This is a genomic window from Jannaschia aquimarina (assembly GCF_000877395.1).
Taxonomy (GTDB): Bacteria; Pseudomonadota; Alphaproteobacteria; order Rhodobacterales; family Rhodobacteraceae; genus Jannaschia; species Jannaschia aquimarina.
Map to the genome: position 1 here is coordinate 1 of NZ_JYFE01000020.1, position 219,571 is coordinate 219,571.

The 219,571-nt window shown below is 67.1% G+C and carries 209 protein-coding genes, 4 tRNA genes and 1 pseudogene; 130 read left to right on the forward strand and 84 right to left on the reverse strand.

The window, feature by feature from the left end; all coding sequences use genetic code 11:
* Positions 1-40 precede the first annotated feature (40 nt).
* Positions 41-973: a LysR family transcriptional regulator gene (locus jaqu_RS04390; protein WP_043917739.1), complete on the reverse strand. Its 933-nt coding sequence runs from the start codon at positions 971-973 to the stop codon at positions 41-43.
* A 95-nt stretch (positions 974-1,068) separates the two neighbouring features.
* On the opposite strand from jaqu_RS04390, the gene jaqu_RS04395 reads away from it, so the two are divergent.
* Positions 1,069-1,986, forward strand: coding sequence for an MBL fold metallo-hydrolase (locus tag jaqu_RS04395; RefSeq protein WP_052500770.1), 918 nt, complete (start codon positions 1,069-1,071; stop codon positions 1,984-1,986).
* 12 nt (positions 1,987-1,998) lie between these two features.
* Here the strand turns inward: jaqu_RS04395 and jaqu_RS04400 are convergent, their stop codons facing one another.
* The 4 genes from jaqu_RS04400 to jaqu_RS04415 form a co-directional block, all read right to left on the reverse strand.
* Positions 1,999-2,466, reverse strand: coding sequence for a peptide-methionine (R)-S-oxide reductase (locus jaqu_RS04400; RefSeq protein ID WP_161793823.1), 468 nt, complete (start codon positions 2,464-2,466; stop codon positions 1,999-2,001).
* 168 nt (positions 2,467-2,634) lie between these two features.
* Positions 2,635-3,024 carry a c-type cytochrome gene (locus tag jaqu_RS04405; protein ID WP_043917740.1) on the reverse strand — a complete coding sequence of 130 codons (390 nt, stop codon included), beginning with the start codon at positions 3,022-3,024 and terminating at the stop codon, positions 2,635-2,637.
* 12 nt (positions 3,025-3,036) lie between these two features.
* A complete protein-coding gene (locus jaqu_RS04410; protein WP_043917741.1) occupies positions 3,037-5,160 on the reverse strand; it encodes a xanthine dehydrogenase family protein molybdopterin-binding subunit in 2,124 nt (707 codons plus the stop codon).
* Between the two features lie 11 nt (positions 5,161-5,171).
* Positions 5,172-5,630 carry a (2Fe-2S)-binding protein gene (locus jaqu_RS04415; RefSeq protein WP_043917742.1) on the reverse strand — a complete coding sequence of 153 codons (459 nt, stop codon included), beginning with the start codon at positions 5,628-5,630 and terminating at the stop codon, positions 5,172-5,174.
* A 516-nt stretch (positions 5,631-6,146) separates the two neighbouring features.
* On the opposite strand from jaqu_RS04415, the gene jaqu_RS20475 reads away from it, so the two are divergent.
* Positions 6,147-6,950 (forward strand): helix-turn-helix domain-containing protein, encoded by an 804-nt coding sequence (locus jaqu_RS20475; RefSeq protein WP_161793824.1) that lies wholly within the window; start codon positions 6,147-6,149, stop codon positions 6,948-6,950.
* Between the two features lie 348 nt (positions 6,951-7,298).
* Here the strand turns inward: jaqu_RS20475 and jaqu_RS04425 are convergent, their stop codons facing one another.
* The 4 genes from jaqu_RS04425 to jaqu_RS04440 form a co-directional block, all read right to left on the reverse strand.
* Entirely contained in the window at positions 7,299-7,778 is a 480-nt protein-coding gene (locus jaqu_RS04425) for an acyl-CoA thioesterase (protein WP_043917743.1), read from the reverse strand.
* A gap of 80 nt (positions 7,779-7,858) precedes the next feature.
* Positions 7,859-7,932: transfer RNA gene (locus jaqu_RS04430), tRNA-Gly, on the reverse strand.
* A 409-nt stretch (positions 7,933-8,341) separates the two neighbouring features.
* Positions 8,342-8,416, reverse strand: a tRNA-Asn gene (locus jaqu_RS04435).
* 58 nt (positions 8,417-8,474) lie between these two features.
* The gene (locus tag jaqu_RS04440) at positions 8,475-9,323 is read right to left on the reverse strand and encodes an MBL fold metallo-hydrolase (RefSeq protein ID WP_043917744.1); all 849 of its coding nucleotides are present in this window, start codon (positions 9,321-9,323) and stop codon (positions 8,475-8,477) included.
* Between the two features lie 75 nt (positions 9,324-9,398).
* Between jaqu_RS04440 and jaqu_RS04445 the strand changes: the two genes are divergently transcribed.
* Positions 9,399-10,676, forward strand: coding sequence for an ATP-binding protein (locus jaqu_RS04445; RefSeq protein WP_043917745.1), 1,278 nt, complete (start codon positions 9,399-9,401; stop codon positions 10,674-10,676).
* 22 nt (positions 10,677-10,698) lie between these two features.
* Here the strand turns inward: jaqu_RS04445 and jaqu_RS04450 are convergent.
* A tRNA-Ile gene (locus jaqu_RS04450) sits at positions 10,699-10,771 on the reverse strand.
* A 292-nt stretch (positions 10,772-11,063) separates the two neighbouring features.
* Here jaqu_RS04450 and purM point away from each other — a divergent pair.
* The 3 genes from purM (at position 11,064) to rnd (ending at position 13,906) form a co-directional block, all read left to right on the forward strand.
* A complete protein-coding gene (gene purM / locus jaqu_RS04455) occupies positions 11,064-12,089 on the forward strand; it encodes a phosphoribosylformylglycinamidine cyclo-ligase (RefSeq protein ID WP_043917746.1) in 1,026 nt (341 codons plus the stop codon).
* Positions 12,086-12,670: a phosphoribosylglycinamide formyltransferase gene (purN, locus tag jaqu_RS04460; RefSeq protein ID WP_043917747.1), complete on the forward strand. Its 585-nt coding sequence runs from the start codon at positions 12,086-12,088 to the stop codon at positions 12,668-12,670. The genes purM and purN overlap by 4 nt, the downstream gene beginning before the upstream one ends.
* Before the next feature lie 75 nt (positions 12,671-12,745).
* Complete coding sequence (gene rnd, locus jaqu_RS04465; RefSeq protein WP_043917748.1) at positions 12,746-13,906, forward strand: ribonuclease D; 1,161 nt, start codon at positions 12,746-12,748, stop codon at positions 13,904-13,906.
* A 19-nt stretch (positions 13,907-13,925) separates the two neighbouring features.
* Here the strand turns inward: rnd and jaqu_RS04470 are convergent, their stop codons facing one another.
* The gene (locus jaqu_RS04470) at positions 13,926-14,516 is read right to left on the reverse strand and encodes a nucleotidyltransferase family protein (RefSeq protein WP_043917749.1); all 591 of its coding nucleotides are present in this window, start codon (positions 14,514-14,516) and stop codon (positions 13,926-13,928) included.
* A 103-nt stretch (positions 14,517-14,619) separates the two neighbouring features.
* Between jaqu_RS04470 and jaqu_RS04475 the strand changes: the two genes are divergently transcribed.
* Positions 14,620-15,618 (forward strand): glycosyltransferase, encoded by a 999-nt coding sequence (locus tag jaqu_RS04475; protein ID WP_161793825.1) that lies wholly within the window; start codon positions 14,620-14,622, stop codon positions 15,616-15,618.
* 16 nt (positions 15,619-15,634) lie between these two features.
* Here jaqu_RS04475 and jaqu_RS04480 read toward each other — a convergent pair whose 3' ends face one another.
* The gene (locus jaqu_RS04480; RefSeq protein ID WP_043917751.1) at positions 15,635-17,119 is read right to left on the reverse strand and encodes an NAD(P)/FAD-dependent oxidoreductase; all 1,485 of its coding nucleotides are present in this window, start codon (positions 17,117-17,119) and stop codon (positions 15,635-15,637) included.
* 271 nt (positions 17,120-17,390) lie between these two features.
* Between jaqu_RS04480 and jaqu_RS04485 the strand changes: the two genes are divergently transcribed.
* On the forward strand, positions 17,391-18,389 hold the full coding sequence (locus jaqu_RS04485) for a hypothetical protein (RefSeq protein ID WP_043917752.1): 999 nt from the start codon (positions 17,391-17,393) through the stop codon (positions 18,387-18,389).
* Here the strand turns inward: jaqu_RS04485 and jaqu_RS04490 are convergent.
* From jaqu_RS04490 to jaqu_RS04500, 3 genes are all read right to left on the reverse strand, one after another.
* The gene (locus tag jaqu_RS04490) at positions 18,371-19,255 is read right to left on the reverse strand and encodes a glycosyltransferase family 2 protein (protein ID WP_043917753.1); all 885 of its coding nucleotides are present in this window, start codon (positions 19,253-19,255) and stop codon (positions 18,371-18,373) included. The two genes, jaqu_RS04485 and jaqu_RS04490, sit on opposite strands and share 19 nt — an antisense overlap.
* Entirely contained in the window at positions 19,252-20,454 is a 1,203-nt protein-coding gene (locus jaqu_RS04495) for a glycosyltransferase family 4 protein (RefSeq protein WP_043917754.1), read from the reverse strand. The genes jaqu_RS04490 and jaqu_RS04495 overlap by 4 nt, the downstream gene beginning before the upstream one ends.
* 254 nt (positions 20,455-20,708) lie before the next feature.
* Positions 20,709-22,223, reverse strand: a complete 1,515-nt coding sequence (locus jaqu_RS04500) for a glycosyltransferase family 39 protein (protein ID WP_084629384.1) — start codon at positions 22,221-22,223, stop codon at positions 20,709-20,711.
* Between the two features lie 260 nt (positions 22,224-22,483).
* Here jaqu_RS04500 and jaqu_RS20480 point away from each other — a divergent pair, with 260 nt between their 5' ends.
* Positions 22,484-23,482 (forward strand): Gfo/Idh/MocA family protein, encoded by a 999-nt coding sequence (locus tag jaqu_RS20480; protein WP_052500772.1) that lies wholly within the window; start codon positions 22,484-22,486, stop codon positions 23,480-23,482.
* Between the two features lie 56 nt (positions 23,483-23,538).
* Here jaqu_RS20480 and jaqu_RS04510 read toward each other — a convergent pair whose 3' ends face one another.
* The 3 genes from jaqu_RS04510 to jaqu_RS04520 all read right to left on the reverse strand — a co-directional run bounded on the left by jaqu_RS04510 (position 23,539) and on the right by jaqu_RS04520 (position 26,831).
* Entirely contained in the window at positions 23,539-25,035 is a 1,497-nt protein-coding gene (locus jaqu_RS04510; RefSeq protein WP_043917756.1) for an L-lactate permease, read from the reverse strand.
* Between the two features lie 43 nt (positions 25,036-25,078).
* Complete coding sequence (locus tag jaqu_RS04515; protein ID WP_043917757.1) at positions 25,079-26,089, reverse strand: 2-hydroxyacid dehydrogenase; 1,011 nt, start codon at positions 26,087-26,089, stop codon at positions 25,079-25,081.
* A gap of 157 nt (positions 26,090-26,246) precedes the next feature.
* On the reverse strand, positions 26,247-26,831 hold the full coding sequence (locus jaqu_RS04520; RefSeq protein ID WP_043917758.1) for a hypothetical protein: 585 nt from the start codon (positions 26,829-26,831) through the stop codon (positions 26,247-26,249).
* Positions 26,832-26,984: 153 nt separating this feature from the next.
* On the opposite strand from jaqu_RS04520, the gene recA reads away from it, so the two are divergent.
* From recA to prfB, 3 genes are all read left to right on the forward strand, one after another.
* A complete protein-coding gene (gene recA, locus jaqu_RS04525) occupies positions 26,985-28,055 on the forward strand; it encodes a recombinase RecA (protein WP_043917921.1) in 1,071 nt (356 codons plus the stop codon).
* A gap of 168 nt (positions 28,056-28,223) precedes the next feature.
* A complete protein-coding gene (gene alaS, locus jaqu_RS04530; protein WP_043917759.1) occupies positions 28,224-30,872 on the forward strand; it encodes an alanine--tRNA ligase in 2,649 nt (882 codons plus the stop codon).
* 201 nt (positions 30,873-31,073) lie between these two features.
* The gene (gene prfB, locus jaqu_RS04535; protein ID WP_043917760.1) at positions 31,074-32,201 is read left to right on the forward strand and encodes a peptide chain release factor 2; all 1,128 of its coding nucleotides are present in this window, start codon (positions 31,074-31,076) and stop codon (positions 32,199-32,201) included.
* 75 nt (positions 32,202-32,276) lie between these two features.
* Here the strand turns inward: prfB and jaqu_RS20485 are convergent, their stop codons facing one another.
* The 5 genes from jaqu_RS20485 to bcp all read right to left on the reverse strand — a co-directional run bounded on the left by jaqu_RS20485 (position 32,277) and on the right by bcp (position 37,013).
* Entirely contained in the window at positions 32,277-33,632 is a 1,356-nt protein-coding gene (locus tag jaqu_RS20485; RefSeq protein WP_052500773.1) for a nucleotide disphospho-sugar-binding domain-containing protein, read from the reverse strand.
* Positions 33,633-33,653: 21 nt separating this feature from the next.
* A complete protein-coding gene (locus jaqu_RS04545; protein WP_043917761.1) occupies positions 33,654-34,190 on the reverse strand; it encodes a bactofilin family protein in 537 nt (178 codons plus the stop codon).
* Positions 34,180-35,511, reverse strand: coding sequence for a M23 family metallopeptidase (locus jaqu_RS04550; RefSeq protein ID WP_052500774.1), 1,332 nt, complete (start codon positions 35,509-35,511; stop codon positions 34,180-34,182). The genes jaqu_RS04545 and jaqu_RS04550 overlap by 11 nt, the downstream gene beginning before the upstream one ends.
* Positions 35,512-35,710: 199 nt before the next feature.
* Positions 35,711-36,517 (reverse strand): ferritin-like domain-containing protein, encoded by an 807-nt coding sequence (locus jaqu_RS04555; RefSeq protein WP_043917763.1) that lies wholly within the window; start codon positions 36,515-36,517, stop codon positions 35,711-35,713.
* A gap of 34 nt (positions 36,518-36,551) precedes the next feature.
* On the reverse strand, positions 36,552-37,013 hold the full coding sequence (bcp, locus tag jaqu_RS04560; protein WP_043917764.1) for a thioredoxin-dependent thiol peroxidase: 462 nt from the start codon (positions 37,011-37,013) through the stop codon (positions 36,552-36,554).
* Between the two features lie 69 nt (positions 37,014-37,082).
* On the opposite strand from bcp, the gene jaqu_RS04565 reads away from it, so the two are divergent.
* From jaqu_RS04565 to jaqu_RS04585, 5 genes are all read left to right on the forward strand, one after another.
* Entirely contained in the window at positions 37,083-40,364 is a 3,282-nt protein-coding gene (locus jaqu_RS04565; protein WP_043917765.1) for an AsmA-like C-terminal region-containing protein, read from the forward strand.
* A 10-nt stretch (positions 40,365-40,374) separates the two neighbouring features.
* Positions 40,375-41,421, forward strand: a complete 1,047-nt coding sequence (gene queA / locus jaqu_RS04570) for a tRNA preQ1(34) S-adenosylmethionine ribosyltransferase-isomerase QueA (protein ID WP_043917766.1) — start codon at positions 40,375-40,377, stop codon at positions 41,419-41,421.
* A gap of 209 nt (positions 41,422-41,630) precedes the next feature.
* A complete protein-coding gene (locus tag jaqu_RS04575) occupies positions 41,631-43,112 on the forward strand; it encodes a DUF1963 domain-containing protein (RefSeq protein WP_043917767.1) in 1,482 nt (493 codons plus the stop codon).
* A gap of 110 nt (positions 43,113-43,222) precedes the next feature.
* Positions 43,223-44,497, forward strand: coding sequence for an MFS transporter (locus jaqu_RS04580; RefSeq protein ID WP_043917768.1), 1,275 nt, complete (start codon positions 43,223-43,225; stop codon positions 44,495-44,497).
* A 49-nt stretch (positions 44,498-44,546) separates the two neighbouring features.
* On the forward strand, positions 44,547-45,128 hold the full coding sequence (locus jaqu_RS04585) for a DUF924 family protein (RefSeq protein WP_089268393.1): 582 nt from the start codon (positions 44,547-44,549) through the stop codon (positions 45,126-45,128).
* Positions 45,129-45,177: 49 nt separating this feature from the next.
* Here the strand turns inward: jaqu_RS04585 and jaqu_RS04590 are convergent, their stop codons facing one another.
* Positions 45,178-45,762: a TetR/AcrR family transcriptional regulator gene (locus jaqu_RS04590; RefSeq protein WP_043917770.1), complete on the reverse strand. Its 585-nt coding sequence runs from the start codon at positions 45,760-45,762 to the stop codon at positions 45,178-45,180.
* Between the two features lie 109 nt (positions 45,763-45,871).
* Here jaqu_RS04590 and jaqu_RS04595 point away from each other — a divergent pair, with 109 nt between their 5' ends.
* From jaqu_RS04595 to lpdA, 5 genes are all read left to right on the forward strand, one after another.
* Positions 45,872-46,462 (forward strand): NAD(P)H-dependent oxidoreductase, encoded by a 591-nt coding sequence (locus jaqu_RS04595; RefSeq protein ID WP_043917771.1) that lies wholly within the window; start codon positions 45,872-45,874, stop codon positions 46,460-46,462.
* Positions 46,463-46,775: 313 nt separating this feature from the next.
* Positions 46,776-47,828, forward strand: a complete 1,053-nt coding sequence (locus jaqu_RS04600; RefSeq protein WP_052500775.1) for a hypothetical protein — start codon at positions 46,776-46,778, stop codon at positions 47,826-47,828.
* On the forward strand, positions 47,825-48,292 hold the full coding sequence (locus jaqu_RS04605) for a hypothetical protein (protein WP_141134350.1): 468 nt from the start codon (positions 47,825-47,827) through the stop codon (positions 48,290-48,292). Before jaqu_RS04600 ends, jaqu_RS04605 begins: the two co-directional genes overlap by 4 nt.
* Positions 48,293-48,376: 84 nt before the next feature.
* The gene (locus tag jaqu_RS04610) at positions 48,377-48,592 is read left to right on the forward strand and encodes a hypothetical protein (RefSeq protein WP_043917772.1); all 216 of its coding nucleotides are present in this window, start codon (positions 48,377-48,379) and stop codon (positions 48,590-48,592) included.
* Between the two features lie 107 nt (positions 48,593-48,699).
* Positions 48,700-50,094: a dihydrolipoyl dehydrogenase gene (lpdA, locus tag jaqu_RS04615; protein WP_043917773.1), complete on the forward strand. Its 1,395-nt coding sequence runs from the start codon at positions 48,700-48,702 to the stop codon at positions 50,092-50,094.
* Between the two features lie 153 nt (positions 50,095-50,247).
* Here lpdA and jaqu_RS04620 read toward each other — a convergent pair whose 3' ends face one another.
* Positions 50,248-51,990, reverse strand: coding sequence for a serine protease (locus jaqu_RS04620; protein ID WP_043917774.1), 1,743 nt, complete (start codon positions 51,988-51,990; stop codon positions 50,248-50,250).
* A gap of 150 nt (positions 51,991-52,140) precedes the next feature.
* Between jaqu_RS04620 and jaqu_RS04625 the strand changes: the two genes are divergently transcribed.
* The 9 genes from jaqu_RS04625 to glmM all read left to right on the forward strand — a co-directional run bounded on the left by jaqu_RS04625 (position 52,141) and on the right by glmM (position 63,916).
* Positions 52,141-53,061, forward strand: a complete 921-nt coding sequence (locus jaqu_RS04625; RefSeq protein WP_043917925.1) for a glycine--tRNA ligase subunit alpha — start codon at positions 52,141-52,143, stop codon at positions 53,059-53,061.
* 408 nt (positions 53,062-53,469) lie between these two features.
* Complete coding sequence (locus tag jaqu_RS04630) at positions 53,470-54,138, forward strand: hypothetical protein (protein ID WP_141134351.1); 669 nt, start codon at positions 53,470-53,472, stop codon at positions 54,136-54,138.
* 72 nt (positions 54,139-54,210) lie between these two features.
* Positions 54,211-54,750 carry a DUF6446 family protein gene (locus jaqu_RS04635; RefSeq protein WP_043917776.1) on the forward strand — a complete coding sequence of 180 codons (540 nt, stop codon included), beginning with the start codon at positions 54,211-54,213 and terminating at the stop codon, positions 54,748-54,750.
* Entirely contained in the window at positions 54,750-56,996 is a 2,247-nt protein-coding gene (glyS, locus tag jaqu_RS04640; protein WP_043917777.1) for a glycine--tRNA ligase subunit beta, read from the forward strand. Before jaqu_RS04635 ends, glyS begins: the two co-directional genes overlap by 1 nt.
* 222 nt (positions 56,997-57,218) lie before the next feature.
* The gene (locus jaqu_RS04645; protein ID WP_084629393.1) at positions 57,219-59,759 is read left to right on the forward strand and encodes a putative PEP-binding protein; all 2,541 of its coding nucleotides are present in this window, start codon (positions 57,219-57,221) and stop codon (positions 59,757-59,759) included.
* A 206-nt stretch (positions 59,760-59,965) separates the two neighbouring features.
* Positions 59,966-60,658 (forward strand): cell wall hydrolase, encoded by a 693-nt coding sequence (locus jaqu_RS22040; protein ID WP_052500777.1) that lies wholly within the window; start codon positions 59,966-59,968, stop codon positions 60,656-60,658.
* A gap of 102 nt (positions 60,659-60,760) precedes the next feature.
* The gene (locus tag jaqu_RS04655; protein ID WP_043917779.1) at positions 60,761-61,600 is read left to right on the forward strand and encodes a dihydroneopterin aldolase; all 840 of its coding nucleotides are present in this window, start codon (positions 60,761-60,763) and stop codon (positions 61,598-61,600) included.
* Positions 61,597-62,571 (forward strand): dihydropteroate synthase, encoded by a 975-nt coding sequence (gene folP, locus jaqu_RS04660; RefSeq protein WP_043917780.1) that lies wholly within the window; start codon positions 61,597-61,599, stop codon positions 62,569-62,571. Before jaqu_RS04655 ends, folP begins: the two co-directional genes overlap by 4 nt.
* A gap of 4 nt (positions 62,572-62,575) precedes the next feature.
* Positions 62,576-63,916 (forward strand): phosphoglucosamine mutase, encoded by a 1,341-nt coding sequence (gene glmM, locus jaqu_RS04665; protein ID WP_043917781.1) that lies wholly within the window; start codon positions 62,576-62,578, stop codon positions 63,914-63,916.
* Here the strand turns inward: glmM and jaqu_RS04670 are convergent.
* Positions 63,913-64,836: a DMT family transporter gene (locus jaqu_RS04670; protein WP_043917782.1), complete on the reverse strand. Its 924-nt coding sequence runs from the start codon at positions 64,834-64,836 to the stop codon at positions 63,913-63,915. The two genes, glmM and jaqu_RS04670, sit on opposite strands and share 4 nt — an antisense overlap.
* Positions 64,837-64,990: 154 nt before the next feature.
* Between jaqu_RS04670 and jaqu_RS21835 the strand changes: the two genes are divergently transcribed.
* Complete coding sequence (locus tag jaqu_RS21835) at positions 64,991-65,161, forward strand: hypothetical protein (RefSeq protein WP_169746086.1); 171 nt, start codon at positions 64,991-64,993, stop codon at positions 65,159-65,161.
* A 52-nt stretch (positions 65,162-65,213) separates the two neighbouring features.
* Here jaqu_RS21835 and ilvC read toward each other — a convergent pair whose 3' ends face one another.
* A complete protein-coding gene (gene ilvC, locus jaqu_RS04675) occupies positions 65,214-66,236 on the reverse strand; it encodes a ketol-acid reductoisomerase (protein WP_043917783.1) in 1,023 nt (340 codons plus the stop codon).
* A 132-nt stretch (positions 66,237-66,368) separates the two neighbouring features.
* Between ilvC and jaqu_RS04680 the strand changes: the two genes are divergently transcribed.
* The 3 genes from jaqu_RS04680 (at position 66,369) to jaqu_RS04690 (ending at position 68,295) form a co-directional block, all read left to right on the forward strand.
* Entirely contained in the window at positions 66,369-66,824 is a 456-nt protein-coding gene (locus jaqu_RS04680; RefSeq protein WP_043917784.1) for an Lrp/AsnC family transcriptional regulator, read from the forward strand.
* Between the two features lie 459 nt (positions 66,825-67,283).
* The gene (locus tag jaqu_RS04685; protein ID WP_043917785.1) at positions 67,284-67,733 is read left to right on the forward strand and encodes an Lrp/AsnC family transcriptional regulator; all 450 of its coding nucleotides are present in this window, start codon (positions 67,284-67,286) and stop codon (positions 67,731-67,733) included.
* Positions 67,734-67,869: 136 nt separating this feature from the next.
* Positions 67,870-68,295, forward strand: coding sequence for a hypothetical protein (locus jaqu_RS04690; RefSeq protein ID WP_043917786.1), 426 nt, complete (start codon positions 67,870-67,872; stop codon positions 68,293-68,295).
* A 45-nt stretch (positions 68,296-68,340) separates the two neighbouring features.
* Here the strand turns inward: jaqu_RS04690 and jaqu_RS04695 are convergent, their stop codons facing one another.
* Together jaqu_RS04695 and msrB (jaqu_RS04700) are read right to left on the reverse strand one after the other, a co-directional pair.
* Positions 68,341-69,027, reverse strand: coding sequence for a heme-dependent oxidative N-demethylase family protein (locus jaqu_RS04695; RefSeq protein ID WP_089268394.1), 687 nt, complete (start codon positions 69,025-69,027; stop codon positions 68,341-68,343).
* 76 nt (positions 69,028-69,103) lie between these two features.
* The gene (gene msrB, locus jaqu_RS04700; protein ID WP_043917787.1) at positions 69,104-69,508 is read right to left on the reverse strand and encodes a peptide-methionine (R)-S-oxide reductase MsrB; all 405 of its coding nucleotides are present in this window, start codon (positions 69,506-69,508) and stop codon (positions 69,104-69,106) included.
* 81 nt (positions 69,509-69,589) lie between these two features.
* Between msrB (jaqu_RS04700) and jaqu_RS04705 the strand changes: the two genes are divergently transcribed.
* Positions 69,590-70,267 carry a GNAT family N-acyltransferase gene (locus tag jaqu_RS04705; RefSeq protein WP_043917788.1) on the forward strand — a complete coding sequence of 226 codons (678 nt, stop codon included), beginning with the start codon at positions 69,590-69,592 and terminating at the stop codon, positions 70,265-70,267.
* A 102-nt stretch (positions 70,268-70,369) separates the two neighbouring features.
* Positions 70,370-72,184, forward strand: coding sequence for an ABC-F family ATP-binding cassette domain-containing protein (locus jaqu_RS04710; protein ID WP_043917789.1), 1,815 nt, complete (start codon positions 70,370-70,372; stop codon positions 72,182-72,184).
* 23 nt (positions 72,185-72,207) lie between these two features.
* On the opposite strand, the gene jaqu_RS04715 is transcribed toward jaqu_RS04710, so the two are convergent.
* Positions 72,208-72,909: a DUF1194 domain-containing protein gene (locus jaqu_RS04715; protein ID WP_043917790.1), complete on the reverse strand. Its 702-nt coding sequence runs from the start codon at positions 72,907-72,909 to the stop codon at positions 72,208-72,210.
* A 25-nt stretch (positions 72,910-72,934) separates the two neighbouring features.
* Positions 72,935-73,603, reverse strand: coding sequence for a hypothetical protein (locus jaqu_RS04720; protein ID WP_043917791.1), 669 nt, complete (start codon positions 73,601-73,603; stop codon positions 72,935-72,937).
* A 120-nt stretch (positions 73,604-73,723) separates the two neighbouring features.
* Between jaqu_RS04720 and jaqu_RS04725 the strand changes: the two genes are divergently transcribed.
* From jaqu_RS04725 to jaqu_RS21320, 3 genes are read left to right on the forward strand one after another with little or no spacing between them, the layout of a single operon-like run.
* Positions 73,724-74,110 carry a c-type cytochrome gene (locus jaqu_RS04725; protein WP_043917792.1) on the forward strand — a complete coding sequence of 129 codons (387 nt, stop codon included), beginning with the start codon at positions 73,724-73,726 and terminating at the stop codon, positions 74,108-74,110.
* Between the two features lie 51 nt (positions 74,111-74,161).
* Positions 74,162-75,004 (forward strand): RHS repeat-associated core domain-containing protein, encoded by an 843-nt coding sequence (locus jaqu_RS22365; protein WP_392387214.1) that lies wholly within the window; start codon positions 74,162-74,164, stop codon positions 75,002-75,004.
* A complete protein-coding gene (locus tag jaqu_RS21320; RefSeq protein ID WP_141134352.1) occupies positions 75,001-75,270 on the forward strand; it encodes a hypothetical protein in 270 nt (89 codons plus the stop codon). Before jaqu_RS22365 ends, jaqu_RS21320 begins: the two co-directional genes overlap by 4 nt.
* 556 nt (positions 75,271-75,826) lie before the next feature.
* Here the strand turns inward: jaqu_RS21320 and jaqu_RS04735 are convergent.
* Positions 75,827-76,843: a serine hydrolase domain-containing protein gene (locus tag jaqu_RS04735; protein ID WP_052500778.1), complete on the reverse strand. Its 1,017-nt coding sequence runs from the start codon at positions 76,841-76,843 to the stop codon at positions 75,827-75,829.
* A 169-nt stretch (positions 76,844-77,012) separates the two neighbouring features.
* Here jaqu_RS04735 and jaqu_RS04745 point away from each other — a divergent pair, with 169 nt between their 5' ends.
* The 3 genes from jaqu_RS04745 (at position 77,013) to jaqu_RS04755 (ending at position 78,263) form a co-directional block, all read left to right on the forward strand.
* A complete protein-coding gene (locus jaqu_RS04745) occupies positions 77,013-77,411 on the forward strand; it encodes a c-type cytochrome (RefSeq protein WP_043917796.1) in 399 nt (132 codons plus the stop codon).
* 147 nt (positions 77,412-77,558) lie between these two features.
* Positions 77,559-77,885, forward strand: coding sequence for a cupredoxin domain-containing protein (locus jaqu_RS04750; RefSeq protein WP_043917797.1), 327 nt, complete (start codon positions 77,559-77,561; stop codon positions 77,883-77,885).
* A gap of 114 nt (positions 77,886-77,999) precedes the next feature.
* Positions 78,000-78,263 carry a hypothetical protein gene (locus jaqu_RS04755; RefSeq protein WP_043917798.1) on the forward strand — a complete coding sequence of 88 codons (264 nt, stop codon included), beginning with the start codon at positions 78,000-78,002 and terminating at the stop codon, positions 78,261-78,263.
* 941 nt (positions 78,264-79,204) lie between these two features.
* Here jaqu_RS04755 and parE read toward each other — a convergent pair.
* The gene (gene parE / locus jaqu_RS04760; protein WP_043917799.1) at positions 79,205-81,157 is read right to left on the reverse strand and encodes a DNA topoisomerase IV subunit B; all 1,953 of its coding nucleotides are present in this window, start codon (positions 81,155-81,157) and stop codon (positions 79,205-79,207) included.
* A gap of 75 nt (positions 81,158-81,232) precedes the next feature.
* On the opposite strand from parE, the gene jaqu_RS04765 reads away from it, so the two are divergent.
* Both jaqu_RS04765 and galE read left to right on the forward strand, forming a co-directional pair.
* Complete coding sequence (locus jaqu_RS04765; RefSeq protein ID WP_236687792.1) at positions 81,233-81,676, forward strand: DUF4149 domain-containing protein; 444 nt, start codon at positions 81,233-81,235, stop codon at positions 81,674-81,676.
* 71 nt (positions 81,677-81,747) lie between these two features.
* Entirely contained in the window at positions 81,748-82,770 is a 1,023-nt protein-coding gene (gene galE, locus jaqu_RS04770; protein WP_043917800.1) for a UDP-glucose 4-epimerase GalE, read from the forward strand.
* A 263-nt stretch (positions 82,771-83,033) separates the two neighbouring features.
* On the opposite strand, the gene tkt is transcribed toward galE, so the two are convergent.
* Positions 83,034-85,064 (reverse strand): transketolase, encoded by a 2,031-nt coding sequence (tkt, locus tag jaqu_RS04775; RefSeq protein WP_043917801.1) that lies wholly within the window; start codon positions 85,062-85,064, stop codon positions 83,034-83,036.
* A gap of 130 nt (positions 85,065-85,194) precedes the next feature.
* On the opposite strand from tkt, the gene jaqu_RS20490 reads away from it, so the two are divergent.
* Together jaqu_RS20490 and jaqu_RS04785 are read left to right on the forward strand one after the other, a co-directional pair.
* A complete protein-coding gene (locus jaqu_RS20490) occupies positions 85,195-85,587 on the forward strand; it encodes a hypothetical protein (protein ID WP_052500779.1) in 393 nt (130 codons plus the stop codon).
* Positions 85,587-85,991 (forward strand): cell division protein ZapA, encoded by a 405-nt coding sequence (locus tag jaqu_RS04785; protein ID WP_043917802.1) that lies wholly within the window; start codon positions 85,587-85,589, stop codon positions 85,989-85,991. Before jaqu_RS20490 ends, jaqu_RS04785 begins: the two co-directional genes overlap by 1 nt.
* Before the next feature lie 137 nt (positions 85,992-86,128).
* Here the strand turns inward: jaqu_RS04785 and purL are convergent, their stop codons facing one another.
* From purL to jaqu_RS04810, 5 genes are all read right to left on the reverse strand, one after another.
* Positions 86,129-88,288: a phosphoribosylformylglycinamidine synthase subunit PurL gene (gene purL / locus jaqu_RS04790; RefSeq protein WP_043917803.1), complete on the reverse strand. Its 2,160-nt coding sequence runs from the start codon at positions 88,286-88,288 to the stop codon at positions 86,129-86,131.
* Between the two features lie 63 nt (positions 88,289-88,351).
* Positions 88,352-88,999 carry a DUF1638 domain-containing protein gene (locus tag jaqu_RS04795; protein ID WP_043917804.1) on the reverse strand — a complete coding sequence of 216 codons (648 nt, stop codon included), beginning with the start codon at positions 88,997-88,999 and terminating at the stop codon, positions 88,352-88,354.
* Between the two features lie 16 nt (positions 89,000-89,015).
* Positions 89,016-89,330 carry a YbjQ family protein gene (locus jaqu_RS04800; protein ID WP_043917805.1) on the reverse strand — a complete coding sequence of 105 codons (315 nt, stop codon included), beginning with the start codon at positions 89,328-89,330 and terminating at the stop codon, positions 89,016-89,018.
* A gap of 1 nt (position 89,331) precedes the next feature.
* Positions 89,332-89,547 carry a hypothetical protein gene (locus jaqu_RS04805; RefSeq protein WP_043917806.1) on the reverse strand — a complete coding sequence of 72 codons (216 nt, stop codon included), beginning with the start codon at positions 89,545-89,547 and terminating at the stop codon, positions 89,332-89,334.
* Between the two features lie 33 nt (positions 89,548-89,580).
* Complete coding sequence (locus jaqu_RS04810; protein ID WP_043917930.1) at positions 89,581-90,198, reverse strand: glutathione S-transferase family protein; 618 nt, start codon at positions 90,196-90,198, stop codon at positions 89,581-89,583.
* Between the two features lie 125 nt (positions 90,199-90,323).
* Here jaqu_RS04810 and jaqu_RS04815 point away from each other — a divergent pair, with 125 nt between their 5' ends.
* Positions 90,324-91,514: an ABC transporter substrate-binding protein gene (locus tag jaqu_RS04815; protein WP_043917807.1), complete on the forward strand. Its 1,191-nt coding sequence runs from the start codon at positions 90,324-90,326 to the stop codon at positions 91,512-91,514.
* A gap of 908 nt (positions 91,515-92,422) precedes the next feature.
* On the opposite strand, the gene jaqu_RS04820 is transcribed toward jaqu_RS04815, so the two are convergent.
* The 3 genes from jaqu_RS04820 to jaqu_RS04830 are packed head-to-tail and all read right to left on the reverse strand — an operon-like array spanning position 92,423 to position 97,565.
* Positions 92,423-93,703 carry an HlyD family type I secretion periplasmic adaptor subunit gene (locus tag jaqu_RS04820; RefSeq protein WP_043917808.1) on the reverse strand — a complete coding sequence of 427 codons (1,281 nt, stop codon included), beginning with the start codon at positions 93,701-93,703 and terminating at the stop codon, positions 92,423-92,425.
* Complete coding sequence (locus tag jaqu_RS04825) at positions 93,700-95,838, reverse strand: ABC transporter transmembrane domain-containing protein (protein ID WP_043917809.1); 2,139 nt, start codon at positions 95,836-95,838, stop codon at positions 93,700-93,702. The genes jaqu_RS04820 and jaqu_RS04825 overlap by 4 nt, the downstream gene beginning before the upstream one ends.
* Positions 95,835-97,565, reverse strand: a complete 1,731-nt coding sequence (locus tag jaqu_RS04830) for an ABC transporter transmembrane domain-containing protein (RefSeq protein WP_043917810.1) — start codon at positions 97,563-97,565, stop codon at positions 95,835-95,837. Before jaqu_RS04830 ends, jaqu_RS04825 begins: the two co-directional genes overlap by 4 nt.
* A 139-nt stretch (positions 97,566-97,704) precedes the next feature.
* Between jaqu_RS04830 and jaqu_RS04835 the strand changes: the two genes are divergently transcribed.
* From jaqu_RS04835 to jaqu_RS04870, 8 genes are all read left to right on the forward strand, one after another.
* Entirely contained in the window at positions 97,705-100,575 is a 2,871-nt protein-coding gene (locus tag jaqu_RS04835) for a hypothetical protein (protein WP_043917811.1), read from the forward strand.
* Positions 100,576-100,732: 157 nt separating this feature from the next.
* Positions 100,733-101,875: an MFS transporter gene (locus tag jaqu_RS04840; RefSeq protein WP_043917812.1), complete on the forward strand. Its 1,143-nt coding sequence runs from the start codon at positions 100,733-100,735 to the stop codon at positions 101,873-101,875.
* A 118-nt stretch (positions 101,876-101,993) separates the two neighbouring features.
* The gene (uvrA, locus tag jaqu_RS04845; RefSeq protein ID WP_043917813.1) at positions 101,994-104,852 is read left to right on the forward strand and encodes an excinuclease ABC subunit UvrA; all 2,859 of its coding nucleotides are present in this window, start codon (positions 101,994-101,996) and stop codon (positions 104,850-104,852) included.
* On the forward strand, positions 104,852-105,406 hold the full coding sequence (locus tag jaqu_RS04850; protein ID WP_043917814.1) for a hypothetical protein: 555 nt from the start codon (positions 104,852-104,854) through the stop codon (positions 105,404-105,406). The genes uvrA and jaqu_RS04850 overlap by 1 nt, the downstream gene beginning before the upstream one ends.
* Before the next feature lie 224 nt (positions 105,407-105,630).
* Positions 105,631-106,356 carry a hypothetical protein gene (locus jaqu_RS04855; protein WP_236687793.1) on the forward strand — a complete coding sequence of 242 codons (726 nt, stop codon included), beginning with the start codon at positions 105,631-105,633 and terminating at the stop codon, positions 106,354-106,356.
* Positions 106,259-107,797 (forward strand): Y-family DNA polymerase, encoded by a 1,539-nt coding sequence (locus jaqu_RS04860; protein ID WP_043917816.1) that lies wholly within the window; start codon positions 106,259-106,261, stop codon positions 107,795-107,797. Before jaqu_RS04855 ends, jaqu_RS04860 begins: the two co-directional genes overlap by 98 nt.
* Complete coding sequence (locus jaqu_RS04865) at positions 107,794-108,366, forward strand: hypothetical protein (RefSeq protein WP_043917817.1); 573 nt, start codon at positions 107,794-107,796, stop codon at positions 108,364-108,366. Before jaqu_RS04860 ends, jaqu_RS04865 begins: the two co-directional genes overlap by 4 nt.
* Before the next feature lie 97 nt (positions 108,367-108,463).
* Positions 108,464-112,099, forward strand: a complete 3,636-nt coding sequence (locus tag jaqu_RS04870) for an error-prone DNA polymerase (protein ID WP_043917818.1) — start codon at positions 108,464-108,466, stop codon at positions 112,097-112,099.
* A gap of 68 nt (positions 112,100-112,167) precedes the next feature.
* Here the strand turns inward: jaqu_RS04870 and jaqu_RS04875 are convergent, their stop codons facing one another.
* Positions 112,168-113,337 (reverse strand): cytochrome P450, encoded by a 1,170-nt coding sequence (locus jaqu_RS04875; RefSeq protein WP_043917931.1) that lies wholly within the window; start codon positions 113,335-113,337, stop codon positions 112,168-112,170.
* A 74-nt stretch (positions 113,338-113,411) separates the two neighbouring features.
* Between jaqu_RS04875 and jaqu_RS04880 the strand changes: the two genes are divergently transcribed.
* From jaqu_RS04880 to jaqu_RS04905, 6 genes are all read left to right on the forward strand, one after another.
* Positions 113,412-115,055: a sensor histidine kinase gene (locus jaqu_RS04880; protein ID WP_043917819.1), complete on the forward strand. Its 1,644-nt coding sequence runs from the start codon at positions 113,412-113,414 to the stop codon at positions 115,053-115,055.
* Positions 115,052-116,263, forward strand: coding sequence for a sigma-54-dependent transcriptional regulator (locus tag jaqu_RS04885; RefSeq protein WP_043917820.1), 1,212 nt, complete (start codon positions 115,052-115,054; stop codon positions 116,261-116,263). The genes jaqu_RS04880 and jaqu_RS04885 overlap by 4 nt, the downstream gene beginning before the upstream one ends.
* Positions 116,264-116,470: 207 nt before the next feature.
* Positions 116,471-117,463, forward strand: coding sequence for a DctP family TRAP transporter solute-binding subunit (locus jaqu_RS04890; protein ID WP_043917821.1), 993 nt, complete (start codon positions 116,471-116,473; stop codon positions 117,461-117,463).
* A 251-nt stretch (positions 117,464-117,714) separates the two neighbouring features.
* Positions 117,715-118,710: a DctP family TRAP transporter solute-binding subunit gene (locus jaqu_RS04895; protein WP_043917822.1), complete on the forward strand. Its 996-nt coding sequence runs from the start codon at positions 117,715-117,717 to the stop codon at positions 118,708-118,710.
* Between the two features lie 94 nt (positions 118,711-118,804).
* Complete coding sequence (locus tag jaqu_RS04900) at positions 118,805-119,548, forward strand: TRAP transporter small permease (protein ID WP_043917823.1); 744 nt, start codon at positions 118,805-118,807, stop codon at positions 119,546-119,548.
* A gap of 3 nt (positions 119,549-119,551) precedes the next feature.
* Positions 119,552-120,982: a TRAP transporter large permease gene (locus jaqu_RS04905; RefSeq protein ID WP_043917824.1), complete on the forward strand. Its 1,431-nt coding sequence runs from the start codon at positions 119,552-119,554 to the stop codon at positions 120,980-120,982.
* 39 nt (positions 120,983-121,021) lie between these two features.
* On the opposite strand, the gene tpiA is transcribed toward jaqu_RS04905, so the two are convergent.
* The gene (tpiA, locus tag jaqu_RS04910; RefSeq protein ID WP_043917825.1) at positions 121,022-121,729 is read right to left on the reverse strand and encodes a triose-phosphate isomerase; all 708 of its coding nucleotides are present in this window, start codon (positions 121,727-121,729) and stop codon (positions 121,022-121,024) included.
* Positions 121,730-121,973: 244 nt separating this feature from the next.
* On the opposite strand from tpiA, the gene jaqu_RS04915 reads away from it, so the two are divergent.
* From jaqu_RS04915 to jaqu_RS21580, 8 genes are all read left to right on the forward strand, one after another.
* A complete protein-coding gene (locus jaqu_RS04915; protein ID WP_043917826.1) occupies positions 121,974-122,753 on the forward strand; it encodes an ABC transporter ATP-binding protein in 780 nt (259 codons plus the stop codon).
* A 185-nt stretch (positions 122,754-122,938) separates the two neighbouring features.
* Positions 122,939-123,472, forward strand: a complete 534-nt coding sequence (locus tag jaqu_RS04920; protein WP_161793826.1) for a hypothetical protein — start codon at positions 122,939-122,941, stop codon at positions 123,470-123,472.
* Positions 123,469-124,293 (forward strand): ABC transporter ATP-binding protein, encoded by an 825-nt coding sequence (locus tag jaqu_RS04925; RefSeq protein WP_084629411.1) that lies wholly within the window; start codon positions 123,469-123,471, stop codon positions 124,291-124,293. The genes jaqu_RS04920 and jaqu_RS04925 overlap by 4 nt, the downstream gene beginning before the upstream one ends.
* Positions 124,290-124,691 carry a hypothetical protein gene (locus jaqu_RS04930; RefSeq protein WP_043917828.1) on the forward strand — a complete coding sequence of 134 codons (402 nt, stop codon included), beginning with the start codon at positions 124,290-124,292 and terminating at the stop codon, positions 124,689-124,691. Before jaqu_RS04925 ends, jaqu_RS04930 begins: the two co-directional genes overlap by 4 nt.
* On the forward strand, positions 124,688-125,074 hold the full coding sequence (locus jaqu_RS04935) for a hypothetical protein (RefSeq protein WP_043917829.1): 387 nt from the start codon (positions 124,688-124,690) through the stop codon (positions 125,072-125,074). The genes jaqu_RS04930 and jaqu_RS04935 overlap by 4 nt, the downstream gene beginning before the upstream one ends.
* Entirely contained in the window at positions 125,062-126,072 is a 1,011-nt protein-coding gene (locus jaqu_RS04940; RefSeq protein ID WP_043917830.1) for a branched-chain amino acid ABC transporter permease, read from the forward strand. Before jaqu_RS04935 ends, jaqu_RS04940 begins: the two co-directional genes overlap by 13 nt.
* Complete coding sequence (locus jaqu_RS04945) at positions 126,069-127,358, forward strand: branched-chain amino acid ABC transporter permease (protein ID WP_043917831.1); 1,290 nt, start codon at positions 126,069-126,071, stop codon at positions 127,356-127,358. The genes jaqu_RS04940 and jaqu_RS04945 overlap by 4 nt, the downstream gene beginning before the upstream one ends.
* 339 nt (positions 127,359-127,697) lie before the next feature.
* Complete coding sequence (locus jaqu_RS21580) at positions 127,698-127,874, forward strand: hypothetical protein (protein WP_161793827.1); 177 nt, start codon at positions 127,698-127,700, stop codon at positions 127,872-127,874.
* Positions 127,875-127,877: 3 nt separating this feature from the next.
* Here the strand turns inward: jaqu_RS21580 and jaqu_RS04950 are convergent, their stop codons facing one another.
* Positions 127,878-128,531, reverse strand: coding sequence for an SDR family NAD(P)-dependent oxidoreductase (locus jaqu_RS04950; RefSeq protein ID WP_043917832.1), 654 nt, complete (start codon positions 128,529-128,531; stop codon positions 127,878-127,880).
* 109 nt (positions 128,532-128,640) lie between these two features.
* Here jaqu_RS04950 and jaqu_RS04955 point away from each other — a divergent pair, with 109 nt between their 5' ends.
* Positions 128,641-129,216: a biotin transporter BioY gene (locus jaqu_RS04955; RefSeq protein WP_236687794.1), complete on the forward strand. Its 576-nt coding sequence runs from the start codon at positions 128,641-128,643 to the stop codon at positions 129,214-129,216.
* Between the two features lie 63 nt (positions 129,217-129,279).
* Here the strand turns inward: jaqu_RS04955 and jaqu_RS04960 are convergent, their stop codons facing one another.
* Positions 129,280-130,299, reverse strand: coding sequence for a D-alanine--D-alanine ligase family protein (locus jaqu_RS04960; RefSeq protein ID WP_043917834.1), 1,020 nt, complete (start codon positions 130,297-130,299; stop codon positions 129,280-129,282).
* 73 nt (positions 130,300-130,372) lie between these two features.
* Positions 130,373-131,569, reverse strand: coding sequence for a cytochrome b/b6 domain-containing protein (locus jaqu_RS04965; RefSeq protein ID WP_043917835.1), 1,197 nt, complete (start codon positions 131,567-131,569; stop codon positions 130,373-130,375).
* Between the two features lie 140 nt (positions 131,570-131,709).
* On the opposite strand from jaqu_RS04965, the gene fabD reads away from it, so the two are divergent.
* From fabD to cysE, 34 genes and pseudogenes are all read left to right on the forward strand, one after another.
* Entirely contained in the window at positions 131,710-132,648 is a 939-nt protein-coding gene (gene fabD / locus jaqu_RS04970) for an ACP S-malonyltransferase (protein WP_043917836.1), read from the forward strand.
* 13 nt (positions 132,649-132,661) lie between these two features.
* A complete protein-coding gene (fabG, locus tag jaqu_RS04975; protein WP_043917837.1) occupies positions 132,662-133,399 on the forward strand; it encodes a 3-oxoacyl-ACP reductase FabG in 738 nt (245 codons plus the stop codon).
* Between the two features lie 153 nt (positions 133,400-133,552).
* Positions 133,553-133,786 (forward strand): acyl carrier protein, encoded by a 234-nt coding sequence (locus jaqu_RS04980; protein WP_043917838.1) that lies wholly within the window; start codon positions 133,553-133,555, stop codon positions 133,784-133,786.
* Positions 133,787-133,962: 176 nt separating this feature from the next.
* On the forward strand, positions 133,963-134,790 hold the full coding sequence (locus tag jaqu_RS04985) for an Lnb N-terminal periplasmic domain-containing protein (RefSeq protein ID WP_084629414.1): 828 nt from the start codon (positions 133,963-133,965) through the stop codon (positions 134,788-134,790).
* A gap of 33 nt (positions 134,791-134,823) precedes the next feature.
* Complete coding sequence (locus jaqu_RS04990) at positions 134,824-135,693, forward strand: lysophospholipid acyltransferase family protein (RefSeq protein ID WP_043917840.1); 870 nt, start codon at positions 134,824-134,826, stop codon at positions 135,691-135,693.
* 22 nt (positions 135,694-135,715) lie between these two features.
* On the forward strand, positions 135,716-136,525 hold the full coding sequence (murI, locus tag jaqu_RS04995; RefSeq protein WP_043917841.1) for a glutamate racemase: 810 nt from the start codon (positions 135,716-135,718) through the stop codon (positions 136,523-136,525).
* Complete coding sequence (ccmE, locus tag jaqu_RS05000; protein ID WP_043917842.1) at positions 136,522-136,971, forward strand: cytochrome c maturation protein CcmE; 450 nt, start codon at positions 136,522-136,524, stop codon at positions 136,969-136,971. Before murI ends, ccmE begins: the two co-directional genes overlap by 4 nt.
* A gap of 114 nt (positions 136,972-137,085) precedes the next feature.
* Positions 137,086-137,697 (forward strand): holin-associated N-acetylmuramidase, encoded by a 612-nt coding sequence (locus jaqu_RS05005; protein ID WP_043917843.1) that lies wholly within the window; start codon positions 137,086-137,088, stop codon positions 137,695-137,697.
* A complete protein-coding gene (locus jaqu_RS05010) occupies positions 137,697-138,197 on the forward strand; it encodes a holin family protein (RefSeq protein ID WP_052500780.1) in 501 nt (166 codons plus the stop codon). Before jaqu_RS05005 ends, jaqu_RS05010 begins: the two co-directional genes overlap by 1 nt.
* A 57-nt stretch (positions 138,198-138,254) precedes the next feature.
* Positions 138,255-140,231: a heme lyase CcmF/NrfE family subunit gene (locus jaqu_RS05015; RefSeq protein ID WP_043917845.1), complete on the forward strand. Its 1,977-nt coding sequence runs from the start codon at positions 138,255-138,257 to the stop codon at positions 140,229-140,231.
* 26 nt (positions 140,232-140,257) lie between these two features.
* Entirely contained in the window at positions 140,258-140,710 is a 453-nt protein-coding gene (locus tag jaqu_RS05020) for a cytochrome c-type biogenesis protein (protein WP_089268400.1), read from the forward strand.
* Between the two features lie 252 nt (positions 140,711-140,962).
* Positions 140,963-141,469: a DUF2087 domain-containing protein gene (locus tag jaqu_RS05025; protein WP_043917846.1), complete on the forward strand. Its 507-nt coding sequence runs from the start codon at positions 140,963-140,965 to the stop codon at positions 141,467-141,469.
* A gap of 65 nt (positions 141,470-141,534) precedes the next feature.
* Complete coding sequence (locus jaqu_RS05030) at positions 141,535-142,311, forward strand: enoyl-CoA hydratase-related protein (RefSeq protein ID WP_043917847.1); 777 nt, start codon at positions 141,535-141,537, stop codon at positions 142,309-142,311.
* Positions 142,312-142,463: 152 nt separating this feature from the next.
* Positions 142,464-143,726, forward strand: a complete 1,263-nt coding sequence (gene fabF, locus jaqu_RS05035) for a beta-ketoacyl-ACP synthase II (protein WP_043917848.1) — start codon at positions 142,464-142,466, stop codon at positions 143,724-143,726.
* Positions 143,727-143,746: 20 nt separating this feature from the next.
* Complete coding sequence (gene mltG, locus jaqu_RS05040) at positions 143,747-144,916, forward strand: endolytic transglycosylase MltG (protein WP_043917849.1); 1,170 nt, start codon at positions 143,747-143,749, stop codon at positions 144,914-144,916.
* Between the two features lie 279 nt (positions 144,917-145,195).
* On the forward strand, positions 145,196-145,531 hold the full coding sequence (locus jaqu_RS05045; protein WP_043917850.1) for a hypothetical protein: 336 nt from the start codon (positions 145,196-145,198) through the stop codon (positions 145,529-145,531).
* Positions 145,443-146,801, forward strand: a complete 1,359-nt coding sequence (locus jaqu_RS05050; protein ID WP_084629417.1) for a DNA-packaging protein — start codon at positions 145,443-145,445, stop codon at positions 146,799-146,801. Before jaqu_RS05045 ends, jaqu_RS05050 begins: the two co-directional genes overlap by 89 nt.
* A 47-nt stretch (positions 146,802-146,848) precedes the next feature.
* A complete protein-coding gene (locus tag jaqu_RS05055) occupies positions 146,849-147,991 on the forward strand; it encodes a phage portal protein (RefSeq protein ID WP_043917851.1) in 1,143 nt (380 codons plus the stop codon).
* Positions 147,988-148,290, forward strand: coding sequence for a hypothetical protein (locus jaqu_RS05060; protein ID WP_052500781.1), 303 nt, complete (start codon positions 147,988-147,990; stop codon positions 148,288-148,290). The genes jaqu_RS05055 and jaqu_RS05060 overlap by 4 nt, the downstream gene beginning before the upstream one ends.
* Positions 148,283-148,702 (forward strand): hypothetical protein, encoded by a 420-nt coding sequence (locus jaqu_RS05065; protein ID WP_043917852.1) that lies wholly within the window; start codon positions 148,283-148,285, stop codon positions 148,700-148,702. Before jaqu_RS05060 ends, jaqu_RS05065 begins: the two co-directional genes overlap by 8 nt.
* Positions 148,703-148,732: 30 nt before the next feature.
* Positions 148,733-149,260, forward strand: a complete 528-nt coding sequence (locus jaqu_RS05070; protein WP_043917853.1) for an HK97 family phage prohead protease — start codon at positions 148,733-148,735, stop codon at positions 149,258-149,260.
* Positions 149,261-149,288: 28 nt separating this feature from the next.
* Complete coding sequence (locus jaqu_RS05075) at positions 149,289-150,431, forward strand: phage major capsid protein (RefSeq protein ID WP_043917854.1); 1,143 nt, start codon at positions 149,289-149,291, stop codon at positions 150,429-150,431.
* Positions 150,432-150,558: 127 nt separating this feature from the next.
* Positions 150,559-151,107, forward strand: coding sequence for a hypothetical protein (locus jaqu_RS05080; RefSeq protein ID WP_043917855.1), 549 nt, complete (start codon positions 150,559-150,561; stop codon positions 151,105-151,107).
* Positions 151,107-151,451 (forward strand): head-tail adaptor protein, encoded by a 345-nt coding sequence (locus tag jaqu_RS05085; protein WP_043917856.1) that lies wholly within the window; start codon positions 151,107-151,109, stop codon positions 151,449-151,451. The genes jaqu_RS05080 and jaqu_RS05085 overlap by 1 nt, the downstream gene beginning before the upstream one ends.
* Positions 151,448-151,852, forward strand: a complete 405-nt coding sequence (locus tag jaqu_RS05090) for a DUF3168 domain-containing protein (protein WP_043917857.1) — start codon at positions 151,448-151,450, stop codon at positions 151,850-151,852. The genes jaqu_RS05085 and jaqu_RS05090 overlap by 4 nt, the downstream gene beginning before the upstream one ends.
* A gap of 15 nt (positions 151,853-151,867) precedes the next feature.
* The gene (locus tag jaqu_RS05095; RefSeq protein ID WP_043917858.1) at positions 151,868-152,281 is read left to right on the forward strand and encodes a phage major tail protein, TP901-1 family; all 414 of its coding nucleotides are present in this window, start codon (positions 151,868-151,870) and stop codon (positions 152,279-152,281) included.
* Entirely contained in the window at positions 152,278-152,589 is a 312-nt protein-coding gene (locus jaqu_RS05100; RefSeq protein WP_043917859.1) for a gene transfer agent family protein, read from the forward strand. The genes jaqu_RS05095 and jaqu_RS05100 overlap by 4 nt, the downstream gene beginning before the upstream one ends.
* The gene (locus tag jaqu_RS05105) at positions 152,586-152,792 is read left to right on the forward strand and encodes a rcc01693 family protein (protein ID WP_043917860.1); all 207 of its coding nucleotides are present in this window, start codon (positions 152,586-152,588) and stop codon (positions 152,790-152,792) included. Before jaqu_RS05100 ends, jaqu_RS05105 begins: the two co-directional genes overlap by 4 nt.
* Positions 152,785-153,420, forward strand: a complete 636-nt coding sequence (locus jaqu_RS05110) for a phage tail tape measure protein (RefSeq protein ID WP_043917861.1) — start codon at positions 152,785-152,787, stop codon at positions 153,418-153,420. Before jaqu_RS05105 ends, jaqu_RS05110 begins: the two co-directional genes overlap by 8 nt.
* A 10-nt stretch (positions 153,421-153,430) precedes the next feature.
* Complete coding sequence (locus jaqu_RS05115; protein WP_043917862.1) at positions 153,431-154,069, forward strand: DUF2460 domain-containing protein; 639 nt, start codon at positions 153,431-153,433, stop codon at positions 154,067-154,069.
* Complete coding sequence (locus tag jaqu_RS05120) at positions 154,066-154,926, forward strand: DUF2163 domain-containing protein (RefSeq protein WP_043917863.1); 861 nt, start codon at positions 154,066-154,068, stop codon at positions 154,924-154,926. The genes jaqu_RS05115 and jaqu_RS05120 overlap by 4 nt, the downstream gene beginning before the upstream one ends.
* Positions 154,923-155,357, forward strand: a complete 435-nt coding sequence (locus jaqu_RS05125; protein WP_043917864.1) for a C40 family peptidase — start codon at positions 154,923-154,925, stop codon at positions 155,355-155,357. Before jaqu_RS05120 ends, jaqu_RS05125 begins: the two co-directional genes overlap by 4 nt.
* Positions 155,358-155,362: 5 nt before the next feature.
* Positions 155,363-159,350 (forward strand): annotated as a pseudogene (locus tag jaqu_RS05130) (baseplate multidomain protein megatron).
* 69 nt (positions 159,351-159,419) lie between these two features.
* On the forward strand, positions 159,420-160,241 hold the full coding sequence (cysE, locus tag jaqu_RS05135; RefSeq protein WP_043917865.1) for a serine O-acetyltransferase: 822 nt from the start codon (positions 159,420-159,422) through the stop codon (positions 160,239-160,241).
* On the opposite strand, the gene jaqu_RS22370 is transcribed toward cysE, so the two are convergent.
* The 11 genes from jaqu_RS22370 to jaqu_RS21840 all read right to left on the reverse strand — a co-directional run bounded on the left by jaqu_RS22370 (position 160,238) and on the right by jaqu_RS21840 (position 170,701).
* Complete coding sequence (locus tag jaqu_RS22370; RefSeq protein ID WP_084629424.1) at positions 160,238-160,549, reverse strand: MliC family protein; 312 nt, start codon at positions 160,547-160,549, stop codon at positions 160,238-160,240. The genes cysE and jaqu_RS22370 overlap by 4 nt on opposite strands.
* Complete coding sequence (locus tag jaqu_RS05140) at positions 160,546-161,901, reverse strand: pyruvate dehydrogenase complex dihydrolipoamide acetyltransferase (protein WP_043917866.1); 1,356 nt, start codon at positions 161,899-161,901, stop codon at positions 160,546-160,548. The genes jaqu_RS22370 and jaqu_RS05140 overlap by 4 nt, the downstream gene beginning before the upstream one ends.
* 12 nt (positions 161,902-161,913) lie before the next feature.
* Entirely contained in the window at positions 161,914-163,302 is a 1,389-nt protein-coding gene (locus jaqu_RS05145; RefSeq protein ID WP_043917867.1) for a pyruvate dehydrogenase complex E1 component subunit beta, read from the reverse strand.
* Complete coding sequence (gene pdhA / locus jaqu_RS05150; RefSeq protein WP_043917868.1) at positions 163,302-164,324, reverse strand: pyruvate dehydrogenase (acetyl-transferring) E1 component subunit alpha; 1,023 nt, start codon at positions 164,322-164,324, stop codon at positions 163,302-163,304. The genes jaqu_RS05145 and pdhA overlap by 1 nt, the downstream gene beginning before the upstream one ends.
* 158 nt (positions 164,325-164,482) lie before the next feature.
* Positions 164,483-164,776 (reverse strand): FtsB family cell division protein, encoded by a 294-nt coding sequence (locus jaqu_RS05155; protein ID WP_043917869.1) that lies wholly within the window; start codon positions 164,774-164,776, stop codon positions 164,483-164,485.
* 103 nt (positions 164,777-164,879) lie between these two features.
* The gene (locus tag jaqu_RS05160; RefSeq protein WP_043917870.1) at positions 164,880-165,773 is read right to left on the reverse strand and encodes a fructose bisphosphate aldolase; all 894 of its coding nucleotides are present in this window, start codon (positions 165,771-165,773) and stop codon (positions 164,880-164,882) included.
* A 68-nt stretch (positions 165,774-165,841) separates the two neighbouring features.
* Positions 165,842-167,389, reverse strand: a complete 1,548-nt coding sequence (locus tag jaqu_RS05165) for a hypothetical protein (protein WP_043917871.1) — start codon at positions 167,387-167,389, stop codon at positions 165,842-165,844.
* A 61-nt stretch (positions 167,390-167,450) separates the two neighbouring features.
* Positions 167,451-168,239 (reverse strand): SDR family NAD(P)-dependent oxidoreductase, encoded by a 789-nt coding sequence (locus jaqu_RS05170; protein ID WP_043917872.1) that lies wholly within the window; start codon positions 168,237-168,239, stop codon positions 167,451-167,453.
* A 3-nt stretch (positions 168,240-168,242) separates the two neighbouring features.
* Positions 168,243-169,421: a phosphoglycerate kinase gene (locus jaqu_RS05175; RefSeq protein ID WP_043917873.1), complete on the reverse strand. Its 1,179-nt coding sequence runs from the start codon at positions 169,419-169,421 to the stop codon at positions 168,243-168,245.
* A gap of 53 nt (positions 169,422-169,474) precedes the next feature.
* Positions 169,475-170,476, reverse strand: coding sequence for a type I glyceraldehyde-3-phosphate dehydrogenase (gene gap / locus jaqu_RS05180; protein WP_043917874.1), 1,002 nt, complete (start codon positions 170,474-170,476; stop codon positions 169,475-169,477).
* A gap of 81 nt (positions 170,477-170,557) precedes the next feature.
* Complete coding sequence (locus jaqu_RS21840; protein ID WP_043917875.1) at positions 170,558-170,701, reverse strand: hypothetical protein; 144 nt, start codon at positions 170,699-170,701, stop codon at positions 170,558-170,560.
* Positions 170,702-170,889: 188 nt separating this feature from the next.
* Between jaqu_RS21840 and jaqu_RS05190 the strand changes: the two genes are divergently transcribed.
* The gene (locus jaqu_RS05190; RefSeq protein WP_043917936.1) at positions 170,890-171,831 is read left to right on the forward strand and encodes a DUF808 domain-containing protein; all 942 of its coding nucleotides are present in this window, start codon (positions 170,890-170,892) and stop codon (positions 171,829-171,831) included.
* A gap of 64 nt (positions 171,832-171,895) precedes the next feature.
* On the opposite strand, the gene jaqu_RS05195 is transcribed toward jaqu_RS05190, so the two are convergent.
* The 8 genes from jaqu_RS05195 to jaqu_RS05225 all read right to left on the reverse strand — a co-directional run bounded on the left by jaqu_RS05195 (position 171,896) and on the right by jaqu_RS05225 (position 177,706).
* Complete coding sequence (locus jaqu_RS05195) at positions 171,896-172,408, reverse strand: DsbE family thiol:disulfide interchange protein (protein ID WP_043917937.1); 513 nt, start codon at positions 172,406-172,408, stop codon at positions 171,896-171,898.
* A 5-nt stretch (positions 172,409-172,413) separates the two neighbouring features.
* Positions 172,414-172,554: a heme exporter protein CcmD gene (gene ccmD / locus jaqu_RS20985; protein ID WP_084629426.1), complete on the reverse strand. Its 141-nt coding sequence runs from the start codon at positions 172,552-172,554 to the stop codon at positions 172,414-172,416.
* Positions 172,551-173,279, reverse strand: coding sequence for a heme ABC transporter permease (locus jaqu_RS05200; RefSeq protein WP_043917876.1), 729 nt, complete (start codon positions 173,277-173,279; stop codon positions 172,551-172,553). Before jaqu_RS05200 ends, ccmD begins: the two co-directional genes overlap by 4 nt.
* Before the next feature lie 48 nt (positions 173,280-173,327).
* A complete protein-coding gene (gene ccmB, locus jaqu_RS05205; RefSeq protein WP_043917877.1) occupies positions 173,328-173,984 on the reverse strand; it encodes a heme exporter protein CcmB in 657 nt (218 codons plus the stop codon).
* A complete protein-coding gene (gene ccmA, locus jaqu_RS05210; RefSeq protein ID WP_043917878.1) occupies positions 173,981-174,607 on the reverse strand; it encodes a heme ABC exporter ATP-binding protein CcmA in 627 nt (208 codons plus the stop codon). The genes ccmB and ccmA overlap by 4 nt, the downstream gene beginning before the upstream one ends.
* Positions 174,608-174,683: 76 nt before the next feature.
* Entirely contained in the window at positions 174,684-175,841 is a 1,158-nt protein-coding gene (locus jaqu_RS05215; RefSeq protein ID WP_043917879.1) for a permease, read from the reverse strand.
* A gap of 229 nt (positions 175,842-176,070) precedes the next feature.
* A complete protein-coding gene (adhP, locus tag jaqu_RS05220; RefSeq protein ID WP_236687795.1) occupies positions 176,071-177,081 on the reverse strand; it encodes an alcohol dehydrogenase AdhP in 1,011 nt (336 codons plus the stop codon).
* Positions 177,082-177,382: 301 nt separating this feature from the next.
* The gene (locus jaqu_RS05225) at positions 177,383-177,706 is read right to left on the reverse strand and encodes a HesB/IscA family protein (protein WP_043917881.1); all 324 of its coding nucleotides are present in this window, start codon (positions 177,704-177,706) and stop codon (positions 177,383-177,385) included.
* A gap of 118 nt (positions 177,707-177,824) precedes the next feature.
* Here jaqu_RS05225 and jaqu_RS05230 point away from each other — a divergent pair, with 118 nt between their 5' ends.
* Positions 177,825-178,967, forward strand: coding sequence for a deoxyguanosinetriphosphate triphosphohydrolase (locus jaqu_RS05230; RefSeq protein ID WP_043917882.1), 1,143 nt, complete (start codon positions 177,825-177,827; stop codon positions 178,965-178,967).
* Positions 178,968-178,981: 14 nt separating this feature from the next.
* Here the strand turns inward: jaqu_RS05230 and jaqu_RS05235 are convergent, their stop codons facing one another.
* Positions 178,982-180,166 (reverse strand): BaiN/RdsA family NAD(P)/FAD-dependent oxidoreductase, encoded by a 1,185-nt coding sequence (locus jaqu_RS05235; protein ID WP_043917883.1) that lies wholly within the window; start codon positions 180,164-180,166, stop codon positions 178,982-178,984.
* A gap of 161 nt (positions 180,167-180,327) precedes the next feature.
* Here jaqu_RS05235 and jaqu_RS05240 point away from each other — a divergent pair.
* Positions 180,328-180,402 (forward strand) — tRNA-Gln (locus jaqu_RS05240).
* A gap of 243 nt (positions 180,403-180,645) precedes the next feature.
* Here the strand turns inward: jaqu_RS05240 and jaqu_RS05245 are convergent.
* The gene (locus jaqu_RS05245) at positions 180,646-180,840 is read right to left on the reverse strand and encodes a PQQ-dependent sugar dehydrogenase (RefSeq protein WP_043917884.1); all 195 of its coding nucleotides are present in this window, start codon (positions 180,838-180,840) and stop codon (positions 180,646-180,648) included.
* A 123-nt stretch (positions 180,841-180,963) separates the two neighbouring features.
* On the opposite strand from jaqu_RS05245, the gene katG reads away from it, so the two are divergent.
* Positions 180,964-183,270, forward strand: a complete 2,307-nt coding sequence (gene katG / locus jaqu_RS05250) for a catalase/peroxidase HPI (RefSeq protein ID WP_043917885.1) — start codon at positions 180,964-180,966, stop codon at positions 183,268-183,270.
* Between the two features lie 261 nt (positions 183,271-183,531).
* Here the strand turns inward: katG and jaqu_RS05255 are convergent, their stop codons facing one another.
* Positions 183,532-184,149, reverse strand: a complete 618-nt coding sequence (locus jaqu_RS05255) for a TetR/AcrR family transcriptional regulator (protein WP_052500782.1) — start codon at positions 184,147-184,149, stop codon at positions 183,532-183,534.
* 93 nt (positions 184,150-184,242) lie between these two features.
* On the opposite strand from jaqu_RS05255, the gene jaqu_RS05260 reads away from it, so the two are divergent.
* From jaqu_RS05260 to jaqu_RS05270, 3 genes are read left to right on the forward strand one after another with little or no spacing between them, the layout of a single operon-like run.
* The gene (locus tag jaqu_RS05260) at positions 184,243-185,457 is read left to right on the forward strand and encodes an HlyD family efflux transporter periplasmic adaptor subunit (protein ID WP_043917887.1); all 1,215 of its coding nucleotides are present in this window, start codon (positions 184,243-184,245) and stop codon (positions 185,455-185,457) included.
* Positions 185,454-186,629: an ABC transporter permease DevC gene (gene devC, locus jaqu_RS05265; protein ID WP_043917888.1), complete on the forward strand. Its 1,176-nt coding sequence runs from the start codon at positions 185,454-185,456 to the stop codon at positions 186,627-186,629. Before jaqu_RS05260 ends, devC begins: the two co-directional genes overlap by 4 nt.
* A complete protein-coding gene (locus jaqu_RS05270; protein ID WP_043917889.1) occupies positions 186,629-187,339 on the forward strand; it encodes an ATP-binding cassette domain-containing protein in 711 nt (236 codons plus the stop codon). The genes devC and jaqu_RS05270 overlap by 1 nt, the downstream gene beginning before the upstream one ends.
* A gap of 42 nt (positions 187,340-187,381) precedes the next feature.
* Here the strand turns inward: jaqu_RS05270 and jaqu_RS05275 are convergent, their stop codons facing one another.
* Entirely contained in the window at positions 187,382-187,612 is a 231-nt protein-coding gene (locus tag jaqu_RS05275) for a hypothetical protein (protein ID WP_043917890.1), read from the reverse strand.
* Positions 187,613-187,871: 259 nt separating this feature from the next.
* Between jaqu_RS05275 and jaqu_RS21585 the strand changes: the two genes are divergently transcribed.
* From jaqu_RS21585 to jaqu_RS05305, 6 genes are all read left to right on the forward strand, one after another.
* The gene (locus jaqu_RS21585) at positions 187,872-188,246 is read left to right on the forward strand and encodes a hypothetical protein (protein ID WP_043917891.1); all 375 of its coding nucleotides are present in this window, start codon (positions 187,872-187,874) and stop codon (positions 188,244-188,246) included.
* A 113-nt stretch (positions 188,247-188,359) separates the two neighbouring features.
* Positions 188,360-188,797, forward strand: coding sequence for a peptide-methionine (R)-S-oxide reductase MsrB (msrB, locus tag jaqu_RS05285; protein ID WP_236687796.1), 438 nt, complete (start codon positions 188,360-188,362; stop codon positions 188,795-188,797).
* A gap of 9 nt (positions 188,798-188,806) precedes the next feature.
* Positions 188,807-189,562: a histidine phosphatase family protein gene (locus tag jaqu_RS05290; RefSeq protein WP_043917893.1), complete on the forward strand. Its 756-nt coding sequence runs from the start codon at positions 188,807-188,809 to the stop codon at positions 189,560-189,562.
* Complete coding sequence (locus jaqu_RS05295) at positions 189,559-190,362, forward strand: hypothetical protein (RefSeq protein ID WP_141134356.1); 804 nt, start codon at positions 189,559-189,561, stop codon at positions 190,360-190,362. The genes jaqu_RS05290 and jaqu_RS05295 overlap by 4 nt, the downstream gene beginning before the upstream one ends.
* Positions 190,363-190,818: 456 nt before the next feature.
* The gene (locus jaqu_RS05300; protein ID WP_043917895.1) at positions 190,819-192,057 is read left to right on the forward strand and encodes a bifunctional alpha/beta hydrolase/OsmC family protein; all 1,239 of its coding nucleotides are present in this window, start codon (positions 190,819-190,821) and stop codon (positions 192,055-192,057) included.
* A gap of 52 nt (positions 192,058-192,109) precedes the next feature.
* Entirely contained in the window at positions 192,110-192,526 is a 417-nt protein-coding gene (locus tag jaqu_RS05305; protein WP_043917896.1) for an SRPBCC family protein, read from the forward strand.
* A 17-nt stretch (positions 192,527-192,543) separates the two neighbouring features.
* Here jaqu_RS05305 and ilvN read toward each other — a convergent pair whose 3' ends face one another.
* Positions 192,544-193,107 (reverse strand): acetolactate synthase small subunit, encoded by a 564-nt coding sequence (gene ilvN, locus jaqu_RS05310; RefSeq protein ID WP_043917897.1) that lies wholly within the window; start codon positions 193,105-193,107, stop codon positions 192,544-192,546.
* Positions 193,108-193,265: 158 nt separating this feature from the next.
* Here ilvN and jaqu_RS05315 point away from each other — a divergent pair, with 158 nt between their 5' ends.
* The 3 genes from jaqu_RS05315 to jaqu_RS05325 all read left to right on the forward strand — a co-directional run bounded on the left by jaqu_RS05315 (position 193,266) and on the right by jaqu_RS05325 (position 194,981).
* On the forward strand, positions 193,266-193,865 hold the full coding sequence (locus jaqu_RS05315) for a hypothetical protein (RefSeq protein ID WP_043917898.1): 600 nt from the start codon (positions 193,266-193,268) through the stop codon (positions 193,863-193,865).
* A 222-nt stretch (positions 193,866-194,087) separates the two neighbouring features.
* Positions 194,088-194,516: a hypothetical protein gene (locus jaqu_RS05320; protein ID WP_043917899.1), complete on the forward strand. Its 429-nt coding sequence runs from the start codon at positions 194,088-194,090 to the stop codon at positions 194,514-194,516.
* Between the two features lie 132 nt (positions 194,517-194,648).
* Positions 194,649-194,981 (forward strand): EF-hand domain-containing protein, encoded by a 333-nt coding sequence (locus jaqu_RS05325; RefSeq protein WP_043917900.1) that lies wholly within the window; start codon positions 194,649-194,651, stop codon positions 194,979-194,981.
* A 5-nt stretch (positions 194,982-194,986) separates the two neighbouring features.
* Here jaqu_RS05325 and jaqu_RS05330 read toward each other — a convergent pair whose 3' ends face one another.
* The 6 genes from jaqu_RS05330 to jaqu_RS05355 all read right to left on the reverse strand — a co-directional run bounded on the left by jaqu_RS05330 (position 194,987) and on the right by jaqu_RS05355 (position 201,377).
* Positions 194,987-195,490, reverse strand: a complete 504-nt coding sequence (locus jaqu_RS05330; RefSeq protein WP_052500783.1) for a hypothetical protein — start codon at positions 195,488-195,490, stop codon at positions 194,987-194,989.
* On the reverse strand, positions 195,487-197,244 hold the full coding sequence (locus jaqu_RS05335; RefSeq protein ID WP_043917902.1) for an acetolactate synthase 3 large subunit: 1,758 nt from the start codon (positions 197,242-197,244) through the stop codon (positions 195,487-195,489). Before jaqu_RS05335 ends, jaqu_RS05330 begins: the two co-directional genes overlap by 4 nt.
* Positions 197,245-197,631: 387 nt before the next feature.
* The gene (locus jaqu_RS05340; RefSeq protein ID WP_043917903.1) at positions 197,632-197,865 is read right to left on the reverse strand and encodes an EF-hand domain-containing protein; all 234 of its coding nucleotides are present in this window, start codon (positions 197,863-197,865) and stop codon (positions 197,632-197,634) included.
* Positions 197,866-198,234: 369 nt separating this feature from the next.
* Positions 198,235-199,653, reverse strand: coding sequence for a TRAP transporter large permease (locus jaqu_RS05345; protein WP_084629428.1), 1,419 nt, complete (start codon positions 199,651-199,653; stop codon positions 198,235-198,237).
* Positions 199,653-200,276 (reverse strand): TRAP transporter small permease subunit, encoded by a 624-nt coding sequence (locus jaqu_RS05350; protein WP_043917904.1) that lies wholly within the window; start codon positions 200,274-200,276, stop codon positions 199,653-199,655. The genes jaqu_RS05345 and jaqu_RS05350 overlap by 1 nt, the downstream gene beginning before the upstream one ends.
* Before the next feature lie 93 nt (positions 200,277-200,369).
* Positions 200,370-201,377 (reverse strand): C4-dicarboxylate TRAP transporter substrate-binding protein, encoded by a 1,008-nt coding sequence (locus jaqu_RS05355; protein WP_043917905.1) that lies wholly within the window; start codon positions 201,375-201,377, stop codon positions 200,370-200,372.
* Between the two features lie 111 nt (positions 201,378-201,488).
* Here jaqu_RS05355 and jaqu_RS05360 point away from each other — a divergent pair, with 111 nt between their 5' ends.
* Together jaqu_RS05360 and jaqu_RS05365 are read left to right on the forward strand one after the other, a co-directional pair.
* Positions 201,489-202,208: an HpcH/HpaI aldolase family protein gene (locus tag jaqu_RS05360; RefSeq protein WP_043917906.1), complete on the forward strand. Its 720-nt coding sequence runs from the start codon at positions 201,489-201,491 to the stop codon at positions 202,206-202,208.
* Positions 202,205-202,642, forward strand: a complete 438-nt coding sequence (locus tag jaqu_RS05365) for a YaiI/YqxD family protein (protein WP_236687797.1) — start codon at positions 202,205-202,207, stop codon at positions 202,640-202,642. Before jaqu_RS05360 ends, jaqu_RS05365 begins: the two co-directional genes overlap by 4 nt.
* 73 nt (positions 202,643-202,715) lie before the next feature.
* On the opposite strand, the gene trpE is transcribed toward jaqu_RS05365, so the two are convergent.
* The 4 genes from trpE to ssb form a co-directional block, all read right to left on the reverse strand.
* Positions 202,716-204,215, reverse strand: coding sequence for an anthranilate synthase component I (gene trpE / locus jaqu_RS05370; RefSeq protein WP_043917907.1), 1,500 nt, complete (start codon positions 204,213-204,215; stop codon positions 202,716-202,718).
* Complete coding sequence (locus tag jaqu_RS05375; RefSeq protein WP_043917908.1) at positions 204,212-206,080, reverse strand: peptidylprolyl isomerase; 1,869 nt, start codon at positions 206,078-206,080, stop codon at positions 204,212-204,214. Before jaqu_RS05375 ends, trpE begins: the two co-directional genes overlap by 4 nt.
* A 63-nt stretch (positions 206,081-206,143) precedes the next feature.
* Positions 206,144-207,328 carry an aminotransferase gene (locus tag jaqu_RS05380; protein WP_043917909.1) on the reverse strand — a complete coding sequence of 395 codons (1,185 nt, stop codon included), beginning with the start codon at positions 207,326-207,328 and terminating at the stop codon, positions 206,144-206,146.
* Between the two features lie 76 nt (positions 207,329-207,404).
* A complete protein-coding gene (gene ssb / locus jaqu_RS05385) occupies positions 207,405-207,884 on the reverse strand; it encodes a single-stranded DNA-binding protein (protein ID WP_043917910.1) in 480 nt (159 codons plus the stop codon).
* 192 nt (positions 207,885-208,076) lie between these two features.
* Here ssb and jaqu_RS05390 point away from each other — a divergent pair, with 192 nt between their 5' ends.
* From jaqu_RS05390 to jaqu_RS05400, 3 genes are all read left to right on the forward strand, one after another.
* On the forward strand, positions 208,077-208,682 hold the full coding sequence (locus jaqu_RS05390) for a lytic transglycosylase domain-containing protein (RefSeq protein WP_052500784.1): 606 nt from the start codon (positions 208,077-208,079) through the stop codon (positions 208,680-208,682).
* A gap of 104 nt (positions 208,683-208,786) precedes the next feature.
* On the forward strand, positions 208,787-209,743 hold the full coding sequence (gene lipA / locus jaqu_RS05395; protein ID WP_043917911.1) for a lipoyl synthase: 957 nt from the start codon (positions 208,787-208,789) through the stop codon (positions 209,741-209,743).
* Between the two features lie 67 nt (positions 209,744-209,810).
* Entirely contained in the window at positions 209,811-210,899 is a 1,089-nt protein-coding gene (locus jaqu_RS05400; RefSeq protein ID WP_084629430.1) for a S1C family serine protease, read from the forward strand.
* Positions 210,900-210,903: 4 nt separating this feature from the next.
* Here the strand turns inward: jaqu_RS05400 and jaqu_RS05405 are convergent, their stop codons facing one another.
* Positions 210,904-211,350, reverse strand: a complete 447-nt coding sequence (locus jaqu_RS05405; RefSeq protein ID WP_052500785.1) for a hypothetical protein — start codon at positions 211,348-211,350, stop codon at positions 210,904-210,906.
* Between the two features lie 114 nt (positions 211,351-211,464).
* On the opposite strand from jaqu_RS05405, the gene jaqu_RS05410 reads away from it, so the two are divergent.
* Complete coding sequence (locus jaqu_RS05410; protein WP_043917913.1) at positions 211,465-211,878, forward strand: SufE family protein; 414 nt, start codon at positions 211,465-211,467, stop codon at positions 211,876-211,878.
* A 181-nt stretch (positions 211,879-212,059) separates the two neighbouring features.
* Here jaqu_RS05410 and jaqu_RS05415 read toward each other — a convergent pair whose 3' ends face one another.
* Positions 212,060-212,956: a LysR family transcriptional regulator gene (locus jaqu_RS05415; protein WP_043917942.1), complete on the reverse strand. Its 897-nt coding sequence runs from the start codon at positions 212,954-212,956 to the stop codon at positions 212,060-212,062.
* Positions 212,957-213,090: 134 nt separating this feature from the next.
* Between jaqu_RS05415 and jaqu_RS05420 the strand changes: the two genes are divergently transcribed.
* Positions 213,091-216,501, forward strand: a complete 3,411-nt coding sequence (locus tag jaqu_RS05420) for an indolepyruvate ferredoxin oxidoreductase family protein (RefSeq protein WP_089268402.1) — start codon at positions 213,091-213,093, stop codon at positions 216,499-216,501.
* A gap of 101 nt (positions 216,502-216,602) precedes the next feature.
* On the opposite strand, the gene jaqu_RS05425 is transcribed toward jaqu_RS05420, so the two are convergent.
* Positions 216,603-216,818: a sulfurtransferase TusA family protein gene (locus jaqu_RS05425; protein ID WP_043917914.1), complete on the reverse strand. Its 216-nt coding sequence runs from the start codon at positions 216,816-216,818 to the stop codon at positions 216,603-216,605.
* Positions 216,819-216,859: 41 nt separating this feature from the next.
* On the opposite strand from jaqu_RS05425, the gene jaqu_RS22045 reads away from it, so the two are divergent.
* The gene (locus jaqu_RS22045; RefSeq protein ID WP_043917915.1) at positions 216,860-218,098 is read left to right on the forward strand and encodes a hypothetical protein; all 1,239 of its coding nucleotides are present in this window, start codon (positions 216,860-216,862) and stop codon (positions 218,096-218,098) included.
* Positions 218,095-219,432, forward strand: a complete 1,338-nt coding sequence (locus jaqu_RS05435; RefSeq protein ID WP_043917916.1) for a cytochrome P450 — start codon at positions 218,095-218,097, stop codon at positions 219,430-219,432. The genes jaqu_RS22045 and jaqu_RS05435 overlap by 4 nt, the downstream gene beginning before the upstream one ends.
* Positions 219,433-219,571: the final 139 nt, after the last annotated feature.

Below are 219,571 nucleotides of genomic sequence, written 5' to 3' on the forward strand. Positions count from 1 at the left end.
GGTCCGGGGGGACGCGCCTGCCCGCCGCCCCGGTCCCCGCCTATGTCGTGGAGCCGTCCCCATGATCCGGCAGGGCGTGCCCGTCCAGACGTGCGGCCAGCGCACGCAGCAGCCAGCCGCCAGCCACGCCGGGCGGTGCGGCCCGCGCGTGGATCGCGTGCAGTGCCTCCTCGGGCGTGGGCCCGCCCAGCGTCTCCAGTTCGAGCGCCGCGAGCCGGCCTTCGGCAAGGTCGGCTTCGACGAGGTGGCCCGGTACGATGCCCCAGCCGAAGCCCCGCAGCAGCAGCGCGCGCCGGACCGACTGGTCGGCGATCGGCCAGACCGCGAGCGAGAGCGGATCCGCCGTCCCCGCGCCCCGCGCGCTCGCGGCGACCAACTGGCGGTGCTCGCGCAGGTCGGTCGCCGGGATCGGCCCGCCTTGCCGGGCAAGCGGATGGTCCGGAGCAGCCACCGCGCGGATCGGCACCCGGCACACGAGGTCGTGCACGATCCCCTCCAGCGAGCCGCGCAGGTTGAACGCGCCGACGAGACCCAGATCGGCCGCGCCCTCGCGCACGAGGTCCAGCGGCCCCCCCGCCTCCTGCACGAGGAGGCCGATATCGGTGATCGGAAAACGCTCCGCGAAGCCGGCCATGACGTCGCCCAAGGCGTCCGGAGGGACCAGCAGCGACACGGCCACGGTCAACCGCGGCTCGACCTCCCCGCCGAGCGACCGGGCCCGCGCCTTCAGCGCGTCCATCCGGTCGATCACCGCGCGCGCCTCGGCCAACACGGCGCGGCCCGCATCCGTCAGGGTCGGGCGACGGGTCGACCGGTCGAAGAGCTGCAGGTCCAGTTGGAACTCCAGCTGTGCGATGGCGTGGCTGACAGCGGATTGGGCGCGCTGGACATGCGCCGCGGCCTTCGTGAAGGACCCCTGATCCGCGATCGCGATCAGAACCCGAAGCTGGTCCACCGTCACCCCGTCCAGCATCGCGTCCTCCGCCTTCGATCCATCAATCCGGTCTATCGTCAGGATCAGAGCTTTCCCACTCCCGACAGGCAAGGCCGATCCATAGGTCAGTCGGCATGAACGAGATGCACCCGCATTCCGGCGCCACGACCGACGCCCTGACCGTCCGTATCTGGGGCGCACGTGGCTCGTTGCCCGCCTCGGGGGCCGCGTTCGACCGTTACGGCGCCGCGACCTGCGCCGTCGCCGTCGATGCGCCGGGCGGAGCGATCCTGCTCGATGCGGGAAGCGGCCTCGTCGCCTTGGGCGCCGACCTCGCCGCGCGCGGCATCCGCGAGGCGGACCTGCTCCTGAGCCATCTGCATTACGATCATGTCATGGGGCTGCCCTTCTTCCCGATGCTTTCAGACCCAAAGGCACGATTGCGGATCCATCTGGGCGGGGCGACGGATGAAGAGGCCCGCGCCGCCCTGACCGACTGCTTCCGGCAGCCCTTCTTTCCCGTGACGCTGGACGCTTTTCCCGCGCAGATCACGGTCGGTGGGCTGGCCCACGGGACCCACGCGATCGCGGGGGCCCGCGTCGAGGCGCGCGCGCTCAATCACACCGGGGGTGCGACAGGCTACCGCGTGGAGGCGGACAGCGCGTCCTTCGCCTACATCACCGATTTCGAACATGACGGAGGCGCAGGCGACGCCGCGGTCCTCGCGCTCGCGCGTCATGCCGATCTCGCATTGATGGACGCGACATACACGCCGGAGGAATATGCCTCGCGCCGGGGTTGGGGTCATGCGCATTGGCGCGCCGCCGGCTCGCTTGCGGCGCAGGCCGGCGCGCGGAACTGGGGCCTGTTTCACCATGCCCACGACCGGACCGATGCGGCCCTCGACCGGATCGAGACCGCGGTGCAGTCCGAGTTCCCGTCCGCCTTTGCCGCCCGAGCGGGCCAGATCTTCCGCCTCGGCGCGATGTCCGACGGGCGGGCCACGCGACCCGAGGCACAGGGGGGTCGGATCGGCGGCGCGAGACCCTGACGCCCTCCAGCCTCACGCATCTGTCGCGATGAAAACCAACGCATGCCCGTTGATGCAGTGCCGGCGGCCCGTGGGCGGCGGACCATCGTCGTAGACCCGTCCGAGATGACCGCCACAACGCGCGCAAGTGACCTGCTGCGAGACATCCTCGAGCTTCGGTTCGGGGCTGCGTCGGATCGCCTCCGGATCGGCGGGCTGGACGAATGCGGGCCAGCCCGTCCCGCTGTCGTATTTGTCGGCGGCGCGATAGACGGTGCTGCCGCACCGCGCGCAATCGTAATGGCCGACGCGTTCCTCGTAGGCCAATGGGGAGGAGAACGGCTCTTCCGTCGCACCGTCACGCAGGATCGCGAGCTGCGTCTGCGTCAGCCGTGGGCGCCGATGCCCGTCCGCGAGAGGTGCTGCGGTCGATGGCCCGGCCGTGCGAGGCGGTCCGGTCCGCCAGCCGGTGAGGGTGAGAAGCGCACCGAAGCCGGTCAAACCCGCCGCGGCAAGCAGACGCCGCCTCGTCTGGTGTGGGTTCCTGCGATCCGATTGCGGTTCGGCCCGAGTTTCCATCGTTTCCCGGCTTCAGAGAAAAGTGTCGCCCTCACGCCTGAGCCGCCGCGGGACGCAACCGGAGCCCACGCGTCCGTGACGCTTGGATCCTCATTCCGTCGTCCGCTCCGCGAGGAAGGCCACGACATCCGCGATGTCCTGTGGATCCGTCAGGACGCCCGCCTTGCGGGTCCCGGGCAGGATGTCGCGAGGTGCGAGGAGGTAGGCGGCCAGGGTCTCTTCGTTCCAGACGAGATCGCTCTCGGCCAGTGCGGGCGTATAGGCGAAGCCGTCTGCGCCCCCGATCGGGCGCCCGACCAGCCCGACGAGATGCGGACCTGCGCCGTTGCGGGCCTCGTCGAGCGCATGGCAGGCCGCGCATCGGGGCCAGAGCGCCTCGCCGGCGATCGGGTCGCCGCCCGCCTCCTGCGCCGTGGCCGGTGAGGCGGCGGCCAGCGGGAGGAGCAGCGCGAGGCGACGGGCGGCATGAGTGAACGTCATGGATCGGGCTCCTCAGGCCAGGCCGTGATCGGAGAGCGGCAGGGATCGGATGCGGCGCCCGGTGGCAGCGAAGACCGCGTTGCACACGGCGCCCGCCAGCGGCGGAACGCCCGGCTCTCCGACGCCGCCCAAGGGCGCACCCGTCTCGACGATCTCGACGGCGACCGAGGGGGCCTCGTCGATGCGGATCAGCGGGTAGTCGGTGTAGTTCGACTGGACCGCCGCCCCGTCCTCCAAGGTGATCTTGGCCCGCAGCGTCGGCCCGAGCGCGTCGATGACCGAGCCCTGGATCTGTGTCTCGACCTGACCGGGATGGATCGCGCGGCCGCAATCGATGGCGGCGAAGACGCGCGGGACGCTCACCCGCTCGCCGTCCAGCGCCACCTCGGCCACCTGCGCGACCATGCTGCCGTAGCTTCCCACGACGGAAATGCCGCGATGGACGCCCTCAGGCGGGGCATCGTCCCATCCCGCCATCGCCGCCGCGCGCTCCAGCACCGGGCGGGCGCGGCTGTCCGAGGGCAGGTTCAAGAGGCGGAATGCCAGCGGATCCATGCCCGCCGCATTCGCCAGCTCGTCGACGAAGCTCTCCATCCAGTAGCCGGTGAAGCTGGTGGCGATGGCACGCCAGGCCGAGAGAGGCACCGGGATGTCCACCACCGCGTGATCCACCGCGTAGTTCGGCACCGCGTAGGGCTGGTCCACCAGCCCCAGCAGGGAGAACGGGTCCATGTTGTTCTCCTGCACGATGGCCGCGCCCATCTGTGGCCCGGCCACGCGCACGGTCATCGCCGTGATCCGGCCGTCGGCATCCACCGCGCCGCGGAAGCGGGCCTGCATCGTCTGGCGGTACATGCCGAAGGCGATGTCCTCCTCGCGCGACCAGATGACCTTGACCGGGCGCCCGCCCACGGAGCGGGAGGCCAGCACCGCCTGCACCGCGTCGTGGTGCCAGGTCTTCCGGCCGAAGCCGCCGCCCAGATAGGTCGTGTTGATGAAGAGCTCTTCGGCCGGGATGCCCAGTTCCCGCTCCAGCATCATGCGCTTCCAGTCATGGCCCTGGGTGCCGGCCCAGAGTTCGGTCCGGCCTGCGGTCGCCTGCGCCGTGCAAGTGATCGGCTCCATGCAGGCATGGGCCAGCAAGGGAACGGCGTAGTCGGCCTCGACCACCGTGCCGGCCCCCTCCAGCGTCGCGGACGGGTCGCCGCGTGTCAGCGTCATGGGCACGTCGTCGCGGCCCAATCCCTCGGCGATACGCGCCTGCAGGGTCGCCTCGTCCAGCATGTCGTGCTCGGTCTGCGTGAACGTGATGTCGAGCGCGTCGGCGGCCTGTCTGGCCTGCCACCAGCTGTCGGCGACGATGACGGCGCCGCGCGGCACCTGCACCACCGCGATCACGCCGGGCATGTCCTGCACGCTGGCCGGGTCCATCGCGGCGACGTCCGCGCCGAAGACGGGGGCCAGCCGGACGGCACCGTAGGCCATCGCGGGCAGGGTGACGTCGATGGCGTAAATGGCCTCGCCCCGCGTCTTTGCGGGCGTGTCGAGGCGCGGCACGTTCGTGCCGGTCAGCGTCCGCTCCGCCTCGGGGCGCAGCTTGGGTTCTGCAGGGACGGGCAGCAGGCGCGCCTCGCCCACGAGATCGGCGAAAGGGATCGTCTCTCCCGTCTCCGGATGGACGATCCGTCCGCCCTCGGCAGCGAGAGCGTGCTCGGGCACGCCCAACCGGTCGGCGGCGGCCTGCATCAGCATCATCCGCATCTGTGCCGCCGCGCGCCGCATCGGGTCGTGGAAGTGGCGGATGCCGTAGGATCCGACCGACCGCATCTGTCCGAACGGCAGACGATAGGGGTCGGAGGGCTGCCGTGGCATCTCGATGCGGACGCTCGCGAGGTCGGCACCCAGTTCCTCGGCCAGGATCATGGCCTGACCGGTATGGGTGCCCTGGCCCATCTCGCAGGTGGGCAGGATGCAGGTGATCGTGCCGTCCTCACCGATCCTGAGGAAGCTGTCCGGCCAGCGCGCCTGCTCGGGGCTCAGCGTCTCGGTCATCTGTGCCGCCGCCGGCAGCGCCAGCGGCACGGTCAGAGCGGCGGCAGAGGCGAGGAAGGCGCGGCGGGAGGTCGTGATCGTCATGGCGTCTCTCTTCAGCCCCGGGCGATCTCGGCGGCGCGCTTGGCGGCCACACGGATGCGGTTGTAGACGCCGCAGCGGCACAGGTTGCCCGCGAGATAGGCGTCGATGTCGGCGTCGGTCGGGTCGGGGACGTCGCGGATCATCGCGGCCGTCGCCATGATCTGCCCCGACTGGCAATAGCCGCATTGCGGTACGTCCACCTCGATCCAGGCCTGTTGGACAGGGTGATCCCCTGTCTTGGATAGGCCCTCGATCGTCGTGATCTGAGCGCCCTCGGCGGCCTCCAGCGGCAGCGCGCAGGACGGCACGGGCTGCCCGTCCAGATGCACCGTGCAGGCCCCACACGCGCCCACGCCACAGCCGTACTTGGTGCCGGTCAGACCCATCCGCTCCCGGATGACCCAGAGCAGGGGCGTGGCGGGATCGGCGTCGACCGAGACCTCCTCGCCGTTCAAGGTGAAGGCTGTCATCTGCGTCTCTCCACGAATCGGGATCTTGATCGGCGTCGATCGAGATGATGGGGCACATCGCCCGCCGCCTCTTTCACGATAGCCCTGAAGACTTGCAGGATCGTCGCGCGAACCGGGCGTTGTGCCCGACGGTCCAGGGCGACGCCGCGATCCGGCTGTCACGCGCGTGCGGGAGACTGTCACTTGAGTCCTGTTTCGTAGACGGCACGGCAGCAGGGATTGGCGGCTCGACAATAGGCGGCTACGATCCGCGAAGGGCTGGGCATCGCGTAAACGCGCGCCGTCCCCGGCCCCGATCGCAACAGCTGGCCCTGTCCGCCCGATGAATTGCACGACCGGAACTCTTAAGAAGCCCGCCGCGCCGGTCGGCGCGCGGCAGGAACGCCGTCACCGCCACGGGCCAGGACGGCGCCGGCACCGTCGGGCGCATCCGCGCGGGCGATGAAAAACCCTCCCGCCCTCGACAGCCGGGACGATGCGCACGCATCCGGCTCGGTTCAGCCATATCTGGGCAGCATGACGCATCGCTGCGAGGCGACGGGCATCACTGTGATGGCCCTGCCGCCGGGGCGGGTCGACTTGACGATCGCGTCGTTTCTGCCGACCCTCAACGTCGTGCCATCGCGGCCGGGCGCCAGGACCGACCATTACAGGTTCAATGGGGAGGACATCCTGACCCGCGCCCATACGGGGGAGGGCGCGGCCCACGCCTTCTTCGCCGGCGGCGACCTGGAACTGAGCTGCTACAACCACAACTGGGAATGCCTGGTCGAGTACGACCCGCAATCCTTTGAGGCCACAGTTCCCGAAGCGCTGGAGATGCTGCGCGGGCGGGTCCCGGATTTCGCCAGCGAGTTCGATCCGGCCTCCTGCACGCTCGCGTGTATGGCGATCTCCCACTTGCGGTTCGGGACACCGGACCGGCTTTTTGTCGAAGGTCTGACCATCGCGATGACAGCACGCGTGCTGTCCCTCGTCCGCAACGGCCAAGATGCAGTTTCCTTCATCGGCACCGACCCCCGCATCGCGCGCGCCGTCGACTACATCGAGACGCATCTGGGGGAGGATCTCTCCGTCGCCGCCATCGCCTCCGCCGCCGCCATGTCGCCCTCTTGGTTCCAGACGGCCTTCCGCACGCAGACGGGCCAGCCCGTTTTCGCCTATGTCCGCGAACGCCGGCTCGAGCGCGCCCGCCTCCTGCTGGCCGACCGCCGCCTCTCGCTCAGCCAGATCGCCTATACCTGCGGCTTCTCCTCGCACAGCCACATGACCCGGCTCCATACCGCGCGATACGGCGTCAGTCCGAAGCAGATGCGGTGACGCGTCCGGATTTCGGTCTGTCTGTTCCTTCGCATCCGTCCGCGCGCCAGTCGCTCGTCCTTCCGAGATCGCAGACCACTTCGCCAACCGTCTGCATCCGTCCGTTGCCCTCTTGCGGGTCGATAGCGCTGTCGCTTGTTCCGGTCGCCCGTTCTCGTGCCGCCGTCGGACGGTTCCCGGCTTCTGATGGGCTGCGGAGACCATCCGTGAGGCGACCGTGTTCCTCGGCCCGTTCGGTGTCGGTACACCGATTGTGCAGACGGGGGGTGCACAGGGGGTGTACTGGACTTTCGGCAACAGTTGCGTTGCCGATCCGCCACGAACGCCGTCTTCAGGTCAGTCGAACGGCTATTCCCGCACGGCGCCGTCGCGGGTCTCGAAGGTCTCGACATAGGCGTCCGGCAAGGGCCGGCGGGTGACGAAGTCGGGCTCCATCAGGCAGATGATCGCCTCTCCGGTCGTGCAGTGCTGACCCTTTGAATAAACACGGTATTCCATCGTCCAGGAGGTCCGCCGAAAGGCCCGCGTCCGTCCCGCGACGACATAGATGTCCTCCAAATGCAGGGGGCGATGGTACTCCACGCCGACCCGTTTCAGGATCAGCGCCGGGCGATCTTCGGAATTGTCATACTTTCCAATCCCGTAGGCGCGCAGATAGGCGATCCGCAGCGTCTCGAACCAGCCCAGATAGACCGCGTTGTTGACATGATCCAGCACGTCTAGCTCTCTGAACCGCACACGGTCGGCCTGTCCGAAGACGAAGGGCTCCGGCACGCCTTCGGCCCGCAGGCTCGGCACGTCGAGGGGGGTCAGCAGGGGCAGGCTCATGCCTCCCGAATGCCGTTTCGCGCCTGCTGCCGCAAGTCCCCGGCCCGCCTCGGGATCAGTCATTCTTTTGAGGGATTTGTTGGAGCGGGTAACGGGAATCGAACCCGTAACTTAAGCTTGGGAAGCTCGCGTGATACCTTTTCACCATACCCGCGCCGGAGCTTCGGGATAGCCGCCCTCAAGACCCGCCGCAAGGGCTGCAAACCTTCCTCCTTGATGGAGGATGCGCAGGCGAGCCGCCCGAGCAAGGCGCGGATTTGCGAATGCTGGGACGTGGTTCGTCCCAGGGCGCACGTGACGCGGTGACCGATGGATTGGCGGTGGGCGTTGCGGGATCTGGTGGGCGTTGCGGGATCTGTAGTCGACGTCAGGGCCGTCCGGTCACGGCAGGGACCGGTGCCCGGTCTGGCGGACGATAGCCGTCCTCACAGTCTCGCCCGTCACAATCGTCCTGCAACGCAACCCGTGGCGCACGGCAAAATCCACCTCGTTCTCACCGCAGGCAACGCACTCGGCGCGGCCGGTTTCCCGTCACCACAAAAGGTTAGAAGATGAAGTTAAGGTGGCTCCGGCGGTAGGGATCGAACCTACGACCAATTGATTAACAGTCAACTGCTCTACCGCTGAGCTACGCCGGAACACCGGGCGCGGATGTAGCCAAGGGCGTCGGGTCGCGCAAGGGGGCACGCGCAAAAATCACGCGCGCCGGAAGGTGCCGTCCGGAGCCAGCCGGTCCGCCGTCGCCTGACCCTTTTCGACAAGGTGGACGAGATGGGCGAGGATGTTTCTCGCAGCCGCGGCATGCAGCGCGCGGGGCGTGTCCGCATAGACCCGATCAAGGATCCGCGGGATCGTCTGCGCCTCTGCCAGGGACGCGAGGATGGCCGCTTCGCGGCCCAGACGGTGCGCGCGCAGATCGGTAAGTCGCTGCGCGGGGTCCGTCACCGGATCGCCATGGCCGGGATGGAGCATGCGGGCCTCCAACCTTTCCACACGTTCGAGCGTGGCGAGGAACTGGCCGATGTCTCCGTCAGGCGGCGAGATCATCGTCGAGGCCCAGCCCATGATGACATCCCCGGTAAAGACCTGATCGTTCAACTGGAAGGACAGATGAGAGGCCATGTGCCCGGGTGTCCAGATCGCGGTCAGCGACCAACCGTCGCCGGAAACCTCCTCTCCGTCGCCTAGCTGACGGTCGGGGCTGAATGAGAGATCCACGCCCTCTCCCCCCGCGAGGCCGGACAGGGCGCGCATCGTCGGCGATCGCCCGGCCTCCGGTGGGCCGAACGCGCAGATCGGTGCGCCCAGATCCGCCGCCAGCGGGGAGGCGCCGGCGGAATGATCGAGATGGGGATGGGTGATCAGCACGGCCCGGACGCGCCTTGCTCCGACGCGGGCCTTGATGGCGTCGAGATGATCGGGATTTGCGGGGCCGGGATCGATCACCGCGCAATCGACAGTGCCGCCGACCACGTAGCTGTTCGTTCCCCGCTCGGTCATCGGAGAGGGGTTCGGGGCGAGGACGCGGTCGATCGAAACGCTCATGCCGTCGATCCTGCCGCGGGATTGAACCGGGCTCCAGCCTTCCCGACATGGGCCGGAAAGGATAGGCCAAACCTCATGGTGTCCACGCCCCACAATTTTCCGCACGGACGCGCTGCCAGCCGCCGCTGGCTTCCCCGGAGCTTTTATGCACGCGCGGCCCTGATCCTGGTCCTTCCGGTGGTCGTGTTGCAATGCGCGGTGGCGGTCATGTTCCTGCAGCGCCACTACGAGGACGTCACCGACCAGATGACGGCGAACATGACCCGTGAGATGGCGTTGGTGCGCGCGCGACCGGAGCTGGCCTCCGCGCTCGAGATCGACCTGATCGAACCGCCGGAAGCCAGCAGGATGCGGTTCTACGACCTGTCCGGTCGGGCGATGCTGTCCCGTCTGGATCGGAGCTTCGAGGATCTGGCCCATGTCGACCTCGTCTCGGAGCGCAAGGTCGTCCGGGTAGGCTTCGAGGACGGGACGGGGCTGTCGTTCGACCGCGCCAACGTCTCGGCGTCGAACCCGCACCAGTTGCTTGTCCTGATGGTGGTGGTCGCCCTCCTGATGACGGCGATTAGCTTTCTGTTCATGCGCGGACAGATCCGTCCCATCCGACGCCTCGCGCGTGCCGCCGAAGCGTTCGGACGGGGCGAGCGGTCCGAGTATCGGCCCACAGGGGCATCGGAGGTGCGTCAGGCGGGGACAGCTTTCCTCGAGATGCGATCGCGGATCGAGCGGCATATCGAGCAGCGGACATTGCTGCTCTCGGGGGTCAGCCACGACCTGCGGACGCCGCTGACGCGGATGAAGCTGGAACTGAGCATGATGGATGGCGAAGAGGCGGCCGCGCTGTCACGCGACGTGGAGGCGATGGAACGGATCGTCACGACCTTCCTGGATTTCGCGAGGGCCGAAGCGTCGGACGCGCCTGCGGAAACCGATATCGCGGGCCTCTTGCGGGATCTGGTCCGTGGAGAGGCGCCGGAGGCCGAACTCGCCGGCAGCTTGAAGGAAGGCGGATCGGACGTCATGACCGTGATGCCGACGGGCCTTTCCCGCGGCGTCGCCAATCTGATCGGCAATGCAAGGCGCTACGGCGACCGGATCCGCGTCGGACTGAACCCCGGGACGACAGCCTCCGTGATCTCGGTCGAGGATGACGGCCCGGGGATCCCCGAGGATCAACGCGAGGCCGCGATGCGACCCTTCGGTCGGCTTGATAGCGCCCGGTCGAACACCGAGGGGAATGTCGGGTTGGGCCTGGCCATCGTGCGGGACGTGGCGCGCGCCCATGGGGGCTCCCTTCGCCTCGGCCGGTCCGATCTGGGGGGTTTGAAGGCAGAGATCGTCTTGCCGCGATGATGTCGGATACGCGGCTTAACGGTAGGCCCGGCAGGATTCGAACCTGCAACCAAAGCGTTATGAGCGCTCTGCTCTAACCGTTGAGCTACAGGCCCGCCGGAAGTGCGATATCAGACGGTCGATGCAGGTCAAGAATGAAGGGATCTGAAGGCCGACAATCTGCTTCAAGCGTCGGACGGCGCCACGCCTCCGATCGGACGAGTGCTTGCGGTATTCGCGGCGGTGCTTCTCTTGGGGCTCATTCTGATGATCTGTATCGCAAGATATGTGGTCTGCCTTGGCGCGAAACATCAGCTGAAGGCGCAGGCCCAGATCCGATCGTAGCTGGCCCGCTAGACTCCCCGCAGCCCCCGCGTTAGGCCGCCCGCGACAGCGTCGGAGGCTCCCATGACGAACGGTCTGACCTATGCCCAGTCGGGCGTCGACATCGAGGCGGGCGACGCGCTGGTCGAGCGGATCAAGCCCGCGGCCAAGGCGACAGAGCGTCCCGGAACGATGGCCGGGCTGGGCGGGTTCGGTGCGCTCTTCGACCTCAAGGCGGCCGGCTACAGCGACCCCGTTCTCGTGGCCGCGACCGACGGCGTCGGCACGAAGCTGAAGCTCGCCATCGATACCGGGCTGCATGACGGCGTCGGGCAGGATCTGGTTGCGATGTGCGTCAACGATCTGGTCTGCCAGGGGGCGGAGCCGTTGTTCTTCCTGGACTATTTCGCGACCGGCAAGCTGGCCCCGGATGCGGCGGCGCGCGTGATCGAAGGGATCGCGCGGGCCTGCAAGGAGGCCGGTTGCGCCTTGATCGGTGGAGAGACGGCCGAGATGCCCGGAATGTATTCCGATGGCGATTACGACCTGGCCGGCTTTGCGGTCGGCGCGGCCGAACGTGGGACACTGCTGCCGGCCGACGTCGCCGAGGGCGACGCGATCATCGGCTTGCCATCCACGGGGGTCCACTCAAACGGGTTTTCCCTCGTCCGCCGCGTGGTCGAGCGGGCGGGCCTGAATTGGTCGGACCCGTCCCCGTTCTCTGACGCGACGCTGGGCGAGGCGCTCTTGGCGCCGACAGCGCTCTACGTGCAGACGGTGCTTGCAGCGAAAGCATCCGGCGCGCTGCGCGCGGCCGCGCATATCACCGGCGGCGGCCTGACGGAGAATCTGCCGCGCGTCCTGCCCGACGGATTGGGCGCACGTATCGATCTCACGGCATGGGACCTGCCTTCGGTGTTCCGCTGGATCGCCGATAACGGCGGCGTGGCCGAGGCCGAAATGCTGCGCACATTCAATTGCGGAATGGGAATGTGCCTCGTCGTCGATTCGGCGCACGCCGAAGCGATCGCCACGGATACCCCGAACGGCGTCGTAATCGGCCGCGTGGTCGAGGGGCAGGGGGTCCATTACGACGGCGCGCTGGCTTGACCCGCGTCGCGATCCTGATCTCGGGCGGCGGCTCGAACATGGTGAAACTGGTCGAGTCGATGACCGGCGATCATCCGGCCCGCCCGGTTCTCGTCGCCTCCAATGACCCGACCGCCGGAGGGTTGGTCAAGGCGCGTGACATGGGCCTGGAAACGGCGGCGGCGGACCATCGCGCCCACGAGTCGCGGGAGGCATTCGAAGCCATCCTACAGGAGGCATTGGAGGATGCAGGGGTCGATCTGGTCGCCCTGGCGGGTTTCATGCGGGTCCTGACGCCGGGCTTCGTTTCGGCCTGGAAGGGTCGGATGCTGAACATCCACCCGTCGCTTCTGCCGAAGTACCGTGGTCTGAATACCCACGCCCGCGCGATCGAGGCGGGCGATACGGAAGCGGGATGCACGGTGCACGAGGTCGTCGCCGATCTGGATGCGGGCCGGATCCTCGGGCAGGCCCGTGTTTCCGTCTTGGAAGGTGACACGCCCGACACCCTTTCGGAGCGAGTGCTGTCCCGCGAACACGAGCTCTATCCCCTCGTCTTGCGACGGTTCGTCGAAGGAGAGCGGTCTCCGCTGCTGATCTGACGCGCGGGTCGCCTTTTCAAGCGTTCCGAGCCACGCTAGTCAGGCCGCCCGGAGGACAGGACCATTTCCGACAAGATCATCACACTGAACGAGACCGACGCCTTGCGCGCCTTCTGCGCCCGGGCGGCCGACTACCCCTATGTCACGGTGGACACCGAGTTCCTGCGCGAACGGACGTACTACGCGAAGCTCTGCCTCGTTCAACTCGCCTATCCGGGCGATGGGGAAGACGATTCCGTCCTGATCGACCCGCTTGCCGACGGGCTGGATCTCTCCCCGCTCTACGATCTTTTTCGCAATCAGAGCGTCGTGAAGGTGTTCCATGCGGCGCGCCAGGATCTGGAGATCTTCTGGCACGAGGGCAACGTGATCCCCGCACCCCTCTTCGACACGCAGGTCGCCGCGATGGTCTGCGGCTTCGGGGAACAGGTCGGATACGAGACGCTGGTCCGCAAGATCGCGCGTGCGCAGGTCGACAAGTCGAGCCGCTTTACCGATTGGTCCCGACGCCCGTTGTCGGACGCGCAGAAGCGGTACGCGCTGGCGGATGTCACCCACCTGCGGGTCGTCTACGAAAACCTGTCGGAGCAGTTGCGGAATTCGGGCCGGACCCCGTGGGTCGAAGAGGAGATGGACGTCCTGCGCGATCCCGCGACCTACGTCACCGAGCCCGACGAGGCGTGGCGCAGGCTCAAGATGCGCAATCCGGGCCCGCGGTTCGTAGCGATTGCCGCGGAGCTTGCGGCATTTCGTGAAAGCCACGCTCAGACGGCAGACATTCCCCGCAACCGGGTCTTCAAGGACGACGCCTTGCTTGAGCTCGCCTCTTTGAAGCCAAGCGATCCGGCGGAACTCGGCAAAGCACGTCTGCTGCTGCGGGAGGCGCGCAAGGGCGTGATCGCGGATGGTATCCTGTCGGCCGTCGCCCGTGGGGTCGCGATGGCCAAGGAAGATCTGCCAAACCCACCGAAGCCGAAGGCTCGGGACCAGATCAACGGTGCGCTGGCCGACCTGCTGCGCGTTCTTCTCAAGGCGAAAGCCGAGGGAGAGGGCGTGGCATCGAAGCTGATCGCGACCGCATCGGATCTGGACGACATCGCCGCCGGTGAGCGGGACGGCCTTTGGGCGCGGGGTTGGCGGGGCGAGGTGTTCGGCAAGGATGCGCTGCGCCTCTGCGAGGGGACTATCGCTTTGGCATGCGAAGGATCGAAGGTCAGGATCGTCCCGCTGGATTGAGTGCGCTTCGGCAGGATCGTCAGAAAGGCCGGCCGGTCCGGGACCGCCATTCTGCCCAGGCGGCAGGGGTGTCGAGGTCGGTCAGGGCGCGCTCCTCCGGCAGGGGAACCTGCTCCGCGTCCATTTCCGCGATAAGGGCCTTGGCCCCGCGATCCCCGTCGAGGGACGAAAGCGCGGGAAAGAGGCTCCGATCGAAGATCACGGGCTGGCCGGGGCGGCCATCCTGAGCCGTAGCCCGCAGGATCGGAGCATCGCTGCGTTGCCATGCATGGATCAGCGTGGCCAAGTCGTCCGCTCCAACCTCCGGCATGTCGGCAAGATGGATCAGGATCGCATCGGCGGCGCAGACCGCGACGCCTGCGCGGATCGAGGCGGACATTGCCAGGTTTGATACATCGACGATCCTGAGAGGCAGGTCGGTCAGCCAGGCCCGGCGCGACATCTCTCCGGTGGGAAGCGTGACGATCACTTCAGCCGAATTCGCGCAGGCCGCGCGGGCGGCGCGCAGAATGAGCGGCGTGCCATCCACCGTTTCGAGCAATTTGTCCCGGTCGCCCATGCGGCTGGAGGCGCCGGCGGCGAGGATCAGGATCGCGGGGGCGGGGCGCATTCAGGTCTCTCGGTCGCTGGGTTTCCTTCGGGTCTAGGCGAGGAATGCGATGGCCGCCAAGGGGCGGATTGACGGTGCCGGACGGGATCGGTCTAGTCGGGCCATGACCTCCACGCCGCGCAGGGCAGGTAGCCTGGACATCCTGGCCGTAATCCCCGCGCGGGACACAGCCGGAGATATCGGGCCATGCGTTGACGCGCTGATGGCAGCGGGATTGGCAGCTGACCGGATCGTCGTGGTGGACGATGGGTCGATCGACGCGACCGGGTCGATCGCAGCAGGGCGCGGCGTCGTCCTGATGCACGGGGGCGGTGCCGGGGCCGCTTCGGCTCGAAACAAGGGCGCCACGCACCCGGCGGGCGACGTGCTTCTGTTCGTGGACGCGGACGTGACCGTCCATCCCGATGCGGTGCGGCGCGTTCGCGAAAGGCTGGAGAGCGACGCGGGGCTTGCTGCCATCTTCGGCGCGTATGATCGGGAGCCGCTGCACCCCCAAGCGGTGAGCCGGATCCGCAACCTGCTGAACCACCATGTCCACGCGTCGAACCCGGGCGAGGCGACGAGCTTCTGGACAGGGTTGGGCGCAGTCCGGCGGGATGTCTTCGAGGCGCTGGGCGGGTTCGATCCGGGGCAGCGGATGATGGAGGATATCGAGTTCGGTCTGCGTCTGGTGCGAGCAGGGCACCGGATCTTGCTGGACCCTGAGATCCGGGGGAGCCATCGCAAACGCTGGACGCTGGCCGGGCTGGTGCGCGCGGATCTGTGGAACCGTGCGGTGCCGTGGACACGGCTGATGCATTCGGAGCTCGGCCGCTCGGTGCCTGCGGGGCTGAATGTGAGCGCGGCAGGGAAGGTTTCGGTTCTGGCCGTCGCGGCGACGCTGATCGCGCTGCCGGTGTTCCTGATGGCGCCAGGGCCGGGTGCGCTTTTGGTGATGGCGGGACTGGGTGCGCTGGCGGTGGCGAACCGAGGGTTCCTGAGCCTGCTGGCGCGGCTGGACGGGGCCGGCCGAGCCCTTCAGGGGCTCGGCGTGCTCTGGGTGCACTTTCTGTGCGCGGGGCTTGGCTATGCCCTCGCGCGGACCGGCATCGCACGAGGCTGAGGCCGGCAGAGAGCCGTCAGCTCGCTTTGCGCAACTCTTCTTCGGCGGGTGCGGCGGGCTGCTCTTTCTCGCTGACCTGAAACTCTTCGTGGTAGGAGCGTTCCAGGTTCACGGTCCAGACATCGTCCGCTTGCAGACCGACGATATTGCGGGCGGCGATCATCGCCGTCAGCATCGAATGGTCCTGATTGTTGTAGCGGTGCAGGCCGTTGCGCCCCACGGTCTGGAAGTTCTCTAGCGTGCGAAGCCAGTCGGAGATCACCTCGACCGAGGGAATGCTGTCGTCATCATAGACCGGGTAGGCCTTGGGCTGACGGATGATGGCGCCGTCGACGACGCTGTCCTGCTTGCCGAGACCGATCTCTTCGAGTTCACGCCCGGCGAGGTCGATCAACTCTTCCTCGGTCATGTTCCAGAGGCCGTCGCCCTTTTGGCAGAAGTATTCCATCCCGATGGACGCAGTGTTCGGATCGGGCAGCAACTCCTTGGACCAGGCGCGGAAGTTCTGGATCCGCCCGACCTTCACTTCGGGCGAGTGGACATAGACCCAGTTGTCAGGGAACGGATCCTTCTGATTCAGGATCAGCGTTACGATCAGGAAGTCGCGATATTTCAGCTTGGCGGCCGCCTCGACCACATGAGGCGGCGGCGGGGGATCCATCTTCTCGATCAGGTCGCGCAAGGCCATCGTGTTGACGAAATGGTCGCCCTTCACATGCTCGGTGCCCAGATCCTCGCCTTCGGCACTCCACCGGCGGACGTCCACGCCGGTGATCCGGCTGCCGGATCGGGCGACGCGCGTCACTTCGGAGCGCATCTCGACGGTGCCGCCCTTTTCTTCGACCAGTTCGGCGGTGCGTTCCCACATCATGCCGGGTCCGAGACGCGGATAGGAGAATTCCTCGATCAGCGATGCGGTATCGTTGGCGCCGGACAGCGCGTTCCAGACCGCCTTGCGCAGCGTCAGGTTCTTGATGCGCTGCGCCGCCCAGTCCGACCGGATCTTGCTGGGCGGGATGCCCCAGACCTTTTCGGTGTAGCTGGCGAAGAAGTGCATGTAGAGGCGCCCGCCGAAGCGGTTGACGACCCATTCCTCGAACGTGTCCTCGCGCTTATGAGGGCGGATCTGCCACTTTGCGTAGCTGGCGATGATCCGCAGCGCCTCGTAGGCACCGATGTTGTAGAGCGCGTCGAAGATCTTGAGCGGGTATTCGAAGAAACGTCCGCGATAGAAGATGCGGCTCTTGCGGGGCACCCGGATGAAATCGTCACCCAGAACTTCGTGCCACATCTCCTCGACTTCGCGGACCTTGGTGAAGAAGCGGTGGCCGCCGATGTCGAACCGGTACCCCTTGTGACTCTCCGTGCGGGCGATTCCGCCCACGATATGCCCGGCCTCGAACACGCGGGGGACATAGTCTTCGCTGCGGCGCTGCAATTCGTAGGCGGCGGTCAGCCCGGCGGGGCCCCCACCGATCACGACGACATCTTGGTGCGGCATATTTCTTCCTCGTTAAGTCACGGGGAGTTGTTAACAGAGGTAAACGCCGATTGTCACAGGAAGCTATCGATCTGAGTTAAAGTTCGACCGATCGGCGGGACTATGCAGGTGCAGAAAGTCGGTTTGTACATTATGGTGGCAATGTGGTCGGCAAAGGGGCGGATCGTGTCTGCGGCGCGATCAATCGGAAGGTGGCGACTGACGAATCACCTTGCGACAACTCGACTTAGAGGTGAGCTCTGATCCCGGCCGAGAAAGAAGAGGACGCATCATGAGCGGCAGCGCGAATCCGGGTCCGGACCTGACCGTCGTGGTGGCGACCGGTAGCGGCGCCTGGGCGGTACGCATGGTTGTCGCTGCGCTTGCAGCACAAACCGTCGCGGATCGGATCGAACTGGTGCTGCGCGTGGATCCCGGCACGGAGATCGGTTTGCTGGAGCCATGGCTGACTCGATTTGCCGCCTGGCGGGTGATCGACGATGAACCGGTCGGCATCGTGGACGAGGCGACCGGCCTCGCCGCGCTCACGGCCGAGACCGAATTCGTCTCGATTGTAGAGGACCATGCGCTGCCCGATGCCGACTGGGCCGAAACGATGCTGGCCGTCGCACGCACCCACGACGACGTGGGCTTCGGGTCCGGGATCGCGAATGCCAATCCGGGCAGCCTGCTGAGCCACGCCAACTACATGCTGGCCTATTCGCAATGGTCCGACCATGCCCCCGGGGGGCCGACCGACTGGATTGCGCACCACAATTGCACCTTTCGGACCGAGGCCTTGCGTAATGTCGACCGGGAGATCTATCCCAAGCTCTTCAACCGCGAAGGATCGATCATCCGCCATCTGCGGGACACGGGCGGTACGTTCCGCGCCGTCCCCGAGGCCCGCATCCGACACATCAATCCGGCCAGCTGGTCCTCGACCTGGGCGCTGCGCCGCAATGTCGGCCGCTTCTACGGCGCGAACCGCGCCGAGGCCGAGGGGTGGGGACCTCTGAAGCGCGGAATGTACGTTCTGCTAGGCGCGGCGATTCCGCGCCTGCGCTACCTGCGGGAGCGGCACGACATCTTCGCGCGGGTCCCGCATCTGTCCGAGCCGCGCCGATCTCCGGCCCTGATGCTGGGCCTGACCATGGATGCAATAGGGCAGATGATCGGCTATCTGGCCGGGCCCGGCGGCTCGCGCGCCCTGCTGGAGCGGTTCGAGATGGACCGGGCCGCTCATCTGGGGCCCGAGGATCGAAAGATGTTCTACCCCGACCGACCCTGACCGGAGATCCGGGCCGCCCGGCGGCGGTCGCGGATCTCGGCGCCGTAGCCTGCGACCATCGCCACCTGTGACAGACCCATCAGGATCGAGCCGGGTACGCCGCGGATGCCGCGCTTGCGCAGCGGATAAAGCATCAGATCCCGGTAGAAGCGGAATGGCTCGACCTTGGGGCGGTCGTCGCCGGTCGCATCCATCTTCAGGTGCAGCGTCCGCGCGCCGCGGCCGTAGCTGAGATGCTGCCGCAGGAAACTGGTGAGGCCGAGCCGGTGCAGGTGATCGACCACGGCCCCCTCGGCATAGGTGAGGTGCCCGCCCGCCGCACGCCAGCGCATGGACAAGTCGCGATCCTCCGAAGCAAAACGAAAAGACGCGTCGAGTCCGCCCAGGTCCTCGAACCGCGCGCGGGAAAAGGCGAGGTTGTTGGTCGTGAAGAAGGAGAGGTCGCGATCCGCGCCGAAATACTCGTAGAGATAGGTCGACAGGTCCTGGCTCGCCTCGGAAAAGACGTTGGCCTTGAGGCTGTTGACGATCCGCCCACCCACAAGCCTGTCGGCGACCCCGGAATGGGCGGCCTGCAGCGCGGTGAACCAGTCTTTGTGCGGGCGGCAATCGTCGTCGGTGAAGGCAACGAAATCGGCACCCGCATCGCGAACCCCGCGATTGCGGGCGGCGGCCGGGCCGGCATTGTTCTGTCGGATGCAGCGGACCCGGGGCCCGTAATCGGCAAGCAGGGGCGCGTAGGGGGTCGGGCTGCCGTCATCGACGACGACGATCTCGAAATCGCCGTCGATCCCCAGCAGGCATTCGACGCAAGCCTTGATATGCGCGGGTCGGTCGTAGCTGGCGACGACGGTTGCGGCCTTCACGCGAGCACCGCCTTCCCCGCGCCATGGCGCGCGATGGTCCGGTCATAGAGAGCTTCGATCCGGTCCATCACCCGGGCGCGGGAAAAGACGGTTTCGGCCCGGTGGCGCCCGGCCCGGCCCAGACGTTCCGCCAGGTCGCGGTCACCAAGGATCCGGTCGAGACGGTCGGACAGCGCGCGGACGTCGCCGGGCGGCACGAGGAAGCCGGTCTCTCCATCCGCCACGATGGTACGCTGGCCGCCCATGTCAGACGCGATCACCGCCGTGCCCCGAGCCATCGCCTCGGTCGAGACATTGCCGAAGGGTTCGTGCCAGAGCGAGGGGACGACCTGCACCCAGGCGGTGGCGAAGACCTCCTCCATCCGCTCGCGCGACAGGTGGCCCAGAAAGGCGACGGCATCGCCCATCGGCGCGGCTCGCTGTCGAAGGGCGGGCTCTGACGGGCCGGTGCCCGCGATCAGAAGCCGCGCCGTCGGATGCCGGTCGCGTAACCGGGAGAAGGCGTCGAGCAGCGTCTCCACCCCCTTCTCCCGGGCGAGGCGACCGCCATAGACGACGACCGGCGGGTCCGTCAGCGGACCCCGCAGCGCCACCAGGTCGATGCCATTTCCCTCGACGGCGACGTCTGTCCAACCCTCGGCTTCGAAGGCAGCACGCATGGGTTCGGACAAGACGGCAAGCTGGTCGATGCAGGACCGCCAGCGGCGCAGGAGGGCGAGTTGTGTCATGGTCGCCGTCCAGGTGATCGGCGCGGTGCATCCCTCTCGGTAGCAGACACGGCCGGGACGGTGAGGGCAGGACGTGCCGTCGGGCAGGAGTTTCAGCCCCGTCGGGCAGACCGCCTTGTGCACCGCCGCGTGATAGAGAACCGGCACGTTTCGCAGAAGCGGCAGGATCACCGGCGAAAGCTGCCAGAGGAACATGCGGATATGCACCATGTCGGGCGGATGGTCGGCGAGCTCTCTCCGCAGGGCGGCCCAGGCCCATGGATTGACCGCCTGCGTGAGAACCTGGCCCAGATCGGTGCGGCCCTTCGCTGTCCGATCGGCGGCATTCGGGTATCCGTGGACCAGTGTCGCGTCGCTGGCGAAGAGACGCACCTCGTGACCACGCGCCATCAGGTCCCGCCGGATGGCGAGCATCTGAAGCTCGGCTCCACCGTTGGGCGTGCCGTAATCGTTGATGAGCAGGACCTTCAACGCGTCTCCTTGCCGGACCGTTCGCGGAGACCTGACCACGGTCGGGAGCCGGCTCCGACGAACGGGTGCCGCACGGCCGTGATGGCCTCCTCCCTCTGGCTGGGTGGACCGTAGATCGCGTCGCGGTGACCGTCAAACGTCTGACGTCCCTTGGCCCCTAGACCCGGCGCGGCTCGGCCCAGTCGCGACACGGCCGATCCGCATCGCGGTCACCTGCATAACGTCGTCGCGGGCGCAGACGGAGATGCTCGGTCTCAGTCCGCGGATGCGGCTTCCGGAACACGCCATATCACCGCACCGGGAGGATCTCGTAGAAGTCGCTGGGGCACCGGGCGGGCGAGAGAACCGGCCGAACGGAACAGCCGCGCGGTTACCGGAGCCTCGCCGAAACTCAGCCGCCGGAATTCGCTCCACCCGGTCGGATCGGGCACGCCCCTGATGGCACCCCGTCCGGCGAGGGAATCGAAGACGAGATACCCGGACAGGGAGGCGACCTCCCTGTAGTCGACAACCCGACCCACATCGTCCCGATCGAGCCGCAGGAACATGCGCGCCCGCTCGGCGAGATAGGGGTCCGCGGCAACCGGCTCTCCCGCCGATATCGCGAAATCCGCGAGCGCGCGCGCAGCGATCATGCTGCGGTCGCGGGTCAGATCGTGGATCGCGAAGCTGCTCACGATGATCGGGGCGCCGATTGCCAACGCAGAAGGCTTTCCCGACATCCGCGCAATGACCGCAAGGCCCCAACCGGCCAGCATGGTTGCGAGCCACGGCACGATCGGGAAGTAGAACACCGTCTCAAGGTTGAGGAGGCCGACACTGATCGCGAAGGACAATGCGGCGGCAACGCCCGCCGTGATGAGGGCCCGCCCGCCGCCGGACCTTGGCCGCACACGGGACATGAGGATCAGGACGGCGGCGGCGATTGCGGTCAGGTGGATCGGCAGCACGATGCCATGGGTAAGCGCTCCGAAAAGGGGGTCGAGCCAGGATGACGCGGATCCCATCCCGTCGGGCAGAATTTCCGTCCCGCTTTGTCCCCTGCCATGGCCGAGGTCGATCCAGATCCGGTGCAGCGGATCCCCCCGTCCCAGCCAGTAGCCAAGCCATTCGAGCGCGACGAGGCCGATGAAGGCCGCAGTCGCGGCACTTGCGGCCAACAGCGCGTTTCGCGTTATGCCGAACATGGTGAACGCCCCGGCAACCAACGCCGGCAGCATGAAGCCGGACGTCTCCCTGCAAAGCCAGGCAAGGAAGACAAGCGCGCCGGCAAGGGCATATCTGCCGACCGGCCGGTCCCCGGCCTGCGTTGCCAGACCGAGGGATGCGACACAGAACACGATCTCCGGCAGGAAGATGTAGATCCCCGATCCGACCATTGTGAAAAGGCCGGACCCGGCAAAGAGGATACCCGCCGCGAAACCGGCCGCTTCCCCGAACCAGCGGCGGGCGATCTGCCAAGAAATCACCACCAGAAGGCTGGAATACGCGAAGACGGGGAGGCTGGCCGCGAACTCGTTCTGTCCGAAGACCGCGAGGCTCCCGGCCATCGGCAGCACCAGAGGCCAGCGCAGGCCCCAATGCGTGTCGGTGACCTGCCCGTCCAGAAGGGAGAGCGCGGCGTCGACATATCTGACCGCGTCGCGCGGACCGATCCCGTCCCAGACCATCCAGATGACGAGCCAGTGAAGGCCGATCAGCAGGACGGGGATGTGCCCGGCCATTCGGAGCGGTTTCCCGCCTTCTCTGGAGTTGATTGCGTCGGACATGGGCCCCGGTACTCGGCTGAGCCAGAGCTACCATCTCCCGCGCCGGCGGCGAAGGTGTCTCCGCGGGTTTCGCTCGCGGCCCGTCAGAAGAGCGGCAAGCTGCCCGTCAATCGGGCAGCGACGCAATCCGTCCGGGCAACTGGCCGGGGTAATCCGCGATCGGCATGGCATTCGGCTGGCCGACTTGCTCTATGCACCATGTCGGACCCGCTCAGGAGATCGTTCATGCCCGCCGTCGCGCCGCCCTATCGGAACCTGTCATGTCGCTGAACGTGGCGCTGGTCGGCTGCGGTCGGATCGCCCGCGCGCTGCACGGTCCGATCCTGTCGCGATTGCCCGCGGCCCGGCTGAGCGCCATCGTGGATCCCGACGGAGCCGCGCGCATGGCCATGTCCCGGATCGCGCCCGGCGCGGTGCTGCACGCGGATCTCGAGTCGGTGCTGCAGGCGGGAGAGGCCGATGCGGTCGTGATCTGCACCCCGCCGGAATATCACGCCGAGGCTACGCTCGCCGCGCTCGACGCGGGCTTGCCGGTCTATGTCGAGAAACCGCTTGCCCCGACCGAGCAGGAGGCAGAGGCGCTGATCGCCGCGCGCCAGGTCGCGGGAACGGTCGGGATCGTCGGTCATAACTTCCGGTTCCATCCCGAAATCCTTTCGGCGCGCGACCGGATCGCCAGCGGAGAGCTTGGCGCACCGGTCGCGATCCGCAGCGTTTTTACCTCCGAACGTCGCGCCCTGCCGGATTGGAAGCTGAAGATGGGCGGGGGTGGCGATGCCCTGACAGATCTCGGCAGCCACCATGTCGATCTCTTCGGGTATCTGTCCGGACAGGCTGTCGATCCCGGAAGCGTGCAGGCCCGACAGAAGCCCGGCCCGGACGGAAGTGCGGCGACCCTGTCGGCGTCGCTCGATGACGGAACGCCGCTCTCGCTGACGGTGGCCCAGACAAGCGGCGTGAGCGTCCATCGGATCGAGATCCTGTGCGAGAAGGCCCATCTTGAGATCGACCTCGTCTCAGGCCGGGCGACGATGTCCCGGTCTCAGGCACGGCTGGGGACAATGGGACGCTGGCAGGCACGCATCGCGGATGGCGCTGCGGCCGTCGATCCGAGACACCGCCCCGACCCATCGTTCGAGGCGGCTCTCTCGCATTTCGTCACCGTCGCGGCCGGTGGAGATCCCGCTGGCTCGGCCGTTCCGGCGGATTTCCGGGTCGGCGCGCGGGCGATGACGTTACTCCGGTCGGCTTTGGACTAGGGGCCCGAGGCCGCGGGCGGCGGTACCAGGGATCGCAGGCGCTTGCCGAGAGGCGGTCACGGTTGCACGACCCAACCCGCGCCCAGAGCGAGGATGCCGCCCAGAAGGGCGTAGAGCAGGCCCACGGGGATCGTTCGCCGCAAGATCTCTCCCTCGCGGCCGACGAGGCCGATCGTCGCGCAGCCGGCCACGATGTTGTGGGGGCAGACGATGTTGCCGACAGCCGCGCCGAAGGTCTGCGCGCCGAGGAGCAGGGTGAGGGATAGGTCGAGTTCGCCCGCGATATCGGCCTGCAACTGCGTGAAGAGGATGTTCGACGTGGTTGCCGAGCCGGTCACGAACGTGCCGAACATTCCGACGAACGGTGCGATGGCGGGCCAGCTCGCGCCGAAGGCGGAGGCGGCATCGCTGGCGAGCTGGCCGATCATCCCCGAATGAACCAGCAGCCTTGCAAGGATCAGCATCACCAGAAGCGGCAGCACCACCGGCAAGAGCTGGGCAGTGCCCCGCCGGAGCGCCTCGCGCACCTGCGCGACCGTCGCGCCCTGAACCGCCCATCCGACGACGAAAGATGCCGCGAGCAGGGTTCCGGGATGATAGAGCGGTGCGAAGGATCCCGAGAACCTGTCGCCGAGCGTCCAGCCGATGGTGATGGCGGAGAGGTATGGCCCGATTCCGGGCAACCTCGTGAAGAGGATGAGAACGACAAGCGCCAGATAGGGGGCCAGCGCCGAGAGGAGCGCCCTAGGGTCCCGGCTTTCGGATCCAGGGCCCTCCTCCGTGCGCCGCCGCCTTATGACGAAGGCGAAGGCCACGCCGCCCACCATGGCGCCTGCCAGCGTCGGCAGTTCGGGCCCGAGAAGCAGCGCCAGGCAGATATAGGGCACGAAGAAACAGGCTGCCGCCAGAAGTCCCAGCGCCGGCCGCGACACACCGAGCGCGCGCATCAGCGCGAAAACGAGGACCCAGCCGAGCGCGCCGTGCAGAAGGGCAGGGACCACGGCGAGTTCCGCGCCACGCAGCCCGGTTGCCGAGATTTGCGGAACGATCGGCGTGCCGACCGCCCCGAACGAAACACCCGCCGCATGTCCGATCAGGGCAATGGCCAGGGCCCTCGCCGGCTCGATCCCCATTGCCAGCAGAAGCGGCGCGGCCAGCGCGACCGGTGCTCCGAAACCCGCGGCGCCCTCCATGAAGAGGGCAAAGAACCATCCCACCAGAAGTGTCTGGGCAAGAGAGTCGTCAGTCAGTTGGGTCATCGCCCCCTGGAGCTGATCGATCCGGCCCGTCCCGACCTGCAACGCGTGGATGCACAGGGCAGGCCAGATGATCCAGAGGATCGTCCCGGTCGTGAACCCGGCTTCCGCGACCGTTCCGCCAAGTGCGATGGCAAGGCTGGAATTGCCGTCGTCCGGGGTCAGGCCGAAGACCGTCAGCGCGAAGAGGAGGGCGATGCCGAGCCCGATCGCGCCGGCCCGCGCCGCGGACCATCCGCGCCACAGCATCATCAGCAGGGTGGCCGCGATGGGGGTCGCGGCAAGCGCGCTCAGCATCCCGAAAGGGTCGACCGAGCGCGCTCGACCGATACGAAAGGCGTCACGCCATCATCTCCACCGTCACCGCGTGTTCCGGTTGGCCCTCCGCTTCGAAGGCGGTCGCATTGGCAAGCGACGTTCGGGCGATCGCGTTCAGCGCCTCTTCGGTGAAGAAGGCCTGGTGCCCGGTGACCAAGACGTTGGGAAACGTCAGCAGCCGGGCAAAGATATCGTCCTGAAGCACTTGGCCCGAGAGGTTCTCGAAGAATAGATCGCCTTCTTCCTCGTAGACGTCGATGGCGAGACCGCCGAGCTGCCCCGACTTCAGCGCCCGGATCACGGCGCGCGTGTCGATCAGTCCGCCCCGGCTTGTGTTGATGAGGTAGGCGCCGTTGCGCATCGAAGCGAGCGCCGTCTCGTCGATCAGGTGATGCGTGCCGGGGGTGAGCGGGCAATGCAGCGTGACGATGTCGCTGTGTTCGAGCAGGTCGGGCAGATCGACGTAATCCGCACCGGCTTCACGCGCCTCGTCGGCCGGATGCGGATCCGCGGCGAGGACGCGGCACCCGAAGCCTGCAAGGATCCGGATCGTACAGATCCCGATCCGGCCGGTTCCCACGACGCCGACCGTCTTGCCATGGAGGTCGAAGCCCATCAGGCCATCGAGCTCGAAATTGCCCTCGCGCACTCGATTGTAGGCGCGGTGAAGGCGTCGGTTCAGGCCGAGGATCAGCGCGATGGTATGCTCGGCCACGGCGTGAGGCGAATAGGCGGGCACACGACCGATCGCGAGACCCAGACGTTCTGCCGCGGCGACGTCGACATTGTTGTATCCGGCGCAGCGCATCAGCAGCAGCTTTACCCCGCGCTCGGCGAGGATCTCGAGGGTCTCGGCGTCGACATCGTCGTTCACGAAGGCGCAGACCGCATCGGCCCCTTCGGCCAGCACAGCCGTGGAGCGGTCGAGATGCGGCGTCATGAATGTCAGCTCGTGGGGCGCCTCCAGGTCGCCGTTGACCCGCTCGAAGGTCTCGCGGTCGTAGGGCTTTGCGCTGAACATGGCGATCCGCATCGGGCATCCTCTGGTCTCGGGGTTGCGGGTCCGGTCGGCTTGGCGATGGCCTGGCGGGACCGAATGACCTTCCGTGGAGTATCGAGCGGGCCGCGCCGGGGTTCAAGGCGATCTGCGGCCAACTTGTCTGGTCATGCTGAAAATGACGTGGACGGGCCTATCGGGACGTCAGCCCGCGCCAGAGATCGAAATCGGCCGCGAAGACCTTTTCCAGCCGCGCGCGTCTTTCCGGGGAAAGCCGGATCTCGGCGGTCGGGGAGGTGTTCAGGCGCTCGACGGTCGGGGTGGCGCCGGTCTCTGTGGACAGGAACGTGATGGCGTCGTTCAGGCGACCGAACGGGAACAGGTGATCGACCCCGCCGTCGAGAAAGCGCGCCTGCGATCCGATGGCGGCGAAGCGCGGCGGCTCTTCCTGCATGTAGGCGTCGACGAAATCGTCGAACGAAATCCCGGCCGTCGAGTTTTCGGACCCGTCGAGCGCCTCGCGCGATCTGTAGCGCCACCAGCTTCCGAGCCAATCGACCGGTTCCCGCATGACCGCCATCGTCCGGAGCGGCCGCTTGCCGCGCTGCTCGAACAAGGGGGCAAGCTGGGCATGCCAGCGCCGGACGTTCATGTGCTTGAGGCCGGTCGGGTGCCGGATCACGGCATCCGCATATGGTCCGAATGCGGCTTCGAGCGACGTCGTGCCGGTCTTGGGGACCGACAGAACGACGAGGCGCGCTTTCCAGAAGATAAGCATACCTGTTCCTGGCAACCTTTCGTTAACCCAGTCTCGCTAACGATCCATGAACGAGATCTTGCAAATGTTCTGCATTTGGTCCATTTGAGAACAAGGCAAGAACAGAACGGTGGATTGCTGCCTCTGGGGCAGCATGCAACAAGGGTCGAAATCATGGCAACGGCGAACCTCATCGACATGAGCGAAAAGCGCAGCGCGGAAAAGCAGAAGGCCTTGGACAGCGCGTTGGCGCAGATCGAACGGCAGTTCGGCAAGGGCTCCATCATGAAGATGGGCAAGGACAGCCCCGCCCAGGATATCGAGGCGACGTCGACCGGGTCGTTGGGCCTCGACATCGCGCTCGGCATCGGCGGTCTGCCGAAGGGCCGCATCGTGGAAATCTACGGTCCGGAATCGTCGGGCAAGACGACACTGACCCTGCATGCCATCGCCGAAGAACAGAAGAAGGGCGGCGTTTGCGCCTTCGTCGACGCGGAACATGCGCTCGACCCGCAATATGCGCGCAAACTGGGTGTGGACCTTGATGAGTTGCTGATCTCGCAGCCCGATCACGGCGAGCAGGCGTTGGAGATTGCCGATACGCTGGTCCGGTCCGGCGCCGTCAGCATGGTCGTCGTCGACTCGGTCGCCGCGCTGACGCCGAAATCCGAACTGGAAGGCGACATGGGTGACAGCTCGGTCGGGGTGCATGCACGACTGATGAGCCAAGCCATGCGCAAGCTGACCGGCTCGATCAGCCGCTCGAACTGCATGGTCATCTTCATCAACCAGATCCGCATGAAGATCGGCGTCATGTTTGGCTCGCCCGAGACGACGACGGGCGGCAACGCCCTGAAGTTCTACGCGTCCGTCCGCCTGGACATCCGCCGGATCGGCGCGATCAAGGACCGGGACGAGGTGGTGGGCAACCAGACCCGCGTGAAGGTCGTCAAGAACAAGGTCGCGCCTCCGTTCAAGCAGGTCGAGTTCGACATCATGTATGGCGAAGGCATCTCGAAAATGGGCGAGTTGCTCGACCTCGGTGTGAAGGCCGGCGTGGTCGACAAGTCCGGCGCTTGGTTCTCTTACGGGGACGAGCGGATCGGCCAGGGTCGCGAGAACGCGAAGTCCTTCCTGCGCGAGAACCGTCAGATCGCCGAGGAGATCGAGGACAAGATCCGTGCCGCGCACGGGCTCGATTTCCAGATGACCAAGGAAGAAAAGGACGAGATCCTGGACGAGTGATCTCCTCGCGGTCAGGGCTGCCGCAGCCGAAGCCCCGCCGGGAGACCCCCCGGAGAGAATACTCGGGAAGGGGCGGTCCGTTTGGGCCGCCTCTTCTCGTTCGACGCGCTGTGGACAGCCCCCGGAGGCGGGGCTAGGACAACGCCCGACCCCGCATCGGAGACCGACATGGCCAGCCTGAACGACATCCGTTCCACCTTCCTCGACTACTTCGCGCGGAACGGGCATGCCGTGGTCGACAGCTCGCCCCTGGTCCCGCGAAACGATCCCACGCTGATGTTCACCAATAGCGGGATGGTGCAGTTCAAGAATGTCTTCACGGGCGTCGAACACCGCGACTACAGGCGCGCCACCACGAGCCAGAAATGCGTGCGTGCGGGCGGCAAGCACAACGATCTGGACAATGTGGGATACACGGCACGCCACCACACCTTCTTCGAGATGCTCGGAAACTTCAGCTTCGGAGACTACTTCAAGTCCGAGGCGATCCCATTCGCATGGGAGCTTCTGACCAAGGAGTTCGGGATCCCGGCGGACCGAATGCTGGTCACCATTTACCACGACGACGACGAGGCGGCGGCCATCTGGAAGAAGACGGCCGGACTGCCGGACGAGCGCATCATCCGCATCGCGACGGACGACAACTTCTGGCGGATGGGCCCGACCGGGCCGTGCGGTCCATGTACGGAGATCTTCTTCGACCATGGCGATCAAATCCCCGGTGGCCCGCCCGGTAGCCCCGACGAAGACGGGGACCGGTTCATCGAGATCTGGAACCTCGTCTTCATGCAGAACGAGCAGTTCGCCGACGGGTCGATGAAGCCGCTCGACATGCAGTCGATCGACACCGGCATGGGGTTGGAGCGGATCGGAGCGCTGCTGCAGGGCAAGCACGACAATTACGACACCGATCTGATGCGCACCTTGATCGAGGCGAGCGCGGATGCGACCTCGACTGACCCGGATGGCGACGCGCGCATCCATCACAGGGTGATCGCGGACCACCTGCGCTCCACCTCGTTCCTGATCGCCGACGGCGTCATGCCGTCGAACGAGGGGCGGGGATATGTGTTGCGCCGGATCATTCGTCGCGCCGTCCGTCATGCGCATCAGGCGGGCGCGGAGGATGCGCTGATGCCGCGGCTCGTCCCCGCGCTGGTGCGCCAGATGGGACAGGCGTACCCCGAACTGGTCCGGGCCGAGGCGCTGGTGACCGAAACCCTGCGTGGCGAGGAAGAGCGGTTCCGCTCGACGTTGAAGCGGGGGTTGCGTCTGCTGGACGACGAATTGGGCAAGCTGCCCGACGGTACGGACCTGCCCGGCGAGGCGGCGTTCAAGCTATACGATACGCACGGGTTTCCGTTGGATCTGACGCAGGATGCTCTGCGCGAGCAGGGGCGCGGCGTTGATATCGAAGGGTTCAACGCCGCCATGGCCGAACAGAAGGCGCTCGCGCGCGCCGCTTGGGCCGGTTCGGGCGAGACGGCGGATGCCGCGATCTGGTTCGACCTGGCCGAGGAGCATGGCGGAACCGACTTCCTCGGCTACGACACCGAGACGGCAGAAGGTCAGATCGCCGCCCTGGTCCGGGACGGTGCTGCGATCGAAGGCGCCGAGGCCGGCGAGACGGTGAACGTCGTTCTCAACCAGACGCCGTTCTACGCCGAGGCCGGGGGCCAGGTGGGAGATACCGGCACGATCCGAACCGAGACGGGTCGCGTCCGGGTGACCGACACGCGCAAATCCGCGAACGTCTTCATCCATATCGGAACTGTCGAAGAGGGCCGGATCGAACCGGGACAGGCGGCGGAGCTCGTGGTGGACCACGACCGGCGCACGGCGATCCGTGCCAACCACTCGGCCACGCACCTGCTGAACGAGGCCCTACGCGAGGCTTTGGGCGAACATGTCTCGCAGCGCGGCTCGCTGAACGCGCCGGACCGGTTGCGCTTCGACTTCTCGCACGGCGAGGCGCTGTCGGCCGAACAGATTGCCGCGATCGAGGCGGAGGTGAACGCCATGATCCGCCAGAACGGCGAGGTTTCGACCCGGATCATGTCGCCTGACGACGCGCGCGACCTGGGGGCGCAGGCGCTCTTCGGAGAGAAGTACGGGGACGAGGTCCGGGTCGTGAGCATGGGGGTCAGCGACGCATCAGGGAAGGGGACCGATGGGCGGACCTATTCCATCGAGTTGTGCGGGGGCACGCATGTCGGCCGGCTGGGCGAGATCGGCGCCTTCGTTGCCCTCGGCGACAGCGCGATCAGCGCGGGCGTGCGCCGGGTCGAGGCGCTGACGGGACAGGCGGCGCTGGATCATCTGCGGGCCCAGGATCGGCGCGTCTCGGAGCTGGCGAACCTCTTCAAGGTGAGCCCGGACGAGGTGGGCGACCGGGTCAAGTCGCTGATGGACGAGCGCAAGGCGCTGCAATCCGAAGTGGCGGAGCTTCGTCGCGAAAAGGCGATGGGTGCCGGGGCCGAGCCTCAGGATATCAATGGGATGAAGTCCGTCCTTCAGGTGGTCGAGGGCGTGTCCGGCAAGGATCTCGGCGCCATGATCGACGGAGTGAAGGGCAAGCTGGGCTCCGGCGTGGTGGTCCTGATCGCCGACACGGGGGCCAAGCCCGCCGTCGCGGCAGGGGTCACCAAGGACCTGACGGACAAGCTGTCGGCGGTCGACCTGGTCAAGGCGGCGGTCGAGGCCCTGGGCGGCCGTGGTGGCGGCGGACGGCCCGAGATGGCTCAGGGTGGGGGTGCGGATATCGGTCGGGCCGATGCGGCGCTCGAGGCCGTGCGCGGGGTGATCTCGGCGGTCTGACGGCCCCGAAATCGGTGTGCACTCCCCGTGCACCCTCTGTGCACCCCCCGTCTGCACGTTTGGAAGACAGGCATGCCGCTCGCGGCTTGCGCGGAGAGCGTCAGGCGAAGGGGGCCCGCCCTCGCGCGGACCCCGGACGGCGTTCGGCACCTTGTCCGCCCCGCAGGCGGGGGATAGGTCAGCGGGACCGGAGGTAAGATCATGCGCGCGGAAATCCAATCCAACGTCGAGAAGATCGCTAAGTCGGTCGGCCTGCTGAAGCGACGGCTCGACTGGGAAACCGCGCCCCATCGCCTCGAGGAGGCGAACGCGATGATCGAGGACCCGACGCTGTGGGACGATCCGGCGCGGGCACAGAAGCTGATGCGCGAGCGTCAGCAACTCGTCGACGCGATCGAGGGGATCGAGACGCTGGAGCGCGAAGCCTCGGAGAACGCCGAGCTGATCGAGATGGGCGAGATGGAGGACGATGCCGAGATCGTCGCCGAGGCGGAGGCCGCCATCGCGCGGCTGGTCGACGTCGCCGCCGAGAAGGAGCTCGAAGCGCTGCTCGACGGCGAGGCGGACGGCAACGACACCTTCCTCGAGATCAATTCGGGCGCGGGCGGCACCGAGAGCTGCGACTGGGCGGCGATGCTGGCGCGGATGTACACCCGCTGGGCCGAAAAGCGCGGCTACGATGTCGAGCTGCAATCGGTCAGCTACGGCGAGGAGGCCGGCATCAAGTCGGCCGCCTACAAGATCAGCGGCAAGAACGCCTATGGCTGGCTGAAATCCGAGAGCGGCGTGCATCGCCTGGTGCGGATCAGCCCCTATGACAGCAGCGCCCGGCGGCACACTTCGTTCTGCTCGGTCTGGGTCTATCCGGTGGTGGACGACAATATCGAGATCGAGGTGCAGCCCAACGAGATCCGCATCGACACCTATCGGTCGTCGGGCGCGGGGGGGCAGCACGTCAACACGACCGACTCGGCGGTGCGGATCACGCATATTCCGACGGGAATCGTGGTGACGTCGTCCGAGAAGTCGCAACACCAGAACCGGGACATCGCGATGAAGGCGCTGAAGTCGCGGCTCTACCAGATGGAGCTGGACCGCCGGAACGCGGAGATCAACGCCGCCCACGAGGCCAAGGGCGAAGCGGGCTGGGGCAACCAGATCCGCAGCTACGTCCTGCAGCCCTACCAGATGGTGAAGGATCTGCGGACCGGATTCGAGACGTCGGACACGCAAGGTGTGCTGGACGGATCGCTGGACGGCGTGATGGCAAGCGTGCTCGCCCATGACGTCGCCGGCAAGAGCCGGGCAGAGGCCGAAGCGGGCGGGTAGGGCGCGGTAGCGTCCAGGCTCCGCGCGGGTCGGATCGGTCCGGGGCACGTTTTTCGCGATGCGGTCGAAGAGGCCTCAGCGCGTCGTCGTCAGCGCGACGCGCGCGAGATGGAGAGCGGCTTGGCCCGCGCCATTGCGGGCAGCGATGCGGTCGCCGAGATCCTGCGCGGCGCGGTAGTCGAACCGGTCGAGCAGTCCGTTCAGGGCGGCGTGGGCACGTTCCGGCGTGAACTGGCGCACAGGCATCGTGGCCGCGACGCCCATCCGGACAAGGCGTGCGGCGTTGTCGGGCTGGTCTCCGCCCACGGGCACGACGAGTTGCGGCCGACCGGACCGTAGCGCCTCGGCCGAGGTGCCGATGCCGCCATGGTGGATTATGGCGGCTGCGCGCGGGAACAGGTCTCCGTGGGCGGCGTAGCGCAGGCGCAGCAGGTCCAGCCCCTCAGGCGCTTCGGCCTTGCCATGCAGCAGAACCGCGCGGAGGCCCATCCGCCGCGCCAGCGCCGCCGCATCCGACCAGAAGCCGGACCCGCCGAGGCCTTGCGCGATCGAGCCGAGTGTCACGACAAGGGGCCGTGGACCCGCCTCGATCCAACGGACGACGTCATGGGGCAGATCGCCAAGGGGGGACGGCGGGAAGCCGACCACCTTCAGGTCCTTGGGTACGTCGGCCGGGCGAGGCGCGAACTCTTCGTCCCAGAGGCCGAGGCGCAGCGGCACGTGCGCGCCGTGATCGAGCAGCGGCGTTCCGGGCTGGGACCCGAGCCCCAGCCGCGCTCGGGTCGCGGACAGATCCTCGGAATGGCGCCGACGCAGCTCGGCCCGGGCCATGGCCATCAGCCCCCGGTTCCAGAGCGCGCCGATCCGGCCAGGGTCTTGCCGCGCGAGGCGGAAGGCGCCCGCGCGGGGTGGATCCTGCGCAGAGAACAGCATCATCGGTTGCAGAATCAGCGGAACGAAGGGGAGGCTTGCCTGCTCGGCGGCGAGGGGGGCATGCAGCGCGAAGGTCGTGGCGGCGACGGTGCTGGCACCGTCCATCAGCGGGCGGATCTGTGCGACCAGGGCAGGCAGCATCGGGATCAGCACGTCGCGCACCATGGGCCCCGGATCGCGCAGCACCGCGGCGGCGATCTGATCTTCGCTCACGTCCAGGCGGCTGCAGACCTCGGCGCGGGTCGGGCCGATGGGGTGGGCCAGCAGACCCCAGGAGCGAGCGGCTTCGCAATCATCTGGTGAGAGGGCGAGGCGGACCTCGATACCGGTCATCTCGATCGCGCGGGCGATGGAGAGGACGGGATAGAGATCGCCCAGAGAGCCTACCGTGGACAGGACGATGGCGCACCGGCCGGATCCGGGAATGCGGCCTTCGAGGCCCGGAAGACGACGGACCCCGCTCCATTGCAGGAGCGGGGTCCGGCCTGGATCGTTCACGTCGGAACCGGCGGCGGGGTCTCAGCCCTTGTTGGCGGCCGGAGCGGAAGAGGCGGCAGGCGCGCTGCTGCTCTTGCCGGCTGAGCCGAGCGGGTCGTCCTGACGCTGGACGGCACCTTCGAAATGGGCACCCGACTCGATGGCGATTGTCTTGTGGATGATGTCACCCTCGACGCGTGCGGTCGATGTCAGGCGCACCTTCAGGCCACGGACGCGGCCGACGACGCGGCCATTCACGACGATGTCGTCGGCGATCACCTCGCCACGGACCACGGCGCTTTCGCCGACGGTCAGGAGGTGGGCCTGGATATTGCCCTCGACTTCACCCTCGACCTGGATGTCGCCGGTCGTCTTGATGTCGCCCTTGATCATGAGATCGGAGGACAGGGCCGACGGCGTCGCCTTGGGCTTGGCCGCACCGGCACCTGCGCCGAGGTCCAGACCGCTGGGCTTGGTCGGCGGCGTGGTCGCGCCCTGACCGGCCGGCATGGCCGGCTTGGTGGGGGCGTCGGTTGCGGGTTTGGGCGCGTCGCCTTGCTGCTTGTTCTTAGAAAACATCTCTACCTGCGCTGATGAAGGTTGCTGGGTCGAGGGCCGTTCCGCCGCGCCGGATCTCATAGTGGAGATGAACGCCGGTCGACCGTCCTGTGGTGCCCATATCACCGATGCGTTCCCCGCGCGAGACCCGTTGGCCTTCGGCCACGCGGATGCGGTTCAAGTGGGCGTAACGGGTTTCGAACCCGAAGGGATGGCGGATCTTGATGAGCTTGCCATAGCCCGATTGCCAGCCCGCATGGGTGACAGTGCCGGCTGCTGTCGCGTGGATCGGCGTGCCCCGCGCGGCGGCGAAATCGACGCCCGAATGCATCCGGCCCCAGCGCGGCCCGAAGCCGGACGTCCGCTTGTAGGAGCCGCGCACCGGGTGATCGAGGGGCAGGCTCTCGGCGACGATGCGGTGGAGGTCGATCTCTTCCATCTGGTCGAGAAGGCTGTTGGCGCGAGCCGTGTCCCGGTCGATCCGGGCCGAGGCGTCACCCCGGGTCGAGACGACCAGCGGCTCGATCGGACCGCCGGTCCCGGCATAGCCCTGGCGCACCTGGTCGATAATCGAGTCCGTGGACACGCCCGCCCGCTCGAAGACACGTCGCAGCGGCGTCAGCGACGTCTCCATCGCCTGCTCGAGCCGCGAGAAGATCCGGTCGTTGCGCTCCGCCATCAGGGCGGCGGCGACTTCCATGCGCTCGATTTCTGCATCGGCGGCCTCGGCGAAGACGAGAGCCTTGTCGCGTTCTTGCGCGGTGGATTCGAGCGCGGTGATGATCGCGTTAAGGGTCTCTTCGGCATCTTCGCGGCGGGCCTGCGCGTTGGCGGCGGCCTCTGGCGCGTCCTCGAGCCGGGCGAGGGCGACGCGCGTCTCTTCGCGGGCCGCATCGCGTTCGCCGACGGTGCGGCGCAGCGTGCGCTGAATGACTTCGATGCCGGTCTCGAGCTCTCGCACACGCTGCTCTGAGGCCAGAAGCGCCTCCTGCATCTCGGAGACTTCGTCGAGAGCGGTGTAGAACCGGGAGAGCGCCTGCTCCGCTTCGGTGGCGCGGGCGTCGCGTTCTCCCGAGAGGGCTTCGAGGCGGTGTTCGTAGGCGATCTGGGCACGGGCGGCCTGATCCCGGCCAGACCCTGCGGCGATGCCGTCGATGATGAAGAAGGCCGTCACGACCACCGACCAGCCGACGAGCACCGCGCCACCGACGAGCAGCCCGGCCTGGGTGCCCGGTCTCAGCCGGACGAACCGGGTGCCTTCGTCAGATTTGAGGTAGAGTCGCTGCTCGGGAAGCATCCCTTCCAGACGCGCAGATATCCTGTCGGACAGGCGTTGCCTCACGCTCCGTCCCTCCCATCCTTACGCGCATGTGGCAGCTGCATGCGTCGGTTCCGTTCCCCGGCCCCTTTTTCGTTGTTCCCCACGAGGCCGTTGAGGGCGGCTTTTAAGCGGAGCGGGCGTCTGCGGCAAGCATGCCGCCGGGGGAGGGCGCCGCCCTGCTGGTCGTGGGCAGATTCCCGCCGGAATCGATGTGTTTCGATCACGCGTCCTCGGCCAGGGGCCAGTAGAAATCCGGCGGCAGACCGGCATCGGCGCGGCGCGCCTCGTCGAAGGGGGGCTTGAGCGGGCCGTGGAAGTACCGTCGCACGAGAGCGTGGAAGGTGGGCTTGGGGTCGAGATCATCGCGGCCACACAGGAAGTGGAACCATTTCGAGCCGTAGGCCACATGGGCCACTTCTTCGGCCGAGATGACCTCCAGCGCGGCGACGGCCTGATCCTCGCCGTGCTTGCGGAAGACCTCGATCATGCCGGGGGTCACGTCGAGGCCGCGCGCCTCCAGCACCATGGGCACGACGGCGAGCCTACCCATCAGGTCGTCCTTCGTGTCCTCGGCCGCGCGCCACATGCCGGCATGGGCGGGCAGCGCGCCGTAATGGCTGTCGCGCGCCTCCAGGCAGTCGCACATCAGGCCGAAATGCTTGGCCTCGTCGTCGGCGGCCTGAACCCAGTCGTCGAAGAACCCCATCGGCAGGGGCACGTGGGCGAAGCGGGCGATCACGTCCCAATGCAGGTCGACGGCGTTGAGTTCGATATGCGCGACGGCGTGCAGCAGCGCCGTACGCCCCTCGGGCGAGCCGGGGCGGCGGCGCGGCACGTCGCGCGGGTCGAGCAGTTCGGGCGCGTCCGGCCGGGCGGGGCGGTCGGGGGGCGACGCCGTGCCAACCAGATGGGTCCCCGCCTCGCGTGCCGTGCGCCAAGCGGCCGCGTGGCGGCGGGACAAAGCGGCCTTGGCGCGGCCATCGGCGGTGCTCAGCACCTCGACGGCCGCCCGGGCGAGGGGGGTCACGCGCCGCGCCTGCCCGGAAGGGTCGTCCCCTGCCTCACGCCTTCACCGCATCGAGCACGGCTTCCGCATGGCCAGGCACCTTCACCTTGCGCCACACCTGTTTCACAGTCCCGTCCTCGCCGATGAGGAAGGTCGCCCGCTCGATGCCCATGTATTTCTTGCCGTACATGCTCTTCTCGACCCAGGTCCCGTAGGCCTCGCAGACGGCGCCGTCCTCGTCCGAGACCAGCGCGACCTTCAATCCGTGCTTGTCGCGGAACTTGTCGTGCTTTGCGACGGTGTCCTTGCTGAGCCCGATCACGGTGGCGTTCGCGGCCTCGAAGGCGTCCAGATGCTCTGTGAAGGCGATGGCCTCCTTGGTGCAACCCGACGTGTCGTCCTTCGGGTAGAAGTACAGGACCACCTGCTTGCCCTTCAGGTCCGACAGGGTGATCTCGCCACCGCCATCGCGGGGCAGGGTGAAGTCCGGGGCGGGCTGGCCGGGTTCGACTGACATGGCGGCTCTCCTGAAGGTTGCGTCGCGGATGGACTTGGAACCCGGGCCCCGGGGCGTCAAGGTCGGGACGTGAACCAGACCGCCCGCCCCCCCCGCCGGACCCTGCGCTATGCCGGCCTCCTGCTGGTGCTTCTGCTGGCCTTCATGGCGGGCAGCGCGTGGCGCCTGTCGCAGGCGCCCGTCGCCCTGCCGGGTTGGCTGGTAGACCGGGTGGAGCAGCGGCTGAACCGGGACCTGGGCGAGGCCGAGGCGCGGCTCGGGGGCATCGCGCTGGTCTACGACCTGGACGCGCATGCGCTCCGCCTCGCGGTGACCGGAGCGGCCTTGTCGGTCCGGGGTGCGGAGGTCCTGCGTCTGCCTGAGGCACGGGTGAAGCTGGACGGACCGGCGCTGCTGGGCCGCCGGATCCGGCCCGAGGAAGTGACACTCGCGGGGCTGGATCTGGACGTGGCGCGCGACGCCGAGGGCCGCTGGTCGCTGGCGCTGGGCGGCGGGGGCGGCACGCTGCCGCGGAGCGGAGCCGAAGTGCTGGCGCTGTTGGACGCCGTTCTCGACGCCGCACCGGTGACGGCATTGCGCGACGTGGCCCTGTCTGAGGTGAGTGTCCGGCTGAGCGATGCGGAGACCGGGTTGGCACAAGTCGTGACGGGGGCCGCGCTTCTGACGCGCGGCGGTGGCGGCATCACGGCGGAGCTCAGCGCTACGGCACCGCTGCCGGGCAGCGCCGTTGCCATCCGCGCGACGGCCGCTCGCGACGAGGACGGTCTGCGGGCCGAGATCGCGATCGACGGTCTGACGATCGGCGCCCTGGCGGAGGCGCTGCCGCAGGTGCCTGCGCTGACGCTGGGTCAGGGCGGCATGCAGGCGCGGGCCGCGTTCGGGCTTGGCCCCGACGGGGCGCCCGGGCCCCTGACCGGAAGCGTCGAGTTGCGCGACGCGCGCCTGACCGATCGCCCCCGGCTGGTGGCCGACCGGATTGCGCTCGGCTTCGCCTGGGTGCCCGGCCAGGACCGCATCGCGCTGGAAGAGGTCGTGCTGTCGGCGCCCGAAGCCGTCTGGGCCGCGTCCGGGCAGGTGATCTTCGAGGACGGGCTGACCGGTCCGGTGCAGTTGCAGCTGCGGCCGACCGAAGTGATCCTGCGCCCCGAGGAGATCGCCGAGGGCGGAGGCCTCGTCTTCGAGGACGGCACGGTCGAGACACGGCTGACTCAGTCTCCGCTGGCCCTGACGGTCGGGCAGGCGGTGCTGTCGGGGCCGTCCGGGACGGTCCGCGCCTCGGCGTCGCTGGCCTTCGCGGACGGCGGGATCGAGGGGCGCATCGAGGCCGCCGTGCCAAGCATCCGCGTGGCGGATCTGCGGCCGCTCTGGCCACCGGATCTGACGCCGGGCAGCCGGCGCTGGTTCTTCCGCAACATGCTGGACGCGCGGGCGCGGGACGTCCGCGCCTCGGTCACGATTACGCCGGGCAAGGCGCCGGTCGTCGGCGCGACGCTGAGCTACGAGGGGGCACGCTTCCGATACATGCGCTACATGCCACCGGCCGAGGACGCCTATGGCGCGATCCAGTTCACCGACGGACGGGTGGCGATCCGGGTGGATCGCGGCACCGTGCCGGGCCTGGGGCCGGGCGATGCACCGGGCCCCGGCGTGGGGCGGATCGACATCGCGGGCACCCGGCTGGTGATCCCCGACGCCTTGCAGCGTGACCCGCCGGCGGAACTGGAGTTGAAGGCACGGGGCGGGATCGGCGACGTGCTGGCCCTGCTGGACAACCGGCCCGTCCGCCTGCTGGAGCGGATCGACCGGACCCGCGAACTGGCGCGTGGGCGGACCGAGGCGCGGGTCACCGTCGGCTTGCCTCTGCGCGATGGAAACGCGCCCGCCGATATCGACTGGTCGGTCGATGCGGAACTCTTCGACGTGACCAGCGACCGGCTGGTGCCCGGGCGCCCCGTCGAGGCGGCGCGGTTGGCGCTGCGAGCTGATTCCACGGGCGTCGAGATCGGCGGGTCGACGCGCTTCGACGGCATCCCGTTCGACGGGCGCTGGCGCCAGGCGCTGCCGCCGCCTTCGACCGAGCCGATCGACCCGGAGGCGCCGCCTGCGCCCCCGCAGGCCCTGCCGGAGCCCGGACGGGTGCGCGGCACGGCGACGGCGACGCCCGCCGACCTTGCCCGCCTGGGCATCGCGGTGGATGCGGTAGAGCTTTCGGGACGCGCGCAGGTGGCGCTCGACATCACCTTGCAGGCGGGGGAGCCGCCGCGCCTGCGCGCTACGTCGGACACGGTGGGGATGGCGGCGCGGGTGCCCGCGATATCCTGGTCGAAACCGCAAGGCAGGTCGGCCACGCTGGAGGTGGAGGCGGTCCTGGGCGACGTGCCCGAAGTGACCGCGCTCAGCTTCGAGGCGCCCGGCCTGTCGGGAAGCGGGCGGGTGACACTGGCGCCGGGCGGCGCGCTGGAGGAGGCGGTCTTCGGATCGGTCCGTACGCCCTGGTTCCGGGGGGCGGTGACGTTCGACGGCCGGGGCGCCGGGGCCGCGCCTGCGATCCGCGTGACCGGCGGGACGGCCGATCTGGATGGCGCCCTGTCGGCGATCGGAGGCGGCGGCGACGGGGGCGATGGCGCGCCGGTGGTAATCGCCCTAGACCGGCTTCAGGTGACCGAGCAGATCGCGCTGACCGGCCTTCGAGCCCGGATCAGGAACGGGGCCGGAGAGTTCTCAGGCTCGGTCAACGGGGCTGCCCCGGTCGAGGGGGTACTCGCGCCGCGGGGTGGCGAGACTGTCGTTCAGGTGCGCACCGCCGATGCTGGACGGGTCTTGCGCGCGGCCGAGATGTTCAGCGACGCGCGGGGCGGCTCGATGACGCTGACGCTGGAGACCACGGCGCAGGAGGGCGTGCTGGCGGGCGCGGTGCGGGGGCAGGGGATCACCGTGCGGGACGCGCCGGCGATGGCGTCGCTTCTGCAGACGCTCTCGGTCGTGGGACTGGTGGAGCAATTGGCCGGACAGGGCCTGCCCTTCGAGACGGTCGAGGCCGATTTCACCCTGCGGCCCAATGCCGTGATCGTCCGTCGGGCCAGCGCGGTGGGTCCGTCGATGTCGATCACGGCGGACGGGGCCTACGACCTGAACCGCCGCGTGATGGACATGCAAGGCGTTGTTTCACCGATATATTTTGTCAACGGCCTGTTCGGCGCGCTGTTCTCGCGCCGCGACGAGGGGTTGTTCGGCTTCACCTACCGGATGACCGGGTCGGTCGTCGATCCGCAGGTAAGCGTCAATCCTCTCTCGATTCTCACGCCGGGACGGTTCCGCGACATCTTTCGCCAGGCCCCGCCTTCGCAGTAAGGGGCCGACCATGAAGCTGAGCGACTTCGATTTCAACCTCCCCGAGGATCTGATCGCGACGCGGCCCGCGCGGCCCCGGTCGTCGGCGCGGCTGATGGTAGTGGAGCCGGACCGGACGACGGATGCCGTCGTGACCGACCTCGTGGACTGGTTGCGGCCCGGCGATCGGCTGGTGCTGAACGACACCAAGGTGATCCCGGCGCGCCTGACCGGAGAGCGGGTGCGCGAGACGCGCGACGGGTCGGGCCGGGCGCGGGTCGAGTTGACGCTGGTCGAGGCGCGCGCCGATGGATCGTGGGAGGCGCTGGGCAAGCCCATGCGCAAGATGCGTGTAGGCGACCTGTTGCAATTCAACGGGTTGTCGGCCGAGGTTCAGAGCCTGGGTGAGCGTATCGTGGTCCGCTTCGACGCCGAGGGTGACGCGCTGGACGCCGCGCTGGAGCGGGCGGGCGACATGCCGCTTCCACCCTACATCGCCTCGAAACGGCAACCGGATCGGCAGGACCGGGACGACTATCAGACTATCTGGGCCCGCCATGCCGGGGCGGTCGCGGCACCTACGGCGAGCCTCCATTTCGACGCTCCGTTGCTGGAGGCGTTGCGGGCGCGGGGCGTGTCATTCACCGAAGTCACGTTGCATGTGGGTGCGGGCACGTTTCTCCCGGTGAAGGTGGAGGATGTGACGACCCATCGCATGCATGCCGAATGGGGCGAGGTCACGCCGCAAGCCGCGGAAGACATTGCAAAAACCAGGGACGATGGCGGTCGGGTGATCCCCGTGGGGACCACCGCTCTGCGCCTGATCGAAAGTGCCGCGCGGGGTGGCGGGATCGCGCCCTTTCGGGGCGAGACCGATATCTTCATCTATCCCGGGTTCGAGTTCCGCGTGGCAGATGGCCTGATGACCAACTTTCACTTGCCGCAGAGTACCTTGCTGATGCTCGTGAGCGCACTGATGGGACGGGAGCGGATGCTGCGAGCCTATGCCCACGCGGTCGAGAACCGGTATCGGTTCTTCAGCTACGGGGATGCCTCGCTGCTGCTGCCGCGCCGTTAACCTCTGTGCCCTGAGCGCCACAGATCGCGTGCACCCCCCGTGCACCCCCTGTGCAGACACTCGTCTGCACACGGCGCGTTAACTGTTCGGCGCGATAAGCAGCGACGCCGCCCCGCATCTGCCCGCGCCAGCCCGGGAGAGGCCGGATCTTCGCCGGACCATGGCCACATCGCTTGGGTCAGGATCGCGACCGCGTATCGGAGGCCGGCATGAGCATCGTCGCAAGTTTCCTGAAGGCGGTTGCCGCCATCCTGTTCCTTCTGGGGGTCGGGATCGGGATCGTGGGGCTTCAGTTTACCGGGAATGCCGGTCAGGGGATCATGGGGATCCTGCTGGTTCTGGCCGCGGGTGCGACAGCCCTGCTGGCGCGAGCGCTTGGCAGGCCGATGCCTGCGGCGACCGAACGGAACGCGCGCGGGAGATGGGGCGACGGGCTGCCGGACGAACCGACCGGGGCGCAGGCAAAGGACGTCCTGAGAGACGTCGTCGAACAGAACTCTGCCGTCCTTGCGCACGAGCAGGGCGATCTGCCCCATCATGCGGGGCCGGTGGCCCTCGAAATCGCGCTTCCGGGCGAGCCGGGATCCGATGGTGAGAGCTGGATCGGCGGCGAGCCGGCGCTGCCGGCCAACATGGACTGGCCGGTCTGCGGCGGCGTTCCCATGCAGTTCATCGCCCAGATCGCGCTGGAGGATCTGCCGGAGGAGACCTGGGGTGGGCTTGGTCCCCGGGCCGGATGGCTGGTCGTCTTCGCGCCGCTCGTCGGGCGGTTGGACCGGGATCTGGAGGTCTTCCATATCTGTCGGCCCGTCACGCCACGCCCCTATCCGCAGGAGCCGGCGGAGAAGCCCTATAGCGGCTATGGGATGGGCAAAGCGTTCGACCTGATGCGCGAAGTCGGGGTTCCGACGAGTCATATTCCCATGCGATGGCCCTTGCGGGTCGAGCGCATCGGGGAGGTGCCGCAGGATCGCTTGCCAAGAAGGAGCATGCTGCGGGCCGAGATGTCATCGCAAGTCTCGCTGGACGATCCTGCCTGGCATCCGTTCGACGGGGCGACGGCGCGGGTGCTGGTCGGCGCGGCACGGCGGACGCAGGACGACATGATCGGCCTCCGGGGCGGCTACAGGACCGGCGAGGACCCCGATCTGATCGCGGCGAGCCGCGCATCTCGCGAAGCGGCGATCACGGCACTGGACGATCTGGCGCGCGACCTGCCGGAGCCTTCCGAGCCTCTGGGCGAGGAGCAGCGTACCGCGTTGCTGGAGCGGCTGGATGCTATCCGGGTGATGACGGGCCGATGGGATCCGGGGGAAAAGCGGGCCGTGGCATCCGACCCGATCCCGGTCATGTCCGAGAATCCCGCCCGAACGAGCTACGCGACGGCTTTCGAGTATCTGGCGCGCGACCTCTACCGGCGCGACCCGAACGCGTTGCCGGATGCGCAACATGCCTCACTGGTCCGGATCTGGGGCGCTGACGCGGAGGCGGAGCGGGCCTATATGGGAGGGCCGGTGCCCGAAGGATACCCGTATTCCGCCGTGGGGACCCCCGCCTTGCTGCTGGAAGTGCCGTCGAGCGATCTGATCGGCTGGATGTGGGGCGACTGCGCGAAGCTGGGCATCTTCATCAAGGCCCCCGATCTGGCGGCGGGGCGGTTCGACCGGGCCTGGGGCGACGTTCTGAACTGACTTGGGGGCGGACGCCCATTTGCGACAAACGACACCGTGCCGGTGTCGCTTTCGGCGTGGTCCGGGCATGGCAGGGCGCGTAGGGGCGGGGCGAATCCGCGAGGTGCTTCATGCTGACCGTCATCCGCCAATCCTGGCCCCTGTTCATCGGCATCACGCTGCTGATGATCGGCAATGGCGTGCAGGGGACCCTGCTGGGCGTCCGGGGCGATCTGGAAGGCTTCTCGACGGGGGCGATGTCCATCGTCATGTCCTCCTATTTCGCGGGCTTCCTTTTGGGCAGCCGCTTCGTTCCCGGCCTGATCCGCAAGGTGGGCCATGTGCGCGTCTTCGCCGCCCTGGGCAGTCTGGCGAGCGCGGGGCTCATCCTTTTCCCGCTGCTGACGGAGGCCTGGGCCTGGATCGCGCTGCGGCTGCTGATCGGGTTCTGCTTCTGCGGGATCTACATCGTCGCGGAAAGCTGGCTGAACAACTCGACCACCACCGAGACGCGGGGGCGAGCGCTGTCGCTCTATATCATCGCGCAGATGGTTGGGATCGTGGCGGCGCAGGCGATCTTCGCCTTCGGCGACCCGTCGGGGTTCGAGCTGTTCGTCATCGTCTCGGTTCTGGTCAGCCTCGCCTTCGCGCCGATCCTGCTGGCGGCGACGCCCGTGCCGCCCTTCGAGCGCACCAAGCCCATGAGTTTCCTTGAGGTCTATCGCGTCTCGCCTCTGGGTGTCGTGGGGGTCTTCCTGATGGGCGGCTTCTTTTCAGCAGCCTTCGGGATGGTCGGCGTCTACGGCGCACAGGCGGGGCTGACGGGCGGTCAGATCGCGACCTTCGCGGCGGCGATCTATGTCGGCGGGATGCTGTTGCAATATCCGATCGGGTGGCTGTCGGACCGGACCGACCGCCGCCGCCTGATCGTCTCGAGTTCCGCGGTGGCGGCGCTGGCCTGCGGGATCGGCGCGCTGGGGCTGGGCGGTTTCCCGGGGCTGCTGGTCTCGGCCTTCGTGATGGGGGGGATGGCGAACCCGCTCTATGCGCTGCTCCTAGCCTATACGAACGACTATCTCGATTACGAGGATATGGCCTCGGCCTCGGCGCAGCTCCTGTTCGTGAACGGGCTGGGCGCGGTCGGTGGGCCGCTGCTGACGGGCTGGCTGATGGGGCTGGTCGGGCCGGCTGGCTTCTTCTTCTTCGTGGGCGGATTGATGGTCCTGATGTCCTGCTACGCGCTCTACCGGATGACGCAGCGCCCGGCCTATTCGGGTGAGGAGGCGGCGCCCTACGTCGCGGTCTCGCCAACGGTGACGACTCCGGTCACGATGGAGACCGTCGTCGAGGAATGGGAGGACCAGATCCACGGCGAAGACGCAGAGCCGGACGACCGCGCGGCCTGACCGGTGAACGGTTCGGCTTTGGCGGAGTTGGTCACGAGGAGGAATGCCGATGCCCGAACATGACGACGCCCGAGAGGTCCTGCGCTTCTGGCTGGAGGAATGCGAGCCCAAGGACTGGTATGCGGGGGGCGAGGAGCTGGATCAGACGATCCGCGACCGCTTTGGAGAGACCTGGGAACTGGCCGGACGCAAGGGATGCGACCGCTGGTGCGGCAACGCGCGGGGGACGCTGGCCTTCCTGATCCTGACGGACCAGTTCCCGCGCAACATGTTCCGCGGGACGGCGCGCGCCTTCGCCACCGACGCCATCGCGTTGCGGGTGGCGAAGCGGGCCATCGTCCAGGGTCTGGACCTTCAGATCGAGGGGCCGGCGCGGCAATTCTTCTACCTGCCGCTTGAGCATTCCGAGACGACGCCGGACCAGCATCGGGCCGTCGCGCTGATCCTGGAGCGGATGGACGCGCCGGAGACGCTGCTGCATGCGCGCGCCCATCGGGAGGTGATCCGGCGGTTCGGGCGCTTCCCCTATCGGAACGAGGCGCTGGGCCGCACGAGCAGCCCGGCCGAGGCGGAGATGGTCGAGGCAGGCGGATACAAGACCGTTCTGGAAGAGGTGAAGGCGGCGGCCTAGGGCCGGTTTCCAGGGCGGGCCGGGCGGCCCGCCGCCACCGGGTCGGACCTCACCGGGCCTGGGGCGCCAGGAGCCACGCGGAAAGATACCTCTTGAGCGGCTCGGCGATGCCCTGTGCGGCGTGGAGCGCGCAGAATCGCAGCGCGATGACCTGCATCGCGAAGGCCTGGATGCCCTCGGCCAGCACATCCGGCGGCACGTCCTTGCGGAACGGGCCGGACGCGATCCACGGGATCACGATCTCTCCCTGCCGGTAGAAGGTCCGGGCGATGGGCCCGATCTCTTCGATGGCGGCGGCGCCGGAGCGGCGCAGGATCACATCGAAGACGTAGCGCTCGCAGGACATGAAGGTGAGCATCGGCATCAGGCGATCCACAAGGTCGCCGACGTCGCCGGGCGGCGGCAGATCCTGGAGCGCGTCGATATGCGCATCAAGCCGCGCGCCGATCAACTCGTCCATCAAGGCATCCTTGTCGGCGAAATGGGCGAAGAACGTGCCCTTGGCCACACCGGCGGAGAGCACGATCTCCTCGACGCGGAGGGCGTCGAAGCCGGACCGCTCCACCAGCGCCTCGGCGGCGGCGAGGAGGCGGGCGCGGGTGCGCTGGCTGCGCTTCTGGACGGGGGCGGGCATGAGGGTTGGTCTCACACTTCCTGACCGCGGTCAAATTTCATATTGACCGCGGTCATCTTTTGGGTCCACGAATGTGACCGTGGTCAGTTTCATCGCATCGGAGGCCCCCATGACCGGCAAGCGCATCTTTATCCTGAACGGCCATCCGGGTGGCCGGTCCCTGTCGCGAGCCTTTGCGGACGCCTATGCCGACCGGGCGGCGGCGGCGGGCCACGACGTGCGCGTCGCGCATCTGGAGGATCTGGCCTTCGACATGGATTTCGGCGGCGGCGGCTATTCGGATTGGAAGCCGCTCGAGCCCGCTCTGGAAGGCGTGATGCGGAATATCGAATGGGCCGAGCACATCGTGATCGCCACGCCGATGTGGTGGGGCGGGATGCCCGCGAAGCTGAAGGGCCTGTTCGATCGCATTCTGTTGCCGGGACGCGGGTTCGACACGCGGGTGACGAAGATGGGGATGCCGACGCCGATGCTGGGCGGGCGCACGGCGCGGGTGATCGTGACCTCGGACACGCCGGGCTGGTATCTGCGCCTTGTGCATCGCAACGCGATGCTGCGGCAGATCGGCGGGCACGTGCTGGGCTTCGTCGGCATCCGGCCGACCCGGTTCACCTATTTCGCGGGGGCGACCGACGCCGCGCCGGGCCGCGTCGCGGGCTGGGTCGAGCGGGTCGCGCGGCTGGGCGCGGCCGGGGCCTGAGCCCGAAGATCGGCCCGCACGGACCCGGCGCGCAGGGCGCCGCCGGGTCGAAGCACGGGTCCGGATCACCTTACCGTGGGGTAAGGATGTCCTGACTAGAGCCGCGCCGCGGCGCAGCGTATCCCTTTTTCATCAAAGCCGACGTGAGTTCGGCGACGTCTCCCAGATCCTGGCGGCCTCTCGGGCCGGACCGGCGATCCTCTCCGTCTGTCGGGGTGGGGGCGGGACCGCTTTGCCTGCCGGGCCGTGCCGCATCGCGTGCCGGACCGGTCCCAGTGAATTTGAACGTATTACAGCTTTCGGAGCGTCCGTCATGTTGCGCGTAACCAGTTCTTCCCTGAAATCCGGCGCCGCCGCGCTGATCATCTTCGCCACCGCCCCGCCGGCCTCGGGCCATGAGGCGTGGCTGCTGACCCCGTCGGAGATCGAGGCGCTGGCCCTGACGCCCGTTCCCTTCGTCTTCGCCTCGGTCGCCGTCCTCGGCCCGGCGGCCGGTCTGGCCCTGCTGGCCGCTGCTGTGGCTCTGGCGCTGGAGGGGCGGTGGGCGACCATCGAAGAGCGCGCGTCGCCCTGGCTGCGAGGCCTCGTGCCCAGCTTGGGCGCGGCTGTCCTGCGCGTGGGGCTGGCGGCGATGTTGCTGCTGGCCGCGACCGGCGGGCTGCCGCGCCACGGCACGGCGCCCTGGACGCAATCGACCTTGCTGGTGCCGGACATGCAGCTTTCGCTGGCGCCGGGCTGGGACATCCTGATCGTGGTGCAGGTCGCGCTGGCCCTGATCCTGCTGCTGGGGATCGGCACGCGGCTGGCGGGCGGTGTGCTGGTCTTGCTGTCGGGGCTGGGTCTGTGGGTCTTCGGCGCCGAATTCCTGTCCTACGCGCCGCATTTCGCCGCGCCCGGCCTGATGCTGATGGTGATCGGCGGCGGGGCGTGGTCGGCCGACGCATTGATGCGGCACGACGCGCCGGATCCGCTGACCGGCCCGGCTGCCGAGGCGCTGTGGCGCGGGGCGCGGATCCTGGTGGGTGCGGGCTTCGTCTACCTGGCGGTGGCCTACAAGCTGACGCAGCCGACGCTTCTGATCGCGATCCTGGATCACGGGGACTTTCCGCGCTTCGGAATGACCTACGACGTGATCGCACTGATCATGACCGGGGTGGAGATCGTCTGCGGCGCGCTGTTGGTGATGGGCCGTCTGGTGCGGCCGGTGGCCTTGGTCATCCTGGGAGCGATCAGCTTTCTGGCCGTGGTTCTGGGCGAGACGCCGCTGTTTCACGCGAACCTCTACGGCGCACTCTTCGTCTTTGCGCTGGCGGGGGCGCGGGCGCCCGGGCCGCGCCCCTCGCGCGCCGCCTGGAGGATGGCATGATGCGCCGTATCCTGTCGCGCCCCTTCGCTCCGGTTCTGGCACTGGCCGGTCTGCTGACGAGCCTCGCCGTCGCCGCGCCGATCTACAACGCGGGAGGGGGCGCGCCCCGGGCGGTGTTTCTGGAATTGCCCGCCCGTCTGCCCGAGCCGGAGGTCGCGCTGCGCGCCGACCCGCTGCCCTCGGGGCGGTGGCGCCTGACACTGGCAGCCAGGCATTTCCGTTTTACCGACATCTGCGTGCTGGAAGCCGAGGCGGTTCCGCTGGGCCATGCGCATATCGTCCATGACGGCGTGAAGCTGGCGGCGGCTTACGCGCCGATCGTCGATATCGGCCCCCTGCCGCCGGGACGCCACCGCATCGAGGCGGTACTGCGCGCGCAGGATCACCGGGCGATCCTGGGGCGCGGCGGCCTGATCAAGGGCGCAGTCGTGATCGAGGTGCCGGAGCGGGCGGGCGGGGTCTGACCCCCCGCCGCCCGCCGCGTGAGGGAACCTTGCGGGAGGGCCGATCGTTTTGAGCCCGGAAGACCCGCACCAGGAGAACCGCACATGACCCGCACTTATCTGACCCATTCGATGCTCGCCTGGATCTCGATGGCGCTGATCGCCGTGGGCCTGCTGATTCCGTTCTTCGCGCAACTCGTCGTCGCCTTGCCGGTCTGGCTGGTGCCGGTGGGCTATTTCCTGGCCTTGGCCGGGTCGGCCCTGCTCTTCGTCGGCTGGGTCCGCTGGAAGGTCGCGCATCCCGAAGTGCCGCGCAGCTGAGCCTGCGGCCATGCGTCCCGCACGAGGCGGGTTTGACGGGGAACCGCTGGCGGCGGTGCCCCGTTTCGCGTTAGTCCACCCTTGAACGATTACGGGAGGAAGCCGCCATGGCCACGAAATACGACATGATCGTCATCGGCGCGGGACCGGGCGGATACGTCGCCGCGATCCGGGGGGCGCAATTGGGCCTGAAGGTCGCCTGCATAGAGCGGGAGCATCTGGGCGGCATCTGCCTCAACTGGGGCTGCATCCCCACGAAGGCGATGCTGCGAAGCTCGGAGGTGTTCCACCTGATGCACCGCGCCAAGGAGTTCGGGCTGAAGGCGGACGGGATCGACTACGATCTGGACGCGGTGGTCAAGCGCTCACGCGGCGTGGCCAAGCAATTGTCCGGCGGGATCGGCCATCTGTTCAAGAAGAACAAGGTCACCTCGATCATGGGCGAGGCCAAGCTGGCCGGGAAGGGCAAGGTCTCGGTCAAGACCGAAAAGGGCACCGAAGAATTGCAGGCGCCCGCCATCGTCGTCGCGACCGGCGCGCGCGCGCGGAACCTGCCCGGGCTCGAGGCCGACGGGGAGCGGGTCTGGAACTACAAGCACGCCCTGCAACCGCCGCACATGCCGGAAAAACTGCTGGTGATCGGCTCGGGCGCCATCGGGATCGAGTTCGCCAGCTTCTACAACACGCTGGGCGCCGAGACGACGGTGGTCGAGGTGATGGACCGGATCCTGCCCGTCGAGGACGAGGAGATCAGCGCCTTCGCCAAGAAGCAATTCGAGAAGCAGGGGATGAAGATCCTGCAGAAGGCCATCGTCAAGGAGCTGGACCGCGGCAAGGATAAGGTGGTTGCGACTATCGAGTCGAACGGCAAGGCCGAGAAGCACGAGTTCGACACCGTGATCTCGGCCGTGGGCATCGTCGGCAATGTCGAGGGGCTGGGTCTCGAAGAGGCTGGTGTGAAGGTCGAGAAGTCCCACGTCGTCACGGATGAGTATTGCCGGACGGGGGTCGAAGGGCTCTACGCCATCGGCGACATCGCGGGCGCGCCTTGGCTGGCGCACAAGGCGAGCCACGAAGGCGTCATGGTGGCCGAGCTGATCGCGGGCAGGAACGACGTGCATCCCGTCCGCCCCGAGAGCATCGCGGGCTGCACCTATTGCCATCCACAGGTCGCCAGCGTGGGTCTGACGGAGGCGAAGGCCAAGGAGGCCGGGCACGACATCAAGGTCGGGCACTTCCCGTTCATCGGCAACGGCAAGGCCATCGCCCTGGGGGAGCCAGAGGGCATGGTGAAGACGATCTTCGACAAGAAGACCGGCGAGTTGCTGGGCGCCCACATGATCGGCGCCGAAGTGACCGAACTGATTCAGGGATACGTCGTGGGGCGCCAGCTCGAGACGACCGAAGAGGATCTGGCGCATACGGTCTTCCCGCATCCCACGCTGAGCGAGATGATGCACGAGAGCGTGCTTGACGCGGACGGGCGGGCGATCCACTTCTGAGATGCGCGCCGGGCGGTGCAGGGCCGGACAGGCGACCTGCATCGCCCGGCGCTGATCGCAGGTCCGACGACGTTACCGCCCGGCCCGACCGGGCGGTTTTCGTTCGGGGCAGGCGCGATCGCCTGTTTCGGCGAGAGGTCGGACGGGCCGTTCCTATTCCCAGCAGCTGACGAGGACGGTCAGGCCGGCGGCGCGGCGGGACAGGTCTTCGGGGGCGAGGGTCGGGGTCGGCTGAGCCTCTGTCGCTGGGATGCCCGCCTCGCCCAGCACTGTCAGGATGGACCGCGCCTTGACCGCGAACGCGACGTCGCCCGGCAGGGCACGCGCGCCTTCGTCCGGGGCGGGCAGCAGCATTCCGGTCACCCGTCCGGCGCCGTCGAGGACGGGGCCGCCCGCATCGCCGTCCTTCGATTCGAGCGACAGGCGCAACACGTCGGGAGAGCCGTCGAGGCCGCGCACGTCTTCGAGGGTGCCGAAGCTGAGCGTCGCGGCGCCGAGGACGCCACCGAACGGATAGCCGCCCACCGAGACGTCCGAGCGGAGGCGGCCTTCGCCCGGCGCGAGGGTGGCGACCTCGACAGGCGCGATGCGGGCGAGGGGCGTCAGCACGGCAACCCCGTCGCGATCCACGGCGACCTGTGCCTCATGCAGGCGGTCGAGCGTGATCCGCCCGCATCCAGCGACCGTCTTGGCCGCGGTGACGACGGCGCCTTGCGGGTTCACGAAGAAGCCCGAGGCGGAGCGCAGCGGTTTGCGCACTTCCAGGCCGGAGACCATGTCGAAGCTTTGTGCTGCCGGATCGAAGCCCGCCTCCGGATCGAGCGGGCGGCCGACCGAAGCCAGCGTTTCCTGCATGATGGGTAGGGCGCGGCTGGCCAGCGCCGCCTGTTCCGGCGGCCACGAGAGGATGTAGCCCAGGATGTGCCCGTCCTCGAGCCTTGCGAAGACCTGTGTGGTGCGGCCGTCCTCCTGACCGGTGATGCGGAAGCTGTCGCGCAACTTGCCGCGCTCGCCTTCGGGCGGGACGATGTCGAGGGTCTGGAGGATCTCGTAAAGGCCGGCGAGCCGCCCCGCATCGCCGGGCTGCGAGATCAGCGAGAGGCGAACGCCGGAGCCGTCCTTCGGTTGGTAATGCACGAAGGGCGCCTCGATCCGGTCGTAGCTGACCAGACCCAGCGGGGCCGTCAGGGCGATGCCGGCGCGGTCCAGCCGCAAGGGCTCCAACCCCAGCGCGGCCTGGGAGGTGCGCAGGTCGTCGAGGAGTTCGGACCGCTGCCGGGTCGTCAGGATGCCGGTAACCTCGTAGCCCTTGGCGTCCTGCCATTCGCCCATCGACCGGCGGGTGCCGCGCCCGAAGGCGCCGTCGATCCGCGCGGTGTAGAAACCGAACCATTGCAGGGCGCGCTGAAGATCCTCTCGTTCGAGCCGCGTCAGGAGTTGTTCGGAACGGCGCGCCTCGCGGGGGGTCTCGTCGGGTTCCGACAGCAGGATCAGGGCGCCGTTGTCGGAGGCGGGACCGGTGGCATTCCCGGACTGGGCCTCGGGCAGGGCGGGCGTGATCGGGATCGCAGGCGCGGCCGCGCGGGCGCCGGTGGGCCAGAACTGGTCGCGATAGGCCTGCTCCTTCGCGGTGTAGCTGTCGCGCGGAATCAGACCTTCGCTGCGCAGGCGGCGAAGTGCCGCGGCGGCCTCGGCCTCGGTCGCGTAGGGGCCGATGGCCAGCGCGTACCAGCGGCGCGACAGCTCGAACCCGTTCACGTTGGGCAGGATCCCTTCATAGGCCTGCGCACGCTCCTGCGCTTCGGTCAGGGACCGGTGTGCCTCGATCTGCACGTAGTTCTCTGCAAGCGCCATCGGAGCGGCGGCCACCGCCGCCAGGAAAGTCAGGACCCGCATCGCGTCCTCCGCACTCGAACCTGTTGGCGGAGGTTTTCGGCCAAAGGCACGGGAATGGAAACAGGACAAGGCGTCCCGCCCCCCATCCGGGGCGCGTTGACCGTCCATCTGTTGCAGCATAGACGCGGCGGCGCGCATTCGGAGGCCGCCATGTCCGACATTCCCAGATCGTTCCAGGAGATCATCCTGCGGCTTCAGGCCTATTGGGCCGCGAAGGGCTGCGCCGCGCTTCAGCCCTACGACATGGAGGTCGGTGCGGGCACCTTCCACCCGGCCACCACCCTGCGGGCGCTTGGGCCGACGCCCTGGTCGGCGGCCTATGTCCAGCCGTCGCGGCGCCCAACGGACGGGCGCTATGGCGACAGCCCGAACCGGCTGCAGCACTACTATCAGTATCAGGTTCTCATCAAACCGTCGCCGCCCGACCTGCAGGAGCTTTATCTCGGCTCTCTGGAGGCGATCGGGATCGACATGGAGCTCCACGACATCCGCTTCGTCGAGGACGACTGGGAATCGCCCACTCTGGGCGCCTGGGGCCTGGGCTGGGAAGTCTGGTGCGACGGCATGGAGGTGAGCCAGTTCACCTATTTTCAGCAGGTCGGCGGCCACGATTGCCGCCCCGTCTCGGGCGAGTTGACCTACGGGCTGGAACGGCTGGCGATGTACGTGCTGGGCGCCGATCACGTGATGGACATGCCGTTCAACGCGCCCGACGCACCCATTCCGTTGACCTATGGCGACGTGTTCCGCGAGGCGGAGGCGCAGTACGCACGCTGGAACTTCGACGTGGCCGACACCGCGACCCTGATGAAGCATTTCGAGGACGCCGAGGCCGAGTGCCGCCGGATCCTGGACGCGCCCGCCGACGATCCGCGCACGGGGCGCCGCATCGTGATGGCGCTGCCGGCCTACGACCAGGCGATCAAGGCGTCGCATCTGTTCAACCTTCTGGATGCGCGGGGCGTGATCTCCGTGACCGAACGGCAGGCCTATATCGGCCGTGTCCGGACGCTGGCGAAAGCCTGTGCGGATGCCTTCCTGCTGACGGAGGCGGGTGGCGCGGCGGCCTGAGGGGCCCGCGGCCGTCGCAGGCCCCCCAGCGCGAAACGGTTTCGTAAGGTCAGGTCCCTAACGTCCGACAGGCGGGCGAGTCGGTGGGTCTGATGCCGAACCGCCTCCGCGCCTGCATCCCCGAAAGGGGACCCCACCAGCTCGCGGTGTTGCGGCCCGCGCGGCCCCAGCCCGTGACGGACCGACGCCATGATCCTGCTGCCCCAATCCCGTCTTGATCGACGGCCCGATCCCGACGATTTCGCCATTCGGCGGCCGATCGGACCCGTCTCCGATCCGATCGCCGGTAAAGGCGACGATTGTTCCCGCTTTCCGTCCCGGAATCACCAACCGATGCCCCAGATCCCGCCGCGATCCCGCCACGGGGAGCCGGGATACTGTTTCCGATTTCCAGTCGAGGCCGCCGCAATGTCAGCCATCCTTCGCCATTCAGACTTCCTTCCCTCCTCCTCCGAGCGGGTGCTCTCCCCGGCGGCGCGCGGCCTTCTGGACGGGCTGATCTGCGGCCTGAAACCGGGCGACGTCGCGATTACCTGCGACGACACGCCGCTTGCCCGCGAACTGGCCGAGACCGGCGCCACGATCCTGGCCTTCGCTTCCGATCCCGACGCCCATGACACGCTGGCCGCGAACCTCGCGCGGTTCCCCAACGCCGTGCCCATCGCCGCGATGCCTGTCGCCGCGCCCGCACCCGCGCCGAAGGCCCCCACACTCTCCGCTGCGCAGAACCGCCTGCGGGTCGCCCGCACCCAGCCCCGGGTCGAGGAGGCGCCGGCCGTGCGTCACATCTGCCTGCGCGCCGTCCTGACCGATCTGAACGCCCGCCGGACGCCCTCCGTCCTGCGGGACGACCTTCGGGCGCATCGCGCGCCCGACCGCCTCTCGCTGCTGCATCTCGACCTCGGCGCGCGCAGCTGGACGGGCCTGACGGCCCTGCAAGAGGCGGGACTTTTGGGCAATGTGGGCTGTATCCTAGTGCCGCCGGCCACCAGCCCCGTGGCCCAGGCCGCCCGCGATCGCCTCGCGCCAGAGGTGGCGGGCCGGCTGGGCCGCCGCTTGCGTCTCGACTGGGTCTGACCGGCCCGCGGCCCGCTTGCCCCCGACCGCCGCGCGCGCTACCCGGCGCGCGGACAGGAACAGGGGTCGGTATTGGGCAAGGTCGTCGTCATTCTTCTGCTGGCAACCGCCATCTTGGGCGGCGTGGGCATCTGGTATACCCAGACATGGGCCTTTTGGGCACCGGTCGAGGGGCCCGTCACGCTGACGCTGGCCGAGGGCCAAGACCTGATGATGCTGCCGGCCAGCGATGTGAGCGCGATCCGCTCCGCCTCCTCGCCGCTGGGCTTCCGCGCCTGCTTCACCCACGGCCTCGACACGGGCGCGTTGGCCGACACCCTGCCGGCCGAGCGGCGCGAGGGCGTGGCCCCAACGGTCGCGCCCGGATGGTTCGATTGCTTCGATGCAGCCGCCATCGGGGCGCTCTTGGAGGAGGGCGGCGCGCGGGCCTACACCGCCTATCCCAACGTGGCGTACGGGGTGGACCGGATCGTGGCGCTGGCCCCCGACGGGCGCGGCTGGGCCTGGCACGAGCTCAACGATTGCGGCGACCGCGCCTATGACGGCTCCCCGCTGGGGCCGGCCTGTCCCGACCGCGAGACCTTCACCCCACTCGTCGAGGGGAGCCTCTGATGCCCGATCTGCTGATCGAACTCTTTTCCGAAGAGATCCCCGCGCGGATGCAGTCGAAGGCCGCCGCTGACCTCAAGCGTCTGATGACCGACGGGCTGGTCGAGGCCGGGCTGACCTATGAGGGGGCGGTGGCCCATGCCACGCCCCGGCGTCTGGCGCTGTCGGTGCAAGGCCTGACCGCCGAAAGCCCGACCACCACCGAGGAGCGGCGCGGCCCCCGGGTGGATGCACCCGAGAAGGCGATCGAGGGCTTTCTGCGGTCCACCGGGCTCGCGCGCGAGGATCTGACCGAGGTCGAAGAGAAGAAGGGCACCTTCCTGATGGCCCGGATCACGAAGCCCGGCCGCCCCGCCGCCGAGATCGTGGCCGAGGTGCTGGAGCGGACGATCCGCGATTTTCCTTGGCCCAAATCGATGCGCTGGGGGGCGGGCAGTCTGCGCTGGGTCCGGCCCCTCCGGCGGATCCTTTGCATCCTGACCGACGAGGAGGGTGCGCGCGTCGTCCCCTTGACGGTCGACAGGATCGAGGCGGGCGACGTGACCGAGGGCCATCGCTTCATGGCGCCGGGTGCGTTTTCTGTCGCGTCCTTCGACGATTACGAGGCGAAGTTGAAGCGCGGCCACGTCATCCTGTCGGCTGAGGAACGGGCCGAGGCGATCTGGCAGGAGGCGACGAACCGTGCCTTTGCCGCCGGCCTGGAGGTGGTCGAGGACAAAAGCCTTCTGGCCGAGGTGGCGGGGCTGGTGGAATGGCCGGTCGTCCTGATGGGTCGGATCGGCGAGGCATTCCTGTCGCTGCCGCCCGAGGTGCTGCGGACCTCGATGAAGGAGCATCAGAAGTTCTTTTCGGTGCGCGACAAGGCCGGGCGGATCGTCCGCTTCGTCACAGTCGCCAACCGCGAGACGGCGGATGATGGTGCCCTGATCCTGGACGGCAATTCGCGGGTCCTCTCGGCGCGGCTGGCCGATGCGGCGTTCTTCTGGGAGAACGACCTGCGCGTGGCGCGCGCGGGGATGGGCGAGTGGCTGGAGAAGCTGAGCTCCGTTACCTTCCACGCCAAGCTGGGCAGCGTCGCCGACCAGATCGAGCGCATCGCGGCGCTGGCGCGGGAAATCGCGCCGTCGGTCGGGGCCGACCCCGACCAGGCGGAGCGCGCGGCGCGGCTGGCCAAGGCCGACCTCGCCTCGGAGATGGTCTACGAGTTCCCCGAATTGCAGGGCATCATGGGCCGCTATTATGCCCTTGAGGCGGGCGAAGCGGACGAAGTTGCGGACGCCGCCCGCGGCCACCGCGCGCCACTGGGGCCTTCCGACGACGTCCCGACCGAGCCGGTGAGCGTGGCCGTGGCGCTGGCGGACAAGCTGGACACGCTGACGGGCTTTTGGGCGATCGACGAGAAGCCCACAGGGAGCAAGGACCCCTACGCGCTGCGGCGGGCGGCGCTGGGGGTTATTCGTGTCGTATTGGAGAAGCAGCTACGCTTTGGTCCGCCACTACGTGATCTTATCTTCATGCATTCCGCGAAAAGTGTCGGACGCCTCATGGCAGACCAAAGCTTTGATGGAGTCCACGAAGCGTTCGAACTACTCGCCAACAAGATCGATGATGAACTCCTCGCCAATTTCGCTGATCGAGCTGAAGAGATTATTCAAGAGCGTGCGGGTATACACGCTCCGCCGACACAGCGTCGAACCGATGTCAAACGCGGGATTCAATTAGCCGACGACCTCCTCTCCTTCCTCCACGATCGCCTCAAGGTTCATCTTCGTGAGGAGGGCGTCCGGCACGACGTGATCGACGCCTGTCTGACGGGGGATCGGACGGACGATCTGGCCGATCTCGTGGCGCGGGCGCGGGCTCTGAACGCGTTTCTGGCGACGCCGGAAGGCGAGAATCTTGTGCAAGGCTACCGGCGGGCGAAGAACATTCTCACCCAGGCCGAAGAGGCGGACGGCGTTGAATATTCCTATGGCGGCGAGGCCAAGCTGGCCGAGACCGAGGAGGAGCGCGCGCTTTTCGCCGCGCTGGAAGAGGCGCAGCCCCGGATCGACGCGGCCCTCAAGGCCGAGGAGTACGAGACGGCGATGTCCGGCCTCGCCCATCTGCGCGCGCCCATCGACGCGTTCTTCGAGGCCGTGCAGGTGAATGCCGAAAACCAGGTCGTGCGCCGCAACCGCCTGAACCTGCTGAGTCAGATCGTGCGGACCTGCGAGAGCATCGCCGATCTGAGCCGGGTGGAGGCATAGCAGGCCAGGCCCGGCACGCCTGTCTGCATCCCGTCGCGCCGGTGTGCTGGCTGCCGGGATGCGCCCCGACATGTGGTCCTTCCGACCCGCCGGTGCAGAGATCGGGCCGGCACAAAAGTCGGTGTTTGGGGCGCTAGAGAGGATCGGTTAACGACACCGTGGCATTTTAGCGCTATTGCCGCACTGCGGCATCATGCTATGCTGCAGTTGCGAGGACCAGATATGCTCGACACGCCCGGCTTTACCGAGATCACGTCGACCGCCGACATCGCGGCGGGCCGTCATGGGCGTCGGGCCAAGTGCCTCCAGCGGCTGATCCGCATGGATCTGCCGGTGCCGCCGACGGTCGCCATCGCCTTCGACACGGTCCGGGCCATCGCGGAGGGCGACCTGCCCGATCTCTCGACCCTGTTGAGCCTCTTTGACGGGCAACCGATGCTGTTGTCGGTCCGTTCATCCTCGGAGACGCCGGATTGGGGCGGGCCGGGCGCGGTGCTGGGCATCGGGATGAACGACGCCGCCCACGCCATCCTGTCGAACACGCTGGGCCACGATGCGGCCGATGCGGCCTATCTGCGCTTCATCCGGACCTTCGCCACCGAGGTCATGCGCCTGGACGAGGACCCTTTCGAAGGTGTCGAGGACCCGGCGAAGGCGCGGGCGCTCTACGAGGAAGAGGCGGACGAGCCGTTTCCGCAGGACATCCGCGACCAGCTTGCCGCCGTCCTGCGTTCCATGGCGCGGGCCTGGGAAGGCACGAGCGCGCGGCTGCTGCGCGAGGCGCAAGGCGCGCCGGTCGATGCCGGGCTCGGTCTCGTCGTGCAACGGATGGCGCAGGGGATGGGGGCGGGACAGTCGGGTTCCGGCGTGATCCAGTTCGTCGACCCCGAGACCGGAGAGCCGCAGATTACAGGCCGTTATCTGGGGCAGGCCCTTGGGCGAGATGCGCTGCACAAGGCGGATGCGCTGTTTCTGCGGCGCGACCCGCGCGGGCCGTCGCTGGAGGAATTGCTGCCGGAGGTCTTTGCCGAGCTGGTGGAGGCCGGGGCCGCCTGCCGCACGCGCCTGCGCGAAGAGATGCAGATCGAGTTCACGATCGACCAGGGGCGCCTGCACATTCTGGACGCGGTGCGCTGTCCGCGCGATGCGCGCGCCTCGGTCGCGATCGCCACGGCGCTGGCGCGCGACGGCATCATCCCGCGCGCCGAAGCCGTCGAGCGGGTGACCCCGGCCACGCTGGCGCGCCTGTTGCACCGGCAGATCGCGCCGGGCGTGGCACGTGACCTGCTGGCCAACGGGATCGCCGCCAGCCCGGGCGCGGCCTCAGGCCGGATCGTCTTAGACAGCGCGGCCGCGCAGGCGGCTCTGGCGCGGGATGAGCCCTGCATCCTGATCCGACGCGAAACGACGCCGGACGACGTGCGCGGCATGCACGCCGCCGATGGCGTCCTGACCGAACGCGGTGGCATTACCAGCCACGCCGCGGTGATCGCCCGGGGTCTGGGGCTGCCCTGCGTCGCTGGGGCCACGTCGATCCGCGTGGACGAGCGGAAGGGCACGGTCATCTTCCCCGGCGGCCTGAAGTTGCAGGCGGGGGACGAGATCACGTTGGACGGCGCGACCGGAGAGGTCCTGCGCGGCGTCGTCGCTATGCAGGAGCCGCAGCTTGGCGGGCCCTTCGCCGACCTGATGGCGTGGTCCGACCAGATCCGCGACATCGGCGTGCGGGCGAACGCGGACACGGTCGCGGATGCGACGCTGGCCCGGCGTTTCGGCGTAGACGGGATCGGCCTGTGCCGGACGGAGCACATGTTCTTCGATCCCGCGCGCCTGACGGTCGTGCGCGAGATGATCTTGGCGGAGAATGCCCGCGACCGCGAAGCCGCTCTGGCCCGCCTTTTGCCGATGCAGCGGGCGGATTTCACCGAGCTTTTCCAACTCATGGACGGTCTGCCGGTCACGATCCGGTTGCTGGATCCACCTCTGCATGAGTTCCTGCCAGCCGAAGGCGAGGGGATGCGCGCCCTGGCCGAAGCGCTGGATCGGCCTCTATCGGAGGTGAAGCGGCGTATCCGGTCGCTGCAGGAATATAACCCGATGCTGGGGATGCGGGGCGTCCGGCTGGGCGTGTCCGTGCCCGAGATCTACGACATGCAGGCCCGTGCGATCTTCGAGGCGACGGCGGATGCCATGCAGAATGGCGCGAAGGTCGTGCCCGAGATCATGATCCCCCTCGTGACCGCCCGGCGGGAGGTCGAATTGGTCGGCCGCAGGATCGAGGCGATCGCGGCCGCCGTCCGGCGCGAGCGAAGGGCGGTGGTCGAGTACCGGCTGGGCGTCATGGTCGAGACGCCGCGCGCCGCCTTGCGGGCGGCCGAGATCGTCGAGGGTGCGTCCTTCCTGAGCTTCGGCACGAATGACCTGACGCAGATGACCTACGGGCTGTCGCGGGACGATGCGGGACGTTTCATGTCGGCCTACGTCAACGAAGGGGTGTTCCAAGAGGATCCGTTTCAGACGCTCGACGTGGACGGGGTCGGCGAGTTGCTGCTCTTGGGCGCGCGCCGGGGTCGCGAGGCCCGCCCGGATGTCACGCTCGCCCTGTGTGGAGAGCATGGTGGCAATCCGGAATCGGTGGCCTTCTGCCGATTTGCCGGGTTCGACTACGTCTCCTGCTCTCCGTTCCGGGTCCCGATTGCCAAATTGTCGGCCGCGCAAGCCACGATTCTTGCCAAGGGGGGCGAACGGTCGCAGGCAGATTGATGCCGACCCTCAGGCTTTCTGCGCGGATTTTCGCAGATATTCGCCTGTAGGATGTAAATTGTTTCCGGAACCAATTCGGTCGACGTGTTGCACATCCGCCAGCCCGTTGGCAGATCCCCGGCCATAGACAAATGGGGTGGACAGTTAACGGTTCCGAAAAGCCTAGAAGCTAGACCGTCGCTGTCCGGAACGGATGGGAAGTCACTATGCGTACGAAAATCGCCGCGGCCCTGTTGGCCGTGTTCGGTTCGTTTGTGCCGGTTACAGGTCAGGCACAATCTCTCTTTCCTGCATCGGTCGGACAGGCTGACAAATCGCTCGGGGCGGTCGAGGTCCGCGCGTTCGAACGGGTCGCCGCCTTGGTTGGTAACGAAGGCGCCGGGTCGATCTCTGTCGGCGCGCAGCCGCTTGGAAGCTGGAAGGGGAAGGTTTCGGCTCGTAAGGATACGGGCGTGCCGATGGATCGCGCCGCGCTGGACCGTCTGCCGCGCGCGGTCGGCAATGGCGAATGGCGCTGCCTGACCGAGGCGATCTATTTCGAAGCGCGGGGCGAACCGGTCCCCGGGCAGGTCGCGGTCGCCGAAGTGATCCTCAACAGAGTCGACAGCCAGCGTTACCCGGACACGATCTGCAAGGTCGTCAACCAAGGGACGGGCCGGCTGCATGCCTGTCAGTTCAGCTATACCTGCGACGGCATTCCCGAACAGGTGACCGAAAAGCGGGCCTGGGACCGTGCGGGCAAGATCGCGCGCGCGATGATCGACGGCGCGCCGCGCAGCCTGACGGCCGATGCCACGCATTATCACGCGGATTACGTCGACCCGTACTGGGCCAAGGTCTATCCGCGCACGGCTCAGGTCGGTACCCACATCTTCTACAAGCAGTTGCCCGGCGCCTGATCGGGCCATCCTATGACGTGAAAGACCCCCGGTGCGCCGCGCCGGGGGTTTTTCTTTTCCCCCGTCCGTGATGAACCCGGGACGACCAGCCCCGGAGGCCCCATGTCCGACGCCGCCCTGCGCCTCGCCTTTGCCGCTCCGCTCGACCGGGCGCGGGCTTCGGGCGACGCGCTCGACCGCATCTCGTTGCGCGATCATGTTCGCCTCGTCGAGATCGGTGCCTTTCAGGAAGAGCGCGGGACGTCGCAGCGGCTGCGCTTCGATATCGTGGCCGAGGTCGCGCCCGCCCGCGAGGCGGTGGCCGAGGACGATGTGGACGGCATCCTGTCCTACGACACCCTGATCGAGGCGATCGACATCGAACTGGCCGCCGAGCGGCTGAACCTGCTGGAGACCTTGGCCGAGCGGATCGCGGCGCGCGTCCTGATCCACGAGCAGGCGGCGCGCACGTTCGTGCGGATCGAGAAGCTGGATCGCGGTCCGCACGCGCTGGGAGTCGAGATCGTCCGCTCTCGCGCCGATACGGCCCCGCCCGACGACGATCCGGCGCCGCACCCCCATGTCGCCCTGCTGGAGCCGGGCGCCTTGGACGACGGCGCCCTGACGGCGCAACTCGACGCACTGGCCGAAGCCGGTCCGACGGTGATCCTTTGCGCGCCGACGGACCCGGTGTCCCGCGCCGCGCATCCGGCCGCACAACGCCGGATCGACCTCTTGGCCCTCGAGACCGCCGCATGGCAGCTTGCGGCGCGGGATCCGCGTTGTGTGGTCGTCGCAAGCCGGACGGAGATCGACCACGCCCTGCGGACGCGCCCCCTGACGGTCTGGGCGCCCTCGCGGATCGTGCTGGATGCGACGGATCCCCCGGTTGACGTCGCGCCGGCGACGCTGGCCCGCTGGTTCGCTGCCGAGTTCGACGCGAAGGGGCTGGAGGGCGCGTGACCTACGCGTTGCCGCTGGTCTCTGCCGACGGGCTGCGCCTCGCCGGGGGTTGGGCGCGGTTTTCACACGCGCGTCTGGTCCGTCGGGACGGTCCGTCGGAGATCGTCCGAGCGGAGGATGTGCCTGCCGGTCTGCTGGAGCGTCTGACCTCTCCGCGCCCCCCCGTGGCCGGACATGCGACGGATCGGCCGCGGCTGATGGGGATCCTGAACGTGACGCCCGACAGCTTTTCGGATGGTGGGTGGCTCACCGGCGCAGATGCGGTGCGCGAGGCGGCGGACAGGATGGGGGCGGCGGATCTGCTGGACGTGGGCGGAGAGAGCACGCGCCCCGGCGCCACGGAGGTTCCTGTCGAAGAGGAAGCGGCGCGCGTCGCCCCGGCCTTTGCCGCGCTCATGGACCGCACGACCAGCATCGACACGCGCAAGGCGCAGGTGGCCCGGGCGGCGATCGCGGCGGGGGCGGCCATGGTCAACGACGTCTCCGGCGGGACCTTCGATCCGGACATGTTGCCCGTGGTGGCAGAGAGCGACGCGGCCCTCTGCCTGATGCACGGGCCCTTCGATCCGGCGACGATGCAGGAGGCGCCAAGTTACGCGAACGTCGTTCTCGATGTCTATGATTTCCTCGAGGATCGTATCGCAACGGCGATTGCTGCGGGTATCCAGAGAAGCAGGCTCGTCGCCGATCCGGGGATCGGCTTCGGCAAGACGGAGGCGCATAACCTCGCGCTCCTGCGGGCGCTGCCGATCTTTCACGGCCTGGGCGTGCCCCTGCTGCTTGGGGTCTCTCGCAAGGGATTCATCGGACGGATCGGCGCGGCGCCGCAGGTGAATGCGCGGATGCCGGGAACACTGGCCTTGACCCTGCATGCCGTGTCACAAGGGGTTCAGTGGCACCGGGTTCACGACGTGGCGGAGATCGCGCAGGGCCTTGCGCTTTGGAATGCGGTGCACCGGGCAGAGGAGTAGGGCGATGGGCCTATTCGGAACCGATGGCGTGCGCGGGCGCGCGAACCAGGGCAACATGACCGCCGAGATGGCGCTGCGGCTGGGTGCGGCCGCCGGGCGGTACTTCCGCCGAGAGGGCGACGGGGCGGGCCACCGGGTGGTGATCGGCAAGGACACGCGCCTCTCGGGCTACATGCTGGAAAACGCGCTGACGGCGGGGCTGACCTCGACCGGGATGAACGTGCTGCTACTGGGGCCCGTGCCGACCCCGGCCGTGGGTTTGCTGGCGCGGTCGATGCGGGCGGATCTGGGGGTCATGATCTCGGCCAGCCACAACCCCGCCGAGGATAACGGGATCAAGTTCTTCGGGCCCGACGGGTTCAAGCTGTCGGACGAGGCCGAGGCCGAGATCGAGGCGATGGTCCGCGACGGCGTCCGTCTGGCGCAGGCGCGCAATATCGGCCGGGCCAAGCGCATCGACGACGGCCGCGGCCGCTACGTCGAATATGTCAAGACCACGATCCCGACGGGCATGTCGCTGGATGGGCTGAAGATCGTCGTGGATTGCGCCAACGGCGCGTCGTATCGTGCCGCACCGGACGTTCTGTCCGAATTGGGCGCGACCGTGATCCCGGTCGGGGTCTCGCCCGACGGCCATAACATCAACGACGGCGTGGGCTCGACCCATCCGGAGGCCTGTGCCGCCACCGTGCGCGAGGCGGGAGCCGATCTGGGCATCTCGCTCGATGGGGATGCGGACCGGGTGATGATCCTGGACGCGCAGGGCCGCGTGGCCGATGGCGATCAGATCATGGCCCTGTTCGCGGTGCGGTGGGCCGAAGAGGGGCGCCTTAAGGGACCCGCGCTGGTCGCGACGGTCATGTCCAATCTGGGACTGGAGCGGTTCGTGAATGGACGGGGGATCGACCTCCATCGCACCCGGGTCGGCGACCGCTACGTGGTCGAAGAGATGCGAACCGGGGGCTTCAACCTCGGCGGAGAGCAGTCGGGCCATATCGTGATGACCGACTATGCGACGACGGGCGACGGCCTGATCGCGGGCCTGCAATTCGCCGCCGAGATGGTCCGCACGGGCCGCGCCGCCGCCGATCTGATGCACAGCTTCGAGCCGGTGCCGCAGAAGCTGACCAATGTCCGCTATGCCGATGGCGCCCGGCCTCTGGATGCGACCGAGGTGAAGGCTGCAATCGCCGCCGCCGAAGACCGCCTAAAGGGGCAGGGCCGCCTTCTGATCCGCGCCAGCGGGACCGAGCCGCTGATCCGTGTCATGGCCGAATGCGAGGATGAGGGCCTGCTGCAGGACGTTGTGGCCGAGGTCGCGGGCGCGGTCGAACGGGCGGCCTAACGGACCAGTCCCCGCAACGTCGTCCATTGGCTGACGGCCAGCCCGGTCAGGATCAGACCGAGCGCCGCGAAGAAACTGAGGGGCAGGTCCTCTTCGAGAATTGCCCACCCGAACAGGACCGACCAGAGCGGCACCTGATAATTGACGAGGGTCATGAAGCCCGGTCCCGCGCTCCGGATCACGTTCACCCTCAACAGCGCGGCAAGGCCCGTCGGCAGGAGGCCCAGGAATACGATCGCGGCCATCGGCGTGGCGCTCGCGATGCCCGGGATGCCCTCGGTCGCCAGCATCGCCGGGACCAGGATCACGGCACCCGCGACCAGCGTCCAGGCCGAAAGCCAAACGCCGTCAATCTGCGGACAACGGCGGGTCAGGATCGACCCGCAGGCATAGCTGAAGGTCGCGGTCAGGCAGGCCAGGCGTCCCAATGCCTCCAGATCGCCAGATCGTGCGGCGAGGGTACCGGGCCCCAGCAGGATCAGCGCGCCCAGCAGGCCCAGCGCGAAGCCCGAAGCCTTGCGGCGCGTCAGCCGGTCGCCCGGCACCAGCCAATGGGCCAACGGCAGCACGAAGAGCGGTAGCACCGCCATGCTGAGCCCCGCGAAGGCCGAAGGCACGTGCTGTTGCCCCCAGCTCAGCAGGAAGAAGGGCAGGGCTGCGGTCGCGACCCCGATCGCGATCACGAAGGCGGCGAGGCTGCGGGACCAGTCCGGTCGCGGTCGCCCCATTGCAAGCGCGAGCCCGACCAGCGCCATCGCTCCGAGTGTCGTCCGCGCCGCGGCGACGGTCACGGGCCCATAGCCTCGGAGGGCGACGGTCACGACCATGAAGGTTCCGCCCCAGATCAGCCCGAGCGTCGCGATGGACGCCCAGTTCGCGGCAGTCGGGGCGGAAACGGGTGCGTCGTTGGTCGTGGCCATGGCCGCAGCTAGCGCATCAGCCCGGCGGCGCCCATCCCGGACATTGCGGGGGCGCCTTGGGCTATTCGGTCGCATCGGGGCAGGCGGTCGTTGGGGGAACCGGGGCAGTGCTTCCGCGTTGCAGAGGTAACCCCGAAAAAAGGAGATGACCCCAATGTCCGTCGAATTTCTTCTTCCCGCACTCGCTTTCTTCACGCTTCTCGCCGTGGTCGGCTTCGGCATCTGGAGCCAGGAACAGGTGCATAAGCGGATGGACGATCCGAACGCGCGCAAATCGACGCTGGCGGCGGACAAGGACTCGCACGGAACTCCGGCCGACGTCTGAAAGGCAAAGCGGGGCCCCAGCGGGCCCCGCCCAATGGTGTGTCCGGCGCGGCTCAGTTCCGCGCCTTGTCGACCATCTTTCCTTCTGAAATCCACGGCATCATGCCGCGCAGCTTCTCGCCCGTCTCCTCGATCTGGTGAGCGTCGTTTATCCGGCGCGTTCCCTTGAAGAAAGGCTGTCCCACGGCGTTCTCGGTCATGAAGTCACGGACGAACTTGCCGGTCTGGATGTCGGTCAGGATGGCCTTCATCCGGGCCTTCGTCTCGTCATAGGGCAGGACACGGGGGCCGGAGACGTATTCGCCGTATTCCGCCGTGTTCGAGATGCTGTAATTCATGTTCGCGATGCCGCCTTCGTAGATCAGGTCGACGATGAGCTTCACTTCGTGCAGGCACTCGAAATAGGCCATCTCGGGGGCGTAGCCCGCTTCAACGAGGGTCTCGAAGCCCATCCGGATCAGTTCCACGAGACCGCCACACAGGACCGCTTGCTCGCCGAAGAGATCGGTCTCGCATTCCTCGCGGAAATTGGTCTCGATGATGCCCGAGCGGCCACCGCCGATGGCGGAGCAGTAGCTGAGCCCGATCTCCAGGGCACGGCCCGACGCGTCGTTGTGCACGGCCACGAGGCAGGGGACGCCGCCGCCCTTCTGGTATTCGCCGCGGACAGTATGGCCGGGGCCCTTGGGCGCCATCATGATGACATCGACACCTTCTTTCGGCTCGATCAGGCCGAAATGAACGTTGAGGCCATGGGCGAAGGCGATCGCTGCGCCTTCTTTGAGGTGGTCGTGAACATGGGCCTTGTATGTCGCGGCCTGAAGCTCGTCGGGCATGGTGAACATGATGAGGTCGCACCACGCGGCGGCCTCTTCGATGCCCATGACCTGCAGGCCCTCGCCCTCGGCCTTGGCGCGGGAGGGCGAGCCTTCGCGGAGTGCCACGACGACGTTCTTGGCGCCCGAGTCGCGCAGGTTCAGAGCGTGGGCATGGCCCTGTGAGCCATAGCCGAGGATGGCGACCTTCATGTCCTTGATCAGGTTCACGTCGCAGTCGCGGTCGTAGTAGACGCGCATGTTCGTCCCTCCGGGTTCATTGGATGGCCGGGATGTACCCGGGCGGGGCCGTCAGGGCCACGGGCGCGGCGGGTTCCCTTTGCCATCGGGACAACGTAACTATTCGCTGATAGCCTCATTTACGGATAGATCATGCTCGACGCGACCGACAGGATGATCTTGCGCCGCTGGCAGGCGGAGCCGGACCTTCAGGTGACTGAATTGGCGCAGGAAATCGGGCTGTCGCAATCCGTGGTGTCGCGTCGGATCGAAGGATTGCGCGAAGCGGGGATCCTGCGTGGCGTGCACGGGGTGATCGACTGGCGGGCCGCCGGTCACGGGGTCGAGGTCTCGCTGCGCTTCACGCTCGACAAGTCGGATCCGCGGGCGCTGGACGGCTTCCTCGCGTCGGCCCGGAAGGTTCCGGAAGTCATTGAGATACAGACGTTCCTGGGCCGTGTGGATGTGCGTCTGGCGGTGGTCGCCCGAAATCTGAACGATTGGCAGGAGATCTATCGAAGCCGGATCCTGACCCTGCCGCATATCGCGGAAATCGAGGCATTGATGCATGTGGCGCGGGTCAAGACCGATGCGATCCTTCCTGTTTGAGCGGCGCATAGCCCGTCCTGTGCACCCCCTGTTCACCCCCTGTGCACCCCCCGTCTGCACACGCGGTGCACGATCCGCGTGGCCAAGCCACCCCGTCACGGGCGCAAGATCGAATGCGGTTCGGGGCTCTGCGCATATTCGGACCGTCCGGGAGGACGGATCGCGCGGGGCATCGAGCCCCGTGCGATCCGGCGAGAGGCTCTGCCTCTCGCGCTCTCCGGGATATTTTGAAAGCGAAGAAGGACGGGGGGTTGCCCTCGTCGGTCGCCGGCGTGCCTCACCGCCATCTTTGAGGGTCGAGACCATGTCTTTGGGGCAGTCGGGTCCCGAGGTTGAGCCCGCTCTTTCGTCCTGCCGCAGATATTCCGGAAAGCATAAGAGGCGGAGCCTCTCGTCGGATCGGGCCGGGCGCGATGTCCGGTCCGATCCGTCTGACCCGCGCATCGGGCGGCAGCCGCGATGATCGACGATCTGGACCGGGCGATCCTGCGGGTGGTGCAGGCGAATGCGTCGCTCTCGACCGTGGCGGTCGGCCGGGCCGTGGGTTTGAGCCAGGCGGCGACGTGGCGGCGGCTGGACCGGCTGCGCAAGGCGGGCATCCTGGCGGGGCGGGAACTGGCATTGGACCTCGAGAAACTGGGCTTCGGCGTGACCGTTTTCCTGGGCGTGAAGCTGGCCGTGAAAGGCCGTGTCAGCCTGGAGGATTTCGAACGCGCCGTCAGCGCCATTCCCGAAGTGAGGCGAGTGGAGCACGTTCTGGGGCTGTACGATTACCGGCTGCGGGTCGTGGCGCGCGACCTCGCGGATTTCGAGCGCGTCCTGCGACGGCGGATCCTCGCGCTGCCGGGCGTCGGCGACGTGGAGGCCAACGTCATGCTGAGCGAGGAGCGCTTGCCCGGACCGTTGTAGATCCCGCCGACGCCTCAGCTGAAAGGCCGGGTTGCGACAAGATGCGGCATTGGAGCGGACGCGGCCGATCCCATCTCGAGGGTCGAGATCAGACAGAGCTCGAAAGAACGACCCGAACGCTTTGGAGATATCGACCATGGCATCCCTCGACACCATCGCGCAGGCCTCGGAACGCCTGCCCACCATCCGCAGCGCGGACTGGTTCCTTCGCATTCCCCTGGCGATCATCATCATCGAACAGGGCTGGTTCAAGATCCCGGCCTTTGCCGAGCAGGCGGCGGGGTTCGGCCTGCCGCTCTGGGCTTTTGGCCTGGCGACGTTTGCCGAGATCGCGGGCGGTCTGGCCATCCTTCTGGGCGGTCTGGTCCGCAACAACTGGATGACCGACCTGCTGACCCGTCTGGGCGGTCTGGCCATTTCCGTCGTCGTCGCCGGCGTGATCGCGCTGCTTTATTTCGGGCCGTTCAGCGGCTGGCAGTTCCAGGGCATGTTGCTGGCGGGCGGTCTGTTCTTCCTGTTCCGCGGCAACGGGGATGTGGGCGGAAAGCGCTCGCTGATCTGATATCGCGAGGCGCCGCGGGACCGGGGTCCGTGGCGCCACTGCCGCTCAGAGCCCAGCGAGCGGGACCGGGCAGGTCGCCCGCTGGTGGGACGTCAATGCGTCCGGTGTCACGACATAGGTGTGAACCGCGAACAGGATCGCGCCGGTGCGCGGCAGGCGCAGCACCGTCTGGCGTTCGCAGCGCAGGTAGCGCGCGGCCTCGGGCTGAACCTTGGGGGCGGCTTCGGTCCGGGGCTGGTGCAGCGCCGGATCCGCGTAGCCCAGGGCATTCATTCGCCATATCGGCCGCCCCGGCTGCGCGCGATCGAAGAGGCGCTGGACCTTCTGAGCGAGCGCATCGTCGTATTCCGCAACCGGGGCGTGGATCCGGCGCAGCGGTTTGCCCATCTTCTCGGCCAGTGTCCAGGACGCGGGAAAGCACAGGAGGCCCGCGACGAGGACATGTTCGTCGCCCTGCCGTTCGAGGAGGAGAATGTCTTCCTGCACGGTCGCGGCGAGCGTGTCGAGCGGCCGGCCAAGGGGGACGCGGCGGCCGTCGGGGGTGAGTAAGCTCTCGCCGTCGCGGGGAAGATGGGCGAGGGCGGCCTCCATCGCCTCTGTCTGGATCGCCTCGCTGCCCGGACGGGTCCGGAGCAGGGCGTCGCGATGAGCGGTCAGAAGGCGCGCCTTCTCGGCGATCTGGGCGGCATAGGCATCGTCGGTGACGACCCAGGATCCCTCGACAGGCCGCATCCCCGGAAGCCGCGCAAGCGCCGGATCGGTCCAGGGCGCGACGGGCAGGGCGCTTTGCAGGATGGGGCGCGCGGGATCAGTCGCTTTCAGGTTCGAACTCCAGCGCGACGCCGTTGATGCAGTAGCGCAGACCCGTGGGCTGGGGGCCATCGGGGAAGACGTGGCCCAGATGGCCGTCGCAGCGGGCGCAATGCACTTCGGTCCGGCGCATGAACCAGGAATTGTCCTCCTGCTCTTCGATGCGCTCGCCCTCAACGCCGTCGACGGGTTGCCAGAAGCTGGGCCAGCCGGTGCCGCTTTCGAACTTGTGGGCCTGATCGAAGAGGGGGGCGCCGCAGCCCTTGCAGAGATAGGTGCCGGGTTCCTTGGGAAAGTCCTCGTGGGTGCCGGCACGTTCGGTGCCGTGCTTGCGCAGGACCTTGAAGGCCTCCGGCTCAAGCTGGGCGCGCCACTCGTCCTCGGTCTTGACGATCTTGTCCATCTCGGTCCCCTTCCTTTGCGGGTCGGGGAGCATCTAAGGCCCGTGCCGGGCGCTGCAAGCCCGGCCCTCTGGGAGTGCGCGATGCACGAGGATTGGAACATCGGGGGATGGCGGGTGCGCCTGCGGCCGGACAGTGCGGAGCTGGCGCCGGCCTATGCATTCCGGGCGGCACGGTTCCGGAGCGGGGCGGAGGACCGCGATGCCTTCGACGCCGCCGCGTTGCATCTGACGGTGGAGGGGGCCGCGGGGCTGGCGGCCTATGCCAGGCTCTTCCCGCAGGACGGGGCCGAGATGGCGCGCGGCTATTCGGCGCAGGCCTACGACGTGACGCCGCTGGTCGCGCGTTACAGGCGGGCGGTGGAAGTGGGTCGCGTCTGCCTGGACGATGGCGCGCCGGATCTGCCGCGCCTTCTGCTGGCGGTGCTGGCCCGGCTGGTGGATCGGTGGGAGGCGGAGTTGCTGTGGGGCTGCGCGTCCTTTCCCGGCCGGGTGCCGCCTGCCCTGGGTCGTCTGGCGGACCGTGCGGCGCCCTGGGGGCCGGGGCGGCGCGCGGGCGTGGAAAACGCGGACCTGCCGGCGGCGGGGGCCGGGGCGATCCCGCCGATGCTGCGGCTCTACCTCGCCTTCGGAGCGTCGGTGTCGGGCCATGCGGTGGTCGACCGGGACCTGGGGACGACGCATGTGCTGGCCATGCTGCCGGTGCGGGAGATCCCCGTGGCGCGGGCGCGATTGCTGCGGGGGATGCTGGCGGCGGCGTGAGCGTGCCCGTGGGCCGCGGCTGGCGGCCCGATCGCGCGTTTCCGGCCGCAGGCGTGCGGGGCGCGCTGGCGCCCAGCGGGGACCTGCGCTAGCTGCGCCCTCATGGCCCGTGCCCCCCTTTTGCAGCTCACCGATCTTTCGCTCACCTTCGGAGGAGAGCCGGTCTTCGCCGACCTGTCGCTGGTGGTTCAACCCGGGGACCGGGTCGCGCTGGTCGGGCGGAACGGGTCGGGCAAGTCGACGCTGATGAAGGTGATGGCCGGGCTGGTGGAGCCGGATCGCGGCGCGCGCGTCCTGGGGCAGGGCGTCAGCACCGGCTACATGGAGCAGGATCCGGATCTGATGGGCTTCGCCACGTTGGGCGATTACGCGACGGCCGGTCTGGAGGCGGGGACCGAATGGCGGGTCGAGGCCGCCGCCGAGGGGCTCAAGCTGACGCTGGACCGGGAGCCGGGGCGCGCCTCGGGCGGAGAGCGGCGGCGCGCGGCGCTGGCGCGCCTGCTGGCCGAAGCGCCGGAACTGATGCTGCTGGACGAGCCGACGAACCATCTGGATATCGAGGCGATCCAGTGGCTGGAGGCGGAGCTGAAGGCGACGCGGGCGGCCTATGTCCTGATCTCTCACGACCGGGCGTTCCTGACGGCGCTGACGCGCGCGACGCTCTGGATCGACCGGGGTGCGGTGCGCCGGCAGGAGAAGGGGTTCGCCCATTTCGAGGCGTGGCGCGACGAGGTCTGGGCGCAGGAGGATCTGGCCGCCCACAAGCTGGACCGCAAGATCAAGGAGGAGGCGCGCTGGGCCGTCGAAGGCATCAGCGCGCGGCGGACCCGCAATCAGGGCCGTCTGCGCGAATTGGCCAAGCTGCGCGCCGAGCGTGCCGCCGCGATCCGCCGTCAGGGCAACGCCGCGATGGAGCTGGAAGCCGCGCCCGGCGCGGGCAAGCGGGTGATCGAGGCGCGGGGCCTGTCGAAATCCTACGGCGACGCGGCGGTCGTGCGCGATTTCGACCTGCGGGTCATGCGCGGCGAGCGGATCGCGCTGGTCGGACCCAACGGCGCGGGCAAGACGACGCTGGTCAACCTGCTGATCGGACGCGAGGCGCCGGATGCAGGATCGGTCAAGCTGGGCACCAGTCTGGAGGTCGCCGTCTTCGACCAGACCCGCGCCGCGCTGGAGCCGGAGGCGACATTGTGGGACTCGCTGACGCTGGATCCGCAACTGGGAGTCAGCGGGGCCTCCGATCAGGTCATGGTGCGGGGGGCGCCCCGGCATGTAGCCGGGTATCTGAAGGACTTTCTCTTCGACGAGCGGCGCCTGAAGGCCAAGGTCAAGTCGCTGTCGGGCGGCGAGAAGGCGCGGCTTCTGCTGGCGCGGATCATGGCGCTGCCCTCGAACCTGCTGGTGCTGGACGAGCCGACGAACGATCTGGACGTCGAGACGCTGGACCTGTTGCAGGACGTCTTGGGTGGCTTCGACGGCACGGTCCTGCTGGTGAGCCACGACCGGGATTTCGTCGACCGGATCGCGGATCGGACGATCGCGCCGCTGGGTCGCGGCCGCTGGGGCGTCTTTGCGGGCGGGTGGAGCGACTATCTGGAGCAGCGTCCGACGCCCGAGACCGCCGAGGAGCGCAAGGCGCCGCAGAAGCCTGTCCGCGCGCCCGAGGCCGCACCCGCGCCGCAGCGGGCGCGCCTGTCCTTTACCGAGAGCCACCGGCTGGACGAGTTGCCCGACGTGATCGCGCGGCTGGAGGCGGAGATCGGCAAGCTGGAAGGGCTGCTGACGGAGCCGGACCTCTATGCCCGCGACCCGGTCAAGTTCGGCAAGGCCACCGAGATGCTGGCCGAGCGTCAGGCCGCGCTGTCGGCTGCCGAGGAGGAGTGGCTGACCTTGGCGGAACGGGCCGAGGCGGGCTGACGGCCGGGCGTTACGTGGCGGGCCTAGCGCCCCGCCACGTCGCGTGGGCGGCCCGCGGGACCCGCGATTTCCAGGATGAGCTTGCGCTTCACGGCCTCGGCGAAGTCGTCGCGGGTCTCGGCCGCCTCGACGAAGGCGCCGAACCCGCCGATGATCCGGTCGCGGTAGATGTCGGGCAGCGTGTTCCGCCCGTTGCGGACATAGCGCTCGGACGGAATCGCCAGCGCGTTGATGGTGATCCCCGCCGCCACCACCTCGTCCCGCGCCGCCGCGACGGGCGGGCCGGAATAGCTGTTGGGACTGTCGCCCGAGAAGTCGATCACCTTGCGCCAGCCGTCGATCTCGTTGCCCTCGATCAGGTCGCGCCCCCGCAGAAGCGCCGCGCCGATGGCATTGCGCCCGAAGGCCTGGCGTGGCGGCGCCAGCAGGGCTGCCGCGAAGGCCTCTGCATCCTCTGCGGTGGCTATGCGGGTCCACGGGACCACGACCTGCTGGTTCGCCGCCCATTCCACGTAGGTGACCGCAATGGACCCGTAGGCCGTCGTGCGGATCGCGGTCAGCACCTCGGGATCGGTGATCGCCTGGGCGTAGCCCTGCCGCTGGAAGCGGATCTCGGCCTCGGTGATCGAACCGGACGCATCGGCCAGCAGCACGAGTTCCAGATCGGTGTCCTGAGCCCGCAGCGGTGTGGCGCAGAACATCAGGAGGGCGAAGAGAAGGCGCATGGGCCGACCTTAGAGCAGGTTCATGTCAGGAACATATCCCGTCGAGATCCAACGCCCAGGGCACCGTCACGCGGCGCGGGAAGCTCTGTGGGCGGGCCACGGGCAGGACCGGCGAAAGCAGGTCGTAGAGCCGCCCGGTCCGTGCGCCGCGCGGATCGAGGGTCGCGCAGCAGAGATATTCCTCGACCAGCGAGGCCTGGGCCTCGAAGCCGTAGTCGAGGAAGTCCGCGCCGGTGGCATCATCGAACAGATAGGGGTCGTCGATCGCGATGTGCTCGCGGAAGGAGAGGCGCGGGTGATAGCCCGTCAGCGCGCGGTTCTGCCACTGCCAGACATGGGTCATCTCGTGGACGAAGAACATCGCCGATGGCAGGTCCAGCGCGTCGCCCCGCACGGGCGCGGCATAGTCCGGGAAGGCGTAGTCCGGGTTCAGGAGCAGCGTCTCGAACAGCACGATTCCCGCCGTGCTGGTGGTGATCCGCCCCCGGCGCGGCGGGCCGATCCGCTCGCGGCAGGTGGTGCGGGGGCGGGCGTCGAAGGTGATCGGGAAAAGCCCGACGAACGGGTTCGCTGCGATGCGGACCTGCGCGGTGTCCAACGTGTCGCCATGCAGCGGCGCGACGAGCGCGCGCTCGGCCTCGGTCAGCGGGCGGGAACAGGCGGCGAGAACCAGAAGCAGCAGAAGGATGCGCATGGGCAGAAGGATACGCCCGGTCGGCGGGAAGGAACAGGCCCGGATCGTCCTTGAGCCGGATCAGTGACGCGGCCCCCCGATCCGGGCTACGGTCGTGGCAAAACGAGCAGGAGCAGGATCATGAAACGGATGACGATCGCCCTCGGCGCGCTGGCGCTGGCGGGCTGCAACACCGGCACGCTGCCCGATGCGGAGGACGTGTCGGCCGAGCGGGGCGCGGCGCTCTTCGCAACGGATTGCGCGGCGTGTCACGGCGCGGATGCGACCGGCGGCACGGGCCCCGACCTCACGACGCTCTCCGCGCGCAATGGCGGGGTGTTCCCGTGGGAGGCGGCGCTGACCCAGATCGACGGTTTGGGCCGCCACGGGCAAGCGGAGGCCGTGATGCCCGAATTCGGCGCGCTGGGCCTCGGACCCACCGTCGTCGTCGAACGCGATGGCTTGGGCGTCCCGGTCCCGGTGGACCTGCTGGCGCTGGTGACGTTCCTGGAAGGCGTACAGCGGTGAGGCGCGGGTCGCGCGCTCGGGGCGCGTATTCGTACTGGCACCCCCATCGACCTGCGCTTTCCGGGGCAGTGGTTCCAGGCCGAGAGCGGGCTGCACCAGAACTGGATGCGGGACTACGACCCGACGACGGGACGGTACATCCAGGCCGACCCGCTGGGGCTCGTGGACGGCGCGAGCGTGTATGGGTATGCGCTGCAGAGCCCCATGCGGTGGACGGACCCGACGGGCGAGTTCGCACAAGCGTTTGTATACGCCGCAGTCACCGGAGCCGTCGGAGGCGTTGTGACCGGGGCGCTGATCGACCACGCCTTCGGGGACGGGTGCTATACGCTTGGGGAAGCCGGTCGAGACGCGCTCCTCGGCGCGGCTTTCGGCGGGGTGGGCGCCGGGATTGCGCGTGGATATCGAGTGTGGAAAGCATCGAGAGGTAGTCGTGTAGTAACCATTGTGGCATCTGGCGGCCGGCGGAATGTTAGTGCAATCGGCGCCGGCGCTGCCAGTTTAAGCGCGAGTCAATCCAACGTCCTCTCAAAACTACCTTCGTATGGAGCAAGCACGATCGTTTCTAAAGGCAGTTTTGGCTTGAAGGACCTTACAGCACTGACCGCAGCAACTGGAGATGAGTTCGCTATGTTCACAACTGGCGGCCGGCGGCTTCTGGTGAGGGGAAGTACCTCTACTGTTCCTATAACCCCTCAAATGGGATCGGAGCTGGCCAAAGCGGGGTGGCGTTGGTCCGCACATAGCCATCCATTCGGCTCTCTAATGTCATCATCGGGAGATCGCGCAGTACTAAGTGTGTTTAGAAACTCTCAGAGCGCTATCGTGAATGGCCGCGGCGCTAGAAGTCTGTTCACGTCTGGAGGAGACTCTTTGTCTGGCTGGCTACCATGAGAAGAGGACAGCTGGAAGAGTTCAAAGAAATTGCTAGAGCGGCCACGAAGGAGGCGTTGAGATCCTATCATATTTCCGAGAAGGTAAGAGCCAGTCTAGTTCTTGGAACTACCTTCGAACGAGATACGATTGTTTTTGAACTCTATATTCCAGCAGACCGTCCAGAGAATGGTAGAGTTGTTTCGGAAGCCAGGGTTTCGAAAGAGACGGGAGAAGTCTCTGTGCTGGTCTTCGGGCTCGAGCAGATAGAGAGAGATCGAGATTAGCGGGTCATCCGCCGCCTGACGCAGCAGCAGAAGACGATCCGCTCGGTGCACGACGCGTCGGGCAACCGGATCGCGGAATACGAGGTGGATACGCTGACGGGGACCTCGACGCTGCTGCGGGAATACGTGAGGATGGACGGGGTCGTGATCGCGGTGGTCGAGGGCGGCGCGATCTCCCACGTGCGGACGGACCATATCGGCCGCCCGGTCTTCGCCACGGACGAGAGCGGTCTCGTGGTGTGGGAGGGTGACGCGGAAACAGACCCTCGTCCAGTGGACGAGGGTCCCGCCGAACAAGCTGCCCTTCGGCGGCGTGCATGTCTCGACTGGCGCCGCGACGGACCTGCGCTTCCCCGGGCAGTGGTTCCAGGCCGAGAGCGGGCTGCACCAGAACTGGATGCGCGACGACGACCCGACCAGAGGGGTGGGTCGTCGATCCTTCGAAAGCGCGGAGGTTGGCGTGTGGCCCTCGTCCCGCTTCTACATGCGCCGGGCCTCTGCGCCTGGAGCGAGGACATTCGGGGCCATACCGGAATGCCCCTGGAAGGCCTTGCCGCTAGCCGCAGGTCTGCTCCCGGGCGCTGCAGATCGCGGCGAAGAGGGTGCGGAAGGTGCCGTCGAGATCCTCCACCCCGCCATTGAAAAGCGCGACGACGGGCTCTCCGTCCGGCAGCACGACCATCAGCGTGAAGAGGTCGGTGCTGATGCCGCCCCAATGGGTCAGCGCGGCGCCGTCCGGGCCGGGCCAGACGCGCCAGCCCTGAGCGTAGCGGTCCTCACCCTCCCAGCTTTGGGCCTGCACGGGATGCGGGCGAGCGGCGAAGGACCAGAGCGCGGCAGCATCGGCCGTCCCGCCCCCGGCCGCGCCGAGACGGCGGAACGCCTCGGGGAAATCCAGCCGCTCTTCCCATCCCGCATCTGTGCGCGCCCAGAGCGGAGTGGCCGGGCCGCCGAGCGTGACCTCCGCCTCGCGCGCCAGAAGGTCGCTCAGCGACAACCCGGTGGCGCCTTCGGTCGCGACCGCCAGAAGGCACATTCCGACGTTGGAATAGGCCTTCTCGGTATCGGGGGCGTGGAGCAGCGGCGCGGTGCTCCAGAGATGGAGGGCCGTCGCGTCGCAGGGCGTGTCCTCGGGCAGGCCCAGGCGGGCGGGCTCGAACATGGGGTCGAAGCCCTCGGCGCCCAGTCCGCCGCGATGGGCCATCAGCATTCGGGGCGTGATCGCCGCGGCGCGGGGGTCGAAGGGCACGGGCAGGCCGGGCAGGGGGGCGTCGAGGTCGAGCGCCCCGTCCCGTGCCGCGCGCAGGGCGGCGGCGGCGGCGATGGGCTTGGTGAGCGAGGCGATGCGGAAGCGGGCGTCCGGTGCCATCGCGATGCCCCGGCGGGGGTCGGCCTCGCCCAGGGTCACCAATGTGGGCGGGCCAGACGGATCTCCGAAAGCCACGACGGCGCCGGCGATGGCATTGGCACGGCGCACCTCGTCCACCGCGGCCACGACCGGGTCGGGACGCAGGGCCGCGTAGACGGCGAAGGCCAGGAGCGCGGCGGCAAGGGCGAGGGGCAGGAAGCGCATGGGCGGGGCTCGGGTCGCGGTCGATCCCCTATCGCATCCGGGCGGGACCGCGTCACGGGGGAGGAGCGCGGGCGCCGCGATCCTGTGGCTTGGCTGCGCGACTGACCTGGGTCATGGTGCACAAGCGCGGCGCGCGCGAAGATCGGACGCAATCAACCCGGAGACCCCCATGCGCTTTATCGTCCTGGCCCTTGCCGCCTGTCTGACCATGCCCGCCGCAGCGCAGGAGGCTGCGCTCGTGGCCGAGGGAGAGCGGCTTTTCATGGATTTCTGTGCCGCCTGCCATGGGACGGGCGCACAGGGCGACGGACCCATGCAGGAGGTGCTGGCCGTCGACGTGCCCGACCTGACCGCGCTGGCCCCGGACGGGTCGTTCCCGCATTTCGAGATCATCGCCAAGATCGACGGCCGCGACCCCTTGGTGAGCCACGGCAGCGCGATGCCGGTCTGGGGCGATGTGTTCGAGGGGGTGGAGGCGGCCTTCGTCCGCACCGAGGCCGGCCAGCCCATCGTCACCAGCCTGCCCATCGCGGCGTTGGTGGCGTGGTTGGAGAGCGTGCAAGGGTGAGGCGCGCCCGGAGATCGGTCCGGTGGGGCGGTCTCCGACCTGTGCGGGCGAAGCCCCGGGTCGCGTCCGGTCGGGACACAGATAAATTTTGAACCGAATGGCGGGGTCGGACGACCAACGTGCGGATAGGATGAAAAGGAGATCGCCATGTCCGTCACGACCCGCCGCCGCTTCCTGAAGACCGCGATGATCGGGGGCGCCGCCGTCGCGCTTGCCGGTCGAGCCCATGCCCAGACCCATGCGGTCCGGATCGCCGGTTTCGCCTTTCAACCCGCCCGGCTGGAGATCTTCGCCGGCGACAGCGTGACCTTCGTCAACACGGACGGAGCACCCCACACGGCCACCGGACGGGGTTTCGACACCGGCCGCCTGTCGCGCGGCCAGCAGGCCACGCTGCGCTTCGACGCGCCCGGCAGCTACGATTATATCTGCGACATCCACCCTGCGATGAAGGGGCAGATTACCGTGCGATGAGGGTTGCGGACTGGTGGTTTCCGCCCACCGTCCGTCTCCTGCATGAACGTGCCATTGTCGGGCCATATTGGGGTGGCATCCCTCAGATGGTACCGTGTGTCGGCCGGAGTTATCATGCGACCCCCCAAGATCAGTGACAGCAATCTGAAACTGTTGCTCTGGGCGATCGGCGATATCCTGATGACGTTCCTGCGCAGCCTGGCCTCGGCCGCGGGCATGATGGCAGGGGGCGCGGTCGTCGGCGGTATCACCGGCGGCGGCGCGGCGCTGGCTTACGGCATGCCCCTCGGCGTCGGCCTCCTGATTGGCGCGATCGCCGGATTTCTGCTGGCTGCCGTGGTGCTCTACGTGCTGAGCGCGGGGTCGAACTGGTTCTAGAGGGTCTGTCGCTCGAATATGTCCGGGCAATCTGAGGAAGCATGCGCCGGTTGAGCTTGCGGTGGATTGGCCCGTTTTCTTCGGTGCGCCGGGAGGTGCGTGCCGGGCGGTTGCCCACGGAAGGGCCGTGGGGTGGGTGAGCCCACCGATGCATCGATTGAGGGGTGTGGTTGGTGGATTTCACCCACCCTACATTGCTACGTCTGCCTGATCATGGACGTAATCGTGTGGGACTGGATGAAGTGATAAAGACGATGATTCGCATTTGCGATGACACCCACCCAACGACAGATGGGCTTTCCGTCTTCGACACGGATCCCGAAAACCGGTGAACCGCTCCTACCGGCCGGATCTCTGTCAATCATACCCTTAGCAGAAAACGCGAGCCGTCCAGATAGTCTCGGTTCGCACATCTCACCCCAGACTGCGACCGGGGTTCTAGGAAGATGTGGAGGATCAGTGTATCGTACGAAATTCCTCTCGCCGGGATACCCAACAGAAAGAACTTTAGAAGCTCCTTGCACAGGATATGCAGTTTCCTCGCTCATACACCTCCACCATCTCACTCTCGGCAGCGAATCGGTTTTAACGATATCGGTGAATTCGAAGACCCGTACATCCAACTCATCTTCTTGGCTGAATAGCATTGAGTGAGACGATAACATCTTTCTAGTAGAGCCATCCACAATACAGAATTGCTCGGGTGATGCTTGTGAATTCACCATCTGGTGTGCCGTGCAAACAGCAAAATATCTATCGCGAATACAGAACCGGAAGTGAGAGCCAGAAATAAAGAAGTTTCCGGCTCCAAAATCCTCACAGGCGAATAGCGCCGGATCGGTGTAGGACACAACCGCAGTGGATAGTGAGTTTGCCGGAATAAATAGTCCGTTCACCGAGAAAGACGTCATAAGCCGTGAGGCGGTAAACGAGTCCATCTCCTAAACATCCAACTCCCCCGCAAACCGCGCGTTCTCTGAGATATACTCGAACCGCAGCTCGGGCTTCTTGCCCATCAGACGCTCCACCAGGTCGCCCGTCTCGCCGGGGGCGTCCTCGTCAACCGTCACCCGGATCAACTTCCGGGTCGCCGGGTCCATGGTGGTCTCCTTCAGGTCCTTGGCGTCCATCTCGCCCAGGCCCTTGAAGCGGCTGACGTCGATCTTGCCCTTGCCTCCGAGGCCCCGCTCCAGCCAGGCGTTGCGCTCGGCCTCGTCCAGGCAGTAAACACGCTTCGCCCCCTGGGTCAGGCGGTAGAGCGGCGGGCAGGCGAGGAACAGGTGGCCTGCGTCGATCATCGGCCGCATCTGGGTGAAGAAGAACGTCATCAGAAGCGACGCGATATGGGCGCCGTCCACGTCGGCGTCGGTCATGATGATGACTTTGTCATAGCGCAGGTCGTCGAGGATGAACCGCGTGCCCAGCCCCGTGCCGAGCGCCTGGGTCAGGTCGCTGATCTCGGCATTCGAGCCCAGCTTGGAGGACGCCGCGCCCAGGACGTTCAGGATCTTCCCCCGGAGCGGCAGGAGGGCCTGGGTCTTGCGGTCGCGGGCCATCTTGGCCGAGCCGCCGGCGCTGTCGCCCTCGACGATGAAGAGCTCGGTGCCCTCGCGCGCGGATTGCGAGCAATCGACCAGCTTGCCGGGCAGGCGCAGCTTCTTGGTGGCGGACTTGCGGGCCGTCTCTTTTTCCTGCCGGCGGCGCAGGCGCTCCTCGGCGCGCAGCACGAGGAAGTCGAGGATGGCACCCGCCGCCTTGGTGTCCGAGGCGAGCCAGGTGTCGAAGCGGTCGCGCACCGCGCCCTCGGTCATCTTCTGCGCGGCCTCGGTCGACAGCCGGTCCTTGGTTTGGCCCACGAAGGCGGGCTCGGCGATGAAGCAGGAGACCAGCGCGCAGCCGCCGGAGATCAGATCCTCGCGCGTGATCTGAGCGGCCTTCTTGTTGTTGGCGAGTTCCCCATAGGCCTTGATGCCCTTGAGGATCGCAGCCCAGAAGCCCGCCACATGGGTGCCGCCCTCGGGCGTGGGAACCGTGTTGCAGTAGGACTGGATGAAGCCATCGCGCGAGGGCGTCCAGTTGATCGCCCATTCGACCTTGCCCGCCTCGCCGAACTTCTGCTGGAAATCGACCGTGCCCGCGAACGCGGTGTCGGCATACGTGGTCGCGCTGCCCAGCGTCTCGGTCAGGTAGTCCGAGAGGCCGCCGGGGAAGTGGAACTTCGCCTCGGTCGGGGTCTCGCCGTCGTCCACGGCGGATTTCCAGCGGATCTCGACGCCCGAGAAGAGGTAGGCCTTGGACCGGATCGACTTGAAGAGCCGCGCGGGCTTGAGGCGCTGCTTGCCGAAGATCTCTGGGTCGGCATGAAAGGTGACGGTCGTGCCGCGGCGGTTGGGGGCCGCGCCGACCTTTTCGACTGGGCCGAGGGGGTGGCCGCGGGAGAAGCGCTGCTCATAGACCTCCCGGTCGCGGGCGACCTGAACGACCATGCTGTCCGACAGCGCGTTGACCACGGACGCGCCGACGCCGTGCAGGCCGCCGGAGGTCTGATAGGCCTTGCCGCTGAACTTTCCGCCCGCATGCAGGGTACAGAGGATCACCTCGAGCGCGGACTTGTCGGGGAACTTGGGATGCGGATCGACGGGGATGCCACGTCCGTTGTCGCGGATGGTGATGGAGTTGTCGTCGTGGAGTTCGACCTCGATGCGGTTGGCATGACCCGCAACCGCCTCGTCCATCGAGTTGTCCAGCACCTCGGCCACCATGTGGTGCAGCGCCCGCTCGTCGGTGCCGCCGATATACATGCCGGGGCGTTTGCGGACAGGCTCCAGCCCCTCCAGCACTTCGATCGAGGAGGCGTCATAGCTGGCGTCTTGGCCAGGGATATCCTTGGGCATGGGGGGCACCGCTGCTGCTCTATCTTGTGTGTTTTGCGGCAAGGATAGGCGATATGCGGGGGCCGCGCCAGAGCGGTGCTGCGTCACCCGGTCGCTGTCGGGCCCGCGCGGCGCGCCTATGTGGCGGGCATGTCGATCCTCGCCCTTCTCCTGACCGCGACGCTGTTCGGCGGCATGACGTTCTACAGCTTCGGCTTCGCGCCGGTGCTGTTCGCGCAACTCCCCACGGAGCGGGTCCGGCCGCTGCTGCGCGGCACGTTTCCGTATTACTATCTGGCGGTGATCGGGCTGTCGGCGCTTTGCGCGGTGGTGGCGCTGGCCGTGTCCGGACTGGCGGCCGGGCTGTTGGCGGCGATCTGCGCGACGACGATCTATGCGCGGCAGGTGCTGATGGGGCAGATCAACGCCGCGACGGATCGGGGTGACATGCGCGCCTTCGGTCGGCTGCATGGCATGTCGGTGGCCTTGCAGGTGGTGCAGATCGGCGTGGCGGGGTGGGCGCTGGTGCTGCTGGGCTGAAATCCGGGTTCGGCGCGGCTTTCTTCCCGTGCGCCACGCGGCTACACCCTGCGCGACCGCAAGGAGGCCCGATGGCGCGCATTCTCTTGACCGGCGGGGCCGGATATATCGGCTCGCATACCTGCGTGGCCCTCCACGAGGCGGGGCATGAGGCTGTCATCCTCGACGATTTCTCGAACGCCGACGAGAGCGTGGTGGAGCGGATCGGGCGCATCATCGGGGCGCCGCCGCCGGTCGTGAACGGCTCGATTCTGGATGGCGAGGCGGTGCGGCGCGCTTTCGCCGAGCACGCTATCGACGGCGTCATCCACTTCGCCGCCTTCAAGGCCGTGGGCGAGAGCGTGGCGAACCCGCTCGCCTATTTCGAGAACAACATCGCAGGATCGATCGCGCTGGCGCGGGCCATGCGAGAAGCGCAAGTCTGGCCTCTGGTCTTTTCATCGACGGCGACCGTCTATGGAGAGCCCGATGCCTTTCCGATCCCGGAGACGGCGCCGACTGGCTATACGTCGCCCTATGCCTTCACCAAGATCACGGTAGAGCAGATCCTGGCCCAAGCCGCCGCCGCCGACCCCTTCGTCATCGGCGCGCTGCGGTACTTCAACCCGGTTGGGGCCCATGAAAGCGCTCTGATCGGAGAGGATCCGAGGGGCATCCCGGACAATCTGATGCCCTATATGGCCAAGGTCGCGATGGGCGAGCTGGAACAGCTTTCGGTCTTCGGCGACGACTATGATACGCCTGACGGAACAGGCTTGCGCGACTACATCCATGTCATGGATTTGGCCGAGGCGCATGTCCTGTCGATGAATGCGCTGCTGGAAGGGCGCGCGCATACCCTCAACATCGGGACAGGCATCCCGACCAGCGTGTTGCAGATGCATGAGGCCTACTCGCGCGCAGTGGGGCGTGAGCTGCCGATGCGGGTCGTCCCGCGGCGTCCGGGCGATGTGCCGAGGCTCGACGCCGATCCTGCGCGCGCCCTGGAGGTGCTGGGCTTCGAGGCCAAGCGGGATCTGGATGCGATGTGCCGTGATAGCTGGCGCTGGGTCCGGGCACAGGCGGCAGGCTGGCGGCTGAACGATCCGAGCTAGAGGCGGGACCCAGACGTCGCGGGGCCGTCATCCGCTGGACGCAGGCATCCGGCTTCGAGGATCGTCCGAGCTCAGCGGTCCGGATGCCTCCGGCGGGGATATTTTGGAAGCGAAGAAGCCCGTGCTCACCGAATAGATCTTTTCCTTCAAGATTCAGAAAGTCCAAACCCGATCGTGCAGCGGTCTTCTTCGCTTTCCAAATATCCCGGGGGTGCGGGGGCGGAGCCCCCGCCGGATCGGACCGGCGTGCCGGTCCGATCCCCTCAGAGAAGGGCGCGGACACGCCTTGCGACCTCTTCGGCCGTGATCCCGAAATGCTCGTAGAGGGCGCCAGCCGGGGCGGAGGCGCCAAAGCCCTCCATCCCCACGAAATCGGCCTTGTTGGCCTTGCCGCGCTCGCCTACGAGCCACCGATCCCATCCGAAGCGGGCTGCGGCCTCGATGCCCACGCGCACGGGGCCGGCCGGAAGGACACGCTTGCGGATCTTCTCTTCCTGTTCGGCGAAGAGTTCCCAGCAGGGCATCGAGACGACGCGCGTGCCGATTCCATCTTCCTGCAGAAGCTTGCGGGCTTCCAGCGCGATGGCGACCTCCGAGCCGGTGGCGAGCAGGATCGCGACGCGCTTTCCCTCCGCTTCGGCCAGCGTGTAGGCGCCTTGTGCGACCATGTTCTTGTTCGTGTGCTCGGTCCGCAGCGTCGGCAGGCCCTGGCGGGTCAGCGACAGAACCGAAGGGGCCGATTGCGAGGTCAGGGCCAACTCCCACGCCTCGGCGGTCTCCACCGTGTCGCAGGGGCGGAATACATTCATGCCGGGGGTCGCGCGCAGCATGGCCAGATGCTCGACCGGCTGGTGGGTCGGGCCGTCTTCGCCAAGGCCGATGCTGTCATGGGTCATCACGTAGGTGACCGGCGTGCCCATCAGCGCCGAGAGCCGCATCGCGGGACGTGCGTAGTCGGCGAAACACATGAACGTCCCGCCGTAAGCCTTTACGCCGCCATGCAATTGTATACCGTTCAGCGCGGCGGCCATGCCATGTTCGCGGATGCCGAAATGGAGGTAGCGGCCCTTTCGGTCGTCGGCCGAGAAGATCCCCATGTCGTGGGTCAGCGTATTGTTCGATCCGGTCAGGTCCGCGGATCCGCCCATCGTCTCGGGCATGATCGGGTTAACGACTTCCAGCACCATCTCTGAGGATTTGCGCGTCGCGACCTTGGGGGCGCTTTCGGAGACCTGGCGCTTGAGCGCCTTGATCGTCGCGGACAGCTTCTTGGGCGCTTCGCCGCGCCGCGCGCGTTCGAACTCGGCCTTCCGGGAGGCACCCATCTCGGCGAACCGCACCTCCCATTCGGCGCGGGCCTGGGAGCCGCGGGTGCCGATCTCTTCCCATTGCTTCTTGATGTCGTCGGGAATCTCGAAGGCCGCGCCTTCCCACCCATAGGCGCGCTTGGTGGCGGCGACCATGTCCGGATCGGTGATCGCGCCATGGCCCTTGCCGGTGTCCTGAAGGGCCGAGCCCAGCGCGATATGGGTCTTGCAGGCGATCATGGTGGGCTTCTGGCCCTTCTTCGCCTGTTCGAGCGCGGCGTCGATGGCCGCTGGGTCGTGGCCGTCGCACTCGAGCACCTGCCAGCCGGACGCCTTGAAACGTGCCTTCTGGTCGGTGGAATCGGTCAGGCCGACCTGACCGTCGATGGTGATGCCGTTATCGTCGAAGAGCACGACCAGATGGCTGAGCTTGAGGTGCCCGGCCAGCGCGATCGCCTCCTGGCTGACGCCCTCCATCAGGCAGCCGTCCCCGGCGACGACCCAGGTGCGGTGATCGACGACCTTGCGGCCGTAGCGGGCGCGCAGGCGTTCTTCGGCGATGGCCATGCCGACCGCTGTGGCGATGCCCTGGCCCAGCGGGCCTGTCGTCGTCTCGATTCCCGGTGCGTGGCCGTATTCGGGGTGACCCGCGGTGATCGCGCCAAGCTGGCGGAAATCCTTGAGTTGCTGCAGCGTCATCTCGGGAAAGCCGGTCAGGTGCAGCAGCGAGTAGAGCAGCATCGACCCGTGACCGGCCGACAGCACGAAGCGGTCGCGGTCCGGCCAGTCTGGACGGGAGGCGTCAAATTTGAGGTGCTTTTCCCACAGGACGGTCGCGACATCGGCAAAGCCCATCGGCATGCCGGAATGGCCCGAATTGGCTGCGGCAACGGCGTCCAGCGTCAGCGTCCGGATCGCGCCGGCGCGGCGCCAATGCTCAGGGTTCGCGGCGCGCAGGGCGTCCAGGTCGGGGGTCTGGTCGGACATCGGGGCCTCCGTGCGGTCTGGTCCGGGACGCATTAGCAGGTGCCCGCCGGGGCGCAAGACGGCGGGGCGTTGACCCCGCGCGGCTTTGCGGCGAGTCTGCCGCGCGAAACAGCCCGAAAGAGGTGGGGACATGGCGGACGAGGCAATGCTTCGCGAGAAGCTGGAGCGGCTGGAAGCGGCACTGAACACGATGGAGGGGGCTCTGGATCGCCCCGCGCCCGTCGACCGGTCGGCGGAACTGGAGGCGGCGAAGGCCGATCTGGAGGCGGCGCAGGCCCGCATCGCCGAGTTGGAGGGGGCGCAGGCCTCGTCCGCGCCAACCACGGGCGGCGATGTCGACCGGATGCGCACCTCGCTGGAGGCGCTGGCCCAGGCGAACGAGCAATTGCGGGCACAGACGGATGGGTCGGTCGACGCCTCGTTGCGGGCCGAACTCGACGCGCTCAAGGCTGCGCGCGAAATGGACCTGTCTGAAATGAGGGCCCTTCTGGCCGAACTCGAACCGATGCTGGAGAGCGCCTGATGCCCGAGATGAATGTCGAAGTCGGCGGTAAGTCGTTCCTCGTGGCCTGCCAGGAGGGGGAGGAGCAGTTCCTGAAATCCGCCGCCGCCATGCTGGACCGGGAGGCGCGGACGTTGATGGAATCCGGCGCGCGCCTGACGACGGATCGGATGCTGCTGATGGCCGGCCTGATGCTGGCGGATCGCGCGATCTCGGCCGACGAGGAGTTGCGCACCATGGATCGGCGGCTGGCCCAACAGTCGAAGCTGATCGAGGACATGGAGGCGCGCCCGGCACCTGAGCCGGAAGTGCGAGAGGTCGTCCGCGAGGTGGAGGTCGTCCGCGAGGTCGTGCCCGACGATGTGGTGACGCGCCTCGATGAGATGCTCGAACGCGCAGAAGGGCTGGCACGGAAGGCCGGCTGAGAGCCGGTCTTCCCTCGGCCAGTCGGGCCATATCCGGGGGGCGTTTCGGCGCAGCGATCAGCGCGGAACGGCGAGACCGGCAGGACAGCTTATGGCGACGCTGGCGGTTTTCGGCCAGCGCCGCCTTGCCGGCTGACTCATCCGAGCAAGCGTGCGAACTGGCTTCTGTAGAGTTTGGACAGGTCTGCCATCGGTGCGCTGTCGCCCCCAAGGGTGATCGTCTTGCCGCCGAATTGGCCGACCATGGTCAGCGGCACGTCCGATTGACCCGCCTCGACCATCAGCGCCTCGGCGGCATCGAAGGTGACGGCCAGCAGATAGCGTCCCTGGTCCTCGCCGAAGAGGGCGGGCAACCCCTCGACATCCAGAGTCACACCGACGCCGCCCGCCTCGGCCAGCTGGAAGGCCGCAAGCGCCAGCCCGCCGTCGGAGATATCGGTGCATGCGGTGACATAGGCTGCGTTCGCAAGCAGGAATTCGCCGTGGATCCGTTCGGCCTCCAGATCGACGGGCGGGGGGGTGCCCACTTCTTGCCCGAGGGCTTCGGCGAGAAGGGCAGAGCGGCCCAGATGGCTTCCTTCGACCCCGAGCAACAGGGCGATCATGCCTTCGGCCGCGTGGCCGTCGATGCGGTTGCCGAGACGTTCCAGGAGGCCGACCGCGCCGATGGTCGGGGTGGGCAGGATGCCCGCGCCGTCCGTCTCGTTGTAGAGACTGACATTACCCGACACGACCGGCATGTCGAGCGCACGGCAGGCCTCGCCGATGCCTTCGATCGCGCCGACGAGTTGACCCATGATGGCGGGCTTCTCGGGGTTGCCGAAATTGAGATTGTCCGTGACGGCCAGAGGCCGCGCGCCGCGAGAGACGAGGTTGCGATAGGCCTCGGCCACCGCCTGCTTTCCGCCCTCGGCCGGGTCGGCGACGACATAGCGCGGCGTCACATCGGCCGTGAAGGCCAGGGCCTTGTCGGTGCCGTGCACCCGCACGAGACCTGAATCGAGACCCGGCAGGGTGACCGTATCCGCTCCGACCTGCGTGTCGTATTGCCGGATGACCCAATCCCGGGCGCAGTAATTGGCGCTGCCGACCAAGGCGCGCAGACCTTCGATAGGCTCGATATTGGGCCTGCCGGTATAGGGCTCGGACGGCGCGGTGACCTCCCACGGGCGGTCGTATTCGGGTGCCGAAGAGGCGAGCGTCGAAAGCGGCAGGTCAGCCTTGGTTTCCTCGCCGTGGACGATCAGGAAGCGGTCTTCGGCGATGGTCTCTCCGACGACGGCGAAGTCGAGATCCCATTTTTCGAAGACGGCACGGGCCGCGTCTTCCTTGTCGGGGTCGAGCACCATGAGCATCCGCTCCTGGCTTTCGGACAGCATCATCTCGTAGGCCGTCATGCCTGCCTCGCGCTGGGGCACGGCATCGAGGTCCAGTCGGATGCCGAGGCCGCCCTTGTCCCCCATCTCGACGGCAGAGCAGGTCAGGCCCGCCGCGCCCATGTCCTGGATCGAGATGACCGCGCCGGTCTGCATCAATTCCAGGGTCGCCTCCATCAGGCGCTTTTCGGTGAAGGGGTCGCCGACCTGCACGGTGGGACGCTTCTCTTCGATGGTCTCGTCGAACTCGGCGCTGGCCATGGTCGCCCCGCCGACGCCGTCGCGGCCCGTCTTCGCGCCCAGATAGACGACCGGACGGCCGACGCCGGATGCCGCGGAGTAGAAGATCTTGTCAGCCTCCGCGATGCCCGCGGCGAAGGCGTTGACGAGACAGTTGCCGTCATAGCTGCGATGGAACCGGACTTCGCCGCCCACCGTGGGCACGCCGAAGCAATTGCCGTAGCCGCCGATCCCCTCGACCACGCCATGGACCAGTTGCCGCGTCTTGGGGTGATCCGGCCGCCCGAAGCTGAGCGCGTTCATCGCCGCCATGGGCCGTGCGCCCATCGTGAACACGTCGCGCAGGATGCCGCCCACGCCGGTCGCCGCGCCCTGATAGGGCTCGATATAGGAGGGGTGGTTGTGGCTCTCCATCTTGAAGACGCAGGCCAGGCCGTCTCCGATATCCACCACGCCGGCATTCTCTCCGGGGCCGCAGATGACCTGGGGCCCCTTCGTGGGCAGGGTGCGCAGCCACTTCTTCGACGACTTGTATGAGCAATGCTCGTTCCACATCGCCGAAAAGATGCCGAGCTCCGTGAAGGTCGGCTCTCGGCCCATGATTTCGAGGATGCGGTCGTATTCGTCTGGCTTCAGCCCGTGCGCCTCGATCAACTCGGGCGTGATTGTCGGTTCTTGCATGGCGGTCCCCCGGTTGCGCAGCGGCTTATCCCACGTCGCCGGGGAGGCAAAGGGGCGCGTCCTTCAGCCGTGGAGCGCAGGTCCGATCGCCTGGGCCAGCGGTCCGAGACCTGTCGCGCGCCGCTCGTAGGCGAGGCCCAGCGTGTCCGCCGCAGCGCGCGCCTTCGCATCCAGCGCGGGGTCGTCGGTCTGGGCCAGATAGACGAGTCTGGCATAGTTGCCGAAGTAGCTGTCCCGCAGCACCGGATGGCGGTCGAGCCCAAGGGGGCGGGTCACGAAGGCGTCGAACTGTCGCGCGAGGAAATCGGTCAGGTAGAAGGCGTCGATCTCCTCGCGGACGGCGAAGGAGGGGCCTTCGTAGAACGCGTAGCAATGGGGCGCGTCGATCATCTCGACCCCATGGACCGCGCAGACCTTCGCCAGAGCGCCGCCGGTTCCGCAATCGCCGTAGGCCACGAAGCGCGTGGCGTAGCCCGTCCGTTCCACGAGGGCGGCCTCGACGGCGGGCGCGATCCGGTCCGGGTGGTTGTGCAGGATCGCGGGAAGGCATTGCAGGTCGATATGCGTCAGCCCACAGCAGTCTAGCAGCGCACGGATCTCGCGGGCAAGCGCCCCACAGGCCAGGATCAGCACGCGCCCCTCGCCCGTCGGCGGCAGCCCTTTCGTGGTCAGCACGTCGTCGATGCTGGGCGGTGGCGTCGCGCGGTTCATCGGCCGGACACCCCGCTCACCGAAGCCGAACCGCGGTGCCGTAGGCGAGAACCTCGGAGGCGGCGTTCTGAATCGTGGACGTCTCCAGGCGCATCCCGACGATGGCATCGGCACCCAGCTCCCGCGCCTGATCCAACATGCGGTCGATCGCCTGTTCGCGCGCACCGGTCAGGAGGGCGGCGTATTCCTTCACCTCTCCGCCGACGAGGTTCCTCAATCCGGCAACGATGTCGGATCCGATATGCTTGGCCCGCACGGTCGAGCCCTTGACGAGCCCCAGAGCTTCTGCGGTCTCACGGCCCGGAACGTGGTCGGTGGTGCAGACGATCATGTCAGTCCTCCGGCCCCATCTTGTCGTAGGGGTCGCGCTGACGCACCCGCTCCAACGCGATGCGGACTGCGACGAGGCCCATAAGGCCGATGGGTAGGGCCAGCAGCCAGCCCGCCGGAAACTGCCAGGACGCAGCCACCCAGGCGCCCAGCCAGATCGTGGCGCCCGCTGCGGCGACGGCGATCACCAGGATGAGAACGAGACGGTCGAGCGGCATGGGCGATCCTCCTGCGGGATATGTGGGGATGGCTCAGCCGTGATGCGAGAGGGCGCGTGCAGCGGCGGGCCGCGACGCGACGGCCGCGGCATGGCTCTGCAAGCGGGAGAAAGGCGCCAGGTCGACGCCATCACCCGGCAGCCAGCGCGCGATGGCGTGGAGGTGGAAATCGGCGACCGACACCGCCTCCAGCAACCAAGGCCCGTCGGTTATGGTCAGCATCTCTTCGGCAAGTGAGGCGCAGGCGGTCATCGTCTCGGGCACCTTCGCCGCCATTGCTTCATGCGCATCTGGATCGTCGGCCCAACGTGCGCCGCGCATCTTGTGAGCATGTGCGACGTGGAAGGTCGCCGCGCACCAAGCCATCGCCTCTCGCGCTTTCGCGGCAGCCCACGGATCGGCCGGCATGAGGTCCGCTTCCGGTGCAAGAGAGGCGATATGCTCCAGGATCGCCGGCGTCTCGGTCAAGATGCCGTCGGGTGTCACCAGAGCCGGGACCCGCAGCTTGGGATTCACCCTGGCGTAGCTCTCGGAGGTCTGCTCGGCCCGGCCGAAATCGAGCCACGCCAGCTCATGGGGCAGGCCGGTCTCTTCGAGGGCGATATGCGCGGCGACCGAGATCGTGCCGCGTGCAAGATGAAGTGTCAGCATGGCCCGACCCTGCGTCGGTCCAGGCATCGGCGCAAGCGCAATGCCGCTTCCCTTCCTGCGCGGGCTTGCCTAGGCTCCGGTCCGGACTTCCCCGGCAAACAGGGGAGGCGAACAGGGAGTTGATCATGAAAAAGCTGCTTTTGGCATCCGTGACGTCGATGGTCGCCACCGGCGCCTTCGCGGATGCGCACAGCCCCATCCAGCTCGGCGTGGCGCTGGGCTTCACCGGCCCGCTGGAAAGCCTCGCGCCCGCGATGGCAGGCGGGGCCGAAATGGCGATGAGCGAGGTCAGCGAGTCGGGCCTGCTGCTGGACGGCACGACGGTGGAGCCCGTTCGCGGCGACTCGACCTGCATCGACGCAGGTGCCGCGACCGCCGTGGGCGAGCGTCTGGTGACGGCCGACGGTGTCGAGGGGATCGTGGGCGCCATGTGCTCGGGCGCGACTGGCGCGATCCTCGCCAACGTGGCCGTTCCGAACGGCGTGGTCATGGTCTCGCCCTCGGCCACCAGCCCGGGCCTGTCCACGGCCGAGGATAACGGCCTGTTCTTCCGCACCGCCCCGTCGGATGCGCGTCAGGGCGTCATCATCTCGGATATCTTGCAAGAGAACGGCGTGTCTTCGGTCGCGGTGACCTATACCAACAACGATTACGGCAAGGGTCTGGCCGACAGCTTCCAGGCCGCCTTCGAAGAGGCCGGCGGCGAGGTCACGATCAACGCCGCTCACGAGGACGGGAAGGCCGACTATTCGGCCGAGATCGGCGCCTTGTCCGCGGCTGGCGGTGAAGTGCTGGTCGTAGCGGGCTACGTCGATCAGGGCGGGTCGGGGATCATCCGCGCCGCGCTCGATTCCGGGGCGTTCGATACCTTCTACTTCCCCGACGGCATGGTTTCCGAGGCGCTGGTCGAGAATTTCGGCTCCGAGATCGACGGCTCCTACGGGGCGAACCCGGGCACCGACAGCCCCGGCGCGCAGATCTTCCAGGATATGGCCTCCGAGGCGGGCTTCGACGGCACGTCCCCGTTCTCGGCCGAGAGCTACGACGCCGCCGCTTTGATCATGCTCGCGATGGCCGCGGCCGAGTCCACGGATCCGCAGGTCTACAAGGACAGCGTGATGGACGTCGCCAACGCGCCGGGAGAGCAGATCCTGCCGGGCGAATTGGGCAAGGCGCTGGAGATCATCGCGGGCGGCGGCGACGTCGATTATGTCGGCGCCTCCGCCGTGGAACTGATTGGACCGGGTGAATCGGCGGGCAATTACCGTCAGATCACCATCACGGACGGCGCGCTGGAGGTGGTCGGCTTCCGCTGATCCAACTGTTCCGCACGGTCTGGGCCCTGGCGGAAACGCCGGGGCCCTTTTGCGTCGCCCTGCTCTGCGTGCCGGGGGGCAAGGCCCGTGGAGAGGCGGCTGGTGCGTCGGACCGGATCCAGACCCTTCTCAGGTCTCTCCCCGGCGCTCACGATGACCTTCCAGGTCATGGTCCGCGATCCTGATGAGCCGTTCGAGTGGTGGCTGAGAACCCGCTCGGCGTCATTTCGGGACGTCCCTTCAAATTGCCTCGACATACGGTACTCGCTGATCTCGATCGCGGGCTCGGAAGGACCGTGAGCAAACGTGCGGGGTCCGACGCACCCGTATGGCGCAAGCCGATCAAGTGTCATCCGCGCGCGTGGCGCGCGAACGCCATCCGGGCGGTCGGCGCCTCCTTCCGCGCCCACCTGCCGTGGTCGACTTGCCCGACGACCGGCTGGTGTCAGTCCTTTTTTCGGTGCGCGGTCAGACGGTTGACCCGGGCCGGAGAGGCCCCGGCTTGATGCCGACCGGCCCGGCGGGAGCATCGCCTTGGGCCGACATCGGCATCGGCCTTCGAGGTGTCGCGTCAAAGGTCCGAACGTGGTCCGGGTCAGCCTACCACGGAAACCTCTTCAGCCTTCGTCGGGGCATCTGGTGCCTCGCGCCTTCGAGATGTTGAACCGGAAGGGGAGAGTACGGGGGCTCGATAACCTTTTCGGCCACATATCCGGCCCCGCCCGCCGAAAGAAGAGCGTGCGATCTGCCGACCCGATCCACCGCCGCTTGGAGATCACGCCCCACTTAGCCCGTTAGCCACCGCCGCGTCGGCGCGTCGCGACAAGTCTTGCGCGCCCGCGCAGGCAGGTTCGCCTGCCGGTCTATCCCGGTTGGAGCCGGCTGTGCGCTAAGATGGGAAACCATGCCTACCTGTCGCCGAAGGCCCCGCGGAACGGGCGCAGGATCGGATCGGCCGCGTATTCAAGCACGGTCCGGGAGCCTGTCACGATCGAGGCCTGGACTTCCATTCCAGCCTTGAGAGGATGAACCGTGCCATCCAGGCCGATCAGTTCCTCTCCCAGATCGACGCGGACGCGGAAATACATCTCGTGCAACTCGTTCTCGGCAGAGGTCGCCGAGATCTGGGCGACCTTTCCTTCGAGGGTACCGAAGCGTTTCGCCAAATAGGTCGTGACGCGGACCTCCACACGGTGGCCGACCTCGACGTGGCCGATATCGCGAGGCTTGAGGCGAAGCTCGGCGATCAGCCGCTCACCCGTCGGCAGAATCTCCGCGACCAGTCCGCCCGGCTCGATCACCTCTCCGGGGGCGTTCAGATAGAGCGATTGCACGACGCCCCCGATCGAACTCCGGACCCAGAGGCGGTCATTCCGCGTCCGGTTGTCGTTGATGGCCCGGTTGATCGTCGCGAGCTCTTCGGAGTTCTGTTCGATATCGCCCAGAACAGTGTCCCGGGTCCGAGCGAGCAATTCGAGCAATTCGTTCACCGCGTCACGTCTTGCCCCGCGCGCCTCCTCGAGGTTGGACATGGCGCTGAGGCGCGTCGCTGCGAGGTCGGATTGTCTCAATTGCATCGCGAGATGATCGCGTTCCGGTAGCAGACCCTTGCCCGACAGGCTCGCGATCATCGCATATTCCCGGTCCTGCAACGTCTCGCGATGGGCCACGTTCTCGATGAGGGCTTCCGCGGCGCTGATCCGCAGGTCCAATGCGGCGATCCGGTCGGAAATCCGGCGCCGCGTCGCCTCGTAGGCGCGAAGCCGCGCGTCGGCGCGAATATCCGTCTCCTGGCTGTCGACCGGCCGGAACGCGTCTGTTCCGATCGCATCGAAAATCTTCTGGTTTCGGATCATCGAGCGTCGAACGACATTCTCTCGCGCCCGCAGATTGTCGTGCTCCGCGGCGACATCGTATTCCTTGAGACGAACGATCGGGACCTGAGGTCCGATCAGCTTCCCTTCCTCCACGAGGATTTTGTCGACGACGCCGCCGTCGATATGCTCCACCCGTCGCAGGGCGCCGGTGGGCTGGATCGTTCCGCTGGCGAAGGCGATTTCAGGAAGTTCTGCGTTTGCAGCCCAGACGACGCCGCCGACGAGCAGGAGAAGCACGGTCCTGATCGTCAGTCGGGCCGTGGCCGGGACATGGCGGCTTTTACGCCCTGTCAGCGGGTCCTTGGATGTCATCGGTGGCCTCCGGGGTCCAGCAGGGCGGCGACGCGACTTCTTCCGCGCGCGCCCCGCTCGTTCAGCACGATCCGGCCGCGGCTGAGCACGACGAAGCGATCTCCGAGTTCGAGATCTTCCGGATCATTGGATATCAGCAAGACCGCGCCGCCCTTGTCCGCACGGCGACGGATCGCGGTCCGGACCGTCTCGGCGGGGGCGGGAGCGAGGCCCGCTGTCGGGCTGTCGAAGATGAAGACGGGCCCTGGCCTAAGGAATGTCATCGCCAGCGAGATCTTGTGCCGCATCGCATCCGGCAGGACTGGGTCGAGACCTCTCCCCAGTTCGGTGGACAAGCCGTCAGGGAGGCTGTCGATCTCATCGAGCACACCGGCCTCGCCAAGGGCCGCGCGAAGTTCATCTTCGGTGGCGAGCGGTGACGCGAAGCGGAGATTCTGGCGCAAAGTGCCTGGAAAGGCCTGAGGCATTTGAGGACAGAACGCGATGCGTTCCCGCAGATCATCCACGGGGACCTGGCGGATCATCCGTCCCGCCATCAGGACGCGGCCCGCGCTGGGCTGGTGAAGGCCGGCGACGAGTTCTGCGAGGCAGGTCTTCCCCGACATCGTGCGGCCTGACACCACGATGATCTGGCCGGCCTGAACCTCGAGCGAGACGCCGAGAAGGGCAGGCATCGCCGTCTCGGGGAACCGAAGCGTGACCTGTTCCAACTGGATCGGTGGCGCGATATCGACTGGAGGCAGAGGAGACACGCCGCGTTGCTTTTCCTGCGGAAGTGACAAGAGCCCGTCGATCGTCCGGATCCCCTCGGCGACGGAGACGGCCTGCTGCGTCGCGCTGGTGAGCATCTGAACAGGCGTCAGAAATCGCCAGACGAGAATGAGGATCGCGACAAGCACCCCGAGACGCAGTTCGCCCTGAACCGCATATCGCGTCGCCAGATAGCAAGCCCCGATCCCCGATACCATCAGGAGCGCTTGCAGGCCGAAGGCGGTCAATTGCCGAAGCGCGCGGGCGGATCGGTCCGCGTCGAGATAACGTTCCAGACCGACGTCCAGCTCGGCCCGCTTGGTGTCGCGCATGGCCTCGTGGCGCATCTCGACCTGTTTTTCGATCGCTTCTTCGACATTCTGGCGGTAGCTCTCCAGCGCCTTGGAGAGCGCTGCATCGCGGCGCCGCTGCGCCGGCGCGATCATCAGAAGGATCAGAAGGCTCACAACGCCGCAGGTCAGTGCGATCCAGCCGATACCCGGTGCGATGAGAAACAGGACCGCACCGAAGACGGGGAGAGAGGGCAGATCGAGTGCGGCCTGAGCCAGAGGCCCGGAAAACGCGTCGCGGATCCCTTCGAACCGACGCAGCCGGGCCTGCAGGACGGACGCGGCGGTTCTGTTCAGTGTGGACAAAGGAAGGGAAATCATCTTGCGCAGAAGGGCGAGGCCCATCCGATCCTCGAATTCCGAGACGAGATGGACGATCGCGCCTCTGCGGATCCGGCGGGCGATGATCTCGATCGCATAGGCGAGGCCCAGGCCGACGGCGAGGGCCGACAGGGTCTCGACCGAGCGGGCCGGAAGGGCGGTGTCGTAGACCGTCATGACGAAAAGCGGCGTAATCAGACCGAGCGCATTCACGAGAACGGCGATCAGAAGCATGGGCCAGACGTGGGGCAGCATCCCGAGCAGCGTGGCTGCGACGGACGTGGCCTCTTCCGTCCTCTCGGCATCGTCGGCGGGCGTGATGGACACCCGGAGAAGCGGTCCCTGCGGGAGCCCGATCCATCGGGCCGGCCTATGACCGGTCGCCCCGACCCGCAGACCGAGATCCCGATGAGAATCGACCACGAAATGGGATGTTCCATCGGCCTCGACCAACAGGAAGGGGAAGGGGCCTTCCATCGCCGTCTTCGCGTCGATGGGATGCCGTTCGAAGGGGATGTCCAGGCGGTCGAGGGTCGCTGCGATATCGGGGCCGGAGATGTCCGGGCCGTCGGTGCGCATGGCCGTGCTGATCTGCCCAAGCGACGCAAACCAGCCGGCCTGGGTCACGAGGGCGAGCAGGTTCTCCGCTGCGGCGCGGATCGACGCGCTTCGCAGGGGACGCGCCGCCGTCTTCTTCACATCGGTCCCGATCACGAGGCGACCTTGTCGACCTCGGGCGTGCCCATCGCGGAGAGCCAGGCGCGATCGGACTCCGTGGGACCGGTACGATGGGCGGGCCGGGACAGGTGCGGCGGGTGATTGGCCCGCAACTCGATATGAAGATCGGCCATCTCGGTCAGGGTTTCATTCGGGTTGGCGATGACGACGGTGGTCAGGCCCTTGGTCATCAGGAGATGATCGGCGAGAAGACGTGCGCCAAGCGGATCCAGATCGGCGGTCGGTGTGTCGAGCAGAAGCAGCTCCGCATCCGATGCGAGGGCTGCCGCCAGACTGATCTTCTTGACGAGGCCGGGACTGCAGATGCCGGCTTTGCCGCCGTCATGGCGCCAGTCGATCCCTTCGGGAAGCATGTCGATTTCCGCATGCACGTCGAGAAGCCCGGATACCGCCTGTGCATCCACGATATTTGTGAGGTGGGCGGCGAGATTCTGCCGGATTGTCCCACGATAGAGTGTCGGAGTCCGGGAGACCTTGACGACCGAGCGGAGCGGCTCGCCCGGTGCCGGGCCCAGGTCTGGCCTTGCGCCGTCCACGTGGATCCGCCCGGCCCTCGGGATCTGCTCTCCTGCGAGCATTCGGAGAATGGCCGAGGGGTCGTCCATCCTGTCTCCGCCTATCGTGACGACCGTTCCTCGCGCGATGGCGATCGAGAGAGCGTCGGGAAGATCGGGAAGGTCCTTTCCCGCCCGCCAGTCCAGGTCCCGGATCACGATCAGGTCGTCCGATCGGCCCCCTGCTCGCGGACGGGGTCTGACATCCGGGACTGCCAGAAGCCGCCGGAGCGTGCGGCGGGTTTCGTGCGCCTGTCCCAGATCGCCATCGGCGAGCAAGGCCTGCAGGAAGGGCTGAACGGAGCGGCCCGATAGCATGATGCAAGCGGCGAGGCTGCCCAGGTTCAAGGCATCCACGATCACAAGATAGCCCCCCGCGAGCGACAGCGCTCCGGTCGCGATCTGGCCCGCCATTGCCGACGTCGTGTATCCCGAATCCGCGATCCGCGTCAGCTTTCGCTGTGCCTCGGTCGCGTCGAAATGCAAGGCGGCATAGCGGGACATGATCCGCATTTCGCCGACGAGCAGCTTCAACGTCCGGATGCGGGCGAGAGTGTCCCTGACCAGCGTGCTGCGCCTCTCTGCGTTCCGATCCTTCGCGCGAACTGCCGCGCGATGCCGCGGCCGGAAATAGAAGCCGATTGCCCCGATCGTCAGAATCGTCACGATCGGGATAGCGACCAACCATCCTGCGAGAGCTGCGATGATCGCGAGGTAGACGGCGGAAAAGGCGAGATCGATGCGTCCCAGAGCTGACTGCCCGGACAGGATTACGCGGAGCCGGGACGAGGACAGCAGATCCCTTTGCAAGCGGCTGCTTCCGATGCGTTGAAGGGCGAGCAGATCTCCGAAGAAGAGCCGGTCGAGCAGGCGCCGCGCCAGCCGTTCCTCCGCCGCGCGGCCTATGCCGAGCACGATCCGCGCCCGCATGATCTTTAGCAGGGCGTCGAGCACGACGACGCAGACCATGACGACGAATAGCGCATCTAGGGTCGCGAGGCTCGCATTGGGCAGGACGCGGTCGAAGATCTGGAGCATCGCGATCGGGATCGCGAGACCGAGCGCATTGATCAGAAGCGAAGCGACGAGACCATCGGCATCTAGGTTGGATTTTCCAAATCCGTCACAGTCTCGCTCCGATTTGTTCACCTGACACTCCGACTCACCGGCGAGATCTCATTGAGCGGCGACCGTAGGGTCATCGGCTTAATAATTAGCAAATCTCCGGTACTGCGCCTCGTGCGCTCCGGGTGGCCCGCCCGAAGCGGTCCGAGAAAGGGAAGTAACGATGGTCGACAGAGTTTCTCAGCACGATGTCCGCGGCGACGAAGAGGATCTCGAGGCAGCACTCTCGTCGGCTGATACGACATCCGATACCGGTTCGGTCGCGCCGTCGGACGGCCCGATCGGCGAAGTGGTCCAGGACGGCTCTGTCAGCGAAGGACAGCAACAGGCTTTGCTGCATTCGGGAACCGCCGAATACTACGACATCGAGGCGTCCGACTATGTCGAGCAACTGGTCGACGGTGCGGATCTAGCAGCGATCGAGGAAAGCTTCACCGGCACCCGGATCGCGCGCAGCGACGAGGCGGACGCCAATGGCGAGCGGTTCGAGCTGAGATCCTCGGCGCGCCCGGAACGCATCCGTGAGACCGCCGGAGAAGAGGTGGCCAGCGCAGAGACCTCGAGGACTGACGCCACCGGCAGGGACGCGGCTCGCGCGACCGCTCAGCAGGCCGACCTATCCGGCAATGACGCGCCCGAAGCTGCGTCGTTTCAGCCGGCGAGCGACGGAGCCCGGCGCGGCGGTGGCGATCAGCCGGGCGAATACCAGGCCGAACCCGGTACCCCGATAATCGATCCGGTCGACGTGCCGGTCGAGGCGGCTCCGCCGGTCCAGGATGGTTCTGGCGAGGATCCGGCGGAGACCCCGGCAGAGGAAATCCCCACGACCCAGCCCAGAGAAGTCCCACAGACGCGGCCCGATGTGCCTGATCTGACCGTCGAGGCCCGCGATACACCCGTCGATCGTGAGCCTGATGCCCCGACCGTCGATCCGGAGCCGGCCCCCGTCGATCTTCCGCAGAACGAACCCGTGGGGGTCGGCGAAAGGGCCGACCTTGAGGCTCCGGTGCGCGACAAGCCGGAAACGGCTCCGAAGGAACCTGCAGATCCCGATCCGGTTTCGCCGCCCGAGGAGGTGTCGCGCGGGCCTGGCGATGAAGGCGACGGCGCATCGGAAGATCCCGGGTCTACAGAGCCGCCGACCGAAAGCGATCCGACCGACGGTCCCGAGGCGCCCGTGGATGCCGGGCCCGGCCCCGATCCCGTGGTCGATGAGCCGATTTCCCCCGAACCGCCGACAGGGGGTTCAGTGGAAACCCCGTCCGAAACGGAAGATCCTGCGGATGAAGCATCGCCTCCGCAAGAAGAACGGAGCGAGGGGTCGGACGGGGATATACCGCAGGACAATCCTGCCGATCCGGGATCGGAAGAGACGGATGGGCCGACCGAAGAGGAAAGCCTGACACCCGCACCCACAGATCCCGGACCGGGCGGAAATCCGACGGAAGAGGAGGAAGAAAACACCTCACCGGCGCAACCGACAGCGCCCCCCGCGGAAGAGCCGCCCGCAGAGGAGCCGCAGAACGAGGCGCCCGAGGGCCTGGCGCTGTCCGGGGACGTCGTGGCGGAGAACGCGGCCGGGGCGGTCGTGGGCACGGTCTCGGGGAGCGACCCGGACGGCGACGCGCTGAGCTGGTCGGTGGACGACGCGCGCTTCGAGATGGTGGGCGACACGCTGAAGCTGCGCGACGGCGCGGCGCTGGACCACGAGGCGGAGCCCTCGGTGACGCTGGAGCTGACGGCCTCGGACGGCCGTGGCGGCGTGACGACGCAGAGCGTGGAGGTGAGCGTCGCGGACGTGAACGAGGCGCCCGAGGGCCTGGCGCTGTCCGGGGACGTCGTGGCGGAGAACGCGGCCGGGGCGGTCGTGGGCACGGTCTCGGGGAGCGACCCGGACGGCGACGCGCTGAGCTGGTCGGTGGACGACGCGCGCTTCGAGATGGTGGGCGACACGCTGAAGTTGCGCGACGGCACGGCGCTGGACCACGAGGCGGAGCCCTCGGTGACGCTGGAGCTGACGGCCTCGGACGGCCGTGGCGGCGTGACGACGCAGAGCGTGGAGGTGAGCGTCGCGGATGAGGTGACGCCGCCGCCGGATCTCGATGTCGCCGGGATGTTCCAGGTGCGTCAGATCGGCGTGGCCGATACCGCGACCGATCTGGTCGGTGTCGATTGGGGATCGGAGCCGATCGGCGAGCAATTCGTCGATCGCATCGACCTGTCGCGCGAAAGCGAGGGGTTGGTGGATCTCGAAGCCGGAGACGCCTTCGCGACACTGGTGACCGGCAGGGTCGATGCGGAGGTCGGCGGAACCTATGACTTCCGCGTTCCGTCTTCCGATACCGCGCTTCTCTGGATCGACGGCGAGTTGGTGGCGCTGGACGTCCAGCCGGGCGACCTGGGTCTTGCTGAGGTCTCGCTGCATCTGGACGAGGGGACACACGAGATCGTCATCCAGCATCTCGATCTGGTCGGGGACGGCGCGTTGCGCCTGGAGTGGCGCGAACCCGGTGAGTCGGATTTCCAGTTGACGTCGCCGTCACCCGATCATGTCGTCACGGAAGGCGAGGATCTGGGACTGAGCCTTGGCGTCGAAACGCACGGCAACACGCTCGAAGCGGTCCGGCTAGAGGATGTTCCGGCAGATTGGATCGTCGAAGACGGGACGCGGACGGTCAGTTCGAATGGAGGCGACCTGGACCTGACCGGATGGGACCTTTCGCAGATCTCGGTCTCCCCGGCCCTCGGGGATGTAGGGTCGACGACCTTGACGGTCGCCGCCCGGACGGTCTCGCCTTCGGGAGAGCCTGGCGAAAGCACCATGCAGATCGACATAGAGGTCGAAAGCCAGGATGGTTTTTCGATCGAGGATGTCGACCTGACCGATGCGCTCGCGACCGTGGGTGTGGACCTCGACGCGCCGGCGGTCCTCGACCCGGTCATCCCGGATGCCGACGACGCAGCGGACGACCTTGGCGAGGATCTGGGCGGGATCGTCGACGACCCGGTGCCGAGCTTGCCGCTCGGTCTCTGATCCAGGCCAAAGTCACGGCAATCGCGACATCGAGGCGAGGGCCGGTCCCCGAGGGCCGGTCCTCGCCGTCGGCCGGTGCGGATAACGAGGGGGGGCGGCTGCGTCGGAGCGCGGCTTTCCGGTCGCGAGCGCGTCACCGATCTGTCATGCCCCTCCCATGGCGCGTTCCGACCTGACCCTGATCGCTCTCGTCTATTTGGGCGGGCTGCTGGCCGCAGCGCAGTTCGGAAAGATCTCCCTGTCTCTGGGGCCATTGTCCGAGGCGTTGGGGCGGGACGTTCCAACGGTGGCATTTCTCGTCTCGCTGGTCGGCGTAATGGGCCTTTTGCTGGGTGCGATGGCTGGTGGCGTTGTCGCCGCTCTGGGTCCGGGGCGATGCTTTCTGGGCGGGCTGGTCGTCGGCGGCGTCGTCGCGTTGTTGGAGGCGTTTGTCCCGCCCTTCTTCGTCCTTGCCACATTGCGCGGCATCGAGGGGTTGGCCCATCTGGCGTTGGTCGTGGCCGGGCCTTCGCTGATGGCCGCCGCCGCGAATGACCGGGATCGGCCGCTTGCGATGGGGCTGTGGGGGACCTTCTTCGGGACATCGCTCGCCCTGTCCGCGCTGGTCTTTCCCGCGCTGATCGCCGGGGGCGGCCTGCCGCTGATGCTGGCGACGAATGGGCTGGCGATGCTGGCGCTGGCCGCAATCCTTTGGCGCCGCATTCCCAGGTTGCCGCGCAACGCGCTGGACCTGAACCCGATCCGCGTTCATCGGGAGGTCTACGGCACCTTCGCGCAGGTCGCGCCCGCCCTGGGGTTCGTCTGCTACACGTTCCTGTTTCTCGCCGCTCTGACTTTTCTGCCCGGCGCCCTCGGCCGCGCCCCCGAAGTGGCAAGCCTCTGGTCGTTGATCACCCTGGGGTCGACCCTCATGGGGGGCGCGCTGTGTCGTCGGATGTCGCCGTGGCGTGTCAGCGGGATGGGCTTCGCTGGAACGGCGGCAGGGACTGCCGGAATGGCCCTCGGGCTGCCGCTCTCGGCAGAGGTCTGTTTTGCGTTCATGGGATTGGTGCCCGGTGCGAGTTTCGCGGCCATCGCCGCGTGGAACGACACTCCGGACGCGCGCACACGGGCCACGGGCGCGATCGCCCAGTTCGGGAACCTCGGGACCGTCACCGGGACCCCGGTCCTCGCGCTGGCCGCGGCGGGCGGTGCGACTGCCTTGCTGGCGGTGATCCTTGCCGTCGCCGTGCTTGGCGGTTGCCTGGCAGCATGGTCCGGTCGGCGCGTGACGAGGCTGGCAACCGGCGCCGGCCTCTGATACGCGTTCACCAAACGTTCACACCTGCGCCGCCGATTCCCGGGCGCCCCCCGTTGAGGTCGGAGGCGCGGTCCCTACCTTAAGCATTCTGGCCCATCCGGGGCCAACAGGGGCAGGCATGGCAGAGCAGAAGTATATCTCGGTCCGCGGCGCGCGGGAGCATAATCTCAAGGGCGTCGACGTCGATATTCCGCGCGATACGCTGACGGTGATCACCGGGCTGTCGGGGTCGGGCAAGTCGTCGCTGGCCTTCGATACGATCTACGCCGAGGGGCAGCGCCGTTACGTCGAAAGCCTGTCGGCCTATGCGCGTCAGTTCCTCGACATGATGCAGAAGCCGGATGTGGACCACATCACCGGTCTCAGCCCCGCGATCAGCATCGAGCAGAAGACGACGTCCAAGAACCCCCGTTCGACCGTCGGGACCGTGACCGAGATCTACGACTATCTGCGTCTGCTCTTCGCCCGTGCGGGCACACCCTATTCCCCAGCCACCGGCGAGCCGATTACGGCCCAGCAGGTGCAGGACATGGTCGACCGCGTGATGGCGATGGAGGAGGGGACGCGCGGCTACCTGCTCGCCCCCATCGTGCGCGACCGGAAGGGCGAATACCGCAAGGAGATGCTGGAGCTGCGCAAGCAGGGCTTCCAGCGGGTCAAGGTCGACGGCGAATTTCATGACCTCGACACGCCGCCCACCCTCGACAAGAAGTTCCGGCACGACATCGATGTCGTCGTCGACCGGATCGTGGTGCGCGAGGGGCTGGAGACGCGGCTCGCCGACAGCTTCCGCACGGCGCTGGATCTGGCCGACGGCATCGCCATTCTCGAGACGGCTCCGAAGGAGGGCGACCCGGAGCGGATCACCTTCTCCGAAAAGTTCGCCTGCCCCGTCAGCGGCTTCACGATTTCCGAGATCGAGCCGCGGCTGTTCTCGTTCAACGCGCCCTTCGGCGCCTGTCCGACTTGCGACGGGCTGGGGGCGGAGTTGTTCTTCGACGAGCGGCTCGTGGTGCCGGACCAGTCGTTGAGTCTGGCAAAGGGGGCGATCGCGCCGTGGTCCAAGACGAAGTCGCCGTACTTCCTGCAGACCATCGACGCCATCGCCAAGGATATGGGCTTCGACAAGAAGGCGGCATGGAAGGACCTGCCGGGCGAGGTGCAGCAGGTGTTCCTGCGCGGCTCCGGCGACCGGAAGATCAAGTTCCGCTACGACGAGGGCGGGCGCGTCTACGAGGTGACGCGCGTCTTCGAGGGTGTGATCCCCAACATGGAGCGGCGCTATCGCGAGACCGACTCGAGCTGGGTCCGCGAGGAGTTCGAACGCTATCAGAACAACCGGCCATGTGGCGATTGCGGCGGCTACCGCCTGCGCCCGGAGGCGCTTGCGGTCAAGATCGCGGGGCTGCATGTCGGACAGGTGGTCGAGAAGTCCATCCGCGAGGCGCTGGATTGGGTCGAGGGCGTCCCGGATCAGCTGTCGAAGCAGAACAACGAGATCGCGCGCGCCATCCTCAAGGAAATCCGCGAGCGGTTGGGTTTCCTGAACAATGTGGGACTTGAATATCTCACGCTAAGTCGTTCGTCCGGAACGCTTTCCGGTGGCGAGAGCCAGCGCATCCGCCTGGCCAGCCAGATCGGCAGCGGGCTGACCGGCGTGCTGTATGTGCTCGATGAGCCGTCCATCGGTCTGCATCAGCGCGACAACGACCGCCTGCTCGAAAGCCTCAAGGGCCTGCGCGACCAAGGCAATACCGTGGTCGTGGTCGAACATGACGAAGAGGCGATCCGCGAGGCCGATTACGTGCTCGATATCGGTCCGGGAGCTGGGGTCCATGGTGGCGAGATCATCGCCTCGGGCACGCCCTCCGAGATCATGGCCTGCGCCGAGAGCGTGACCGGCGACTATCTCGCCGGGCGACGGGAAATCGGCGTGCCCGCCAAGCGGCGCAAGGGGAACAAGAAGAAGGTCACGGTGGTCAAGGCGACCGGCAACAACCTCAAGGGCGTGACGGTCGACTATCCTCTGGGCAAGTTCGTCGCCGTCACCGGTGTGTCGGGCGGGGGCAAGTCGACCCTGACCATCGAGACGCTGTTCAAGACCGCTTCGATGAAGCTGAACGGGGCTCGCCAGACACCTGCGCCCTGCGAACAGATCAAGGGGCTCGAGCATCTGGACAAGGTGATCGACATCGACCAGCGGCCCATCGGGCGCACGCCGCGCTCGAACCCTGCGACCTATGTGGGCGCCTTTACCCCGATCCGCGATTGGTTCGCCGGTCTGCCCGAGTCCAAGGCGCGCGGCTACAAGCCCGGCCGCTTCAGCTTCAACGTCAAGGGTGGCCGCTGCGAGGCGTGCCAGGGGGACGGCGTCATCAAGATCGAGATGCACTTCCTGCCGGACGTCTATGTCGAGTGCGAGACCTGCAAGGGCAAGCGCTACAACCGCGAGACGCTTGAGATCCTGTTCAAGGGCAAGAGCATCGCCGACGTGCTGGACATGACCGTCGAGGACGCGCAGGAGTTCTTCAAGGCTGTTCCCAGCATCCGCGAGAAGATGGACGCGCTGATGCGGGTGGGCCTCGGTTACATCAAGGTGGGCCAGCAGGCGACGACGCTGTCGGGCGGTGAGGCGCAGCGTGTGAAGCTGTCGAAGGAACTGTCGAAGCGATCCACGGGACGGACGTTGTATATCCTCGACGAGCCGACTACGGGTCTGCATTTCGAGGACGTGCGCAAGCTACTTGAGGTGCTGCACGAGTTGGTGGAGCAGGGAAATACCGTCGTCGTGATCGAGCACAATCTCGACGTGGTGAAGACCGCGGATCACGTGATCGACATCGGACCCGAAGGCGGAGACGGCGGAGGGACGGTGGTCGCGACCGGGACGCCCGAGCAGATCACCGAGGTTGAGGGGAGCCATACGGGCCGTTACCTCAAGCCGATGCTGGAGGCGCGCAAGATCGCGGCGGAGTGATGTCGGAACGAAAAGGCGCGGCCTATGCGCGTTATCTGGACGAGCTGGATGCGGCATTGGGGCGTGGCGCGGGACACGATGCGGTCTTGGACGCGTGGATCACAGCGAGCCGCTTCGACGAGCTGATCGAGTTGTATTTCGAGCTCAACGACGTCTTCCACGGTGATGCCGACCTTCTGCGCATCGGTTCGGCTCTGAAGGCACGGAATGCAGAGGCGGCTTTCGACCGGCTTTGGCGAGGCGAATGTGAGCGGCGGCTCGCCGCCTTGGAGCGGGCCCTCGGGCGGCCCTGGCCGCGGGAAGAACTGGCGGCGCAATGGGATCATCCGATCCAGCGGGCGAACTGGGGCGAGTTGGACGATTACGAATGGGTCATGGGGCTTCCGTTCAAACGGGCGGCGACCCATTGGGCGCTTTGGACGTATCTGAGCGCGCTGCGATCGGGGCGCGACGCCGCCAGAGCGCTAAGCAATGCGAGTTATGGTGCACGGCTGGCCTGGGTTCACGCGCGGATTGCACGGCTAAGGGAGCTCGTGGACGATTCGGGGGGGTGATCCTTCGTTCCGTTCCGGACGCGGGATGGACTTGTATCGCCTGAGACGCGCCCGGAACAGGCATCGCCGGCGATGCTCGAAAAAAATACATATAGATCAGAACATTGAGACTCGACTCTCATCTTATCCGAGTCCTCGCAGTCCGGAGTTATCCTCAGAGAAGCATTTGACTCATGTTCGGCTCTTGCTAGAACAAACACAGAACATCGTAGTTGTAGCCGTGCATGACACAGATTCTCTCCTTCCCGGACGTCTCCGGGCAGGGCGGTTGCGTATTGCCGCCCGACCCTCCGGAGCGCATGCGCTCGGAGGTTCCGTCCGAGTCCGTCTCGAGCGCCACTCTGCTGGAGGCCTGGACCGGCCCGCGCGATGCGGCGGGTCCCGCTTTCGCGCTGGCGGCATTGCGGGGTCCCGGCCCGGTGCTCTGGGTTCAGGATCGCCTGTCCGCCCGCGAGGCGGGGCGGCCCCAGGCACGCACCCTGCGGCGCCTCTATGGGCGCGACGTGATCCTTGTGCGTCCGGCGCGTGTGCCCGACCTGTTGATGGCGATGGAAATGGCGCTGTCCTGTCCGGCGCTCTCGGGCGTGCTGGGCGAGGTCTGGGGCGATCCGCCCCGGCTGGACTTCACCGCGACCAAGCGGCTGGCGCTGCGGGCCGAACAGAGCGGTGTGCCCTGCTGGCTGATCCGGCGCGGGGCCGATCCGGCCCTGTCCGCCGCGCGTGCCCGGTGGCGCGTGACCTCGCTGCCCTCGGCGCCGCCGGACTGGGACACGCAGTCGCCCGGCGCGCCGCGCTGGCGGGCCGAGCTGTTTCGGTCGCGCGCCGACAGGCCCGGCCTCTGGGTGGCCGGCCATGACGGGCCGCAGGATCGTCTCCGTTTCGCTGCCGTCGCTGGCGATGGAGCGATGGTGGACCCTGCAGGCGCGCAGGGGCGACGCGCCACCCGATGATCTGCCGGTCCTCCTGGCCGTCGAGGGGACGCACGGTCCGGTCATCCACGGCCTGAGCCGGATGGCAACCGCCCGGGGCGCCCGGATCGGGCAGCGCGTCGTCGATGCCCGCGCCGCGGCGCCGGACCTGGTGGTCGAATGGGCTGACGAGCCAGGCGACGCCGCCTTTCTGGAGCGTCTGTCGCATTGGTGCACCCGGTGGAGCCCCTGGGTCGCCGTCGATCCCGCGCACGGGCCAGGGGCGGGCGCGCTGGTGTTGGACACGACCGGCGTGGATCATCTGTTCGGAGGCGAGGCCGAGATGCTGCGCGACATCGAGGCGCGGCTGTCGGGCCTGGGCCTGTCGTCGCGGCTGGCCGTGGCGCCCACGCGGGGCGCGGCCTGGGCGCTGGCGCGGTTCGGTCCGGTCCGGGCCGTCAGCGGCGACATGGCCGATCTGGACGTCCTGCCGCTGTCTGCCCTGCGACTGCCGCCCGATCCCGTGCAGACCCTCTCCCGGCTGGGGCTGAAGACCGTCGGCCAGCTTCGTGTCATCCCCCGGCCGGCGCTCATGCGCCGTTTCGCGCGGGCCAAGGGGGACAATCCGCTGACCCGTCTGGATCAGGCTCTGGGCAAGCTGCCCGAACCCGTCGCTCCGGAGGAGGCGCGCCCGGCCTTGCGTGCGCTTCTGCGCCTGCCCGAGCCGGTACAGGACCCGGTGCCGTTGCTGCCTGATCTGGCGCGGCTTCTGTCGCTGCAACTCGACCGGCGGGGCGAGGGGGCGCGGCGGCTGGTCCTGACGATCTGCCGCAGCGATGGCGAAACCCGCTTCGTCGAGGCGGGCCTCGCGCGGCCCACGCGGGACGCGGCGCATATGGTCCGGCTTTTCGACGGCAAGCTGGACGGGATCGACCCGGGTTTCGGCTTCGATGCCGTGCTGCTGGAGGCGCCCGATCCCGAGCGGCTGGACGCGGCGCAGCCCGATCTCGCCGGAAAGGTGGACGAGGCCGAGGCGCTGGACCACCTGATCGACCGTCTGTCGGCCCGGTTGGGGGCGGGCGCGGTCGTGCGGGCGGACCTGCGCGACACTCACATCCCCGAGCGTGGCGAGCGTTGGCAGCCCGCCCTCTACGGCGATGGCGGAGACGTCGCCCTGCAGGAGCGTCCGCCACGTCCCCTGGTCCTGCTGGACCCGCCCGAAGAGGTGCGCGTCCTCTATGCCGTGCCCGAAGGCCCGCCGGTGCGGCTGGAATGGCGCCGCCGCCGGATGGACGTGACCCGCCATGCGGGGCCCGAGCGCATCGCCCCCGAATGGTGGGTCGACCGCCCCGGCACCCGCCTGCGCGACTACTACCGGATCGAGGATGCCGACGGATGCCGCTACTGGCTCTACCGCGAGGGCGTGACGGGCGACGGGCGCGGAGGCGCGCCGCGCTGGTTCATGCACGGTCTGTTCCCATGACCCACATCTTCCGCATCGGATGGGAGGCGGGGCTGATCCCGGCCTCAGATCACGGCTGGGCCCGGCGGGCGCTGGCCGCCGGTCACGCGGCCGCGGCGGTCCGCGCCTTCATGGGCTATGATGACGGCTCCGGACTGGGCGACGCCCTGTTGCCCGACACGCTGGAGCCGCGCGGACCGGTTCCGGACTTCTGGTGGATGCGCGCGGGACTTCTGGTGGCCTCGGACGCGATGCTGGCAGCGATCGAGGCGCTGGATCCCGGACGGCACCGGTTCTGGCCCATCGACCTGGGCACACAGGGCAGGGCCCACGGTCTGATCGTCCGCGCCTTCGCCAGAGCGATCGCCGAAGACGGCAGCCGTCTGCATGTGGAGCCGCCAGAGCCGCTTCTGGGTCTGCCGCGCCATGCCTCCTTGATCGGCCATGCCGCGCGGGTCGATCCCGCCCGCCTGCCGGATGCGCATCTCTGGTGGGACCAGGCCCTGTCCAAACCCTATCTCATGGCGTCGGACGCGCTGGCCGCGCGTATCGCGCCGCTGGCCACGATCCCGCTGAGGCGATGCCGATGAGCGGGACCGAGGGGAGCGGCCCGTCGGGGGCATCGAGCCCCCGCCGTCCCGGGCCTCCGGCGGGAGTATTTGTGCCGAGAAGAAGCGGGGGCGCCCCATGCCCCTGAACGACGGTCCCCAGAAACGCACCTTGGGTCCGGACAATACGTTCCGCGAAAACCCGCCCGCCCCGTATGTCGAGTTCGGCATGTCCTCGGCCTTCTCGTTCCTGCGCGGGGCGTCGGAGCCGGTCGATCTTGTCGTGCAGGCGAACGCGCTGGGCTACGACCGGATCGGCATCGCGGACCGCAACAGCCTGGCGGGGGTGGTGCGCATGTGGTCCGAGGGACTGACAGCCAAGGTCGACGCTCTGATCGGGTGTCGGCTGGTGACGGTCTGCGGGACCGAAATGCTGGCCTATCCCCAGGACCGCGCGGCCTATGGGCGCCTGTCGACCCTGCTGTCTAAGGGCAAGATGGCCACCCCCGACGGCGAATGGCAGGCCAAGGACGTCACCGAGATCACGCTGGACATGGTCGCCGCCCATTCCGAGGGGTTGCACCTGATCGCGCTGCCCGGCGCGGATCTGGACACGTTCGAGGCGAAGCTGCCGCGCTTGGCGCGCGCGGTGCCTTTGACGCATCTGGCCGCCGCATTCCTCTATCGCGGGGACGACCGGGCACGGATCAACCGCCTGGACGCGCTGGCCACACGCCACGGGCTGACGCTCCTGGCGACGAACGACGTGCTCTACCACCACCCCTCGCGCCGCCCGCTTCAAGACGTGATGACCTGCATCCGCGAGGGCACCACGATCCATTCCGCCGGCTCCCTGCTGGAAGCCAACGGAGAGCGTCATCTGAAGCCCCCCGCCGAGATGGTGCGCCTGTTTCGCGACTGGCCCCATGCCGTGCGCGCGACGCGCGAGCTGGCCGATCGCATCGCCTTTCGCCTGACGGATCTGCGCTACGAGTACCTGACCGAGGTCGTCCCCGAGGGCCGCACCCCGCAGGAGCATCTGGAGCATCTGACCTGGGAAGGCGCGCGGGAGCGGTATCCGAACGGCGTGCCCAAGCATGTGGCCCATACGATCTACAAGGAGTTCGGACTGATCCGCACCAAGGGGATCGCCGCCTACTTCCTGACCATCCACGATATTGTCCGCTGGGCACGAGAGGAGGTCTCTCCGCCGATCCTGTGCCAGGGCCGCGGCTCGGCGGCGAATTCGGCGGTGTGCTTCTGCCTCGGGATCACCTCGGTCGACCCGGACGAGCACGAGGTCCTGTTCGAGCGGTTCCTCAGCGAGGAGCGCAACGAACCCCCCGATATCGACATCGACTTCGAGCATGAACGCCGCGAGGAGGTGATCCAGCACATCTATGCCAAGTACGGTCGCGCGCGGGCGGGGCTCTGCGCCACGGTGATCCACTACCGTCCGCGCAGCGCCATCCGCGAGGTGGGCAAGGCGCTGGGACTGACCGAAGACGTGACGTCCAAGCTGGCGGGCACCGTCTGGGGCCATTTCGAGAGCCGGATGGGCGACGAGCGCGTGCGCGAGGCGGGGCTGGATCTGGACGATCCCGCCTTGCGCCGCGCCCTTATGCTGGCGCGCGAGATGATCGGCATGCCGCGTCACCTGTCCCAGCATGTGGGCGGCTTCATCCTGACCGAGACGCCCCTGACCGAAACGGTGCCCATCGGCAACGCCGCCATGCCCGACCGCAGCTTCATCGAATGGGACAAGGACGACGTCGAGGCGCTGGGCATCTACAAGCTGGACGTGCTCGCCTTGGGGATGCTGACCTGTATCGCCAAGGCGTTCGGCCTGATCGAGGCCCATCACGGCATCGCCTACGATCTGGCCACGATTCCCAAGGAGCATGACGAGGACGAGGCCCATCGCCCGACCTACGACATGCTGTGCCGGGGCGAGTCCCTGGGCGTCTTCCAGGTCGAGAGCCGGGCGCAGATGGCGATGCTGCCCAAGCTGCGCCCGCGCGTTTTCTACGATCTGGTGATCGAGGTCGCCATCGTCCGGCCCGGCCCGATCCAGGGCGACATGGTGCATCCCTACCTCAAGCGCCGGCGCATCCTGCAGGCGGACCCGGAGGCCGTCATCGACTATCCGCGCCCGGGTCCCGAGCATAACCAGAAGGAGCTCGAAGAGATCTTGGGCCGCACCCTGGGCGTGCCCATCTTCCAGGAACAGGCAATGAAGATCGCCATGGTCGCGGCCGAGTTCTCGGGCCCCGAGGCGAACGCCCTGCGCAAGGCCATGGCCACCTTCCGCGCCAAGGGCAAGGTCAGCGATCACAAGGCGCGCATGGTCGAGCGCATGGTCGCGCGCGGCTACGATCCCGATTTCGCGGCGCGCTGCTTTTCCCAGATCGAGGGCTTCGGCGAATACGGCTTCCCCGAAAGCCACGCCGCCAGCTTCGCCAAGCTGGTCTATGTCTCGTCCTGGCTGAAATGGCATCATCCGGCGGTTTTCGCCTGCGCGCTGCTGAACTCGCAGCCCATGGGGTTCTACGCGCCGGCCCAGATCGTGCGAGATGCGCGCGAGAACGGGGTGGAGGTGCGCGGCGTCGATGTGGGCGCGTCGGATTGGGACTGCACGCTGGAAACGGGAGGCATGCACGAGAGGCTTGCCGCATCCCCGGAAACGCGATCCGGGGATGCAGATGCCCGGTATCCCACTCGGACCTCTTTCGGCATATGTGGACCCACAGGCTCTTCCCCTCATCCTGCTTCAAATATCCCGGGGGTCCGGGGGTTGGCCCCCGGCTCCGGCATCGGTGCGAATGCCGTCCGGCGGGACGATGCACGGGGGGTGAAGGCGGCCCGAAGGCACGAGGACGCCCCTCGCGGCATCCCCGACGGTGCACCCGTTCCCCGCGACGGACGCAGCGACGCGGGCCTCGCCCTGCGGCTTGGTCTGCGCCAGATCGACGGCTTCCGGGAAGAAGCGGCCGCCCGCATCGTGGCGGCGCGCACCGACCGGGCCTTCGCCGATCTGGACGACCTGCGCCGCCGGGCCCGGCTGGACGCCCGCGACATGCGCCTTCTGGCCGAGGCGGACGCGCTGGGGTCGCTGGGCCGGTCGCGGCGGCAGGGAATGTGGGACGTGATGGGCCATGTCGCGGGCCGTGCCGCACCCGCCTTCGATGCCGCCGATGCGCCGGCACAGGGCCCGGACCTGCCGGTGGCTCTGCCCGACATGCCCCTGCCCGAAGAGGTGGTGGCCGACTACCAGACCACGCGCCTGTCGCTGAAGCGGCACCCGATGCGCTTCTTCCGCGCGTCCCTGCGAAGCCAGGGCTACACGCCCGCTTCCGGCCTCTGGGACAGGGGACATGGGGCCAACGTGCGGGTCGCGGGTCTGGTGCTGGTGCGCCAGAAGCCGGGCAGCGCCAAGGGCGTGTGCTTCGTCACGCTCGAGGACGAGACCGGGGTCGTCAATCTGGTGATCTGGCCCGACCGGTTCGAGGCTTTCCGCCCCGTCATCATGTCCGCCCGCCTGATGGCCGTGCAAGGCCAGGTCCAGACCGATGGGCGCGTCCTGCATGTGGTGGCCGCGCAGGTCGAGAACCGCTCGGACGCGCTCGACCGCCTCTCGGACGTGGACCTTCCCGCCCAGACCGTGCGCGGCGACGAGCCCACGCATCCGATCCACAACCAGGTCGCCCAACTCCCCGAGCCCCGCCGCCATCCCCGCAATGTCCGCGTCATTCCCAAGAGCCGGGACTTTCACTGACAGCCGCAGAGGCCTGACCCGGCCTCGCCCCGGGCCGCGCCGGCAGAACCGTCACGACAGGATGCGCGTCACGCTTTTTCGACCACCAACCGCTCTAACCCGTGGAAATGATAGATGTCCGCGTAGCGGGGCGGCTCGACGATGCGAAGGTTCGGCATGCGCGCGTGCAGAACCTCCAGCGCGATCCGCAATTCCAGCCGGGCCAGGGGCGCGCCAAGGCAGAGATGCAGGCCCGCGCCAAAGCTGACCGGCACCGGCGCATCGGGAAACCGGGCGGGGTCGAAGCGCGCCGGGTCGGGATAGGCGGCCGGATCGCGGTTCGCGGCGCCCAGCAGCAGACCCACCTGGTCCCCCCGCGCGAAGCGGTGGCCGAAGACCTCCACGTCTTCAAGCGCGAAACGGGTGAACATGTGCAGAGGAGGATCGAACCGCAGCACCTCCTCGACCAGCCCATCCGTGACCGGCACGCCCCAGAGCCCCGCCTCGATCAGTGCCTTCACCCCATTGCCCAGCGTATGCACCGTCGCCTCGTGCCCCGCATTCAGCAGCAGGATGCAGGTCGCGTTGGTTTCGGCGCGCGACAGCGTGCCATCGGCTTCGACGGCGAGAAGCTGGCTGATCAGATCGTCGCGCGGCGCCCGGTCCCGTTCGGCGAAGATGCCGGACAGATAGGCGGTGAACTCTCTTGCGGCCTGTGCCGCGCGGACCTCGTCGCCATGGGTCCGCCCGGCCTGGTACATGCCGACCATGGCGTTCGACCAGCGCAGGAGATCGGCCGCATCCGCCTCCGGCACGCCCAGCAGGCGCGCGATCACACGCACCGGGAGCGGCTGGGCAAATCCCGCGATGATGTCCTCGCACTTGCCGGAAAGACCGTCGCAGAGCGTTTCGGCAAGCGCGGCGATTTCGGGCGCCATTCCCGCGATCCGGCGAGAGGTGAAGGCGCGCAACACCTGAGCCCGCAGCCGGGTATGGCGCGGCGGCTCGAGTTCCAGCATCGAATGGTCTTCGACTGCCCAGAACTCGGCCTGATGCGCGGGCCGAGGCGGCGGCGCCGGATCTTCGCGCCCGAACCGGCGGTCGCGCAGCAGTGCCGAGACGACCGCGTGGGACGATGCCATCGGCATGGAGTAGTCTTGCCACCAGGCAAGCGGGCCGGCGGCGCGCAGGCGATCGTAGAACGGATACGGGTCCTGGACGAAACCGGGCTCGACCGGGGACATGTCGGAGTGTTGCATCACGGTCGGGCTGGCGCGGCAGAGGCGGCCCGTCAAGCCTTCCGTCATCGTGCGGGGCCGCGTATCCATGTTGCATGCGCCGCCTTCTCCTTGCTCTGACGACCCTGGCCGCGACCGCGACGGTCGCCGTGGCGATCTTTGCGACCGCGCTGGACGAGGCGCTGGACCGCCTGGCGGAGCAGGGACGAGCCGATCTCGCGCTCGCGGCCGACAGGCTGGTTCTCGAATTGCAGCGATCGCGCGATGCGGCCGTTCTGCTGGCAGGCGACCCACGGATCACGCGGCTGCTCGGAGAAGGGTCGGGTGGGGCGTCCGACCTTCTGCGCGGGACGGCCGACCGGATCGGCGCATCCGATGTGGCGATCCTGCGCCCCGACGGCACGGTCGCCGCCTCGGCCAGCGGAGAGGTGCGGGCCTCCGGTGCAGCGGGTTGGCTGGTTCGCGCCAGGCAGGGCGCGCTCGGCTTCGGCTGGAACACGGACAGCCGCACAATCACACATGCCGCCCCGATCTTCGCCCCGACCGGCCCGGTCGTGGGCGCCGTCGCCGTCACGCGCGACATCGAGCAGATCGAGTGGGACTGGCGCGGCGAGCCGCAGGCCATCTACTTCACGGATGCGGATGGCCGGGTTCTCGTGACGAACCGGCAGGAACTGCGTGCCGCGTCTCTCGAAGGGATTTCGATGCCGGTGGACGGGCATGACGTGCGCCGCCTCGATGCGGGGCGGTATCTGCCCGAGATGGCGCTTCATCTCCATCGCGACATCGTCGTGCTGGGAATGACCGCCGAGATGCTGCTGGATATTTCGCCCGCGCGCGCGCTGGCAGTCAACCGCGCGATGGCGCTGGGCGCGGCAGTCCTCGTGATCGCGGCCCTGATCTTCGTGCTGATGGAGCGACGGCGCACATTGCAGCGCGCGAACGAGACCCTCGAAGCCCGAGTGACCCAACGGACGGCGGCCCTGTCGGAAATCAACATGCGCCTGACGCGCGAAGTGCGCGAACGCCGGGAAGCACAGGCGGAGCTCGCCCAGGCGCAGGCGGATCTCGTTCAGGCGAGCCGCCTCTCGGCCTTGGGCCAGATGTCGGCCGGCATCAGTCACGAGTTGAACCAGCCGCTGATGGCGATCCGGTCCTTCGCGCAGAACGCCGGTACCTTCCTCGAGCGTGGCGATGGCGAAAAGGCCGCCGCCAATCTGGCCCGGATCGGATCGCTGGCGCAGCGCATGGGGGCGATAATCCGGAACCTGCGCGCCTTCGCGCGGTCGGAACCCGCTTCCGCCGAACCGACGGACCTGCAGGCGGTTCTCGACGCCGCATTGGAGATCACCGAGGCGCGCCGGCATGGGACCGAGACGCGGGTCGAACGGCCCGATAATCCGGTCGTCGCGATGGGAGACGAGGTGCGGTTGGTCCAGGTCCTGACGAACCTCATCTCCAACGCTGTGGATGCGGGCGGTCCGATCCTGATCCGGATCGAGGATGGGCCGCCCCGGATCCGAGTTCTGGACAATGGGCCTGGCCTCGCCGACCCCGAGCGCATATTCGACCCCTTCTACACCACCAAGGAAGTGGGCGAGGGGCTGGGTCTCGGTCTGTCGCTGTCCTACGGCATCGTCCAGGGCTTGGGGGGGGAGATCCGAGGCTGGAACACGCAGGACGGGGCCGCGGTCGAGGTCACCCTGCTGGCCGCCCGGGCGGAGGATGCGGCCGCATGACCGATGTGCTGCTGGTCGAGGATGACATGGCCGTTCGTGAGGCGCTGGCGCAGACGCTGGAACTCGCGGGCCTATCGGTGATGGCTGCGGGCAGCTTCGTCGCCGTCAAGGACAGGATCAACCGCGAGCATGACGGCGTGGTCCTTTCGGATATCCGCATGCCGGGCCGGGATGGAATGCACCTGCTCGCCCATGCCCGGTCGGTCGACCCGGATTTGCCCATCGTCCTTCTGACAGGGGAGGGAGACGTCCCCACGGCCGTGCGCGCCATGTCGGACGGTGCATTCGCCTTTCTGGAAAAGCCCTGCGACCCGGACGAGCTGACCCGCACCCTGCGCAAGGCGCTGGACATGCGCCGCGCCGCGCTGGAGATCCGGCGCACGAAGGCCGATCTCGAAGGCGGCGATGCGGCGGCCCGGCTTGTCTTCGGCATCTCGCCCCAGGCGGCCGCCTTGCGCGATGCCGTCCGCGCGGTTGCACGCGGACACGCGCCTGTCATCGTCCACGGCGAACCGGGCGTCGGCACCCCCAAGATAGCGGAAGTCGTCCATCTTCTCTCGCAACGCGGGGCGGGGCCCTTCGTGAAGCGCGCGGCGACCACGCTGGATGCGTGCGGGTTGCTCGAAGCGGTGGACCGGGCAAAGGGCGGGAGCCTGTTTCTCGACCGGGTGGACGCTTTGGCGCCTCCGGCGCAACACGCGCTTGCACAGGTCGAGGACGCCGATGTCCGCCTGCTCTCCGCCACCCATGAGTCGCTCGATCATCTCAGACAGATCCTGGATCCGGACCTCTTCTACCGGCTCGACGGCTTGCGGGTTCGCATTCCTTCGCTGAGGGAACGCCCCCAGGATATTCCCGTCCTCTTCGAACGGTACCTTGCCCAGGCCTGCGAGCAGGCCGATCTTGCGCCCCGGCCGGTTCCCCCCGAGCTTCAGGCCCGCCTCATGGCGCAGGACTGGCCCGGTAACGCCCGCGCCCTGATGAACTACGCGATGCGCTATGCGATGGGGCTCGAGGAAGAGACCCCTCAGGCAGGCGGTCTGGCGGATCGGATGCGTGCGGTCGAACGTGCGATCCTGGTAGAGACGCTCGAACGCCACGGAGGCCACGCCATGGCCGCCGCCGAGGACCTGAAGCTGCCGCGCAAGACCTTCTACGACAAGCTGACGCGCCACGGCCTGAAAGCGGACGACTTCCGCCGAGACTGACGTCGCGCGGCACGAAATATGTCCGGAGTTTGAGGCGAAGTTGTTCGAATGCGTCTCCCTCGGGCGGCTTTCGTGGTGCGTCGGACACATGTCGAGCCGATGAACGTGACCGGCCCGTGGTGAGGAGAGACAGCCGCATTTGTGACAACCGCGCCGCGTACCCTTTCGCTCGTATCGGCTTTTTGAACCACGACACGAGGTAGCCCCATGAAGGGATTGACGACCGCCGCAATCGCCCTTGGCATTGCTTTCACCGGACATTCCGCCGCCGCGAAATGCGACGACGGCGAGATCGTCGCGCGTTTCGCTCACGTGACCAGCGGAAGCCATCCGAAAGGGGTCGCCGCGTCTCAGCTGCAGGAGCGCGTGAACGCGCAGATGGACGGCAGGATGTGCGTCGAGGTCTATCCGAACTCGATCCTCTACAATGACTCGCAGGTCCTCGACGCGATCGCCGAAGGCAAAGCCGAATTGGCGGCGCCCGGGTTCTCGAAATTCGGCGAGTATACCTCGGCCTTCGAGGTCTTCAGTCTGCCGTTCCTCTTCCAGGACATCGATGCCGTCATCGCGTTTCAGCGGTCCGCATCCGGTCGCAAGCTCCTGGACTCGATGCAGGGGCAGGGGCTCCAGGGTCTGAGCTACTGGCAGAACGGCATGATGCACATGGCGGCGAATATTCCGCTGATCCGTCCCGACGACGCGGCCGGCTTGAAGTTTCGCGTCCCGCCCTCCGACGTGCAGATCGTCCAGATGGAGAAGCTGGGCGCGCAGGCCGTGGCCATGCCCTTCTCGAAGGTTTATGGCGCGCTCGAGTCCGGCGACGTGGACGGCGTCGCGCATACCTGGGCCAATATGTGGGGGAAGAAATTCTTCGAGGTTCAGGACGGCATCACAGAGACGAGCCACGGTGTGAGCGCCTATCTCGTCGTGACCTCGACCGAGTGGATCAACAGCCTCGATGCCGACATCCGAACCGAGTTTCTTTCGATCCTCGCGGATGTGACCGAGCAGCAGAACGAAGACTCGAAGCGTCTGAACCGCGAGGCGAAGGACAAGATCCTCGCCGCCGGCGGCACCGTCCGTGCCCTGACGCCGGAGCAGCGCTCGGCCTGGGTCGAGGCCATGAAGCCGGTCTGGGCCGAGTTCTCGGACATCATCGGCCAGTCGACGATCGAAGAAGCGGCCGGATACAACTACTGATCCGCCTTGCCCGGAGCGCGCCGCGACGCGCTCCGGCTCTCTGAGTCCCTGTTCGCCGGGGTTTGTGCGGAAATCCGCACTCCGCAAAGGATTGCCGGGGCGAAATTCCGCACATCCTCATCCGAAAACATCAAGAAAAGCCGGTAAGTCTTTGTTAAGATTTGGTTGAGGAAATCCTCTTGTTCGGCGCGGAGGATCGGCCATCGTTTCCTGACAAGCGCGAGATATCAGCGCGCGAGGGAGAACAAGCTATGAAGTTGATGACCACGGCCGCCACCGCGCTGGCCCTTTCCGTTTCCGCGCAAGCCGCATTTGCCGAGTGCAACGAAGGCGAAGTCGTCGCCAAGTTCAGCCATGTCACCAACACCGACCGCCATCCGAAGGGCATCGCCGCGTCGCTCCTGATGGAGCGGGTGAACGCCGAGATGGACGGCTCGATGTGCATGGAGGTCTACCCCCAGTCGTCGCTCTACAACGATGACCAGGTTCTCGAAGCGATGCTTCAGGGCGACGTGCAGCTTGCCGCGCCGTCGCTGTCGAAGTTCGAGAATTTCACCAAGGTCTTCCAGATCTTCGATCTGCCGTTCATGTTCGAGGATATCGACGCCGTCGACGCGTTCCAGAACTCTGCCGACGGTCAGGCCATGCTCGACAGCATGGCGCGGCGCGGCCTTCAGGGTCTGGCATTCTGGCACAATGGCATGAAGCAGATGTCCGCGAATGTCCCGCTTGAGGTGCCGACCGATGCGAACGGGCTGAAGTTCCGCGTCCAGGCCTCCGACGTGCTGATCGCCCAGATGGAAGCGATGGGCGCCTCGCCGCAGCCCATGGCCTTCTCCGAGGTCTACGGCGCGCTTCAGACCGGCGTCGTCGACGGGCAGGAGAACACCTGGTCCAACATCTACGGCCAGAAGTTCTTCGAGGTGCAGGACGGCATCACCGAGACCAATCACGGGATCATCGACTACCTCGTCGTGACCTCCGTCGATTGGCTCGACAGCCTCGATCCGGCCGTACGCGAGCAGTTCCTGAAAATCGTCGGCGAGGTGACCGCAACGCGCAACGCCGAATCGACGGCAGTCAACGAGGAAGCCAAGCAGGCGATCATCGAAGCCGGCGGCACGATCCGCCAGCTGACGCCCGAGCAGCGCCTCGCATGGGTCGACGCAATGCGCCCGGTCTGGGATCAGTTCGCGCCCGGTATCGGCGCCGAGATGATCGAGGCCGCACAGGGCTACTCGAACTGAGGCGGGTGCCGCTCCGGCGGTACTGATACAGGACGCGCCCCGGGGATTCTCCGGGGCGCATGCCGCATCCACAAACCATGTCAGGGAGAGGCCCATGTCCGCCGCCCGCTGGGAGCCGAAGGGGCCGGTCGGCCGTTTCGTGAATACGCTGGAAGAGACCGGCATCGCCCTCCTGCTGGGGCTGATGGTCCTGGTCACCTTCGTCAACGTGGTTCTGCGCTACGGCTTCAACACCTCGCTGATCTGGGGCCTCGAACTGGTGTTGATCCTGTTCTCCTGGCTCGTGATCTTCGGGGTCAGCTACGGCTTCAAGGTGACCGCCCATCTGGGCGTCGACGCTTTGACGAACGCGCTTCCTCATCGGGGACGGCGCATCTGCGCGCTGGTCGCGGGCGTGATCTGCGTCGCCTATGCCCTGCTGATGCTCAAGGGCGCCTGGGATTTCTGGGCTCCGTTCGGCAACTTCGCCCCGACGACGGGCCGCTGGTTCCCTGACGGGTTCAAGGAAATGAAGATCCATCATTTCCAGGGCTACATCCCCACCGATCAGGTGCCGCTGCCCGAATTCCTGCGCAGCCCGCTCGAGGCGTGGCTTCTGCTCGAAGGGGATCCCCCGCTCGAAAAGTTCCCGCGCGCCATTCCCTACATCATCCTGCCGCTCGGCACGCTGCTTATCCTCTTCCGCATCGGCCAGGCCGTCTACGAGATCGTCCGCGGCACCCGCGAAAGCCTGATCGTCAGCCACGAGGCCGAAGAGGCCGTCGAGGACGCTGCCCGCGCGCATGACGAAACCACAGATGTCTACAAGGGGTCGCACGCCCCCGCCGGAGGGCGTTGAGCCATGGAAGTCGTCCTTCTCTTCACGATGATCATCGGGCTGCTGCTGGTAGGCGTTCCCATCGCGGTCTCGCTCGGCTTCAGCTCGATCATCTTCCTGCTGGCCTTCTCGGACACGTCGCTGGCCAGCATCGCGCAGAGCTTCTATCAGGCCATGGCCGGGCACTATACGCTGCTGGCGATCCCGTTCTTCATCCTGGCTTCCAGCTTCATGTCGACGGGTGGCGTGGCGCGGCGGATCATCCGCTTCTCGATCGCCTGCGTGGGCCATCTGCGCGGCGGGCTGGCCATCGCGGGCGTCTTCGCCTGCATGATGTTCGCCGCCTTGTCCGGGTCGTCCCCCGCGACCGTGGTGGCCATCGGCACCATCGTGATCGCGGCGATGAAGCAGGCGGGCTACACCAAGGACTTCGCCGCCGGCGTGATCTGCAACGCGGGCACGCTGGGCATCCTGATTCCGCCGTCGATCGTGATGGTCGTCTATGCATCGGCCACGGACGTCTCGGTCGGTCGCATGTTCTTGGCCGGCGTCGTCCCGGGGCTGATGGCCGGGCTGATGCTGATGATCACGATCTACGTGATCGCCCGCATCAAGGACATGCCCAAGGGCGAGTTCGCCGGCTGGGGCGAGGTCGGCGCCAGTTTCCGCGACGCCTTCTGGGGCCTCATGCTGATCGTCATCATCATGATCGGGATCTACGGCATCCCCGGCGTCACCGGCGCGATCTTCACTCCGACCGAGGCGGCGGCGGTCGCGTCCGTCTATGCCTTCATCGTGGCGATGTTCATCTATCGCGACATCGGCCCGCTCGCGCCGCGCCCGGCGCAATCGGTCGGCGCCGCGGTGGCGGGCCCGGTCGAGGGGACGCCGAAGTCGCTGTTCTCCGCACCGTGGGCGCTGCTGACGGCGTTCGTGCACCGCGATACCCGCGACACGCTGTTCGAGGCGGGCAAGCTGACGATCATGCTGATGTTCATCATCGCCAACGCGCTGATCCTCAAGCACGTCCTGACCGACGAGCAGATCCCCCAGCACATCGCCGAGGCGATGCTGTCGGCCGGCCTGGGCCCGATCACCTTTCTGATCGTCGTCAACGTGATCCTGCTGATCGGTGGTCAGTTCATGGAGCCGTCGGGCCTGCTGGTGATCGTGGCGCCGCTGGTCTTCCCCATCGCGATCGAGCTGGGGATCGACCCGATCCACCTGGGGATCATCATGGTCGTGAACATGGAGATCGGGATGATCACGCCCCCCGTGGGCCTGAACCTGTTCGTCACCTCGGGCGTGGCGGGCATGTCGATGATGGCCGTGGTCCGGGCTGCGCTGCCCTTCCTGGCCGTCCTTTTCGTCTTCCTGATCCTGGTGACCTACATCCCCGCGATCTCTCTGACACTGCCCCATGCGATCATGGGGCCGGAGACGATCATACGATAGATGCGGGCCGCGCCCCCGATGCGGGGGCGCGGCCGACGATCACGACGCGGCCAGTGCCTCGACGATGGGAATAAAGTCCTTGGCCTTCAGGCTCGCCCCGCCGACCAGCGCCCCGTCGACATTGTCGAGCGCGAAGAGTTCGGCGGCGTTGCCCGCCTTCACAGACCCGCCATAGAGCAGAGAGATCTCCGCACCCAGTTGGTCGCGCAGGGCGTCATGGACCTCGGCGACCTGATCCGGCGTGGCGACCTTGCCGGTGCCGATGGCCCAGACCGGCTCGTAGGCGACAATGAGGGTCTCGGCGGTCGCGCCGTCCGGAAGGGACCCGCGCAATTGCTCCGACAGGACGGCCAGCGTCTCGCCTGCCTCGCGCTGGTCCAAGGTCTCGCCGATGCAGAGGATCGCGATCAGACCGGCGCGCCAGGCCGCCTCCGTCTGCGCGCGGACATCCGCATCGGTCTCCTTGTGATCCGTGCGCCGCTCCGAATGGCCGGTGATGCAATAGGACGCCCCTGCATCCGCCAGCATCTCCGCCGACAGGTCGCCCGTATGCGCGCCCGAGGTGGCGGGATGGCAATATTGCCCCCCGGTCGCCAAACCCTCGGGCATCGAGGTCAGCAGCGTCGCGGGGGGGCAGATCACCACCTGCGCATCGCCGGACTGCACCTGCGCGATGGCGTGGGCCTCCTCCAGCGCGGCGCGCGTTCCGTTCATCTTCCAGTTGCCGGCGGCGATCTTGGTGGGCATGGGCATCTCCTCTTTGGGACGGATCCCTACCACAAGCCACGCGGCGGCCCAGCCCCTGATCAGGCGGCGGGATCGGAGGCGAGCTGCACGCCTGGACCGGATCACTCGCCGGATCTTGGTATGCCAATGAACCCTTGTGTCCCGGCCGCCCGACCGACTATCGTCAGACCATTGAACGGCCCTGGCGAGCATCCGCCGGGGCCGTTTCGATAAGGGCCCGGCCACAGGGTTCGAGGAGACGGGGATGATCGAGGTCCAGGACCTCCACAAGCATTTCGGCGGCTTCCACGCCGTCGACGGCGCCTCGTTGCGCATCGAGGAGCGGTCGATCACCGGGCTGATCGGCCCGAACGGTGCCGGAAAGACCACTCTTTTCAATGTGATCGCGGGGGTTCTTCCGCCGACGCGGGGACGGGTGACCATGGCCGGCGAGGACATCACCGGCCTGCCGCCGCACACGCTGTTTCACAAGGGCCTGCTGCGGACGTTCCAGATCGCCCATGAATTCGGGTCGATGACCTGCCGCGAGAACCTGATGATGGTGCCCGGCGGTCAGTCGGGAGAGAGCCTCTGGAACACGTGGTTCGGCCGCAAGCGGATCGCCGACGAAGAGAGGGCGCTGCGGGCCAAGGCGGACGAAGTGCTGGAATTCCTGACGGTGTCCCATCTTGCCGACCAGCGCGCCTCGGAGATCTCGGGCGGGCAGAAGAAGCTGCTGGAACTGGGCCGGACGATGATGGTGGATGCGCGGATCGTCTTCCTCGACGAGGTCGGCGCGGGCGTGAACCGGACGCTGCTCAACACGATCGGCGACGCGATCCTGCGGCTCAACTCCGAGCGCGGCTACACCTTCGTCGTCATCGAGCACGACATGGACTTCATCGGCCGCATCTGCGGTCCCGTCATCTGCATGGCCGAGGGCAAGGTTCTGGCCGAGGGGACGCTGGACGAGATCAAGGCCGACGAGCGGGTGATCGAGGCCTATCTGGGCACCGGGCTCAAGAACAAGGATCAGGTGGCATGACGCACGCGTCGCCACTCCCAGCATCTTTCGGTGTGCGAATGCCGATGCACCCCTATCGCGTACCCTGCGCACCCCGCGTCTGCACGCACGACACCGGTCCGGTGCCCGGGACTCCGCCCGCTCGCAAGCGGACCGGTTCATCGCATCGACCCGCGCTGCGCGGCGTGGGCGCCGCTGTCGCCCTGATGCTGGCTGGACCGGCGGCGGCGCAGGAGGCGGGGACCTGCCAGTCGATCACATCGAACGTCCGGTACTGCGCGGCGGAGGGGGCGATGCTGCTCGGGGCGGCCGAGCCGGGCGAGGGGGCGGTCGGCGGACCGATGCCGCATATCCGGGCATGGTACAGCAACGAGACCGATCCGTTCTCGGGCATTATGATCCTGGCCATTCCGGTCACGATCGCGCCCGGCGCGACGGTGGAGCCGTCGAACCTCTACGCCGTGGTGCGCGACACGACCGACGCGGACGGATGGGAGCCGGGCACGTTCCAGGACGAATGGATGGCCGCATCGGACGTGATGGACGGAAAGGTCGCGGTCGTCGGAGAATTCCGAGGGAACGCCCCCACGCCGGGTTACGGTACGAACTACGTGTTCGACGCGTGGCTCGACGACCGGACTATCGTCGCGGTCATGACCATCGACGATCAGAAGGGCGTTACACAGGCGTTACGCGACCAGCACCGGGTGACGCGCGAGGGTCTGCAGGTGCGCCCATGAGCCAGAATCCCTATGCCGACGACCGGGGCAACAAGGACGCCTCGATCACCAAGCCGGGACCGGGACCGACCCTGCATCGCGGCGCCATCCCGGCCGAGCGGCCGGAGACGCAATCCGCTTTCCTGATCGGCGATCAGATGACCGGGGGCTATGGCGGCGGCGCGGACATCCTGCACGATTGCACCATTGCCGTGGATGCGGGCGAGATCGCCGTGATCGTCGGGCCCAACGGCGCGGGCAAGTCGACCGCGATGAAGGCCGTCTTCGGGATGCTGGATCTGCGCAAGGGCTCCGTCAGGCTGGACGGTCAGGACATCACGGCGCTCTCTCCGCAGGACAGGGTGAAGGCGGGGATGGGCTTCGTGCCGCAGAACAACAACATCTTCACCTCGATGACCGTCGAGGAGAACCTGGAGATGGGCGCCTTCATCCGCCGCGACGACATCCGCTCGACGATGGAGCAGGTCTACGACCTGTTCCCGATCCTGCGCGACAAGCGCCGGCAGCCTGCCGGGGAATTGTCGGGCGGCCAGCGCCAGCAGGTCGCCGTGGGCCGCGCGCTGATGACCAAGCCCAAGGTCCTGATGCTGGATGAGCCGACGGCGGGGGTCAGCCCGATCGTAATGGACGAGCTCTTCGACCGGATCATCGAGGTCAGCCGCACCGGCATCCCGATCCTGATGGTCGAGCAGAATGCGCGCCAGGCGCTGAACATCGCCGACAAGGGCTACGTGCTGGTCCAGGGGCGCAACGCCTATACCGGCACCGGAAAGGCGCTGATGGAGGACGACGAAGTGCGACGGAGCTTTCTGGGGGGATGATGCGCGCAATCGCCATGAGCGCGGCCCTGATGGCCGCCCCCGCCGCCGCGCAGGAGGTCGAGGCGCTGACCTGCATCTTCGAGCAGGAATGCCTGACCGGCGAGGCCTGCGCCGCGACGACCTTCGAGATCACCGTGGTCGAGCGGCGCGGCGCCGCGCCCGACCCCGACGCGGAGGACGCAGAGGCCGAGACCGAGACGCTGCTGCGGACCATCGCCGGCGATATCGACGTGGTCTCCGCCGCCGAGACCGGCGAGGGCCGGGCCTGGCTGGGACTCGACGGGCTGGACAGCCATGCCCTGTCGGTGGCGAGCGACCGATCCGCCGTCTACACCGCGCAGATCCCGGCGGCCGAGATGGCGCTGACCTATCTGGGCGATTGCGAGGGGTTGGGATGAGGGCGGTCCTGGTCGCCTTGCTCGGCTTCACAGGTCCGGCATGGGCCGACGGTCAGGTCCTTTCGTGTTCCGCCTCGCGGAGCTGCGATGCGGCCGGTCTCTGCATGGATGACGGTCGCGACGTGCGGTTCGATCTGACACCTTTGGAGGTCGGTGGCGACGGCACCGGGCTTTATCGGATCGCCTACGGTCCGCTCGATGTCGAGGCTGTGCTGGACGGGACGTCCACCCTGTCCTGGTCCGAGGGCGGAACGAACCTGAACACGCTCGTCCCGACGGGACCGGAGACGATGGTCTGGGTCGCCCGCGACCCGGAGGAGGCGCCCATCACCGCCAGGACCACTTTCCTGACATGCAAGAGGCCCGTGCGATGGAACCGCTGAACGCACTGGTCGTGCTGGCCAATTTCGTGCTGATCCCGGCCACGGCCTACGGGGCGCAACTGGCGCTGGGCGCGCTGGGCGTGACGCTGATCTACGGGATCCTGCGGTTCTCGAACTTCGCCCATGGGGACACGATGGCCTTCGGAACGATGGCGGTGATCCTTGCGACATGGGGGCTGCAATCCCTGGGCGTGGGGTTCGGGGTTCTGCCCACGGCGTTGCTGGCGCTGCCGGTGGGGATCGCGGTGGCGGCGGCGCTGACGCTGGGGACGGACCGGCTGGTCTATCGCTTCTACCGGGGCAGGAGGGCCGCGCCGGTGATCTTCGTGATCGCGTCGCTGGGCGTGATGTTCGTCTATAACGGCCTGACCCGCTTTGTAATCGGGACCGACGACCAACGCTTCGAGGATGGCGAGCGGTTCATCATCACCGCCCGTGAATTCCGCGAGATGACGGGTCTGGCCGAGGGGCTGGCCCTGCGCACGACGCAGGTCATCACCATCGTCGTCGCGGTCATCGTCGTGACGGCCCTGTTCTGGTTCCTAAACCGCACCCGAACCGGCAAGTCCATGCGTGCCTATTCCGACAACGAGGATCTGGCGCTGTTGTCCGGCATCGACCCCGAGCGGGTCGTGGTCATCACCTGGCTCATCGTCGCGGCCCTGGCGACGGTGGCGGGGACGCTCTATGGCCTCGACAAGAGCTTCAAGCCGTTCACCTATTTCCAACTTCTGTTGCCGATCTTCGCCGCAGCCATCGTGGGCGGGCTGGGCAGCCCGCTGGGCGCCATCGCGGGCGGCTTCGTGATCGCCTTCGCGGAGGTGACGATCACCTACCCCCTTAAGCGCGTTCTGGGATACCTGATGCCCGAGAGCCTGGAACCCGACGGCCTCGTCCAACTCCTCTCCACCGATTATAAATTCGCGGTCAGCTTCGCGATCCTGCTGATCGTGCTGCTGTTCCGTCCGACGGGTCTCTTCGCGGGGAAGGCGGTATGAACCGGAACGTCCTTCTGTTCGCCTTCGTGGCGCTCCTCTTTCTCGGGACGGGCTTCGTCCAGTCGTGGAACGTGGCGCTGACGATTCTCAACATGGCGATGGTCTCGGCCATCATGGCGTTGGGTGTGAACATGCAATGGGGCTATGCGGGCCTCTTCAATGTGGGCGTCATGGGCTTCGTGGCGCTGGGCGGGCTGGGCGCCGTACTGGTCGGCATGCCGCCGGTGAACGAGGCCTGGGCGGCGGGCGGCCTGCGGGTGGTCGGCGGCCTGCTGATCGGGGCTGCGACCATCGCGGCGGCGGTCATGGCGTGGGACCGAATGCGCCGCTTCCGCGGCCTGGCCGTGGCCGCGCTGCTGCTGATCGGCTTCTTCGCGTTCCGCGCGGTCTTCGACGGCGGCGTGCAGATGGTGGAGGCGGTGAACCCCGCCTCGACGGGCTATCTGGGCGGGCTGGGCCTTCCGATCATCATCGGCTGGCCGGTCGGCGGCCTGCTCGCGGCGGGCGCGGCCTGGTTCATCGGCAAGACGGCTCTGGGGCTGCGGTCGGACTATCTGGCCATCGCGACGCTCGGCATCGCGGAGATCGTGATCGCCGTGCTCAAGAACGAGGATTGGCTGGCGCGGGGCGTCAAGAACGTCATCGGCCTGCCGCGTCCGGTTCCCTACGAGGTGGATCTCCAGAACTCGGCCGGGTTCCGCGAATTCGCGGCCGAGCTGGGCACCGACCCCGTCACCGCATCGACCATCGCGGTCAAGCTGGCCTATCTGGGCCTCTTCGGGGTGGTGCTGGGCCTGTTGCTGTGGCTGGCGCAGGCGGCCCTCGCCTCGCCTTGGGGGCGCATGATGCGCGCCATCCGCGATAACGAGGTCGCCGCCGAGGCGATGGGCAAGGACGTCACGGCCCGGCATCTGCAGATCTTCATCCTGGGCTCGGCCGTCTGCGGGCTGGCGGGCGCGATGATGACGACGCTGGACGGGCAATTGACACCGGGTACGTACCAGCCGCTGCGCTACACCTTCCTGATCTGGGTGATGGTGATCGTGGGCGGCTCCGGCAACAATTGGGGCGCCGTGCTGGGCGGGTTCCTGATCTGGTGGCTCTGGGTGCAGGTGGAGCCGTTGGGCGCGCTGCTTATGGACACGATCACTGCGGGGATGGCGGACGGTACCTGGCTGAAGGGTCACCTACAGGACGCGGCTGCCCATATGCGCCTGCTGACAATGGGTCTGGTCCTGCTCCTGGTGCTGCGGTTTTCCCCGCGGGGACTGATCCCGGAGAAATGAAGTAAGCGCGTTCCGCAGGAGAAACAAAGGCGTCCATGTCGACATGACCCAGATCGCCGAGTTCGACTTCTCGATCCTCGGGGTCCACGAGAAGCGGATTCAGTCCATCTGACGTCAGTTCCTGGAGTATCCGGTCGCCGAGCGTGACGAGGTCATCGAAAACCTGCGTTCAAGGCGTTTCGACGAAATTGTTGTGATCTTCACGATCCGCGATACGGTTGATGATTGGACGATCACAATAGGCGCCGTCGTACCACATGACCCGGAACGCCCAACTTCTACCCTATTGAAAGGTTTGGATGTGATGGCCAAGTTCCGAGCCGTATTTGGAGATTGGACATGACTTTCGAGGATTATGCGCAACTGACACCGAAGCAGCGGCTCGAGATCGGAGTGGCATCCTTGCTTCCGGCGCTCGTCGCCGTTGAAGCATCGGAAATCAGGCTGTCCGAAGCGGACGACGTTGGCCAGACTGACGAACTTGCCGACGATATGGCCGCGACGGCTGCTGGCTGACCCTCAGAACCCCAGCGGCTCCAGCAGGCGCTCCGCTTCCTGCATGGGCGTGGCGAGTCTGCTCTTGTCCTCGCCGGGGTGGAATCGGGCGCGGATGGCGGTCGGCATCGGTTCGGGCCGCAGGAGGTGGATGCGCGGCGCGCCATCCGCCGTGCTCTCGGCCTGCCAGGCCTGCACGAGCGCACGCTGGGCCGCCTTGGTCGCATTGTAGGGTCCGGCGAACTTGGCCGGCTTCTCGTCGTCGAAGAAGAGGGCGTCGCCCCCGCCCGCTGCCCGCAGGAGGGGTGACACGTAGGGGATCAGCCGCGCCAGCGCGGTCACGTTCGTCTTGAGCGCCGAGGCCATGTCCTTCTCCGACACCATGTCGGCGGGCGTCAACGGTGGCGGGGTGATCGCCGTGTGCGCCCAGACGGCCAATCCGCCCCAGCGATCATGGATCGAGCGGCACAGATGCTGCATCGCGCCCGCATCGGTCACGTCCATCGGGGCCAGCGTTGCCTGGCCGCCCGCCTGCTGGATCGCATCGTCCAACTCCTCCAGCCCGCCCTGCGTGCGGGCGACGGCGACGACGTGGAAGCGGTGCGCGAGGCGCTTGGCGATGGCGGCGCCGAGCCCGCGAGAGGCGCCGGTGACGAGAGCGGGATAGGTCTGGTCCATGGCCGCGCCGAGTGCCACGGCGTCCGCCCGCCCGCAAGGGGACGGACGCGGCGTTGACACGCGCGGGGGCGCGGCGGAAAAGGCCCCAAAGGGACGCAGGAGGATGATGATGACCCTGACCGCTCGCGCCTTCGGGCAGATGACGCTGCCCAAGCAGGTGGCGATTGCCATCGCCGGCTCGGCCCTGATCGCCATCGCGGCGAAGATCCAGGTTCCGATGTTCCCGGTTCCGATGACGTTGCAGGTGCTGACTGTGCTGTTCGTCGGACTGGCCTTCGGCGCGCGTCTGGGTGCCGCGACCGTCGCGCTCTACCTTGCCGAGGGCCTGGCGGGCCTGCCGGTCTTCACCACAACGACGCCGCCCGGACCGGCCGCCTTTGCCGGTCCGACGGCGGGCTTTCTGGTCGGCTTCGTGCCGATGGCCTTTGTCGCAGGCCTTGCCGCCGGGTGCGGCTGGCTGGCCATGATCGCCGCCTGCGTCGCGGCGACGGCCGTGCTGTACGTTTTCGGGATGGCCTGGCCGCTGGGCCTCGCCACCGTTTTCGGGATCCAGGCGGGCTGGGCTGCACTGGCGCCGGCCGCCGCCTTCGGTGCCTTCATGGTGCCGTTCCTGATCGGGGACGCGGTCAAGATCGCGCTGGCAGTCCTGCTTGCGGCCGGGGGCAGGGCGCTTCTGCGCCGCTGAGCCGGATCCCACGGAATTCTGGGGGCCGTGCCGGAGGGCGCGGCCCTTTTTCTTGTCCGAAGGCTATTCCGCCGCCACCTGAACCGCGCGTTTGCGAGAGGCCGCATTCGCCCAGACCGCCATGCTGGTCCGCGCCAGGTCGCTTCCCTCGGCCTCCAGCATCCGCGTGATCACGCTGATCTGCGAGAAGGTCCAGAAGATGCAGGCCTCCAGCAGCCAGGGCTTGCCCGCCTCGTCGATCCGGAAATCGAACAGCGAATAGTCCCGCGCGCCCAACGCGGCATGCATCGCAATCGCGGCATGATGGAGGTCGTCGCGGGTCAGTGCCGCCAGGTGGGCGGGGCAGGAGGTCCTCAGGCTGGGCTGCTCCCATGATTTCGTCGTGACGGCGCCGGTCGCATCGACCACCACCTTGTCGGAACGCTCGCGGATCGGACGATCCGGCGTGACGTGGTATTCGAGGATCGGCAGAACGCGAGGAGCGCCGTGATCCTCGATGACGCCAACGCGCACCTCACGGCCCGGAACGTAGTCCTCGACGAGTGCGACCGGCGCGGCGTCGAGTGCCTTGCGGAGGGCGCCCGGCCAATCGGCGCGATCCCGGACGAGGGTCAGGCCGATGGAATTGTCTTCGCCGTCGGGCTTGACGATGACGGGCAGGCGGGACGGCGGGGCGACATCCGTGGTGGTCAGTCGGCGTGCCTCGGGGGTATCGACGCCGACCGAGCGCGCCAGTGCCTTTGTCTGCCACTTGGACGTCGCCACGTGGATCGACGCCGCGTTCGGCCCCACGACGGGCACGCCCATCACGTCCTCGAACAACGCCCGCCACGTGGTCATTCCGGCTTGGCAGAACATGTGCGGCACGACGACATCTATCCCGCGGGCGCGCTGCGCGACGTCCGCCAGATTGCAGGGAAACGGGTCTTGCCCCTGACCGGCCCAAGTCATCGCTCCGTCGGGCGCGACCGTCAGGACGGAGGCGCGAGTGCCGAAGGGCGCAACGCATCGGTCCTGATAGGTGCGCGACAGATCGTAATAGAAGCGGGTCGTCGTCGCGCCGACGAGGTGTAGCACATGCATGACGTAGTCTCCTGTCGTCAGGAGATAGGGTGCCCAAGGGCCGCGTCATCGCCCGATTCCTGCGATCCCGCGATTACGGTGCGCGGGTCGCCGTCAGGGCCACCGCGATATCGACCGTCAGTCCCACGTTGCTGGCATCGGGGTAGGCGGTGCCGACCCCGAAGTCGAGCCGCTCGACCGCCGTGTTGCCGGTGACGGTGGCCGTGTCGCCATCCAGCGTAAGGTCGAAGGGCAGGCGCAGGGGCATCTCGACGCCGCGCAGAGTCAACGTCCCGTCGGCCACGTAGTCAGTGGCCTCACCAGGCTGGATGGTCGCGGCGAAGGTGGCGGTGGGAAAGGCGCCCGCGTCCAGAAACTCCGCCCCCGTGGCCTGCGACGTGACAGAGCCCAGCGTCAGCGAGCCGATGGCGACCGTCACCTCGACCTCGCCGAAGGTGCCGTCATCGCGCGGCGCTTCGTCGAAGGCGATGACGGCGGTCCAGTCCTCGAAAGTCCCCGTCACGGACGCGCCCATCTGAACCACGTCGATCGAGAGCGTGCCCTCCTGCACCACCCAGTCGGACGCGGCCTGTTCGAGCTGTACAGCTGCCGCGGCGGGCGCCTGGTCGGACGTCACGGTCAGCCCCACGCCAAGCGCGGCGCCCCAGACGGCGAGCGCGGCGATGGCGGGCGCCGTGTGGCGGCCCGAGGCGGGGAGTGGGCCCGGATCGCTGCCGCGCCACATCCGGGCGAAGGTGCTGTCCTTGTCGATCACGGCGTGCTTGATCGTGCCGACGATGTGCAGGACCAGCGCGCCGATCAGGACCCATTTGAAGGTGATGTGCAGCGTCGCGAAGGTCGCCGACAGTGCCGGATCCTTTGGGAAGAACGGCAACGACTGGCCAAAGGGCCACCAGATCGGCGCAAATCCTTCGGACGTGGCGTGGTGGATCCAACCGGTCAGCGGCACGAGCACAAGGCTGCCATAGAGGACCCAATGCACGAGGCCAGCCACGAAGGTCTCGGCCCGCCGGTCGGGATGGAGCGGTTGGGGACGCGGCTGGGTGATGGCCCAGACGATCCGCGCCAGCGCGATGAAGAACACGGCCAGTCCCACGGTCTTGTGGGCCGAGAACAATGTCGCCTTCGTCGCCAGCGCGGCATCGGTGTCGTAGGGCCAGTCATAGGCGACGCCGCCCAGCACGGCGGCGGTGGGGATCAGCAGGGCGATCGCCCAGTGGAAGGCGCGTTCGACCCAGCCATAGGTCGTCTCTGTGTTCGTGGCGGACATCCCGGCCTCCGTGCAGCGTCGGGATCAAGGTAGGGCATTCGCCGCGCGCCGTCACCGCGCCCTCGTGCACAGATCCCGTGCATTCGTTGCAGCATCGAACGGGCCGCGCTATCGGGGCGGGACGCATCAGGGAGGTGTTCATGAGCCGCGCATTCGTCTTCCCCGGTCAGGGGGCGCAGACCATCGGCATGGGCCGCGAACTGGCCGAGGCCTATCCGGCGGCGCGCGCCGTCTTCGATGCGGTGGATGCCGCGCTGGGCGAGGATCTGTCGGGCCTGATCTGGTCCGGCGACATCGAGACCCTGACGCTGACCCGAAATGCGCAACCGGCCTTGATGGCGACCTCGATCGCCGCGTTGCGTGCATTGGAGGCCGAGGGCGTGTCCGTGGCGGATCACGCGGCTTTCGTCGCCGGGCACTCGCTGGGCGAGTATTCGGCACTGGTCGCCGCCGGGTCTCTCGCGCTGGAGGATGCCGCCCGCCTGCTTCGGATCCGGGGCGAGGCGATGCAGGCCGCCGTACCGGCCGGCGAAGGGGCGATGGCCGCGATCCTGGGGCTGGATATCGACGCGGTGCGCAGCGTCGCCAAGGACGCCGCCGATGGCGAGGTCTGCGAGGCCGCGAACGACAACGATCCCGCTCAGGTCGTGGTGTCCGGTCACAAGGCGGCCGTCGAGCGCGCCGTCGATCTGGCCAAGGAGCGGGGGGCCAAGCGTGCGGTGATGCTACCGGTCTCGGCCCCGTTCCATTGCGCGCTGATGGAGCCCGCTGCCCGGGCCATGGCCGACGCGCTGGACCATGTCCATCTCGATCCTCCGGCCGTGCCCTTGGTCGCGAATGTGCAGGCCGCCCCTCTGTTGGACGAGGGGACGATCCGCTCGCTTCTGGTGGAACAGGTGACCGGCGCCGTGCGCTGGCGCGAGAGCGTCGCCCGCATGGCCGCCGACGGCGTAACGGAAATCTGGGAGATCGGCGCGGGCAAGGCCCTGTCGGGGATGATCCGGCGTATCGACAAATCCGTCGAGACCCGCGCCATCGGCACGCCCGACGACGTCAAGGCCGCCGCGCAGGCGCTTTAGGAAAGGCTTGGAGATGTTTGATCTGAATGGGAAAGCCGCGCTGGTGACTGGCGCGTCCGGGGGGATCGGCGCGGCCATCGCCCGCACGTTGCATGGCCGGGGTGCCACGGTCGGCCTGTCGGGCACGCGGGAGGAGCCGTTGAAGGCGCTGGCCGAAGAACTGGGCGAGCGGGCGAATGTGCTGCCCTGCAACCTGTCGGATGCGGATGCCGTCAACGCTTTGCCCAAGCAGGCGGCCGAGGCGATGGGCGCCGTGGATATCCTCGTGAACAACGCGGGCGTGACGCGCGACAACCTCTTCATGCGCATGTCCGAAGAGGAATGGGCACAGGTGATCGAGGTCAACCTGACGGCCGCCTTCCGCCTGTCGAAAGGCGTGCTGCGCGGGATGATGAAGGCCCGCTGGGGCCGCATTGTGAACGTGTCCTCCGTCGTCGGCGCCACCGGCAATCCGGGGCAGGGCAACTACGCCGCCTCCAAGGCGGGGCTGGTGGGCATGTCCAAGTCGCTGGCCTACGAGGTCGCGAGCCGGGGCATCACCGTGAACGCCATCGCGCCGGGCTTCATCGCCACCGCCATGACCGACAAGCTGACGGACGACCAGAAATCCAAGATCGACGACCAGATCCCGATGGGCCGGATGGGAACGCCCGAGGAGATCGCCGCCGCCGCGCTGTATCTGGCCAGCGACGAGGCGGCCTATGTCACCGGCGCGGTCCTGCATGTCAACGGCGGGTTGGCGATGGTCTAAGTTATTGGCAACGCGGGTTTATGCTCCGATGCCGCAGCCGCGAAACGGTCCGATCCGCGCCCTTGGATTGCCATTTGCCATCCCGGAGGCGCGTGATATAGGCGCCCCCACACCAAGGAAGGCCCCACGCGGGCGGGAAACGAGGTTTGAGACATGAGCGATATCGAAGATCGCGTCCGCAAGAAGGTGGTCGAGCATCTGGGCGTCGAAGAGGAGAAGGTGACCGAGAACGCCTCCTTCATCGACGATCTGGGCGCCGACTCGCTCGACACGGTCGAGCTGGTCATGGCCTTCGAGGAAGAATTCGGGATCGAGATCCCCGACGATGCCGCCGAGTCGATCCAGACGTTCGGCGACGCCGTCAAGTTCATCAAGGAAAACACCTGATCGCCGCGATGCGATCCGTTTGTTGAACGAGTCGGAGGCGCCCTGCGGGGCGCCTTTTCGCTTATCCGAGGCCTGGTCCCCTGAAATACTTCGCCGACTTCCTGCTGATCCTGTTCGCCGCCGGCGTCGGTCTGTTCGCCTGGTTCGCATTGTCGGTCCACGCGCCGCCGACGCTGATGCGGCTGTTCCAGAGCTTCACGATCCTCGCGCTCGTCGCGTCGCTGCTGCTCTGGATCGTCTCCCGCCCCTGGGCCTGGAGCGGGGTGACCGTGATCGCGCTGCTCCATCTGGGATGGTACCTGACGCTGACGCCCCGCGCCGACCGGGACTGGGCGCCCGATATGGCACGGATCACGACCGGATCGGTCGAGAACGGCATCGCGCGCCTGAGCGATGTGCGCGCCTTCACCTGGGCCGAAGGCGGAGAGGTGAGCGAGGCGATCTGGCGCGACGGCATATACGACCTGTCGCGGATCGAGCGGGTGGACCTGTTGACCTCGAGTTGGGGCCACCCGGACATCGCGCATATCATTGTGACGTTCCATTTCGACGACGGGGGCGATCTGGCCTGGTCCATCGAGGCGCGCCGCGAAGTGGGCGAAAGCTTCAACGGCCCCGGCGGGTTCCTGCGCCAGTTCGAGCTGGCGGTGGTGGCGGCGCCCGAGTCGGACGTGATCGACCTGCGCGTCGAGTCGCGTGGCGAGACTGTGCGCCGGTTCCCCACGACGCTGACGCCGGAACAGGGCGCAATCCTGTTTCGGCGATATATCGAGCTCGGCAATACGCTGGACGCGCGGCCGCGCTTCTACAACATCGTCTTCGGCAACTGCACGACCGTCGCCTGGTCGCTGGCCCATGCGCTGCGGGCGGACCTGCCGTTACATTCGGGTCTCGTTCTCTCCGGGCGCCTGCCGGAATATCTCGATGAGCTGGGCGTGCTGCCCGGCGATGTGCCGATGTCGCAGCGCCGCGAGGAAGGGCTCCTGCGGCCCCGGTCGGAGTAGCAAGCGACCCCACCCGGTGCTAACGCGTCGGACATGAACCTGCGCTCGGTCCGAGATATCAGTTACGCCCATGGCGCGCGCACGCGGCGCGGCCGGGCGATGATCCGTGGTCTGGAGATGCTGGGCGGGCGTCCCGGCCTGTTGCGCCGGGCGCGGGGCTACGATGTGGCCCTGGCGCGGGGCGCGATCTTCTGGGAGGAGATGGCGGCGCGCTACGGACTGCGGCTCGACGTCGTCGGCGGGACGCTGGATGCGATCCCGGCCGAGGGGCCGCTGGTGATCGTGGCGAACCATCCTTTCGGCATTCTGGACGGGCTGGCGCTGTCGCTGGTGCTGTCGCGGCGGCGCGGGGCCTTCAAGGTGATGGCCAACGATATCTTCCTGCAAGCGCCGGAACTGGCCGACGTGGTGCTGCCGGTCTCGTTCGAAGAGACGCGCGCGGCTCGGGCGGCGAACCTCGCGATGCGGCGCGCGGCGCTGGACTGGCTGGGGCGGGGTGGCGCCATGGGCGTCTTTCCCGGCGGCACCGTGTCGACGCCGATGCGCCCGTTCGGAGAGGCGCGCGACCCGGTCTGGCGGGGCTTCACGGCCAAGCTGATCCGGGCCAGTGGCGCGACGGTCGTTCCGGTGCATTTCGACGGGGCCAATTCGCGGCTGTTCCAGTTGGCCAGCCACGTGCACGCGACGCTGAGGCTGGGCCTTCTGATCCGCGAGTTCCGGGCGCGCACGGACGGGCCCGTGCGTCTGTCGGTGGGCGCGCCCATCGGCCCGGACGAAATCGCGGCGCAGGGCGGCACGAAGGCCGACTTGATGGCGTGGCTGCGGTCGCGCACCTATGCGGCGGGCGGGCTGGACGATGCCCCCGGCCTGGATTTCGAGACGGACAGGGTGGGCTGCGGATGAGCGTCGTGACGGAGGCACGCGGATGAGCGTCGGCATCTTCGACAGTGGCCTGGGCGGCCTGACCGTCTGGCGCGGCATCCGGGAGCGGTTGCCGGACCAGCCGCTCCTCTACTACGCGGACACGGCGCATGCGCCCTATGGCACCCGCCCGATGGAGGAGATCCACGACCTGACCGTCGCCGCCGTCACCGCGATGTGGCGCGACGTCGATCTGGTCGTGCTGGCCTGCAATACCGCGTCGGCCGCGGCCCTGCGCCGGATGCAGGAGGCGGGCGTGCCTCAGGGCAAGCGCGTGCTCGGCGTCTTCGTGCCCCTGATCGAGGCGCTGACCGAACGGGGCTGGGGCGACAACTCCCCCCCGCGCGAGGTTGCGGTGCAGCAGGTCGCCCTGTTCGCGACCCCGGCGACAGTGGCCAGCCGGGCCTTCCAGCGCGAACTGGCCTTCCGGGCGGTGGGTGTCGATGTCGAGGCGCAGGCCTGTGCCGGCCTCGTGGACGCGATCGAGGATGGCGACATGGTGCTGGCCGAGGCGATGGTACGGGCCCATGTGGACGCCCTGCGCCGCAAGATGCCGCACCCGCAGGCCGCCGTGCTGGGCTGCACCCACTATCCGCTGGTGGCCGATGCCTTCCAGCGTGAGCTTGGCGCGGATGTGCGGGTGTTGAGTCAGGCGGACATTGTGGCGGCGAGCCTTGCCGACTATCTTGAACGGCGTCCGGAATTCGCCGGCGGCGGTCGCGACGTGATGTGGACCACCGGCGATCCGGCGACCGTGTCCGCCCGCGCGACGCAGTTCCTGCGCCGCCCCCTCAGTTTCGAGGCCGCCCCATGAGAAGCCTGCGCAAGGCCCGCCGCATCCAGATCATCGCCATCGCCGCCGTGGCCCTGGCCGGGTCGGCCGCGCTGATGGGATATGCGTTCCGCGAGGGGATCAACTTCTTCCGCTCGCCCAGCCAGGTGGCCGAGGCGCCGCCGCCGCCCTCGGAGGTGTTCCGCATCGGCGGACTGGTCGAGGAGGGCTCGCTGCTGCGGGGCGAGGGCACCGAGATCGCCTTTCGTGTCACCGATGGCGGCGCGTCGATCCCGGTGACCTATGTCGGCGTCCTGCCCGACCTCTTCGGAGAGGGCGAGGGCATGGTCGGCACCGGCAGCTACGTCGACGGCGTCTTCCGCGCGACCGAGATCCTGGCCCGCCACGACGAGACCTACATGCCCGCCGAAGTGATTGACGCGCTCAAGGAGCAGGGCGTCTATCAGGAGCCCGGCGCCGAGAGCTGACCGCGCGCGGGTTTGCGCGCGTCGACGCTTCGTTAACGCTCCGCCGGCCCGGCAATCTTCCGTTAACCGCTCGGACGCAGCGTCCGCCCCTCATTCATTCGAGAGGGGCATCTCATGCAGAGTGTGCGCAGCATTGCCGAAGAGATCGTGGCCCGCGAGGGCGGCTTCGTGAACGACCCGGACGATCCGGGCGGGGCGACCAATTACGGCGTCACCATCCATACGATGCGGCGTCTGGGGCTGGACCTGGACGGCGATGGCGACGTGGACGTCGCCGATGTGCGCCGCCTCGACCGGGGCCGGGCCACCGACATCTTCGTGGATCACTACTTTCACCGTGTCCGCGTCGATGCGCTGCCCGAGGCGCTGCAGGCCTCGGTCTTCGACATGTACGTCAATGCGGGCGCCAATGCGGTCAAGATCCTGCAACGCCTGCTGGGCGAGATGGGCCATCCCGTTGCGGTGGACGGCGTGATCGGGCCGCAGACGGTGGCCGCCGCCCGCGCCGCGGCCGCAGCAGCGCCCGGCCACATCGCCGACGCATACGGCATCGCACGGCGCAACTACTATTACGCCCTCGCCGACCGGCGTCCCGCAAGCCGCAAATACGCCCGTCGCCGGGATGGCGGGAAAGGCGGCTGGATCGTCCGGGCCGAAGAGTTCATCTCTCCGCGCTACCACCTGTCGGCCGCGCAGCACCGCGCCCGCACGGCGGGGTGGCGGTGATGGGCGTGCTGCAGGGTGTCGGCGGGTTGGCGCGGACGGCCGTCGACGCGGCGCGCGTCTTTCGTGCCGACGCGACGGCGGGGCAGGCGCTGCGCCATCGCGCGCGGCAGGCCGCCCTGGGCCAGATGGAGGCCGAGTTCCGCCGCCCCCATCGCACACGGTTCGATGCGGTGATCGACGGGCTGAACCGGATGCCGCGCCCTGCGCTGGCCTTCGGGACGCTGGGCCTGTTCGTCTACGCCATGGCCGATCCGCGTGGCTTCTCCGAACGAATGGAAGGACTTGCCTATGTGCCCGAGCCGCTCTGGTGGTTGCTGGGGGCCATCGTCGGGTTCTATTTCGGCGCGCGGGAACTGCACTACCTGCGCGCTCCGGCCGAGCCCCGGCCGGAGCCGGTGACCTCGTCCTGGCACCATTCCGACGAGCAGGGCGGGGCGGAGGCCCCTGCCGCATCGGACAACCCCGCCCTCGCGGAATGGCGCGCGGCCACGCAGCCGTGATGCGGCGCCCCGCCGCGCCCCATTGGCGCGGCGGGGCTGGGCGCATATACCGGGGTCATGATCGTAGAACTCGGCCATTTCGCCCTGATCCTCGCCTTCGGTGTCGCCATCGCCCAGACCATCGTTCCGATGGTCGGTGCCCAGAAGGGCTGGGCCGGTTGGATGGCGATGGCGCGGCCCGCCGCCGTGGTGCAGGTGGGTCTGGTCGCGTTCAGCTTCGCGGCGCTGACTTACGCCTTCGTCACGTCAGATTTCTCGCTGCGGCTTGTGGTGCTGAACTCCCATACCGACAAGCCGATGCTCTACAAGGTGACGGGCGTCTGGGGGAATCACGAGGGATCGCTGCTGCTCTGGGTGCTGATCCTCGCGGCGTTCGGCGCGGCGGCGGCGATCTGGGGGCAGGGGCTGCGCGATACGCTGCGCGCCCGCGTGCTGGCGGTTCAGGCCAGCGTCGGCGTCGCCTTCTACGCCTTCATCCTCTTTACTTCGAACCCGTTCACCCGGCTCGAGACGCCGCCATTCAACGGCGAGGATCTGAACCCGCTGCTGCAGGATCCCGGTCTCGCCTTCCATCCGCCGTTTCTCTACCTCGGCTATGTCGGCCTCAGCATGGCGTTCAGCTTCGCCGTCGCCGCCCTGATCGAGGGGCGGGTCGACGCCGCCTGGGGCCGGTGGGTGCGCCCGTGGACGCTGGCGGCCTGGCTTTTCCTGACGGTGGGCATCGCGCTGGGCTCCTGGTGGGCTTATTACGAGCTGGGCTGGGGCGGGTTCTGGTTCTGGGACCCGGTGGAGAATGCCAGCTTCATGCCTTGGCTGATCGCGGCGGCGCTGCTTCACAGCGCGATCGTCGTCGAAAAGCGCGAGGCGCTGAAATCCTGGACGATCCTTTTGGCGATCCTGGCCTTCGGCTTCAGTCTGATCGGCACGTTCATCGTCCGCTCGGGTGTGCTGACCAGCGTGCACGCCTTCGCCAACGACCCGGAGCGGGGGGTCTACATCCTGGGCATCCTCGTGCTCTTCACCGGTGGGGCGCTGGCGCTCTATGCGGTGCGGGCGCCCGCGATGCAGGCCAAGGGCGTGTTCGGCACCGTCAGCCGCGAAAGCGCGCTGGTCGCCAACAATCTGCTGCTGGCCGTGTCCTGCTTCGTCGTCTTCATCGGGACGATCTGGCCTCTGGTGGCCGAGATGGCATTCGACCGAAAGCTGTCGGTCGGCCCGCCCTTCTTCAATGCGGCGTTCACACCATTCGTCATCGCGTTGGCGCTGATCCTGCCGCTGGGCGCCCTGTTGCCGTGGAAGCGGGGGCGCGCCAAGGCGCTGACGCCGCTCTGGCTTGTGGCGGTGCTGGCTCTGGCGGTGACCGGGCTGGTCTGGGCGATGCAGACCGGCCGCTCGCTGGCCGGGCCCTTGGGCGCGGGTCTGGGCGTGTGGTTGGTGGTCGCCTCGCTCGTCGACCTTTTGACGCGTACCGGGCGTGGGCCCTGGGGACAGCGGCTGGGCCGCCTGACGCGCCTGCCCGGTGCCGATTGGGGCAAGGCCCTGGCCCATGGCGGCCTCGGCATCACCATCTTCGGCGTCGCCGCACTGACCGCCTGGGAGCAGGAGGCCATCGAGGTTCTCGACGTAGGCGACAGCCTGACGCTCGGCCGCTACGAGGTCGTGCTGGAGGATGTCAGCCGCGTGCAGGGCCCGAACTACGTCTCGACGCTGGCTCGGATGCATGTCTACGAGGACGGTCGCGATATCGGCGTTTTGCCCGCCGAGAAGCGGGTCTATCCCGTGGCCCGCATGCCCACGACCGAGGCCGGGATCGACAACGGATTCCTCCGCGACGTCTATGCGGTGATCGGCGACCCGCAGCAGGGCGGGGGCTGGGCCGTCCGGGTCTATATCAAGCCCTTCGCCAACTGGATCTGGGGCGGTGCGATCATCATGGCTCTGGGCGGGATGGTCTCGCTGCTGGACCGGCGCTACCGCGTGGGCGTGGCGCAGCGGCGCCGTCCCGTATCCGTTGCCGGGGTGCCGGCGGAATGATCGGGTCGGAAAAGGTGGGCATGGCGATGCCTTACCTGCGGGGTTTCGTGATTGCCTGCGCGCTGGCGGGGGCTGCCGCGGCCGTGCAGCCCGACGAGGTCCTCGATGACCCCGCGTTGGAGGAGCGCGCGCGAGACCTGTCACAGGGCCTCCGCTGCCTCGTCTGCCGCAACGAAAGCATCGACGAGAGCAATGCCACCATCGCCCGTGACCTGCGTCTTTTGGTGCGGGAACGGCTGGTGGCGGGCGACACGGACGCCGAGGTCGTGGAGTTCGTCGTGGATCGCTACGGCGAATACGTCTTGCTGAACCCGCCCGCGACTGGAGGGAACATCATCCTCTGGGCCGCGCCTCTGGCGCTGCTGCTGCTGGGGGCGGGCGTGGCCGTTGCCCACGTCACGCGTCAGAAGGGCGGGGGCGAGGTGCTTTCTGCCGAGGAAGAGGCGCGCTTGGCGGAACTGCTGGAGGAGCGTCGGTAAGAGCGCTTGCTGCGACCGTGACCAGAGCGCGTCGATCTAAAGCGGCGGGGCAGTGCTCGCCAGACGCCTAACGGTCACGCTGAATCGACTTTGCCGTCGCGGTCCGACCCGGTAAGGTAGGGCACGGTCCGCAGACACCGAGACGCCGCCGGGCATCCGCCCACGCTGAACCTGCGCTTCGATCCACGACACGGCTCCGCCGCACCGGGCGGGGAAGGGCGGCCCCCATCCGATCAGCGGCAGGAGAGTACCATGAGGACGGAAATCCCCCTCGACGTGGCCGATATCGGCCGCTTCGCCAAATCCCTGCGCGGGCAGATCGAGACCGACGCGTCACACCAGACGATGCTGAACGCGTTGGCCCGGGCAGCCGGGTGGCGCAACTACCAGCATCTGCGCGCGGCCCATGAAGGCGCCGCACCGGAACCGCCCGCCGACCTGCGTGCCGTCACCCGCGCCGCCGCGCGTTTCGATGCAGACGGTCGCTTCACCGGCTGGCCCGTGAAGCGCTCGCTTCGCACGCTCTGCCTGTGGCCGATCTGGGCGCGCCTGCCGCAGGGGCCGCTGGACGAGCGCGGGATCTCGGCCGCGATCCACGACCTGTGCACCTTTCGTGACGCGGCAGGGATCCGGCGCGAGATGGTGGGCGAGGGCCTGCTGACCCGGAACCGGGATGGCAGCGACTACCGGCGCTTGAACCGGGCGCCGGACCAGACGCAGCGCGCGTTGATCCGCGCCGTCATCGGGCGGGGCCCGTGACGCGTCGTACGGCTTCCCTTGGCCGCGCGGGCTGCTAGGCTCCGCGCGACCGAGGGGAGGCCCAGATGGACTATGAGACGATCCGCGTCCGCGACCGGGACGGTGTCACGACACTGACGCTCGCGCGGCCGAAGGTGATGAACGCGCTGTCGACGCAGATGCGCGCAGAGATCCTGCATGCCGTGCGGGAGGCCGAGCAGACCGCCCGCGTGCTGGTGATGACCGGCGAAGGCAAGGCGTTCTGCTCGGGTCAGGATCTGGGCGACCGCGCGAATGCGGCGGACCTGAACCTCGAACGCGTGTTGCGCGACGAATACGAGCCGATGCTGAAGGCGATCTTCGATTGCCAGATCCCGACCATCGCCGCCGTCAACGGTCCCGCGGCGGGGGCTGGGGCAAATCTGGCCCTGGCCTGCGACGTCGTGATCGCGACCGAATCCGCGGTGTTCCTGCAAGCCTTCACCCGGATCGGTCTGATCCCCGATGCGGGCGGCACGTACTGGCTGCCGCGCCAGATGGGGATGGCCAAGGCGATGGGAGCGGCGCTCTTCGCCGAGCCGATCACGGCCCGGCAGGCCAGTGACTGGGGCATGATCTGGGAGGCGGTGCCGGACGAGGACTTCGTCGCCCATTGGGCAGAGCGGGCGCGCCACCTGGCGACCGGACCGACAGGCGCCTATGCCGCCGTCAAGGAAGCGATCCGGGGCAGCTACGATCACACCCGTGACGAGCAACTGGCCGTCGAGGCGAAATTGCAAGGCAGGTGCGGCAAGAGCCGGGACTTCCAGGAAGGGGTGCTGGCGTTCCTGGAGAAGCGGCCCGCGAAGTTCGAGGGGCGTTGACCGCATTCGCGGCGAAGAGGCCGGGGGGGGCAGCCCCCCGGACCCATGCAGGACATTCGCCGGGATGAAGAGGCCTGCGCCCGGAGGCGGGGCGGGTTGCCCTCTCTTGCGGGGCCGTCGTATCCAGCCGCGAAACGAATGAGGAGCCGCCCATGCGCCGCGTCGTCGTCACCGGTCTCGGAATGGTCACCCCGCTCGCCAGCGGGGTCGAGGCGACGTGGTCGCGTCTGATCGACGGACAGTCCGGTGCGGGGCCCGTCACGCGCTTCGATGCCTCGCATCTGGCGACGAGCTATGCCTGCGAGATCCCGCGCGAGGGCGAGGGCGCCTTCAATCCCGACGACTGGATGGAGCCCAAGGAGGCCCGCAAGGTCGACGAATTCATCCTCTACGGCATGGCCGCCGCGGAGCAGGCCATCACCGATGCGGGCTGGGGCGACGCCAGCGACGCCGAGAAGCTGCGCACGGGGGTCATGATCGGCTCGGGCATCGGCGGGCTGCAGACGATCGCCGACACTTCGATCCTGCTCAAGGAGCGGGGGCCGCGCCGGGTGTCGCCGTTCTTCATTCCGTCCGCGCTGATCAACCTCGCCTCGGGGCAGGTGAGCATCCGGTACGGCTACAAGGGCCCGAACCATTCGGTCGTTACCGCGTGCTCGACCGGGGCCCATGCCATCGGCGATGCGGCGCGCCTGATCGCGCTGGACGATGCGGACGTGATGATCGCCGGCGGCGCCGAGAGCCCGATCTGCGAGATCGGGATCGCGGGCTTCAACGCCTGCAAGGCCCTATCCACTTCTCGCGGGGAGGCGCCCGAGACGGCCTCGCGCCCCTGGGACGCCAATCGGGACGGCTTCGTCATGGGCGAGGGCGCGGGCGTTGTCGTGCTGGAGGAATACGAGCACGCCAAGGCGCGGGGAGCCACGATCTATGCCGAGGTGCGGGGCTACGGCCTTTCGGGCGACGCGCATCACATCACTGCGCCGCCGCCGGACCATGAAGGCGCGGAGCGGGCCATGCGGGCCGCGTTGAAGCGGGCGGGAATGGACGGCAGCGACGTCGATTACGTCAATGCCCACGGGACCTCGACCATGGCCGACACGATCGAGCTGGGCGCGGTCGAGAGGGTGCTGGGGGCCCACGCGGAGGGGACGACGATGTCCTCGACGAAATCCGCCATCGGGCATCTGTTGGGCGCGGCGGGCGCGGTGGAGGCGATCTTCTGCATGCTTGCGATCCGTGACGGGGTGGCGCCTCCGACGCTGAACCTGGATGATCCGGCGCCCGAGGCGGCGGCGACGAAGATCGGCCTTGCGCCGAAGGCCGCCGAGCGGCGGAACATCGACGTGGCGCTGTCGAACTCGTTCGGGTTCGGCGGTACGAATGCCTCGCTCGTGCTGAGCCGGGTGGATTAACTTCAAGGGGCAAGCCTCTGATGTGGAAGCATATTGCGGCGAACGCGCTGACGTTGGGCGTGGTGCTTGTGATCGCCGTCGCGATCGGCGTTCAGATCGGCAAGAGCCGTTGGGTGGCGGAAGGGCCGCTTGCGGAGCCGGTCTTCTTCGAGGTGGAGCGGGGTGCTTCGCTGCGCACCGTCAGCCGTGATCTGGCCGAGGCAGGTGTGATCACATCCGATGCGATCTTCCGGATCGGCGCGGACTACACGGAGCAGGCGGACCTGCTGAAATTCGGGACCTACGAGATCCCGCCGGGGGCGTCGATGCCCGAGGTGCTGGAGATCCTGACCAGCGGCGCGGCGAGCGTGTTCCCCTATTCGGTGACGCTGGTCCTGCGGGCCCAGGGGCCTGAGATCCGGGTTCGCGAGCGGGTGCCCGGAGAGCCGTCGCCGGTCGAGGTGGCGACCTACGTGCCGGGCGTGGATGATGTTCCGGCCGAAGCGACTGCCCTGATCGAACGAGGCGTTCCGATCACCTGGCGCGTCTCGGTCGCGCCCGGCCTGACGTCTTGGGAGGTGGTCGAAGGCTTGAAGGCCGCCGACTTCCTGACCGGCGAGGTCGAGGTGCCGGCGGAAGGCGCGCTGGCGCCCGACACCTACGAGGTGGCCCAGGGATCGGAACGCGGCGCTCTGATCGCTCGGATGGAAGAGGCGCAGGAGCGTATCCTGGCGGAAGCCTGGGCCAACCGTGCGCCCGGCCTGCCCATAGAGACTCCCGAGGAGGCCATGATCCTGGCCTCGATCGTCGAGAAGGAGACCGGCGTCCCGGAAGAGCGCTACACCGTTGCGGGCGTGTTCACGAACCGGCTGGAGCAGGGGATGCGGCTGCAGACGGACCCAACCGTGATCTACGGGATCACGCGGGGGCAGGGCGGCCTTGGCCGGGGCATTCGGGCCAGCGAGCTGCGCCGCGAGACGCCCTACAACACCTATGTCATCGACGGGCTGCCTCCGACGCCCATCGCCAATCCGGGAGCCGAGTCGATCCGGGCGGCTCTGAACCCGGAGGAGACGGATTACGTGTTCTTCGTCGCCGACGGCACCGGGGGCCATGCCTTTGCCGAGACGCTGGCGGAGCATAATGCGAACGTGGACCGCTGGCGCGATATCGAAGCCGAGCGGGCGGCGCAGGAGACCGATGGGGGTTGAGGCAGGGTTCGGGCTCCCCGGGGGCCTGTGCCGTGACCGGGAGGCGATGCGTTGGAGAGATTCGCTGGAGATGGCGCGTGGGTCTTGCCGATTTAATCAAATCTTTCATGGGCTTGAAAGAAATCTCCTCGGTTCGGCGATTTAGGCGTTGACCTGACCGAACGCTCAAAAGGAGGTTCCTCCACAAGCTGGAAGAAATGGGCGAGCGGCCCGGGGGCGACCCCGAGGCCGCTTTCTCTTTTCGCCCGTGCGGGTCGCTATTTCTGCACGGAGATTTTGATGGCGGATCACATTGATGGGTGCCCCACGGACGAGGAAGCCGGGGGTCTGGAGGCGCGTGCGAGCGAAGCTCTCATGCAAATGGAAAGGCTCCGCGTGCGATTGAGCCGCGCGCTGGATGAAGTCGATCGGACCGGGGTCATTGAGGACCCGTTGGGTCTGGCGAAGGGACAGAAGGATCTGGAAGCGGCTTACAAGTCCGCTTTCGAGAGCGAAGGAAGGGCACTCGATGTCAGACGCAAGCGGGATGGCGGTGGAGGTCTCGACCTCGATGCCGCACGTGCGGAGGTCGAAAGCCGCCTCGATCGCTTGCGCGGATGCTTCGGTCAGGAGTGAGTTCCTGGACGGGCTGTCGGAAAATGCCTTGGGTGCATTGCCGTGGCTCTTCGACTTCTGGGCCATGCCGCACCAGTTGCCGCCGGACGGGAAGTGGCGGTCCTGGGTGGTCCTGGGCGGGCGCGGCGCGGGAAAGACCCGCGCCGGAGCCGAATGGGTTCGCGCACAGGTCGAGGGGGCACGCCCCCTCGATCCGGGCAAGTGCCGGAGGGTCGCGCTGCTGGGCGAGACCTACGACCAGGCGGCGCGGGTGATGGTGCACGGGGAGAGCGGGCTCTTGGCCTGCTCTCCTCCGGACCGGCGACCGGTCTGGAAAGCGACGACCCGGACGCTGGTCTGGCCCAACGGGGCCGAGGCGCAGGTCTTCAGCGCGTCGGATCCGGAGGCGCTGCGTGGGCCGCAATTCGATGCGGCCTGGGCGGATGAGTTGGCCAAGTGGAAGACTCCCGGGGCGGCCTGGGACATGTTGCAATTTGCGCTGCGGACCGGAGACGATCCCCGCGCCGTGGTGACGACGACGCCCCGGGCCGAGCCCGAGGTCAAGGCGCTGCTGGCGCGGAACTCGACCGTCGTCACGCACGCGCCGACGGAAGCGAACCGGGCGAACCTCGCCGTGTCGTTCCTGGAGGAAGTCCGGGAGCGCTATGCCGGAACACGGCTGGGCCGGCAGGAGCTGGATGGCGTGATGCTGGAGGACGTGGAGGGCGCGCTCTGGACGTCCGCGCAACTGGAAGCATGCCGGGGCGAGGCGCCGGGCCGGTTCGACCGGGTGGTGATCGGGTTGGATCCGGCCGTGAGCGCAGGCGCGGCATCGGACGAGACCGGCATCGTCGTCGTCGGCGTCCGGGGGATGGAGGCCTGGGTTCTGGCCGACCGTTCGGTGGGCGCAGCGACACCGGTGCAGTGGGCTGAAGCGGTCGCGCGCGCCGTGGACGATTTCGACGCCGACCGCGTGGTCGCCGAGGCCAACCAGGGCGGCGACATGATCGAGGCGGTGCTGCGGCAGGTGGCGCCCACCGTGCCCTACCGGAAGGTCAGCGCGCGCCACGCCAAGGGCGCGCGGGCCGAGCCGGTCGCCGCGCTCTACGAGCAGGGACGGGTGCGGCACGGCCGGGGGCTGGATCTGCTGGAAGACCAGATGTGCGCCATGAGTGTGCGGGGCTGGCGCGGCCGGGGCAGCCCCGACCGGGTCGATGCGCTGGTCTGGGCGCTTTGGGCCGCGGTGATCGAACCGGCCGGTCGGGCCGGGCCGGCGATCCGGCAGCTGTGACACGGGGCTCTTCGGGGCCCTTTTCATTCGGGACGAAAGGAACGGGCATGTTCGGATTTGGCAGGAAGGCCGAGGCGCCGGTCGAGGCGAAGGCCAGCGCGGCCGGTCGCGTCGCGGCCTGGGGCGCGGTCGGGCGCAATGTTTGGTCGCCGCGTGACGGGGCGTCGCTGGTCAAGAACGGCTATGGCGGCAATCCTGTCGGCTTTCGTTGCGTCCGGTTGATCGCCGAGGCGGCTGCCGCGGTCCCGCTGGCCGTCCATGGGCCGGACGGGCGGTTGGCGGTGCATCCGCTGTTGGACCTGATCGCCCGCCCGAATGCGGCGCAGGGCGGCGCGGCGTTCCGCGAAGCGCTTTATGGCCAATTGCTTCTGACCGGAGATGCCTATGTCGAAGGCGTCGGCGTGGGGCTGCCGGCCGAGTTGCACGTGCTGCGATCGGACCGGATGAGCGTCGTACCCGGCGCGGACGGTTGGCCGGTCGCTTACGATTACAGCGTCGGCGGGCGGAAGCACCGGTTCCATGTGGGCGAGATCAGCCCGGTCTGCCATGTCCGGGCCTTCCATCCGACGGACGACCATTACGGGATGTCTCCGCTGGCTGCGGCCGCAGGGGCTGTGGACGTACACAACGCCGCCTCGCGCTGGTCAAAGGCCCTGCTGGACAACGCGGCGCGGCCTTCGGGGGCAGTGATCAATACCGGCGAGGCTTTGTCGAACGAACAGTTCGATCGCCTGTCGGTAGAGCTGGAACAGCACCATCAGGGCGCACGAAATGCGGGTCGTCCGATGCTGCTGGATGGCGGACTGGACTGGAAGCCGATGGGGTTTAGCCCCTCCGACATGGAGTTCCAGAAGACCAAGGAAGCCGCCGCGCGCGAGATCGCCATGGCCTTCGGCGTGCCGCCGATGATGCTGGGCGTACCCGGAGACGCGACCTATGCGAACTACGCCGAGGCGAACCGCGCCTTCTATCGCCTGACGGTGCTGCCGCTCGTCGGCCGGGTCTGCGAAGCGCTGGCGGGCTGGCTGTCGGTCCATGGCGGAGAGGCGGTGAGCCTCGCGGCGGACAAGGACGGCATTCCCGCGCTCCAGGCGGAACGGGACGGCGAATGGCGCCGGGTCGCCGAGGCCACTTTCCTGACGGATGCGGAAAAGCGGTCGATGCTGGGGCTGCCGCCCCTGGCCGAATGAGCGGGGCCGCAAAGGTCGGCGGGTCGAGGTTCCTCTACGCGCCGTTCCAGGACACCGAGGCCGCCTTTGTCCGGCTGGAGGCGCGGATCGCTGGCGTCGAGGCCTGCATCCGCAACCTCGAGACCGAGAAGGCGGTCAACGAGGAGAAGCAGCTCCGCCTGGAGGGCCGGTTCAACGGAATCGACAAGCGGCTGGACCGGATCGACGGGCTGATCTCGCGGCTGGTCTGGCTGGTCGTCGCGGGGATCGTCGGCGGGTTCATGTCTTCGATGCTGCGGGGAGAGTTGTTCGGTGGCTAGGACGGGCTGGATCACACGCGCCTCGGTGACGGTGGCGTTCAGCATGGCATTGACGCCTGCGGTCTTTGCGCTGGGGCCGAAAGTGGAGCGCGCCTTCTTTCCTGTGGTCGAGGGCGCCGAGCTTCTCGCCCCGGAACGTCTGGGACCGGATTACCGGTTCCGGCTCAGGTTCCGGAAGCTGCGGCAGTGCGAGTTCCTCGGCCTGTCCTGGTTCGATGGTGAACGCAGGCTGACGCTGGAACCGGAGCGTGTCGACCGGAGCCTGCCCGATGGCCGGACCCTGCCGACGGGGGACCGCCAGGTCGGGCCCTTTCGGGTCCGCGAGCGGGACGGCCTGACGGGGACCCGGGCCTTCACGCTGCACCGGTGTCACCCGCTCTGGGTGACGATCACGGATTTCTGGAGGGGCTGACGCGCGCGTCACCCGAGCAAGGAGCCTAACATGGGATTGCTACACAAGTTCGCAACCGCCGAAGGGCGGGTGCGGCTGGAGGACGGCTGCGTCATCGCCGGCTACGCCTCGTGGTTCGGCGTCGAGGACACGGGCCGCGACATCGTCGAGCCGGGTGCCTATTGCGACAGTCTCGCGCGGCTGTCGGCCGAGGGACGGCGGGTCAAGATGCTTTGGCAGCACGATCCAGCCCAAGTCATCGGCGTCTGGGACGAGGTCCGCGAGGATGCCCGCGGCCTGTTCGTGAAGGGCCGTCTGCTGACCAGCGTGCCGCGCGGCATGGAAGCCGCTTCGCTGGTCGAAGCGGGCGCCATGGACGGGTTGTCGATCGGCTACACGATCAAACGCGCGACGCGCGACGAACAGGGGCGCAGGCGCCTCAAGGAGCTGGAGCTTTGGGAAGTGTCGCTGGTGACGTTCCCGATGCTGCCCAGCGCGCGGGTAGGGGCCAAGGCCGACCGCTCGCGCGAATTGGCGGGGGTGCTTCGCGCCGCCGCCCGTGAACTGGCGGGTCAGTGACGCGCCCCCACCCAAGACGGAGATCGGCATGACCGACGACGGCATCGGCGAAGTCGCCGAGGCGCTGACGGGGCTCGTCAGCGAGATGAAGGGCTTCCGAGAGAAGATCGAGGACCGGATGAGCAAACATGAGGAGCGCACGCGCATGACCCAGACCCTGAGCCGCACCCCGCTGCAGGCGAACGAAATCGACGCCCCCCACCAGAAGGCGATGGATGCCTATCTGCGTTCGGGCGACGATGATGGCCTTCGCGGGCTGAGCCTCGAAGGCAAGTCCATGAACACGGCAGTCTCTGCCGAAGGCGGCTATCTCGTCGACCCCCAGACCTCGGAGACCGTTCAGTCGGTTCTCATGTCCACGGCCTCGATCCGCTCGGTGGCGAAGGTCGTGAATGTCGAGGCGACCTCCTACGACGTGCTGGTCGATCGCGGCGATCTTGAATCCGGCTGGGCGTCGGAGACGGGAACCATCGCCGAGACGGACACGTCGCAATTCGACCGCATCTCCATTCCGCTGCACGAGCTGTCGGCCCTGCCCAAGGCGTCGCAGCGGCTGCTGGACGACGCGGCCTTCGACGTCGAAACCTGGCTTGCAGAGCGTATCGCGGACAAGTTCGCCCGCGCCGAAGCCAAGGCTTTCGTCAACGGTGATGGAGCGGACAAGCCTCGGGGCTTCCTGACCTATCCCGCCGTCGCGGAATCGAGCTGGGGCTGGGGCAATCTGGGCTATGTCGCCACCGGTGCGCCGGACGACTTCGACGCGAACGATCCGGCGGATGCGATCGTCGATCTGGTCTACTCGCTGGGCGCTCGCTACCGCGCCAACGCCTCGTTCGTGATGAACTCGAAGACGGCCGGGGCCGTCCGCAAGATGAAGGATGCCGATGGCCGCTTCCTGTGGTCGGACAGCCTGGCCGCCGGTCAGCCGGCGCAGCTGATGGGCTATCCGGTCCTGATCTCGGAGGACATGCCCGACATCGGTGCCGACGCCCTTGCGATCGCCTTCGGCGATTTCGGTGCCGGCTATACCATCGCCGAGCGCCCCGACCTGCGGGTCCTTCGCGATCCCTTCAGCGCCAAGCCGCACGTCCTGTTCTACGCGACGAAGCGCGTGGGCGGCGACGTGACCGACTTCGCGGCGATCAAGCTGCTGAAGTTCGCGAACGCCTGATCGTGATCCCCCGGTGCGGTCGGTCCGCGCCGGGGACGACGGGGCCGGACGTCTTCCGGCTGGGATCCGCAGGGGCGGCGTCCCGGTCTCGTCACTTCTTTTCGCACTCATGGATGGAGGGCGCGGCATGGTGCTGACGCTGAAAGATCGCGACGGGATCGCGGAGGAAGTACTGCCCGTCGGTGCATTCGCGCAGGTGATGCGCCTGCCGACCGGCTGGGAGACGGTTCCGGGCCGTGTCGCCCACATGGCGAACCGGCTGAGGGCGGCAATCGACCGCGTCGAGCAACATGTCGGCCGGATCACACTGTCGCGCGTCTTCGAGATCGAGGGAACGGCCCTGGGCGGGCGTCATCTGACCCTGCCGCGCGGCAGGCTTGCCGAGATTCTTTCGGTGCAAGTCGATGGCGCGCCCCCCGCAGGGGGGGCTCCGCAGATCCAGAACGACATTCACGCACCGGCGATCGTGCTTAAGCGGCCCGTCGTGGCCGGAGCGCGCATCACCGGCGAAGTCCGGCTGGGTCATGACCGTTGGGAAGACGTGCCCGGAGGCCTGCGGGAGGCCGTGATGCTGACCGCGGAGACGCTGGAGGAAGGCGAGGGGCCGATCCTGACGGGTGCGGCCGAAGTCATGATGGCACCCTATCGGCCGATCCGCCTGCGAGGATGGAAGTGATGCGGCGGACCTTTACGCGGCATCTGAACCGGCTTGTGCCGGAGCGGGTCTCTGACGGGGCTGGCGGGTTCGAGCGGATATGGACCGAACGGGGCAGCCTCTGGGGCGATGTCCAGGCGCGGACCGGCACGCTGCGGGTCACGGAACTGGGCGAAGAGCCGCGTCTGAAGGTGAAGATTACCGCGCACGCCCTGCCGCAGGATCACGAGGGGCGCCCCTGGCAGGGCGACCGTCTGGTCGATGGCCTGCGGGCTTACGAGGTCGAAGCGGTTCACGAGGATGACCGTCGGGGCCGCTGGCTCACGATCTACGCCCGCGAAGTCACGGAGGGCTCCCGGCCATGACATACGCCGTTTCGGCCGCGCTTCAGGCGGCCATCTACGAGGCGCTCGCAACAGATCCCGTCCTGGACGGAATGACCGGTGGCGCAATCCATGATGCAGAGCCCGAGGGCGCGGGCGACCTGTATGTCGCGCTTGGCCCCGAGGACGTCCGGCAACATGGCGATGCGACCGGCTTGGGCGCCGTGCATCGTTTGCGGATCGGTGTCGTAACCACCCGTGACGGTTTCGCCGCTGCCAAGGAGGTGGCCGGCCAGGTCAGCACGATCTTGGAGCGGCCGGGGCTGATCCTCGGGGCGGGGCGGCTGGTCAGCCTGACTTTTCAATCCGCTCGCGCCAGGCGCGACCGGAGCGCGGGCACGCGGCGCATCGACATGGTGTTCCGCGCCCGAACCGAAATCTGACGAGGAGTGACGGATATGGGTGTCCAGAGCGGGCGAGACCTTCTGCTGAAGGTCGATATCGACGGCAACGCCGTCTTCGAAACCTTTGCCGGTCTGCGGGCGACGCGGCTGGCCTTCAACAGCGGCATGGTCGACGTGACCACGTTGGACAGCGCTGGCGGCTGGCGGGAATTGCTCCACGGCGGTGGGGTCAAGTCGGCCGCTATCAGCGGATCCGGCGTCTTTCGCGACGCGGCGACCGATGCGCGGGCGCGGCAGCTATTCTTCGACGGAGAGGTCGTCACTTGGCAGGTTATCGTCCCCGACTTCGGTACAATCGAGGGTCGGTTCCAGATTACCGCCTTGGAGTTTGCCAGTTCTCACGATGGCGAGGCGACTTATGAAATCAGTCTCGCATCGGCCGGGGCCCTGACGTTCTCGCCGCTGTGAGCGTCGCGAACCCGTGGTCCGGCCAGGTTGCGCTGACCCTCGACGGCGACAGGCACGTCCTCAGGCTGACTCTCGGGGCCAACCTCGAAAACGAGGGGCTGGTCGATCTGGTCAGCCGCTTCGAACGCGGGCGGTTCGGGACCCGCGATGTCATCTCCGTTCTTCTCGCGGGTTTGCGTGGGGGTGGTTGGAGCGGGTCTGCCGAGACACTTCTGAATGGGGAGCTTGAAGGCGGTCCCGTGGAGGCAACGCGCGTCGCGGCCGAGTTGCTCGGTCGGGCCTTCGCGCTGCCCGGTGCCAGCGCATGACCGGCGGGTTGGACTGGCCCGCGCTGATGCGAGCCGGGATCCGCGGCATCGGGCTCAGGCCGGCGGATTTCTGGGAGATGACACCTGCCGAACTGGCGTTCGTCCTCGGCATCGAGGGCGGGCGCCTTCCGATGGACCGTGCCGCGCTCGAGTCGCTGGCCGCGAAGTACCCTGACCAGAAACCAGGAGAGACCGATGGATGAGCTTGAAGGCCTCGAAGACCGTTTGGAGGCGATGGAAGCGCAGATCGGAGGCGCCGAGGCCGTCGTGTCCCGGTTCACGGCCGAACTTGGAACCTTGCAAGGCGCCTTGACCTACACGAACCGCGAGGTGGCGGGACTTAGCCGCTCGTTCGGGGGCGGATTGCGGCGCGCCTTCGATGGCCTGGTCTTCGACGGCCTGAAGGCAAGTCAAGCGTTCGAGCTACTGGCGCGGTCCATGGTCAATGCCGCCTACAACACCGCGATGCGACCGGTCCAGAACGCTCTCGGAGGCGCGCTTGCCGCCGGTGTCAATGGGGTTTTCGCGAATGGCGGCGCCTTCACCCAAGGCCGCGTCACGCCCTTTGCGAAGGGTGGGGTCGTCGCCGGCGCGACGACCTTTCCGATGCGGAATGGAACCGGCCTCATGGGCGAGGCAGGGCCGGAAGCCATCATGCCGCTTACACGCGGACCCGATGGCAAGCTGGGTGTCCAGGCGTCGGGGGGCGGAGGTGCGGTCAACGTGGTCATGAACATCTCGACGCCGGACGCAGGCAGCTTCCGTCGTTCCAAGAGCCAGATCGCCGCCGAGATGGGTCGCGCCCTCTCGCGCGGTGCGCGCAACCGTTGAGGGATCGTAAATGTCGACTTCTTTCCACGAGATACGTTTTCCGGCGCGCTTATCCTTTGGATCCGTCGGCGGACCGGAGCGGCTGACCGAGGTCGTCACGCTTGCGAACGGCCATGAAGAGCGAAACACGCCGTGGGAGCATTCCCGCCGCAGATACGATGCGGCGGTCGGCGTGCGATCCCTAGATGACATTGAGGATCTCGTCGCCTTCTTCGAGGCGCGTCGTGGGCGCCTGCACGGATTTCGATGGAAGGACTGGAGCGACTACCTGAGTTGCAAGCCTTCGGTCGAGCCCGACTTCAACGATCAGAAGATCGGAGAAGGGGACGGCAATCGCACCGTCTTTCAGCTTTGCAAGACCTATCGTTCCGGAGAGCAATCCTATTGCCGGCCGATCTCCAAGCCTGTTGTCGGCACCGTCCGTATCGGACTCGCGGATGACGCTCAGATCGAAGGGGTCGACTATGACGTCGACTACACCACCGGAGTTGTGACCTTCGCCACGCCGCCGGGGGAAGGCGCAGAGGTAACCGCTGGGTACGAATACGACGTTCCGGTCCGGTTCGACACGGACGCGATCCGAACCTCGGTCGCCAGCTTCCAGGCAGGCGAAGTGCCGGACGTCCCCGTCGTGGAGTTGCGGCCATGACCGAGCTGCAGAAGCGGATGGCGGGGGGCGCGTCTTCGACCTGCCGTGCATGGGTCATTCACCGTCGAGACGGCCTCACACTGGGGTTCACCGACCACGATGGCGACCTGATGGTGGACGGTGTCCAGTGTAGCGCCACTTCGGGGCTCACTGCCGGGGCTTTGCAATTCGGCACCGGCCTCGCGGTCGACAATGCCGAAGTGGTCGGTGCCCTGTCGGATGATGCACTGACCACCGATGACATTCGTGCCGGGCGCTGGGATGGGGCAGAGGTCGTGGCGTATCTCGTCGATTGGCGTGAGCCGGACGTCTTCGAGATCCTGTTCCGTGGATCGCTGGGTGAGATCACCGAGGGTGGCGGACAATTCTCGGCCGAACTGCGAGGGATTTCGGAAGCGCTCAATACGGTTCGTGGACGGGTCTACCATTCCCGCTGCGATGCCGCGCTTGGCGATGCGCGTTGCGCGGTTGATCTGGACGCGCCCGGCCGGTCGCTGGTCGCCGAGATCATCGAGGTCACCGAAGGTGGCCGGGTGCTTTGGTTGAACGACGGATCGGGCTTTGAGGATTATTGGTTCGAGAGGGGGCGCGTGCGTATGCTGAGTGGCGCTGCTGTCGATCTTGTCGAACTCGTCAAGTTCGACAAGGCGGAAAGAGGCGGCCGCCGGATCGAGCTTTGGTCCAGCATAGGCGCGTCCATTGCGGTCGGCGACCAGGTGCGGATCGAGACGGGCTGCGACAAGTCGATGTCGACGTGTCGTGACAAGTTCGAGAACTTGCTGAACTTTCGCGGCTTTCCGCACATTCCTGGGGACAACTGGACGCTTGCTTTGCCTGCGACAGGTGCGGGCAGATGAGCCGTTTCGTGGACGCCGCTCGCCGCTGGATCGGGACCCCTTATGTCCATGGCGCATCGACATGCGGGGGTGGAACGGACTGTCTGGGTCTGATCCGTGGCGTTTGGCGGGAATGCCTCGGCTATGAGCCCGAGGACATTCCAGCCTACACCGCCGATTGGTTGGAGCCACAGCGCGATGACGCCCTGCTGGCCGCCGCCAGCCGGATCATGGTCCAGATCCCTGTCGATCGCGAGATGGTGCCTGGCCAGGTGCTTCTGTTCCGGATGCGGGCTGGTGCAGTTGCCAAGCACCTCGCGATCCTGAGCGCGGTCCAGCCGGTCCCTAAGATCATCCATGCATATAGTGGTCGAAGCGTCGTCGAGACATCGCTCTCCGCGCCTTGGGCGCGTCGCGTGGCCGCGCGCTTCGATTTCCCGACGGAGGACTGATTGATATGGCGACGCTTGTTCTGGGCGCGCTCGGCGCGACGATAGGTGGAAGCATCGGCGGTTCGGTCCTCGGATTGAGCGGTGCCGTGATCGGGCGTGCGATCGGCGCGACCGTCGGACGCGCAATCGACCAGCGGGTTCTTGGCGGTGGAGCAGAAGTCGTTGAGACGGGGCGGATCGACCGTTTTCGCCTGAGTACGGCGTCGGAAGGCAATCCCATCCCGCGGATTGTCGGTCGGATGAGGGTTGCAGGTCAGGTCATCTGGTCCACGCCCTTCGAGGAGACCGTAAACACGTCCGGCGGTGGTGGAGGAAAGGGCGGACCCTCCCAGCCCCAGGTCAAGGAATACAGTTACTCCGTCAGTCTCGCGATCGCACTCTGCGAAGGCGAGATCCTTCGTATAGGTCGGGTCTGGGCTGATGGCCGAGAGCTTGCGCTCGATGAGGTGCCCTTTCGGCTATACCGGGGCAGCGAAGATCAATTGCCGGATGCTCTGATCGAGGCTGTGGAGGGAGAGCGCAACGCGCCGGCATATCGCGGCGTCGCCTATGTCGTCATCGAGGATCTTCAGCTTGGGCCGTTCGGGAACCGGGTCCCCCAGTTCAATTTCGAGGTTGTTCGTACGTCCCGCGCGGCTGGTGAGGTACCTGCCCCGCAAGACCTCGTACAAGGCGTGGCCATGATGCCGGGGACGGGTGAGTTCGCACTGTCGACGGAGCGTGTCGACTACGCGGCGTCGGGACTTACGACGAGGTCCGCGAACGTTCACTCGGCCGCGGAAGTGCCGGACCTGCAATTGTCGTTGCGCAACCTGCGGGAAGAAGCGCCGCAGGTGAAATCGAGCTCGTTGATCGTGAGCTGGTTCGGGAGCGATCTGCGCGTCGGTGAATGCGAATTGAAGCCGAAGGTCGAGCAATCAGGCGAAGACGGCGTCCAGTTTCCGTGGAAGGTTTCGAACCTGACGCGTTCGACCGCCGAGATCCTCGCACAGCAGGGAAACGGCGCGGTCTATGGGGGCACGCCGAGCGACCTGTCCGTCATGCAGGCAATCGCTGCGATGAACGACGATGGAATGGATGTGACCTTCTATCCATTTATTCTCATGGAGCAGCTTGCAGGTAACAATTTACCCGATCCCTACGGGGCCGCCGAACAGCCCGTGCTCCCGTGGCGTGGCCGGATCACGACTTCCGTTGCACCGGGCTTCGAGGGCAGCCCGGATCGTAGCGAAGCCGCATCACAGGAGGTGGCACAGTTCTTCGGAGCGGCCGCGGCGTCGGATTTCGCTTTGGATTACGACAGGCCCGATTTCGGCGACGGAAGTGCGGGTGCGATCATCCGGGCGATCGTCGCATCTGACGGTCAGCTTAGAAGTATCCCGAAAATCGTTTATTCCGGACCGGAGGAGTGGAGCTATCGGCGCTTCATTCTCCACCAAGCCTCACTGTGCGCCGCAGCCGGCGGCGTCGAAGCATTCTGCATTGGATCCGAGATGCGCGGACTCACGCAGATCCGCGGAACGGGTGACACATTTCCAGCGGTCGACCAATTGCGGGACCTTGCGGCGGAAGTCAAAAAGATACTGCCGGATGCAAAGATCGGTTATGCAGCTGATTGGTCCGAGTATTTCGGGTACCATCCGCAAGATGGCTCCGGTGATGTCTTCTTCCATCTCGATCCGCTGTGGGCCGACCCGAATATCGATTTCGTAGGCATCGACAACTACATGCCCCTGTCCGACTGGCGGGATGGGAAGTCTCATCTGGACCAGAGTTGGGGCTCCGGGCACGATATCGGATACCTTCAAGCGAACATCGAAGGCGGCGAAGGATACGACTGGTTCTATGGAAGTCCGGAAGCACGTGATGGGCAGCGTCGGACACCGATCGTTGACGATGCGCATGGGGAGGACTGGGTCTTCCGATACAAGGACATTCGCAACTGGTGGGGATCTTATCACCACGAAAGGCGGGGAGGGGGCGTGCGGATCCCGGAACCGACCGGCTGGGAGCCCGGCCTGAAACCGATCCGCTTTACCGAATATGGCTGCGCTGCCATCGACAAGGGCGCGAACCAGCCGAATGTTTTTCTCGACCCGAAGTCTTCCGAAAGCTTTCTGCCTCACTATTCGAATGGCTTGCGCGACGATGCCATGCAGATGCAATACATCCGCGCGCTGACGACCTACTGGCAACGAGCGGACAGAAATCCTGTATTTGAGCTGTACGGGAAAGAGATGCTCGATCTGAGCCATTCCTTTCTCTGGGCATGGGATGCGCGTCCTTGGCCGACGTTCCCCAATGATCAGGAAACCTGGTCCGACGGCGAAAACTATCTGACTGGACATTGGTGGTCAGGACGCTCTGCGTCGCTGCCCCTTTCGACGGTCATAGCAGAGATCTGCATTGCCGCCGGTATCTCCCGCTTCGATGTATCCGGGGTTCGCGGGATCGTTCGCGGATACGCGATGAATGACGTGCAGACTGCACGCGCCGATCTTCAACCGCTCTTGTTTGCGTATGGAGTGGAAGCAGCCGAGATCGGGGGAGAACTACGGTTCTACATGCGTGCGGATGCCAACGATATCGTCGTTCCTGGCGAGAAGCTGGTCAGAGAGGGAGAGACCCCGATTCTGGAGGAAGTCCGGTCGCCGGATCCCGAAATTGTGGGGCAGGTGCGTGTCCACCACATCGAGTCCGATGGCAGGTTCGATCTTCGCGTGGGTGAGGCCGGTCAGCTGGTGCGCAGCGGGTTCGTACAGGTCACGGATACGGAATTGCCGGTCTCGTTGACGGCTGCGGAAGGGATTGCGATTGCCGAGCGGTACTTGGCGGAATCTCGTCTTGGACGTGAAACGATCAGCCTGCGTTTGCCGCCGTCTTGGCGGAACGTGGCTGCTGGCGACCATCTCGTCATCGAAGGGCTTGAGGGACGCTGGCGCGTAGATCGTCTCGAGGAGGGATCCGCGCGACGTATCGATGCCACGCGAACGGATCCATCCGTCTTCCATCCGTCCCGACCCGCATCCGACCTGTCACGTGTCAAACCCTACAGGGCAGGCGCTCCTCTTGCGCCGATATTCATGGATCTGCCCCTACTGACCGGATCCGAGTCCCCGCACGCTCCGCATCTTGCGGTTGCTGCACGGCCATGGCCCGGGAGCGTTGCGGCGCTGTCTTCGGCCGAAGAGGCAGGGTACATTTCCGACACGATCGTGCGAGCTCCTGCGATGTTGGGTGTGAGCGAGACACTTCTCGTGCCTGCGGCTCCAGGTGTCTGGGATCGCGGTCCTGCACTCCGCGTGCGGTTTGGCAGCGGGCAGCTTTCCCGCAGGAGCGAGGCGGCGCTGCTTGCCGGCGCCAACGTTGCGGCCATCGGTCTAGGGTTCAGACCCGGATTGGGAGATTTTCCAGTTCCGGGAGGCGGTTCCAATCGCTCAAGGTCTGTGGGAGCTTTCGATGCGCCTGCGCGGACAGAGAGGAACGGAGCGTTTGGTCCCAAAGGATGGTTGGCCTATTGGCAGCCTCGTGACGATCCTCGATGGGACGGCGGAACAAGTAAATGTCGCGCCGGACACGGTGGGGCTGCCGCGCAACTATGCAATAGGGCCGGCGCGGTTCGCGATCGACCATCCCGCCTACAAGCAGATCCAAATCACGCCCCGGGGTGTCGGACTCCGTCCTTACGCACCCGCTCACCTTCGGATGATGCGCGAAGACGATGTCCATAGGTTCACCTGGATGCGCCGGAGCCGGATCGCCGGCGATAGTTGGGACAGGGAGATTCCGCTTGGCGAGACGCGCGAGCGATACGTTGCCAATGCAAGAGTGGGTGAGCAGATCGTTTGGACAACCGAGACCGATAAGACCGAGCTTGCTCTTGATCGCGCGCTTCGCGAGGCGAACGGCCTGGAACAGGGGTACGAGCTCGAGATTGCTCAGATCTCGGATGAGTATGGACCCGGAAGCTGGGCCTCTCTCTCGGTCTCGTGAGCGAGGCAACCTTTCCTCTGGGCTCGGGTATCAGTATCGTCCTGCTCAGCGCAGGAAAGGAGGCCTTCGATGAGCCTTCAGAAAAACCCCGTTCGTCCCGTCGATTTCATCTGGGACCAGATCAAGTCCGAAGCCACGGATATCGTCAGGGACGAACCCGTTATCGGCGGTATGGTGCACGCATCGATCTTGCACCACTCGACCTTCGAGCGGGCGCTGTCACACAGATTTGCCGCCAAGCTGGCGACCGACGAGATGGGCGTGCAACTCTTGCGAGAGATCGCCGACGAGGCTTTCGCTGAGGACCCGGACATCGCCCAGCGCGCGCGCGCTGATCTTGTTGCGGTCTACGAAAGAGACCCTGCCTGTCAGCAACTGTCTCAGGCCCTCCTGTTCTTCAAGGGCTTCCAGGCGATCCAGTCCTATCGGATCGGGCACTGGCTTTGGGAACGAAAGCGAAGTCACCTTGCCTACTTCGTCCAGAACCGGACGAGCGAGGTCTTCGGAGTCGATATTCATCCCGGCGCCAAGATCGGCCAAGGTATCATGATCGATCACGCGCATTCCATTGTGGTCGGAGAGACGGCCGTGATCGGCGACAATGTGTCGATGCTGCATTCCGTGACGCTTGGCGGTACGGGAAAGGAGCACGACGACCGCCATCCCAAGATCGGGGATGGCGTCCTGATCGGGGCAGGGGCGAAGGTCCTGGGTAATATCCAGATCGGGCACTGCTCCCGGATCGCCGCCGGCTCAGTCGTTCTGGAAGATGTACCACCGATGAAGACGGTTGCCGGCGTGCCTGCCAGAATTGTGGGTGAGGCGGGATGCGCCCAGCCATCCGTGATGATGGATCAACTCATCGGGCTCAGGGACCCCTCTGGCGATTAGGTTCGCCGACAGTTTTTTTGCCCGCCCTGTTCGGTGAGCACTGCGCGGTCGCCGTCGACAAACCAGACCCACCCGTCGGCCGCGTAAGTCATGCCGGCCGTTCCCCTGACCCGTGGGAGAGATAGCTCTCGGCCATCTTCCAGCCGGATCGACGCGCTTGAAGGTGTCGTCGCGGCGGTGAGCGATGTGCCGGTGTCGCAGGAATATCGGGATCCACCCGTCAGGCTCGGAGCCGACTCGTCCGAGGGGACCGGGCTCGTCGTGTTGCATCCCGCAAGGACGAGCAGTGCGAAGACTGGACGCTTCATGCCAACATGACCATCGGGTTCTCGAGGTTCTCTGCGAGTGCCTTGAGGAAATCTGCGCCAAGCGCACCGTCTATGACGCGGTGGTCGACCGACAACGTCACGGACATGACGGTGGCTGCGGCGATCTCTCCATCACTGCCGATCACGGGCTTCTTCACGCCCGCGCCTACCGCGAGGATCGACCCATGTGGTGGGTTGATGACGGCATCGAAGTTGTCGATCCCGAACATGCCGAGATTGGAAATCGCAAAGCTGCCGCCCTGGTATTCGTGTGGCGCGAGCTTGCGGTCGCGTGCGCGCGCTGCGAGATCCTTCATCTCGCTCGAGAGCGCGGACAGCGACTTTAGGTGGGCGTCTCTCAGAACCGGTGTGAACAACCCGCCCTCGATCGCTACGGCGACGGCGACGTCGGACGGCTTCAGTTTAAGAACCCGGTCGCCTGCCCAGACAGCGTTGGCGTCCGGAACGGCCTGAAGGGCCAGGGCGCTCGCCTTGATGATGAAGTCGTTGACCGAGAGTTTCACTCCTCGGCCTTCGAGTTGCTTGTTCAGTTGGCTTCGGAACTTGAGAAGCGCATCCAATTGTATGTCGCGCCGAAGATAGAAATGCGGGATCGTTTGCTTCGCCTCAGTCAGACGCGCGGCGATCGTCTTGCGCATTCCGTCGAGCTTGACCTCTTCGAAGTCGCGATCCTCATACATCTTGAGGACCGCGTCCGCGGAGACCCCCGTCGGCATCGCAGGTTTCTGACCTTCTGTCGTGCCAGATTTCGTCGCCTCAGACGGCGATGTTGCAGCGGCCGCCTTTTCTGGGGTGAATGCCTCGACATCGGCCTTTACGATCCGGCCGCGCGGACCGCTGCCTTTGACATCGGTGAGATCGATCCCCTTGTCCCTGGCGATCCGTCGCGCGACCGGCGTGGCGAAGACGCGGTCGCTGCCTGAAGACGCCTCTTTCGCGGGCGTCTCGCTTGCCTTGCCGGCACCGGAGTTACTCCCGCCTTCCTCGCGCCCGTAGCCGGCTTGCGGTTCCGTCATCGGCGTCGGTTCCGCGGGGGCCGTGTTCGAGGACCCGTCGGACGATGCCGCATCCACCGCGGACGCGTCTTCGCCTTCTTCGAGAAGGACTGCGATCGGGGAATTCACCTTCACGCCTTCAGTCCCCTCGGAGACGATGATCTTCCCGATTACGCCCTCGTCTACCGCCTCGAACTCCATGGTGGCCTTGTCGGTCTCGATCTCTGCGAGGAGGTCTCCGGAAGAGACGGTGTCCCCTTCTTTCACCAGCCATTTTGCAAGTGTTCCTTCCTCCATCGTGGGGGAAAGGGCGGGCATCAGGATTTCCGTCGCCATGTCTGTCTTCCCTCAGCGATAGGTCACTTTTTTGACGGCCTCGATGACTTCCGGGACGGATGTCAGGGCCAGCTTTTCGAGGTTCGCCGCATAAGGCATCGGAACATCCTTGCCCGTGCACGTGATCACAGGCGCGTCGAGGTAGTCGAAAGCGCGCTGCATGATCGTGCTCGCGATATGATCGCTGAAGCTGGCAACAGGGAAGCCTTCTTCGACCGTGACGCACCGGTTCGTCTTCATGACCGAAGCAAGCACAGTGTCGTAATCGACCGGACGAAGGGTCCTCAGATCGATCACCTCTGCGTCGATGCCCTCTTCCGAGAGCTTTTCGGCAGCCTCCAGGGCGTAGGTCATCCCGATGCCCCAACTGACAATGGTCACATCCTTGCCTTCCCGCCAGATGCGGGCCTTGCCGAAAGGAATGGTGAAGTCATCCAGTTTCGGCACATCGAAAGAGCGTCCATAGAGGATCTCGTTTTCGAGGAAGATGACCGGGTTCGGATCCCGGATCGCCGATTTGAGCAGGCCTTTCGCATCGGCGGCCGAATACGGTTGCACCACTTTGAGGCCGGGAACGCTGGCATACCACGCGGCGTAGTCCTGGCTGTGCTGGGCCGCCACGCGTGCGGCCGCGCCGTTCGGGCCGCGGAACACAATCGGGCATCCCATCTGGCCCCCCGACATGTAGAGCGTCTTAGCCGCCGAGTTGATGATCTGGTCGATGGCCTGCATGGCGAAGTTGAACGTCATGAACTCGACGATCGGGCGCAACCCGCCGAACGCGGCACCGACGCCGATGCCGGCGAAACCATGCTCGGTGATTGGCGTGTCGATCACGCGACGGTCGCCGAATTCTTCCAGCATATTCTGGGTGATCTTGTAGGCGCCTTGGTACTCGGCGACCTCCTCGCCCATGATGAAGACGTTGTCGTCCGCGCGCATTTCCTCTGCCATGGCGTCCCGCAGCGCTTCGCGGACGGTCTGGGTCACCATTTCGGTCCCTTCCGGCCAGTCCGGCGAGGCGTTCGATTTCGGAACATCTTCTTCTGACGGCGCCGCAGTCGCAGCGGGGGCCGGGTCGGCGCGGCCCTCGGGGCCGTCGAGCGGTTCGGGGACCGGGGTGCTCTGTTCCGTCGTCTCGATATCGTCGGCATTCTCTCCCTCTTCGAGAAGGACGGCGATGGGCGAATTCACCTTCACGCCTTCGGTGCCTTCGGAGACGATGATCTTGCCGATCGTACCTTCATCGACGGCTTCGAACTCCATCGTGGCCTTGTCGGTCTCGATCTCTGCGAGGATATCGCCCGAGGCGACGGTATCGCCCTCCTTCACGAGCCATTTCGCAAGCGTCCCCTCTTCCATCGTGGGCGAGAGCGCGGGCATCAGGATTTCGGTCGCCATCAGACTGCCTCCCCTTGCGGAAGCTCTTCCGCGTAGATGTCCGTCCAGAGCTCGCTCTCATCGGGTTCGGGGCTTTCCTTCGCGAACTCGGCGCTTTCGTTGACGATTTCCTTGATCTCCTTGTCGATGGCCTTGAGATCGTCTTCGGTCGCGTGGTCGCCGGTCAGGAGCATCTGGCGCACCATCTCGATCGCGTCCCGCTCGTCGCGCATCTTCTGAACTTCGTCACGGGTCCGGTACTTGGCGGGATCCGACATCGAATGCCCGCGATAGCGGTACGTCTTCACTTCGAGGATGTAGGGGCCCTTGCCGGCACGGCAGTAGGCGACGGCTTTCTCTCCCGCTGCCTTCACGGCCAGCACATCCATCCCGTCGACTTCCTCTCCCTCGATCCCGTAGGCGGCGCCGCGCTCCCAGTAGCTGGGTGACTTGGTCGAGCGCTTGGTCGACGTCCCCATCGCGTATTGGTTGTTCTCGATGACGAAGATGCAGGGCAGATCCCAGAGTTCTGCCATGTTGTAGGTCTCGTAGACCTGACCCTGGTTGGCCGCCCCGTCGCCGAAATAGGTGAACGTTACGTTGTCGTTGCCTTTGTACTTGTCCGCAAATGCAAGGCCCGCTCCGATCGGAACCTGTGCGGCGACGATGCCGTGGCCGCCGTAGAAATGCTTCTCACGGCTGAACATGTGCATCGAGCCGCCCTTGCCCTTGGAATAGCCGCCTTCGCGACCCGTCAGCTCGGCCATGACGCCCTTGGGGTCCATGCCGCAGGCCAGCATGTGGCCGTGATCGCGGTAGGAGGTCACGCGCTTGTCGCCGTCCTTGGCGGCCGCTTCCAATCCGACGACGACGGCCTCCTGTCCGATGTAGAGGTGGCAGAATCCGCCGATCAGCCCCATGCCGTAAAGCTGACCCGCCTTCTCTTCGAAGCGGCGGATCAAGAGCATGTCGCGGTAATACTGCTTGAGTTCGTCTGCGGATACGTTCGGCTTCGCCTTCGCGGCGCTACGTCGTGCGGCCATCCCGCCTCCTCCCAGTTAGCGGTTGTTCAACGTTGAACAACCGGTAGCGCGTCTGGTTCCCCAAGGGAAGTGCAGCACTTGCAAAACGGGGTTGCACGGAAACGTCACCAAGGCCCGGAACGCCGATCCGGATCGGCTGGTCGGGGTCTGCGCGTCGGTTATTCGACGACGATCTCATCCGCGCGGACGAGGCCCAGGATGTCCCGCGCGCGTTCGTCCAGCAGGTCCAGATCGAGGTAATCGTCCGACAGGCGGCGCGTCCGGTCCCGCAATGCGGCGACGCGCGCATCCAGCATCGCAAGCTCGGCCCGCAACTCCGTACGCTCCGCCTCCAGTTCGATGCGCCTCAGGAGTCCGCCTTCGCCCTGGATCGCGGCGAACACGAAATAGCCGCCGAAGGTCAGGATGCCGATCGGAAGGAGGAAGCCGTAGCCCCGGGTTTGCCTGCTCATCATCGCCTCTTTCGGGTCGGGCGTTTCAGGCCTTGTGGCACGCGGCAGCGCATAGTCAAACCCCGGGGCGCGCGTTCCCGCTGCGCCCCGTGGGAAAAAGGACTCACCCGGCGACCGAAGCGTCCCGGATGGACTGGATCGTGGTGTCCAGCGTGGCGTCGAACTCCGCTTCCGATTGCTGTGCCGACAGCCCCTCGGTCAGGGCGCGGCTGAAGCTGGCAATCATTCCGCGGTTCCGTGCGAGGCGCGCATTCGCCTCCTCGCGCGAATAACCGCCGGACAGAGCCACAACCGAAAGCACCTTCGGATGGTCGACGAGCTCGGCGTAGAGGTTCGGCTCTTCGGGAAGGGTCAGTTTGAACATGACCCGCTGACCGTCCGGAACGGCATTCAGCCCTTCCAGCAGGGCGTCCTTCAGCAAGGCTTCCGCTTCGGCCTTGTCGGCGATCGAGATCGTCACCTCCGGTTCCAGGATCGGCACCAGATCGTGCTTGAGGACCTGTCGTCCGACATCGAACTGCTGGGCTGCGACCTTGCGGATGCCTTCCGCGTCCGCCTTGCCGATCACGGAGCGTTCCTTGGTCCCGAAGATGCCCTTCGCTTTCGCCCGTTCCAGCGTCGCGTCGAGGCCGGCAATCTCCTTCATGAGCTGCATGCCGCCCTCTTCATCGGCCAGACCGTGGTCGATCTTGAGGAACGGCACGACGCCCTTTTCCTCCCAGAGGTATTCGGCAGCTGGGCGGCCGTGGAAATCCCGGTCCATCGTCTGCTCGAACAGGATCGCTCCGACGACGCGGTCGCCGTTGAAGGCAGGGCTTCCGACGATCCGCGAGCGCATCTCGTGGATCTTGTCGAACATCTCGTCTTCGCCGGAATACTCGTTCTCCTCGACACCGTAGAGGCGCAGCGCCTTCGGCGTGGAGCCGCCCGACTGGTCCAGTGCGGCGATGAAGCCCTGACCCGCCTCGATCTTGGCGGCCTGCTGTTCGTTCGGCATTCGGGTTCTCCCTGACTTCGTTTGGGTTGGACTAGGTGGTGGCCTGTCCGCACGCAACCGCGATGGCGCTAACGGTCGCCCGGCGACAGCCATCCCGCAAGCGCGACTGCCTCGGCGTCTTGTGCGACCGGGATCCAGGCATCGACGCCATCCGACGGGACCGCGCGATCGATCCGATCCAGCAGGGCTTGCGCGTCGCGGCTGCCGCGTCCGGCGGCGATACTGGCGTAGATCAGCGCGTGGCGCAGCGAGCGGCGGGCATCGACCCCGCGAAGATGCGCTTCGGCCCGGGCCAGCAACTCGTTCGCCGGCCCGGCCATGTCATCTTCCGTCGGGTCCGGAGCGGCGGATTGAAGACGCAGGACGGTGTTGAACGGAAGGGTCCCTTCCAGCCGGTCCAGAAGGCCCCGCAGACCGGCCGCGCCGCCGGGGCCTGCCGCCAAGGCGTAGGCATAGGCGGCCTCTGGGTCGCGCCGCTCCAGCGCCCGGGCGAGGGCCAGAGACACTTCCGTATCGCCGCCTTCGGAGAGGTCGGCGAGAAGGCGTTCGGCCTCTGCCAGGTTCCGAGGGGCGCCATCGCCCCGCAACAACGCGAGGCCGACCGTGCGCCTCGAGTCCGGCGGCAGCGCGTCGGTCCGTTGTATCGCGGGCAGGACGCTCGTGATCGGCAGGGCTTCGCGCTCCGACGCGCGATCTGCGCCGACCCGCGGTTCAAGAAGCCCGATCAGGGGCAGGGGGCCCTCGTCGAGGCGCTGAATCAGGTCGGGGTCGATGGTTCGGGGCTCGGACGCGGGAAACCCGGTCTCGATCACGAGCCTATCCGGGTCCGCCACGAAAGCGGCCCATCCGCTGGCCAGTTCCTCGATGAAAGCCTGTGCCGCGAGAGAGTCCTGCGCAGACCCCGCACCGATCATTCCCGATCCGTTCTGGCGAACGAATTGCGCTGCGTTCGCGGGATCCGTGGCCTCGGGCGGCAGGAACGGCGCGGCGATGTCCCAAGCTCCAAGGTCCTGCAAGGCGACCGTCGCGCCGGAAAGGCGAGCCCACAGGGCAGGCTCACTCCTGTTGGCCACTTCGCGCAGCGAGAAGTAATCGAAATCCACATCCGCCGTGACGGCGACCCGCTCTTCCAGCGTCGTCCGAAGCCCGACCTGAAGGCCCGAACTCGGCATGTCGTAGGCATAGTCGATGACCGCTTCGGGAAGCCTGATCCGCCCGCCGGGCAGAAAGGCGCCGGCCGCGATCCCCTGGGGCCCGAAACACGTGGCGGGCACGTCGATCCCCCGAAGCTCGACATGTCCGCTGAGCGTCACGAGCGAGACCGGGTTTTCCGTGCGGATCTCGATCAGATCGACGCTGGCGGGACAGTCGATCGCTCCGGTCAGCCGGGCCGGGATCACCATCTCGACGCCTTCCATCGCGATCCGGCCATCGAGAAGGGAAATCGCCATGTCCCCGTAGGTCAGTTCGATCTGCGTTCGCAGCGCGAAGATGCCGGATTGCAGGAACTGCATCGCGATCGCGTCGGGATTGATCAGATCCCAGAACGTCCGCTCCTGCGCGTGCGCGGGCATCGTGGTCAGGGCAAGTGCCGTGCAGGCGAGAAGTCGGCGCATCGTATCCTCCGTCGATCGTGTCGCAGTTCAGGGCCGCCGGAACCGGCGGTCCTTGCGTGGGTCAGGTCTTGGCCAGGGTGCCGGAACGCGACAGCAGACGGCGCGTGATCCCGGCGACGATCCCGCGCGGAGCAAGGCGCGCCATCGCGACCGTCGCCTTGTTCTGCGCCCCCGGGACGACCACGCGTTGCCCCGTGATCATTCCGTTCCAGCCTGCTTCGGCGACCGAGGCTGCACTCGGCAGACGGCCGACCTTGGTGATATTGACTTCCGTCATGTCGGCGTCGTTGAAGAAGTTGGATTGCGTCGCTCCGGGGCAGAGTGCCGTCACGCTGATCCGCGTGTCGCGCAATTCGACATCCGCCGCCTCGGACAGCGACAGCAGGAAAGCCTTTGTCGCATGATAGACGGCCATGCCGGGACCCGGCATGAATGCCGCGACGGACGCGACATTCAGGATCCGGGACCGCGCGCCATGCTCCTGCATATGCGCGACGGCCAGCTTCATCAGCCGGGTGGCCGCCACAACGTTGACCTCGATCGACACCGCTTCGCGATCCCAGCCCTGCGGATCGACGAAAGCACCATTATAGCCGAGGCCCGCATTGTTCACGAGGATCTCGATCTCGCGTCGATCCACGGCGCTTTTCCAGAGCCGATCCGCTTCGCCGGGCTTGGAGAGGTCCGCTGGAATGACGACGGTGTCGTTCCCGAGTTCCTCGGCCAGGGCCGCCAGCTTGTCCTCCGACCGCGCCGTCAGGATGACCTTGCGTCCCGATTTCGCGGCACGGCGCGCCAATTCCTTGCCGATGCCTTCGGATGCCCCGGTCACGAGAGTGAAGCGGTCCATCGCTCAGCCCTCCAACGCGGCGACGCCGGGCAGTTTCTTGCCTTCCATCCATTCCAGGAAGGCCCCGCCCGCCGTCGAGATATAGGTGAAATCGTCGGCAACCCCGGCTTGGTTTAGGGCCGCGACCGTGTCGCCGCCGCCCGCGACCGAGACCAGCTTGCCTGCGCGGGTCAATTCGGCCGCATGGCGCGCTGCCTCGACCGTGGCGCGGTCGAAGGGCGTCATCTCGAAGGCGCCCAGCGGCCCGTTCCAGACCAGCGTGGCGCATCCGTCCAGGACCGTACGGATATGAGCGACCGAATCCGGCCCGGCATCGAGGATCATCCATCCTTCGGGTACGTCCTCGACCTTGACGGTTCGGGTGGGCGGATCCGCCTCGAAGGTTTCCGCCACCACCACGTCACGCGGCAGAAGGATCGTGCAGCCTGCGGCTTCGGCCTTGGCAACGATCTCGCGCGCCGTGTCGGCAAGGTCGTGTTCGCACAGCGACTTGGCCACGTCGAAGCCCTGCGCGGCCAGGAAGGTATTGGCCATGCCGCCGCCGATGATCAGGTGCTGCACCTTGCTCACGAGGTTGCCCAGAAGGTCCAGCTTGGTCGAGACCTTGGCCCCGCCGACGACCGCCGCGACGGGTGGCGTCGGGGTCCCGAGCGCCTTTTCAAGCGCCTCGAGTTCGGCCTGCATGGCGCGCCCGGCGAAGGCGGGCAGGTGGTGGGCCAGCCCTTCGGTCGTCGCATGCGCCCTGTGGGCCGCGCTGAAGGCGTCGTTGCAATAGAGGTCTCCGACCGAAGCCAGCCGTTCGGCGAAACCGGGATCGTTCTGTTCCTCGCCGGGGTTGAAGCGGACATTCTCGAACAGGATCACGCTGCTATCGGGCATGTCGGCAACGGCCTGGCCGTAATTGCTGTCGGCGAAGGCCACATCTCGGCCCAGCACCTCTGCGACCGCGGGGACGATCTGGCGCAGCGACATCTCCGGCACGACCTTTCCCTTCGGCCGTCCGAAATGTGCGAGCAGCACGACCTTGGCGCCCTTGTCCGACAATTCGCGGATCGTGGGCGCCACGCGCTCGATCCGGGTCGTGTCGCTGACCCGGCCGTCCTTGACGGGCACGTTCAGGTCGACCCGGGTCAGGACAGCCTTTCCGGCCACCTCCATGTCGTCGAGGGTGCGAAAGGCCATGCCGTCCTCCGGGTCTTTGCCTGCTTTCGATGAGTGGGGTCGCGTTCGGAACCTCAGATCAGCTTGCCCATGGCGACGGCGGTGTCGGCCATCCGGTTCGAGAAGCCCCATTCGTTGTCGTACCAGGTCAGGATCCGGCACATCTTGCCGCCCTCCATCACCTTGGTCTGGTCCAGCGCGAAGATGCTGGAATGGGGATCGTGGTTGAAGTCGCTGCTGACGAGCGGCTCTTCGGTGAACCCCAGAACGCCCTTCAGCGGCCCCTCGGCGGCCGAGCGGACGGCTTCGTTGATCTCGTCGACGCTGGTGTCACGCGAAGCCGTGAAGGTCAGATCGACCACCGAGACGTTCGGCGTCGGCACGCGGATGGCGACGCCGTCCAGTTTGCCGTTCAGATCGGGCAGCACCAGACCAACGGCCTTGGCCGCCCCGGTCGAAGTCGGGATCATCGACAGGGCCGCGGCACGGGCGCGGTAGAGATCCTTGTGCATCGTGTCCAGCGTCGGCTGGTCGCCGGTATAGGAATGGATCGTGGTCATGAACCCGCGTTCGATCCCGATGGCGTCGTGCAGGACGTGAGCGACGGGCGCGAGGCAATTCGTCGTGCAGGACGCGTTCGAGACGACGATGTCATCGCTCGTCAGCACGTCGTGGTTCACGCCGTAGACGATCGTCTTGTCCGCGTTCTTTCCGGGCGCCGAGATCAGGACCCGGCTCGATCCGTTGTCGAGATGGGCCTGGCACGCCTCCTTGGAGGTGAAGATGCCGGTACATTCCATCACCACGTCGACATCGGACCAGGGCAGGTCTGCGGGGTTGCGCTCGGCGGTGACCTTCATCGGCCCGCGGCCCACGTCGATTGTGTCGCCATCGACCTTCACCTCTGCGGGAAAGCGCCCGTGGACGCTGTCGTAGCGCAGCAGGTGTGCGTTCGTCTCGACCGGTCCGAGGTCGTTGATCGCCACCACTTCGATGTCGGTGCGTCCCGACTCGATGATCGCGCGCAGAACGTTGCGTCCGATGCGGCCGAAGCCGTTGATCGCCACCTTGACCATGGTTTCCTCCGGGTCTGTCGCAGGATTTCCCTGCCGTCGCGGCAGCCGCTACCATGGGTGCCGCGGGGCCTCAACAGGGGCTCAGCGCCAGAAGGCGAGCCACCGCACGAGGCCGAGCAGCTCGCGACCCAGAAAGATCAGCGTCTCGCTTTCGTTCAACGCCCAGTCGGCAAGGACGAGCAATACGAGGGCGAGACCGAGCAGGAGGGCGACGCGATTGGTCATGCCCCGTCCTGCCACCCACGGGCGGCAGAGGAAAGGCTTGGCGTGCCGTCTGGATCCGACCGGCCGGACAGCCTGCTTGCGTGCGCTGCCGGACGCCCAGATCCGACCAAGGGGATCGGATGGATCGCAGCCGCGTTGACGCCGGGCACGCAAGCCTAGATCAATCACCCGACAAGACGGAGACGATCATGAGCGGACTTCTCGCCCTGCTGGACGACGTGGCGGCCATCGCCAAGGTCGCGTCGGCGTCCATCGACGATGTGATTGGCCAGGCTTCCAAGGCCGGGGTCAAGGCCGCCGGTGCCGTGATCGACGATGCGGCCGTGACGCCGAAATACGTCCACGGATTCGCGGCGGCGCGAGAGATCCCGATCGTCTGGAAGATCGCGCGCGCCTCGATCTTCAACAAGCTGGTGATCCTGCTGCCTGCCGCGATCCTGTTGGGGCAGTTCGCGCCGTGGCTGATCCCGTACTTCCTGATCCTCGGCGGGCTATATCTCTGCTACGAGGGGGCCGAGAAGATCTGGCATGCGCTCACCCATGAAGTGAGCCATGCCGCGATCGAGGACCCGGAGCATACGCCTCTCGACGCCGCCCATCTGGAAGAGCAGCGCGTGAAGGGCGCAATTAAGACCGATTTCATTCTCTCCGCAGAGATCATGACCATCGCTCTGGCCGCGACGGACGGGACGCGGGGATGGGTCTTCCAGGCCGCAGTGCTCGCCGTGATCGCGGTCGCGATCACGATCGCCGTCTACGGGTCGGTCGCGTTGATCGTGAAGGCCGATGATTTCGGCCTGCATCTCGCCAACGAGGGGCGGACGTCCTTCGGCCGGTCTCTGGGACGAGGAATCGTCAAGGGGATGCCGGGTTTCATGAAGGCGCTGACCATCATCGGGACCGCCGCGATGCTCTGGGTCGGCGGCAACATCGTCGTCCATGCCCTGCACGAGATCGGATGGCATCTGCCCTACGACACGATCAAGACCTGGGCCGCGGCCGTGGCAGAGGGCGGCTTCGGGAACTGGGCCGCGGTCGCAGCGATGGATGGCGTGATCGGCGTCCTTCTCGGCTCCGCGCTCATCCCGGCGATCGGGTTCATGAAGCCGAAGAAGGCCGAGGCGCACTGAAATCCGTCCCCGCGTCGGTCAGATAGGTGCGGGACGGCGCCGGGTGGGTGCCGCTCGCGCGGGCCTAACGGCGGGCCTCTTCGATCACCGGCAGGAACTGGTCTTCGGCGACCGACCGCGTGATCGGACCGGCAAAGCGCAAGAGGACGGTGCCGTCCCCGTCCAGCACAAAGGTCTCCGGCACCCCGTAAAGACCCCAGTCGAGGCCCGTCCGCCCCTCGTCCACGCCGATGGCGCTGAAGGGGTCGCCCAGTTCCGCCAGGAAGGCGAGCGCGTTCTCCGGGCTGTCCTTGTAGTTCACGCCGTAGACGGGAAGCTCTTCGGCCAACGCTTCGAGCTGGGGATGCTCTACCCGGCAGGGAACGCACCAGCTGGCCCAGAAATTCACCAGCTTGACCTCTCCATCCGTCAGCATCTCCGGCGTCAAGGCCGTCTTGCCGGGTAGCTCGGTCAGGCTGATCGCGGGCGCCTCACGGCCGATCAGGGCCGAGGGCAGGGTGTCCGGATCCTCGCGGAACAGGCCGGACAACAGAAAGCCACCCAGCGCCGCGAAGATCGCGACGGGCACGAGCGCCATCCATTTCACTGTTCTTCCTCCTCCAGTCGGGCGCGGACGGCGCGGGATGCCAGAACCGATTGCAGGATCAACCCACCAATGCCGACGGCGCTGACACCCAGCGCAAGCCAGACATCGAAAGCATAGCGTCCGAAATCGAGGCTCATGCCGTCCGCTCCCGCAGGGTGATGGCATGGAGGCGACGGCGCCGGATCTCTGTCCGGGTGCGCATCAGGACGAGCGCGACGAACAGGAAGACGAAGCCCGCCAATGTGATCACGAGCGGTATCCAAAAGACGTCCGAGATGTTCTCTTCGGCATCCAGCGAGAGCGACGCGCCCTGATGCAGGCCCTGGTTCCAGAATTGCGCCGCGTAGCGCGAGATGACGGCGAAGACGCTCCCGACGAGGCACAGGATCGACGTCAGATCGGCGGCGGCGTCCGGGTTCTCGATCGCCTGCCAGAGCGCGACGTATCCCAGATAGAACAGGAACAGGATCAGGAACGAGGTCAGGCGCGGATCCCACGCCCAGTAGGTGCCCCACATCGGCTTGCCCCAGATCGCGCCGGTGGCCAGTGCGATGGCGGTCATCACCAGACCCACGGGCGCGGCGGCCCGGGCCGCCAGCGCGCTGACGTGGTGGCGCCGGATCAGCCAGATCAGCGAGGTCACGAGCATCATGAACCACGCGTTGATGGCGATGAACGCTGTGGGCACGTGGACGTAGATGATCTTGACCGAGTGTCCCATCCGGAAATCCTCGGGCGTGGCCAGGACGCCCCAGCCCAGGCCGACCGCGCAGAGCAGCACGGCAACCGCCCAGCACCAGGGCTGAACCTTGGCCGTAAGCGCCATGAACCGGCGGGGGTTCGCATACTCCCAGAGCGACATGAGCCGACAGCTAAGGCGCGGCGCGGCCGGCCACAAGACACGCAAGTGTCATCTCAGGTTCACCCGCAGCGCGGCGGCCGTGGCAAAGGGCAGCAGGGCGATCGCGCCCAGCGTCAGGGCGGCCGTCAGGACAAGGGGCAGCGTCGGATCGAGACCCTGCGCCGCCCGTCGCACGCAATCGGCACCGAAGACCAGCGTCGGCACGTACATGGGCAGGACGATCAGCGACAGAAGCAGCGACCCCCGCCTCAACCCCACGGTCAGCGCCGCCCCGAATGTCCCGATGGCCGAGAGCGCCGGTGTGCCCACCGCGAGCGCGGCAATCAGCCACGGCAGCGCTGAAGGGGGCAGGAACAGGAGAGGGGCAAGGACCGGGGCCGCGACCGTCAGGGGCAGACCGGTCGTGATCCAATGGGCCAGTGCCTTGGACACGGCTACGGCCTCCGGCGGCAGTGGGGCCGTCAGAAGCGCGTCGAGCGAGCCGTCTTCGCGGTCCAGCGCGAAGATACGGTCCAGCGACAAGAGGCAGGCCAGCAGCGCGCCCAGCCAAAGTGCGCCGGGGGCGAGGGGCGCGAGGACGGCCTCGGTCGGCCCGACGCCAAGGGCGGTCAATGTCACGAAGATCAGAAAGAACCCGAGACCCAGTCCGAATCCGCCCCCGGCCCGGATCGCCAGCCGCAGATCGCGCGCGACGAGGGCGATCACTCGATCGCCTCGGCGAAGGGATCGTCCGCGCGCGTGGGCGCGGCCGCGGCAAATGCACCCAGATTGAGTGGATCCGCATCGAGGCCCAGGTCGATATGGGTGGCGATGGCCGCGCTTCCGCCCTCGGCGAGGTGCGCCCGCACCGCATCCGCGAACCGGGCGACGTTCTCGGCGTCCAGCGAAACCGTCGGCTCGTCCAGCAGCCAGATCGGTCGGCCGGTCAGCATCATCCGCGCCAGACCGGTCCGCCGCCTCTGCCCCGCAGACAGATCCGCAGCCCGTCGCCGCAACAGGGGAGCCAGGCCAAATGCTTGCACCGCGCGCGAGACGGCGTCGGCCCCCGTGCCGAAGATCGCCGCCCAGAAGGAAAGGTTCTCGGCAACCGTGAGCTGGTCCTTCAGGGCGTCGGCATGAGCGCCGTAGGCGAAGGCTTCATCAGGGGCGTCGATCGACCCCGCCACGGGCGCCGCCAGTCCGGCGAGGGTCCGCAACAGCGTCGTCTTGCCCACGCCGTTCGGCCCGCGGATCGCGACCGCCCTGCCGTCGGGCACGCGGAACGAAACGCCACGCAGCACCAATGCCTCGCCGCGCCGGCACGCAAGATCGCTCACACCCCATTCCATCCCGCGAGGGGTAGCCTGCCTTCGGCCGCGCGAAAACCCGCCCTTTTGCGGAGGCAGGGATCGCGGGCTGTCGGGTCTATCCGGCGCCGTTCAGGAGCCAGCCGATCAATAGAACCTGCGGCACCGTCAGGAGCGGCAGCAAAAGCGCGGCCTTCAGGCGGCCCGTCACCTGTCGCAGGACCATCGTCTCGGTGTAATCCGTGGCTGCGCCGGCCATGAGGAAGGTGAAGGCGTTACCCGGCGCGGCGGCGCGGTTCATCAGATCGGCCGCGATGGGCACCGACCCTTCGGAGCAGACCTCGATGATCGTCGCGGCCAGAAGCGTCGTGAAGAGCCCCAGCAGCGTAGCCCCGAACCATGTCTGGAAAATCTCGGTCGGAACGGTCGTCTGGATCAGGGCGGCCAGGACGACCCCGAAGAAGAGCCAGCGCAAGACCATCCGGCTCGCCGTGACCGACCGCTTGGCGACATCCTTCGCGAAGGCGAGATCGAACCGTGTCCCCCGCAGGCCGGATCTGGCTTCGGACCAGACGTGGAAATCGTCAGGAAGGTCGATCCGGTTCGGATTCGGGCGAACACGACCGGCCCGCTCCAACGCTTCGACTGCCAGGCCGGTCGCGAAGGCGATGGCAAGAGACGCGAAGAGGAACAGCAGCATCCAGCCCCAGCCCATCAGAACGCCGATGATGATCGTCAGCGAAAGCGAGTTCCAAGGCGATGCGATCAGGAATGCGAAGACCTGACCAAGGCTCGCCCCCCTCTCATAGAGCTTGGCCCCCACCATCAGGACGCCGTGATTGCACAGATCCAGCAGGACGCCGGCGCCCAAGGCGCGAAGGACGCTGCGCGCGCCCTGATCCCGGCCGATGATGCCGATGACGAATTCACGGGGCACCCTGTCGATCAGCCCGACGGCCAGCATCCCGACGAGGATGCCCCACCACATGACGTTCATCATCTTCTGCACGCTGTGGGCGAACCGGCCCAAACCGTAAGGGGCGTCGTGGGGCAGAACGAATCCAGCGACATAGAAAACGACGATGATCGCGGCCGAGCCCCAGAGAAGCCAGTCCAGTCTGCGCCATACGGGCGCGTCGGCGGCCGGGGCTGTCCCGCCGCAGCAGGACGCGCCGTCGGCAACGGACGCCTTCACGGGTGGGATGCCCTCGGCGGCCGCTGCTCTGGACGCGCAGCAGCCGGTGTTGCGGTCAACCTGATCCGTGACGTCTGTCATTCGGCGAACTCCATCTTCACCTCCAGGGTAGGGCTTCCAGCTACTGGAAGCTCAAGGGGCGGCGCGCTGTTTTTTTTTCGCCTCGCCTCGCCTCGCCTCGCCTCGCCTCGCTTCGCCTCGCCTCGACGGGTGCCCCATGTCGCTGGAATCCCCGGATGCGCCGCACAGAGAAGGATGGGACCGTCGACGGGATCGACGTGCGGGGCAGGGGGCCGCGCAATCGGAGCCCCTACATCTCCATGACGATCCGGCCGTCGATCTTCCCCTGCTCCATGGCCTCGAAGATGCCGTTGATGTTGTCCAGCCTGTCCGTTGCATAATGCGAAGCCACGGTGCCTTCGGCGGCGAAGGACAGGCTTTCGGCAAGGTCCGCGCGGGTGCCGACGATCGAGCCCCGGATCGTCTTCCGGTTCAGGACGACGTCGAAGATGTTGAGCGAAAAATCTCCGGGCGGAAGACCGACGAGGCTCATGGTGCCACCGGGTGCCAGCATGCCCACGGCTTGCGTGAAGGCACTGTTCGAGACCGCCGTGACCAGAACGCCGTCGGCCCCTCCGAGTCGGGTCACCTCGTCCACGGGATCGGTATCGCCGGCATTGATGGTGGTCTCCGCGCCGAGGTCGCGGGCCAGACGGAGCTTGTCCTCCGCGATGTCGACGGCGATGACGTGCAGCCCCATTGCGCGAGCGTATTGCACGGCCAGATGCCCAAGGCCGCCGATCCCTGATATCACGACGCTTTGCCCGGGTCTGAGGTCGCATTCCTTCAGACCCTTGTAGACCGTGACACCGGCACAGAGTATCGGTGCCGCCGGCGCGAAATCCAAGGCGCCGGGCAGATGGCCGACATAGGCCGGATCGGCCTCGACATATTCGGCGAACCCTCCGTTCACGGTATAACCGGTATATTGCGGCTCCGTCCGGCAGAGGGTTTCCCATCCCGTCACGCAGGCGGTGCAGTGGCCACAGGCATGGTGAAGCCACGGCACCCCGACCCGGTCCCCCTCCTTGACGGAAGCCACGCCGCGCCCGACTTCGGCGACGATCCCGACGCCTTCGTGGCCGGGAATGAAGGGCGGCTCCGGCTTGACCGGCCAGTCGCCACGCGCCGCGTGCAGGTCCGTGTGGCAGACACCGCAGGCCTCGATCTTCACCAGGATCTTTCCGTCGGAAACGGTCGGCCTTTCGACCTCCTTGATTTCGAGCGGCTTGGAGAAATCGGTGACGACGGCTGCTTTCATTGTCGACGGCATGATGCGGGCTCCCTCTGGTCGGGGCCGGAATCCGGGATGAGCTCGCGTGTCCGGTCCGGGCAAGATCGCCGTTTGGCGCACGGACACGCAGTCGCATCCCGAAGGGTCACACGTCGGCACAACCACAGTGCCGACGCGGCTCCGGCCTTCTGCAATAGGATCGGTATATCAGAGTTTGCAACCGTCAGGCGACAGGAGCGGGCAAAGAGCTTGTCTCTGGACCAGGCTGGACCGGTCACCGACAGGCAGGCCCGACCACATTCCTCAGCCGTCCGGCCGCGTGGCGCGCCTACATCGCGAAGCTGACGCCGCAGCCGCAGGAACTTGCGGCGTTCGGATTGTCGATCGTGAACCGCGCGCCTACCAATTCCTCCGTGAAGTCGATGGTTGCGCCGCCAAGAAAGGGCAGGGACGTCTCGTCGATGACGACCTTTTCGCCCGCACCTTCGAGGATCAGATCGTCGGAGGCCGGCTCATCCAGCTCGATGGCGTACTGAAACCCCGAACATCCACCACCCTCGACTGCAACGCGGAGCGCCTTGCCCGAGGCGGCGGCGCCGATCTCCGAAAGCCGCTCGAACGCGCGAGACGTGACCTGTGGCGGAAGGTTCATCGCATCAGCTCCTTGCTTTGGACCGAAGATGCGCCTGCGACGGCACACGTTCAAGCCCCGCCGGGGGCTGGGCATCCCCGGCCGCACACGGTAGCCCCGCGCCGCAAGGAGGCCTTCGATGCGCCAGCCATATGCCTGCGATCCCACCGCGAGCCGCGGCCGCCTTCACCCCGAGGAGGAGAGCCGCCATCGGTCGCCCTTTCAGCGGGATCGCGACCGGATCATCCATTCCAGCGCCTTCCGACGTCTCAAGCACAAGACGCAGGTCTTCGTTGAACATGAGGGCGACTATTATCGCACCCGCCTGACCCATTCGATCGAGGTCGCACAGGTCGCGAGGACGATCGCGAAGCATCTGGGCCTCGATGAGGAATTGGCGGAAGCCGTCGCCCTGGCGCACGATCTGGGCCACCCGCCTTTCGGTCACACCGGGGAGGAGGCGCTGGACACGCTGATGGCCCCCCATGGCGGGTTCGATCACAACGCCCAGGCCGTTCGGATCGTCACCTCGCTGGAGCGGCACTACGCCGATTTCGACGGCCTGAACCTCACTTGGGAAACCCTTGAAGGGATTGCCAAACACAATGGCCCCGTCGCCGATCCGCCGGACATTCTGTGCGCCTACGACGCGCGGCACGATCTGGAACTGCATACGTATGCAAGCCTTGAGGCGCAGGTCGCCGCACTTGCCGACGATATCGCCTACAACAACCACGATCTGCATGACGGCCTCCGTGCGGAGCTGTTCTCGACCGCCGAACTGGCCGAGCTTCCGGTCCTTCGCGATTGCTTCGCCGAGGTGGACCGGGTGTGGCCCGATCTGGACCTCTATCGAAGGCGCCATGAGGCGCTTCGCCGGTTCTTCGGAATCCTCGTGGAGGATGTACTGGCCTGCACCGAGGCCGCATTGCTCGAGGTTTCGCCCAGCTCGCCCACCGATATCCGGCTGGCCGGTCGGCCGATGGTGCGGTTCTCGGACGGGTTGTGGCAGGATCTCAAGGAGATCCGATCCTTCCTATTCCACCGGATGTACCGCGCACCCGGCGTCGTCACGATGCGGGAACGGGTGGCGAGAGTCGTCGAGGACCTGTTCGCCGCCCTGCTGGAGGATCCGTCCGATCTGCCCAAGCAGTGGCGGAAGGATGTGGCTCTCGCCGAGGGCCGGGACGCGCTGGCGCGGATCGTGTGCGACTACATCGCGGGCATGACGGATCGGTTCGCGCTTCAGACCCATGAGCGGCTGTTCGGAGAGGCGCCTTAGGAAGGTCCCCTAGGTCAGACCGCCTGCCCGGCGGCCCAGCCGGACGCCCAGGCCCATTGGAAGTTGTAGCCGCCCAGCCAGCCGGTCACGTCGACCACTTCGCCCACGAAATGAAGGCCCGGCACGGCGCGCGCCTCCATCGTGCGCGGATCGAGCGCGGCCGTATCCACGCCGCCCAGCGTGACCTCCGCGGTGCGGTAGCCCTCGGACCCTTGAGGTGTGAGGCGCCAATCGTGGACGGCCGCCGCCAACCGGTCCAGCGCGCGATTGGACTGGTCGGCCAGATTGCCGTCGAGCCGGCTGCGTGCGACCGCATCCCGGGCCACCCGTTCGGGCAGGTGCGCTGACAGAGCCCGCACGAGGCCCATCCGTCCTCCGGCCTGTCGCTGCGCTGCGAGCGCGGGTGCGATATCGGCGTTCGCCGCCAGATCCACCGAAATCTCTTCGCCCGCGCGCCAATAGGACGAGGCCTGCAGGATCGAGGGGCCCGACAGACCCCTGTGCGTGAAGAGCAATCCGTCGGAGAACCGCGCCTGCCCCGCGGTGACAGCGGCGTCGACCGATGTCCCGGACATCTCCGCCATCGCATCCTTCTGGACGCCGGAAAAGGTCAGGGGAACGAGGCCCGCACGCGTGTCGATGATGGGAAGCCCATAGGACCGGGCGATGCGGTATCCGATATCGCTGGCGCCCATCTTCGGGATCGACAGGCCGCCTGTCGCGACGACGACGCGCGCTGTCTCGAGGTCGTCAGTCCCGGTGCGGATCGTGAAAGGCCCGCTCCCCTCGACCGCCGTCACCCCGCTGTCCAGTCGCAGGACGCCCCCGGCCGCCCGCAGGTCGTCCGTGAGCATCGCGACGACCTCTTTGGCGGATCCTTGGCAGAAAAGCTGTCCGAGCGCCTTCTCCGCCCAGGCGATACCTGCGGCCTCGATCCGGTCGAGAAAGGCGCGCGCCGGGAAGCGCGAGAGCGCAGAGAGCGCGAAACGCGGGTTGGCGGAAAGGAATCGCTCCGGAATGGTCGCGCGAGAGATGTTGAGATTGGTGAAGTTGCAGCGCCCGCCGCCTGAAATGCGGATCTTCTCTCCGGGCCGTTTCCCATGGTCGAGCACCAGCGTCCGCCGTCCTCGACGCGCCGCCTCGAGGCCCGCCATGAGGCCCGCGGCACCTGCGCCAAGTATGATGACGTCCCATTTCATGGGGACGGACTAGCGCGGATGACGCCGGACCGAAATCGCGTTTCGCCCGCGCCCGGCAGCAGTCACCGGGGCGTTCCTTTCGGCGGTGTTTGGGTCACGTGATACGGACGATTCAGGGGGTTGCGCGGTCTGCAACCCTGTCCTATTTCCCCGCGCACGGTTGGGGTGTGGCGCAGTGGTAGCGCAACGGTTTTTGGTACCGCAGGTCGTAGGTTCGAATCCTACCACCCCAGCCAATCTCTTTCCGGATTTCGCGTCGGTCTCGTTGGAACGGTTCCTTGCCACTCGGGCCCTGCCGTGGCGAGTGATGAATGATGACGAGCCGCGCGAATGCCTGTGAGCAGGGCGCCGCTCGACTTTCGTTTCTGCACTCGTCGGAGCGCTGATCCACATTGTCCCTGATGCCGGCCCAGGAGAGGCCGGGTGGATGGTCTCCCCATCAAAGAACCTTCGGCCACTGTCCGATCACTCGCCCGGCGTTAGGCGCAGACGTGTTCGTAATCCGTAAAGATCAGGATCGAGCCGTCCACGTCTTGCTTCACGTAGCGAACTCGGCGGTAACGGTTGATCTGTACGGTGCCAGAGACGTCTCTTCCGTCGAATCCCACGCGGACCAGCGCCTGTACGCTCGACCCGGCGTGAAAGGCATCGCCGTGCAAGCGGCCCCGCGTCATCAGCCTGGCCGCCCGCGCGCGGCGACCGGATGGACGTCTCGCCGCAGCACGGTCTCGTTCTAGCTTGATCCATATGCCGGTGTCGCGCCGCGGGGCCGGCCGGGTCACGGGAGGAAGGCCGAGATGAAAGATCACGCTGCGACACAGGGCGCCTGCCCATTCAGAGGAACCCGCATTGGGGGCGCGCAGGGCTCGGAGCCCGGACTCGATCATTGGTGGCCGAACCGCCTCAAGGTGGAGCTGCTCTATCAGGACCCGCCGCAGGCCAATCCCCTGGGCCGCGATTTCGACTATGCCGACGCGAACGCATGGATCGACCATGACCAGCTCTGGGAGGACGTGCGCGCCTTCCTGCATAAACCAGTCGAGTGGTGGCCATCGGATTACGGCCATTACGGGCCGCAGATGAACCGCATGTCATGGCACAGCGCAGGCACCTACCGCATCGCCGACGGGCGCGGTGGGGCTGGCGAGGGGATGCAGCGCTTCGCGCCGATCAACTCTTGGTGGGACAACGGCAATACCGACAAGTCGCGTCGGTTGCTCGCACCGATCAAGGCGAAATACGGCGCTGGGCTTTCCTGGGCGGATCTTATCGCGCTGGCGGGGACGGTCGCGCTGGAGGATATGGGCCTGCCGCTGCAGGGCTTCGCCTTCGGGCGCGAGGATGCCTGGTCTGCGGATACGGGCACCTATTGGGGCCCGGAAGGTTGGTTCGGCAAAGCGCCGACCGAACAGCCTGCCGACCCGCAGGCCGGACATCCCGACCAGATGGTCAACCGCGGCCTGCGCTGGCAGGGCGGGCCCAAGGACCAGCATTACGATCTGGAGAACCCGCTGGGGGCTTCGCACCAGTCGCTGATCTATGTCGATCCGGAGGGGCCGGGCGGCAACGGCGACCCGATGGATGCAGCCCGCGACATCCGCGAGACTTTCGCCCGGATGGCGATGAACGACGAAGAGACGGTCGCGCTCGTCGCCGGGGGGCATGCGTTCGGCAAGTCCCACGGCGCCGTCCCGGCCGACAAGATCGGCGGCGCGCCCGAGATCGCCAAGATGTCGGAAATGGGCCTCGGCTGGGCCAATCCGGTCGGCGAGGGCAATGCCGAGAACACCATGACCAACGGGATCGAGGGATCATGGACGCCAAACCCGACCCGGTGGGACAATGACTACCTGACGAATCTCTTCAAGTACGAGTGGAAGCAGACGAAATCTCCGGCGGGGTCGCTGCAATGGACGCCGACGGACCCGGACGCACCCAAGACGCCCGATGCCCACCTGCCGGGCGTCGAGCATCCGCTGATGATGATGACCACCGACCTCGCCTTCAAGGTGGACCCGGATTACCGGAAGGTCTGCGAGCGGTTTCTCGAAGATTTCGATTACTTCACCGAGGCGTTTTCCAAGGCGTGGCACAAGTTGATGCACCGGGATCTCGGCCCGACCGCCCGATGGCTGGGTCCGCGGCAGGGCGGCACCTTCCTCTGGCAGGATCCGGTGCCGGAGGTCGATCATCCCCTTGTGGACGACGCGCAGGTGGCCGACCTCAAGGCGCGGGTGTTGGAGACCGGATTGGCGCACGGAGATCTGATCGCGGTCGCCTGGGCCTCGGCCTCGACCTATCGCGACAGCGACAAGCGCGGCGGGGCCAACGGCGCGCGAGTGCGTCTGGCGCCACAGCGGGGCTGGGCGGTGAACGATCCGGCACGGCTGGACCGGGTGATTGATGCGCTGGAAGGCGTGAAGGCCGACTTCGAGGGGGAGGGCGAGGCGAAGATCTCGCTGGCCGACCTCATCGTGCTGGCGGGCTGCGCGGGCGTCGAGGCGGCCGCACAGGCCGGCGGCCACGATGTCACCGTTCCCTTCGTCCCCGGACGGACGGATGCATCCGACGAATGGACGGATGCGGAGAGCTTCGACTGGCTGAAGCCCGTCGTGGACGGCTTCCGCAACTACGTGGACGAAGCCGTGGGCTACCACGTTTCGCCCGAGGGCATCGCGCTCGACAAGGCGTGCCTGCTGAAGCTGACGGCTCCGGAATGGGCGGCGCTAACGGGAGGGCTGCGGGTGCTGGATCAGAATTGGGACGGGTCCAAGGACGGCGTCTTCACCGATCGGCCCGGCGTCTTGTCCGCGGATTTCTTCCGCGTCCTGACCGATACCGATCTCGTCTGGCGACCGGAGACCGGCGAGGAAAGGCGGTTCACCCTGGAGCGCCGGGACGGCGGTGGCGCGACCTGGACAGCGACACGTCTCGATCTGGTCTTCGGAGCAAATGCCGAATTGCGCCAGATCGCCGAGCTTTATGCAGGCGCGGACGGCGAGGGTTACTTCATGCGGGCCTTCGTGAAAGCGTGGCACAAGGTCATGATGCTCGATCGGTTCGACGCGAAAGAGGCTCGAAAGGCAGCGCTGTCGGATTGCTGACGGTTGGGGGGGACGCCGGAACGGGGGGTGATCCGCTCGGCTGTCGGTAGATCGCCGGTTTCAGCGGTGACATTCGAACTATCGCATCGCGGATGCGGAGCGAATGGCCGTGGGACTTTTTCATGGACTCGGGTCAGATCGTCCGCGGCCCGTAGGCAAGACGGTTCCATGTCGGAGTGAGGACCCGAAACCGCAGCGGCCTTGGTCGGGCAGGCTTCGAAAAGGTGGAAGGGGGCGATAAGTCGGTAGGTGAGGGAATGCTCAGCACAGTGGCTGTGGCGACCGCATCCGTATCCCGTCCATCACCAGCTTTATGTGATCGGCCATCATGCGCTTGGGGTCGATCGGATCGAGGGCGCCGAACACTATCTGCCAAAGCACAGTCATCATCGCCGGCCCGACCAGCACCCGCAGGTCGAGTTCGGCGATATCGGGGCGGAACTCGCCCCGCGCGATCCCCCGATCCACGATCCGTCTGAGTAGGCCGTAGCCCGTTTCCGTGATCTGGCGGTGATAGAGCTCGACGATCGAAGGGAACCGATGGCCCTCCGCGATCAGGATACGCATGAGCACCGCCGTGCGGCTGCCGACGACCTCTTCGTAGAAAATACCGAACACTCGGCGCAGCATCCGCTCGGCGGATTCGTCCGCGGTCGGCATGTCAGCGCCGATCTCCTCCAGCGGAGCGATGAGGCGCTGGCGCAGGAGCGCTTCGAACACCGCATCCTTGCCGTCGAAGTAGAGGTAGATCGTTGCCCGCCCGATCCCCGCGCGACGTGCGATCCCTGCGGGCGTGGCCTTGGCAAACCCGTGCTCTTCGAATTCGGCCAGAGCGGCGTCGAGGATCTCGGCCGGCCGAGCCTCCTTTCTCCGCTTCACTCTTTTATCCGCCATTGCGCTCTCCCCCCGAACTTCGTAGCACGTTACCGACGCCTGTGTCAGTAAACTGGATCCAAGGCGGAGAGCCGCGCGATGAAGGACGACCAGGACGGGCTCCCCTTGGCAGAGACGGGGAATGCCATGCCCGACGACAGGGCGCCACGCCGACGATCCGGGCTGTTTCGCGTTCTTCGCCGCCTGCCAATCGTTTTCGTGCTGATCGCATGTGGCGGGATCCTGGGGCTGTATTTTCAGCCGCCTCTCTTGAGAGCCTTCTTCGGTCTGACGGGGTTGGAACCCGGGGCAGGGACCGACACGCCGATCGCGGTCGCGCTCGCACGGGTCGCCGCGCAGGAAGAGATCGCGATGGTGTCCGAGGGCGACGTCGTCGCGCTCGGCCGGATCATCCCCGAGGGTGACGTGGTCACCGTCGCCCTGCCGTTCGGGGCAGGCGATGCGCGGATCGAGACGCTGAACGCAGGCGTTGGCGATACGGTCGCTGAGGGCGACATCCTGGCCACGCTCGACAACCGGGCGCGGTTCGAGAGTGCGGTCGCCTCAGCCCGGGCCGCACTCGACGCGCAGGAGGCGTCGCTCGTCCAGACGCGTGCGGATGTCGAGGCGAGCCGGGCGGAGGCCCGCGCCGCCCTCGAACGCGCCGAAGCCACCGCCGAGGCGGCGGATGCAGAACTCGACCGCGCGACATCCCTTCTGGAGCGCGGCGTCACGACCCGCGCCGTCTTCGACGCGGCCCTCGCGCGCGCGACCGAAGCGCAGCGCGACGTCGCGAGCAGACGCGCGACCCTGTCCCGGTTCGAAACCGAAACCGGTGAAGGTCAGCCTGCGATCCTGTTGGCCGATGCGAATGTCGGCGTGGCGCGTGCGGCACTTGCCGAGGCCGAACTGAACCTCGCCGGCGCCGTCGTGCGTGCGCCGATTTCGGGGACCGTCCTGGTCGTGAATGTCCGGCCAGGGGAACGGCCCGGTGACGAAGGGATCATGGATCTGGGCAACACGGCCCGCATGACGGTCGAGGCGGAGGTCTATCAATCAATGATCGGCCGCGTCGCCATCGGAGACCCGGTCACGATCACGGCGGATGCCTTTCCGGGGTCACTTTCGGGAACCGTCTCCGCCATCGGGCTGGAGATCGGACGCCAGACGATCACCTCCGACGATCCGGCGGCCAATACGGACGCCCGCGTGGTGGACGTCATCGTGGCGCTGGACGACGCGGGATCGCAGATGGCGAGCCGCTTCACCAATCTCGAAGTCGTCGCTCGGATCGATGCGGGTCGTATGCCATGACGGCGCTCCTGACCCGGCTGATGGGGCGCCTGCCGATCGGATGGCTTCAACTGGCCCACAGCCGCACCCGATTCCTGGCGGCGCTCGCGGGTGTGGCGTTCGCGAATATCCTGGTCTTCGTGCAGCTCGGTATTCTCGGCGCGCTGAACGATTCCACGGTCGCGCCCTATGACCTCTTCGGCGGCGACATCATGATTTCTTCGGTGGATGCGAATACGCTCACGGATGGCTCGAACGTCGCGCGGACCCGCATGTTCCAGGCGCTCGGGACGCCGGGGGTGGCCGACGCGGCGCCGCTTTTCATCGGCAATATCGAGTGGCAGCGCGAGGATGGCGGCAGCTCGACCCTGCAGGTGGTCGGGCTCGATCCCGACCGGCCGGCCTTCGTTCCGGCCTCCCTCCGGGCGCCGGTCGCTGGCCTCCGCATCTCCGACACCGTCCTTCTGGATGAAAGCACGCGCGGTCTGCCGGCGGGCGCCCTCGACGGCGCGTCCTCTGCATCGCCCTACCGGTTCGAACTCGCCGGACGGGCAGTAGAGGCGGTTGGAACCGTTTCCGTCGGCGGCGGATTCACGGCGGACGGCACGCTCTATGCCTCGGATCAGACTTTTCTACGCCTCTTCGGCAGTCGGTCTTCGGCGGCGCCGAACCACGTCCTCGTCACCGTGGAGGACGGTATCGATCCGGGTGTCGTGGTCGACCGCTTGCGGGCTGTCCTGCCTGGCGACGTCGTGAAGGTTGCGACCAAGACCGACATGGCCGCAGCCGACCTCACCTATCAGACGACCGAACGGCCCACAGGCGTCATCTTCGGCTTCGGGGTCGCCATCGGCATCGTGGTCGGGCTCGTGATCGTCTATCAGGTCCTCTCGACCGATGTGGCGGACCACCTCCGGGAATATGCGACGTTCAAGGCAATGGGATACGGCCAGCGCTTCTTTCTGGGCATCGTACTTGAGGAAGCCGTGATCCTCGCGGTCTTGGGATTCGTGCCGGGTGTGGCGATCTCGGCGGCGATCTATTCGGCCATGGCTGCCGCGACGGGCCTGCCGCTGGCGATGGGGGTGGATCGCGCCGCGATGGTGCTTGCAGGCACGATCGCGGCCTGCGTGGTCTCCGGCGCCATAGCGACCCGGCGCCTTGCCGCTGCCGATCCGGCCGATCTGTTCTGATGGACGGGGCTGGGCACCATTCTGCGGTTCCGGTCGCGGTCACGGGACTCGACCATTTCTTCGGGACCGGAGAGGCGCGGAAGCAGGCAATCTGGGACGTCTCGATCGAGGTGGCACGGGGCAGCCTGACGGTTCTCATGGGACCGTCAGGCTCCGGCAAGACGACCGTGCTGACCCTGATGGGCTGCCTGCGTGACGTGCAGCACGGCTCTGTCCGCTTGCTCGGAGAGGAGCTGAACGGCGCGGCCGAGGCACGGCGCGTCGCCCTGCGTCGCCGTCTCGGCTTCATCTTTCAGGCTCACAATCTACACGAGAGCCTTTCGGCGACGCAGAACGTTCTGATGGGGCTGCAGGTCCATGGGCGGGGCGACAATGCCCTACGATTGAGGGCGGCGCATCACATCCTCGGCCTCGTCGGGCTTGGGGACCGGCTCGACTATCTGCCCGGCAGCCTGTCCGGAGGGCAGAAGCAGCGCGTCGCGGTCGCACGGGCGCTCGTGTCCAACCCCGAGGTCGTCTTTGCCGATGAGCCGACCGCCGCATTGGACAAGGAGTCCGGCGCGACGGTGGTCCGCATGCTCAAGACGCTCGGGCGCAAACGCGGGACGACGACGATCATGGTCACCCACGACAACCGAATTCTCGATCTCGCGGATCGGATCGTCACGCTGGAGGAAGGGCGCATCGTGAAAGACGTCCGGGCGCGGTGACAGAGGCGCCAGTTCACGCCCCATCTTCCATGTGCAGGGCGGTCACAGCACCGAGGCCCGGTCGTCTGCGCGGGGCCGCCACTCGATGGGCGGGCCGACGAATTCCACGCCGTATGTCGCGGCAATCTCGTTGATCCGGGACATATCCGAACCGGGCGACAGACCTTCGGCTGCGACATCGCGGAAGAAGCCGACCCCCTTGCCGGGTGGCAGCATGATCAACACGCGGGCCTCTCCGGGGCCGTGGACGATTGCGTGGGTGGCGTCCGTCATGGGTGATCTCCAATGCGAGGTGCGGGCGAGGGCGGGCACGTGAGATGTAGCCGGTTCCGCCATCCATCTCGACAAGCACCGTCATACTCCGTTCGGATCGTACCCGCCGATGCGACCTGTGGCTGGGCCGCGTTGGTCTGAGTGCATGATCTGTAGACTGCGGCCTCGGCACGCATGCGGAGAAGCCATGCAGTTCGATCGTGCAAGAATTCCGCAGGAATTTGGAAGAACCGCTCTCGCGACCCGCCTAGGTGAACCGATGGCTGCGCATGACCACCCGCGTATCCGCTCGACGTCGCGGCCTTTGCGGTGGCGTCGATACGTCGAACTACGCCATTCAGAGGCGTTTCCGACGGCATCACTCAAGATCACTTCTGTCGCCGCCCTCCTGGCTGTCGGACTGGCTCCCGGTTTCGCGGCCGCGCAGAGCATGTCCCAGGGTTACGACATGCTGACGACCGCACTCGCATCGGAGCTGGACCGGATCGGCGTCGAGTACTCCGAAGAAGATCTGTCGAACCTCTCCCTTGGGCAGATCGCCGCGCTCCAGCAAAGCCTCGATTCCGGCCAATCGGCGAGCAACACGCGCTCCCAGATCGAGACCTGGCTCGAGGATGCCCGCGAAGGCAACTGACGCGACAGGCCGGACCGGACGCCGTCCGGTCCGGCCGATCCGATACGCGACCGAGGGCTCTTGCAATGCAGAGACGACCTTTCCTGATCGCGGCAGCCTCGGGGGCCACGGGCATGATCGCGGCCGTGCTGGGATGGCGCTTGTTTTCCGGTGCGGACGCGTTTCCGGTCACGCGGACCAAGGAAGAGTGGCGCGCGCAGCTCACTCCGGACGAATTCGCCGTCCTGCGCGAAGCCGCGACAGAACCCGCGTTCTCCAGCCCGCTCAACGACCTCGAAGATCCGGGCACCTATTCGTGCGTCGGCTGCGGGAACCCAGTCTATTCGAGCGAGGACAAATTCGACAGCGAGACCGGTTGGCCCTCCTTCACCCGACCGATCAAGACCGAGGCGATCACCACGCGGCCCGATCCCAGGCTTCTTGGCCTTGCCACCGAAGTTCGCTGCAGTCGCTGTGGAAGCCATCTCGGTCACGTGTTCGACGACGGCCCGCCACCGACGGGGATGCGACACTGCATCAACGGGATAGCTCTCAGATTTGAAACCGCCTGAGCCGTGAAAATGACCATGACCCTCCGCAATGCCCTGTTGGTAATGCTCGCGATCTCACCCGCCATTGCGGCCGCCCAGGAAATGAGCGGAGCCGTCGAGCGGTGGGAGAATGGCGGCCGCATGACGATGGTCATGCCCGGCTCCGCCACCGATCCGTCGCGCAGTGTCGACGAGATCCTGACATTCGCCCCTTACGAGATGCTGGGCGATCTGGCCCGTGACGATGTGGTTCTGTTGATGCGGCACGGGCCCACGGACTGGTCCTTTCGCGACCGCGCCGGCGTCGCACCGACCGATTGCGAGAACCAGCGCGTTATGACCGAGGTGGGCAAGCGCCAGATGTACGGGTTGGGCGCCCTGCTGGTGGCGAACGATCTGCGGCCGGGCCGGATCGTCGTATCCGATTGGTGCCGCAATCAGCAGACGCTCGATGCGATGCGCGACGGGATGCTCGATGCCGATCCGGCCGCCCTCGACGATATCGAGATCGAGACGATGAGCGACCTGAACCTTCTCTTGTCGCTGGGCGGCGCGCCCGACGTCTCGGCAATGAGGGATTACATGTCACGCTGGGACGGAGGCAGCAATCAGGGTCCTCTCCTCGTGATGTCCCACTTCACCAACACTCAGGAACTGACGGAGCAGGCGGTCTACGAGGGGGAAATCCTCCTCGTCGATCCGGATCGCGACGGGCAGGTTCTCGGAATGTTGCGGCTCGCATCGGCCGGACCGGATCTCGGCCATTTCCAGGAGGACGGGGAATGAGGGCGGCTGCACGAGCGATGGCGCTTTGCGTTGCATCGCTGAGCTGGACCGGATTGGCAGCAGCCGAAGAAGCCAAGGCTTCCGGCAAGGCCGACTGGAAAGGCGAAGTCGCGCCCGTTGGCGGTTTCACGGGCCAGATGTCCATGGTCATGGAGAACGAGGTGCCTGCGGAAATGGCGGTCACCGAAGTGATCCGCTTCGAGCCTTGGCAATTGCTGGGAGAGTTGTTCCGTGACGATCTCGTCTTCGTCATGCGGGCGGGGCCGTCGGATTGGGATGCTGCCGAAGATCCCCTGTCTGATCCGCAGGATTGTGCGGCGCAGCGCCCGCTCACCGAAGTCGGAACCGACGAGATGCGGCAGCTCGGCGCGCTGCTGATCGTGAACGAACTTCGTCCGGGCCGCGTTATGGTCTCGGAGCGGTGCCGGGCGCAGATGACATACGCCGCCCTTGAGCGCGGGATGCTGGACTACGACGTGAACGCACTCGACGGGATGGTCTCGGACCTGGACGCGCGTCTGACCCTTGCCGAAGGCGAGGCGGGCGGCGCGGCCTTGCGGGACGTCGTGCTGGAATGGGACGGCGGGGCCGGTCAGGGGCCGCTTTTGGTCATCACGCATTTCCCGAATGTCGAAGCGATGACCCGCTTCCGCATCTATGAAGGCGCGATGCTGATCGTCGACCCAAAGCGGGACGGCCGGATGCTCGGCTATTTGCGGCTCGGCTCTGCGGAACCCGACCCGATCAGGTACCCCGATCACGTTGTCCGAGTGGAAGCGAGGGCTGACACGGCCGATTGACCCCGCCTTCAGGTTGGTCAGCGTGCGACGGGCAGGGGATTGCCTGTCTCGCACCTACGTGCGCCTCTATTGCCAACGGTAATTCGTATGACCCCGAGCCGACGGGATCCGCCCCAGCCCGTCGTGCTCGACAGTCTGTCGGCATGTTTGCGATCCCGATCGCATGTTCAGCCTCATGGGCATTCGCGCGCTGAAGACGACATTGCCTCGGATGGGCGCTTGGCAACTTGGCCTGATCCGGACTTCGATTATTCCACAAAGGCGGCCCTTCTGTAGAGCCGACACATCCCCCCAGTCCTTCATCTCCGTTCGACGGCCTCGCTACGGTTGCTGCGCCTCTCGCGGTGTCACGCCCCCGTGAGACTCGGGCGCCTGCCGTTGCGTCGAGGGGGGGCCGGCCCCCATTGTCGGGGCAATGCGGGTTGCGACTCGCTTCCCGAACCCGGACCCGACCCGATGCCAACCGAACGTTTCTCCTTTCCCGGCCATGACGGCGGCGACCTTGCCGCCCGGCTGGATCTGCCCGATGGGCCCGTCCTTGCGACGGCCCTTTTCGCTCATTGCTTCACATGCGGAAAGGACATCCCCGCGGCCCGCCGCATCGCCGCGCGCCTGACGGCGGCGGGCATCGCGGTGCTGCGTTTCGATTTCACCGGGCTCGGCCATTCCGACGGGGAGTTCGAGAACACATCGTTCAGCTCCAATGTCGACGACCTCGTTGCAGCGGCCGCGGAACTGGCCGCGCGGGGGCACGGTCCGGACCTGATGATCGGCCATTCGCTGGGCGGAGCGGCCGTGCTGGTCGCAGCGGCACGCTTGCCGTCGGTCAAGGCGGTCGCGACCATCGGCGCCCCGTTCGAGCCCGAACACGTCACCCATCATTTCGACGGCGCGCTGGACCGCATCCTGTCCGAAGGTGCGGGCGAGGTCGTGCTGGGCGGGCGCAAATTGCGCATCGGGCGCGAGTTCGTGCATGACGTGACCGGGCGGCGGATCGAGGACGCCGTGGCCGGGCTGGGCAGGGCGCTTTTGGTGATGCACGCCCCCCGCGACGAGATCGTGGGCATCGAGAATGCGACGGACATCTTTCAGGCCGCCAAGCATCCCAAGAGCTTCGTCACGCTGGACGATGCCGACCATCTGGTGACCCGCGCGGAGGACGCGGAATATGCCGCCGACGTGATCGGTGCCTGGGCGTCGCGCTATCTGGACCTGCGTCGCCCCGCGCCGCCCGTCGGCGCGCCAGAAGGTGTCACTCGCGTGACCGAAGTGTCGCCGGACGGGTTCACGCAGGACGTCGTGGCCTCCGGGGGCAGGCACCATCTGAAGGCGGACGAGCCCAAGGCCTATGGCGGGAGCGATCTGGGACTGACGCCCTATCAATTGCTTGCCGCGTCATTGGGCGCCTGCACGTCGATGACATTGCGGATGTATGCGCGGCGCAAGGGATGGCCTGTCGAGGGGATCTCGGTCGACGTGACTCACGACCGGATGCACGCGCAGGACGCGCCCTCCAGCGGGACGGAGCGGATCGACCGCTTTCGGCGGGTTATCACGCTGACCGGCCCGCTCGATGAGGAACAGCGCGACCGCCTGCTGGAGATCGCCGACAAATGCCCGGTCCACCGCACGCTGGAAACCGGTGCCGTCGTCGAGACGGAACTCGCGGCGCCGGCCATGGAACCGGCGGAGTAGCGGGCCGGGCGACGCGCGGCTATCCTTCGCGCGTCAACCGAGGATTCCGACCATGCCCGACATTCGCCGCACCGTCACGCTGGCCCACCCGCCCGAGCGCGTCTGGCGCGCCCTGACCGACAGCGATGCGATCGCGGTTTGGTTGATGCCGAACGATTTCCGCCCGGAAGTGGGCCACCGGTTCACGATGACGACGAAACCGGCGCCCGGCTTCGACGGAACCGTCCGGTGCGAGGTTCTGACGCTGGATCCTCCGAAAGAATTGTCCTTCTCGTGGGTGGGCGGCAACGTCGATACGATCGCGATGTTTCGTCTGGCGCCCGAGGGCGATCATTCGACCCGCCTGACCGTGACGCAGGGCCCCTTCAAGGGCGTGGGTCAGATGGTGACCTGGGGCTTTCTGAATTACGGCTGGAACGACATTCTGGTGAAGAAGCTGCCCGCACACCTTTCGATGCGAGGGCGCTGAGACACCGAGGACCCGCTTCAGGCATTCCCGCGGCTGAGTGCGGCGACGCCGGTGCGGGCCATCTCGACCAGGCCGATGGGGCGCATCAGTTCGGCGAAGGCGTCGATCTTGCCGACATCGCCGGTGATCTCGAAGACGAAGCTGTCGAGCGTCGAGTCGACCACGTTGGCGCGGAAGATCTCGGCCAGCCGCAGCGCCTCGATCCGCTTGTCGCCTTCGCCCTGCACCTTGAAGAGCGCCAGTTCCCGCTCGACCGCGGGGCCCTCGACGGTCAGGTCGTGGACGTCGTGGACCGGGACGATGCGGCCGAGCTGCGCCTTGATCTGCTCGATCACCTGAGGTGTGCCGGTGGTCACGATAGTGATGCGAGAGGTGTGCCCCTCATGGTCGACCTCGGCGACGGTCAGGCTTTCGATATTGTAGCCACGGCCGGAGAAGAGACCGATCACACGTGCGAGGACGCCGGCTTCGTTGTCCACAAGGACCGCGATCGTATGACGCTCCTGCTTGTCCGAGAAGGTCGGGCGCAGGTTGTAGGCGGAATGGCTGCTGGAGCCTTTCTTGAGTTTGAGCGGTGACATGGGTGGACCTTTCAGGAGCGGGCGTCGCGGGTCGCGCGGGCGGCGGTGGGAGGGACTAGGTCTTTGGGACCGATGGCTGTGACTGTCACGTGTGGCGCGTCACGAATTCGCCGCCGTCCCGACATTCTGACGCGTCGGGGGCGATCTAGGTGAGCCCTATGGCCGATGCGGCAGGCAGAACGGACGGGACGCTGATCCATCGCGGTGGGCCCACGAACGGCATCCGGGCCCTTCTGTTCTTCGGTGTGTTCCCGTTCTCTGTGATGGTGGGCGCGGTGCTTGCCGCCGTCATCGTCGTCCCCATGACCCGCGAGATCGTATCCAGATTGCCGGGATTGCTGGCCGGGGACTTCTCTCTGGCGGGTGGGATCGTCGTCTGGCTGTTGGTCACGGCTTTCGTAGCCGGCGTGGTTGGCATCCTGGCTGGCGCCGCGATCCGCACCGCGGCCTTTACACCCGAGATACGGGTCCGTTTGGAGAGCACGGCCCGCATCGTGCGGGTCACCTCCAAACGGCCCTTCCGGGACACGCGCGAGGAGGTCATCCCCTTCTCGGACATAGATCGGATCGAGCTTGTGCCCGACCGATATACGGCCAGCGACAATGCGCAAATCCGGATGTTTGTCACGGGCCGCCAGCACCCTGTCGTTATCGCGGAGGAGTTCGATCCGTCCCGGGCAGCGCGGCTGTTCCGAACCTATGTGCAGACCGGGCTGCCGGCCGGTGATCCGCCAGACGAACGCTGGTTCCCGCTCTAAAGCGCTTGTCGGAGGTCCAAGCGCGTACTCCTCTGCACCGCGCGATCCGACGTCGGAGCGTGGCGCGCGTTTAACCTTTCGCTGCTGACGCGTGCTGAAGACGAAACGCCATGGCGATGCTCCGCCCATGGGACACCGCGTTCGGGAACCGGCCCCCGGGGGGACGGCATTGAGAAGGGGAAGGGGCCAGAGATCGTGCCCCGCCAGCAGAGGAGATCGACGATGAAGACGCTCAAGTTGACTATGGCCGCGCTTGCCGTGACCGCCGCGCCCGCGATGGCCCAGATGATGACGCCGGCCTGGGATGGCGACGGAGACACGCTGCTGTCGCAAGACGAGTTCAACGTCGGCTTCAGCCAGGCAGGCATATTCGGCGGCTACGACAGAGATGCCGACGGTATGCTGAACGAGCAGGAATACGCGGATTCGTTCGTCGAGATCGAGAACTACCGCGACGAGGGCTACCTGCCCGGCGATTTCGCCGATTTCGACGCCGATGCGGACGGGATGTTGAGCGAGGACGAGTACAACACGTCGTGGTTCAGCGAGTATGACGTCGACGGCTCGGGCGTCTTGGAGGAAGAAGAGCGGATGGTTATCGAAAACGACCTGAGCCAGGAAGGGTTCTTCAACCGCGAGCGCGACATCTGACCCGGACTGCCGGGCTGGCCCGCTTTGGCCGGTTCCGGCACGCGTAGGGGGGCGGTCGGCGTCTGTCCGACTTGCCCCCGCTTCGACCGCGCTACTTTTATCATGATGTTTCAACTGCCGGAGACCCGACCCATGCGCCTGCCGATCCTCGTTGCCGCCACTCTTTTCGCCACCCCCGCCCTGGCGCAGGATGCTGAGTCCGAGGTTTACATGGCTTGGGCCATGGGGCCGGCGATGGAAGGGGTGGATCGCGACGGCGACGGCCGCTTCACGCAGGAAGAGATCGGGGGCACCCGTCTGGACGCGTCCGCCGATGCCGATGGGAGCGGTGATTTCGATCTGCCCGAACTCACTGCCGCGCTGTTCGCGATGTGGGATACCGATGACAGCGGATATCTGGAGCCAGAAGAACTGGAAGCCATGACAGGGCTGGCGGCCGCCGGGGTGTACGAGATCCAGTTGTAGGGCGGTCACGCGACCGCTCCGAAGAGGCGGTCGAAGACCTGCCCGATTTCATCGCCCCTGTCGAACCGACCCTTCGCGAGAACACGGTGGTTTTCGCGCGGCAGCTTGGCGCCCTCGGCGTTACCCTTCGTATGTTTCGCGACGCGGTCCCCTAAGTCCGGCAGCCTTTCGCCCGGCGCCCCGCCGATCCATCCTAAGCGGCGCAACGCCAAGTCGTCCTCGTCCACCACCAGCCAGAGGACACACCCGCCAACACGCTTGGCGAGGTCCAGACTGACCTTCTGCCGCGCCGACCGCCCCCCCGCCACGGACGCCTTGAGACGCACGTATCGTGTGACCGCCCTGGCCGACAGGATCAGGTCGTATCCATGCGCATCCGTCGCAGCCTTGGCGACCTCGACCAGACGATCGTGGCGCCATCCTTCCGCGCAGATGGCCGCGAGAAACGCATATTCCATGTATTCCTCGCGCTGGGACGAATACCGCGAATGGCGGTCGTCAGCACTCACACCAGCACCGACCCCTTTGCGTCGATCACGCCTTGGGTTTCGGCCTCACCCAGCAGCATCTCGTTATGGGCCTTGCCCGACGGGATCATCGGGAAGCAGTTCTCGTGCTTCTCGACGAGGCAATCGAAGACGACCGGGCCGTCATGCGCCAGCATGTCGCGGATCGCATCGTCCAGATCGGCCGGGTCGGCGCACTGGATGCCCTTGGCACCGAAGGCCTCGGCCAGCTTGACGAAATCCGGCAGCGCCTCTGACCAGGAATGGCTGTAACGCTCACCATGCAGCAGCTCCTGCCACTGGCGGACCATGCCGAGGCGTTCATTGTTGAGGATGAACTGCTTCACGGGCAGGCGGTACTGCACCATCGTGCCCATCTCCTGCATGTTCATCAGCCACGAGGCCTCTCCGGCGACATTGATCACGAGGCCGTCGGGATGCGCGACCTGCACGCCCATTGCCGCCGGCTGGCCGTAGCCCATCGTGCCCAGGCCACCGGAGGTCATCCACCGGTTCGGATCCTCGAAGCCGATATATTGCGCCGCCCACATCTGGTGCTGGCCCACCTCGGTGCAGATGAAGCGGTTCGGATGATCCTTGGTCAGCGCCTCGAGCCGCTCGACAGCGTATTGCGGCTTGATCGTCTTCTCGGAGGGCTTGTAGGCGAGGCAGCGTTTCTCGCGCCAGGCCTCGATCTTGACCCACCACTTCTGAAGCGCCTCGCGGTTGACCTTGCGGCCGCGGGACTTCCAGACGCGCAGCACGTCTTCGAGCACGTGGCCGACATCGCCCAGAACGGGGATGTCCGCCTTGACGACCTTGTTGATGGAAGACGGGTCGATATCGACATGGACCTTCGCGGAGCCGGGCGAGAACGCGTCGATCCGGCCGGTGATCCGGTCGTCGAACCGCGCGCCGATGTTCAGCATCAGGTCGCAGCCATGCATGGCCATGTTCGCCTCGTACAGGCCGTGCATGCCCAGCATCCCCAGCCATTTGTCGCCCGAGGCGGGATAGCAGCCCAGACCCATCAACGTGGAGGTGATGGGGAAGCCGGTCGCCTCGACCAGTTCGCGCAGGAGCTGGCTTGCAGCGGGGCCGGAATTGATGACGCCGCCCCCGGTGTAGAAGACCGGACGCTCGGCGGTCTCGATCGCCTCGACCATCGCCTCGATCATCTCGGGGTCGCCCTTCAGGCGGGGCTGGTAATGCGACGTCTCGGTCTGCTTCGGGCCGACATACGTGCCCTGTGCAAATTGCACATCTTTGGGGATGTCGATCAGGACGGGGCCGGGGCGGCCGGATGTGGCGACGTGGAACGCCTCGTGGATGACACCGGGCAGCGCATCGGTCTCTTTCACCAGCCAGTTGTGCTTGGTGCAGGGGCGGGTGATGCCGACGGTATCCGCCTCCTGGAACGCGTCGGAGCCGATCATGAAGGTGGGCACCTGACCCGACAGGACGACGATCGGGATCGAGTCCATCAGGGCGTCGGTCAGGCCCGTGACGGCATTCGTCGCGCCCGGGCCGGAGGTGACCAGAGCAACGCCCGGCTTGCCGGTCGAGCGGGCATAGCCCTCGGCGGCGTGGACAGCAGCCTGTTCGTGGCGCACGAGATAATGGCGGATGCGGTTCTGCTGGAAGATCTCGTCGTAGATCGGGAGGACCGCGCCGCCGGGATATCCGAACACCGTGTCGACGCCTTGATCCGCCAGGGCCTTCACGACCATCTGCGCGCCGGTCATCTGCTTGCTCATCTGCCTTGTCCCCTCTGCCGCTTCCGCATCTGCGCGGCGTGACGAAAAACCCCCGGAGGGGAAGCTCCGGGGGCGCATGGTTGCCGTTATGGCCGTCGCTTCCTCAGCGACCCATGCACCCTGTTCCTACGATTACGAGAAGGTTGCCCATGCCCGTTCCTTTGGTTTCGTCCGTTTTGCCGCGCGATTCCCACGGGGTCAACAGGCGCGGAGAAAGTTTCTCGCACCGAGGCAGATATTTGCAAATGTTGCGCGGGGTCCCGTCGCTGGGGTCCTGTTCGGTGCGGGTCCGGCCACGGGGCAGGTGGAGGGGGAGGCCGTGGCCGGACCACTTGCGGCGCCCGACCTGGGAGGGCCGGGCGCCGCGCCTCGATCGAGCGGATCCGCTTAGGAGGGGATGAGGCCCGCGTCGATCGCGGCGGCCATTTCCGCCTCGCTCAACACGCCGTCGGCGTCGGTGTCGGCGGCGGTGAAGGTTTCGGCCGTGGCATCGGGATAGGCCGCCTGGAACTCTTCGAGCGACACGGCGCCGTCACCGTCGGTATCCTGGGCGGCGGCCGGGCTGGTCACCGCGAAGGTGACGGCAAGAATGGCGGCGATCTTGGTTACGATCGTTTTCATGGGTCTTTCTCCCTGCATGTTGCGAGCGGGTTGTCCGCTCGGTGCGTTGCGAGCGGTCGATCCGCTCGACGGCAAGGGATCAGGTCGGGCCGGCCATTCCGAGGGCGCCCCGCAGAAAGAGCCGTTTCGCGCGTTGGCCCGCCCCTTTGGTGCCGGATCCTGCGCGCGATCCCGCAGGACAAAATCCGCCGACCGGCTTTCGGCGGAAATACCCGGACGGGCGTGGCGCTTTCCGGCTTTCTCTTGCCGAAATCGTGCGATCCGGCCGGTGGCAGGGGGATGCCGGTCGTCAGGGGGGCGGAGGCGAGGTGCCAGCGCGCGGTGGTTCGGCTTGCAAGAGCGGGGGCCAGGGGCGGCCGGATCCGCGGCCTAGCCCATCAGACCCGGAAGCCAGAGGACGATCCCCGGAAACGCGATCAGAACGGCGACTGTGGCCACGTCCGCGATGAAGAACGGAGAGGCACCGCGGAACACATCCTGGACCGAGATATCCATCTTCGAGTCCTGAGCCACACCGGCGACGACGAAGCAGTTCAGTCCGATGGGTGGCGTGATCAGACAGAGCTCGGCCATCTTCACGACGATGATGCCGAACCAGATCGCGGCCTCTTCGTTGGTCATCCCCAACGCGCCCACGCCGCCCGCCTCGGCCCCGTTCAGCGCCATCACGGCCGGGAAGGTCACCGGCAGCGTCAGGATCAGCATCCCGATCGCGTCCATGAACATGCCGAGGACGACGTAGACCAGCAGGATCATCAGCAGGATCGCGTAGGGCGGATAGTCGAGCCCCGCGATGAAGTCGGCGAAGACCTCCGGAAGTTTCGCGAACCCCAGATAGCGCACGTAGATCAGCACGCCCCAGATCATCGCGAAGATCATGACGGTCAGCTTGGCCGCTTCCATCAGCGCGCCCTTGAGCTGACCCCAGCGCATCCCCTGCCAGAGCGCCATCGCCAGGACGACGCCCGCACCCAAAGCGCCTGCCTCAGTCGGCGTCGCCCAGCCGAAATAGATCGAATAGACGATGATGAAGACGACCAGCAGGATCGGCATGGCACCGGGCAGAGCCTCGAACCGCTGCTTCCAGGTGAAGCCACCGATGGCGGGGCCGAGATCGGGGCGCAGCTTGGCCAGCCCGATCACCAGCCCGCCATAGATCAGCGCCGAGACGAGGCCGGGAAGAAAGCCCGCCAGCAGGAGCTTGCCCACCGATTGCTCGACGATGATCGCATAGATCACGAGGATCGCCGAGGGCGGGATCAGCGAGGCCAGCGTGCCGCCCGCCGCGACGACACCCGCCGCAAAGCGCTTGTCGTAGCCTTCGCGCAGCATCTCTGGGATGGCGATGCGGGCGAAGACCGCCGAGGTGGCGACCGACGCGCCCGAGACGGCGGCAAAACCGGCGGTGGCGAAGACGGTGGCCACGCCGAGCCCGCCGGGCGTCCAGCCGATCCAGCGCTTCGCGGCCTCGAAGAGATAGCGCGTCAGGCCCGCGTAATAAGCCAGATAGCCGATGAGGATGAAGGTCGGGATCAGGCTGAGCGCGTATTGCGTGGCCTTCGAATGGGGCACCTGACCGGTCAGTTTGGCGGCGGTGATCAGCCCGCGATCGAACCCCTGGTTGCCCATGAAGTGCAGCGCCAAGCCCAGAAAGCCGATGAAGGCGGCCGCGAAGGCGACGCGCACCCCGATGACGACCAGCACCAGCAACAGGCCGGACAGCCAGAGCGAAACGGTGAACGTATCGACGCCGTCGAGCAGGGCGCGCATGTCGATGAGCTGATCCATCAATCGGCCACCGATGCGGCTTCCTTGCTGGCTTGCTCCGCCGGGTCCTCTGGCAGGGGAACGGCGACCGGCCGCGGATCGCCCGTGCGCAAGGCGCGACCATAGGCCCAGAGTTGCAGGATCAGGCGCAGCCACAGGATCGCGAAGGCGATGGGCACGGCCAGCTTGGCCGGCCATAGCGGCAGCGCGATGTCGATCGAGCTGTCGGTGGACCAGTTCGGCGCGTTGAAATCGAAGCTGCGGTCGAAGTGGAACCACGTCCCGTAGATCAGCGCCGTGACCACGAGCAGCATCAGCAGAACCGACACGAATTCGAACAGCCAGAGCACGCGACCCTTCAGGCTGCCGACCAGCAGATCCATCCGGATATGGCCCCCTTCGCGTTGAACGTAGGCCAGACCGAGGAAGGCGAAGATCGCCATGAATTGCTCGGTCCAGTCGATATAGCCGGGGACGGGCGCGTTCAGGAGTTTGCGCATCAGCACGTTGGCAATGGCCAGCAGAACGAGCGCGAAGATCGTGATGCCGGCGGCGAGGTTGAGCAGGGATTCCAGCCTGAGCAGCGCGCGGTCCGTCCGCGAGAGCCGGGTCCCGTCGGTAAGGACCGAGGATGTGGTGGCCATGGGCGCCTCGCTCGCCGGGAGGGTGGAGGCTTCCGTTACCGGACGCCTCCCTCACAAATGCTTAAGCGGGCCGGGGCCCGCCGGTCTGCGACCTTACTCCGGCGCGTTGTCGGCGACGGCCTGCACTGTCAGGTCATAGAGTTCCTGGCCCGGTAGCCCGTTGGAGGTCGCCTCCTCGATCCAGGCCTGGTGGATGGGATCGGCATTGCCGCGCAGGCGCGCGATCTCGGCCTGATCGACCTGAACTTTCTGGACGCCCTTCTCCAGCAGGACTTCGTCCCAGCGCTGCAGCAATTCGGCATAGTTGAGCAGGTAGTGCTCGATCGCTTCGCCGACGGCCTCGTCGAGGATCGCGCGATGCTCGTCCGAAAGCGCCTCGTAGGCGTCGATGTTCACGACCACGGGGCAGTTGACGGTGCCGGGGTTCAGGTTCTCGGTCCACCAATCGGCGATGTCGATCGTGCCGAAGGACAGATGCGCATGCTGGGCGAAAGCCACGGCGTCGACGACGCCGGATTCCATCGAGTTGTAGGCTTCGGTGGCGGTGACCGAGGTGGGCACCGCGCCCGCCGCCTCCATCACCTGGCCGATGCCGCCGGTGGCGCGCACGCGCATGCCGTCGAACTCCTCGACGGTGTCGCGCGGCTCTCCGGTGCCGACGAGGTTGTATTGCGGCATGGGGCTGGTCATCAGGATGCGCGCGTTCCACTGCGCCATCTCGTCCTGAACGGCGGGGTGGGCATAGACGGCGTTCGCGACCGCGACCTCTTGCTCAAGCGTCTCGACGCCGAGGAAGGGAAGTTCCAGCACGGTGATCGCGCGGTTCTTGTCGCGGTGGTAGCCGGCGCAGAACTGAGCCATCTCGAAGGCGCCGATGGAAATGCCGTCGAGGTTTTCGCGGTTGTTGGACAGGCCGCCATAGCTGATCGCCATGGTGAACTCGCCGCCGGAGCGTTCCTCGACCAGTTCGGCCAGCTTCTCGACATGTTCCGTGAAGGCGCGCCGCTGGCCCCAGAGCGAGACGTTCCATTCGGTCGCCAGCGCCTCGGACGCAAAGGCAAGTGTCAGGGCGGCGGTGGCCGTGGCGGTCATCGTTTTCATGTTGATCCTCCCGTGATCCGGGTTCGTCCCGGTATGGGTAGACGCTAACGCGGGGAGGGCAGGGCGCCAAGTCCCTTGCGCGGCGGGGCAGGGGCTGGCAGGCCCCGCGCCATGAGCTTGAAGTCCCGTGTCCTGGCCCGCGAGCCGCTGACCGGCCTCTGGCAGGTCCTGCCCGGCCCCGTGGCTGCCGAGATCGCAGCCCGAGCGGGCTTTGATTTTCTCGTCCTCGATGGCGAGCATGGGCCGTGGGATCCGTCGGACCTGCGCGCGCGCCTGATCGCCGTGCCGGACGCGATCGTGCGGGTGCCGGCAAACGACCCGGTCTGGATCAAGCAGGCGCTGGATCTGGGCGCCATGACCGTGCTCGTCCCGATGGTCCACGATGCCGAGGGCGCGCGCGCCGCAGTCGCGGCCGCGAGGTATCCGCCCGACGGGATCCGGGGGCACGGCGCCTTCGTTTCGCGCGCGTCAGCCTACGGCCAGAACGCGGGATACGTGACGCGCGCGAACGAGGCCGTCGGCGTCTGGGTCCAGGCCGAGAGCCGGCCGGCCCTATCCGATCTCGAAGCGATCTGCGGGGTCGAGGGCGTCGATTGCGTCTTCATCGGGCCAGCCGATCTGGCGGCGGACATGGGCCTGACGCCGGACGCGCCGGAGGTCCTGACCGCCATCGAGGATGCGATCGGCCGTATTGTCGCCACGGGCACCGCCTGCGGCGCCTTCGGGGACCCGGCGCTTTATCCACGCTGGAGGGAGTTGGGGGCCACCATCCTCTCGGCGGGGGTGGACGGATCGGTTCTGGCCGCGGCTCTGGCCCGGCTGGCACCGTGATCCTGATCGACGCCGATGCCTGCCCGGTCAAGCCGCAGATCGTCGAGGTCGCGATCCGGCGGAACATCCCGGCGATCTTTGTCGCGGGAAGTTATCTGCGGCTGCCGGACCATCCGCTGGTCCGCCTCTTCGTCGCGGGCGAGGGGTTCGACGCGGCCGATGACGCCATCGTTGAGGTCGTGCGCCCGGGCACCGTGACGGTCACGGCGGATATCCTGCTGGCCGGGCGGGTCATCGAGAAAGGGGGCGCGGTGCTCGACCCCAAGGGGCGGGAGTTCACCGAAGCGTCCATCGGAGAGGCGGTCGCCACGCGAAACCTGATGGCCGATCTGCGCGGCGGGATCGAACAGGGCGGCGGGCCGAAGCCATACACCAAGGCCGACCGCGCCGCCTTCGTGAATGCGCTGGACCGGGTGCTGACCCGGATCGGGTGAGATGCTTCGCGCGCCAGCGTCCTTTCTGCGGACACTGTTGGTCCGACGGCGATAGGACCGAACGGGCTCGAGCCTAGCCGTTGCCGCGTCCGGCGAACCGGCCCGCCTCGCGCGCGGCGGCGAGGATCGCGCGGGACTTGTTCACCGTCTCCTGCCACTCGTCTGCCGGGACGCTGTCATGGACCACGCCGCCGCCCGCCTGAACGTAGAGCTTGCCGTCTTTCACCAGGGCCGTGCGCAGGGCGATGCACATGTCCATGTCGCCGTTCGCGCTGAAATAGCCCACGCCGCCGGCATAGATGCCGCGTTTTTCCGGCTCCAACTCGTCGATGATCTCCATGGCGCGGACCTTGGGTGCGCCCGAGACCGTTCCAGCGGGCAGGCCCGCCAGCAGCGCGGACAGCGCGTCCTCGTCCTCGCGCAACTCGCCCACGACATTCGAGACGATGTGCATGACGTGGCTATAGCGCTCGATGGCGAAGGTCTCGGTCGGCTTGACCGTGCCCACCTTCGCGACGCGGCCCACGTCGTTGCGGCCCAGATCGAGCAGCATCAGATGCTCTGCACGTTCCTTTTCGTCCGACAGAAGTTCTTCTTCCAGCGTGCGATCCTCGTCGGGCGTCCTGCCGCGTGGCCGGGTGCCGGCGATGGGACGGATCGTGACCTCTTGTCCGAAGACGCGCACAAGGATTTCGGGGCTGGCGCCGATGATCTGGAAGCCGCCCATATCGAGGTAGAACATGAAGGGCGACGGGTTCGTGCGTCGCAACGCGCGGTAGAGAGCGAACGGAGGCAGCGGGAAGTCGTAGGTCCAGCGCTGCGACGGCACGACCTGGAAGATGTCGCCCGCTGCGATGTAATCGCGCGCAGTCTCGACCGCCGCCTCGTAACCTTCGCGGGTGAAGTTGCACGACGGGTCCCCGAGATCGAACGGCTCGGCCAGATCGCGGCTTTCGGTGATCGCCCGGGTCAAGAGCGCGAGCGCGTCCTGAAGCCGTTCCGCCGCCTGCGCATAGGCCGCGCGCGGGGAGGCGTCTCCGGCCCAGGCGGGCGCGACCAGCGTGACCTCGCCCTTCACGCCGTCCAGAACCGCAACGACGGACGGCCGCATCAGCACCGCGTCCGGAAGGTCCAGCGGGTCCGGGTTCACGTTCGGCAGACGTTCGACCAGCCGGATCATGTCGTAACCAAGGAAGCCGAAGAGGCCCGCGCTCGCGGCGGGCAGGCCGTCCGGAAGGTCGATGGCGCTTTCGTCCAGGAGAGTGCGGATCGCGGCGAGCGGTTCGCCTGCATCCTCCCATGCGTCGGGATCCCAGCGGGCGGCGCGGTTCACCCGGCTCGACGTGCCGTGGCATTCCCAGATCAGGTCCGGTTTCATGCCGACGATGGAATAGCGGCCGCGCACCTCTCCGCCGGTGACCGACTCAAGCACGAAGGAGTGCGGCTGGGCGTCGGCAAGCTTCATCATCAGGCTGACGGGCGTGTCCAGATCGGCCGGCAGGCGGGCATAGACGACCTGATTGCGGCCCGCGGAATAGGCCGCCTCGAAGCTGGAATAGTCAGGCGCGATCATCGCACGCCCATGACCTGGCTCTGGATCGCCCGGATCGCGTTGGCATTCACCTCGAATCCGGCCGCATCGCGGGCCGCAGCGGTGTAGCCGGTCAGCAGGTCGGCGCCGATATCGCGCCGGGCCGTGGCCTCGATGGCCTCGACCAGTTCGGCTGAGTCCGGACTCTCCAGGTCGGGACGTGTCACGCCGTCGATCCGGATGACGTAGGCGCGCGTCTCGTCGCCCGGTTCAGCAAGGATCGCGCCGTCTTCGGCCGCAAAGACCGTGTCCACCAGATCGCGCGACGCGTTGGCCACGCCGCCGTCGCGTTCGATCCCCGTCACGCTGTCGGCGGACAGGCCCAGATCCTCGAAGCTTTCCCCTTCACGCAAACGCTCGGCCAGGGCTTCGGCCCGTTCGGCGAGGCGGCGTTGCAGGCTGTCGGATTGCCAGGCGGCTTCGACCTGCGCGCGGATATCGGCAAGCGCGGGCAGCATCGGCTCGTCGATACCATCGAGCCGGATCGCGGCCAGACCTCCATCGGACAGATCGAAGAGTTCGGGAAAGTCGTCCACCTCGGCTGCCGAGACGGCGGTGCGAAACGCCTCGTATCCCGCGATCCCCTCGCTGATCGAGGGATCCAATTCGAGAGTTCCGACCTCCATGATCGTGTCGGCGGCCACTTCCTCCAACGTAGCGCCTCCGGCCATCAGGTCGTCGATCGCCTCTCGCGCGGCGTCGATCTCCCGACGCGCCTCGTCGAGGGCGGCCTCGGCCGCGAGTTTGTCCTGTACGTCCTCGAACGGGGTTTCCTGCGGGTCGAGGATCGCGTTGACGCGGAAAAGGGCTGGGCCGAGGGAGGTCTCGACCGGGCCTGCGATGCCGGGCTCCTCCAGCGCGAAGAGCGCGTCGCGGACGGGGGCATCGACGTCGGCCTCGGCGATCTCGCCCTGATCGACGTCGTCGAGCGTCAGGCCCCGTTCCATCACCAACGTATCGAAATCCGTCTCGCCCGCGGCGACGGCATCGGCGGCGGCCTGGGCAGCGGCTTCATCGGCGAAGACGAGACGCTCGGCGAGAACGCGGGCGGGGATACGATAACGGTCGATCCGCTGTTCGTAGAGGGCACGCGCATCCGCCTCGTCCACGTCGATGCCTTCGGCGACAATGTCGGGCGAGGCCCAGGCGTAGGTCACGCGGCGGCGCTCCGGCGTCTCGAACCGGCGCGAATTGTCTTGCAGGTAGGTTTCGAGGTCTTCGTCCGTCGGGGCGGCGGGACCGGCCTGAAGCTGGGCCGCCGTGACCTCTGCCACGGTGATGTCGCGGGTTTCTTCCAGCCAGTTCGCGATGGTCGTGGCATAGCCTTCCGGCGGCTCGGTCACGCCGACGATGGCGGCCTGCAGGATCTCGCGCGCCGCCTCGTCGCGAAGCGCGGCCTCGAAGTTTCTCGGATTAGTCCCCTGTCGGCGGAGGACGTCCTGATAGACCTCACGATCGAAGCCGGCGGCGCTCTGAAAGGCGGGGATGGCGCGCAGCCTCTGCGCGACCTCGGCGTCGCCGACCGAGACGCCGAGTTGGTCGGCATCGTTGTCCAGCGCGGCCCCGGCCAGCAGACGCTCCATCACGAGCTGATCGAGCCCGAGGGCCCGCATCTGGTCGACGGTAAGGCTCTGCCCGAATTGGCGGCCGATCCGCGCCTGTTCCTGCTGCAGCGCATTGCCGTAGTCGGAGGCACTGATGTCGCGGTCGCCGACCGAGGCGACGGATTGCTGGCTACTGCCGAACCCGCCGATCCCGAACCCGCCGAGGGCCAGGATCAAAAGACCCAGAACGGCCCAGATGACGACGTTGCCCTTCTTCTTCCGGCGCGCGCCTTCTTCGGCCATGTCGCTCCCTCCACTGCTCCGGGCGCAGGGGTATCCGCGCGGGCGAGCGGGGGCAAGCGCCGCTCAGCCGGCGAGGCGGCGGATCAGATCGGAGATGCCGTCGCGGTCCGCATTGGCGAAGGCGATGCGCAGCGTCGTCTCGGCCCGGCCGTCGCCGCCCTGATCCCGCAGGGGGCCGAACATCGTCCCCGGCAGGACCAGGACTGCCCGCTTCGCCAGCAGGTCGCGGGCCACCGCGTCGGAACGGGTCTCGAACGGATGGCGGACATAGGCGAAATAGGCGCCGCACCCCTGCACCTGCCAATCGGGAAGGGTGGCGAACCCGTCCGCGATGGCGGCCCGGCGGGCCAGGATCTCGGAGCGTTCCGCCGCAAGCCAATCCGAAAGGTTCTCCATCCCCCAGAGTGCTGCGCGTTGGCCCAGCTGGGGCGGGCAGATCGTGACCGTATCGAGCCACTTCTCGATCTGGGTCAGCCGCGCGGGCGACGTGAGGATCGCGCCGGTGCGATGGCCGGTCAGACGGTAGGCCTTTGAGAAGCTGTAAAGCTGAATCACCGTGTCGTCCCACTCGGGATCGGCGAGCAGGCGATGCGGCGCGCCGTCCGCGGAATGAAAATCGCGGTAGGTCTCGTCGACGATGAGTGCGATGCCGTGTGTGCGCGCCAGATCGCGAAAGTCGTCCAGAAGGCCGGCCGGGTATTCCACACCTCCGGGATTGTTCGGCGTGACGAGGGCGATGGCGCGGGTGCGTGGCGTGATCGCGGCGGCGGCGCGGTCCGGATCCGGAAGCAAATCCGCATCGGTGGGCAGCAAGGTCGCCTCGATCCCCGCCATGTCGAGCCACATCTTGTGATTGAAGTAGTAGGGCGTCGGAACGATCACCGCATCGCCCGGCCCCGCGAGGCTGGTGAGCGCGGCGGCGAAGGCCTGATTGCACCCGGCCGTGATGGCCACCTGGGCAGGCGCGACGGTCCCGCCATAGGCGCGTGACCAGTCGGCAGCGACCCGTTCCCGCAATTCCGGCAATCCCAGGACCGGGCCGTAGAGATGCGCCGCCGGGTCTTCGGTGACAATGCGGGCCATCGCTTCGCGCAAGGGTGGCGGCGGCGGGTCGGCCGGAGCGGCCTGACTGAGATTGAGGAGCGGCAGACCCTCAGGCAGCACCGTCTCGTCCAGCCAGCGCCGCGCCTCCATCACCGGGGGCGGGAATGTCGCGGCGAGGCGCGGGTCGAGCGGCGAAAGCGTCATGTGGCAGGGGTACCGCGCGCACCGCCCAAGAGAAAGGGGCGCCGAAGCGCCCCGATGATGTGGTCCGGTATCGCGATCAGAACGGGATTTCGTCGTCCATGTCCGAAGGCGCGTCATAGCCGCCCTGGCGTCCGCCACCGTCGCCGCCACGATCGTCCTGGTAGCCGCCGCCATAGCCGCCACCCCCACCGCCGCCGCCCTCGCTGCGCCCGTCGAGCATCGTCAGTTCCGACCGGTAGGGCCGCAGCACGACCTCGGTCGAATAGCGGTCCTGTCCCGACTGGTCCTGCCATTTGCGGGTCTCGAGCTGGCCCTCGATATAGACCTTGGAGCCCTTGCGAAGGTACTGCTCCGCCACCCGGATCAGAGGTTCGGAGAAGATGGCGACGGAATGCCACTCGGTCTTCTCGCGCCGCTCGCCGGAATTCTTGTCGCGCCACGTCTCGGACGTCGCGATCCGCAGGTTGCAGACCTTGCCGCCATTCTGGAACGACCGGACCTCGGGGTCGCGCCCCAGGTTCCCGATCAGCATCACCTTGTTCACGCTTCCGGCCATTGCCGCCCCCATCGTCAGGAATCATCGGCCCGCACGAGACGGGTTTTGGGTTAACTAATCGTTGCCGCGCGGAAGGGGTAGGGGGCCCGCCCCGGTTGGCAGGTGCGCCGGTTCCCGTTAACGTCCACGCAACCGGAGCGGGTCCTGCAGAGGCCTGCCCGGGCGGACAGGTACGAGGAACGTGGGGCATTCATGACAGACGGTCTGAGACGGCCGGGCGGCGTATTTTTCGCAGCTCTTCTGGTGGTTACGCTTTGCGGGGAGGCGATGGCGCAGACGTTCTCGTCCCGGTCCCGCACCGATCTCTTCGCGAATCAGACGGCGTTGATGGATCGACGGCTTTCGTCGCAATACCGGCATTCCGACCGGTTGCGCCCGCGGACGCCGGGCACCGAGATCCCGGGTCGCGAAGCCATTCCGCGCTATCGTGGCGGACGTTCGCGATGGGAGGGTCCGGCGCGCCAGGCCGCCCGCAAGCACGGCATCCCCGAGGATCTGTTCCTGCGACTGGTCCGTCAGGAATCCGGCTTCAACCCCAAGGCGGTCAGCCACAAGGGGGCGATGGGTCTTGCCCAGCTCATGCCGGGAACGGCGCAGAAACTGGGGGTGAACCCGCGCGACCCCGTTCAGAACCTCGAAGGCGGGGCGCGCTATCTGGCGATGCAGTACCGGCGGTTCGGAACGTGGCGGCTGGCCCTTGCGGCTTACAATGCCGGGCCCGGGGCGGTCATCAAGCATGGCGGCATCCCGCCCTATCGCGAGACGCAGGGCTACGTGCGGGCGATCCTCGGGGGGTAGTCGGCCAGCCGCCTTGCGGCCATCGCAGTCGGGCCATGCGCCGCACGCCCTAGCCTCGGCGGCGCGGCTCCCCTAGGTAAGGGGCCAGACCGGAGGCCAGACACATGCCGCGCGACCTGAAGATCCCCGCTCAGCGCCATCCCGAAAAGCAGCGCCGTCCTGACGCGCCACAGCCGAAGAAGCCGGACTGGATCCGCGTCAAGGCGCCCGTGTCCGAGGGCTATAAGGCCACCGCGGCAATCATGCGCGAGAACCGCCTGACCACGGTCTGCGAGGAAGCGGGCTGTCCGAATGTGGGCGAATGCTGGTCCCAGGGCCACGCCACCATGATGATCATGGGCGAGGTCTGCACCCGCGCCTGTACTTTCTGTAACATCGCAACGGGCAAGCCGCCCGAACCTCTGGATGTCTTCGAGCCCGGACGGGTCGCGGACGCGGTGCAGAAGCTGGGTCTGAACCACGTCGTCATAACCTCGGTCGACAGGGACGATGTCGAGGACGGCGGGGCCGAGCATTTCGCACAAACCATCCGCGCCATCCGCCATCGCGCGCCAGACACGACGATCGAGATCCTGACGCCGGACTTCATCAAGGCCGACCCTGACGTGCTGCGCGTGGTGGTCGAGGCCAAGCCGGACGTCTTCAACCACAACCTCGAAACCGTGCCGGGGCTCTACCCAGAAGTGCGTCCCGGCGCGCGCTATTTCCATTCGCTGCGCCTGCTGCAACGCGTGAAAGAGATGGATCCGTCCATCTTCACCAAGTCGGGCATCATGGTCGGGCTGGGCGAAGATCGTCAGGCCGTGTTGCAGGTGATGGACGACATGCGCGCCGCCGACATCGACTTCCTCACCATCGGCCAATACCTGCAACCGACACCCAAGCATCACCGCGTGGACCGGTTCGTCACGCCAGAGGAATTCGCAGGCTACGAGAAAGCCGCCTGGGGCAAGGGCTTCCTGATGGTCTCGGCCACGCCATTGACGCGATCGTCCTACCACGCAGGCGACGACTTTCAGCGTCTTCGGGCGGAGCGGGAGCGGCGGCTCGGTCTGGGATAACCTGTCTGCCGCCCGGCCAGCGGCCGTGGATCTTTGAGACGTACCGTCGCAACCCTACATCGCGATCATGCGGTCCTTGCCCCTCCTTCTGATCCTTGCCATCGGCGTCGTGCTCGGCGCGTTCGCGACGCCGCGCCTGCAGACCCTGCTGGCGCCAGCACCGACCCCTGTGACGGTCACGCCGCGCGGCGATCTGGCCTCCGACGAGCGGGCGACGATCGAGTTGTTCGAGGCCGCGCAGGGCTCGGTCGTCTCGATCGCGACGACGGTGCAGCGGCGCAGCCTGTTCAGCCGTGGCGTCGAGGTGCCTCGGGGCAGCGGGTCGGGCTTCGTCTGGGGCGATGGCGGCCATGTGGTCACGAATGCCCATGTGATCGCGGGCGCCACGGGCGCGACGGTGCGCCTGCCCGGCGGGCGAGCCTTGCGGGCAAGGCTGGTTGGCGTGGCCCCGCGCCACGATCTGGCCGTGCTGCAGGTGGATGGCATCCGGCGGATGCGGGCCCTGCCTCTGGGCACGAGCGGAGACCTCCAGGTCGGCCAGAAGGTATTTGCCATCGGCAATCCATTCGGGCTGGACTTCACGTTGACGACGGGGATCGTCAGCGCCCTGGACCGGGAATTGCCGGGCGAGGGCGGGATGTTGATCCGGGGCCTGATCCAGACAGATGCGGCGATCAATCCCGGCAATTCCGGCGGCCCGCTTCTGGACAGCGCCGGACGACTGATCGGAGTGAACACGGCCATCTATTCGCCCTCGGGCGCAAGCGCCGGGATCGGGTTCGCGGTGCCCTCGGATACGGTGGCCCGGGTCGTGCCGCAGCTGATCGAACGTGGCCGCTACGCGCCACCGACGCTGGGCATCACGGCGGATGCCCGGATCGACGCGATGCTGCGCGCGAACGGACAGGGGCCAGGCGTCATGGTGCTGGATGTGGAGGGACCGGCGGCCGATGCCGGGCTGCGTCCGGCGCGCATCACCGACGGCGGGATCATTCCCGGAGATGTCATCGAGGCAATCGACGGCGCGCGGGTCGAGACGGTGGAGGGGCTGCTTGCCGAACTGGATGCCCGCACCGCCGGCCAAGAGGTCACCCTGACCCTGCGCGGTCCCGATGGCGTTCGTGAGGTGACATTGCCGCTGGCGCCCGGCCTCTAAGCCCTTACTGCCGGCTGATCGTCCGGCGGTTTTGCGCGCCCTGAACCGTGATCGAGCGGATCCCGGCCAGATCCTGGGTGGTCAGGAACGTCCCGCCCAGAACCTCGCGGGAGACCTGGGTGCCGACGGGCTCGGGATCGACTGGCGGAAGAAGTTGAAACTCCATCACGTAGACGCTGGGATCATCCGACGGCAGACGCTGAAGCCTTGCATCCCAGTAGCCCTGCGTCGGCGGCAGGGCGATGGCGCTGACGATCACGCCTCCGGGTGTCGGGGCCGCGTTGAGCGCGATGACCTGATCTGCGATGGGGGTCGAAGGATCCGAGCGCGCGGCCTCGATCACCTCTTCCCGGTCGTTGCCCCACCACGTGAGCGGGTTCAGGCGGGAGCCGCCCAGACCACATCCGCCGAGGATCGCCGCGCAAAGGACGATGGAGACGATGGACCGCATGGAATTCCCCCGTAACGTGCCGTGACGGGGTAGCGGATCGGTGCGGCTTTGGGAAGCGCCCGGCTGGACGCCGGGGCGCGCGCCCCTTAGCTGGGGCTCGAAAGGAGATCCGCCATGGCGCAAGAGCCGTTCGAAGATCTGGTCGAGACGTTCGAGTTTCTCGACGATTGGGAGGATCGCTATCGCCACGTGATCGAGTTGGGCCGGGACTTCCCGCCTCTGGACGACGCGCTGAAGGTGCCCGCGACCAAGGTCGATGGTTGCGCCAGCCAGGTCTGGCTGCACCCCCGGATCGAGGACGGGCGGTTCGACTTCGCGGGCGAGTCGGATGCGATGATCGTACGCGGCCTGATTGCCGTCCTGCATCGGCTCTATTCGGGCTTGCCGGTTGCGGAGGTGCCGCAGGTGGACGCAGCAGCCGAGCTGGGTCGGCTGGGACTGGACGAGCATCTGTCGTCCCAACGCTCGAACGGCTTGCGCGCGATGGTGGCCCGGATCCGCGAGACGGCGGCGCGTGAGGCCGCGTGATCGGCTGGCGAAAGACGACAGGACTTGGAAAAAAGGCCGGACGCGAGGTCCGGCCGAGTCCAACAGGGAGGTGAGGGACAGCGTCCCTCGAATGCCCAATTAAGAAGCACCCGCTGACCGCACAACTGAAAACTGAACCGTTCGGTGCAAAGCCGCCATGCATCCGGCGCATGGCTACGGCTCAGGCGGCGCGCTTCGCCTTTCGGTAGGCGACGACCTCTTCGACGACGAAATCGCGGAAGACCTCGATCCGCTTGGAGCCGCGCAGCTCCTCCGGAAAGGCGAGGAAGACGGGGACGATATTTGATTCCGTGCCAGGCAGGACCTGCACCAGATCGGGGAAATCCTGCTGCAGATAGTCCGGCAGGACGCCGATCCCCAAGCCGGACAGAACGCTCTGCAGGACGCCGAAATAGTTGTTCACCGTCAGCAGTCGCTCGATATCGTAGGTCAGGAGTTCGCGCACCAGCCCGGCCCCCGCACTGACCTGGGTGCTGTCGATGTTCTGGCAGATCAGCCTGTGAGCCCCGAGATCGTGCAGGGATTGCGGATGGCCGTTCTCTTCCAGGTAGGCAGGCGTCGCGAAAAGCTGCATACGGATATCCATCAGCCGCTTGCGGACCAGATCGGCCTGGCTCGGCTCCTTCATGCGGATGGCGACGTCGGCTTCCCGCATCGGGAGGTCGAGAACCCTTTCCTCGAGCAGCAGATGCAGGCGGAGGTCGGGATAGGACTGGTAGAGCTTGGGCAGGCGGGGCGCCAGCCAGATCGACCCGAAGCCGATCGTCGTGGTGACGCGCAGATCGCCGAACACCTCTTCCTCGCTGTCGCGGATCCGTGCGGTGGCAGCGTCGAGGCGCTTGTTCATCGCCTGCGTCGCGTCGAAAAGAAGCTCTCCCTGCTCGGTCAGGATCAGCCCGCGGGCATGGCGATGAAACAGGGTGACACCAAGGCTCTCTTCCAACGAGCGGATCTGCCGTGACACCGCAGATTGCGAGAGATGCAGGACGTCGCCCGCGTGGGTCAACGACCCCTTGTCGGCTACGGCGTGAAAGATCCGCAGCTTGTCCCAATCCATGATGGCCCCGTTCGAAACGCTTTGGCTGCGCGCGATGCATCGCATGGCGGCGCCCGTACGTTAAGATGGAAACGTGATGAGACTACCCCTTTATGGGTCAACCTTCTTGACCTATAATGAGACCAAGGGAGATGATCATGCGCCAGGACGTCACGCTCGCCGACCGTTTCGACCTTGGGAAGAAAACGGTCCTGCTCAATGGAACGCAGGCGCTCGTGCGCCTCATGCTCATGCAGAAGGAGCGGGACCGGCAGGCCGGGCTGAACACCGCCGGCCTTGTTGCGGGCTACCGCGGCTCACCGCTGGGCGCGGTCGATCTGAATATGGCGCGGGCCACCAAGATGCTGGCCGAGAACGACATCAAGTTCCAACCCGCCTTGAACGAGGACTTCGCCGTCACGATGCACTGGGGTGCCCAGCAGGCCGAGTTGAGGGGCGAGGGGACGCATGATGGCGTCTTCGGTCTCTGGTACGGCAAGGGGCCGGGCGTCGACCGCTCCGGCGACGCGATGCGCCATGCGAACATGGCCGGCACGTCGCGAAACGGCGGCGTGCTCATGGCGATGGGCGACGACCATACGGGCGAATCCTCCACGACCTGCCACCAGTCCGACTGGGCGCTGATCGATGTGCATATGCCGGTCATGTCGCCTGCCGGCGTGCAGGAGATTCTCGATTACGGCCTCTATGGCTGGGCGTTGTCGCGCTATGCCGGGGTGTGGGTCGGTCTGAAGACGATGAAGGACACGATCGAGGTCACGTCCGTCGTCGATGGACGGCCGGATCGGATGTCATTCGTCGCGCCCGCCGAATTCGACATGCCCGAGGGCGGCCTCAACATCCGCCTGAACGATCACTGGGTTCCGCAAGAAGAACGCCTGCTGGAGCACAAACGGTGGGCCGCCGAAGCGTTCAGCCATGCGAACGGCCTGGATCGGAGGATGCACGGCAAGCCCGGCGCGAAGATCGGTCTGGTGAGCCATGGCAAGAACTGGCTCGATCTGGTGCATGCCATGGCGCTGCTCGGGCTCGACGAGGAGGAATGCGAGCGGCTGGGGATCACGACCTACAAGGTCGCGCAGATCTGGCCCATGGACATGAAGGGCCTGCACGATTGGGCCGAGGGGCTGGACCTGATCATTTGCGTGGAAGAGAAGCGCAAGCTTCTGGAGGTGCAGGTCAAGGAGAGTATCTTCGACGACCGGCAGGGCCGTCGCGTGATCGGCTACCGCGACGAGAGCGGCAAGGTCCTGTTCCCGCAGCACTTCGCGCTCGATCCCACGGATATCGCGATCAAGCTGGGCGAGATCCTCAAGCGGGAAGGCCGCGGCACCGACCGCATCGAGGCCGGCCTCGCCTCGGCGCGAGAGGCCAAGCGCGCGGATAACGCGCCCCAGATCGCAGGCCGGACGGCGTGGTTCTGCTCGGGCTGCCCGCACAACACGTCAACCAAGGTGCCCGAGGGCGCGCGCGCGGGCGCTGGCATCGGGTGTCACGTGATGGCGCTGTGGATGAACCGGAACACCGAAGGCTACACACATATGGGCGCCGAGGGGGTGAACCGGATCGGCGAGTCCATGTTCTCGACCCGCGACCACGTATTCCAGAACCTGGGCGAGGGGACTTACAACCATTCGGGCGTCCTGGCGATCCGCGCCGCCTTGGCCGCCGGAACGAACATCACCTACAAGATCCTCTTCAACGACGCCGTCGCCATGACCGGCGGCCAGCAGAACGAGGGCGACCTGCAACCCCAGCAGATCGCGGCCGAACTGCTTGCCATGGGCGTCAAGGAACTGGCCGTCGTCTACGACGAGAAGGAGGACGTGGACAAAGCGGCCTTCCCGTCCGGCCTGACCTGGCACGAGCGGGCCGAGATGCCCCAACTGCAGGAGCGGATGCAGCAGGTGAAGGGCGTCAGCGCCATCCTCTACATCCAGACCTGCGCCGCCGAAAAGCGCCGCCGTCGCAAGCGCGGCCTGTTCCCGGATCCCGACCGGCGGATCTTCATCAACACCGATGTCTGCGAGGGCTGCGGCGATTGCGGGGTGCAGTCGAACTGCGTGTCTCTGGTCCCGGTCGAGACTGAATTGGGCACCAAGCGCGCCGTGGACCAGTCGACCTGCAACAAGGACTATTCCTGCGTCAACGGGTTCTGTCCGTCCTTCGTCTCGGTGCAGGGCGCGACGTTGAAGAAGGCCCCCACCACCAGCGTCGATACGTCCGGCCTGCCCGAGCCTGATCTCCCCGCAATCGACGGGACCTGGAACATCGTCGTGACGGGTGTGGGCGGTACCGGCGTCGTCACCATCGGCGCGGTTTCGGCGATGGCGGCCCATCTCGACGGCAAGGCGGCCGGCCTGATGGAGATGGCGGGCCTGGCGCAGAAGGGTGGCGCCGTCGCGCTGCACCTTCGATTGGCGGAACGGCCCGAGGATATCTCGGCGATCCGTGTGGCAACGGGGGAGGCCGACGCCCTGATCGGCGGCGACCTCGTGGTCAGCGCTAGCCCCAAGACATTGGGCCAGACCTCCACCGGCCGCACCGGCGCGGTCGTGAATGCGCACGAGATCGTCACCGGCGATTTCACCGGCAACCCGGATTTCAAGCTGCCGGCAGACCGCCTGCGGCTGTCGTTGGAGGCCCGGCTGCGGGACCGGCTGACGATGTTCGACGCCTCGCGCCTCGCCGAGAAGGTGCTGGGCGACACGATCTTTTCGAACATGACGATCCTGGGTGCGGCCTGGCAGATGGGGCTCGTGCCGCTGTCCCGCGAGGCAATCCTCAAGGCGGTGGAGTTGAACGGCGCCGCCGTCGAGAAAAACCAGCAGGCATTTGAGCTTGGCCGGTGGGCGTTCGCGAAACCCGATCAATCCGCCGCCCTTCTGGACGAGGATCGCGTGCTGGAGATGCCGAAGACGCTGGAGCAGAAGATCGCTTTCCGTGCCGATCATCTGACGGCCTATCAGGGCAAGCGCTTGGCCAAGCGCTACCGCAAGCTGGTCGACGGAATTTCGGACGAGGCGCTGCGCGAGGCCGTGGCCAAGGGTTATCACAAGCTGCTGGCCTACAAGGACGAATATGAAGTCGCGCGGCTTCTACGCCAGACGCGGACCAAGGCGGAGGCGGCATTCGATGGCGATCTGAAGCTGACCTATCATCTCGCACCGCCGATGCTCTCGAAGGAGGGGCCCGATGGTCGCCCCGCCAAGCGGGCCTTTGGCGAGTGGATCGAGAGAGCCTATCCGTGGCTGGCCCGCCTGAAGGGGCTGCGCGGCACGCCCTTCGACCCGTTTGGCCGCACCGAGGAGCGGCGGATGGAGCGCGCCCTGATCAAGCAGTACGAGATCGACATGGCGGAGGTTCTGCCGCTCTTCGATGAGGCGACGCGCGACGCGGTGATTGCCTTGGCCGAACTCCCGCTCACGATCCGCGGCTTTGGCCCGGTCAAGCACGCGAATGCGGCGAAGGCCGAAAAGCGGCGCGAGGAACTGTTGTCCGTGATCCGCTCGGGCGGTGAAGGCCAGCGGCGCGCGGCGGAGTAGAACTTCGGCCCGCTTCCTGCGGCCCGACCCGCTGGGGGGCCAGCCCCCCAGACCCCCCGGGATATTTCTGGCAGGATGAATGGGGGCGCTGCGTCGGAGCGTCACCCCTTGCGGATCGTGAATGCCGTCCCGTCGACCCCGATGAACTCGTGACCCTGTTCAACGCAGAAATGCGGCACGTCCACATGCGCTGCCGGATCGTCCGCCAAAAGGCGGATCACCGCGCCCGGAGGGAGCGGCTGCATCCGTTTGCGCAGGCGCAAGACGGGCAGGGGGCAGAGCAGGCCGAGCGCATCGACCTCCAGATCGTGATCCATGGCTTAATCTCGTCGTAACTTTGAGGCAGCATGGCGAAGCCATGTCTGACGTCCGCCGCCGCAAGGTCTTCTATATTCCGGGCTACGATCCGTTCCACCCCCGACGGTACCGGGAACTCTACCGGAAGGAAGGGGCGGAACAGGCGCGTCTGTCCGGGTATGAGATCGCATTGTCCAAGGGGGAATCGCCCTATTCGTGGGTCGTCGATGCCACGATCGATGGACGCGATGTCAGGACCGAGATGGAGGTGCTCGTCTGGTCGGATATCGTCCAGCGGTCCATGGACCGCTCGTTGATCGCCACCTATGTCGCGCTGGTTCGGACGGCATGGACCTATATCGTCTCTGGGGCGCTGTTCCGGCTGATGCGGTTGCGCAAGGGGCCGGTGATCGCCGCGCTCTATCCAATCGTGGTGCTGCTGGGACAGCTTGCCGTCGCGGCCGTGCTCGCAGGGCTCGTCTTTAGGGCGACGCGCCGCGCGCTGGACTGGATTGCCGGCAAGACCCTGTTCGACCCGTTCTGGTCCGGGCTCGTGCTGGCGGCGGTTCTGGGCGGACTGACGGGTTGGGCGGTTCTGGCGCTGTTCAGGCGCTACGACAATCGCATCTTCGCTCATTACCTGATGCATGACTACGCTTTCTCGGCCCGGTATCGGGGTGCGATCCCGCCCGCGCTGGAGCAGCGGATGCAGGACTTCGCCATGCGGATCAGGGCCGCGTCAAAAGAGGATTGGGACGAGGTTCTGGTCGTCGGGCATTCCTCGGGCGCGCATTTGGGTGTGTCGATCCTGGCGGGGCTGGTGCGGGACGGGCTCGCACCGGGACGGGTCGCGTTTCTGAGCCTGGGTCACGTCGTGCCGATGGTCAGCTTTCTGCCTGATGCCAACGCGTTGCGGGCCGATCTTCACCTCATGGGTGCGCAGGGCACGGTGCCATGGGTGGACGTGACGGCGCCAGGGGACGGTTGCGCTTTCGCATTGTGCGATCCGGTGGCGGTTTCGGGCGTCGCGCCCGAGGCGCAGCGTTGGCCGCTGGTGATATCGGCGGCCTTCACGCAGACACTCTCACCCGCCCGCTGGGCGGAGCTCCGGCGCCGCTATTTCCGGCTGCATTTCCAGTATCTTTGTGCCTTCGATGCGCTGCCCGGCACGCCGTCGGACTACGACTATTTCCGCATCACCGGAGGACCGCGGACCTTGGCCGACCATTTTGCAGGGCGCGGACACAGCCCGTCGCGGATGACGCGCCCGGTCAACCGTTTCACCGCGATGGCCGCGTGATTCCGCCAAAGCCGCCCAGCCGTCCGGATCGGGTCTCGCTGCTGGAATACGGACGGCTGTTCCGGCGGGACATTCTGAGCGCGCAGCCCGCGAGGCTCTACCGGGCCTGGATGGCCGAGTTCCGGACGCCTTTCTTTCATTCGTTCATGGTGAACGATCCGGCGCTGCTGAATGTCGTCCTGAAGGAGCGGCCAGACGACTTTCCGAAATCCGATCGTATCCGCGAAGGGCTCGTCCCGCTGCTGGGTCGGTCGGTCTTCGTCACCAATGGCGAGGAATGGAAGCGGCAGCGGCGGATCATCGATCCGGCCTTCGGTCGGGGGCGCCTTCGGGACGCCTTTCCGGCCATGATGGATGCAGCGGAAGCTTGTATCGCACGTCTGCCGGAAGGGGAGGTGGAGATCGAGCGGGAGGCGTCCCACGTGGCCGCGGATGTCATCTTCCGCACGCTTTTTTCGGTACCCATAGAGGACCGCCTTGCCTCCGCCGTCTTCGATGAATTCCGCGCCTATCAGCGCACGCAACCCCTTGTGAACCTTGCCGCCCTTCTGCCCTTGCCGCGATGGGTGCCGCGGCCCCATGCCAAAGCGACGCGGCGGGCGGCCCGGTCCATCCGGACCGCGATCGCCGCTTTGGTCGAGCGGCGTGCGCAACAGATTGAGGCCGGTAATGCGCCGGACGATCTGGCAACGAAGATAATGACTTACGCCGACCCGGAGACGGGACACAGTTTCTCTCGCGAAGAGATGGTGGATCAGGTGGCGATCTTCTTTCTGGCGGGGCACGAGACGTCGGCTTCGGCCTTGGCGTGGGGGCTGTACCTGCTGGCGGCGGATCACGCCGCGCAGACCCGCGTCGCGGTCGAAGCGCCGGGATGGGAAAATTTCGCGTTCTCAGACCTTTCCAGGCTTTCCTTCACGCGGGACGTGTTTCGGGAAACGCTGCGGCTCTACCCGCCGGTGCCGATGATGGTGCGCGAGGCGACGCGGAAGGAGGTGTTGCGGGACCGCAAAGCCGGGAAGGGCGCTCAGATCGTGCTGAGCCCGTGGCATCTGCACCGCCACGAAAGGCTTTGGGATCAACCGGATGCGTTCGATCCGGACCGCTGGAGCCGGGCCGAAACGAAGGAGAGCGAGCGGGCGGCCTACATGCCGTTCAGCGCGGGACCGCGGGTCTGCACGGGGGCCGGGTTCGCCATGGCGGAGGGCGTTTTGCTTTTGTCCCGCATTGTGGGCGCCTTCGAGATCGAGGCCGTGGGGCCTCCACCGGTGCCCGTGGCGCATCTGACGGTTCGTTCGCGGAATGGGATAAGGCTCCGCCTTCGGTGCCGGTAGGTGCGCAAATGCCGATGCACCCCCTGTGCACCCCCTGTGCACCCCCTGTGCACCCCCCGTCTGCACAAGTGGCGCTGGACCGGTTGCGCGCCGCCTTGCGCGGCACGCCCGGGGGCGGATCGGACGGGGCATCGAGCCC

Coding starts and splice junctions, on each gene's coding strand:
- jaqu_RS04390 (WP_043917739.1), bottom strand. CDS start 973: ATGCTGGACGGGGTGACGGTGGACCAGCTTCGGGTTCTGATCGCGATC.
- jaqu_RS04395 (WP_052500770.1), top strand. CDS start 1,069: ATGAACGAGATGCACCCGCATTCCGGCGCCACGACCGACGCCCTGACC.
- jaqu_RS04405 (WP_043917740.1), bottom strand. CDS start 3,024: ATGACGTTCACTCATGCCGCCCGTCGCCTCGCGCTGCTCCTCCCGCTG.
- jaqu_RS04410 (WP_043917741.1), bottom strand. CDS start 5,160: ATGACGATCACGACCTCCCGCCGCGCCTTCCTCGCCTCTGCCGCCGCT.
- jaqu_RS04415 (WP_043917742.1), bottom strand. CDS start 5,630: ATGACAGCCTTCACCTTGAACGGCGAGGAGGTCTCGGTCGACGCCGAT.
- jaqu_RS20475 (WP_161793824.1), top strand. CDS start 6,147: ATGACGCATCGCTGCGAGGCGACGGGCATCACTGTGATGGCCCTGCCG.
- jaqu_RS04425 (WP_043917743.1), bottom strand. CDS start 7,778: ATGAGCCTGCCCCTGCTGACCCCCCTCGACGTGCCGAGCCTGCGGGCC.
- jaqu_RS04440 (WP_043917744.1), bottom strand. CDS start 9,323: ATGAGCGTTTCGATCGACCGCGTCCTCGCCCCGAACCCCTCTCCGATG.
- jaqu_RS04445 (WP_043917745.1), top strand. CDS start 9,399: ATGGTGTCCACGCCCCACAATTTTCCGCACGGACGCGCTGCCAGCCGC.
- purM (WP_043917746.1), top strand. CDS start 11,064: ATGACGAACGGTCTGACCTATGCCCAGTCGGGCGTCGACATCGAGGCG.
- jaqu_RS04470 (WP_043917749.1), bottom strand. CDS start 14,516: ATGCGCCCCGCCCCCGCGATCCTGATCCTCGCCGCCGGCGCCTCCAGC.
- jaqu_RS04475 (WP_161793825.1), top strand. CDS start 14,620: ATGACCTCCACGCCGCGCAGGGCAGGTAGCCTGGACATCCTGGCCGTA.
- jaqu_RS04480 (WP_043917751.1), bottom strand. CDS start 17,119: ATGCCGCACCAAGATGTCGTCGTGATCGGTGGGGGCCCCGCCGGGCTG.
- jaqu_RS04485 (WP_043917752.1), top strand. CDS start 17,391: ATGAGCGGCAGCGCGAATCCGGGTCCGGACCTGACCGTCGTGGTGGCG.
- jaqu_RS04500 (WP_084629384.1), bottom strand. CDS start 22,223: ATGTCCGACGCAATCAACTCCAGAGAAGGCGGGAAACCGCTCCGAATG.
- jaqu_RS20480 (WP_052500772.1), top strand. CDS start 22,484: ATGTCGCTGAACGTGGCGCTGGTCGGCTGCGGTCGGATCGCCCGCGCG.
- jaqu_RS04510 (WP_043917756.1), bottom strand. CDS start 25,035: ATGCTGAGCGCGCTTGCCGCGACCCCCATCGCGGCCACCCTGCTGATG.
- jaqu_RS04515 (WP_043917757.1), bottom strand. CDS start 26,089: ATGCGGATCGCCATGTTCAGCGCAAAGCCCTACGACCGCGAGACCTTC.
- jaqu_RS04520 (WP_043917758.1), bottom strand. CDS start 26,831: ATGCTTATCTTCTGGAAAGCGCGCCTCGTCGTTCTGTCGGTCCCCAAG.
- recA (WP_043917921.1), top strand. CDS start 26,985: ATGGCAACGGCGAACCTCATCGACATGAGCGAAAAGCGCAGCGCGGAA.
- alaS (WP_043917759.1), top strand. CDS start 28,224: ATGGCCAGCCTGAACGACATCCGTTCCACCTTCCTCGACTACTTCGCG.
- prfB (WP_043917760.1), top strand. CDS start 31,074: ATGCGCGCGGAAATCCAATCCAACGTCGAGAAGATCGCTAAGTCGGTC.
- jaqu_RS04545 (WP_043917761.1), bottom strand. CDS start 34,190: ATGTTTTCTAAGAACAAGCAGCAAGGCGACGCGCCCAAACCCGCAACC.
- bcp (WP_043917764.1), bottom strand. CDS start 37,013: ATGTCAGTCGAACCCGGCCAGCCCGCCCCGGACTTCACCCTGCCCCGC.
- queA (WP_043917766.1), top strand. CDS start 40,375: ATGAAGCTGAGCGACTTCGATTTCAACCTCCCCGAGGATCTGATCGCG.
- jaqu_RS04575 (WP_043917767.1), top strand. CDS start 41,631: ATGAGCATCGTCGCAAGTTTCCTGAAGGCGGTTGCCGCCATCCTGTTC.
- jaqu_RS04580 (WP_043917768.1), top strand. CDS start 43,223: ATGCTGACCGTCATCCGCCAATCCTGGCCCCTGTTCATCGGCATCACG.
- jaqu_RS04585 (WP_089268393.1), top strand. CDS start 44,547: ATGCCCGAACATGACGACGCCCGAGAGGTCCTGCGCTTCTGGCTGGAG.
- jaqu_RS04590 (WP_043917770.1), bottom strand. CDS start 45,762: ATGCCCGCCCCCGTCCAGAAGCGCAGCCAGCGCACCCGCGCCCGCCTC.
- jaqu_RS04595 (WP_043917771.1), top strand. CDS start 45,872: ATGACCGGCAAGCGCATCTTTATCCTGAACGGCCATCCGGGTGGCCGG.
- jaqu_RS04600 (WP_052500775.1), top strand. CDS start 46,776: ATGTTGCGCGTAACCAGTTCTTCCCTGAAATCCGGCGCCGCCGCGCTG.
- jaqu_RS04605 (WP_141134350.1), top strand. CDS start 47,825: ATGATGCGCCGTATCCTGTCGCGCCCCTTCGCTCCGGTTCTGGCACTG.
- jaqu_RS04610 (WP_043917772.1), top strand. CDS start 48,377: ATGACCCGCACTTATCTGACCCATTCGATGCTCGCCTGGATCTCGATG.
- lpdA (WP_043917773.1), top strand. CDS start 48,700: ATGGCCACGAAATACGACATGATCGTCATCGGCGCGGGACCGGGCGGA.
- jaqu_RS04620 (WP_043917774.1), bottom strand. CDS start 51,990: ATGCGGGTCCTGACTTTCCTGGCGGCGGTGGCCGCCGCTCCGATGGCG.
- jaqu_RS04625 (WP_043917925.1), top strand. CDS start 52,141: ATGTCCGACATTCCCAGATCGTTCCAGGAGATCATCCTGCGGCTTCAG.
- jaqu_RS04630 (WP_141134351.1), top strand. CDS start 53,470: ATGTCAGCCATCCTTCGCCATTCAGACTTCCTTCCCTCCTCCTCCGAG.
- glyS (WP_043917777.1), top strand. CDS start 54,750: ATGCCCGATCTGCTGATCGAACTCTTTTCCGAAGAGATCCCCGCGCGG.
- jaqu_RS04645 (WP_084629393.1), top strand. CDS start 57,219: ATGCTCGACACGCCCGGCTTTACCGAGATCACGTCGACCGCCGACATC.
- jaqu_RS22040 (WP_052500777.1), top strand. CDS start 59,966: ATGCGTACGAAAATCGCCGCGGCCCTGTTGGCCGTGTTCGGTTCGTTT.
- jaqu_RS04655 (WP_043917779.1), top strand. CDS start 60,761: ATGTCCGACGCCGCCCTGCGCCTCGCCTTTGCCGCTCCGCTCGACCGG.
- glmM (WP_043917781.1), top strand. CDS start 62,576: ATGGGCCTATTCGGAACCGATGGCGTGCGCGGGCGCGCGAACCAGGGC.
- jaqu_RS04670 (WP_043917782.1), bottom strand. CDS start 64,836: ATGGCCACGACCAACGACGCACCCGTTTCCGCCCCGACTGCCGCGAAC.
- jaqu_RS21835 (WP_169746086.1), top strand. CDS start 64,991: ATGTCCGTCGAATTTCTTCTTCCCGCACTCGCTTTCTTCACGCTTCTC.
- ilvC (WP_043917783.1), bottom strand. CDS start 66,236: ATGCGCGTCTACTACGACCGCGACTGCGACGTGAACCTGATCAAGGAC.
- jaqu_RS04680 (WP_043917784.1), top strand. CDS start 66,369: ATGCTCGACGCGACCGACAGGATGATCTTGCGCCGCTGGCAGGCGGAG.
- jaqu_RS04685 (WP_043917785.1), top strand. CDS start 67,284: ATGATCGACGATCTGGACCGGGCGATCCTGCGGGTGGTGCAGGCGAAT.
- jaqu_RS04690 (WP_043917786.1), top strand. CDS start 67,870: ATGGCATCCCTCGACACCATCGCGCAGGCCTCGGAACGCCTGCCCACC.
- jaqu_RS04695 (WP_089268394.1), bottom strand. CDS start 69,027: ATGCGGCCTGTCGAGGGATCCTGGGTCGTCACCGACGATGCCTATGCC.
- msrB (WP_043917787.1), bottom strand. CDS start 69,508: ATGGACAAGATCGTCAAGACCGAGGACGAGTGGCGCGCCCAGCTTGAG.
- jaqu_RS04705 (WP_043917788.1), top strand. CDS start 69,590: ATGCACGAGGATTGGAACATCGGGGGATGGCGGGTGCGCCTGCGGCCG.
- jaqu_RS04710 (WP_043917789.1), top strand. CDS start 70,370: ATGGCCCGTGCCCCCCTTTTGCAGCTCACCGATCTTTCGCTCACCTTC.
- jaqu_RS04715 (WP_043917790.1), bottom strand. CDS start 72,909: ATGCGCCTTCTCTTCGCCCTCCTGATGTTCTGCGCCACACCGCTGCGG.
- jaqu_RS04720 (WP_043917791.1), bottom strand. CDS start 73,603: ATGCGCATCCTTCTGCTGCTTCTGGTTCTCGCCGCCTGTTCCCGCCCG.
- jaqu_RS04725 (WP_043917792.1), top strand. CDS start 73,724: ATGAAACGGATGACGATCGCCCTCGGCGCGCTGGCGCTGGCGGGCTGC.
- jaqu_RS21320 (WP_141134352.1), top strand. CDS start 75,001: ATGAGAAGAGGACAGCTGGAAGAGTTCAAAGAAATTGCTAGAGCGGCC.
- jaqu_RS04735 (WP_052500778.1), bottom strand. CDS start 76,843: ATGCGCTTCCTGCCCCTCGCCCTTGCCGCCGCGCTCCTGGCCTTCGCC.
- jaqu_RS04745 (WP_043917796.1), top strand. CDS start 77,013: ATGCGCTTTATCGTCCTGGCCCTTGCCGCCTGTCTGACCATGCCCGCC.
- jaqu_RS04750 (WP_043917797.1), top strand. CDS start 77,559: ATGTCCGTCACGACCCGCCGCCGCTTCCTGAAGACCGCGATGATCGGG.
- jaqu_RS04755 (WP_043917798.1), top strand. CDS start 78,000: ATGCGACCCCCCAAGATCAGTGACAGCAATCTGAAACTGTTGCTCTGG.
- parE (WP_043917799.1), bottom strand. CDS start 81,157: ATGCCCAAGGATATCCCTGGCCAAGACGCCAGCTATGACGCCTCCTCG.
- galE (WP_043917800.1), top strand. CDS start 81,748: ATGGCGCGCATTCTCTTGACCGGCGGGGCCGGATATATCGGCTCGCAT.
- tkt (WP_043917801.1), bottom strand. CDS start 85,064: ATGTCCGACCAGACCCCCGACCTGGACGCCCTGCGCGCCGCGAACCCT.
- jaqu_RS20490 (WP_052500779.1), top strand. CDS start 85,195: ATGGCGGACGAGGCAATGCTTCGCGAGAAGCTGGAGCGGCTGGAAGCG.
- jaqu_RS04785 (WP_043917802.1), top strand. CDS start 85,587: ATGCCCGAGATGAATGTCGAAGTCGGCGGTAAGTCGTTCCTCGTGGCC.
- purL (WP_043917803.1), bottom strand. CDS start 88,288: ATGCAAGAACCGACAATCACGCCCGAGTTGATCGAGGCGCACGGGCTG.
- jaqu_RS04795 (WP_043917804.1), bottom strand. CDS start 88,999: ATGAACCGCGCGACGCCACCGCCCAGCATCGACGACGTGCTGACCACG.
- jaqu_RS04800 (WP_043917805.1), bottom strand. CDS start 89,330: ATGATCGTCTGCACCACCGACCACGTTCCGGGCCGTGAGACCGCAGAA.
- jaqu_RS04805 (WP_043917806.1), bottom strand. CDS start 89,547: ATGCCGCTCGACCGTCTCGTTCTCATCCTGGTGATCGCCGTCGCCGCA.
- jaqu_RS04810 (WP_043917930.1), bottom strand. CDS start 90,198: ATGCTGACACTTCATCTTGCACGCGGCACGATCTCGGTCGCCGCGCAT.
- jaqu_RS04815 (WP_043917807.1), top strand. CDS start 90,324: ATGAAAAAGCTGCTTTTGGCATCCGTGACGTCGATGGTCGCCACCGGC.
- jaqu_RS04820 (WP_043917808.1), bottom strand. CDS start 93,703: ATGACATCCAAGGACCCGCTGACAGGGCGTAAAAGCCGCCATGTCCCG.
- jaqu_RS04835 (WP_043917811.1), top strand. CDS start 97,705: ATGGTCGACAGAGTTTCTCAGCACGATGTCCGCGGCGACGAAGAGGAT.
- jaqu_RS04840 (WP_043917812.1), top strand. CDS start 100,733: ATGGCGCGTTCCGACCTGACCCTGATCGCTCTCGTCTATTTGGGCGGG.
- uvrA (WP_043917813.1), top strand. CDS start 101,994: ATGGCAGAGCAGAAGTATATCTCGGTCCGCGGCGCGCGGGAGCATAAT.
- jaqu_RS04850 (WP_043917814.1), top strand. CDS start 104,852: ATGTCGGAACGAAAAGGCGCGGCCTATGCGCGTTATCTGGACGAGCTG.
- jaqu_RS04855 (WP_236687793.1), top strand. CDS start 105,631: ATGACACAGATTCTCTCCTTCCCGGACGTCTCCGGGCAGGGCGGTTGC.
- jaqu_RS04860 (WP_043917816.1), top strand. CDS start 106,259: ATGACGGGCCGCAGGATCGTCTCCGTTTCGCTGCCGTCGCTGGCGATG.
- jaqu_RS04865 (WP_043917817.1), top strand. CDS start 107,794: ATGACCCACATCTTCCGCATCGGATGGGAGGCGGGGCTGATCCCGGCC.
- jaqu_RS04870 (WP_043917818.1), top strand. CDS start 108,464: ATGCCCCTGAACGACGGTCCCCAGAAACGCACCTTGGGTCCGGACAAT.
- jaqu_RS04875 (WP_043917931.1), bottom strand. CDS start 113,337: ATGCAACACTCCGACATGTCCCCGGTCGAGCCCGGTTTCGTCCAGGAC.
- jaqu_RS04880 (WP_043917819.1), top strand. CDS start 113,412: ATGCGCCGCCTTCTCCTTGCTCTGACGACCCTGGCCGCGACCGCGACG.
- jaqu_RS04885 (WP_043917820.1), top strand. CDS start 115,052: ATGACCGATGTGCTGCTGGTCGAGGATGACATGGCCGTTCGTGAGGCG.
- jaqu_RS04890 (WP_043917821.1), top strand. CDS start 116,471: ATGAAGGGATTGACGACCGCCGCAATCGCCCTTGGCATTGCTTTCACC.
- jaqu_RS04895 (WP_043917822.1), top strand. CDS start 117,715: ATGAAGTTGATGACCACGGCCGCCACCGCGCTGGCCCTTTCCGTTTCC.
- jaqu_RS04900 (WP_043917823.1), top strand. CDS start 118,805: ATGTCCGCCGCCCGCTGGGAGCCGAAGGGGCCGGTCGGCCGTTTCGTG.
- jaqu_RS04905 (WP_043917824.1), top strand. CDS start 119,552: ATGGAAGTCGTCCTTCTCTTCACGATGATCATCGGGCTGCTGCTGGTA.
- tpiA (WP_043917825.1), bottom strand. CDS start 121,729: ATGCCCACCAAGATCGCCGCCGGCAACTGGAAGATGAACGGAACGCGC.
- jaqu_RS04915 (WP_043917826.1), top strand. CDS start 121,974: ATGATCGAGGTCCAGGACCTCCACAAGCATTTCGGCGGCTTCCACGCC.
- jaqu_RS04920 (WP_161793826.1), top strand. CDS start 122,939: ATGCTGGCTGGACCGGCGGCGGCGCAGGAGGCGGGGACCTGCCAGTCG.
- jaqu_RS04925 (WP_084629411.1), top strand. CDS start 123,469: ATGAGCCAGAATCCCTATGCCGACGACCGGGGCAACAAGGACGCCTCG.
- jaqu_RS04930 (WP_043917828.1), top strand. CDS start 124,290: ATGATGCGCGCAATCGCCATGAGCGCGGCCCTGATGGCCGCCCCCGCC.
- jaqu_RS04935 (WP_043917829.1), top strand. CDS start 124,688: ATGAGGGCGGTCCTGGTCGCCTTGCTCGGCTTCACAGGTCCGGCATGG.
- jaqu_RS04940 (WP_043917830.1), top strand. CDS start 125,062: ATGGAACCGCTGAACGCACTGGTCGTGCTGGCCAATTTCGTGCTGATC.
- jaqu_RS04945 (WP_043917831.1), top strand. CDS start 126,069: ATGAACCGGAACGTCCTTCTGTTCGCCTTCGTGGCGCTCCTCTTTCTC.
- jaqu_RS21580 (WP_161793827.1), top strand. CDS start 127,698: ATGACTTTCGAGGATTATGCGCAACTGACACCGAAGCAGCGGCTCGAG.
- jaqu_RS04950 (WP_043917832.1), bottom strand. CDS start 128,531: ATGGACCAGACCTATCCCGCTCTCGTCACCGGCGCCTCTCGCGGGCTC.
- jaqu_RS04955 (WP_236687794.1), top strand. CDS start 128,641: ATGACCCTGACCGCTCGCGCCTTCGGGCAGATGACGCTGCCCAAGCAG.
- jaqu_RS04960 (WP_043917834.1), bottom strand. CDS start 130,299: ATGCATGTGCTACACCTCGTCGGCGCGACGACGACCCGCTTCTATTAC.
- jaqu_RS04965 (WP_043917835.1), bottom strand. CDS start 131,569: ATGTCCGCCACGAACACAGAGACGACCTATGGCTGGGTCGAACGCGCC.
- fabD (WP_043917836.1), top strand. CDS start 131,710: ATGAGCCGCGCATTCGTCTTCCCCGGTCAGGGGGCGCAGACCATCGGC.
- fabG (WP_043917837.1), top strand. CDS start 132,662: ATGTTTGATCTGAATGGGAAAGCCGCGCTGGTGACTGGCGCGTCCGGG.
- jaqu_RS04980 (WP_043917838.1), top strand. CDS start 133,553: ATGAGCGATATCGAAGATCGCGTCCGCAAGAAGGTGGTCGAGCATCTG.
- jaqu_RS04985 (WP_084629414.1), top strand. CDS start 133,963: ATGCGGCTGTTCCAGAGCTTCACGATCCTCGCGCTCGTCGCGTCGCTG.
- jaqu_RS04990 (WP_043917840.1), top strand. CDS start 134,824: ATGAACCTGCGCTCGGTCCGAGATATCAGTTACGCCCATGGCGCGCGC.
- murI (WP_043917841.1), top strand. CDS start 135,716: ATGAGCGTCGGCATCTTCGACAGTGGCCTGGGCGGCCTGACCGTCTGG.
- ccmE (WP_043917842.1), top strand. CDS start 136,522: ATGAGAAGCCTGCGCAAGGCCCGCCGCATCCAGATCATCGCCATCGCC.
- jaqu_RS05005 (WP_043917843.1), top strand. CDS start 137,086: ATGCAGAGTGTGCGCAGCATTGCCGAAGAGATCGTGGCCCGCGAGGGC.
- jaqu_RS05010 (WP_052500780.1), top strand. CDS start 137,697: ATGGGCGTGCTGCAGGGTGTCGGCGGGTTGGCGCGGACGGCCGTCGAC.
- jaqu_RS05015 (WP_043917845.1), top strand. CDS start 138,255: ATGATCGTAGAACTCGGCCATTTCGCCCTGATCCTCGCCTTCGGTGTC.
- jaqu_RS05020 (WP_089268400.1), top strand. CDS start 140,258: ATGCCTTACCTGCGGGGTTTCGTGATTGCCTGCGCGCTGGCGGGGGCT.
- jaqu_RS05025 (WP_043917846.1), top strand. CDS start 140,963: ATGAGGACGGAAATCCCCCTCGACGTGGCCGATATCGGCCGCTTCGCC.
- jaqu_RS05030 (WP_043917847.1), top strand. CDS start 141,535: ATGGACTATGAGACGATCCGCGTCCGCGACCGGGACGGTGTCACGACA.
- fabF (WP_043917848.1), top strand. CDS start 142,464: ATGCGCCGCGTCGTCGTCACCGGTCTCGGAATGGTCACCCCGCTCGCC.
- mltG (WP_043917849.1), top strand. CDS start 143,747: ATGTGGAAGCATATTGCGGCGAACGCGCTGACGTTGGGCGTGGTGCTT.
- jaqu_RS05045 (WP_043917850.1), top strand. CDS start 145,196: ATGGCGGATCACATTGATGGGTGCCCCACGGACGAGGAAGCCGGGGGT.
- jaqu_RS05050 (WP_084629417.1), top strand. CDS start 145,443: ATGGCGGTGGAGGTCTCGACCTCGATGCCGCACGTGCGGAGGTCGAAA.
- jaqu_RS05055 (WP_043917851.1), top strand. CDS start 146,849: ATGTTCGGATTTGGCAGGAAGGCCGAGGCGCCGGTCGAGGCGAAGGCC.
- jaqu_RS05060 (WP_052500781.1), top strand. CDS start 147,988: ATGAGCGGGGCCGCAAAGGTCGGCGGGTCGAGGTTCCTCTACGCGCCG.
- jaqu_RS05070 (WP_043917853.1), top strand. CDS start 148,733: ATGGGATTGCTACACAAGTTCGCAACCGCCGAAGGGCGGGTGCGGCTG.
- jaqu_RS05075 (WP_043917854.1), top strand. CDS start 149,289: ATGACCGACGACGGCATCGGCGAAGTCGCCGAGGCGCTGACGGGGCTC.
- jaqu_RS05080 (WP_043917855.1), top strand. CDS start 150,559: ATGGTGCTGACGCTGAAAGATCGCGACGGGATCGCGGAGGAAGTACTG.
- jaqu_RS05085 (WP_043917856.1), top strand. CDS start 151,107: ATGCGGCGGACCTTTACGCGGCATCTGAACCGGCTTGTGCCGGAGCGG.
- jaqu_RS05090 (WP_043917857.1), top strand. CDS start 151,448: ATGACATACGCCGTTTCGGCCGCGCTTCAGGCGGCCATCTACGAGGCG.
- jaqu_RS05095 (WP_043917858.1), top strand. CDS start 151,868: ATGGGTGTCCAGAGCGGGCGAGACCTTCTGCTGAAGGTCGATATCGAC.
- jaqu_RS05105 (WP_043917860.1), top strand. CDS start 152,586: ATGACCGGCGGGTTGGACTGGCCCGCGCTGATGCGAGCCGGGATCCGC.
- jaqu_RS05110 (WP_043917861.1), top strand. CDS start 152,785: ATGGATGAGCTTGAAGGCCTCGAAGACCGTTTGGAGGCGATGGAAGCG.
- jaqu_RS05115 (WP_043917862.1), top strand. CDS start 153,431: ATGTCGACTTCTTTCCACGAGATACGTTTTCCGGCGCGCTTATCCTTT.
- jaqu_RS05120 (WP_043917863.1), top strand. CDS start 154,066: ATGACCGAGCTGCAGAAGCGGATGGCGGGGGGCGCGTCTTCGACCTGC.
- jaqu_RS05125 (WP_043917864.1), top strand. CDS start 154,923: ATGAGCCGTTTCGTGGACGCCGCTCGCCGCTGGATCGGGACCCCTTAT.
- cysE (WP_043917865.1), top strand. CDS start 159,420: ATGAGCCTTCAGAAAAACCCCGTTCGTCCCGTCGATTTCATCTGGGAC.
- jaqu_RS22370 (WP_084629424.1), bottom strand. CDS start 160,549: ATGAAGCGTCCAGTCTTCGCACTGCTCGTCCTTGCGGGATGCAACACG.
- jaqu_RS05140 (WP_043917866.1), bottom strand. CDS start 161,901: ATGGCGACGGAAATCCTGATGCCCGCCCTTTCCCCCACGATGGAGGAA.
- jaqu_RS05145 (WP_043917867.1), bottom strand. CDS start 163,302: ATGGCGACCGAAATCCTGATGCCCGCGCTCTCGCCCACGATGGAAGAG.
- pdhA (WP_043917868.1), bottom strand. CDS start 164,324: ATGGCCGCACGACGTAGCGCCGCGAAGGCGAAGCCGAACGTATCCGCA.
- jaqu_RS05155 (WP_043917869.1), bottom strand. CDS start 164,776: ATGAGCAGGCAAACCCGGGGCTACGGCTTCCTCCTTCCGATCGGCATC.
- jaqu_RS05160 (WP_043917870.1), bottom strand. CDS start 165,773: ATGCCGAACGAACAGCAGGCCGCCAAGATCGAGGCGGGTCAGGGCTTC.
- jaqu_RS05165 (WP_043917871.1), bottom strand. CDS start 167,389: ATGCGCCGACTTCTCGCCTGCACGGCACTTGCCCTGACCACGATGCCC.
- jaqu_RS05170 (WP_043917872.1), bottom strand. CDS start 168,239: ATGGACCGCTTCACTCTCGTGACCGGGGCATCCGAAGGCATCGGCAAG.
- jaqu_RS05175 (WP_043917873.1), bottom strand. CDS start 169,421: ATGGCCTTTCGCACCCTCGACGACATGGAGGTGGCCGGAAAGGCTGTC.
- gap (WP_043917874.1), bottom strand. CDS start 170,476: ATGGTCAAGGTGGCGATCAACGGCTTCGGCCGCATCGGACGCAACGTT.
- jaqu_RS21840 (WP_043917875.1), bottom strand. CDS start 170,701: ATGACCAATCGCGTCGCCCTCCTGCTCGGTCTCGCCCTCGTATTGCTC.
- jaqu_RS05190 (WP_043917936.1), top strand. CDS start 170,890: ATGAGCGGACTTCTCGCCCTGCTGGACGACGTGGCGGCCATCGCCAAG.
- jaqu_RS05195 (WP_043917937.1), bottom strand. CDS start 172,408: ATGGCGCTCGTGCCCGTCGCGATCTTCGCGGCGCTGGGTGGCTTTCTG.
- ccmD (WP_084629426.1), bottom strand. CDS start 172,554: ATGAGCCTCGATTTCGGACGCTATGCTTTCGATGTCTGGCTTGCGCTG.
- jaqu_RS05200 (WP_043917876.1), bottom strand. CDS start 173,279: ATGTCGCTCTGGGAGTATGCGAACCCCCGCCGGTTCATGGCGCTTACG.
- ccmA (WP_043917878.1), bottom strand. CDS start 174,607: ATGGAATGGGGTGTGAGCGATCTTGCGTGCCGGCGCGGCGAGGCATTG.
- jaqu_RS05215 (WP_043917879.1), bottom strand. CDS start 175,841: ATGACAGACGTCACGGATCAGGTTGACCGCAACACCGGCTGCTGCGCG.
- adhP (WP_236687795.1), bottom strand. CDS start 177,081: ATGAAAGCAGCCGTCGTCACCGATTTCTCCAAGCCGCTCGAAATCAAG.
- jaqu_RS05225 (WP_043917881.1), bottom strand. CDS start 177,706: ATGAACCTTCCGCCACAGGTCACGTCTCGCGCGTTCGAGCGGCTTTCG.
- jaqu_RS05230 (WP_043917882.1), top strand. CDS start 177,825: ATGCGCCAGCCATATGCCTGCGATCCCACCGCGAGCCGCGGCCGCCTT.
- jaqu_RS05235 (WP_043917883.1), bottom strand. CDS start 180,166: ATGAAATGGGACGTCATCATACTTGGCGCAGGTGCCGCGGGCCTCATG.
- jaqu_RS05245 (WP_043917884.1), bottom strand. CDS start 180,840: ATGACGCGGGGCCGCTTGCACGGCGATGCCTTTCACGCCGGGTCGAGC.
- katG (WP_043917885.1), top strand. CDS start 180,964: ATGAAAGATCACGCTGCGACACAGGGCGCCTGCCCATTCAGAGGAACC.
- jaqu_RS05260 (WP_043917887.1), top strand. CDS start 184,243: ATGAAGGACGACCAGGACGGGCTCCCCTTGGCAGAGACGGGGAATGCC.
- devC (WP_043917888.1), top strand. CDS start 185,454: ATGACGGCGCTCCTGACCCGGCTGATGGGGCGCCTGCCGATCGGATGG.
- jaqu_RS05270 (WP_043917889.1), top strand. CDS start 186,629: ATGGACGGGGCTGGGCACCATTCTGCGGTTCCGGTCGCGGTCACGGGA.
- jaqu_RS05275 (WP_043917890.1), bottom strand. CDS start 187,612: ATGACGGACGCCACCCACGCAATCGTCCACGGCCCCGGAGAGGCCCGC.
- jaqu_RS21585 (WP_043917891.1), top strand. CDS start 187,872: ATGGCTGCGCATGACCACCCGCGTATCCGCTCGACGTCGCGGCCTTTG.
- msrB (WP_236687796.1), top strand. CDS start 188,360: ATGATCGCGGCCGTGCTGGGATGGCGCTTGTTTTCCGGTGCGGACGCG.
- jaqu_RS05290 (WP_043917893.1), top strand. CDS start 188,807: ATGACCATGACCCTCCGCAATGCCCTGTTGGTAATGCTCGCGATCTCA.
- jaqu_RS05295 (WP_141134356.1), top strand. CDS start 189,559: ATGAGGGCGGCTGCACGAGCGATGGCGCTTTGCGTTGCATCGCTGAGC.
- jaqu_RS05300 (WP_043917895.1), top strand. CDS start 190,819: ATGCCAACCGAACGTTTCTCCTTTCCCGGCCATGACGGCGGCGACCTT.
- jaqu_RS05305 (WP_043917896.1), top strand. CDS start 192,110: ATGCCCGACATTCGCCGCACCGTCACGCTGGCCCACCCGCCCGAGCGC.
- ilvN (WP_043917897.1), bottom strand. CDS start 193,107: ATGTCACCGCTCAAACTCAAGAAAGGCTCCAGCAGCCATTCCGCCTAC.
- jaqu_RS05315 (WP_043917898.1), top strand. CDS start 193,266: ATGGCCGATGCGGCAGGCAGAACGGACGGGACGCTGATCCATCGCGGT.
- jaqu_RS05320 (WP_043917899.1), top strand. CDS start 194,088: ATGAAGACGCTCAAGTTGACTATGGCCGCGCTTGCCGTGACCGCCGCG.
- jaqu_RS05325 (WP_043917900.1), top strand. CDS start 194,649: ATGCGCCTGCCGATCCTCGTTGCCGCCACTCTTTTCGCCACCCCCGCC.
- jaqu_RS05335 (WP_043917902.1), bottom strand. CDS start 197,244: ATGAGCAAGCAGATGACCGGCGCGCAGATGGTCGTGAAGGCCCTGGCG.
- jaqu_RS05340 (WP_043917903.1), bottom strand. CDS start 197,865: ATGAAAACGATCGTAACCAAGATCGCCGCCATTCTTGCCGTCACCTTC.
- jaqu_RS05345 (WP_084629428.1), bottom strand. CDS start 199,653: ATGGATCAGCTCATCGACATGCGCGCCCTGCTCGACGGCGTCGATACG.
- jaqu_RS05350 (WP_043917904.1), bottom strand. CDS start 200,276: ATGGCCACCACATCCTCGGTCCTTACCGACGGGACCCGGCTCTCGCGG.
- jaqu_RS05355 (WP_043917905.1), bottom strand. CDS start 201,377: ATGAAAACGATGACCGCCACGGCCACCGCCGCCCTGACACTTGCCTTT.
- jaqu_RS05360 (WP_043917906.1), top strand. CDS start 201,489: ATGAGCTTGAAGTCCCGTGTCCTGGCCCGCGAGCCGCTGACCGGCCTC.
- trpE (WP_043917907.1), bottom strand. CDS start 204,215: ATGATCGCGCCTGACTATTCCAGCTTCGAGGCGGCCTATTCCGCGGGC.
- jaqu_RS05375 (WP_043917908.1), bottom strand. CDS start 206,080: ATGGCCGAAGAAGGCGCGCGCCGGAAGAAGAAGGGCAACGTCGTCATC.
- jaqu_RS05380 (WP_043917909.1), bottom strand. CDS start 207,328: ATGACGCTTTCGCCGCTCGACCCGCGCCTCGCCGCGACATTCCCGCCC.
- ssb (WP_043917910.1), bottom strand. CDS start 207,884: ATGGCCGGAAGCGTGAACAAGGTGATGCTGATCGGGAACCTGGGGCGC.
- jaqu_RS05390 (WP_052500784.1), top strand. CDS start 208,077: ATGACAGACGGTCTGAGACGGCCGGGCGGCGTATTTTTCGCAGCTCTT.
- lipA (WP_043917911.1), top strand. CDS start 208,787: ATGCCGCGCGACCTGAAGATCCCCGCTCAGCGCCATCCCGAAAAGCAG.
- jaqu_RS05400 (WP_084629430.1), top strand. CDS start 209,811: ATGCGGTCCTTGCCCCTCCTTCTGATCCTTGCCATCGGCGTCGTGCTC.
- jaqu_RS05405 (WP_052500785.1), bottom strand. CDS start 211,350: ATGCGGTCCATCGTCTCCATCGTCCTTTGCGCGGCGATCCTCGGCGGA.
- jaqu_RS05410 (WP_043917913.1), top strand. CDS start 211,465: ATGGCGCAAGAGCCGTTCGAAGATCTGGTCGAGACGTTCGAGTTTCTC.
- jaqu_RS05415 (WP_043917942.1), bottom strand. CDS start 212,956: ATGGATTGGGACAAGCTGCGGATCTTTCACGCCGTAGCCGACAAGGGG.
- jaqu_RS05425 (WP_043917914.1), bottom strand. CDS start 216,818: ATGGATCACGATCTGGAGGTCGATGCGCTCGGCCTGCTCTGCCCCCTG.
- jaqu_RS22045 (WP_043917915.1), top strand. CDS start 216,860: ATGTCTGACGTCCGCCGCCGCAAGGTCTTCTATATTCCGGGCTACGAT.